215 protein-coding genes, 1 pseudogene and 3 riboswitches are annotated in these 227,465 nt (G+C 64.8%); of the genes and pseudogenes, 76 read left to right on the top strand and 140 right to left on the bottom strand.

Annotation, left to right across the window (positions count from 1 at the left end; translation table 11 throughout):
• Positions 1–91: 91 nt before the first annotated feature.
• Positions 92–475 carry an H-NS histone family protein gene (locus AABA86_RS14725; RefSeq protein ID WP_338307303.1) on the top strand — a complete coding sequence of 128 codons (384 nt, stop codon included), beginning with the start codon at positions 92–94 and terminating at the stop codon, positions 473–475.
• 134 nt (positions 476–609) lie between these two features.
• Here AABA86_RS14725 and AABA86_RS14730 read toward each other — a convergent pair whose 3' ends face one another.
• Together AABA86_RS14730 and AABA86_RS14735 are read right to left on the bottom strand one after the other, a co-directional pair.
• Entirely contained in the window at positions 610–1,686 is a 1,077-nt protein-coding gene (locus AABA86_RS14730; RefSeq protein ID WP_338307304.1) for a nucleotidyltransferase family protein, read from the bottom strand.
• Positions 1,673–2,791: a serine/threonine protein kinase gene (locus AABA86_RS14735; RefSeq protein WP_338307305.1), complete on the bottom strand. Its 1,119-nt coding sequence runs from the start codon at positions 2,789–2,791 to the stop codon at positions 1,673–1,675. Before AABA86_RS14735 ends, AABA86_RS14730 begins: the two co-directional genes overlap by 14 nt.
• A 275-nt stretch (positions 2,792–3,066) precedes the next feature.
• Between AABA86_RS14735 and AABA86_RS14740 the strand changes: the two genes are divergently transcribed.
• From AABA86_RS14740 to AABA86_RS14750, 3 genes are all read left to right on the top strand, one after another.
• Positions 3,067–3,213 (top strand): hypothetical protein, encoded by a 147-nt coding sequence (locus AABA86_RS14740; protein WP_338307306.1) that lies wholly within the window; start codon positions 3,067–3,069, stop codon positions 3,211–3,213.
• 705 nt (positions 3,214–3,918) lie between these two features.
• Entirely contained in the window at positions 3,919–4,134 is a 216-nt protein-coding gene (locus tag AABA86_RS14745; RefSeq protein ID WP_212252421.1) for a hypothetical protein, read from the top strand.
• A gap of 990 nt (positions 4,135–5,124) precedes the next feature.
• On the top strand, positions 5,125–6,285 hold the full coding sequence (locus tag AABA86_RS14750; protein WP_212252423.1) for an iron-containing alcohol dehydrogenase: 1,161 nt from the start codon (positions 5,125–5,127) through the stop codon (positions 6,283–6,285).
• Between the two features lie 85 nt (positions 6,286–6,370).
• Here the strand turns inward: AABA86_RS14750 and AABA86_RS14755 are convergent, their stop codons facing one another.
• From AABA86_RS14755 to AABA86_RS14785, 7 genes are all read right to left on the bottom strand, one after another.
• Entirely contained in the window at positions 6,371–6,982 is a 612-nt protein-coding gene (locus AABA86_RS14755) for a TetR/AcrR family transcriptional regulator (RefSeq protein WP_338307307.1), read from the bottom strand.
• A 119-nt stretch (positions 6,983–7,101) separates the two neighbouring features.
• Positions 7,102–8,106, bottom strand: a complete 1,005-nt coding sequence (locus AABA86_RS14760) for an NAD(P)H-dependent flavin oxidoreductase (protein ID WP_212252426.1) — start codon at positions 8,104–8,106, stop codon at positions 7,102–7,104.
• 22 nt (positions 8,107–8,128) lie between these two features.
• Positions 8,129–9,316: an acetyl-CoA C-acyltransferase gene (locus AABA86_RS14765; RefSeq protein WP_338307308.1), complete on the bottom strand. Its 1,188-nt coding sequence runs from the start codon at positions 9,314–9,316 to the stop codon at positions 8,129–8,131.
• Positions 9,317–9,331: 15 nt separating this feature from the next.
• Positions 9,332–10,462, bottom strand: a complete 1,131-nt coding sequence (locus AABA86_RS14770) for an acyl-CoA dehydrogenase family protein (RefSeq protein ID WP_338307309.1) — start codon at positions 10,460–10,462, stop codon at positions 9,332–9,334.
• A gap of 24 nt (positions 10,463–10,486) precedes the next feature.
• Positions 10,487–11,668: an acyl-CoA dehydrogenase family protein gene (locus AABA86_RS14775; protein WP_338307310.1), complete on the bottom strand. Its 1,182-nt coding sequence runs from the start codon at positions 11,666–11,668 to the stop codon at positions 10,487–10,489.
• A gap of 13 nt (positions 11,669–11,681) precedes the next feature.
• Positions 11,682–12,419: an SDR family oxidoreductase gene (locus tag AABA86_RS14780; protein ID WP_038970433.1), complete on the bottom strand. Its 738-nt coding sequence runs from the start codon at positions 12,417–12,419 to the stop codon at positions 11,682–11,684.
• Between the two features lie 43 nt (positions 12,420–12,462).
• On the bottom strand, positions 12,463–13,092 hold the full coding sequence (locus AABA86_RS14785; RefSeq protein WP_338307311.1) for a 2-hydroxychromene-2-carboxylate isomerase: 630 nt from the start codon (positions 13,090–13,092) through the stop codon (positions 12,463–12,465).
• Between the two features lie 235 nt (positions 13,093–13,327).
• Between AABA86_RS14785 and AABA86_RS14790 the strand changes: the two genes are divergently transcribed.
• The gene (locus AABA86_RS14790; protein ID WP_028143607.1) at positions 13,328–13,840 is read left to right on the top strand and encodes a winged helix-turn-helix transcriptional regulator; all 513 of its coding nucleotides are present in this window, start codon (positions 13,328–13,330) and stop codon (positions 13,838–13,840) included.
• A gap of 96 nt (positions 13,841–13,936) precedes the next feature.
• Here AABA86_RS14790 and AABA86_RS14795 read toward each other — a convergent pair whose 3' ends face one another.
• The 28 genes and pseudogenes from AABA86_RS14795 to AABA86_RS14930 all read right to left on the bottom strand — a co-directional run bounded on the left by AABA86_RS14795 (position 13,937) and on the right by AABA86_RS14930 (position 42,820).
• A complete protein-coding gene (locus AABA86_RS14795) occupies positions 13,937–15,739 on the bottom strand; it encodes an AMP-binding protein (RefSeq protein ID WP_338307312.1) in 1,803 nt (600 codons plus the stop codon).
• Positions 15,740–15,850: 111 nt separating this feature from the next.
• The gene (locus tag AABA86_RS14800) at positions 15,851–17,050 is read right to left on the bottom strand and encodes an ABC transporter substrate-binding protein (RefSeq protein ID WP_338307313.1); all 1,200 of its coding nucleotides are present in this window, start codon (positions 17,048–17,050) and stop codon (positions 15,851–15,853) included.
• Between the two features lie 737 nt (positions 17,051–17,787).
• On the bottom strand, positions 17,788–19,119 hold the full coding sequence (locus tag AABA86_RS14805) for an MFS transporter (RefSeq protein WP_338307314.1): 1,332 nt from the start codon (positions 19,117–19,119) through the stop codon (positions 17,788–17,790).
• A gap of 76 nt (positions 19,120–19,195) precedes the next feature.
• Positions 19,196–20,002, bottom strand: a complete 807-nt coding sequence (locus AABA86_RS14810) for an enoyl-CoA hydratase/isomerase family protein (RefSeq protein WP_338307315.1) — start codon at positions 20,000–20,002, stop codon at positions 19,196–19,198.
• A gap of 29 nt (positions 20,003–20,031) precedes the next feature.
• The gene (locus AABA86_RS14815) at positions 20,032–21,576 is read right to left on the bottom strand and encodes an AMP-binding protein (protein WP_338307316.1); all 1,545 of its coding nucleotides are present in this window, start codon (positions 21,574–21,576) and stop codon (positions 20,032–20,034) included.
• Complete coding sequence (locus tag AABA86_RS14820; RefSeq protein ID WP_338307317.1) at positions 21,569–22,087, bottom strand: (2Fe-2S)-binding protein; 519 nt, start codon at positions 22,085–22,087, stop codon at positions 21,569–21,571. The genes AABA86_RS14815 and AABA86_RS14820 overlap by 8 nt, the downstream gene beginning before the upstream one ends.
• Positions 22,084–22,899, bottom strand: a complete 816-nt coding sequence (locus tag AABA86_RS14825; RefSeq protein WP_338307318.1) for an FAD binding domain-containing protein — start codon at positions 22,897–22,899, stop codon at positions 22,084–22,086. The genes AABA86_RS14820 and AABA86_RS14825 overlap by 4 nt, the downstream gene beginning before the upstream one ends.
• Positions 22,896–25,904: a xanthine dehydrogenase family protein molybdopterin-binding subunit gene (locus tag AABA86_RS14830; RefSeq protein ID WP_338307319.1), complete on the bottom strand. Its 3,009-nt coding sequence runs from the start codon at positions 25,902–25,904 to the stop codon at positions 22,896–22,898. Before AABA86_RS14830 ends, AABA86_RS14825 begins: the two co-directional genes overlap by 4 nt.
• Before the next feature lie 143 nt (positions 25,905–26,047).
• Positions 26,048–26,887 carry a helix-turn-helix transcriptional regulator gene (locus AABA86_RS14835; protein WP_338307320.1) on the bottom strand — a complete coding sequence of 280 codons (840 nt, stop codon included), beginning with the start codon at positions 26,885–26,887 and terminating at the stop codon, positions 26,048–26,050.
• Positions 26,888–27,028: 141 nt separating this feature from the next.
• Positions 27,029–27,220: pseudogene (locus AABA86_RS14840) on the bottom strand (UbiD family decarboxylase); the annotation flags it as partial.
• A gap of 15 nt (positions 27,221–27,235) precedes the next feature.
• On the bottom strand, positions 27,236–28,285 hold the full coding sequence (locus tag AABA86_RS14845) for a LacI family DNA-binding transcriptional regulator (protein WP_338307321.1): 1,050 nt from the start codon (positions 28,283–28,285) through the stop codon (positions 27,236–27,238).
• On the bottom strand, positions 28,282–28,926 hold the full coding sequence (locus tag AABA86_RS14850; protein ID WP_212252458.1) for a ThuA domain-containing protein: 645 nt from the start codon (positions 28,924–28,926) through the stop codon (positions 28,282–28,284). The genes AABA86_RS14845 and AABA86_RS14850 overlap by 4 nt, the downstream gene beginning before the upstream one ends.
• Before the next feature lie 10 nt (positions 28,927–28,936).
• Complete coding sequence (locus AABA86_RS14855; RefSeq protein ID WP_338307322.1) at positions 28,937–30,034, bottom strand: Gfo/Idh/MocA family protein; 1,098 nt, start codon at positions 30,032–30,034, stop codon at positions 28,937–28,939.
• A 22-nt stretch (positions 30,035–30,056) separates the two neighbouring features.
• The gene (locus AABA86_RS14860; RefSeq protein WP_338307323.1) at positions 30,057–30,905 is read right to left on the bottom strand and encodes a carbohydrate ABC transporter permease; all 849 of its coding nucleotides are present in this window, start codon (positions 30,903–30,905) and stop codon (positions 30,057–30,059) included.
• The gene (locus tag AABA86_RS14865; protein WP_338307721.1) at positions 30,898–31,839 is read right to left on the bottom strand and encodes a carbohydrate ABC transporter permease; all 942 of its coding nucleotides are present in this window, start codon (positions 31,837–31,839) and stop codon (positions 30,898–30,900) included. Before AABA86_RS14865 ends, AABA86_RS14860 begins: the two co-directional genes overlap by 8 nt.
• Before the next feature lie 2 nt (positions 31,840–31,841).
• Positions 31,842–33,101: an extracellular solute-binding protein gene (locus AABA86_RS14870; protein WP_338307324.1), complete on the bottom strand. Its 1,260-nt coding sequence runs from the start codon at positions 33,099–33,101 to the stop codon at positions 31,842–31,844.
• A 151-nt stretch (positions 33,102–33,252) separates the two neighbouring features.
• Positions 33,253–34,338 carry a YeeE/YedE family protein gene (locus AABA86_RS14875; RefSeq protein ID WP_338307722.1) on the bottom strand — a complete coding sequence of 362 codons (1,086 nt, stop codon included), beginning with the start codon at positions 34,336–34,338 and terminating at the stop codon, positions 33,253–33,255.
• A 107-nt stretch (positions 34,339–34,445) separates the two neighbouring features.
• Entirely contained in the window at positions 34,446–34,889 is a 444-nt protein-coding gene (locus tag AABA86_RS14880; RefSeq protein WP_338307325.1) for a DsrE family protein, read from the bottom strand.
• 10 nt (positions 34,890–34,899) lie between these two features.
• Positions 34,900–35,805, bottom strand: coding sequence for an alpha/beta hydrolase (locus AABA86_RS14885; protein WP_338307326.1), 906 nt, complete (start codon positions 35,803–35,805; stop codon positions 34,900–34,902).
• A gap of 14 nt (positions 35,806–35,819) precedes the next feature.
• Complete coding sequence (locus AABA86_RS14890; RefSeq protein ID WP_338307723.1) at positions 35,820–36,254, bottom strand: DsrE family protein; 435 nt, start codon at positions 36,252–36,254, stop codon at positions 35,820–35,822.
• A 26-nt stretch (positions 36,255–36,280) separates the two neighbouring features.
• Positions 36,281–36,973: a c-type cytochrome gene (locus AABA86_RS14895; RefSeq protein ID WP_338307327.1), complete on the bottom strand. Its 693-nt coding sequence runs from the start codon at positions 36,971–36,973 to the stop codon at positions 36,281–36,283.
• A complete protein-coding gene (gene soxC, locus AABA86_RS14900) occupies positions 36,957–38,228 on the bottom strand; it encodes a sulfite dehydrogenase (RefSeq protein ID WP_338307328.1) in 1,272 nt (423 codons plus the stop codon). The genes AABA86_RS14895 and soxC overlap by 17 nt, the downstream gene beginning before the upstream one ends.
• A 6-nt stretch (positions 38,229–38,234) precedes the next feature.
• Positions 38,235–39,926, bottom strand: a complete 1,692-nt coding sequence (soxB, locus tag AABA86_RS14905) for a thiosulfohydrolase SoxB (protein ID WP_338307329.1) — start codon at positions 39,924–39,926, stop codon at positions 38,235–38,237.
• A 27-nt stretch (positions 39,927–39,953) separates the two neighbouring features.
• A complete protein-coding gene (soxA, locus tag AABA86_RS14910) occupies positions 39,954–40,775 on the bottom strand; it encodes a sulfur oxidation c-type cytochrome SoxA (protein WP_338307330.1) in 822 nt (273 codons plus the stop codon).
• A gap of 29 nt (positions 40,776–40,804) precedes the next feature.
• Positions 40,805–41,131, bottom strand: coding sequence for a thiosulfate oxidation carrier complex protein SoxZ (gene soxZ / locus AABA86_RS14915; protein WP_212252479.1), 327 nt, complete (start codon positions 41,129–41,131; stop codon positions 40,805–40,807).
• A gap of 18 nt (positions 41,132–41,149) precedes the next feature.
• A complete protein-coding gene (gene soxY / locus AABA86_RS14920; protein ID WP_338307331.1) occupies positions 41,150–41,602 on the bottom strand; it encodes a thiosulfate oxidation carrier protein SoxY in 453 nt (150 codons plus the stop codon).
• Between the two features lie 18 nt (positions 41,603–41,620).
• Positions 41,621–42,076: a sulfur oxidation c-type cytochrome SoxX gene (soxX, locus tag AABA86_RS14925; protein ID WP_212252483.1), complete on the bottom strand. Its 456-nt coding sequence runs from the start codon at positions 42,074–42,076 to the stop codon at positions 41,621–41,623.
• Between the two features lie 129 nt (positions 42,077–42,205).
• On the bottom strand, positions 42,206–42,820 hold the full coding sequence (locus tag AABA86_RS14930; RefSeq protein WP_338307332.1) for a thioredoxin family protein: 615 nt from the start codon (positions 42,818–42,820) through the stop codon (positions 42,206–42,208).
• A 47-nt stretch (positions 42,821–42,867) separates the two neighbouring features.
• On the opposite strand from AABA86_RS14930, the gene AABA86_RS14935 reads away from it, so the two are divergent.
• The gene (locus AABA86_RS14935; protein WP_338307333.1) at positions 42,868–43,572 is read left to right on the top strand and encodes a hypothetical protein; all 705 of its coding nucleotides are present in this window, start codon (positions 42,868–42,870) and stop codon (positions 43,570–43,572) included.
• Positions 43,573–43,574: 2 nt separating this feature from the next.
• Here the strand turns inward: AABA86_RS14935 and AABA86_RS14940 are convergent, their stop codons facing one another.
• Positions 43,575–44,306: a cytochrome c biogenesis CcdA family protein gene (locus tag AABA86_RS14940; protein WP_338307334.1), complete on the bottom strand. Its 732-nt coding sequence runs from the start codon at positions 44,304–44,306 to the stop codon at positions 43,575–43,577.
• 104 nt (positions 44,307–44,410) lie between these two features.
• Here AABA86_RS14940 and AABA86_RS14945 point away from each other — a divergent pair, with 104 nt between their 5' ends.
• The 3 genes from AABA86_RS14945 to AABA86_RS14955 all read left to right on the top strand — a co-directional run bounded on the left by AABA86_RS14945 (position 44,411) and on the right by AABA86_RS14955 (position 46,321).
• Positions 44,411–44,782, top strand: a complete 372-nt coding sequence (locus tag AABA86_RS14945; protein WP_212252490.1) for a thioredoxin — start codon at positions 44,411–44,413, stop codon at positions 44,780–44,782.
• A 37-nt stretch (positions 44,783–44,819) separates the two neighbouring features.
• On the top strand, positions 44,820–45,170 hold the full coding sequence (locus AABA86_RS14950; RefSeq protein ID WP_028137430.1) for an ArsR/SmtB family transcription factor: 351 nt from the start codon (positions 44,820–44,822) through the stop codon (positions 45,168–45,170).
• Positions 45,171–45,241: 71 nt separating this feature from the next.
• Positions 45,242–46,321 carry a YeeE/YedE family protein gene (locus tag AABA86_RS14955; protein ID WP_338307335.1) on the top strand — a complete coding sequence of 360 codons (1,080 nt, stop codon included), beginning with the start codon at positions 45,242–45,244 and terminating at the stop codon, positions 46,319–46,321.
• A 150-nt stretch (positions 46,322–46,471) separates the two neighbouring features.
• Here AABA86_RS14955 and AABA86_RS14960 read toward each other — a convergent pair whose 3' ends face one another.
• The 3 genes from AABA86_RS14960 to AABA86_RS14970 form a co-directional block, all read right to left on the bottom strand.
• A complete protein-coding gene (locus AABA86_RS14960; RefSeq protein ID WP_338307336.1) occupies positions 46,472–47,227 on the bottom strand; it encodes a hypothetical protein in 756 nt (251 codons plus the stop codon).
• Positions 47,228–47,464: 237 nt separating this feature from the next.
• Positions 47,465–48,253, bottom strand: a complete 789-nt coding sequence (locus tag AABA86_RS14965) for a hypothetical protein (RefSeq protein WP_338307337.1) — start codon at positions 48,251–48,253, stop codon at positions 47,465–47,467.
• 103 nt (positions 48,254–48,356) lie between these two features.
• Positions 48,357–48,743, bottom strand: coding sequence for a hypothetical protein (locus tag AABA86_RS14970; protein WP_338307338.1), 387 nt, complete (start codon positions 48,741–48,743; stop codon positions 48,357–48,359).
• A gap of 371 nt (positions 48,744–49,114) precedes the next feature.
• Between AABA86_RS14970 and AABA86_RS14975 the strand changes: the two genes are divergently transcribed.
• The 9 genes from AABA86_RS14975 to AABA86_RS15015 all read left to right on the top strand — a co-directional run bounded on the left by AABA86_RS14975 (position 49,115) and on the right by AABA86_RS15015 (position 57,672).
• Positions 49,115–49,591 carry a pathogenicity island protein gene (locus tag AABA86_RS14975; RefSeq protein WP_338307339.1) on the top strand — a complete coding sequence of 159 codons (477 nt, stop codon included), beginning with the start codon at positions 49,115–49,117 and terminating at the stop codon, positions 49,589–49,591.
• Between the two features lie 5 nt (positions 49,592–49,596).
• On the top strand, positions 49,597–50,208 hold the full coding sequence (locus AABA86_RS14980; RefSeq protein ID WP_338307340.1) for a hypothetical protein: 612 nt from the start codon (positions 49,597–49,599) through the stop codon (positions 50,206–50,208).
• Entirely contained in the window at positions 50,205–51,215 is a 1,011-nt protein-coding gene (locus AABA86_RS14985) for a hypothetical protein (protein WP_338307341.1), read from the top strand. The genes AABA86_RS14980 and AABA86_RS14985 overlap by 4 nt, the downstream gene beginning before the upstream one ends.
• A 306-nt stretch (positions 51,216–51,521) precedes the next feature.
• Positions 51,522–52,751, top strand: coding sequence for a hypothetical protein (locus AABA86_RS14990; protein ID WP_338307342.1), 1,230 nt, complete (start codon positions 51,522–51,524; stop codon positions 52,749–52,751).
• A 70-nt stretch (positions 52,752–52,821) separates the two neighbouring features.
• On the top strand, positions 52,822–54,948 hold the full coding sequence (gene sctV / locus AABA86_RS14995) for a type III secretion system export apparatus subunit SctV (RefSeq protein ID WP_338307343.1): 2,127 nt from the start codon (positions 52,822–52,824) through the stop codon (positions 54,946–54,948).
• A gap of 2 nt (positions 54,949–54,950) precedes the next feature.
• Positions 54,951–56,108, top strand: a complete 1,158-nt coding sequence (locus tag AABA86_RS15000; protein WP_338307344.1) for a MotA/TolQ/ExbB proton channel family protein — start codon at positions 54,951–54,953, stop codon at positions 56,106–56,108.
• Entirely contained in the window at positions 56,105–56,635 is a 531-nt protein-coding gene (locus tag AABA86_RS15005; protein WP_338307345.1) for a hypothetical protein, read from the top strand. The genes AABA86_RS15000 and AABA86_RS15005 overlap by 4 nt, the downstream gene beginning before the upstream one ends.
• Positions 56,632–57,396 (top strand): hypothetical protein, encoded by a 765-nt coding sequence (locus tag AABA86_RS15010; protein WP_338307346.1) that lies wholly within the window; start codon positions 56,632–56,634, stop codon positions 57,394–57,396. The genes AABA86_RS15005 and AABA86_RS15010 overlap by 4 nt, the downstream gene beginning before the upstream one ends.
• Before the next feature lie 18 nt (positions 57,397–57,414).
• The gene (locus tag AABA86_RS15015) at positions 57,415–57,672 is read left to right on the top strand and encodes a hypothetical protein (RefSeq protein WP_338307347.1); all 258 of its coding nucleotides are present in this window, start codon (positions 57,415–57,417) and stop codon (positions 57,670–57,672) included.
• 37 nt (positions 57,673–57,709) lie between these two features.
• Here the strand turns inward: AABA86_RS15015 and AABA86_RS15020 are convergent, their stop codons facing one another.
• From AABA86_RS15020 to AABA86_RS15030, 3 genes are all read right to left on the bottom strand, one after another.
• Positions 57,710–60,043 (bottom strand): hypothetical protein, encoded by a 2,334-nt coding sequence (locus AABA86_RS15020; protein WP_338307348.1) that lies wholly within the window; start codon positions 60,041–60,043, stop codon positions 57,710–57,712.
• A gap of 370 nt (positions 60,044–60,413) precedes the next feature.
• Positions 60,414–60,794 carry a hypothetical protein gene (locus AABA86_RS15025; protein WP_212252520.1) on the bottom strand — a complete coding sequence of 127 codons (381 nt, stop codon included), beginning with the start codon at positions 60,792–60,794 and terminating at the stop codon, positions 60,414–60,416.
• Between the two features lie 6 nt (positions 60,795–60,800).
• Entirely contained in the window at positions 60,801–62,039 is a 1,239-nt protein-coding gene (locus AABA86_RS15030) for a hypothetical protein (RefSeq protein WP_338307349.1), read from the bottom strand.
• Positions 62,040–62,378: 339 nt separating this feature from the next.
• Between AABA86_RS15030 and sctI the strand changes: the two genes are divergently transcribed.
• The 12 genes from sctI to sctU all read left to right on the top strand — a co-directional run bounded on the left by sctI (position 62,379) and on the right by sctU (position 71,855).
• Positions 62,379–62,870, top strand: coding sequence for a type III secretion system inner rod subunit SctI (gene sctI / locus AABA86_RS15035; protein ID WP_212252524.1), 492 nt, complete (start codon positions 62,379–62,381; stop codon positions 62,868–62,870).
• A 50-nt stretch (positions 62,871–62,920) separates the two neighbouring features.
• The gene (sctJ, locus tag AABA86_RS15040) at positions 62,921–63,736 is read left to right on the top strand and encodes a type III secretion system inner membrane ring lipoprotein SctJ (protein WP_338307350.1); all 816 of its coding nucleotides are present in this window, start codon (positions 62,921–62,923) and stop codon (positions 63,734–63,736) included.
• A gap of 110 nt (positions 63,737–63,846) precedes the next feature.
• The gene (locus tag AABA86_RS15045) at positions 63,847–64,545 is read left to right on the top strand and encodes a hypothetical protein (RefSeq protein WP_338307351.1); all 699 of its coding nucleotides are present in this window, start codon (positions 63,847–63,849) and stop codon (positions 64,543–64,545) included.
• Entirely contained in the window at positions 64,524–65,204 is a 681-nt protein-coding gene (gene sctL, locus AABA86_RS15050; protein WP_338307352.1) for a type III secretion system stator protein SctL, read from the top strand. The genes AABA86_RS15045 and sctL overlap by 22 nt, the downstream gene beginning before the upstream one ends.
• Positions 65,201–66,601 (top strand): type III secretion system ATPase SctN, encoded by a 1,401-nt coding sequence (sctN, locus tag AABA86_RS15055; protein WP_338307353.1) that lies wholly within the window; start codon positions 65,201–65,203, stop codon positions 66,599–66,601. The genes sctL and sctN overlap by 4 nt, the downstream gene beginning before the upstream one ends.
• A complete protein-coding gene (gene sctO, locus AABA86_RS15060; RefSeq protein ID WP_338307354.1) occupies positions 66,598–67,074 on the top strand; it encodes a type III secretion system stalk subunit SctO in 477 nt (158 codons plus the stop codon). The genes sctN and sctO overlap by 4 nt, the downstream gene beginning before the upstream one ends.
• Positions 67,071–67,775, top strand: a complete 705-nt coding sequence (locus tag AABA86_RS15065) for a hypothetical protein (protein WP_338307355.1) — start codon at positions 67,071–67,073, stop codon at positions 67,773–67,775. Before sctO ends, AABA86_RS15065 begins: the two co-directional genes overlap by 4 nt.
• A 35-nt stretch (positions 67,776–67,810) precedes the next feature.
• Positions 67,811–68,914: a FliM/FliN family flagellar motor switch protein gene (locus tag AABA86_RS15070; protein WP_338307356.1), complete on the top strand. Its 1,104-nt coding sequence runs from the start codon at positions 67,811–67,813 to the stop codon at positions 68,912–68,914.
• A gap of 20 nt (positions 68,915–68,934) precedes the next feature.
• The gene (gene sctR / locus AABA86_RS15075; RefSeq protein ID WP_212252537.1) at positions 68,935–69,579 is read left to right on the top strand and encodes a type III secretion system export apparatus subunit SctR; all 645 of its coding nucleotides are present in this window, start codon (positions 68,935–68,937) and stop codon (positions 69,577–69,579) included.
• 34 nt (positions 69,580–69,613) lie between these two features.
• Positions 69,614–69,880, top strand: a complete 267-nt coding sequence (gene sctS, locus AABA86_RS15080; RefSeq protein WP_212252539.1) for a type III secretion system export apparatus subunit SctS — start codon at positions 69,614–69,616, stop codon at positions 69,878–69,880.
• An 8-nt stretch (positions 69,881–69,888) separates the two neighbouring features.
• A complete protein-coding gene (gene sctT, locus AABA86_RS15085; protein ID WP_338307357.1) occupies positions 69,889–70,740 on the top strand; it encodes a type III secretion system export apparatus subunit SctT in 852 nt (283 codons plus the stop codon).
• Positions 70,737–71,855: a type III secretion system export apparatus subunit SctU gene (gene sctU, locus AABA86_RS15090; protein ID WP_338307358.1), complete on the top strand. Its 1,119-nt coding sequence runs from the start codon at positions 70,737–70,739 to the stop codon at positions 71,853–71,855. Before sctT ends, sctU begins: the two co-directional genes overlap by 4 nt.
• 77 nt (positions 71,856–71,932) lie before the next feature.
• Here sctU and AABA86_RS15095 read toward each other — a convergent pair whose 3' ends face one another.
• From AABA86_RS15095 to AABA86_RS15110, 4 genes are all read right to left on the bottom strand, one after another.
• A complete protein-coding gene (locus AABA86_RS15095; RefSeq protein WP_338307359.1) occupies positions 71,933–72,979 on the bottom strand; it encodes a hypothetical protein in 1,047 nt (348 codons plus the stop codon).
• Positions 72,980–73,127: 148 nt separating this feature from the next.
• Positions 73,128–73,709, bottom strand: coding sequence for a hypothetical protein (locus tag AABA86_RS15100; RefSeq protein ID WP_338307360.1), 582 nt, complete (start codon positions 73,707–73,709; stop codon positions 73,128–73,130).
• A complete protein-coding gene (locus tag AABA86_RS15105; RefSeq protein WP_338307361.1) occupies positions 73,648–74,133 on the bottom strand; it encodes a hypothetical protein in 486 nt (161 codons plus the stop codon). Before AABA86_RS15105 ends, AABA86_RS15100 begins: the two co-directional genes overlap by 62 nt.
• Before the next feature lie 123 nt (positions 74,134–74,256).
• Positions 74,257–76,284 (bottom strand): hypothetical protein, encoded by a 2,028-nt coding sequence (locus AABA86_RS15110; protein ID WP_338307362.1) that lies wholly within the window; start codon positions 76,282–76,284, stop codon positions 74,257–74,259.
• Positions 76,285–76,689: 405 nt separating this feature from the next.
• Here AABA86_RS15110 and AABA86_RS15115 point away from each other — a divergent pair, with 405 nt between their 5' ends.
• The 4 genes from AABA86_RS15115 to AABA86_RS15130 all read left to right on the top strand — a co-directional run bounded on the left by AABA86_RS15115 (position 76,690) and on the right by AABA86_RS15130 (position 78,591).
• The gene (locus AABA86_RS15115) at positions 76,690–77,496 is read left to right on the top strand and encodes a Crp/Fnr family transcriptional regulator (protein ID WP_338307363.1); all 807 of its coding nucleotides are present in this window, start codon (positions 76,690–76,692) and stop codon (positions 77,494–77,496) included.
• Between the two features lie 31 nt (positions 77,497–77,527).
• The gene (locus AABA86_RS15120; protein WP_212252553.1) at positions 77,528–77,734 is read left to right on the top strand and encodes an EscE/YscE/SsaE family type III secretion system needle protein co-chaperone; all 207 of its coding nucleotides are present in this window, start codon (positions 77,528–77,530) and stop codon (positions 77,732–77,734) included.
• A 72-nt stretch (positions 77,735–77,806) separates the two neighbouring features.
• Entirely contained in the window at positions 77,807–78,145 is a 339-nt protein-coding gene (locus AABA86_RS15125; RefSeq protein WP_212252555.1) for an EscF/YscF/HrpA family type III secretion system needle major subunit, read from the top strand.
• A 107-nt stretch (positions 78,146–78,252) separates the two neighbouring features.
• On the top strand, positions 78,253–78,591 hold the full coding sequence (locus tag AABA86_RS15130) for a hypothetical protein (protein WP_212252557.1): 339 nt from the start codon (positions 78,253–78,255) through the stop codon (positions 78,589–78,591).
• A 32-nt stretch (positions 78,592–78,623) separates the two neighbouring features.
• On the opposite strand, the gene AABA86_RS15135 is transcribed toward AABA86_RS15130, so the two are convergent.
• A complete protein-coding gene (locus AABA86_RS15135; RefSeq protein ID WP_338307364.1) occupies positions 78,624–79,283 on the bottom strand; it encodes a hypothetical protein in 660 nt (219 codons plus the stop codon).
• Between the two features lie 206 nt (positions 79,284–79,489).
• On the opposite strand from AABA86_RS15135, the gene AABA86_RS15140 reads away from it, so the two are divergent.
• The 12 genes from AABA86_RS15140 to AABA86_RS15195 all read left to right on the top strand — a co-directional run bounded on the left by AABA86_RS15140 (position 79,490) and on the right by AABA86_RS15195 (position 90,628).
• On the top strand, positions 79,490–79,870 hold the full coding sequence (locus AABA86_RS15140; protein ID WP_338307365.1) for a hypothetical protein: 381 nt from the start codon (positions 79,490–79,492) through the stop codon (positions 79,868–79,870).
• 16 nt (positions 79,871–79,886) lie between these two features.
• On the top strand, positions 79,887–81,545 hold the full coding sequence (locus tag AABA86_RS15145) for a hypothetical protein (protein ID WP_338307366.1): 1,659 nt from the start codon (positions 79,887–79,889) through the stop codon (positions 81,543–81,545).
• A 78-nt stretch (positions 81,546–81,623) separates the two neighbouring features.
• Positions 81,624–82,004 (top strand): hypothetical protein, encoded by a 381-nt coding sequence (locus tag AABA86_RS15150; protein WP_338307367.1) that lies wholly within the window; start codon positions 81,624–81,626, stop codon positions 82,002–82,004.
• Positions 82,005–82,006: 2 nt separating this feature from the next.
• Positions 82,007–82,465 (top strand): hypothetical protein, encoded by a 459-nt coding sequence (locus AABA86_RS15155; RefSeq protein WP_212252567.1) that lies wholly within the window; start codon positions 82,007–82,009, stop codon positions 82,463–82,465.
• A gap of 411 nt (positions 82,466–82,876) precedes the next feature.
• Positions 82,877–85,144, top strand: a complete 2,268-nt coding sequence (locus AABA86_RS15160; protein ID WP_338307368.1) for a hypothetical protein — start codon at positions 82,877–82,879, stop codon at positions 85,142–85,144.
• A 141-nt stretch (positions 85,145–85,285) separates the two neighbouring features.
• Positions 85,286–85,840, top strand: a complete 555-nt coding sequence (locus AABA86_RS15165; RefSeq protein WP_338307369.1) for a hypothetical protein — start codon at positions 85,286–85,288, stop codon at positions 85,838–85,840.
• A 21-nt stretch (positions 85,841–85,861) separates the two neighbouring features.
• A complete protein-coding gene (locus AABA86_RS15170) occupies positions 85,862–86,509 on the top strand; it encodes a hypothetical protein (RefSeq protein WP_338307370.1) in 648 nt (215 codons plus the stop codon).
• Positions 86,510–86,650: 141 nt separating this feature from the next.
• Complete coding sequence (locus AABA86_RS15175; RefSeq protein ID WP_212252574.1) at positions 86,651–87,232, top strand: hypothetical protein; 582 nt, start codon at positions 86,651–86,653, stop codon at positions 87,230–87,232.
• 32 nt (positions 87,233–87,264) lie between these two features.
• Entirely contained in the window at positions 87,265–88,242 is a 978-nt protein-coding gene (locus AABA86_RS15180) for a hypothetical protein (protein WP_338307371.1), read from the top strand.
• Positions 88,243–88,272: 30 nt separating this feature from the next.
• Positions 88,273–89,070 (top strand): hypothetical protein, encoded by a 798-nt coding sequence (locus tag AABA86_RS15185; RefSeq protein WP_212252578.1) that lies wholly within the window; start codon positions 88,273–88,275, stop codon positions 89,068–89,070.
• A gap of 118 nt (positions 89,071–89,188) precedes the next feature.
• Positions 89,189–89,665, top strand: a complete 477-nt coding sequence (locus AABA86_RS15190) for a type III secretion system chaperone (protein ID WP_212252580.1) — start codon at positions 89,189–89,191, stop codon at positions 89,663–89,665.
• Positions 89,666–89,743: 78 nt separating this feature from the next.
• A complete protein-coding gene (locus tag AABA86_RS15195; RefSeq protein WP_338307372.1) occupies positions 89,744–90,628 on the top strand; it encodes an HD domain-containing protein in 885 nt (294 codons plus the stop codon).
• A gap of 1,134 nt (positions 90,629–91,762) precedes the next feature.
• Here the strand turns inward: AABA86_RS15195 and AABA86_RS15200 are convergent.
• From AABA86_RS15200 to AABA86_RS15250, 11 genes are all read right to left on the bottom strand, one after another.
• Positions 91,763–92,266 (bottom strand): DUF2249 domain-containing protein, encoded by a 504-nt coding sequence (locus AABA86_RS15200; protein ID WP_212248679.1) that lies wholly within the window; start codon positions 92,264–92,266, stop codon positions 91,763–91,765.
• A 30-nt stretch (positions 92,267–92,296) separates the two neighbouring features.
• Positions 92,297–93,127: a CbiX/SirB N-terminal domain-containing protein gene (locus AABA86_RS15205; RefSeq protein ID WP_338307373.1), complete on the bottom strand. Its 831-nt coding sequence runs from the start codon at positions 93,125–93,127 to the stop codon at positions 92,297–92,299.
• A complete protein-coding gene (locus AABA86_RS15210; RefSeq protein ID WP_338307374.1) occupies positions 93,111–94,676 on the bottom strand; it encodes a cytochrome D1 domain-containing protein in 1,566 nt (521 codons plus the stop codon). The genes AABA86_RS15205 and AABA86_RS15210 overlap by 17 nt, the downstream gene beginning before the upstream one ends.
• The gene (nirJ, locus tag AABA86_RS15215) at positions 94,654–95,862 is read right to left on the bottom strand and encodes a heme d1 biosynthesis radical SAM protein NirJ (RefSeq protein ID WP_338307375.1); all 1,209 of its coding nucleotides are present in this window, start codon (positions 95,860–95,862) and stop codon (positions 94,654–94,656) included. Before nirJ ends, AABA86_RS15210 begins: the two co-directional genes overlap by 23 nt.
• Positions 95,863–95,874: 12 nt before the next feature.
• Complete coding sequence (ahbB, locus tag AABA86_RS15220) at positions 95,875–96,351, bottom strand: siroheme decarboxylase subunit beta (protein WP_212248675.1); 477 nt, start codon at positions 96,349–96,351, stop codon at positions 95,875–95,877.
• 2 nt (positions 96,352–96,353) lie between these two features.
• Positions 96,354–96,806, bottom strand: a complete 453-nt coding sequence (locus tag AABA86_RS15225; RefSeq protein ID WP_338307376.1) for an Lrp/AsnC family transcriptional regulator — start codon at positions 96,804–96,806, stop codon at positions 96,354–96,356.
• Positions 96,806–97,789, bottom strand: coding sequence for a siroheme decarboxylase subunit beta (gene ahbB, locus AABA86_RS15230; protein ID WP_338307377.1), 984 nt, complete (start codon positions 97,787–97,789; stop codon positions 96,806–96,808). The genes AABA86_RS15225 and ahbB (AABA86_RS15230) overlap by 1 nt, the downstream gene beginning before the upstream one ends.
• Positions 97,786–98,961 (bottom strand): cytochrome D1 domain-containing protein, encoded by a 1,176-nt coding sequence (locus AABA86_RS15235; protein WP_338307378.1) that lies wholly within the window; start codon positions 98,959–98,961, stop codon positions 97,786–97,788. The genes ahbB (AABA86_RS15230) and AABA86_RS15235 overlap by 4 nt, the downstream gene beginning before the upstream one ends.
• Positions 98,958–99,281 (bottom strand): c-type cytochrome, encoded by a 324-nt coding sequence (locus AABA86_RS15240; RefSeq protein ID WP_246550300.1) that lies wholly within the window; start codon positions 99,279–99,281, stop codon positions 98,958–98,960. The genes AABA86_RS15235 and AABA86_RS15240 overlap by 4 nt, the downstream gene beginning before the upstream one ends.
• The gene (cobA, locus tag AABA86_RS15245; RefSeq protein WP_338307379.1) at positions 99,271–100,050 is read right to left on the bottom strand and encodes a uroporphyrinogen-III C-methyltransferase; all 780 of its coding nucleotides are present in this window, start codon (positions 100,048–100,050) and stop codon (positions 99,271–99,273) included. Before cobA (AABA86_RS15245) ends, AABA86_RS15240 begins: the two co-directional genes overlap by 11 nt.
• 74 nt (positions 100,051–100,124) lie before the next feature.
• Positions 100,125–101,840, bottom strand: a complete 1,716-nt coding sequence (locus tag AABA86_RS15250; RefSeq protein WP_338307380.1) for a nitrite reductase — start codon at positions 101,838–101,840, stop codon at positions 100,125–100,127.
• Between the two features lie 209 nt (positions 101,841–102,049).
• Here AABA86_RS15250 and AABA86_RS15255 point away from each other — a divergent pair, with 209 nt between their 5' ends.
• Both AABA86_RS15255 and AABA86_RS15260 read left to right on the top strand, forming a co-directional pair.
• Positions 102,050–104,128, top strand: coding sequence for a 4Fe-4S binding protein (locus AABA86_RS15255; RefSeq protein WP_338307381.1), 2,079 nt, complete (start codon positions 102,050–102,052; stop codon positions 104,126–104,128).
• Positions 104,129–104,137: 9 nt separating this feature from the next.
• Positions 104,138–105,127, top strand: coding sequence for an FAD:protein FMN transferase (locus AABA86_RS15260; RefSeq protein ID WP_338307382.1), 990 nt, complete (start codon positions 104,138–104,140; stop codon positions 105,125–105,127).
• Between the two features lie 37 nt (positions 105,128–105,164).
• On the opposite strand, the gene AABA86_RS15265 is transcribed toward AABA86_RS15260, so the two are convergent.
• From AABA86_RS15265 to AABA86_RS15440, 36 genes are all read right to left on the bottom strand, one after another.
• On the bottom strand, positions 105,165–105,548 hold the full coding sequence (locus tag AABA86_RS15265) for a c-type cytochrome (RefSeq protein WP_212248666.1): 384 nt from the start codon (positions 105,546–105,548) through the stop codon (positions 105,165–105,167).
• A 93-nt stretch (positions 105,549–105,641) separates the two neighbouring features.
• A complete protein-coding gene (locus AABA86_RS15270) occupies positions 105,642–106,424 on the bottom strand; it encodes a Crp/Fnr family transcriptional regulator (RefSeq protein WP_338307383.1) in 783 nt (260 codons plus the stop codon).
• A 480-nt stretch (positions 106,425–106,904) separates the two neighbouring features.
• Positions 106,905–108,128: a Bcr/CflA family efflux MFS transporter gene (locus tag AABA86_RS15275; protein WP_338307384.1), complete on the bottom strand. Its 1,224-nt coding sequence runs from the start codon at positions 108,126–108,128 to the stop codon at positions 106,905–106,907.
• Positions 108,129–108,302: 174 nt separating this feature from the next.
• Positions 108,303–109,445, bottom strand: a complete 1,143-nt coding sequence (locus tag AABA86_RS15280) for a helix-turn-helix transcriptional regulator (protein WP_338307385.1) — start codon at positions 109,443–109,445, stop codon at positions 108,303–108,305.
• 431 nt (positions 109,446–109,876) lie between these two features.
• Positions 109,877–110,380, bottom strand: coding sequence for a DUF3455 domain-containing protein (locus AABA86_RS15285; RefSeq protein WP_338307386.1), 504 nt, complete (start codon positions 110,378–110,380; stop codon positions 109,877–109,879).
• 352 nt (positions 110,381–110,732) lie between these two features.
• On the bottom strand, positions 110,733–112,097 hold the full coding sequence (locus tag AABA86_RS15290) for a sensor histidine kinase (RefSeq protein ID WP_338307387.1): 1,365 nt from the start codon (positions 112,095–112,097) through the stop codon (positions 110,733–110,735).
• Positions 112,090–113,526 (bottom strand): sigma-54-dependent transcriptional regulator, encoded by a 1,437-nt coding sequence (locus AABA86_RS15295; RefSeq protein WP_212248663.1) that lies wholly within the window; start codon positions 113,524–113,526, stop codon positions 112,090–112,092. The genes AABA86_RS15290 and AABA86_RS15295 overlap by 8 nt, the downstream gene beginning before the upstream one ends.
• Positions 113,523–115,226, bottom strand: a complete 1,704-nt coding sequence (locus AABA86_RS15300) for a hydrogenase maturation protein (protein WP_338307388.1) — start codon at positions 115,224–115,226, stop codon at positions 113,523–113,525. Before AABA86_RS15300 ends, AABA86_RS15295 begins: the two co-directional genes overlap by 4 nt.
• A 6-nt stretch (positions 115,227–115,232) precedes the next feature.
• Positions 115,233–116,273: a hydrogenase expression/formation protein HypE gene (hypE, locus tag AABA86_RS15305; RefSeq protein ID WP_338307389.1), complete on the bottom strand. Its 1,041-nt coding sequence runs from the start codon at positions 116,271–116,273 to the stop codon at positions 115,233–115,235.
• On the bottom strand, positions 116,270–117,412 hold the full coding sequence (gene hypD / locus AABA86_RS15310; RefSeq protein WP_338307390.1) for a hydrogenase formation protein HypD: 1,143 nt from the start codon (positions 117,410–117,412) through the stop codon (positions 116,270–116,272). Before hypD ends, hypE begins: the two co-directional genes overlap by 4 nt.
• On the bottom strand, positions 117,409–117,645 hold the full coding sequence (locus AABA86_RS15315) for a HypC/HybG/HupF family hydrogenase formation chaperone (protein ID WP_338307391.1): 237 nt from the start codon (positions 117,643–117,645) through the stop codon (positions 117,409–117,411). Before AABA86_RS15315 ends, hypD begins: the two co-directional genes overlap by 4 nt.
• Positions 117,645–119,906: a carbamoyltransferase HypF gene (gene hypF / locus AABA86_RS15320; RefSeq protein WP_338307392.1), complete on the bottom strand. Its 2,262-nt coding sequence runs from the start codon at positions 119,904–119,906 to the stop codon at positions 117,645–117,647. Before hypF ends, AABA86_RS15315 begins: the two co-directional genes overlap by 1 nt.
• Positions 119,903–120,808, bottom strand: a complete 906-nt coding sequence (gene hypB / locus AABA86_RS15325) for a hydrogenase nickel incorporation protein HypB (RefSeq protein ID WP_338307393.1) — start codon at positions 120,806–120,808, stop codon at positions 119,903–119,905. Before hypB ends, hypF begins: the two co-directional genes overlap by 4 nt.
• The gene (gene hypA, locus AABA86_RS15330) at positions 120,808–121,149 is read right to left on the bottom strand and encodes a hydrogenase maturation nickel metallochaperone HypA (RefSeq protein WP_338307394.1); all 342 of its coding nucleotides are present in this window, start codon (positions 121,147–121,149) and stop codon (positions 120,808–120,810) included. The genes hypB and hypA overlap by 1 nt, the downstream gene beginning before the upstream one ends.
• Positions 121,142–122,227 (bottom strand): nickel-dependent hydrogenase large subunit, encoded by a 1,086-nt coding sequence (locus tag AABA86_RS15335; protein ID WP_338307395.1) that lies wholly within the window; start codon positions 122,225–122,227, stop codon positions 121,142–121,144. Before AABA86_RS15335 ends, hypA begins: the two co-directional genes overlap by 8 nt.
• Complete coding sequence (gene hybE, locus AABA86_RS15340; protein WP_338307724.1) at positions 122,224–122,730, bottom strand: [NiFe]-hydrogenase assembly chaperone HybE; 507 nt, start codon at positions 122,728–122,730, stop codon at positions 122,224–122,226. Before hybE ends, AABA86_RS15335 begins: the two co-directional genes overlap by 4 nt.
• Positions 122,727–122,936 (bottom strand): rubredoxin, encoded by a 210-nt coding sequence (locus AABA86_RS15345; protein WP_338307396.1) that lies wholly within the window; start codon positions 122,934–122,936, stop codon positions 122,727–122,729. The genes hybE and AABA86_RS15345 overlap by 4 nt, the downstream gene beginning before the upstream one ends.
• On the bottom strand, positions 122,933–123,796 hold the full coding sequence (locus AABA86_RS15350; protein WP_338307397.1) for a hydrogenase expression/formation protein: 864 nt from the start codon (positions 123,794–123,796) through the stop codon (positions 122,933–122,935). The genes AABA86_RS15345 and AABA86_RS15350 overlap by 4 nt, the downstream gene beginning before the upstream one ends.
• Positions 123,793–124,239 (bottom strand): hydrogenase accessory protein, encoded by a 447-nt coding sequence (locus tag AABA86_RS15355; RefSeq protein WP_338307398.1) that lies wholly within the window; start codon positions 124,237–124,239, stop codon positions 123,793–123,795. Before AABA86_RS15355 ends, AABA86_RS15350 begins: the two co-directional genes overlap by 4 nt.
• Before the next feature lie 269 nt (positions 124,240–124,508).
• Positions 124,509–124,805 (bottom strand): HypC/HybG/HupF family hydrogenase formation chaperone, encoded by a 297-nt coding sequence (locus AABA86_RS15360; RefSeq protein ID WP_338307399.1) that lies wholly within the window; start codon positions 124,803–124,805, stop codon positions 124,509–124,511.
• Between the two features lie 26 nt (positions 124,806–124,831).
• Positions 124,832–125,410 (bottom strand): HyaD/HybD family hydrogenase maturation endopeptidase, encoded by a 579-nt coding sequence (locus AABA86_RS15365; RefSeq protein WP_338307400.1) that lies wholly within the window; start codon positions 125,408–125,410, stop codon positions 124,832–124,834.
• 17 nt (positions 125,411–125,427) lie between these two features.
• Entirely contained in the window at positions 125,428–126,171 is a 744-nt protein-coding gene (cybH, locus tag AABA86_RS15370; RefSeq protein ID WP_338307401.1) for a Ni/Fe-hydrogenase, b-type cytochrome subunit, read from the bottom strand.
• Positions 126,172–126,180: 9 nt separating this feature from the next.
• Positions 126,181–127,971 (bottom strand): nickel-dependent hydrogenase large subunit, encoded by a 1,791-nt coding sequence (locus tag AABA86_RS15375; protein ID WP_338307402.1) that lies wholly within the window; start codon positions 127,969–127,971, stop codon positions 126,181–126,183.
• Positions 127,972–128,000: 29 nt separating this feature from the next.
• A complete protein-coding gene (locus AABA86_RS15380) occupies positions 128,001–129,092 on the bottom strand; it encodes a hydrogenase small subunit (RefSeq protein WP_212248650.1) in 1,092 nt (363 codons plus the stop codon).
• Between the two features lie 197 nt (positions 129,093–129,289).
• A complete protein-coding gene (locus tag AABA86_RS15385) occupies positions 129,290–130,729 on the bottom strand; it encodes a nickel-dependent hydrogenase large subunit (protein ID WP_338307403.1) in 1,440 nt (479 codons plus the stop codon).
• Entirely contained in the window at positions 130,726–131,742 is a 1,017-nt protein-coding gene (locus tag AABA86_RS15390; protein ID WP_338307404.1) for a HupU protein, read from the bottom strand. Before AABA86_RS15390 ends, AABA86_RS15385 begins: the two co-directional genes overlap by 4 nt.
• Positions 131,743–131,809: 67 nt before the next feature.
• Positions 131,810–133,126: a DUF3422 domain-containing protein gene (locus tag AABA86_RS15395; protein WP_338307405.1), complete on the bottom strand. Its 1,317-nt coding sequence runs from the start codon at positions 133,124–133,126 to the stop codon at positions 131,810–131,812.
• Between the two features lie 138 nt (positions 133,127–133,264).
• Complete coding sequence (locus tag AABA86_RS15400) at positions 133,265–135,577, bottom strand: TonB-dependent receptor (RefSeq protein ID WP_338307406.1); 2,313 nt, start codon at positions 135,575–135,577, stop codon at positions 133,265–133,267.
• Positions 135,558–136,637, bottom strand: coding sequence for a HoxN/HupN/NixA family nickel/cobalt transporter (locus AABA86_RS15405; RefSeq protein WP_338307407.1), 1,080 nt, complete (start codon positions 136,635–136,637; stop codon positions 135,558–135,560). Before AABA86_RS15405 ends, AABA86_RS15400 begins: the two co-directional genes overlap by 20 nt.
• 314 nt (positions 136,638–136,951) lie before the next feature.
• Entirely contained in the window at positions 136,952–139,336 is a 2,385-nt protein-coding gene (locus AABA86_RS15410; protein WP_338307408.1) for a TonB-dependent receptor, read from the bottom strand.
• A gap of 323 nt (positions 139,337–139,659) precedes the next feature.
• Entirely contained in the window at positions 139,660–140,067 is a 408-nt protein-coding gene (locus AABA86_RS15415) for a hypothetical protein (protein ID WP_338307409.1), read from the bottom strand.
• Between the two features lie 46 nt (positions 140,068–140,113).
• On the bottom strand, positions 140,114–141,025 hold the full coding sequence (locus AABA86_RS15420; protein WP_338307410.1) for a DUF2950 domain-containing protein: 912 nt from the start codon (positions 141,023–141,025) through the stop codon (positions 140,114–140,116).
• Positions 141,022–142,698, bottom strand: coding sequence for a DUF3300 domain-containing protein (locus AABA86_RS15425; protein WP_338307411.1), 1,677 nt, complete (start codon positions 142,696–142,698; stop codon positions 141,022–141,024). Before AABA86_RS15425 ends, AABA86_RS15420 begins: the two co-directional genes overlap by 4 nt.
• A 191-nt stretch (positions 142,699–142,889) precedes the next feature.
• Positions 142,890–144,782 carry a sensor histidine kinase gene (locus AABA86_RS15430; protein ID WP_338307412.1) on the bottom strand — a complete coding sequence of 631 codons (1,893 nt, stop codon included), beginning with the start codon at positions 144,780–144,782 and terminating at the stop codon, positions 142,890–142,892.
• 91 nt (positions 144,783–144,873) lie between these two features.
• Positions 144,874–146,106 (bottom strand): HlyD family secretion protein, encoded by a 1,233-nt coding sequence (locus AABA86_RS15435; RefSeq protein WP_338307413.1) that lies wholly within the window; start codon positions 146,104–146,106, stop codon positions 144,874–144,876.
• On the bottom strand, positions 146,099–146,512 hold the full coding sequence (locus AABA86_RS15440; protein WP_212248690.1) for a hypothetical protein: 414 nt from the start codon (positions 146,510–146,512) through the stop codon (positions 146,099–146,101). The genes AABA86_RS15435 and AABA86_RS15440 overlap by 8 nt, the downstream gene beginning before the upstream one ends.
• 166 nt (positions 146,513–146,678) lie before the next feature.
• On the opposite strand from AABA86_RS15440, the gene AABA86_RS15445 reads away from it, so the two are divergent.
• Together AABA86_RS15445 and ppk2 are read left to right on the top strand one after the other, a co-directional pair.
• Positions 146,679–147,131: a hypothetical protein gene (locus tag AABA86_RS15445; RefSeq protein WP_212248636.1), complete on the top strand. Its 453-nt coding sequence runs from the start codon at positions 146,679–146,681 to the stop codon at positions 147,129–147,131.
• 40 nt (positions 147,132–147,171) lie between these two features.
• Positions 147,172–147,972: a polyphosphate kinase 2 gene (gene ppk2 / locus AABA86_RS15450; protein WP_338307414.1), complete on the top strand. Its 801-nt coding sequence runs from the start codon at positions 147,172–147,174 to the stop codon at positions 147,970–147,972.
• 43 nt (positions 147,973–148,015) lie between these two features.
• Here ppk2 and AABA86_RS15455 read toward each other — a convergent pair whose 3' ends face one another.
• The 5 genes from AABA86_RS15455 to AABA86_RS15475 all read right to left on the bottom strand — a co-directional run bounded on the left by AABA86_RS15455 (position 148,016) and on the right by AABA86_RS15475 (position 155,501).
• Entirely contained in the window at positions 148,016–148,450 is a 435-nt protein-coding gene (locus AABA86_RS15455; RefSeq protein WP_028142531.1) for a hypothetical protein, read from the bottom strand.
• Between the two features lie 20 nt (positions 148,451–148,470).
• Positions 148,471–150,171 (bottom strand): aspartate:alanine exchanger family transporter, encoded by a 1,701-nt coding sequence (locus AABA86_RS15460; RefSeq protein ID WP_338307415.1) that lies wholly within the window; start codon positions 150,169–150,171, stop codon positions 148,471–148,473.
• 12 nt (positions 150,172–150,183) lie between these two features.
• The gene (locus AABA86_RS15465) at positions 150,184–152,937 is read right to left on the bottom strand and encodes a decarboxylase (protein ID WP_338307416.1); all 2,754 of its coding nucleotides are present in this window, start codon (positions 152,935–152,937) and stop codon (positions 150,184–150,186) included.
• A 183-nt stretch (positions 152,938–153,120) separates the two neighbouring features.
• Complete coding sequence (locus AABA86_RS15470; RefSeq protein ID WP_338307417.1) at positions 153,121–154,824, bottom strand: SulP family inorganic anion transporter; 1,704 nt, start codon at positions 154,822–154,824, stop codon at positions 153,121–153,123.
• Positions 154,821–155,501, bottom strand: coding sequence for a YoaK family protein (locus tag AABA86_RS15475; protein ID WP_212248689.1), 681 nt, complete (start codon positions 155,499–155,501; stop codon positions 154,821–154,823). The genes AABA86_RS15470 and AABA86_RS15475 overlap by 4 nt, the downstream gene beginning before the upstream one ends.
• 135 nt (positions 155,502–155,636) lie before the next feature.
• Between AABA86_RS15475 and AABA86_RS15480 the strand changes: the two genes are divergently transcribed.
• Genes AABA86_RS15480 through AABA86_RS15490 form a run of 3 tightly spaced genes read left to right on the top strand, consistent with a single transcriptional unit; the run spans position 155,637 to position 158,834 of the window.
• Positions 155,637–157,325, top strand: a complete 1,689-nt coding sequence (locus AABA86_RS15480; protein ID WP_338307418.1) for an aspartate:alanine exchanger family transporter — start codon at positions 155,637–155,639, stop codon at positions 157,323–157,325.
• A 12-nt stretch (positions 157,326–157,337) separates the two neighbouring features.
• The gene (locus AABA86_RS15485) at positions 157,338–158,225 is read left to right on the top strand and encodes an alpha/beta hydrolase family protein (protein WP_338307419.1); all 888 of its coding nucleotides are present in this window, start codon (positions 157,338–157,340) and stop codon (positions 158,223–158,225) included.
• A 24-nt stretch (positions 158,226–158,249) separates the two neighbouring features.
• Entirely contained in the window at positions 158,250–158,834 is a 585-nt protein-coding gene (locus tag AABA86_RS15490; protein ID WP_338307420.1) for an invasion associated locus B family protein, read from the top strand.
• Positions 158,835–158,849: 15 nt separating this feature from the next.
• On the opposite strand, the gene AABA86_RS15495 is transcribed toward AABA86_RS15490, so the two are convergent.
• Entirely contained in the window at positions 158,850–159,218 is a 369-nt protein-coding gene (locus AABA86_RS15495) for a response regulator transcription factor (RefSeq protein WP_338307421.1), read from the bottom strand.
• Positions 159,219–159,413: 195 nt separating this feature from the next.
• Positions 159,414–160,037 (bottom strand): response regulator transcription factor, encoded by a 624-nt coding sequence (locus AABA86_RS15500; RefSeq protein ID WP_338307422.1) that lies wholly within the window; start codon positions 160,035–160,037, stop codon positions 159,414–159,416.
• Between the two features lie 308 nt (positions 160,038–160,345).
• Between AABA86_RS15500 and AABA86_RS15505 the strand changes: the two genes are divergently transcribed.
• Positions 160,346–161,029 (top strand): helix-turn-helix domain-containing protein, encoded by a 684-nt coding sequence (locus AABA86_RS15505; protein WP_338307423.1) that lies wholly within the window; start codon positions 160,346–160,348, stop codon positions 161,027–161,029.
• A 58-nt stretch (positions 161,030–161,087) separates the two neighbouring features.
• On the opposite strand, the gene AABA86_RS15510 is transcribed toward AABA86_RS15505, so the two are convergent.
• Together AABA86_RS15510 and AABA86_RS15515 are read right to left on the bottom strand one after the other, a co-directional pair.
• Positions 161,088–161,543: a potassium channel family protein gene (locus AABA86_RS15510; RefSeq protein ID WP_212248625.1), complete on the bottom strand. Its 456-nt coding sequence runs from the start codon at positions 161,541–161,543 to the stop codon at positions 161,088–161,090.
• A 328-nt stretch (positions 161,544–161,871) separates the two neighbouring features.
• Positions 161,872–162,867, bottom strand: coding sequence for a Bug family tripartite tricarboxylate transporter substrate binding protein (locus AABA86_RS15515; RefSeq protein ID WP_338307725.1), 996 nt, complete (start codon positions 162,865–162,867; stop codon positions 161,872–161,874).
• 353 nt (positions 162,868–163,220) lie between these two features.
• On the opposite strand from AABA86_RS15515, the gene AABA86_RS15520 reads away from it, so the two are divergent.
• Complete coding sequence (locus AABA86_RS15520) at positions 163,221–164,357, top strand: GNAT family N-acetyltransferase (protein WP_338307424.1); 1,137 nt, start codon at positions 163,221–163,223, stop codon at positions 164,355–164,357.
• Between the two features lie 26 nt (positions 164,358–164,383).
• On the opposite strand, the gene AABA86_RS15525 is transcribed toward AABA86_RS15520, so the two are convergent.
• Complete coding sequence (locus AABA86_RS15525; RefSeq protein WP_338307425.1) at positions 164,384–165,607, bottom strand: FAD-dependent oxidoreductase; 1,224 nt, start codon at positions 165,605–165,607, stop codon at positions 164,384–164,386.
• A gap of 467 nt (positions 165,608–166,074) precedes the next feature.
• On the opposite strand from AABA86_RS15525, the gene AABA86_RS15530 reads away from it, so the two are divergent.
• The 3 genes from AABA86_RS15530 (at position 166,075) to AABA86_RS15540 (ending at position 170,399) form a co-directional block, all read left to right on the top strand.
• Positions 166,075–167,421 (top strand): lipopolysaccharide biosynthesis protein, encoded by a 1,347-nt coding sequence (locus AABA86_RS15530; protein WP_212248623.1) that lies wholly within the window; start codon positions 166,075–166,077, stop codon positions 167,419–167,421.
• A gap of 238 nt (positions 167,422–167,659) precedes the next feature.
• Positions 167,660–168,835, top strand: a complete 1,176-nt coding sequence (locus AABA86_RS15535) for a glycosyltransferase family 4 protein (RefSeq protein ID WP_338307426.1) — start codon at positions 167,660–167,662, stop codon at positions 168,833–168,835.
• Between the two features lie 28 nt (positions 168,836–168,863).
• Positions 168,864–170,399 (top strand): glucosamine inositolphosphorylceramide transferase family protein, encoded by a 1,536-nt coding sequence (locus AABA86_RS15540; protein ID WP_338307427.1) that lies wholly within the window; start codon positions 168,864–168,866, stop codon positions 170,397–170,399.
• Here AABA86_RS15540 and mdlC read toward each other — a convergent pair.
• The 10 genes from mdlC to AABA86_RS15590 all read right to left on the bottom strand — a co-directional run bounded on the left by mdlC (position 170,396) and on the right by AABA86_RS15590 (position 183,409).
• The gene (gene mdlC / locus AABA86_RS15545) at positions 170,396–172,003 is read right to left on the bottom strand and encodes a benzoylformate decarboxylase (RefSeq protein ID WP_338307428.1); all 1,608 of its coding nucleotides are present in this window, start codon (positions 172,001–172,003) and stop codon (positions 170,396–170,398) included. The genes AABA86_RS15540 and mdlC overlap by 4 nt on opposite strands.
• 36 nt (positions 172,004–172,039) lie before the next feature.
• Positions 172,040–173,488 carry an aldehyde dehydrogenase gene (locus AABA86_RS15550; RefSeq protein WP_338307429.1) on the bottom strand — a complete coding sequence of 483 codons (1,449 nt, stop codon included), beginning with the start codon at positions 173,486–173,488 and terminating at the stop codon, positions 172,040–172,042.
• 28 nt (positions 173,489–173,516) lie between these two features.
• On the bottom strand, positions 173,517–174,839 hold the full coding sequence (locus AABA86_RS15555; protein ID WP_212248618.1) for an MFS transporter: 1,323 nt from the start codon (positions 174,837–174,839) through the stop codon (positions 173,517–173,519).
• A gap of 75 nt (positions 174,840–174,914) precedes the next feature.
• Positions 174,915–176,624: an FAD-dependent oxidoreductase gene (locus tag AABA86_RS15560; RefSeq protein ID WP_338307430.1), complete on the bottom strand. Its 1,710-nt coding sequence runs from the start codon at positions 176,622–176,624 to the stop codon at positions 174,915–174,917.
• A 46-nt stretch (positions 176,625–176,670) separates the two neighbouring features.
• Positions 176,671–177,138, bottom strand: coding sequence for a MarR family winged helix-turn-helix transcriptional regulator (locus tag AABA86_RS15565; RefSeq protein ID WP_370126384.1), 468 nt, complete (start codon positions 177,136–177,138; stop codon positions 176,671–176,673).
• A 187-nt stretch (positions 177,139–177,325) separates the two neighbouring features.
• Positions 177,326–178,273 (bottom strand): ABC transporter substrate-binding protein, encoded by a 948-nt coding sequence (locus AABA86_RS15570; RefSeq protein ID WP_212248616.1) that lies wholly within the window; start codon positions 178,271–178,273, stop codon positions 177,326–177,328.
• 67 nt (positions 178,274–178,340) lie between these two features.
• Positions 178,341–179,381: an ABC transporter permease subunit gene (locus AABA86_RS15575; RefSeq protein WP_212248615.1), complete on the bottom strand. Its 1,041-nt coding sequence runs from the start codon at positions 179,379–179,381 to the stop codon at positions 178,341–178,343.
• On the bottom strand, positions 179,374–180,897 hold the full coding sequence (locus AABA86_RS15580) for a sugar ABC transporter ATP-binding protein (RefSeq protein ID WP_338307431.1): 1,524 nt from the start codon (positions 180,895–180,897) through the stop codon (positions 179,374–179,376). The genes AABA86_RS15575 and AABA86_RS15580 overlap by 8 nt, the downstream gene beginning before the upstream one ends.
• Positions 180,898–181,027: 130 nt before the next feature.
• On the bottom strand, positions 181,028–182,473 hold the full coding sequence (gene xylB / locus AABA86_RS15585; RefSeq protein ID WP_338307432.1) for a xylulokinase: 1,446 nt from the start codon (positions 182,471–182,473) through the stop codon (positions 181,028–181,030).
• A 12-nt stretch (positions 182,474–182,485) separates the two neighbouring features.
• Complete coding sequence (locus AABA86_RS15590; RefSeq protein WP_212248612.1) at positions 182,486–183,409, bottom strand: LysR family transcriptional regulator; 924 nt, start codon at positions 183,407–183,409, stop codon at positions 182,486–182,488.
• A 107-nt stretch (positions 183,410–183,516) separates the two neighbouring features.
• Here AABA86_RS15590 and AABA86_RS15595 point away from each other — a divergent pair, with 107 nt between their 5' ends.
• From AABA86_RS15595 to AABA86_RS15645, 11 genes are all read left to right on the top strand, one after another.
• Positions 183,517–183,840, top strand: a complete 324-nt coding sequence (locus AABA86_RS15595) for a Dabb family protein (protein ID WP_212248611.1) — start codon at positions 183,517–183,519, stop codon at positions 183,838–183,840.
• Positions 183,837–184,916, top strand: coding sequence for a maleylacetate reductase (locus AABA86_RS15600; protein ID WP_338307433.1), 1,080 nt, complete (start codon positions 183,837–183,839; stop codon positions 184,914–184,916). The genes AABA86_RS15595 and AABA86_RS15600 overlap by 4 nt, the downstream gene beginning before the upstream one ends.
• A gap of 4 nt (positions 184,917–184,920) precedes the next feature.
• The gene (locus AABA86_RS15605; protein WP_338307434.1) at positions 184,921–186,288 is read left to right on the top strand and encodes an amidohydrolase family protein; all 1,368 of its coding nucleotides are present in this window, start codon (positions 184,921–184,923) and stop codon (positions 186,286–186,288) included.
• 21 nt (positions 186,289–186,309) lie between these two features.
• The gene (locus tag AABA86_RS15610; RefSeq protein ID WP_338307435.1) at positions 186,310–187,212 is read left to right on the top strand and encodes an NAD(P)-dependent oxidoreductase; all 903 of its coding nucleotides are present in this window, start codon (positions 186,310–186,312) and stop codon (positions 187,210–187,212) included.
• A gap of 16 nt (positions 187,213–187,228) precedes the next feature.
• Positions 187,229–188,113 (top strand): intradiol ring-cleavage dioxygenase, encoded by an 885-nt coding sequence (locus AABA86_RS15615; protein ID WP_338307436.1) that lies wholly within the window; start codon positions 187,229–187,231, stop codon positions 188,111–188,113.
• A 60-nt stretch (positions 188,114–188,173) separates the two neighbouring features.
• Positions 188,174–189,568, top strand: coding sequence for an FAD-linked oxidase C-terminal domain-containing protein (locus AABA86_RS15620; protein WP_338307437.1), 1,395 nt, complete (start codon positions 188,174–188,176; stop codon positions 189,566–189,568).
• Positions 189,565–191,088, top strand: a complete 1,524-nt coding sequence (locus AABA86_RS15625) for a sugar ABC transporter ATP-binding protein (protein ID WP_338307438.1) — start codon at positions 189,565–189,567, stop codon at positions 191,086–191,088. Before AABA86_RS15620 ends, AABA86_RS15625 begins: the two co-directional genes overlap by 4 nt.
• Positions 191,081–192,031 carry an ABC transporter permease gene (locus AABA86_RS15630; RefSeq protein WP_338307439.1) on the top strand — a complete coding sequence of 317 codons (951 nt, stop codon included), beginning with the start codon at positions 191,081–191,083 and terminating at the stop codon, positions 192,029–192,031. The genes AABA86_RS15625 and AABA86_RS15630 overlap by 8 nt, the downstream gene beginning before the upstream one ends.
• Complete coding sequence (locus AABA86_RS15635) at positions 192,028–193,005, top strand: ABC transporter permease (protein WP_212248603.1); 978 nt, start codon at positions 192,028–192,030, stop codon at positions 193,003–193,005. Before AABA86_RS15630 ends, AABA86_RS15635 begins: the two co-directional genes overlap by 4 nt.
• A gap of 44 nt (positions 193,006–193,049) precedes the next feature.
• The gene (locus AABA86_RS15640) at positions 193,050–194,024 is read left to right on the top strand and encodes a sugar ABC transporter substrate-binding protein (RefSeq protein ID WP_338307440.1); all 975 of its coding nucleotides are present in this window, start codon (positions 193,050–193,052) and stop codon (positions 194,022–194,024) included.
• A 76-nt stretch (positions 194,025–194,100) separates the two neighbouring features.
• Positions 194,101–194,388: a YciI family protein gene (locus AABA86_RS15645; RefSeq protein WP_338307441.1), complete on the top strand. Its 288-nt coding sequence runs from the start codon at positions 194,101–194,103 to the stop codon at positions 194,386–194,388.
• A gap of 90 nt (positions 194,389–194,478) precedes the next feature.
• Here AABA86_RS15645 and AABA86_RS15650 read toward each other — a convergent pair whose 3' ends face one another.
• From AABA86_RS15650 to AABA86_RS15680, 7 genes are all read right to left on the bottom strand, one after another.
• Positions 194,479–195,474 carry an ABC transporter ATP-binding protein gene (locus tag AABA86_RS15650; protein WP_338307442.1) on the bottom strand — a complete coding sequence of 332 codons (996 nt, stop codon included), beginning with the start codon at positions 195,472–195,474 and terminating at the stop codon, positions 194,479–194,481.
• Positions 195,471–196,460 carry an ABC transporter ATP-binding protein gene (locus AABA86_RS15655; protein WP_338307443.1) on the bottom strand — a complete coding sequence of 330 codons (990 nt, stop codon included), beginning with the start codon at positions 196,458–196,460 and terminating at the stop codon, positions 195,471–195,473. Before AABA86_RS15655 ends, AABA86_RS15650 begins: the two co-directional genes overlap by 4 nt.
• 20 nt (positions 196,461–196,480) lie before the next feature.
• Positions 196,481–197,404, bottom strand: coding sequence for an ABC transporter permease (locus AABA86_RS15660; RefSeq protein ID WP_212248598.1), 924 nt, complete (start codon positions 197,402–197,404; stop codon positions 196,481–196,483).
• Positions 197,401–198,342 (bottom strand): ABC transporter permease, encoded by a 942-nt coding sequence (locus AABA86_RS15665; protein ID WP_338307444.1) that lies wholly within the window; start codon positions 198,340–198,342, stop codon positions 197,401–197,403. The genes AABA86_RS15660 and AABA86_RS15665 overlap by 4 nt, the downstream gene beginning before the upstream one ends.
• Before the next feature lie 17 nt (positions 198,343–198,359).
• Positions 198,360–199,961, bottom strand: a complete 1,602-nt coding sequence (locus AABA86_RS15670) for an ABC transporter substrate-binding protein (RefSeq protein WP_212248596.1) — start codon at positions 199,959–199,961, stop codon at positions 198,360–198,362.
• A 360-nt stretch (positions 199,962–200,321) separates the two neighbouring features.
• Positions 200,322–201,749, bottom strand: a complete 1,428-nt coding sequence (locus AABA86_RS15675; protein WP_338307445.1) for a PepSY domain-containing protein — start codon at positions 201,747–201,749, stop codon at positions 200,322–200,324.
• A 12-nt stretch (positions 201,750–201,761) separates the two neighbouring features.
• Positions 201,762–204,128 carry a TonB-dependent receptor gene (locus tag AABA86_RS15680; protein ID WP_338307446.1) on the bottom strand — a complete coding sequence of 789 codons (2,367 nt, stop codon included), beginning with the start codon at positions 204,126–204,128 and terminating at the stop codon, positions 201,762–201,764.
• Positions 204,129–204,245: 117 nt separating this feature from the next.
• Positions 204,246–204,448, bottom strand: a riboswitch (cobalamin riboswitch).
• A 72-nt stretch (positions 204,449–204,520) separates the two neighbouring features.
• Here AABA86_RS15680 and AABA86_RS15685 point away from each other — a divergent pair.
• The gene (locus tag AABA86_RS15685; protein WP_212248593.1) at positions 204,521–205,093 is read left to right on the top strand and encodes a histidine phosphatase family protein; all 573 of its coding nucleotides are present in this window, start codon (positions 204,521–204,523) and stop codon (positions 205,091–205,093) included.
• Here the strand turns inward: AABA86_RS15685 and cobT are convergent.
• The 8 genes from cobT to cbiE form a co-directional block, all read right to left on the bottom strand.
• The gene (gene cobT / locus AABA86_RS15690; RefSeq protein WP_338307447.1) at positions 205,086–206,138 is read right to left on the bottom strand and encodes a nicotinate-nucleotide--dimethylbenzimidazole phosphoribosyltransferase; all 1,053 of its coding nucleotides are present in this window, start codon (positions 206,136–206,138) and stop codon (positions 205,086–205,088) included. The two genes, AABA86_RS15685 and cobT, sit on opposite strands and share 8 nt — an antisense overlap.
• A 10-nt stretch (positions 206,139–206,148) precedes the next feature.
• Positions 206,149–206,898, bottom strand: coding sequence for a precorrin-6A synthase (deacetylating) (gene cobF, locus AABA86_RS15695; protein ID WP_212248591.1), 750 nt, complete (start codon positions 206,896–206,898; stop codon positions 206,149–206,151).
• A 46-nt stretch (positions 206,899–206,944) separates the two neighbouring features.
• Positions 206,945–207,622 carry an energy-coupling factor ABC transporter permease gene (locus AABA86_RS15700; protein ID WP_212248590.1) on the bottom strand — a complete coding sequence of 226 codons (678 nt, stop codon included), beginning with the start codon at positions 207,620–207,622 and terminating at the stop codon, positions 206,945–206,947.
• A 37-nt stretch (positions 207,623–207,659) separates the two neighbouring features.
• A riboswitch (cobalamin riboswitch) is annotated at positions 207,660–207,878 on the bottom strand.
• 45 nt (positions 207,879–207,923) lie between these two features.
• Positions 207,924–208,655, bottom strand: coding sequence for a uroporphyrinogen-III C-methyltransferase (cobA, locus tag AABA86_RS15705; RefSeq protein ID WP_338307448.1), 732 nt, complete (start codon positions 208,653–208,655; stop codon positions 207,924–207,926).
• Positions 208,652–209,962, bottom strand: a complete 1,311-nt coding sequence (locus AABA86_RS15710; RefSeq protein WP_338307449.1) for a cobyrinate a,c-diamide synthase — start codon at positions 209,960–209,962, stop codon at positions 208,652–208,654. Before AABA86_RS15710 ends, cobA (AABA86_RS15705) begins: the two co-directional genes overlap by 4 nt.
• The gene (gene cobM / locus AABA86_RS15715; RefSeq protein ID WP_338307450.1) at positions 209,962–210,744 is read right to left on the bottom strand and encodes a precorrin-4 C(11)-methyltransferase; all 783 of its coding nucleotides are present in this window, start codon (positions 210,742–210,744) and stop codon (positions 209,962–209,964) included. The genes AABA86_RS15710 and cobM overlap by 1 nt, the downstream gene beginning before the upstream one ends.
• Positions 210,741–211,109 (bottom strand): cobalamin biosynthesis protein, encoded by a 369-nt coding sequence (locus AABA86_RS15720; RefSeq protein WP_338307451.1) that lies wholly within the window; start codon positions 211,107–211,109, stop codon positions 210,741–210,743. Before AABA86_RS15720 ends, cobM begins: the two co-directional genes overlap by 4 nt.
• The gene (cbiE, locus tag AABA86_RS15725) at positions 211,106–212,287 is read right to left on the bottom strand and encodes a precorrin-6y C5,15-methyltransferase (decarboxylating) subunit CbiE (RefSeq protein WP_338307726.1); all 1,182 of its coding nucleotides are present in this window, start codon (positions 212,285–212,287) and stop codon (positions 211,106–211,108) included. Before cbiE ends, AABA86_RS15720 begins: the two co-directional genes overlap by 4 nt.
• A gap of 10 nt (positions 212,288–212,297) precedes the next feature.
• On the opposite strand from cbiE, the gene AABA86_RS15730 reads away from it, so the two are divergent.
• Positions 212,298–213,044 (top strand): cobalt-precorrin-6A reductase, encoded by a 747-nt coding sequence (locus tag AABA86_RS15730; RefSeq protein WP_338307452.1) that lies wholly within the window; start codon positions 212,298–212,300, stop codon positions 213,042–213,044.
• Here AABA86_RS15730 and cobJ read toward each other — a convergent pair.
• Genes cobJ through AABA86_RS15765 form a run of 7 tightly spaced genes read right to left on the bottom strand, consistent with a single transcriptional unit; the run spans position 213,020 to position 220,927 of the window.
• On the bottom strand, positions 213,020–213,754 hold the full coding sequence (cobJ, locus tag AABA86_RS15735; protein WP_338307453.1) for a precorrin-3B C(17)-methyltransferase: 735 nt from the start codon (positions 213,752–213,754) through the stop codon (positions 213,020–213,022). The genes AABA86_RS15730 and cobJ overlap by 25 nt on opposite strands.
• The gene (locus AABA86_RS15740; protein WP_338307454.1) at positions 213,751–214,482 is read right to left on the bottom strand and encodes a precorrin-2 C(20)-methyltransferase; all 732 of its coding nucleotides are present in this window, start codon (positions 214,480–214,482) and stop codon (positions 213,751–213,753) included. Before AABA86_RS15740 ends, cobJ begins: the two co-directional genes overlap by 4 nt.
• A gap of 2 nt (positions 214,483–214,484) precedes the next feature.
• Entirely contained in the window at positions 214,485–215,114 is a 630-nt protein-coding gene (locus AABA86_RS15745; RefSeq protein WP_338307455.1) for a precorrin-8X methylmutase, read from the bottom strand.
• Positions 215,114–216,277, bottom strand: a complete 1,164-nt coding sequence (gene cobG / locus AABA86_RS15750; protein ID WP_338307456.1) for a precorrin-3B synthase — start codon at positions 216,275–216,277, stop codon at positions 215,114–215,116. Before cobG ends, AABA86_RS15745 begins: the two co-directional genes overlap by 1 nt.
• Entirely contained in the window at positions 216,274–219,522 is a 3,249-nt protein-coding gene (gene cobN / locus AABA86_RS15755) for a cobaltochelatase subunit CobN (RefSeq protein WP_338307457.1), read from the bottom strand. The genes cobG and cobN overlap by 4 nt, the downstream gene beginning before the upstream one ends.
• Positions 219,522–220,556: a cobalamin biosynthesis protein CobW gene (gene cobW, locus AABA86_RS15760; protein ID WP_338307458.1), complete on the bottom strand. Its 1,035-nt coding sequence runs from the start codon at positions 220,554–220,556 to the stop codon at positions 219,522–219,524. Before cobW ends, cobN begins: the two co-directional genes overlap by 1 nt.
• On the bottom strand, positions 220,553–220,927 hold the full coding sequence (locus tag AABA86_RS15765; protein WP_018315957.1) for a DUF1636 family protein: 375 nt from the start codon (positions 220,925–220,927) through the stop codon (positions 220,553–220,555). The genes cobW and AABA86_RS15765 overlap by 4 nt, the downstream gene beginning before the upstream one ends.
• A 94-nt stretch (positions 220,928–221,021) precedes the next feature.
• Positions 221,022–221,241, bottom strand: a riboswitch (cobalamin riboswitch).
• Positions 221,242–221,281: 40 nt separating this feature from the next.
• Here AABA86_RS15765 and cobO point away from each other — a divergent pair.
• Positions 221,282–221,917 carry a cob(I)yrinic acid a,c-diamide adenosyltransferase gene (cobO, locus tag AABA86_RS15770; protein ID WP_028142439.1) on the top strand — a complete coding sequence of 212 codons (636 nt, stop codon included), beginning with the start codon at positions 221,282–221,284 and terminating at the stop codon, positions 221,915–221,917.
• Between the two features lie 5 nt (positions 221,918–221,922).
• Complete coding sequence (locus tag AABA86_RS15775) at positions 221,923–223,371, top strand: cobyric acid synthase (RefSeq protein ID WP_338307459.1); 1,449 nt, start codon at positions 221,923–221,925, stop codon at positions 223,369–223,371.
• Here AABA86_RS15775 and cobD read toward each other — a convergent pair.
• On the bottom strand, positions 223,360–224,325 hold the full coding sequence (cobD, locus tag AABA86_RS15780) for a threonine-phosphate decarboxylase CobD (protein WP_338307460.1): 966 nt from the start codon (positions 224,323–224,325) through the stop codon (positions 223,360–223,362). The genes AABA86_RS15775 and cobD overlap by 12 nt on opposite strands.
• A gap of 11 nt (positions 224,326–224,336) precedes the next feature.
• Positions 224,337–225,278, bottom strand: a complete 942-nt coding sequence (gene cbiB / locus AABA86_RS15785) for an adenosylcobinamide-phosphate synthase CbiB (protein WP_338307461.1) — start codon at positions 225,276–225,278, stop codon at positions 224,337–224,339.
• Positions 225,279–225,399: 121 nt separating this feature from the next.
• On the opposite strand from cbiB, the gene cobU reads away from it, so the two are divergent.
• The 3 genes from cobU to bluB are packed head-to-tail and all read left to right on the top strand — an operon-like array spanning position 225,400 to position 227,319.
• Positions 225,400–225,903: a bifunctional adenosylcobinamide kinase/adenosylcobinamide-phosphate guanylyltransferase gene (cobU, locus tag AABA86_RS15790; RefSeq protein WP_338307462.1), complete on the top strand. Its 504-nt coding sequence runs from the start codon at positions 225,400–225,402 to the stop codon at positions 225,901–225,903.
• A complete protein-coding gene (gene cobS / locus AABA86_RS15795) occupies positions 225,900–226,682 on the top strand; it encodes an adenosylcobinamide-GDP ribazoletransferase (RefSeq protein ID WP_338307463.1) in 783 nt (260 codons plus the stop codon). The genes cobU and cobS overlap by 4 nt, the downstream gene beginning before the upstream one ends.
• A gap of 4 nt (positions 226,683–226,686) precedes the next feature.
• Positions 226,687–227,319, top strand: a complete 633-nt coding sequence (gene bluB, locus AABA86_RS15800; RefSeq protein WP_338307464.1) for a 5,6-dimethylbenzimidazole synthase — start codon at positions 226,687–226,689, stop codon at positions 227,317–227,319.
• Positions 227,320–227,465 lie beyond the last annotated feature (146 nt).

The raw sequence follows: 227,465 nt of genomic DNA on the forward strand, positions 1-227,465 counted from the left end.
GGATCTATCCGGTATTCGGCGCTCGAAAACGATATTCGGCGCGGAGATGACAAGGTAGTCGGGGCGTGGGTCGAACGGTGACGAGAATGCTATGCGCAGGCAAGATCTCGAAGCCATGGATTTTGAAGAACTATGGCTCCTCCACGAGGAGTTGACAAAGATTCTTGCTGAAAAGATCACGGCCGAAAAGCGGGAGTTGGAGAAGCGCCTGGCGCAACTCAATCAACCGGAACAAGTCGGCGGGCCCGAGAGCGGGGCGGCAGAGATGGGTCTAAACCAGCCTCCCCGCCGCAAATACCCGAAGGTCGTACCGAAGTACTTCAACCCCCTCAAACCGACAGAGACTTGGTCTGGGCGTGGCAAACAGCCGCGCTGGCTGGTCGCCGCGCTACAATCAGGACACACATTGGAGGAGTTCAGGATTCACGAGAACGGTGGAGCCTCCAACCAGAATGCGGGTGGTCAGGAGCATTGATAGCCCTGCCACCGCCAATCCCCCCATGCACGAAATCGTCAGATCCACGAATCCGGAAGCTGGCACTCGTTCGGAACGCGGCTAACTGAAAGCGTCCGCCTCGGGTCTGCCGTCCTAACGAAGCAGCTTGTGGTTTAGGCCTTCCCTGCGCGCACCGCGACGGTCGCCTTCAACAGAAATTGCAGGGTTCCCATCCTCGGCAAGGACCACGCTCCACGCCGGCGCGCGGCGGGTTGGATGGTGTCATGTGCCACCTTCCGGTAGTTTCCGAGATCCAGCATCATCATTGCGAGGAAGGGCACACGTGTGGCCGGAAATCGTGCCTGCATCAACTGTCGCATGAACTGCAGACGGGGAATCAGCCGAGAGCGCAACTCCTGCGGAATCTCGACGCCAAGCAACTCTGCAAGAGCGAACAGCTGGGTTTCAACCGCGTTCTTCATCAATGCGCCCGAGACAAGAGAGGTAAGCTCCTTCCAATCGAGGCCCTCGGCAGAATTGCTTATATCGCGCAATTCAACCAGGTGCCGCAGGTCGAGGTCGCCCAACCAATATCCGTAGTCCTGAAATTGATCATGGATGATCAACATGAGCGCCCGGTAGGTAGGCGTGGGGATATACACGCGTCCGCGCCCCAGCGGCGCGGGGATGCAATGGTTCAGCGGGTGCCCGAGGCTCTGGTAGAGGTACGCAGGACCTGGAGCTGCCCGCTGTAGGTCGATGGTCCCGACATCCTGCGAGCGATTCAGCTCGACATGCCATCTCTGGCTTTCGGGAGGGGTCTCATAGTCAATAGCGTAACCAATTCCGCATAGAGCGGAGACTGCCATTCTGGCTTCGTCCGGCATAACCATAATATCCAGGTCAGACATTAGCCGAACGCCTCGTCGCTCCTCGGGCGCGGTCGCCAGTGTCGATGCCCCCTTGAGCATGATCGGCGTAATTCCCAGGCCGTTCATCGCAACGACGGCTTCTTCGAGTTGAGCGACGAGCCGATTGTTGCGCAGCACGTTTCGGCGGTGGATCTGGCGAATATATCCGCAGACGTCCTCCGACAGGATCGGTGCAAATTTATCGACAAAATCAATGAGCGCCGGCGTCGTCAGAGTCTGATTTGCGAGCCCGATGACCGACGTCCACTCGACATCGCCAGGTGGCATGCCTCGCAGGCAGTTGCAGAGGCTCGTCAGCGCCGCGCTATGCCTTGCCATTGCATAGATCCATGAGCACGCGCCGAGCCTCCACGGCCTCGCAGTAGGTGAGTTGAAGCGATCGCGCGCCCGCGACGATCCGCTTCAAAGCGAAAAAGCCGGCCTGCGTAAGTCTTCCGTCGGCCGCAAATGCGTTGTCGATGAGCCGCTTCATCGAATCCAGTTGATCTATCGCGGCTAGTTCGGCCGGACCGCTCGCGACACGGTTCAAGAAGATGATCCAGCTTGCGGAAAAGCATTGGTGGTGCGCATCCGCAATGGGTACGTACCGCACCAGAACGCCGTCGGAGCGGCAATGCGTCGCGTCGTGCCGGCCGCCATATAGTCGCGAGAGCAAGTCCCACGATCCCTCCTTGAGGGTGAGAGCAAACGGGATGCCGCAGATCGCTCCGTCAGCTCCAACCAGCGCAACGTCATCGCCGGCGTACCGAAGTCCGGCGTCCACCAGCTGCAGTGTGAGGGTAGACTTTCCAGCTCCCGGCTGGCCGCACAACAGCAGGCCCATACCGTCCTTCACAAGAGAAGCGGCATGAAGGGAGAAGGTCCAGCGATTGCTTCGAATAAGCCGCTCGGTGATGTGAGCTTTGATCGTGGGGGCCAGTGCTTCGACTTGACATCTGGAGATGCTGGAATCATCTCCGCGCAGGAGCACTTGCTCGTCCAGCATCATTGCCTCGATCGTAACGTCGTCCTCGCCGCCAGCGCTCTGGTCCGAAACACAAAACAGCGAACACAGCCGCCTCAAGAGGTCCCGATTTGCAGCCCGAACCCCTATTCGGTGCCGGCCTAGTACCGCTGAGAAGGCAAAATCGGTCGGCATTCGCCAGTCGACCTCGAGCAACGCTCGATCGATCCAGACATCCACAACCTGTCGTGTGAACTGGCGCGCCGTCTGCTCGTCAATGCCCAGCGTTCCAAGCCCCTTACAGGTGTCTTCCAGAGAGGTGCCTTGCGCCAGCTTGCACCAGATGAATGCCCCTACCCGGTCCAGTTCAAAGATCTTCTGCCCCGCTCCGCTGAAGAGCATTGATCGACCGTCCAGCAGCGCGAACACTGCATCCGAAGCCGGTCTCAACACCATCTCTGCCGACGATCTTTCCAGCACGGCTCCAACCAATGTGAAGAAATCCGCCTCCGCCTGTACCGGCGAAGCGACGACAGCGCCTGAGATGCTAGCGTCGCGGCCCTCGGCAGCCCACGAAGTTCAATCCGAACCGTCCGCGGCGCGACAATTCTCGTCTGCCGGGCATAAGTGACCCAGTCGGTCTCGTTTCGAAACGACAATCCGGTCCGTCATGCCACAGCTGGCCGCCCCTACCCCCTCCCTCCGGAGAAATGTTCAACACCTCCTCTCAAAGATAGCGCGCCCGCGCTCGACCGATGCGCATCCAGAAGGTACCGGTAGGCTTCGCGATCGGCACTGCGTTCTCGCAGAATGCGTTCCTTCTCGCCAATGCCTATCAATTCCGCGCGCATCTGGGCCAACTGCGGCGCATCGTGGTCGAAATCGTACTCGCTAAGATTTAAATCCCACATTGTCTCCTCCAGCCGAACGAAACCTGGACGAGCTTAGCTTACGTGATCGGCAGCAATTAACAACGATATTTACACCATTGCCATATAATCAAAATTAATTTCAGATTTGAACCGAGCACAACCCATCCGTTACCAAAGTCAAATCGCGGCGCGAACCGAACCGATGGCAGGTGGTAAGCGATGGCCTGAGCGTGAATGGCCTGACCTTTCGATGACGGCATCCCGCCGCGACAACCAGCAAAATAAGTCGGTCGAGAGTCGCAAACCGGACCGACAACGCGAATTTAATTGCGCATTAAATCAAAAAAGATAATATTAACGAATTGCGTGAGGGGGAGTGAGACCTGTGATCCGGTTGGCTGATCTGTCCGTCAAGAGGAAGATATTGGCTTCGTTGCGCGCGGAATATTCGGCACGAAGCCGCAGGGATTTGGACATCATAATTGTGAGAGGCCTCCCAGAAGCCTTCGGTTGAGGTCGAAGCCCCATTTCATGGGCCTGCCGGCCAAAGCCGGCGGTATCCCGAGAATTCACCAAGCAGGAATCCGGTCGGTTGGAGAAGCGTCGTCACGAGCAAGCTGCCCTTTGCTCGAACAACGACCCCAGGTGCGATGCCCCCCCAAGTAACCCGCACCGACGAGAGCGCACTCCAGCCGACCGGCCCCTTTTTCAGCAATATGTTTCTGGGAGGCTCACATGGGTATGATCATGGTCGAGTGTCCGCAAACGGGTCGCGCGATTCCCACCGGCATCAAGTCCGATCGCGAGACTTTTCTGCGGAGCATCGTGTTCTTCGGCAATACTCGTTGCCCAATCTGTGAGGCCAATCACAATTGGTTCGCCCGCGAGGCCTGGGTTGAAGAGTCAATCGCCCGGACGGTGGATATCCTTCGGGCGGCTCCTTCGCGCTGATGCAGATATCAAGGCCGCTTCAAAGAGCGCGTCCAAATTCCCTCGTCCGGTGCAAGCATTTTTGCTGCAACGCATCAGAGCGAGAGTGCTCGAAAATATTTCTGCGTATCGTCGTAAAGCGAACGGACGGCTCCGGGATCCATTTCTTAGAAATCACTGGCAAGTCGTAACAAATTCGATCTTCGGGTCACGGATTCGGCAAGGCCTGTTTGGGGTGTTGTAGTGAGTAGTGGGGTTTGCAGTCTGGCTGTTCTGCATCATACAGCGATCGAGCTCGTTAGCCTGCTCGCTCAATTGAAGCATCTCCGGGAGCGAGTGCGAAGGGCGGAAGCACGGCGCTCGGGAGAAAGACGGCCATCGGCGTCGCGTGCGGGAAGGCTCCGAGCAACGAGATATCGCACGCGAAGGATTCCCAAGTCAGTGCATTTCTGATCACCATGCTGGCTGAATTAGAGACCGGTATGGATGCGCAAGGCCTATTCTCCGCAAGCGTGCCGCGTCATGTCTAGCCCGCTTTCGACAGGCGCCGGCCCCCTCGCCTTCGATGGATTTTCTTTTGATCTCCCGGTGCACATTCATGCACACGCCACATTCCAACGAATTGAAAAGCTCAAACTCTCGCTCCAGTCCATCATGGGGGCTACGGAAAAGAGGTAGGTAGCCTTGCGATTCCAATGATTTAACTTACGCCCTCAATGGAAAGAAGCACCGGACGTGTGCACTCCAAACTAGCCGAAATTTTATACCCGCTTTGACCTTTCGGTGCACACGAGAGCCGGAGTGCGTGCACACGCGTGGCGGCCTTCACTCACTCGACATCGAGAATTGCGTACGCGAAGTCGGCAAGCCCCTGGGCCGTGCTTCGCCTGGAACGTTGGCGAAGGCTATAGAACCCTGAGGTCGTGCGATATTTCTGAACTGATATTGCATGATAATCATAATATAAAAGACTATATCGGCTTCGACCGCAGTTCCAATGGGAGGATAAAAATGCGCAGGACTGGTGCACACAATTTTCCGGCAATTGATCGCGTGATCTATGGCAAACCGGCGGCTGAGGCCATCAACGAAGAAGCGGAACGATTGAATGCAAAGCGCGTCTTCCTTATCGTCAGCCGCACCTTGAACACCAAGACCGACGAGATTGAGAGAATCCGGCATGCGCTCAGCGACAAACATGCCGCGACCTTCGACGGAATTGCACAGCACACGACGCGCAAGCAGGCCGCTGAAGTTGCCCTTCATGCCAAGGACGCACGCACAGATCTCGTCGTGGCCGTCGGCGGCGGTTCTGCCGTTGACCTCGCCAAGATCGTCATCATGGCGATGGAGCACGATATCCGCGATGAAGCGGGCTTCGATCCGTTTCCCATGGGCCCGGGCGTGAGCCATTCCCCGTTCCGCGCGCCTGCAGTCCGACAAATCGCCGTGCCGTCAACGCTGAATGGCGGCGAATACAATGCCGCAGCGCTTGTCACCGACGAACGCAACAGGCTGAAGCAGATATTCTTTCACCCCCACATGATGCCGGTGGCGATCGTCCTCGACCCGGCGCTCACGCTTCATACGCCTTCGAGCCTCTGGATGGGATCGGGCACACGCTCCATGGATCACGGCATCGAAGCATTGTGCTCGCCAGCTGGCACCCCCCTTGCCGACGAAGTGGTTCTGGCAGGTATCCGTACGCTGCGCGAGGGAATGCTCCGGACCCTGCAACAACCCGACGATTTCGAAGCGCGCCGCTTGTCTCAATACGGCTCATGGCTTGCCTCCTTTGGGCTGCAGGCACGCGTCCCGATGGGCGCAAGTCACGGCATCGGCCACGTGCTTGGCGGGACTTTTGGCGTTCCTCATTATTATTGCACGCCCGTCATCATGCCGAGCGTTCTACGCTACAACAAGCCGTTCACCGATGACGCACAGAAGCGTTTGGCGGCGGCATTGGGTGCTCCCGGTGGGGACGCGGCAGACGCCTTTGCGGGGTTCGTCAGGCAACTTGGACTACCGGGCCGCCTCGCTGAGGTCGGCATCAGCGAAGACAAGTTCGGCAAGATCAGCGAAATCGCGATCAACCATCGCTTCGTCAAGGCCAATCCGCGCCCCTTCAACGACCAAGCCGAAATCGTCGACCTGCTGCGAATGGCGGCGTAGCTGCCAAGGCAGCGGCCGATGGTAGAGGCACAGTCTCCGCCATCGGCCCGCTCCGCCCAGAAGCCAACGTCGGTTAAGCCGCGCCTCAACCGTCGGCCGAATGCATTCTCTCGCAGTCGCTCGCGACGGGATTGCCCAATGCCTGCCGTCCAGCCTCCAGCAGGAAGTCAGACAGACGCTTGTCGTCGACCGCACGCGCCAACACGATCGACCCGACCATGGTCGCGATTGCGCCGGCGGCCGTCTGTCTCGCATCCGATGATGGCCTCGCCGCGGTCAGCCGCGCGATGATATCGATCATCTTGCCGAGCCCTCGTTCGAGGGTGCGCCGCGCCTCCGGACCCGACCGCCCGATATCCGCGGCCAAAGCGGGCAGCGCGCAACCGCGTCCCGGATCGTCACGGTGGCGGTCACTCAGGTAAGACTCGACAAGTGCGTCGAATCCCTTCGCGGCGGGCAGCCCCTGCGTGAGACTGAGCCAATGCACGATGGTTCGATCCATGGCCAGGGCGAGCCCTTCGACGACCAACGCGTCGCGCGATCTGAAGTAGGCGTAGAAGCTGCCATGCGTCAGATTCGCGAGCTTCATCAGGTCGGCCACACTCAGGCCATCGGCACCGGCCTGGCGCAGACCGCGGGAAGCGCTTTCGACGATGCGCCTGCGGGTATGCTGCCCATGGTCCTTCGGGTAACGCATCGCCTGCTCCGGCTTGGCACAAGATATTAGCTGATGACAATCCCATCATGACCGGAGCTTCTCAGCCCGCGCAGAGACGACGGGATGTCGTCTGCAGTGCGGATCGTCAAGCCGCGGCTTCACGCGACCTTGAGATTGGCCCCGCTATCGGCGTCAAGGAATCCCGTCAGCCTGTCCCTGATCAATCGCTCGGCGTCCGCCATGATGCGGTCGATCAACTCCTTCACGGTCGGAATATCGTGAATGAGTCCGACGACCATGCCGCAGCTCCAGGCGCCCGCGTCCATGTCGCCGTCGATCATCACCTTGGGATAGACGCCCGCCACCTGATCATGGATGTCGTCGATTTTGAGGCTTTTGCCCTTCTCGCGCTCGATCTCGAGCAGATGCTCGACGCCCTTGTTGTTCAGGACCCGCTCGGTATTGCGGAGCGCGCGCATAACGAGCCTGGTGTCGAGCTCGGACGCCGCGACCAGCGCCTTCTTGACGTTCTCGTGCACCGGCGCCTCCTTGGTGGCAATAAAGCGCGTCCCCATGTTCATTCCCGCGGCTCCCATCGCCAGCGCCGCAACCAGGCTGCGTGCGTCGGCCATGCCGCCGGAGGCCACGAACGGGATCTTCAACTCTTCGGCCGCACGCGGCAGCAGGATCATGTTCGGCATGTCATCCTCGCCCGGATGACCGCCGCACTCGAAGCCGTCGACGCTTACGGCATCGCAGCCGATCTGTTCGGCCTTCAGCGAATGCCGGACCGAGGTACACTTGTGGATCACCTTGATCCCGCCCGCCTTCAGGGCCGGCATGTATTGTTCAGGGCTACGTCCGGCCGTCTCGACGATCCTGACGCCGCCCTCCCTGATGGCGGCGATGTACTCCGGATAAGGCGGCGCGCTGAAGGTCGGCAGGAACGTCAGGTTCACGCCGAACGGCTTATCGGTCATGTCCCGGCACCGCGCGATCTCTTTGGCAAGCAGTTCCGGCGTCCGCTGGGTGAGGCCTGTGATCAAGCCGAGCCCGCCGGCGTTGGATACTGCGGCTGCCATTTCGGCGAAGCCGACATAGTGCATTCCGCCCTGGATGATCGGATGCTCGATACCGAACAGTTCAGTGATCGCTGTCTTCACGAATGATCTCCGCGCGTTTCCATCAGTGGATGATTTCAAACAAGCCCGCGGCGCCCATGCCACCACCGATGCACATGGTCACCACGCCGTATTTCGCCTTGCGCCGCCGCCCCTCGATCAGGAGGTGGCCGGTGAGCCGCGAGCCGGTCATGCCATAGGGGTGGCCGATCGCGATCGAGCCGCCATTGACGTTGAGCTTGTCCGGATCGATGCCGAGTTTGTCGCGGCAATAGATCACCTGCACCGCGTAGGCCTCGTTGAGCTCCCAGAGATCGATGTCGTCGATCTTCAAACCATGGCGCTTGAGCAGGCGCGGGATCGCGGCGACCGGGCCGACGCCCATCTCGTCCGGCTCGACGCCGGCGGCGACGAATCCGCGGAAGATACCTAGCGGCTTCAGCCCCTTGACGGCTGCAAACTTGCCGCTCGTGATCACGCAGGCCGAAGCACCGTCCGAGAGCTGGCTGGCATTGCCCGCGCTGATGGTCTTGCCCTCGAACACCGGCTTGATCTTGGCGAGGCCCTCGGCCGTGGTTTCCGGACGCGGGCCCTCGTCTTTCGTGAGCGTCACCTGTTCGTAGGTGACCTCCTTGGTGTCCTTGTTGACGAGCGCCATGCTGGTCGTGAACGGCACGATTTCATCGCTGAAGCGGCCGGCCTGCAGAGCGGCGCCGACGCGGCGCTGGCATTCGAGGCTGTATTCGTCCTGCTTGTCGCGGCCGATCTTGTACCGCTCGGCGACGACCTCCGCCGTATCGAGCATCGACATGTACATTTCGGGCTTCATCGCCATCAGCTCGTCGTCGACGGCGTGAAACTTGTTCATGTGCTCGTTCTGCACGAGGCTGATCGACTCGATGCCGCCGCCGATCGCGACTTCGACCCCATCCAGCATCACCGACCGCGCGGCAACGGCGATGGCCTGCAGGCCGGACGCGCATTGCCGGTCGATCGTGGTGCCGGCCACCGTCACGGGCAGGCCAGCGCGGATCGCGCCCTTGCGCGCAACGTTCATCACCATGGTGCCCTGCTGCATCGCGCAGCCCATCACCACGTCTTCCACCTCGCCCGGCGCGATGCCGGCGCGCTTCACCGCCTCGGCCATCACGTGCCCGGCCATGGTCGGGCCATCCGTATTGTTGAGCGCGCCACGATAGGCCTTGCCGACGGCCGTGCGTGCGGTGGAAACGATCACTGCTTCGGTGGTCATGCTGGCCTCTTCTCTTTACGCGGCCGCATCCAGCTGCGCGTAGCGCAGCACGTGGAATGCGGGATCGCCGAACTGGATGTTGATGGAGGAGATTCGCTTGAAATAGTGTCCGACGTTCAGCTCGTCGGTCATTCCCATGCCGCCGTGAAGCTGCACCGCCTGGTCGGCCACGAACTTGCCGGCATAGCCGATCTTCGACTTGGCCCCGGAGGCGAGCCGCGACAGGCCGGAATCACCGGTGCTGAGGCTGAGACTGAGATGCTGCATCAGGGAGAGCGCCTCCTGATGAGCGATGAACATGTCGACCATCCGATGCTGCAACACCTGGAAGGAGCCGATGGTGGTGCCGAACTGCTTGCGGGTCTTCGAATAGTCCAGCGTGGCGGCATTCAGCTCGCCGATCGCGCCGACGACCTCGGCGCAGAGTGCGCCGATCGCACGGTCACGGCAGGTTTCCAGCGCGGCAACGCCCTCGCCTTCCGCTCCCAGCAATTGCCCGCGGACTTCGCGCAAGCTGATCTCGGCGGCGCGGCGTCCGTCGATCGTCTTGAAGCCTTGGAGATCGACGCCGGCGGCATGGCGGTCGACTACGAACAGGCTGACGCCGTCCCGGTTGCGATTGTCGCCGGCGGTCCGCGCCGAGACGATCAAATGATCCGCCCACGGCGCCGCCATCACCATGGTCTTCTCGCCGCTCAGAACGTAGTCGCCCCCCTCGCGCCGCGCTTTGGTCGCGACGTTGGCGAAATCGAACCGGGAGGCTCTCTCGGTCCAGGCCAGCGCCCAGATCTTGGAGCCGTCGATGATGCCTGGGACGAATCCCTGCTTCTGCTCGGACGTACCAAGCTGCTCGATCAGGCCGCCGGCAAGCACCACCGTTTCGACGAAAGGTTCGACGACGAGGTGACGGCCGAACTCCTGCATGACGATCATGGTCGACAACGAACCGCCGCCGAGGCCGCCGGCGTCCTCGGAGAACGGCGCCGCGAGCAGGCCGAGCTCGGCGAAGGTGTGCCACCGTTTCCGGCTGAAGCCCTCCTCGCTCGCCACGATCTTGCGCCGCGCCTCGAAATCGTACTGGTCGCGCAGAAGGCGCTGAACGCTGGATCGCAGCAACTCCTGCTCTTCCGTGAACTGAATATCCATCCGATCCTCCCGATCCGCCGTGGATTAGAGCCCGAGCACGGCTTTGGCGATGATGTTTCGCTGGATCTCGTTGGATCCGCCGTAGATGCTGAGCTTGCGCGCGTTCAGATATTTCTCGGACGCGGTGTGGCAGTAGTCCGGGCCCGGCATGAAGTGGTTCGCGCTGACCGGATGTTCCCGGATCGCAAGACCATAATTGCCGATCGCGCGGTGCGTGAGCTCGGTGATGTCCCGGAAGATCTCGGTGCCGCGGATCTTGAACAGCGACGCCGCCGGACCGGGATCGATGCCACGCGCCATCTGGCCGACGACGCGCAGTTCGGTCGCTTCCAGCGCCAGCACGTCGAGCTCGACGCGGGCGATGTCGCGCAGAAATTCCAGATGCGCCGGATCGTCGGCCGGTATCTCGGCCCTCACGATCTGCTTGAGCTTCCGGAGATAGCGGGTGGACCGGCCGATCCCCGCCATGCTGGTGCGCTCGTTGCCGAGCAGGAATTTGGCGTACGTCCAGCCCTTGTTCTCCTCGCCGACCAGGTTCTCGACGGGCACGCGGACGTCCTCCAGAAAGACGTCGTTGACCTCGTGACTGCCGTCGATCGTGATGATCGGCCGAACGGTGACGCCGGGCGACTTCATGTTGATCAGCAGGAAGGAGATTCCCGATTGCGGCTTTGCATTCGGATCGGTTCGCACCAGGCAGAAGATCCAGTCGGCGTGCTGGGCCAGCGTGGTCCAGGTCTTGTGCCCGTTGACGACGTAATGGTCGCCCTCGCGCACCGCCTTGGTTCTAACCGTAGCAAGGTCAGAGCCGGAGCCCGGCTCGGAATAGCCCTGGCACCACCAATCCTCGCCGGACAGAATTCGCGGCAGAAACTTCCTCTTCTGCGCCTCGTTGCCGAACGTGTAGATCACCGGCCCGACCATGGTCACGCTGAAGGCAAGCGGCGGCAGCGTTCCCGCCCGGGAGGTTTCCTGCTCAAAGATGAACCGCTGTGTGACCGTCCAGCCCGGCCCGCCATACTCCTTGGGCCACAGCGGCGCGATCCAGCCCTTCTTGTGGAGGATCCGGTGCCAGAGCAGTGATTGCTCCTTGGTCAGGTCGGTCTCCGGATTGGGAACGCGCATCTCCGCCGGATAATTGTCCGCGATGAAGGCGCGCACTTCATCGCGGAAAGCCGCGTCATCAGCAGACAGCGCAAGCTCCATCGGAACGGCCTCCTTACCACTTCTCGCCGAAGGGACGGATTTCCAGCTCGAATGTCCACGCGCTCTTCGGCTGCTGATAAAGCTGCCAATAGGACGCAGCGACGGACGACGGCGGCATCAAGAGATCGGGATCGTCGAGCGCATTCGGACCGAGTGCCTCGAGCCGGCGCTGCCGCACCCATTCCGTATCGACGCCGGAATCGATGATGAGATGCGCGACGTGAATGTTCTTGGGGCCGAGCTCGCGCGCCATCGCCTGGGCCACCGCCCGCAGGCCGAACTTCGCGCTGGCAAAGGCGGCATAACCGCTGCCGCCGCGGAGCGACGCTGTCGCGCCGGTGAAGAAGATCTTGCCGCCGCCGCGAGGCAGCATCAGCCGCGCGGCCTCGCGGCCGGCGAGAAAGCCGGAATAGCAGGCCATCTCCCAGACCTTGCGGAAGACCCGCTCGGTCGTATCGAGGATCGGAAAGTTGACGTTGGCGCCGATGTTGAAGATGCAGACCTCGAGCGGCGCATGCTTGTCGGCATCGGCAAGGAAGGAGATGACCTCCTCCTCCTTGCGGGCATCCAGCGAGCATGCATGGATTTCGCCTCCGGCGGCCTCGATCTCCTTGACGAGCGGCTCGAGCTTGGCCCCGTTCCGGCGCCCGGCGAACACCGTGAAGCCCTCCGAGGCGAACTTCTTGGCGATCTCGCCGCCGATATAGTCGCCGGCACCGATCACTGCGACGGTTGCATTTCTCTTTTGCATGGATCGTCTCCCGGTTGGATTGAACTTCGTTAGCTCGGCGGCTCTATGCCGTCCTTGCGACTGGCCTCGTTTGCTCGAGGATGGACTCCTCGACGTCACGAAGCTGATCCTTGCCGAAGAACATCTCCTTGCCGACGAAGAAGGTTGGCGACCCGAACGCGCCCCGGCTGACGGCATCGTTGGTCAGATCAATCAACCTCTTCTTGACGTCGTCCTGCTGGGCGCGAGCGATCAATCTGTCGATATCGAGCCCCGAAGCCATGAACGCGTTCCGGAAGATTTCGACGTCGTCCATCTGCTTCGGCTCCTCCCACATATGGTGATAGGCCGCACGAAAATAGGACTCGAACACGCCCTCGAACTGGGCTGCCACGGCGCCCCGCATCAGCATCAGCGTGTTGACGGGAAAGAAGGGATTCTGGCGGAATTTCGTGACGTTGTGGCGGCGGATAAACCGCTGGGTCTCGAGCGCCTGATATTCCGGCTTGTTCTTGATCCCACGAAGCGAGTCGAACGGCGACATGTTGCCCGTCGCCTTGTAGATGCCGCCAAGCAAGACCGGAACATAATCGAATTTCGCACCGGTGCGCTGCTCGATGCCCGGAATCGCCACCTCGGCCAGATAAGCGTTCGGGCTGCCGAAATCGAATTGGAATTCAATCTTCAAGGTCATCTCGGCTCCTCCCGCGGAACATGTGCCTGCACTGGCGATCCGGTCGCCGGCCTGACTTTTCTCAAACATACAGTTCTAAAATAGAACTGTCAAACGCTCCCGCAATCTGCTGATTTCGTCTAGTCTGGAAGGGTATTGTTTGGAGTTTAGTACCTATCTAGAATGGCAAATCCGCGCCGGCCTCTGCAACGATTCGAGACGAGGTCCGTGCCGCGGCGGCGACTGGAGTGTGTGGATGAAGTGGAAGGAACTCGAGGAAGAGCCGTGCTCGATGGCCCGAACTATCGGCGTGATCGGCGATCGCTGGACTCTTCTGATCCTGCGCGAGTGTTTTCTGCGCACGCGCCGCTTCGAGGGATTTCAGTCGGCACTTGGAATCACGCGGCATTTGCTTGCCGAACGTCTGAAGAAGTTGGTTCGGCAGGGCATCCTGCGCCGCATTCCCTACCAGGAATCCCCCAAGCGGCACGAATATATCCTGACCCAGAAGGGGCTCGATCTGTATCCGATCATGATGGCAATCGTGCATTGGGGCGATATTCACATGGTCGACGAGCGCGGCCGCCCCTTGCTGCACCAGCATCGCAAGTGCGGAAAAGATTTCGATCCGGTCATGGTGTGCTCCGAATGCGGCGAGCCGCTGTCGGCCAAGGAGGTTCATACTCATCCCGGGCCGGGTGCTCGCAGCGCGCCGGCGGCGGCGGCGCCGACGACCTCGAAAACAAAGGCACGCTCGCGGGCCGCCTGAGGCTCGCGCATCCAAGGCCTCCCGCGGCTGGAGGTGCCGCCAGATGCGATCTGGCGGCCAGGAAGTGAGGAACGACCGCACGGGACAGGCTCGCTCTCAGACCCGGATCACATCGGCGCCAGCTTCGTGGGTGTAGAGACGCTCAACCTGTTCGGATCGAACTTTCAGCACCGCGCGTTGGTTGACATAGGCCTTGTCGGTGATCTCTCCTGCCGCCATTGATGGCGGATCTCTCAGCAGGACGAAGGAGCAGATCCGTTCGCTGCTTCCGACGGTCTCATTGTAGTCTCGAAAGCGATCCAGCAGGAACCCGACCACGGCGGGATCCGCGGTCAAATCCGCACCCGGAGTTTTCGAGATCCGTGCGGCCTCCGTGGGGTTCAACCAGCAGAGCAGCGCGCACGCCTCACGATTTTCGCCCGCGACCACGATGTCGAGCAAGACACCGCGCGTTGCGGCCAGGATTGCCGCGCGCATATTGCCGATCGAGACCCAGGTCCCATTCGCAAGCTTGAAATTCTCGGAAATTCGTCCGGTAAAGCGCAGCCCGAGCTCAGGCTTCTGCGGATCCAGAAACGAGACAGTATCCCCGATGCGATAGAAGCCTTCCTCGTCGAAGGCCATTTCCGTCAAATCCGGCCGCCCGAGATAACCCGGCGTGACGTTGGGTCCCTTGACCCTGACCTCGTAAGTATCCGAGACCGGAATGAGCTTGAGCCGCAGTCCCGGCGCGGGAAGACCGATCTCGCCGGGTCGATCTGTCGCCCAATGGGTCGTACTGATGGTCGGGGCGGTTTCGGTCGTACCGTAACCCGACATGACCGGAATTCGCCGGCCGGTCACCGAGAGTGTCAAGCGATAGAGCTTCTCCAGCGTGTCCTTTGAAATTGCAGCGCCGGCATAACTCATTCGGTCCATCCGCTTGAAGACACTGGCGCCGAGATCGAGATCCTTCTCGACCGCGTCACACAGCAGGTTATAGCCGGCAGGCACGTTGAACATGGCGGTCGGCGACACTTCCTTGAGATTGGCGACAGTCTTATGAAAGAGCTGCGGCAGCGGACGGCCGTCGTCGATATAGAGCGTCCCGCCGTTCTTGAGGATGCCGTGAAGAATGACGTTGCTGCCCATCGTGTGGTGCCAAGGTAGCCACTCCACCTGGACTGGCGCAGCCGGAGGAGACACGAGCAGGCTCCCCATTTGCAGGGAGCTTGCCATCATGCGGTGGGTGTTGAGCACGCCCTTGGGAAAGCCGGTGGAACCCGACGTGAAGAGGATCTTGGCGACAGCGTCGCACGAGACCGCACGAGATGCCCCGGCAAATCCCTCGCACGCGGTTCTGGCTGTCAGGGTGCGGAAGGGCACCGTGTCCGGCGCGCCATCGACGCTGATCCAGGTCGCGGGCGCCAATTCCGGAATGGTGCGGCCTGCGGAAAACTCGCGTCCGCTTTGGACGAACACGAAGCTCGGGCGCAGCACTTCGGCGATGTCCTTGAGACGAGCAAGTCCACCGGGCATCAGTGTGTAGTTTGGCGATATCGACGCCAGGATGACGCCGATTGACATCGCCGCAAACGAAACCACCGCGTTCTCGATCGAGTTTCCGGAGAGGATGGCGAGCTTGTCCGCTGGCTTTGCACCCAGATCAAGCAAGCTCTGGCCCACCGCCTGGACCTGAGACCATGCCTCGCTGTAGGTGATCTCGTCCCACCCGCCTTTCGCGTTGCGCTGCGCGAGGAATATCCGGTCCGGGGCGGCGCTTGCCCAGTTCGGCAAGAAGTCCGTGATACGCCAATCACATGGCTTCCACTCCAGGGGTGAGCTCAATATCAGCGCGCCATCTGGTCGGCGCTCCATTGAAACCTCGCGCGGCGCAAACGTCAGTGCCTTCGTCGACATAATTGATCTCCTGAAGTACCGGAATGGCGATCGCACCAGTTGCGCTCGTGTCGCGCAGGACGCGGGCGCCGGCACGTCATCAATGCCGCTCGCCTCTCGCCTGTTACGTGCTCATTCGGACCTGGCGTCCAGCACTTCTCCGAAGGCTTCCCAAGTCGATCCGGTCCAGCGCTGCAGGCGCATCTGCGTCCAGATCATGTTCTCGGTTTCGCTGGTGTTGATCTTGATGCCCGGCAGTGCGGTCGGGACGACGAAGTCCCGGAGGTTCTTGGCCTGCGCCAGGATGTTCTTGCGGGACAGGTCATCGCCGCATTGTTTCAAGATCTGTTCCAGCAGGATGCCCTGCTGATAACCGGTGAGATAGCTGCCGTTGGTGATATCGACGCCGGGCAGATATTTGTCGATAAACGCCCGATAGGCCTGCATGCCGGGATCATCTTTCCACTTCGGATCCACGACATCCTTGTTGATGGTGCCGACGATCACTCCAGTCGACTTGTCGAGGCCGGCCGGCGTGAGCGTGCCTCCAACCGAACCGGACGGAAAGTTGATGATGACGGTCGCCTTCCAGCCAATCAAAGAGGCCTGCCGGATCGCCTGCGCAGCGAATTTCGGCGTGCCCGCGATCATCAGGGCATCCGCACCGGAGCTCTTCAGGTTGGTGATCTGCGAATCGACGGTCGGTTCAGTGACCTCATAGGACGCGGTGACGACCCTGCGATCGTAGTCCTTGCCGAGAAACGCCTTGAAGGCGTTGACGTAGTCTTTTCCGAGGTCGTCATTCTGGTAGAGGATCGCATATTTGGCGTTCGGCAGAGCCTTCGTGAGGTATTTTGCGTAGATCTTTCCCTCGGTATCGTAGCTGACGAGACCTGTCGTGATCAGCGGGTAACTGGCGACGTCGGTGAACTTGGACGATCCGCTGACGATCGCGATGCTGGGCACCCCTTTTGACTTCAAGTATTTTGACGTTGCCGAAATGGCGGGAGTGCCGAGCTGGCCGAACATGAATGCAACTTCATCGCTCTCAACGAGCTTGCGAACCTGCTCCACCGCCTTGGGCGGGCTATAGGCATCGTCATAGGCGACGTAATTGATCTTGCGCCCGCTGATGCCGCCGCGATCATTCAGGGACTGAATGTAGGCGATCAGCCCCTTGCCCACGAGACCGATCGATGAAGCCGGTCCGCTGAACGGAAACACCCCGCCAATCTTGATTTCCGTCGCCGTAACCCCCGGCTCGTCGGCCGCGAATGCCGGGCTGCCCAACAGCACGAGCAGAACGGCAAGACTCTTCCATTTCCGCAACATCGGCATCCTCCCTGATGCGCACTCTTCCGGTGCGCGCTTCAATGTTATGTGTTCCTAACGGCTCGCCAGGCGTCATGCCGCGCGAAATTGAGCGCGCCGCCAAGCCTCGATGGCAAAGCGCGTCAACCGTTTCGGCTCTTGGATCGGCCGTCTCACGACTTGAAACCTACAGTTCTTTTTTAGAACTAGTCAAGCGCTTACATGCGCCTCCCCTGACAGCGGGAGGAAGCGCTTGCGACTTTGTGAGGAGTTGTACGTTTAGCCTGGCATCATCCTCGTTAGAGGATTGGTCCTGATGCCCAGCCGCGGTAGCCGCTTCTGTCAGCCGGGATATCGCGCCATAACATCCAGTCAGTTCATTCTATTATTGAACTTCAGAAGTGATCGGAGGTGAGCTCTCAAATGGCGGCGCTGCAACGCGCACGGCCAGCAGGCCGGCGATCAGCTTTAGACTAGCGCGGGACAGGGAATACGAGATCGAGACCTTTAAGAAAGTGCTCGACGTCAATCTCACGGGCATGTTCCAGACGTGCATGGCGTTCCGCTCGCAGCGAGCGTGGGATGGCGAGTCTCTTGCGGGGTATCGGCCAGCACGGATGCGGCCTCGTCCGCTTCGCGACAAGAGCTGTCGATCCCGCGTCTCCCGACCGAATCCGAAGCGCCTCACTGGCAACAGATGCCCGCTCTCACACCTTTGCAGGCTGGCGCGGCCGCAGGTGCAGCCGCGCCGATTTCGCTCAGCGGAAATTGCCCTTGGTCTCGGGGATCACGACCGCGCCGATCAAATAGATCACGAACACGCCGACCGCGAAGCAGGCCAGCGACATCGGAATCTGCGCGGCGCTGCCGCTCACCAGCGAGACGAAGGTCGGCATCATTCCGCCCAGCGCAAAGCCGATGTTCCAGGACAGGCCGGTGCCGCTGGCGCGGAGCGCCGTGGGGAAACGCTCGTTCAGGAAGATCAGCACCGGCGCGTAGCCGGCATTGCCGATGAAGGCGATGGCAAGCGCATAGAGCGTGATTTGCGTGGTGTCCCTGGTCGTGGCGAGGTTCAGATAGCACAGCGGCAACAGCACCGCCGCCAGGACCCCGATCAGCAGGAACGTCTTTTTGCGGCCGATGAGATCGCTCAGCGCGCCGACCATCACCGCGGCGAAGAATGCCGAGACACTCGCGCCCATCAGGATCAGCGAGGAGGTCTGGTTCGGAACCGCGTTGATGACTTTCAGGAAGCTCGGCAGGTACCCCGAGGTCAGATAATAGCCGGCGCCGCCGCCGAAGGTAATGAGCAGGTTGATCAGCAGGACGCCGCGATACTCACGCGACAGCACATCCTTGACCGGCGCCTTCGAGACCTTTGCCTGCTTATTGCCCTGCTGGCGCTTGAGCTCCTTGAAGTACGGGGACTCTTCGAGGTTCCGGAAGATGAACCAGCCGAGCAGAGAGCTCAGCAGCCCCGAGAAGAACATGAAGCGCCAGCCCCAGACGGCAAAGGCATCTCCGGGAAACACCGAGGACGTGATCAGGAAGATGAAGGACGCCAGAAGCGCGCCAATGCCGGCGCCCCCGCCGCCGACCAGGCCCGACATCGCGCCGCGCCAATGCGGCGGCACCGATTCCGTGCCGATCGTGTGGGTCGAGGCCACGACACCACCGACGAACACGCCCTGCACCAGCCGCAGGATCAGGAACAGGATGGGCGCGATCACGCCGACCTGCGCGATGGTAGGCAGCAGGCCGAACGCGGCCGTGCTGATGCCGACGCCGATGATGGCGATCAGCATGGCCTGCTTGCGGCCGTGCACGTCGGCGTAGTGCCCGAAGATCGCCGAACCGAGTGGCCGCATCAGCAGCGTAACGGCGAACGAACCGTAGACCGCGGCGAGCGACAGCGCCGCATTGCTCGACGGAAAGAACAGCGCACCGACCACCGGCGCCACATAGAGCAGAATGAACAAATCGAACAGGTCGAGTGCCCATCCGAGCACCGACGCGATGATCGCGTTGACCATCTGCTTGTTATCCGCCGATGCCTGTGCGCCGGCGACCGGCATATCCATCTCAGCCATTTTGTTTTACCTCCCCCGTTTGAATAGGGCCGCGGTCCGCGCCATTGCGAACCGCGGCAGTTCGTTGCGTCCCGTATCAGCGGCCGACGAATTTCGGCGGCCGCTTGGCGTTGAACGCCTCGACGCCTTCCCTAAAATCTTCCGACTGGCGCAGACGGCTGTAGCAATGGCCTTCGAGCTCGATGGCGATGGCGAGTGTCGAATCCTCGGTATCGTTGAGGAGCTTCTTGGCGGTGCGCTGCGCCAGTGGCGAGAAGCTGCGGAGCTCGTCGACGAGCTTGTCGGTTGCCTTCTCCAGTTCGGAATCGGGCACGCATTCGGTGGCGATGCCCCACTCCAGCGCCTGCTTCGCCGAGATGCGCTTAGAGCGCATCACGATGTCCTTGGTGCGGGTGATGCCGACCATCTTCTGCAGCCGCGCCGACCCGCCGGAGCCCGGGATCTGGCCGAGCTTCTGCTCGGGCAGCGCGTACTGCGTGGTCTCCGAGGCGATACGGAAGTCGCAGGCCAGCGACAGCTCGAAGCCGACGCCGAAGCAATAGCCGCGATTGGCGACGATGACAGGCTTGGCGCAACGCGCCGGCGCGGCGATGTTCCAGGCGAGCTTGGAGACGTGCTCGGGGCTCGCTTCCATGAAGCCCCCGATATTGCCGCCGCTCGAAAAATGTTCGCCCTCTCCGCGCAGCACGATGATGCGCACGCGCGGATCCTCGTCCAGAGTCTCGAAGGTCAGCCGAAGCTGGTCGCGCTGCGGCATCGCCACGACGTTGTAGGGCGGACGTCCCAGGATGATGTCCGCGCGCTCATGCGCCTCGTCGATCTCGACCTTGAACCCATCGAGCTTGGCAAGCCGGGGATCGGCAAAAGTATAGGGTGACGGCATTTTCGCTTCCTTCTGTTGATGCGTGACGATCAAGCGGCGTCCGATGGCGGACGGCGCTCGGTCTCGTATTCTCCGGCGACGAGCAGGCGCCGCAGCAGCTTGCCGACCGGCGATTTGGGAATCGCGTCGACGAAGACATAGCGGCGCGGCCGCTTGAAGTTGGCGAGGCCCGAGGTGCGGCAGAACTGCTCCAGCTCGATCTCGGAGACGTTGCGATTGCGCTTGACGAAGGCGGCGACGACTTTGCCCCACTTCTCGTCTGCGACACCGACCACGGCGACCTCGTCGACCCCAGGGTGCAGCGACAGGCAACTCTCGATCTCGACAGGAGAGACGTTCTCGCCGCCGGTGATGATCATGTCGTCGACCCGGCCCGTGACGTACAGGTCGCCGTCCGGATCGACGAAGCCGGTGTCACCGGTGAAGTACCAGCCGTCGCGCAGCGACTTGGCGTCGGCCTCGGGGCGGCGCCAGTAGCCCTCAAAGGCCTCGTCGCCCGCGAGCGTGGCGATGATCTCACCCTCCTCACCCACCGCGGCAAGCTCCGCGACCGAACGCGCGCCGATGCGCACGACCTTGACGTGCTGGTTCAACCCGGCCTTGCCCGCCGAGCCGGGCTTGGCGGCAGCGTCCTGGTCGATCGTGAAGGTGTAGATTTCGGAACTGCCGTAGTGATTGACGAACAGTTCGGGCCTGAAGGCCTCGTTCAGCTTCTTCAGGAGGCCATCCGTCATCGAGGCGCCGGCGAAGCCGAGCTTGCGCACGCTGGAAACGTCGGTCCGGGCAAAGGCCTCGTGATGGACGAGATCGTGATAGAGCGTCGGCACCAGATAGAGATTGGTGATCCCTTCCCGCTCAATCAGCTCCAGCGCCTGACGGCTGTCATAGCGCGGAAGGCAGATGAAGCTGCCGCCGATCAGCGACATCGCCAGCAGCGAGCGGACGCCCATGGTGTGGTAGAGCGGCATCACGCCCAGCGTCCGCTCGCCGCGGCCGTAGAGATTTTGTGCGACATGGGCGATCGCCGCGGCACGCTCGGCGCGATGCCGCCGCGGCACCCCCTTTGGCCGCGAGGTTGTGCCCGAGGTGTAGAGCATGATCGACCAGGCTTCAGAGCCGACGCACGGCTCGGCGTCGGGCGCGCTGCCCCTGACCAGATCGGCAAAGCCGGTCGCCTCGCCTGTGCCCGGATCGACCGACACGCGTAGCAGCCGGCCGGCGAGCGATGAACCCTGCACCGCCTCGGCGGAAATATCCTGGTAGACGACCGCGCAGGCCTCGGCGTTCTCGATGCAGTAGTCCAGCTCGTCGGCCTTGGCGCGCCAGTTGATCGGGGTGATCACGAGTCCTGCGAACTGGCAGGCCCAATGTAGTGTCGCGGCCTCCCAGCGGTTTTGCAGCAGCGTGACGACGTGGTCGCCGGGCTTGAGGCCCAGGCGGCCGAAGGATGCGACCAAAGCAGAGATCTTGTCGTACCATTGCCGGTAGGTCAGGCGGAGATCGCCGTCGACCAGCGCGATGGCGCGCGGATCGCGCGCGGCGCTGGCCACGAAGCTGCTGGCGAGATCAAGCATCTGACGTCTCATTTTTCGATGAAGCGAGTTGGACGGCGGCTTCGAGGGCCGCCTGGATGATCGGCGTGTAGCCGGTGCAGCGGCACAGATGCCCGCTCAGCAGATCGCGAAGCTCCGCCTCGGTCGGCGTCGGATTCCTGGCGAGATAATGATCGAGCGACATCAGGATGCCGGCGGTGCAGAAGCCGCATTGGAGCGCGTGGTGACGGCGGAAGGCCTGCTGCAGCACGCCGAGGCGATCGGCCGCGGGTGCAAGCCCTTCAACGGTCTTGATCTCGCAGCCGTCGACCTGCGCCGCCAAGGTGAGGCAGGAACGGGTCAGCATGCCGTCGACGACGACGGTACAGGCGCCGCAGACGCCGTGCTCGCAGCCGACATGGGTACCTGTGGCGCCCAATTGATGGCGCAGGAAGTCGGAGAGCAGCGTCCGAGGCTCGGCTTCCCCCTCAACGGGCTCGCCATTCAGCGAGAAGCGGATCGGATGGCGGGCGCCGGATTTGAGACGGGTCATCGCAGAACCTCGCCGATCAGATCGCGGCCGATCATGCGCACGAGGTCGCGGCGGTAGCGCGCGGTGGCGTGGACGTCGTCGCGGGCGCCGAGCTCGTAGGCAAAGGTGTTGAGGGCATCGTCGAGCGCACTGCCCTCGAGCCGAGGCCAGTCCCGCGCGGTCGGGACGTCCGCGACGCCGCCGACTGCGAGGCGGACGCCGGATGGCGTCTTCATCGCGGCGCAGGCCACGATGGCGAAATCGCCGTGCCGGCGCGCGACCTCGCGGAACGCGAAGCGCGATCCCCTGGCGACCGGCAGCGAAATGCCTTCGATCAGCTCGTCGTCCGCACGTGCGGTCAGCATCATCCCGGCGAAGAAATCTTTGGCCGCGACGCGGCGACGGCGTTTGGCGTTGCGTAAGAGCACCTCGCCGCCGAGCGCGACCAGCGCGAGCGGCATCTCGGCGCTGGGATCGGCATGCGCGAGCGAGCCGCAGATGGTACCGCGGCTGCGGGTCTGCACGTGACCGACGCAGGGAAGCGCCAGCGCCACCAGCGGCAATGTCTCGGGCAGATCCGGCCAGGCCAGCAGATCGGCCTGACGCACGCCGGCGCCGACGACGACGGCATCGGCCTTCCGCTCGATCCGGCGGAGTTCCTGGATGCGCATGATGTCGATCAGAAGCTTCGGCTTGGCGAGGCGCATATTGAGCATCGCCATCAGCGACTGTCCGCCGGCGAGCACACGGGCGTCGCCGCCTTGCTGCGCGAGCCCATCGAGGACATCACCGACAGTTTCGGCGCGGAGATAGTCGAATACGGGCGGCTTCATCGGCGCCCCCCGAACCGGCCGGCGACCTTCGCCAGCAGGGCGAACAGCGAGAAGCCGCCCGAGGTGACGCCACCGCCGGCCCTGCGGGTGAGCGCTGCGAAGAACTGGCCGATGATCACCCGCGTCGCGCCGTCGAGCAGACGGCCGCCGATGCTCGCGATCTTGCCGCCGATCGCGGCGTCATAGCTGTAGGTCAGCTTCGTCCCGCCGCTGCCGTCGGGCGCGAGCGTGATGCGCCCCTCCGCGCTGCCGAAGCCGAGCGCGCCGGTGGCGCCGCCGCGCAGGGTCACCGCGCGCGGCGGATCGAGATCGAACAGCTCCACGTCGGCGCGATAGCGCCCGGTGACGGGGCCAATGCCGAGCGTGACGTCGGCGCGGAAATGCGTGTCGGTGATCTTGTCGACGCGCCGGCAGCCGGGAATGACCGATTGGAGCGTGGCGGGATCGAGCAGCATGGCCCAGACCTGCTCGGGCGTCCCCTTCACCGAGGCCTGTCCTTCGCCGCGAAGCCGCCGATCTGCTTCGCGCGCAGGCGCCGCGGCCACGCCCCCCGCGGGAGGCGGCGGTTCGGCGCCGCGCACCAGCTCGGCAAGCCGCGCGGGCACCAGAGGCAGCGTGATGTCGGCAACGCCGAGCGCATCCGCAACCGCATTGGCGAGGCAGACCGGCGTCGACATGCAATTGCCCTCGCCGACGCCCTTTGCTCCGAGTGGAGTAAATGGCGACGGCGTCTCCATGTGGAAGATCTCGGGATCGGGCACCTCGGTGGCGGTCGGCAGCAGATAGTCCGCGAGCGTTCCCGTCAGGAAACTGCCGTCCTCGGCATAGGCATATTCCTCGTAGAGCGCGGCACCGAGCGCCTGGGCGAAGCCGCCACGGATCTGGCCATTGACCATGCCGGGATGCAGGATGGTGCCGCAATCGTGCATGGTGACGTAGCGGTCGATCCGCGTCTGCAGGGTAATGCGGTCGATCTCGACGCCGCAGAAGTCGAAGATGAAGCCATGGCACAGCGAGGAGTTGATGCGGTCGTCCTCGCCGGGCGGCGTCAGCTCCGGCGGCGTCCAGAACACGGTCTCACGGATGGTCTGGCCGGCATCGTCAGGCAGCGAGCCAGGCGACCAATGGCTGAGCGCGGCGACACGCGAAAACGCAATCCGGTTCTCCGGATTGTGCCTGGAGGCAACGAAACCCTTTGCAAACACGATGTCCGCGGCTTCGACGTTCAACTGGCTGGCGGCGATGCGGGCAAGACGGCTGGCAACGCGCTCGGCTGCGAGCTTAGCCGTGCCGGCCACCGCGGCGGCGAAGCGGCTGGCGTAATTTCCCGACGCGATCGACCAGGCGTCCTTGGCGGTATCGATCTCGGTGTTGACGCGGATGTCCTTCGGCTCCAGACCGAAGACGTCGGCGACCACCTGCGACAGCACGGTGCGATGGCCCTGCCCCTGCGGCACTGAAGCGACATGAACGGTGACGCTGCCGACTGGATCGAGGCCGACGGTCGCTGTCGCCTGCGCGCCGTTCTTCGGCCCGGCCTTGCGGCGCTCGGCCGCGGTCAGCACCGTTGTGATGTAACCCATATTGGAGACGCTGGGCTCGACCACCGCCGTGAAGCCGATGCCGTAAAGACGCCCCTCCGCCCGCGCCGCGTCGCGCCGCGCCTTCAGTTCCGCCAGCCTGCCCTGCTCGACCGCGCGCGCGATCGCATCCTGATAGTTGCCGGAATCGAGCAATGCGCCCGTCGCTGTACGATAGGGAAAAGCACCCGCCTCGATCAGATTGCGCTTGATGACATCGAGCGGATCGAGACCGAGCCCGATCGCGATCCGCTGCACCAGGCGTTCCAGCGCGAAATAGACCTGCGGCCCGCCGAAGCCGCGGTTGAGGCCGGTCGGTGTCTTGTTGGTGACGACGACGCGGTTGCGGATCCTGACGTGGCTGATGTCGTAGGCCCCCGTCATGTTGCCGTGCATGCGGTAGAGCGTGGCGGGCTCGGGCGCGCGCAGATGCGCACCGCAATCCTCGACCTGGTCCCAGTCGAGCGCGAGAATCTTGCCGTCGGCCGCAACCGCCGCGGCCAACGTCGTCGCGCGGTTGGTCGCCGACACCGACGCGATGAGATGCTCGAGCCGGTCCTCGATCCACTTCACCGGCCGCCCCGTGACGCGCGCCGCAGCCGCGATCAGAACGATGTACGGAAACACACCCTGCTTGACACCAAAGCTGCCGCCGGAATCCGGCGGCGTGCGCAGCCGCAGCCGATTGCCCGGCACCTTCAGTGCACGCGCAATCACGGTGTGGATGCTGAAGGGCCCCTGAAAATTCGCGAGAACCTCAAAGGCGTCCTCGCCGGCATCATGCGAGGCAACGACACCATAAGTCTCGATCGGTGTGCAGGAGTTGCGGGGATAGCGGATGTCGATGGAGAAGCGATGCGGCGCATCCGCAAACGCCTTTTCAGGATCGCCGTAGCGAAACGCGCGGTCGCTGGCGAGATTGCCGGGAAAGCCGTCGTGCAGGACCGGCGCACCCAGTGCCATCGCTCCGAACGGATCGACTGTAGCCGCTCGAGGGCGATACTCGACATTGATGAGTTCGGCCGCATCTTCGGCGCGGGCACGATCAGTCGCCACGATCACGGCGACCGGTTCGCCGACATAGCGCACACGCTCGACTGCGATCGGCCAGCACTCGACCGGCGCCTTCACGCCGACGACGAGACTAGTGGTGACCGCCTTGATCTGCTCGCCGGTCAGGACCGCGGCAACGCCCGGCAGCCGCCTGGCCGCTTCGGCGTCGATCGAAACAATATCGGCGTGGGCGTGCGGCGAGCGCAGGATCGTCGCATGCAGCGTGCCGGGCTGGACGCCGAGGTCGTCGATGAAACGGCCGCGGCCGCTGAGCAGCGCGGCATCCTCGACGCGCTCGATTGAACGCCCGACCCACGGCTTGTCGCCACTCTGTTCGACCGAATTTGCGGACTTGACCGCAGCCTGCACCATGTCCCGGCATACCTCCCGACGCGCTCTTTGACGCGACGGCGACGTTTGTCAGGACAGGAGGTGCGAGGGCCATACCGCCCGCTCTCACGACTTACCAAATCGTCTCATTCGAGAGCGTGCGGCGCAATATCAGCCCGCAAAAATCAGCCCGCGAGACGCGAAACGTTGCGAAACTCGCGCGGGCTGACGCCGGCATGATCGCGGAAGAAACGCGTGAAATGTGCCGGCTCCGGAAAACCAAAGCGCTCGCTGAGCTCGCCGAGCGCTGTGTCCTCGCGCATCACCGCGTCGAGCGCGCGCTCCATGCGGACGACGTTGAGGTAGAGCTTCGGCGAAACGCCGAGCGAGGTCTCGAACAGGCGGAAGAACTGCGCGCGCGACAGGCCCGCGCCCTTCACGAACTGGTCGACGTTGGCATAGGAATCGTTCACGCGCATCGCGTCCATCGCGCGGCGGATCCGCCAGTCGCAGCTCACCGCGCCCATGCCGCGGATCGAGGTCGGAAAGCTGCGCCAGGGCGTGAAACGCTCGATCACCGCGATCATGAGGTCAGAAAGGGTCTGCTCGTGGTTTCGCACCGCGTCGGGATTCGCCATCATTTCGGCCGCAAGATGCAGCGTGAGCTGGCGAATGCGCGGCGAGACTTCGCCCGAGGGCCGCTCGAAAAAGCCCGGCGCGCCGCTCGCGGCCCATCCGCGCCGGAACTCCTTCAGCCACTCCGGCTCGATATAGAGCGCCATGATGAGCGTGCGCGGACGATTGACGTCATGCACATAGGCATGCGGCTTCCAGCCGTCGACGAGAACGGCGGCCGTGTCCGTGAGCGGCGTGACCTGGTCGCCGACCAGGAACTGGGTGTCGGAGCCCTCGACCTTGAGCAGGACGTGGCAATGATGATGGGCGTGGCGGACCAGCGAACGATCCATGTCGAGCAGAGCGACCCTGCCGAAAGCGCCATGAGCGATGCGCAGGGCCGTCGACATCAGTTTCTTCCTCCCGGCGTTGCGCCGCAAAATGGTTGCCTTGTTGGTGGGGCACTATAAGCAGGCCCAGCTACATATTCCAACGGCGCAAACGGCCGCAAGCCGCTTCCAGGCGGTAACCCGCTCACATCCGCGCCTCCGCAAGAAGCGCGCGACCGCAGCGCCCGGATCGGCCTGCAAGGCTGTCGTCAGATCGACCCCCTCCTCGCCCTTGACGCGGATGCGCATGAAGGCGAGCTCGGGCGCGCTGACCGGAGCCGTTGCATCCAGACCCATCTTGGCGCTGATGCCGTCATCCGTGGTCGGATCGAGTTTCGAGCCGAGCGCGCTGGCAGTACCGCGCTCGAGCTACGGCAGATTGTCCCGCAGAAAAATGTCGATGCGGATGCGCTCCTGGTCGGGGCTGATTGGCTCGCCCGAGCAATGCGCGAGCAGAATGCGTGCCGCGGAGCGCGCCTCGTGCCCGGGGTCCTGATTGATCACGGCATCGAGGGTGCCGCGGACCAGGAAACGCCGTGTGTGTTGGGTCAGCTCATGGGTAATCCAGACCACTTCGCGAGCCCGGCCCGAGGCCTCGAGCGCATCGGCGATGCCGCGGTTTCCGGCGCCGCAGCAGTATATGCCGCGAAGATCGGCATGGCGCGCGAGCAGCGCTGCCGTGAGCTCCCGCGTGCGATCGCTGTCGTCGCGGCCCTCGATGACCGGTAGCTGGGGCAGGTTCGGATACTCGCTGGACAGGATCTGGTGGAAACCGAACTGCCGTTCGGTGTGGTCACGTAGCGACAGCGATCCCGCGATCACCGCGACCGTCCCCTCGCGCCCGGCGAGGAAGCGCCCCATCAGCGTTGCGGCGGTGCGGCCTGCGGCCGGATTGTCGATTCCGACGTAGTGCAGCCGGCGCGAGCTTGGCGCGTCCGACACGAGGGTCACCACGGCGACCCCGCGTGCGACGAGCTCGTCGATCGCGGCCCGAACCCTGGGATGATCGAGTGCGATGACGGCGACGCCCTGGTAGGCCGGCGACAGGGTTTCCAGGGCGCCTGCGAGCACATCCGGATCGAACACGTCGACATGGAGAATATCGATAAAGCCGCGCTGGCCGGCGAGCCAGTCCGCGGTGCGCTGGACCTGCTCGCTCAGGTTGGTCATGAAGCTGTTGCTGCCGGTCGGCAGCACGAAGGCGAAGCGGAACGTTTGCCCGCGGGCCAGTCGCGCGGCCGCGACGTCGGCGCGATAGCCGAGTTTTGCCACTGCGGCCTCGACGCGCGCGACGGTCTTGGCACGCACGCCCTCGCGTCGGTTGACGACGCGATCGACGGTCGCAAGCGAAACGCCGGCCGCACGCGCGACATCCTCGAGCGTGGCGCGAATCGCCGGTTGCGTCGCTCCACCTGTCATTCGCGCGCAGCCCACAGCATGCCGCGGGTCATCAGCGTCCGGATCTCCGGCACGTCGAGCTCGTAGGCACGGTGGCCGAGCGAGGAATAGAACACCCTGCCCGCGCCGTAGCGCTTCTTCCAGACCACGGGCATCACCACACCCTCGATCCACGGCGCGTGCTCGCCAGTGAAGGTCGTCGTCGCCAGCACCTCGTTGGCGGGGTCGACATGCATGTAATACTGCTCGGAACGATGTTCGAAACTGTTCAGGCCCTTCATGATGGGGTCATCCGACTTCGTCAAGTCGACCTTGTAGTCGATGATGTTGCCGGGATGGGCGACCCACTGCCCGCCACACATGAACTGGTAGTCGACGGAATCGCGGAACGCGTCGCACATGCCGCCATGATGACCGGCGAGCCCGACGCCGCTCCGCACTGCGGCGCAGAGATTGAGCGCTTCCGCCTTCTCGATCTTCGACATCGTGTAGATCGGGATGATCAGCGACATGTCGTGGATCGCGGGATCGGCGAATGCCGCCGTCGTCGTCTCGATCCGCACCTCGAAGCCTTCGGCCCTCAGCCAGCCGCGAATCATCGAGGCGCAGAGATCAGGATCGTGTCCCGGCCAGCCGCCCCATACAATCATTGCCTTGCGCATGGTCATTCCCTCAGTCGATCTGTCCCGTTTCACGTCCCGCCGGCAGCATCGCCGGCCGCTCGACGCTGCTTTCGATCTTGACGCGGCGTCCTTCGTCGGCGGAGGTCTGGAACGCCTCCATCACCTCCAGCACGTGGAACGCAAGCGCGCCGCTGGCGCGGTGCGGACGGTTGTTCAGGATCGCGGATGCCATGTCTGCGACCCCGATGGAGCGGAACTCGCCCTCGACATGGCCGTGCGTCAACGGCATCGCTTCCCATTCGCCGCCGGTCCGGGCGAGTTGCACCTCGCCGCCGAAGCGGTTCGGGTCCGGCACCTGCATGCTGCCCTTGTCGCCATAGATCTCGATCGGCGCGTGCCGGTGCTTCGGTACATCGAAGCTCATCGCGATCGAGACGACCGCTCCGCTCTCGAATTCAAGCGTGCCCGCGACATGGGTCGAAACCTCGACCGGGATCAGCGTGCCGTTCATCGGCTGGCTGGTGACCATGCGCTCGGATCGCGGCCGCGCGGACGAGCCCATCACGCTCGCGACCGGGCCGAGCAATTGCACGAGATCGGTGATGTAGTACGGCCCCATGTCGAGCATCGGCCCGCCGCCGCGCAAGTAATAGAAGCCCGGCGCCGGGTGCCAGCGCTCATGGCCCGGGCAGCCGAAGAAGGCACTGCCCGCCACCGGCGTGCCGATCGCACCGTCGTCGATCAGCTTGCGGGCGGTCTGGTGCCCGCCGCCGAGGAACGTGTCAGGCGCGCAGCCGACCCGCAGGTTCTTCTGTGCAGCGAGATCGATCACCTTGCGGGCTTCCGCGACGTCGATACCGAGCGGCTTCTCGGAATGGACATGCTTGCCGGCGTTCAACACCGCGAGACTGACGTCGGTGTGGGCCAGCGGCACCGTGAGATTGATGACGATCTCGACGTCATCGCGCTTGAGCAATTGATCGACCCGCATCGCCGGCAGCCCGAAAGCGGCCCCCTGTCGCTCCGCGACTTCACTGCGCATATCGGCGAGCGCCCTGACCTCCATGACCGGGAAGCGTTGCGCCGCCTTGAGGTAAGCGGTGCTGATGACACCGCAGCCGATGATTCCAATTCCGACTTTTCTCATTGTGATCTCCGTAAGGGTCCGTTCATCCCTTGACCGCACCTGCAGTGAGGCCGGCAACGATATGCTTCTGCGCCAGAAGAAAGAGAATGATCGTCGGCAGGATGGTCAACGTGATGAAGGCCAGGATCAGGTGCCATTCGGATGAATACTCGCCCTGATAGACCATGATACCGAGCGGCCAGGGATAGAGCGCATCCGTGTTGAGCATCACCAGCGGCAGCAGATAGGCGTTCCAGCTGTTGACGAAGGTGATGGTCCCGACGGTCGCCAGAATCGGCCGCGACAGCGGCAACGTCATATAACGGAAGAACTTGATATAGCTGCAGCCGTCGACCAGCGCTGCCTCGAGCAGTTCGTAGGGGATGTCCTTGAAGAAGCGCCGTAGCAGCAGCACGCTCATCGCGAGGCTGAAGGCCACCTGCGGCAGCGCAACGCCGAAATAGGTATCGAGCAGCCCGAGATCGCGCACCTTGATGAACAGCGGAAGCACCGCGGTCGCCGCCGGAAACAGCAGGCCGAGCGTGAGATAGCTCAGCAGCATCGAGCTGCCGTAGAACCTGACGTGGGCAAAGGTGAACGCCGCCATCGAGGCCGTGATCAGGGTCAACACCACCGCGAGCGTCGATATGATCAGCGAGTTGCGCAGGAGCTGCCAGTAGCGCGCGGAGAGCAGGATGTCGGCATAATTCTGCCACTCCCAGTGATGCGGCAAACCGAACGGGTTGACGCGCAATTCGCCGAGCGATTTGAAGCCGCCGAGCAGCGTCGCGAGCAGCGGCACCAGCACGAAGATGGCGACGATGGCGAGGAACACTGCCTTGAACAGCACGGCGGGATCGACCGGCGTGCGGGAGATCTTCGCACTACTCATCGCGCATGAACCAACGCTTGTAGGTAAAGGCAAATGTCACGCAGATCGCGAACAGGATGACGCCGATGGCGCTGCCATAGCCGACCCGCATGCGAGAGATGCCGTTGTTGTAGAGAAAGCTCACCATGGTGTTCGAGGAGTCCGCAGGTCCCCCGCGTGTCAGCGGCATGACGAGGTCGAACAGCTGCAGCGAGCCGACAATGGCGAAAAACACCGAGAGGCGAATCGTCGGATAGAGCAAGGGAATGACGACATGGCGCAGGGCTTGCAACCGTGTCGCCCCGTCGATGCGTGCCGCCTCGATCAGGCTCTTGTCGAGGCTCTGGAGCGCTGCGATGAACAGCATCATGTGGAAGCCAAAGTACTTCCACACGATCACGATCAGCACGGCCAGCATCGAGGTGTCGGTTGAAGCCAGAAGATGCGGCGGCTCGGCGCCGAAGCTGCGCCAGATCGAGGCGACGAGGCCGTAGTCGCCGTCATAGACGAAGCTGAAGATCAGCCCGGTCGCGATCTCGGCCAGGATATAGGGCATGAAGAACAGCATGCGCAGCGCCACCGACCCGCGAAAGCGTTCGGCGAGCATCAAGGCCAGCGTCAGCGCGAGCGGCAGCTGGACCGCGAGCGAGACCGCAATAATCAGCCCATTGTTGCGCAGCGCGAGCCAGAAGGCGCGCGTCTCCAGCACGAAGCGGTAATTGTCGAAGCCGATCCAGTTGGTCGGCCTGCCGAACCCGTTCCAATTGAAGGTCGAGTACCAGGCGGCCTCGCCGATCGGCAGCACCACAAACAGCGTGAACAATAGCAGCGCCGGCGGCAGGAACAGGATCAGGACCGTGAAGCGGCCGTCCCAAGCCGGGCCGCGGACCGCGAGCGAAGCGAACGGGGTCTCCGCAACGCCAAGCGCGGGCGAGTTCGCGATACGCCGCGCCACCGTCAGTTGCCCTGCTTCCACGCCGCCTCGATCGCCTTCGCCGCATCCTGCGGGCTCATGCTGCCACCGGCGATCTCCGCCGTGACGTCGTTGACGACCCGGCCGACCGACGGACCAAGGCTCTGATCATAAAAGTTCTGATGGTAGTTCGACTTCGCCAGATTGGCCGCGATCAACTTCATGAAGGAATTGTTGAGGCCGGCGTCCGCGCCTTGCACCACCGGGATGATGAAGTTACCCGCCGCAAGCCGCGTCTGCACGTCCTTGGAGACGAAGTACTTCAGGAAATCGACCGCCTCTCTCGGCGAGCCTTTGGTGACCAGCCAGCCGGTGATGCCGCCGAGCGTGTCGGTGGGCGCGCCCTTGCCGCCGGCCACCACCGGGAAGTCGAACCAGCAGATCTTGTCTTCGCTCAATCCGACCTTGTCGGCGGCGAGAGCGCGCTGCAAATGATAGACCGTGCTGATCGCGAGCGTCATCGCCGCCTTGCCGTCGCCGAAATAGCCGACGGCCTGCGGATTCTTGAAGCCGAGGAAGCCGTTCTGGAACGGCTGGAGATCGACGAGTTGCTTGAACAGCTCGCCGGATTTCTGGAACGTCTCGCCTGCGAAGCCGCCATTCTCGCCGCGCAATGCAGCGTCGAATGCCGGCTTGCCGCCGATACGCACCGCAAGATGGGTCCAGTAGAAGTGCAATGGCCATTTGTCGGCGCCGCCGACCACAATCGGGGTCACGCCGGCGGCCTTCAACGTCTTCACGGCTGCAATCAGATCGTCCCAGCTCTTGATCCCTGCAGGATCGACCTTCGCCTTGGCCATCAGCTCCTTGTTGCAGAGGAAGCCGACCTGCGACAGCGCGGTCGGCAGACCATAAACGCGGCCGTTAGCGGTGAACGCGGCGAGCGCGGCCGGGGTGAGACTGTCGCTGTAACCCTTCACCTGTTCGGTGATGTCGTCGAGAACACCCGCCTCGATCTGGGTCTTCAGGACGCCGCCGGCCCAACTGTAGATGATGTTCGGCCGGTCCTTGGATTGCAGGATGGTCGGCAGCTTGGCCTTGTAGGCTTCGTTCTCGAGGAACTGCATCTCGACCTTGACGCCGGGATGAGAGGTCTCATAGGCGCGCGCGACCTCTTCCCAGATTTTCACCTGGGCCGGATTTGCCTCGATGTGCAGCCATTTTACGATCGTATCGGCTGCGGCGGCGTCGGCCAAAAGCAGGCATGCGGCAGCGGCGAGTCCCAGCTTCCTGAGCAGTCTCATCACATCTCCTCCCGACCGATCTTGTTCTTTGCCGCGATCCTGCTCCCGATTTTTGAGGTACGCAACTAAAATTCTGATCTACGCACCTCAGCCAGACGAGGTGGAGGCCTGCGGCGCGCAGTCGCGAATGTGTTCTGATGCTGAGTTGATTTCAGCCGCTCGCTGCCGGCAAGCTCGTCGTCTGCTGCGGCATGCCGGCGCGGTCGACAAGCAGATCCGTGAGCCCCGCCCCAAACCACATGCCACCGAGCACGAGCCAGGCGGTGAGTGCGAAGACCGAGGCACCGGTCACGCCGGCGCCAACCGCACAGCCGCCGGCAAGCATCGCACCGAACCCCATCAGCACCGCGCCGAGCAGATAGCGCCGCATGCCGAGCCCGTCGGAGAATCCCTCGAGCCTCAGTTCGTGCGCACGCGCCGCGGCCAGAAACGAGCCGAGAAACACGCCGGGGACAATGCCGAGGTCGAAGCCGAGCCGGAGCTGCGCGCTGTTGAGCACCAGCATCAGCAACTCGGCCGACGGTCCGCTGAAGGTGAGGCTCTTCAGCGTCACCGGCGCGAAGGAAGCCTGCGACAGCTGGTAGGTGAAGAGCCAGCCGGCGACGACGGCCGCCCCCGTTGCAAGCGCAGCGAGGATCAGCCGGCGCGGCAGCCGGCTGCGAAAGGCGAAGGACAGCCCCGCAATCAGCCACACGCTTCCGAAGGCGAGCTTCTCGGGCGTGCCGGCGCCGAACATCGCCATGATGTCGCGCGACGGGCCGCCATCGACCAGCCACAGATTGGTCACCCATTCGCGCGCGGGCGACAGCAGGCCGCGATAGGAGGCCTGCGCGGTCACCGCGAACACCAGCCCCGACAGCAGGGCCCGGAGATTGCCGTTGGCCGAGAGCACCAACAGCCGGCTGGCGCAGCCCCGCGCCAAAATCATCCCGCAACCGAACATCACGCCGCCGAGGAGAGCGCCGGAGATGCTGCCCTGCTGCGCGAGCTGGCGCGCCTCGGATATTTCGAGCCAGCCGAGCGCGACCAGGCCTTGCGTACCCACCAGCGCCGCGGCAAAGGTCAGCAGCCAGACGGCAAGGCGCGGCCCGCCCTCGCCGCGGGAGAATTCGACTGCCGCGGCACGCAGGCAGAAGCGGCTGCGCTGCGCGAAGAACCCGAACAAACCTCCGACCAGGAGGCCGCCGAGCCATGACAGCCGGTCTTCACCCAAGAGATCGATGATCGACGTCAGCACGTCCGCCTCGGCTGTTCCTGCGCGCATGCGATTCTAGCGATCTCCTCGCCACGTCCCATGAGCCAGATCAAAGCTCGGCGCCTGCTACATGCCGGAACACAGCGGCCTCAGGGGCGCAAATAGGCATATCCCTGCTGTTGCAGCTCGGCGAGCCGCACCACGCCGCCCTTCTCGGCCACCACGAAGCCGGGCGTGAGATCGTCCAGCTTGACGCCCTGCGCCTTCATCGTGTTGGCGCAGGCGTCGAAGCCGACGCCGGCATCGACGAGCTTCGTCATCATCGCAATTGTGTGGTCCTGGGCCGCGAGCGCGTGGAAGGCGCGCAGCGCCGGCCCATGCACGACCAGCCTGATGTCGGCCTTGCCCGGTCCGCCGACGCCGTCGACATGGTTCTGCAGATTACCCAGAACGAAGACGACGCGGTCGGCATCGGCGAGATGATAGACGACGCGCTGCCGCGCAGGCGTTTCGGTCGCCGCGGACGCCTCGCGCACCGCGAACGCACCAAATAGTCCGGCAAGGCTCGCGCGAAGCATGGATCGACGCTGCATGGTCCCCCTCCTATCGTGTCTGCTTGATGAACTCGGCGATGCGGTCGGCGACGTCTTCCGCGAACAGGTCGCGGAAGAAATGATCGGCATCCTCGATCCTGTCGAGCTGGACCCTGCCCCCGCTCGAACCGGCAAGCGAAGCGAAGGCGGCTGCCACGTCGGGCACAACGGTATCCTTGGTCGCGGAGAGCACCAGCACCGGCAGCTTCAGGCGCGCCACGAGCGCGGCCGTGTCCTGGCCGGCATCGCGACCATAGAATGACGCAAAGGCTCGCGCGGTGACAACGGCATTGGGACAATAGATGAAGCCCGGGACGTCCATCCACTCCCCGCCCCGGCCCGCCACAACCGCTTTCGTCGCCAACTCCAGAACCGGCTCGAGCGGCTTGCCATAGGTCTTGGCGTAGGAGGCGCGCAGATCGGCCTCGGCTTTTGCGGTCACCGGCGCCAGCAGCACCCCACCCGCCACCGCAGGAGTCTCGCTTGCTGCGAGATAGCGCGCGACCTGGTTGCCGCCGCGCGAATGGCCGAACGCGACGACGAGCCGAGACGTGCCCCTCGCCCGCGCGACCCAGGCGCCGATCTCGGCAACCGCATCCTCGACGACATAGTCATGCCGCACGGCGCAGTCATACATGCCCTTGCGGCGATCGAGCCCGAGCGACAGCGTATGGGCCAGCGAAGCGATGCCGCGCTGCTCCAGCGCCTTGGCAACGCCCTGAATGACCTCCATATCCTTGTGCGCGAGCGTCCCGTGGGTCATCACCACGAGCGGCGTGTCCGGTGTCATCGCCGCGGGTGTGCGCAGCGTCGCAAGCGTGGTGCGGCCGTGGACCGACAGCTCGAGTTCCTGCTCGGCGGCACTCGCAGGCGCCGCAAGCCACACCAAGACAGCCAATCCCATCAACCATCGCATCGGCGGCTCTCTCCCTAGGGCCGGACAATCGTCCAGTTCTTCTCCGCCAATTCCATCAGCGCGGCAACCCCGACCTGCGTGACGCTGACGCCCTCGATCAGCGGCGGCCGCTTATCCTCCTTCGCCGCCAGCGTCTCCAGCGTGTTGCCGCAGGCGATGAAGCTCACATTCGGCATCGATTTCAGGAAGTTCGCCAGGCGCTCCTTCACCGGCGAGCGGTCCGCAAGCAGCATATCAAGGCCGCCGCTGAAGGCGATGACGGCGATTTCGACGTCCTCGCCCTGCCCGGAATAATACCGCGAGACGTTGGCGGCGACATCGAGGACGGCGCGCATCTTGACCGGGTCGTCGTCGCTGATCTGCAGCGCGAGCCTGTGCGGCTCCGCCGCCCGGGTCACGGCCGGATGGATCGCGACGAGCAGGCCGGCCGCGAGAGCCGCGCGCAGCAGCGTGCGGCGGCTCGCCCGGCCACCTCTCACTCCACACCCCTCGACTTCTTCTCCTTGCCGTCCTCAGGCGTGACGTCGATGGCGGCAGCGCGCCCGGTGATCTTCACCGGGGCGATGCAATCCTTCATGCAGGGGTCCTTCTGCCAGAACAACTTCTCGCTGGCGGCGCGGTCGTCCATCACAAAGCCCTGCTCGTTCGGCATCTTGATCGCGGCAAGGGTCTTCTTGTTCAGCTCGAAGTTCTGATCGGTGACGACGTCGTTCAGATAGAGGACGTAGGCGACCAGCGCATAATACTCATCGACGGACAACGACCCCGTATTGCCATAAGGCATGGCATGACGGACGTAGTCGAACACGGTCGACGCGTAGGGCCAGTACGAGCCCACCGTCTTGACCGGATTGTCTGATGTCAGCGAGCCCTTGCCCCCGGCCAGCACCGGCCAGCGGCCGTTGCCCTCGCCGAACTCGCCATGGCAGGTCGCGCAATTGTCCATGAACAGCTTTTCGCCCTGCATGGCCGTGCCCTTGCCCTCCGGCAGGCCCTGGCCGTCGGGGCGCACATCGATATCCCAGCCGCGGATCTCGTCCACAGTTGGCGCGCGGCCGATGTGATAGCGGGGGCCGCCCTTGGCATCCGCCTTCTGCTGCGCAAGCGCCGGTGCGCCCAGTGCGCTGGCGAGCAGCGCGGCTGCAATGAACTTAAGCGACTTCGACATTCTCGACCTCACCATTGGCCTGCACATGCCAGGTCTGGATGCCATTGTTGTGATAGATGGAGTTGACGCCGCGGATCTTGCGCAGCTCGGCCTTGCTCGGCTGCAAATAGCCGGTTTCGTCCTGCACCCGCGATTGCAGCAGCAGCGGCTCGCCGTTCCAGTCGAACTCGTAGTAGAAGCGCGTCAGCGCCTTGTCGAGAACAGGCCCGTCGAGCCGTGCCGGCCACCAATTGCGGCCGCCGTCGAGCGATACGTCGACGCGCTTGACCTTGCCGTTGCCGCTCCAGGCGAGCCCCGAGACGATGGTAAAGCCCTTGCCGTGCCTGATCGGCGCCTGCGGGCTCGGACTCGTGATCACAGACTTGGCATCCATCGACCAGGTGAAGCGGCGCGCCTTGCCGTTCGGCATGAGGTCCGTGTATTTCGACGTCTCCTCGCGGGTGTGCCAGGGCTGATCGCCGACCTTGATGCGGCGCAGCCATTTGACCCAGAGATTACCCTGCCAGCCCGGCACCACGAGCCGCATCGGATAGCCCTGCTCGGGATAGAGCGCCTCGCCGTTCATCTTGTAGGCGATGATGCAATCGTCGAGCGCCTTCTCGATCGGCAGGCTGCGATCCATCGCGGCCGCATCGGCGCCTTCGACCAGCAGCCACTTGCCGTTGGTCTTGACGCCGGCCTCTTCGAGCAGCGTGCGCAGCGAGACGCCGGTATATTGCACGCAATGGATCATGCCGTGGGTGAACTGGCAGCCATTGAGCTGGGCACCGCGCCATTCCATGCCCGAATTCGCAGCGCACTCCATGAAGTGGATGCGATTGACGCGCGGATAGCGCTTCAGCTCCTCCAGCGTGAGAATGAGCGGACGCTCGACCAGCCCGTGGATCATCAGGCGGTGGTCGGCCGGATCGACCTCGGCGATGCCGCCGTGATGCCGCTCGAAGCAGAGGCCATTCGGGGTGATGATGCCTTCGAGCTCGTGCAGCGGCGTGAAGCTCACCGAGGATTCGCGCGAGGCGGTCAGCCACTCGACGTCGCGTCGGACAACATCCTTCTCGAACTTCGACGGCTTGCCATAGGGGCGGACGGCGACGCCCTCGCCGAGCGACTTGGTCCATTCAGGGACATTGGGCGGCTGGTTGGCGGGATTTCCGGCGCCGGCCGCGGCGGGCTTGGCGAGCATCGACGCCGCAACGCCAGCGCCAGCGGCCAGGAAACTGCGTCGGGATTGCCGGGGACTGTCCATCTTCGACATCGCTTCTTACGCTCCGGTCACTTTGACAGCTCTGTTAGGTTCGAGACGAACCGTCTTTTGTCGGGTCAGGTAATTGGCCACAACATCCCAGATCGGCGGCCCTTCGGTGCCTTCGTTGACGCTGGCCCAGCCCGCGACTTGGTATTCCCGGGCGGGATCGATCGGCGTGCCGGTCTTGGCCATTTGCATGTCCGAGATGCGCTGCCCTTGCGGCTTGGCGACGTCGATCGCGTAGGACAATCCGCCGATCCGCACCATGTCGCCGCCCTGCTGGTAGTAGGGATCGACATTGAAGAGATTGTCGGCGACGTCCTCGATGATCTCCTTCAGCCGCGCGCCGGTCATGCCCATGCGGTAGACCGCGGGATAAGTGATCGCGGTTGCGTTGGTGACGTCCTCGAAGATGATGTCCTGCCCCGGCAGCACGCTGGTGCCCCAACGGAAGCCGGGCGACAGCGCGATCTCGGCATCGCGCTCCTGCAGCAACGCCTGGCAGATCAGATCGTCGAACGTGCCGTTGAAATTGCCGCGCCGGTAGAGCAGCGAGTCGGTCCTGCCGAGCACTTTTGCCAGATCGGTCGCGAACGGCTTGCGGACCTCGGCGATCTTCGCCGCCATCTCGGCGTCCGCCGTGATCACATCCGAAAACAGCGGAATGAGCTTGTACCTGTAAGCCTTGACCTCGCCGTCGCGGACATCGAGATCGAGCCGCGACACGAACTTGCCGGACGAGCCCGATGCGATCAGCAGCGTCTTGCCGACCTTCACCGCCTCAGGCAGCGCGTCGTGGGTATGTCCGGTCAGGATGACGTCGATGCCCTTGACGCGGCTCGCAAGCTTGCGATCGACGTCGAAGCCGTTGTGGGAGAGCAGCACGACGAGCTGCGCGCCGCCCTTGCGCGCCTTGTCGACCTGCGCCTGGACGTCCTCCTCGCGCACGCCGAACGACCAGTTTGGAATCATCCAGCGCGGATTGGCAACCGGCGTATAGGGGAAGGCCTGGCCGAGCACCGCGATCTTGACCCCGCCGCGCTCGATCATGGTCGAAGCCTCGAACGCCGCCTCGTTCCACTCGGTGTCGCGGATGTTGAGACCGAGGAACGGGAAGCCGAGGCCTTCGATGGCCTGCTTGACCCGATCGGCGCCGTAGGTGAACTCCCAATGCCCGGTCATTGCGTCGGGCTTGAGCAGCGCCATGCAGTCGATCATGTCCTGACCGCGCGTCTTCAACGATGACCACGAGCCCTGCCAGGTGTCCCCGCCGTCGAGCAGCGCGACCTTGTCGCCGCGCTCGGCGCGGATCGCCTTGATCACGGTCGCGGCGCGATCCAGGCCGCCGATCCGGCCGTAGCTCTTCGCAAGGGCCTCGAAATCCTCCGACGTCAGAGCGTAGGCCGCTGACGAGCCGGGCGCGATGCCGAAACGGGAAAGAAACTCCCTGCCGGTGACGTGCGGCGGCAGGCCTTTGGCCTCGCCGACGCCGAGATTGGTCGAGGGCTCACGGAAATACAGCGGCATCAGCTGGCCGTGAATATCGGTGACATGCACCAGCGTGACGTTGCCGAGCGGCTCGAACGCCAGCAATTCTTTCTGGGTCAGGCGCTGCTGGGCAACCGCCCGGGTCAGGCCAGTGCCGACGCTGGCCGAGAGCGCCGCCGTGGCCGCGGCGACCTGAATGAACTCGCGGCGAGAGATCATGCGCAATACTCCTGCAAGCTCATCGTTTCAGTTGCGCACCGACGGCGTCTCGACCGGCAAGCCGATGCCGCGCCAGGCGACATAGAGCTCGAGCGCGAGGAACTCGTCCGAGAGCGGCTTGAACGGCTCGGCGCGCACGTCGAACATGCAGCCTTCGAACCGCTCGTGCAGCGGCACCAAGCGCTGGTCGCGCAGCCGGTAGGTCGGAAAGCCGTTGGTCTGGCCCTGGCTCAGGAAATCGGCGCGCATGAACTTGCCGTTGTTGCGCTCGTGGCAGGATTCGCAGGCGAGATCGAGCTGGCCATAGCGCGTATAATAGATCTGCTTGCCGCGCTCGAACCAGGGCGACATCGGCCCGTCGGTCTTCACCGAGACCTTCATGCCGTGCGACTGGTAGCGCACGAAGGTGGTCATGTCGGTCAGCTCCTGGGATTTGAATTTCCAGGGCTCGGCCTTCATGTGCTCGCTGCGGCAGATGTTGATGCGCTGCTCGAGATTGACCGGCTTCTTCAGCTTGTCGTCCCATTTCGGCATGGCGGCACCGACGCCTTTCATGCTGGTCTCGGCCTCGCCATGGCAGCTCATGCAGGACTTGCCCTCGCCGCCCTCGGCCTTTTTCCAGACGTCCGCGGCGCGCTCCACGGCGAGGAAGCCCGGATTTTCCAGATCGTCGTCCTGCAACGCGCGGGTCTCCTTGCTGCGAAATTCGTAGCCGGAGATGATGGTCTTGAAGACGTGGCCGGGCGGCGCCGCGATGCCCTTGCGCTCGGCGTCCTCTGCGACCGCGAGCGTCGCAACCGACGCGGCGGCCGCCACCAGAGCGGCCAACCCAACATTTCGTCGCGCCATTGCGTGCCTCCCTCAATGCGCGATGCGCATCATGCCTTGAGCGCAATCTTCTCTTCGGCCGTGATCACCGTGCCGTCGTCGTCCGTCCAGGCGAACTTGAACGTTCCGGCCTCGTCGACCCTGGCGTCGAACTGGACGTAGGGATTGGCCGAGATCGCCGGCTCGAGCGCGCAGGAGAACACCGGCTTGCCGTTGAACTCGCAGGCGAACTTGTTGATGATCTTGCGCGGAATGGTCTTGCCCTGCGCGTCCTTGCGCTGGCCCGATTCCATGACATGCGAGACCAGGGTCTTGATCTGGATCACCTCGCCCTTGGCGGCTTCCTTGGGAAGCTTGATGCGCGGTTTGTCTGCCATCTGTTTTCTCCTGAGCCCTTAGCCGCCGCAGCCGCCGATGGTGACCTTGACGGTCTTCTGCTCCATGAACAGCGAACCGTCACTCATCTTCGCGACCGCAACCACGTTCTGCGTGGTCGCGAGCCGAATCCGGATCGAGGCTTCCGCCTTGCCCGACAGAGGCGTGAACGACAGCGTCGCCACACCCGCATTGGGATTGCCGTCGGCGATGATCAAAACGTCCTTCACATAGGTGTCCGCGGTCATCGGGCTCTCGATATTCACCGACAGCGGCACGGTGTTGCCGTTCTCCGCGATCTCCGGCAAGTCGAGCGCGATCTTGCCTTTGGCAGGCTGCTTGCCGCCGGTGAACTTCTCGATCCACTTCGCCGCATCGCCCGTCACTTCGGCATCCGCCGCCATGGGCATCAGCGTCAGCATGACGAAGCCGCCCCCGAGCGCAAATGCCTGCCGTCGATTAATGGCTTTCATTCCTGATCCTCCTCGCCGTCAGTTCAGCGTCTTGAGAAAAGCGATGACGTCCTCGACCTGCGCGGCCGTCAGAATGGACTTGCCGACAAATTCCGGTCGCACCCGGCTCAGGCCCTCGTTCCTGAAGAACGCCGGCATGACCGTATTGGTGAAGATGCGCTTGGGGTCGGCGATGATGAGGCGCAATTGCGCCTCGCTGTAACGGCCGGCGACGCCATCCAGGGATGGACCGAACTCGCCGTGGAATTCCTCGGACTTCAGGCTGGTGACCTGATGGCAGGCCAGGCAGTTGCCGAGTGTGCGCGCCAGAAACACCTTCTTGCCGCCGGCGGCATCGCCGGGTGCGCCGGTCAGGGATTTCGGCAAGGAATCGTTGACGATGTCGAGCCTGATCGGCTCTTTGGTCGGCTCCTGGGCGACAGCGCCGCCAGCCGACAGACAAAGTGCAAACGCAGCCGCAAGCGAGCGCCGCATGTTCCCTACCCTTATCGCGGGGTGACGCCCGCTTCTGATCACGACGGACTCACGATCCATCAAATTCAGTTATTATGATATGTTCATGTGATCGGCGGCGTCAAGCGAAATTCGCCGGACGCGTTCCCGTCAGCCGTTCGCGGCCAGGAAATCCCGGAACGAGCCGCGCTCATAGGCGCGCTCCCGCACGAAGCGAAACATCGTCAGGAAGTGCGGCGGCTTGAGATAACCGGGTGCTCGCGCCACTTCGCGCGCCATCGCGTCCTTCGCTTCGAGACCATCGGGGGACAGCGGAAAAAACTGAAAGGTCGGCGTGAACCTGATGCCGTACTTCCGGGCGAGGTCCTTCTCCGACAATTCTTCGCGGTCGAAGTCGATCACCTTGCGCGAGCCGATCAGATTAAGCTGCAACACCTCGAAATTGTCGCGGATGTAGCTCGCGATGCCCGCATCGGCGAAGTTCACCAGGTGCGTCTCGCGGCAATAGGGGCAGCCGCGCAGCTCCCACATGATGGCGAGGCGCTTGCCGCCGGCGGCTGCGCTCTCCAGGTCCTCGCGCAGATCGAGGAAGCTCTGCAGAAACCAGGGCTCGTGATAGAGCCCGTCTTCTCCGACGGCGGGCTCGGCCGCCGCGCCGCGGCCGATCAAAGCCGCGCCTGCTGCGAATGCCAGGAGGCCGCGTCGCGTCGGCGTGCGAAGCGAGGTCGGGATTTTGTGCGTCGGAAGATCTTGCGCGTTGCTCATTTTCATTATGATATTCGAATACACGAATGTGACAAGGAGATCCGATCTTGCGCTGCACCATCGTGCTGCTGGCGTGGCTGGCTTCGACCGCGCTCGCGCTCGGCGCGGAAGCCGATAGACTTGCGGATGTCGTCTCGGCGATGGCGCCGATCATGGCCAATCTGCGCACCGCTGCGAGCTATGCGCGCACCGGAAACATCGCGCTGGCGCAGATCGAGACCGACGAAGCGGTCGCCGGGTGGAAGCGGCTCGCTCCCCTGCCCGCTGACGGACCGTCCGAGTTGTCGAGATTTCTCGACCGAGGTCGCGAACGGCTGACGACGGCGGCGGCTGCACTGGACGGCGGAGACAGTGTCGCCGCCGGCCGCGAGCTGCTTGCGCTTCGGCAGGCTTTTCACGCGCTCAGGCGTCGCGCAGGCCTCTACGATCTCGGCGATTGCATCTTCGAGATCGCGCCCGCCATGGAAGCATTGCGTGTCGCCGCCATCAGGTACGGCGAACAGCCGGCGCCGGCGAACGCCGAGGAGACCGTCGCCGCCGCAGGCGCGTTCCGCGATCGGCTCGCACGCTGTAACGAATGGGCAAATAGCGAGATCGCGGCCCAAGGTGAGTTCCGCCGCCTGATCGATGGCGCACTCGCCAGCAGCGGCGAGATCGCGCATGCCGCGATGGCGGGCGACGGCCCCCTCGTGCATCGTTACCTCATCGAGCTGCAGTCCTTTGCCCAGTTGCTCGACTTCCGTTACGGCTAGCCTCAGCCGATGCTGGTCAGTCCAGGAAAGTGCTCGAGCAGCCACTCCGAGACCGCGGGCATCAATCCAGTCAGGAACATCAGGCCGGTCGCGACCAGGAAGACGCCCATCGTCTTCTCGATCAGGCCGAGATGCCGGCGCACGCGGCCAAGCGCGGCAATGAAGCGGCCGGTGAAGGCCGCCGCGATCAGGAAGGGAATGCCGGTCCCGACCGAATAGGCGAGCAGCAGCAGCGCGCCCCGCCCGGTCGTGTCCTCCGATCCCGCCATCAGCAGCACGGCGGCGAGGATCGGGCCCGCACAGGGCGTCCAGCCGAACGCAAATGCCAGTCCCATGACGAAGGCCCCCGCCACGCCGGCCGGGCGGTTGTCGACCTGCACGGTCGCGCTGCGATAGAGCAGCGGAATCTTGAGCAGCCCCAGAAAATGCAGGCCCATGACGATGATCAGCCCGCCGGCGATGATGCCCAGAGTCGAAAGGTGCGCGGAGACGAAGCGTCCCGCGATCGAGGCGGTCGAGCCGAGCGCGACGAAGACCAGCGAAAAGCCCGCCACGAAGGAGAGCGCGGAGAGCAGGATGCGCGGCCGCAGATCCGGCCTGTCGCCGGAGAGATCCGTGACCGAGACGCCGGCCATGTAGCACAGGAACGGCGGCACCAGGGGCAGGATGCAGGGCGACAGGAACGACAACAGGCCCGCGACAAAGGCCGCGCCAAGCGTGATGTCCAAGGTCATTTCCGCCCCATCCCTAGCACATATACGAATTTAATGATATAAAGCGCCGAGAACGTTTGGAAAGCAAGTCCGCCAGGCAAGTCCGAAAAGGCCGGTTACGCCGCATGAACAGAATCATCGTTTTGCTCGCCCTCGCGGTCGGGCTCGCGCTGCCCGCCACCGCATCGCGCGCTGCCGAGCTCATCATGTTCGAGCGCGCCGGCTGCGCCTGGTGCGCGCGCTTCAACGCCGAGATCGGCCCGATCTACGGCAAGACCGGGGAAAGCCGGGCCGCCCCGCTGCGCCGGGTCGACCTGAGCGGCCCCCTTCCCGCCGATCTCGCCGGAATCGATCCGGGTCCCTTCACGCCGACCTTCGTCGTGGTACAAGAGGGCCGTGAGATCGGGCGCATTCGCGGCTATCCGGGGGATGCCTTCTTCTTTGGCCTCTTGAACCGAATCCTGTCAAACACGGGATCGGAGCCCGAGAAGTCGTGACCGTTCTTGCGGAGTTTGCTGAGAGGAACTTGACGCGATGCCGTTGCCAAAGCTGAAGGAGATCGAGGGCTCCGCCGAACTCGAACAGATGATCGAGAAGGCGCGCGAGGCCAGCGACATGCTCAAGGCGCTGTCCCACGAGTCCCGATTGCTGCTGCTCTGCATCCTCGCCGAGGGCGAGAAATCCGTGACGGAGCTCGAACAGTTCCTGGGCGAGCGACAATCGACCGTCTCCCAGCAGCTCGCGCGGCTACGACTCGATCGGCTGGTGACGACCCGCCGCGACGGCAAGACCATCTACTACAGTCTCGCCAGCGAAGACGTCCGCAAGATTCTCACCGCCGTTTACGACGTGTTCTGCGAGCCGGTGCGCCGGCGCCGCCGGTAGTTCTCCGCGCTGGCTTTTCGCGCCCCACCGGCGCAGACTACCCGCAAGGCAGCGAAGAAGAAGCGGGAGGAATGCTGAGCCCTTCGACCATAGCGTTTGCATGCGGGCTTGCCGCCGGTGCCGTGCTCGGCATTGCCGGCCGCGCGGGTCGTTTCTGCACGCTGGCGATGCTCGAGGACGCATTCTTCGGATCGGATTATCGGCGGCTGAAATCCTTCGCGCTGGCCGCGGCGGTCGCCCTGCTCGCGACCCAGGCCCTCGCCGCGTTCGGCATCGTCGACCTGTCGCGGTCGATCTACCTCACGGCATCGATCGGGCTTGGCGGTGCGATTATCGGCGGGCTGATGTTCGGCGTCGGCATGGCCCTGGTCGGCACCTGCGGCTTCGGCACGCTGGTGCGCATCGGCGGCGGCGATCTGCGCGCCATCGTGGTCTTTCTCGTGCTCGGCCTGTCGGCGCTCGCGACCATGCGCGGCATCACCGGCATGCTGCGCCTGAAGCTGATCGAGCCGTTGTCGTTGCGGCTACCCGAGGGAAGCACCCAGACTTTGACGTCGCTGCTCGGCGCAGGCAACGCGATGCACGCGATCCTCGTCGTGGCCATTTCCGCCGCGCTCGCCTTCTGGGCCCTTGCGGACGGCAGGCTGATGCGGTCGCCGCGGCTGTTGGCGTCCGGTCTTGCCGTCGGCGCCGCGATCGCGTTCGGCTGGTTTGCGACCGGATGGCTTGCCGACGACGAGTTCGATCCCGCGCGGGTCTCCTCGCTCACCTTCGTGGCGCCGCTCGGTGACGCCATTCTCTACATCGCCACCTTCTCCGGCGCGCGGCTCAATTTCGGCATCGGCTCCGTCGCCGGCGTCGTCGTGGGCTCGTTTGCCGCCGCGATGCTCGCGCGCGGCTTCCGCTGGGAGGCGTGCGACGACGCGCGCGAGTTGAAGCGTCACATGATCGGCGCGCTGCTGATGGGCATCGGCGGCATCATGTCGTTGGGCTGCACCATCGGTCAGGGCCTGAGCGCGTTTTCGACGCTCGCGGTTTCGGCGCCCGTCACGATGGTGGCCATCGCCTGCGGCGCGCGCCTCGGGCTCGAGTTCACGATGACCGGCGAGTGGCTGCCGGCGGTGCGCAGACTGTTCGGGGTTTCGACCTGACGAATTCGCCTTCAACGCTTGCTTGACGGGATCGGAACGAGGCCATGCGCTGACGCTGTGAATTGGCTAGGGCTCAGCATGTTGAGCCCTAGCCGAACCGCCCCGCACAGTCGGCGCCGCGGCCGAAATAGCCCGTCATCGCATCCCAGGTCAGTTCGAAGTTGCCTCGACGACCTCATTGACCCGTTTCGAGGCTTCACTGAACCCGTCCTGACACGCCGCCAGATCCTGCCTCACTTCGCCTGCATATGGACGGAGCTGCGAGTCGAGCTTGGCGACCTCCAGCGCATGCTTCCACAGGTCCTTGTTCTGCTCGGCACGCAAATTGAAATCGTTCTTCGCCGCCAGCAACGCTCGGTCAGCCTTGCCCAGATCCGCCTCGGTGACCTCCCGGTCCAGGAGACCTGCCTGACTGTTGGCGAAGTCCTCTTTCACGCTCTCGTTCTTCTTGTTTGCGGCTCCGAATTTCCGTTCGACCGCCTGCATCGGTTGGGCCTGTTGTTTGGCCGATCGAGCTAGCCGCGCCTGCGGATCTTTCGCCTGTTCGAGCAGATATTTGGCGTAGTCGACATGAACCGTCTGGTCGGCAGGGTCGCCTATGGCTTCGCCGACTTTCTTTGCAAGCAACTGCGTCTCGTAGTTCGCCTTGGCGACCGCGACGGCGTGTTGCTGGTATTGAGAATTGATCTCCCAATCCCTGCCAGGGGCACGATCGTAGGACACGAAATTCTCTACGGCGATGGCTGCCGCCTGCTCGCTTCCCTTTGCTACCGCACCAAATCCGTCCGCCAGGACGCCAGACGATACCGGAGCTTTCCTCGCTTCCGGCTTGGCGTCCTTGCTCTGGTCCTGCGCCGACACGATCTGGCTGTTCAGCTTGTCGGCGATATCCGAGACGATTCCCATTTTGATCCTTCACTGTTTGACGCGCATCGCAGGCCCGCGATTGCCGGGAGTTACCCCGGCGCCGCGATCTCGGCGCCGCACGTCTCGTTCCGGCAAATGCCGGGTGGCGATTGGGCTAACACGCTGGCCTTCGTCCGCCTGTGCCCGAGATGACTGTTATCGCTGCATTTCGATGCGCCGCCCGCTGCGAGCACCACTTGAAAACGCCAGTTGACGAAGCGAAGTCGTTCTTCGCCATCAAGGCTCGGTAGCTCCACCGGCGGCAGCGGCGGCAGCGGCCGCCTTCTGCCGGGCAAGATAATGTGTCGCGTATCGAACGACGTCGTTTGCGTCTTCGACCGCTTTCCGGCGGATGCGGTCGGTTGCTGCATTCGTGTTCGGCGTTTTCGGATCGTGGTCCGACTTCAGCCAGTCGATATGGTCTTGCTCGGCTCTCGCGGCCGCCTTGATCGCCGCCGTCAGCCGCAAACCCGCATCCGCCGCGATACCCGCCGGTGTCAGCTTGTTGGCGAGCTCTTCTGCGCGCGCGACGCGATGGTTCGCATTCGTCCGCTGCGCATCAGTAGCGCCGGGATCCGCGTAAAGTCGCTGATATTCCTCCTTTGCAAGCGTGACTTGATCGCTTGCCAACTCCAGCGCCTTTGCCTTGAGCTCAGCGTCCTTTGCCAACGCCTGCTTCTTCTTTTCCGCCTCGAACGGCGCGAACGGATCGCTCTTGCCCTGCTTTGCCACGTTGTGCTTGTCGATCTCGGCGAATTCCTTGGCGAGACCATAGTGATGATCGAGAAACAAAGTGATCGCCTCCTCGACCTTGGAGGCTCCTGCCGGTGTCGAGACGGGCTGCGGCTTCACCGCTGGTGGAGGCGATTGCACGCCAGAGATGCCTGCGCTCTTTTTGGCGGGTGTGGTTTCGGCTTGCGCGGTCCGCTGCGCGGACGGCTGATGGACCGTGCGCGTCATTGCCGGATCTATCGTCGAGCCACTCATCATATTCTCCATGACAGCACTTGAGGTACCCGCCCCCATCGAGCGGCGCGCGCATCATGCATACCGCTCTCGGCCTCCGCGTCATGCGAACGCAGTACGTGCAGGGGACGCCGAAGAATACGGGTTCAACCAGACCGCTCGTTCATCTGAGCGTCGGCTCGTTCGCACCCTCCAGCTCGCCGAGCAACTCACGCGCCAGCGCAGTGTCCGGCCGGTCGCCGGCGGTCTGCATGACCTCGAGCAGAATCTCGCGCGCCGCGGAGCGATCGCCACTGCGATAGAGGGCCATGGCCAGGAAGGCCTGCTGCGTATCGGTCGGCGGCAGCGACCGCATTGTTTTGACTGCACCGGCGTAATTGCCTGCGGCCATGTCGACCAGGGCTGCGCCGATAAAGCCGGCCTCCTGCGCCGGTCGCGCCGCCTGGACGCCGGCGAAGATCGCTGCAGCCTTGGCACCCTGTCCGCGCGACAGCGCCATGAAGCCCAACTCGGCGAGTGTCCGTACGTCGTCGGCTGTGAGCTCGATCATGCGGTCCCATCCAGAAGCGGTTGCTCTTCGGTGCATCAACCGCCGTGGATATAGCGCACCGATCTTCGCGATGCCAACTCCCGCCGCGCGGGGCCAATTGCATTGCCCTTGTCACATGCGGCACACGGCGCTCACTTCTTTCATGGTCTATCGGACCGTCACCTTCGTTTGCGTATCTGAGGAATGACAGGGAGAGTTCGTTTACAGCACAGGCTTTGTCGTCATTGACCAAACCGCCGGCGCCGCGCCTCCGACGATCGGGGGATTATTGCCCCATTGCGCCCCGCTATAACCGGAGCCGCCCTGCGGCACCCACGCCTTGAAACAACCCGAGCGTCTAGATGTCCGTTGCGATTCCACGAAGGCCTCTCATGCACGACACGGGCGAACGCGCCGCCGAGCTCGGCGAAGCGGAGCGTCTCATCGCCCAGGGGGCCGTTCGCAAGGCGCTTGGACTGGAGCCGGTCGATCTTCGCCTCGGCCTCGACGTCGCGCGCAATCAGCTTCAGAAGGGCGCGCCGATAGAGGCCTTCCGCACCTATGCCGCCCTCGTCGTGTGCGATCCCAGCGATCCCGAACTTCAGGCTGGACTTGCCAATTGCGCCCTGCTGCTCGGCGAAAACAGCCTCGCTCTGCACGCGGCATCGGCGATCGTCGCGCTCGCGCCGTCGGATCCCCGCGGCTACTTCTTTTCCGGACGCGCCTGCCTCGCCATGGGCCAGCTCGCCGAAGCGATGGAGGATCTGACCGAGTCGATGCGGCTGGCAAGAGCGCCGCGAGGCGACGCCCCTGCCATTCTCGAAGAAGCCAGGAAGCTGCTGGATCGGATTGCCGTGCTGAAGAAATGACTGTCATGTCGGCCGATCCTGCAGTCCATCGAGACGCTCTGGAACCGGCCGGTGCTGATGCCGATCCCGGCGCGACGGAATTCCTGCTGCTGGAGGAGCTCTTCGTCGCGGCCGCGACCGCAAAGGGCTTGCCGGGCCGCAAGATCATCGCGCGACTGAAAGATGGAGTCCTGCTCGGTCAGGCGCTCGGACTCAAGCGCGAGCCCGTCGAATTTTTGTACGCCCGGGCCCATCGCTGGGGGACGATCGGCGAGCACGCGAGGGCCGAGCGGCTGTTCCGGGCACTCTGCATCATCGAAGCAGGCTGCGCAGATCACTGGGTCGGTCTCGGCATCTGCCTGAGGGCGCGTTCGCTCTGGCCGGAGGCGATGGCCGCCTTCGAGCATGCGACGGCGTTGCGGCCACACTGGGACATCCCGCACTTGCACCTGCTTGAACTCAGCGCCCGCCGTCGCGACTGGACCAGGGCGGCGGCTGAGCTTGCCGCCTTCGAACAGAAGACGACAACACAGACACCGCTTGCCCTGACTGCGGAGGCCGACCGTTACCGCGCCGCAATCGAGCTGCACCTGTCCGAACAGCCGGGCGCGCACATCGCGGGAGAACCCAGTCCGTGACACCGATCGAAGGTCTCCTTCACACGCTCAACGATCTGATGCGCACCAGCATGGCGGTGGAAATTGCCAAGGCGCTCGCGCCTGGCTCCGATGATGGGACATCGAGCGAGATGCCCGCGGCGAACAGCTACGCCGCCAGCGCAAACTCCCCGCAGGCCACCGCGCCCGGCTTTGCCGGCCTGCGGTCTCCCGCAGCATTTTCCGACCGGCTCGAGGCCGAGATCGTCCGCGCGCTGTTGATGAGCCTCACTGGAGCCGGCAACCCGGGTGCATCCGAGGCGCCCTCAGTTGCGCTATCGGCCGCAATCCGGCAGGCCCTGGCCGCGCTGCCCGAGAGCGCCGCGGAGCAGCAGGGTTTTGCCAAGGAAGATGCCGCTCAGTTGCTCGCCACGCCGTCATCGGCCCCTCGCCTCGCGATGCCCCTGCATCAGCAGGTCGTCGCGAGCGGCTCGCGGACCGACCTGTGGGAAGGCGCGACGTCCGGATCGAACGCGCAGCCGCAACGCGGCGAAGGGATCGATGCCGGGACGCAACCTCCAGCCTCCCTCACGACCGCAGACTCCGCCGCTTCGCCCGATCAGCAACCGCGTGCTGCGGACAAGGCGCACGGTCCCGGGAACCTGATTGCGGCCAACTCGCCCATGAGCGAGATGCGGGGCATCATCGCTTCGTTCGCATTGAACGCCGCGATGATTCCGGGATGGCCTTACCAGACGCAGTTCGTGGCCGGCTCGCCGGGGATCAGCGAGGAAGAGCTTCTCGCCTATCTTGCCAATGTGGGCGCACAAGGCGAACTCGTCGAGAAGCTGCGGAAGTCGCGGCCGCCCGCCGGCAAGCGACTGCTCATCTGCCTGGCGGCCATGCTGACCGCGATCGAGACGGTCGTTGACGCGATCGCCAGTGAGCTCGCCCTGCTTTCCGGGGACGAAACGGCCCTCGCGCAAGATCGGGCGGCCGCGAACGCTCACGGGCGGACCGGTGCTCGGCATCGGCTCTACATCGAGTGATCTTCTGCACAACGGTCGCCGCGCGGCCTGATTAGGCTCGCGCCGTCCATCAAGCGAAGGAAGAATGCAATGTCCTCCGTCTCAGGCGTCTCGCCCTATGCCTCCTCCCTCTGGCTCGAATTGCCGGACGTGCGAGCCGACGCCCCGCGACCGGACGGAACATCGGGAGCCTTTGCCACCGGCCTGCCGCCCATCGGACCTTCGAGCGACGACGCCAGCCTGCAGCTCGTGCTCTCGATCCTGCGGAGCGACGGCGACAAGGCCGCGGCGAACCGGATTCGCGCCCTCCTGACGGGCTTTGCCGGCGTGATTGGCGCGATCGGCGCCAATGCCATTCAGCGACAACGACTGCTCGATCAGAATGCCGCCAATGCGGCTGAGATCGCCGGCCTGCAGCAGCAGAAGAGCAGCGCCACGTCCGATCTCGCCGCCGCCCAGGACAAGCTGCAGCACGACCAGCAACTCGACCCTCCCGATCCCGATCTGGTCAAGGCCGACCTGGATGCGATCGCGGCCATCCAGGCCTCGATCGCCGCGCTGACGCAGGCGATCGGAACTCTCCAGACCCAATCGGACGCAAACGCCGCGAGGATCGCCAGCCTGCAATCGGGCTTCCTCGCCGGTTTTGCGTCGATCGCAGCCGCAATCAGCCGCAACCTCGCCAGCGAGCAGCGCGCCGTTGGCGCGGACAACGACAGCTCGATCAGCCTGATCGAGAGCATCTATGCCGACGTGCAGCAATTCCTGAACGAAGCTCAAGCGATCAAGAAGCAACAGCTGCTGCAGGACCGGACCGCCGATGAGAAGGAGATCACGACACAGCAGGCCGCTGTCGCGTCGCGGCAGAACGCCGACACGGCGGCAACGCTGAGAAGTGCAATCGCTGACGACAATCAGGCCGAGGACCGGGAAACGACGACTCGAGACGCAAAGGAAGACACCGTCGCGCAAGCCGGCCGGCAATCGCAGGAGACGGCCCGCCCCGATCCAGCACTTGCGAGCGAGCTGCCCCCGCGACTTGCATCGTCCAATGATCCGTCTGCACTGTCCAACGACACCCGACGGACTGAGGCGGCGGCGATCATCGCTGCGCTGGCCAGGCTCCCCTCGACGGACGACATCGCAGATGTGCGCGAGGACGATCCGGTGCGGGCCGACGGCCGCCTTGGCCGCGGGATCGCGCCTGCTCCTGACGGATCGCGGAACTCCCCTTCCCCGATCGACGTGCGCGACGGCGACTCTTCCAACGCCGCCCACGACGCGGCAGCGGTCTTGCAGCACGGGCTTGCCGCGAACGCCAATGCCGCTGCGTCCACCGACAGGACCGCGGACGCGCGCGAGATCGCGGACCGATCTCAGCGCCGCGATGCGTTCGATCAAAACGCGATCAATCAGCTGGTCGACCGCGCCGACCGGCTTGTGGCGACGCTGAACCACCTCCTCAATCCGCCAACGGCCCCAACCGACCCTTCGGGACACGGGCTCACGCCCGCGAACCTGCAGGACGGCTCGGGCCGGTTGCGGATTCCAATCTAGCTCCGTCCGCGCGAGCCGAGACGCGGGGACTACAGCCGCGACCGCCGCAAGACGATAAGAGGAATTGAGAATGCTGACGGGCTTCCTGCGAACGATCTCCAAGCGAAACGACCTGATGCTGGCCTTCATGCTGGTCTGCATCGTCTTCATGATGATCCTGCCACTGCCGACGCAGGTGATCGACCTTCTGATCGGCATCAACCTGACGCTCGCGGCCATCCTGCTGATGGCGTCGGTCTATCTTCAGAACGTGGTCGAGCTGTCCTCCTTTCCCTCGATCCTGCTGCTCACCACGCTGTTTCGACTTGCCCTCGCGATCTCCACGACCCGCCTCATCCTGATCCAGGCCGACGCCGGCCACATCGTCGAAACCTTCGGCCAGTTCGTGGTCGCCGGCAATCTCGTCGTCGGGCTCGTGGTGTTCCTGATCCTGACCATCGTCAATTTCATGGTCATCACCAAGGGATCCGAACGCGTCGCGGAGGTGTCCGCGCGGTTCTCGCTGGATTCGATGCCCGGCAAGCAGATGTCGATCGATTCCGACATGCGCGGCGGCCAGATCGAGCTCAGCGAGGCGAAGCGCCGCCGCAACAAGCTCGAGAAGGAAAGCCAACTCTATGGCGCCATGGACGGCGCCATGAAATTCGTCAAGGGCGATGCCATCGCGGGCCTCATCATCATCGCCATCAACCTCATCGGCGGCATCGCCATCGGGACCTTGCAGCACGGCATGACGGCCGCCGAGGCGCTGGAGCGCTATTCGCTGCTCACCATCGGCGACGGCCTGGTCTCGCAGATTCCCGCGCTGTTCATCTCGATCACCGCCGGCTTCATCGTCACCCGCGTCTCCTCCGAGGAGAACAAGGACCTCGGCACCGACATCGCCTCCCAGCTCATGAACGAGCCGAAGGCCTTGATGATCACGGCCGGGATCCTCGGCATTTTCGCCATCGTTCCCGGTTTCCCTCCGATCGTCTTCATCGCTTTGTCGATGGCATGCGCCGCCGCCGGCATTCTGACCGCCCGCGCCCGCAAGCGCAATCTGTCCGACCAGCGCACGCAAGAGATGCCCGCGCTCGCCGCCGCGCTGTCCGGAGGCGACGTGCCCTCCTTCCCGAAGGAAGATGCCGAGGACAACGAGCCGATCGAGAACGTCAAGTTCACCCTCGTCGTTCCCCTGATCGTCGACCTCTCCTCCGCAGTCCGCAATACGATCCGCCCGAACAAGCTCGACCGCGAGGTGGCGCGCGTGCGCCGGGCGCTCTATTTCGATCTCGGTGTTCCGTTCCCGGGCGTTCACCTTCGCCTGAACGACAATCTTCGCGAGGGCCAATACCGCATCCTGGTGAACGAGATTCCGGTGGCCGCGGGAATGCTCCAGCCGAACTGGTTCATCGTTCGCGAGACCGAGGACAACCTCAACATGTTCGAGATCCCGTTCGAACGCGGCGAGGACTTTCTGCCGAACACGCCGAGCTATTGGGTTCAGATGAAGCATCTGCCGCTGGTCGAGCGCGCCGGCATGCAGATCATGACGCCCTCCAGCATGCTGACCTATCACCTCGCTCACGTGCTGAAGAGCCACGCGTCGGAATTCATCGGCATTCAGGAGACCATGTACCTGATGAACCAGATGGAGGACAATTTCGCGGAGCTCGTGCGCGAGGCCACGCGCGTGCTGCCGGTCATTACCATCACCGACGTCCTGCAGCGGCTGGTCATGGAGCAGATCTCGATCCGCGACATGCGAACCATCCTCGAAGGGCTGGTCGAATGGGGGCAGCGGGAAAAGGATCCCATCATCCTCGTCGAGCACATGCGCGGCGCGATGTCCCGCTATATCACCCACAAATTCTCGGGCGGCCAGAACATCATCCCCGCCTATCTGCTGTCCAAGGAGATCGAGGACGCGGTGCGCGGCGCCGTCCGGCAGACCAGCGGCGCCTCCTACCTTGCGCTCGCTCCCGACATCCATCGCCAGCTCATCGCCTCGATGAAGAACGTGATCCGCAGCTCCGGCCAGCATAGCCTGTCGCCCGTGCTGCTGGCGCCGATGGACATAAGGCGTTTCATGCGCAAGGTGATCGAGCGCGACTTCCCCGACCTCGCCGTGCTGTCCTATCAGGAACTCGAGCCGAGCTCGAACGTGCAGCCGCTCGAGAGAATCAAGCTCGTCAACCAGCTCTCCGCCGCGTGACCTTGACCGCCTTCGCAGAACGCCCAGAGCTGCCCGGCCAGATCGAGTCCCGGCTTCGCGTCGAATATTGGCGGGTGCGCATCTACAGTGTCGGATTCATCGTTTCCTACCTGCTCTATCTCGGCTCGGGAGGCCTCGAACACTGGCCCGCCGTCGCCGCTGCCGTGCTCCTCATGACGTCGTTCGGCGCATGGAAGATCCACCACCGATGGCTGCGAGGTGGCATCATCGCTGGAACGATTCACGCGCTGCTGTTTCCGTTGATCGTGCAGGCCCTGTCGGCCGGCGAGCCGATCGTCGCCCTCGTCGCCCGCCTTCCCGTCTGGCCCCAGCTTCTCGTCACGCTCATCGCAAGCCGTGCATTGACGAGCGAAAATCATCTTGCCTTCGCCCGCTTCTGGCTAAGGCCGCTCGACCGGACCGGGCCGGTCGAGATGCAGTCGACCGCGGCGCCGGTCGCCCTCGCCTGCTTCCTTATTCTGCTGCTCTACCTGGTGATCCCTCACGTCATGGCACCCGGCCTCGGACCGGTGCAATCCGCCGTCGTGTCGGCCGTGCTCGGACGGACCGTCGTGCATAGCGCCATCATCTTCCTGTTCTTCGTCGTGATAGCCTCGATCTTCGAAGCCGCGCATTTGCATGTTGCGGACAGCCGGGTCATCGCCGGTTTCAGCCGCATGATCGAAACCGAGCGCGACAAGGGTCGTCACCCCGATCTTTCCGCCATCCTGACACGGCAGCTCGCACCAGCCGCCCACACCCGTGCGGTCCGGCTGCTGAACGCCGCGATTGACGGCGCAGGACCGGAGGTAGCCGCTCCGTCGCGCCTGGCGGCCCTGTCGTTCGACCGCTTCCAGTCGGCGTCACGCCAGTTCGTCCGGTCGCTGTTGCCGCTGCTGCCGTTGCTCGGTTTCCTCGGCACGGTGATCGGCCTGGCAAGCGCAATATCGGACCTTCCGCACGACCTGAACGCGTCGTCGGGGCACAACATCGACATTTCCGCAAGCCTCGCCGGGCTCGCCGTCAAGTTCGAGACCACGTTGCTCGGATTGATTGCGAGCATCGTCTGCTCGCTCGCCCTTGGTCTGCTCGAGAAGCGGGAAACCGAGCTGGCCGCCATGTGCATGCTGATCGTGGACAACGCGCGGGAAGCCCGATGATCAACCCGCCCAACGGCTTCGAGGCCGTCATGCCCGATCGCGACGAGTTCGATCCCGTGCTGGCGAGCGATCCGCTGGCAGATCTCCTGCTCAGCGTCGCGGCGGTCATCGTGCTGGCGGTCCTTGCCGTCCTGCCCAGCCTGCCACAACGAAATGCATCGACGGCAGGCGCCATCGGAGCGCTTCCGGCTGACGTCGACTTTCAGCTGGAGGGGCGCCGCGTCACGCCTTGGCTGGCAACCAGAGCCGGACTTGCGATCGACGGCTCCCCGGCCAATCTGATTCCGCTGGACCGGATGTTCCTCGACCAGAGCCTGACCGCGGCATTGCAGGGGGTGCAGCGCGCCAACGCGCGGCTGGTACTGTTTATAGCGCCGGACGGCAACGAAGCCGCATTTCAGTTCGAGGTGATCGCGAGCCGGCATGGCATTCGGCGAATGCGCCAGGTGCGGCTGGAGGCCGGTTGCGAACGCGCCATCGTGGCCCACTGCATGCGGCAGCCTCCCCGTTCGGAACAAATCCGATGAGATCTCCGCCGGTCGGCATATCCGCCCTGACCGACATCGCCGCGAACCTGTTCGCGTTGATGCTGCTCGTTCTCATCCTGCTGCTCGGCGTCCGGTCCGGATCACCCACCTCAGCCACGAGCACGCCTTCTCCGGTCGACGTGGAAAATGACCTCGTCAGTGTCGTCCACACCCCGCTCGGCAGCGAGGATCTCTTCGACCTTCTGTTCGAGCGCCGCCAGGAGTCGGACTCGATCCGCATCGACCTGCTCAACCAGGGGATCGTCGTGACATCGCATGGCCAGACCGAACGCCTCGGCCTCGCCGACCATTTGGCGCAGCACCTCGCACGTCTGGTCGCCTCCCGCAATGTCCCGATCGGACTCTACGTGTTCAGCCCGCGCTTCTACCGCGACGTGCTTTCAGCCCTGGAGGCATCGGGCGCGACGTGGCGCGAAATGTCGGTGCCACAGGCGTTCAGGAGCAGTCTGGCTGCGAGCGACCAGGGCTGGTCCGACGATTTCATGGGGTTGATCTCGACACCTTCAGATCGCGTGCAGTTCCGTCGTGGGCTTGCCCGCCTGCTCCAGTCGGGCAGCGGCGAGGCATCCGCACGAACATTCCCGGCCTCAGGCGGCCAACCACAGCCAAGCAGCGCCGGCGAACGGATCGCGCGCTGGTCGCGGGCGGCCCTCAACGCGACCGTTGTCCTGGGTGGGCTGCTCTTCATCATATGGGTCGAATTCCGCCGACGCCGGTCATTGTCGGCCGATACGGCGTAGCGAGAAACGGAGAGAGCCATGTCCTTCGACAGCGATCCGATCCAACGCACCGCCCCGCCACTGCCGCGCTTTCAGACCGAGGCGGGCGGCCGGGATCCGCTGCCGCTCGGCTCGCCGCTGGAAGCGAAGAAGCAAATCGACGCCGCGCACAAATTCGAGAGCTATCTCGAAGGTCACGCGAGGCGAACTTCTGAAATCCGGGCCGAGGACCGTGCGCTGCTGTTCAGCACCCTTGCGCATCTGCGCGAGGAGAGCGTCTATTCGTTCCAATTCTGAAAGGTAGCGGCCGCCGGTCGTCCGGCACCCGCGAAGATCACTCACGGATACGCATCGCTCCACGCAGCTGGCGCGTGATGTTCTCGATCTGGTTCGACGCCCTGATCACCCGCGGCGTGATCAGGACGATCAGCTCGCGCCGATTCGTATCGTCACCGACCTGCTTGAACAGTTCGCCCAGCACCGGAATGCTGCGAACCACGGGAACCCCCGTCTCGGTTCGACTGACGCCTTCTTGCATCAAGCCACCGAGCATGACCGTCGCACCCGATTGCACCATGATGTCGGATTTCACCTGGCGGGTCGCGATCGTCGGGGTCAATCCGCTGGTCGTGGCATTCGGTACGGCATCGCTGACCTGCTGGTCGATCGTCAATAGCGCCGAATTGTCGGCGCGAATCTTCGGCGTGACCTCGAGAACGATACCTGTGTCCTTGACCGTGATCTGCTGCGTCACGGTAGTGCCGGTGTTGAGCTGCGCAGTCGCCGTCGACGTCGAGAACGGAATCTGATCGCCGATGACGAGCCGCGCGGTCTTGCCGTCGACCACGGTCAGATATGGCGTGGAGATCACCTTCACATTGGTGACGTTCTGAAGGGCCCGCAACACCACCTCGGCCGTCGCCCCCTGAACCCCGAACGTGGCGTGCACGTAACCACCGCCGAGATTCGCAGTGGCCGCGCCGTTCGGCGATGAGCTGACCGTCACACCATGCGAGGAGAGAAACGCCTCGACGCCGCGGGACAGCTTGTCGGTCAATTTCACCTCAGCCACCGTCGCCTCGATCACCACCTGCGCCTGCGGCACGTCGAGCACCTTCAACCGGTCTCTGATCAGCTTGAAGAGCGAATAGGACGAGTAGACCATCACCGTGTTGTTGCGCGTGTCGGCGACGAACTTCACCGGCGGAGCGCCCGCCACCGCGACGGCCACCGGCGTCGGGCCAGCAAGGCTTGAGGCAATGGCGGCAGCGGTGTTGCCATTGCCGGATGGTGGCGCACCGCCTGCCGGCGGCGATGCGCCGCCGCCCAGCGCAAAACCGGGGCTGCTGAAGCCGCCCTCTTCAGGCGCGACGCCGCGAGGCACCTGGATCGGAGGCACCGGGGCCGCCGACGGAGCAGAAGCCGCGGCCTGGCCGGGCTGCGCGCTCGCGGCCACGGGCGCCGCCGCAGGCGCGGCCGCGGCCGCCGAGACGCTGCCGCTTGCGGCGTAGATCGCCGTCAGTTGCGGCACGATCTCGTCGGCGCCGAGATGGATCAACGGAATGATACGCAGCGATATGTCGCCGCCGGTGTCGCGATCGAGGCGCCGGATCAGCTCCTTCAAACCCTGCAGCGCACGGCGATCCTTGGTGCCGATCAACAGCGCCTGCTGGTTATCGAGCGGAACGATGGTCGCGGCCTGCGCCTGCGAGCGGTAGAATTCCCCGAGCTGCTGAGCGATCTTCTCCGGCGAACTCTGGCTCAAGGGAACGATCGCGACGCGGTCATCGCCGAGGCTGCTGTCCGAGATACTCACGAGCTCCGCGATCTTGTCGAGCTCGGTCGCCGGCGCCTTCACAACGATCGAGCTGCCGCCGCTTGCGGCAACCATCGTGATCTCCTCGGGCACCAACTGCCGCACGAAGGCGATCACCTCATTGGCGGTGCCCTTGCGCAGCCGCAGCACGCGGGTCACCTGGTCGGTGGTCCGCCCGGGCGCTACCGTCTGTTGCAGTCCCGCCATCACCTCGGAAGTGGCGATCTGATACACACCGTTCATGTAGCGCATCTCAAGGCCATTGCGGCCGAGCACGTCGCGTACGACCTGCAACACCTGATTCTTCGATATCGGCTGCTCGGTGCGGAACGTGACCGACCCGCTCATATCGTCCGGCGCAACGTAGTTGACGCCGAGCGCACCGCCGAGCATCTGCTTCAGGAAGAAGTCGAGCGACGTCTTCTCGAACTTGACCGTGACCTTCTCGTCCGGATCGAACTTGTTGCCTCCGGCCGATCGAATCTCCGCAACGTCCTTGCTGGTCGCCTCTTCGTCAGCGGGAACCTCGACCTTCAGCGAGCCGGACCAGGCCGAAATCGGCGAGCGCGCTGCCGGGGGTTGATTGACCCTGCTCGGGTCGACGTTGGCGCCACGGCGCACCTCAGGCCCCGTCCAAAGCCGGGAACTGTCATCACCGCGATAGACTGTCTCCCGCGTCGTCTCGGCAGACAGCACACCGCCGTTGCAGCCCCTGAATTCGAGCTGATCGGGCGGAAGGTTGGCCCGGTCCGCGCAGCTATCGGCGTTCAGGAATGCGCAGCCGGACATCAGAAGTGCAGCCGCGATCAGCGCCGCGACTGTCGCAACGGCAGGGCGCCCTGCACGTGTCATCAGAGGGCGGCCCTTCTTTCGTGCGGCAGCGGGACGCACGAGAGCATCACGCGATCCTTCCGGCCGCGAACAAGTCCGGCTTGGCGCATGTGGCTCCTGCCGATAGCGACGGCTCGGCGAACCGGTGACAGCCTCGAATAACTCTCGCCAGAAACATACTTCAAGCTCAAATCTCCAGGTCCCGCGGCCCAATATCGCCGCCGGCGCAAACACGACGGGCGCCCCCCCGACCTACTCCTTGCCAGAGCAATGAAATCCGGGCGTCCTACGTTCGAACGATGCGACGCGTTTTCTCCACCACTCCGCCAACGGTCAGCGAGAGCTGTTGCAGGAAAGCCAACATCGCGCGCCATTGCGTCCACTTGCACGATCAGGAAATCGAACGATGCAGCTCGTCGAGCCGCGACAGCGCCTCGTCGAGCGATTGCAGATCGAATCGCGGCTCATCCATGTCGATCGCGAGCGCGAGTGCGCCATCGACCGCCAATCCGGCGTGCACCATGGCTCCGCTGAAGGGATCGTAGCCGGCAACGACAAGCAGATCCTTCAGCACGGACGAACCCGTTCGACGCGGCAGACGCGACAGGCAGACGATGATCCGCAAGCCGTCTTCCGCCGCCAAGATCGACAAAGTTCCGCGCTCGGCGAATTCGAATCCGTAGCTGAAGTCTGGAGCCGGGCGGGCGACAATTCCGGCGTTCCCGGCAAAGGTCTCGATGACCCGCCGCGCCATCACGGAAAGCTGCGCCATCTCACCCTATGCGGCCGACGCGCCGCTGGTCTCTTCATAGAAGCGTTCCTCTTCATCGGTGAGTCGTTGGCACAACGCGCCGAGTGCCAGATGCTGCAGCATGCGCTCCTTGGCGTTGGACCAGATCCCGTCGGGCAGTCTGCTGTGCAGGTCCAAGAGACCGTTGGCAAACACCACCTGGCTCGCGAGCGCCGCATTGGCAACCGGACCAAGCAGAGCGCGAGAATCGGAGGGGCCGACCACGGGCTTCGCACAGAACAACAGCAGCAACGACGTCAGCTTGATCGGCTCGGGCCGCAATTCGAAGCGCGGCAGATGCGGCTCCGTCAGACGCAACAATTCGCGCGTGTCTTCATACGCGCTCCTCAGCTGCCAGAGCTTCTTCAATTCGGCGGTCAACGAGCGCAGAAAAGCGCGATCGCTCTGCCGTGTCACGCCCGCCAGATCGCTGCCGATCTCGGCGAGCAGCGCCGGCAGGCTGCTCTCCAGCCCGATCTCGACGAGTTCCTCGAACAGCTCGCCGAGATTCCTCCTCTCGCGAAGCCTCTTGCGGTAGCGCCTGCGCACCGCGGCGGGGCTCGTTTCGAGCGATTCCGCAGCAAGCAGGGCCTCCTGTGCCGCTATCACTTGCGCCAACGTGGCCTGTGGCACGATTCCGTCCAGTCTGGCCGACAGCAGGCTCAACATGTTGAGGAAGGCAGGATTCGCGCCCCTGGACTCGAAATAGCCGCGCGCCAACGCCACGGCCGTGGCCTTGTCTGTGACGCTGCCGAACTTGCCGAGCGCCTGCGCGAGCTTGTTCTCCAGATCGTCCTCGTCCCCGGTCTGGCCTTCGCCGTCACCGCCACCACGGCTGCCGTCGCGGTCCCCGATGGTGCGAACGCGCTCGCTGTCGGCTTGCCCCGCCTCCTGCTCGGCAAGTGCATCACCACCTTCAAGCGGCTCGCTTTCCTCGACTGGGTCTTCGTGCGCGGTATGGCCGCCGGCCAGGTCCGCAAGGCCATCGAGGAATTCGAACATGCGCGGCAGCGCCGTCTTGTCGATCTCGGGCAATTCGGCGAGCGTCTCATAGAGAGACGCCGTCGTCACCGCCGGCTCCTGCTGGATACGGCGCGCCAGGTCCTGGACGTTGGTTCGGACCGTCGTCACCATGCCGGCACCTTGGGCCGCGGCCTTGGTGATCACCGCGTTCTCGAGCGTCGGCCGCACGGCCTCGCTGCGATAGCTGCCCTGCCGCTCGGCCATCAGTCCGGTTCCGACTGGCGAGCTGGCGTTCTCGGTGGCGATCGACTGCCGAACCGTCTCGACCGATACTGCCACCACGCTCTCCCTCGGCAAACCGTTTTCCTTCCGACGATATCAAGCCGATCGCGCATGGCGTGTGCCGTAGATTACAGGCTCTGTGTCCGCCAAGTGGAACTATCGTGACGCACCTCGTCATCGCGAAAACCTGATCGACGTTTCCACCAGGCGTCATTCGATCGAGGGATGTTGGGCATGAGGTTTGGTGATAGATCCGCTTGCAGCAGGGGCATTCATTTGGATCGCCCATACTTTTGATTTTTTGTTTCGGGAGAATGGCCGGTGGCAACCATAGGCTTGACGGATTTTTCGCAACAGGCGGGCACCCCAAAGGTTGGACGGCTTGAGCCGAGCGAAGCGGCGGGCCAGCGCTTCTCCGCCGCAATGGAAAGAACCGCGACGAACCGATCCGCTGCCTCACCGCCCCCCGAGGCCGCAACCTCGACACGTCCCCCTGAAACGACGGTCGCTGCGAACAGCGGAACCGCCGCCGACGCGCAGGATCGCGCGCGCCGCGCGCTGGACCTCAATCCGCCGAAAGCGGCGGCGACGCCCCACGGCGACACGATCCTGCACGGGCTGCAGAATCTGCGTGGCGTGTTCGACAAGCAGGAGGCACGCATCAACAATCTCGCTTCGGCGCGCGCGGCCGACACCAACACGTTGCTGTCCATGCAGATGGAGGTCGCAAAGTTCTCCGTGCTCGTCGACGTCACCTCGAAGCTGACCGGAAAGTCGACACAGGCGCTCGAGTCCCTGCTCAAGGGCCAGTGACCTCCGACGACAGTCGCTTCCAGGACTCAACAGCAAGCGGAGCTGCCCGCATGGGCCTGCGTATCAGGGCTTTGATCGTTCTCGCTACGCTCGTGCTTGCGGGATGCCAGCAGGAGGTCTACTCCAATCTGTCCGAGGCCGATGCCAACCAGATGCTCGCCGTCCTCACGGCCAACGGCATCGCGGTGGACAAGGCCTCCAAGGGAGCCAAGGACGGCTTCGCCATCTCGGTCGACCAGCGCGACATGTTGCGCGCCATCGCGCTGCTCAAGGATGCCGGTTATCCCAAGAGCACCTATGTGTCGCTCGCGAAGGCGTTCGAAAAGACCGGCATCATGTCGACGCCGTTCGAGGAGCGGGTCCGCTACATCAATGCGCTCGGCGCCGAAGTGTCGCAGACCTTGAGCCAGATCGACGGTGTGGTCTCGGCGCGGGTTCATATCGTGCTTCCGGATTCCCCGACCCTCGGCCAGCCGGTCAAGCCGTCTTCCGCGGCGGTCTTCATCAAGCACCAGCCCGGCGTCGATCTCGACTTCTTCCAGCCCCAGATCCGCCGCTTGGTTTCGAGTGCGGTGGAGGGGCTGGATTACTCGGCCGTGACCGTCGTGCTGATGGACGCTACACCAACCAAGCTGAGCACCGCGCCAACGACCGACCGGCCCAGGACCATCGAGGTGCTTCCCGGCCTGAGCCTCGTCGAAGGCAGCCAGGCCCGCTTCTGGCAGATTGCCTCGGGAACCGGTGCGCTGCTCGTCGTCCTGCTCGCCCATAGCTTGATCTCGCTGCTGTCGTGGTGGCGCAGCCGCCGGCAGGAACGAGGCGGCCGATCGCCCGCAACGGCCATGGCCATGGTGGAGCCGTCGTGACAGCGGCCTTGGCAGCGGACTTGGCAACGCGAGCCGAGGAGCTCCCCGACCCGGCGCGGCCTCCGCTCACCGACATCCCCCCGACGTCGGATCCGCGCGCGGACAGCAGAATGCTGGAATTGGCCGTGCGTCTGGCATCGCTGCTACGACGTCCGATCGACTACATCGACCCGCACCAACGCACGCTGACTCCTCTTGATCCCGGGGTGATCGGCGCCATGGCCGATCATCCGGCGTTTCGCGCGCCGATCAACCGCGCCATCGCCGGCCAGATCGGTTTCGACGCTGTCCCGATCGACGATGCTATGCTCGGCCGCTTGCTCCGCGCTCCATCCTCCCGCCTTGCGGTCGTCATCCTGACGGCGCCGATGGACGAGGTCGCGCACGTGGCTCGGCTGGTCGCAGCCGCCATCCTGTCGCGGCGGATCCGCGGCACGGTCATGAAAGCCGATCGCGAGCGGATCCGCGATGCACTCGGCGACGGCGTCTTCGAATTCGCGATCCAGGAAGTCCCGGTGCTCTATCCGGCTTTATGCGAGCTCGACCTGACCTCGCGCAACGAGTTGCGACAGCCGACCGGCGAGCATGGTACCGTCGGGCAGATCGAACAGCTCGGGATGGCCGCGCTCGGCGGGTTTCTCGACAGCACCGAGCCATCGCTCGCCGGCCCGTTTACGCTCCGCCTGCCGCCGGCAACCAACTATGCCGGGCGCACCAGCGCCGTTGGACGTTTCGAGACAATCCATTGTGATCAGATCGTGAAGATCGTGCGCCGGAGACAGCAGTCGTGGTCGGCTATTATCGATTGAAGGAATTCGACTACGCGCTCGCGGCCGGCGCCCATATCCTGCCGCGTTCGGAATTCGCAGCCATCGAGCAGGCCAATCGGCTGATCGCGGATGCGGAAGCCGCGGCAGCGGAACTGCGTTATCGCGCAGAACTGTCGTATCAGAGCGAAACACGCCGCGGCTACGAGGACGGTCTCGTCGAGGCGCGAATTCGGTCGGTCGGCCAGCTCATAGAGGAGAGCCGTACGCTCGACGTGGGACTGGTCGCGATCGAGCGCGATCTGTCCCGCCTGGTCGTCGAGTGCGTCCGCAAGCTCGTCGACGGGTTCGACGATTTCGCACGGGCCGAGGCGCTGGTGAAGGCTGCGCTGCGGCAGATGCGCCGCGAGAAAAGCGCCGAGCTTCGGGTCTCGCCGCATCTCCATGCGCATTTTCGCGAACGTATCGCGGCCATTCTGCACGAATTCCCGGAAGTCCAGCTCGTCGACCTCGTCGAGGACCCGACGCTGCAGGGATCGCGCATCATCCTCGAAACCGGTGTCGGACGCGTCGACGGCAACATTGCGGAACGGTTCGCCGAGCTCGAAGCGGTCATCCGCAGCGCGCACGCGAAGGCGGCCGCCGACGTGCTCGACGCTCTCAGCAACCACAGCGACGCTTCGAACGAGATCCGGCCATGAACAAATATGCAGGCTCGACCGATACCGCCGCCTTCGACGTCGCCTCGATCCGCGCTGCGCGATCGGCGCGGATAGGCTCCAGGCTGGCCGGCTTCGTCACCGATCTGCAATCGCGGATTGTCAGCTTCGAGCCGTTTCATCTCACCGGCCGCGTGCGCAAAGTCGTCGGCACCATCATCCACGCCGCGGTTCCGGACGTTCAAATCGGAGAGATCGTCGAGCTCTACACGCGATCGACCGGCAGCAGCCTGCTCGCCGAATGCGTCGGCTTCCTGCAGGAGGAAGCGCTGTTGTCGCCCATCGGCGAGACCCATGGCGTTTCGCCGCGGACCGAGGTGCGTCGCACCGGCCGCGTGCAGTCGGTCGCCGTCGGCCCGGGACTCAAGGGCCGGGTGCTGGACGGGCTCGGCAACTTCATCGACGGCCGAGCCGAGCGTTTCGAGCCCGAGGCCTGGTATCCCGTCCACAAGGGCTCGCCGGACCCGATGAAGCGGCGGGTGATCGACCGGCCGCTAACCACCGGCCTGCGCGCCATCGATTCCCTGCTGACGCTCGGCGAGGGCCAGCGGATGGGCATCTTCGCAGCAGCCGGTGGCGGCAAATCCACCCTGCTCTCCATGATGGTCAAGGGCGCCCATGTCGACGTCACGGTGCTGGCGCTGATCGGCGAGCGCGGACGCGAGGTTCGCGAATTCATCGAGCATGACCTCGGTCCCGACGGCATGGCCAAGGCGGTGCTCGTGGTCGCAACCTCCGACAAGAGCCCGATGGAGCGCGCCAAGGCCGCCTATGTCGCCACCGCGATCGCCGAATATTTCCGCGATCAGGGCCAGCGCGTGCTGTTCCTGATGGACTCCGTAACCCGCTTCGCGCGCGCCCAGCGCGAGATTGGCCTCGCCGCCGGTGAGCCGCCGACCCGGCGCGGCTTTCCGCCTTCGGTGTTCGCCACACTGCCGAAGCTGATGGAGCGCGTCGGCATGAACGACACCGGCTCGATCACCGCGCTCTACACCGTCCTGGTCGAGGGCGATGACATGAACGAACCCGTCGCCGACGAGACCCGGTCGATCCTCGACGGCCATATCATCCTGTCGCGAAAGCTGGCGGCGGCAAGCCACTATCCGGCGATCGATATCCTCAACTCCAAGAGCCGCGTAATGGATGCCATCGTCCCGAAGCGGCAGACGGTCATGGCGCGGAAGGTGAATGCCTGGCTCGCCGCCTATGCGGACATCGAGCTCTTGGTGAAGGTCGGCGAATACAAGAAGGGCTCGGACCCGCAGTCGGACCTCGCGATCGACAAGCACGAGCCGATCAACCAGTACCTGCAGCAGGCGACCGACGAATTCGACGACATGGAGACGACCCTCGCCAAGCTCACGGAGCTCACGTCGTGATCGAGCAGCTGAAATTGCTGCTGCGGCTCAAGGAGCTGAAGCAAGACCGTGCATTGCGCGCCGTGAACACCAAGCGCATCGAGGCGTCCGCCGCGCTCACCGAGCTCGGCCGCGCGCAAAGCCATGTCAGCGACAGCGAGAGGACGTTACCGGAGCGCGAAGATGCCATTTACGAACCCATCATCGGGCGCGTCATCGGCCATGACGAGATCGAAGAGACCAAGGGTCGGCTATGGCAGCTGGAGAACCAGCACGCCAAGCTGGTGGATGCCTCCGAGCGCGCCGTGCACGTCCACGCCCGCCTCGAGCGGCAACTCAAGGACGCCGTTGCCGCACACCGCCAGTCGATGAAGGAGCGCGACAAATACTCGATGCTCACCGACACCGTCCGCGACCAGGCCCGCAGCGAGGCGACGTACCGGGACGAGATCGAGATCGAAGACATGTTCAGCTCGAGACGCAGGAGGCCATGATGATCAATATCGGCAGATCCGGCAACGGCGCGTTGCCCGGGAACGGCCTCCTGACGCCGAACGAAGTCAGCGTCGACGCCCGCACCGGTCCTCAGGCCGACCTGACGGACGGTGGATCCCTTGATTTCGACGAAGACCCCTCGGGCTCATACGCAATGACGGATCGCGAGGCCGGCTTTCTCCGCAGCTTTCGCGCTGCCGTCCGCGAAGCGAAGCGCGATTCAGAGGGCCAGAACGGCCAGGAGCAGCAGACGCCGGAGCCGCGCGTGGTGGCCGTCGCCGAGCAGCCGCGCTGGACCGGATTGCCGACACCGGCCGACGCAGTCCCCGCCCTCGCCGCCGCCGCATCGTCGACCGAGGCAATCGTGAACGCCGTGACGGAAGCGATCGACCGCTCGATTCGTGCCGAGATGGCGCCCCGGGATGGCGTTCCGCTGAAACTGGCTCTGGCTTTTCCGCAGGAAGGCCTCGGTCTGACGGGCCTGTACATCACGCTCACGCCAACCACTCTGGACGTCACCTTCGAACGCGTCGGCCCGGAGCTCTCGGAAGCGCTGATCCGTGCCGCCGAAGCTCTCGCGGCACGGCTGTTGACGCGCCAGTCCAAGAAGATCGTCCGTATTCTCGATATCGAAAAGCGTCCTGAGACGGCAGATCGGCAGCCCGAGGCTCCGCCGCCGCCGCCCAGCCTGTTTCTCTGATGGCCCCCCATCGCAATGATCGCCGCCTTGCGCCCATGACCATCGTTCACTGGCAGCCGCCTGCGCTTTCGAGCGCCTTCAAGGACCACGAGCTGTGGAACGCGATCCTGTCGCATCGCGACCTGCCGCTGTCGCAGGGCGCCTCCGCCGCAGCGTTTCGATTTTCGGCGATCGATCCGCCCGATCCGGTAACGCCGGCACTGCTGCTGCAGCCGGACGGCGGCCCGCTCTTCGCGGCCATCATCGATTCCTTCCCATTCACGGCGCTGTTCGGCGCCGACCTCGAGATGCGTGACGTTCACGACCTGCCGCCTGCGCTGCGCAGCTGCATCGAGGAAGGCGTGGTCGGAACCATCTGGGATGCGATTCCCGAAAACCACATGGGCCGGCCGAAGATCGTCGCGCGCGGCGCATTGGAGGACGTATCCCGGCGGATCGGCGAAAGCCTGCAATGGTTGTCGGTCAGCATCGATCGCATCGCAGACGAGCCCGTCAGGCTGTCGATCGGCGCGGCGATGTCCTCGTTCACCTCCGTGGTCGCGGCGGGAGCGTTTGCGCCTGCGGCAGTCAACAGGGGATTGACGGAAAGCCTGGCGACCGAAGCCTGCCACACCCTCGGAAGCCTGCGGCTATCGTACCGCGATCTCGCGGCACTCCGGCCGGGAGACGTGGTTGCGCTTCCGCAATTGCCGCCGAACCTCATCGTGCTGCGGGCGCAAGGCCGCGCGCATGCCTTCCGCCTTACCGGCGAAACCTGGGTTTGCCTCGGCCACGAAGTCACCGAGCGCTACCGACGATCCCTGCTCGAGAGGGTGAACAGCATGTCTGAAGACCACAATCCCCTGCCCCGGATCGGCGATGATCCGCAACCGGATGTCGCCACGACCGAGACGCCCGTTGCGGCGATGGCCGAACTCGGCGTCATCGTCGATTTCGACATCGGCCGCATGAGCATCCCGCTCGCCCAGGTGCAGGCGTGGCAACCCGGCGCCGTCGTCTCGCTCGATCGTCCCGCGCTCGATAACAGCATCGAGGTCGCGATCCGCGCGAACGGCCAGCTGATCGGCATCGGCGATCTGATTCGCATCGACGAGCGCATCGGCGTGCGCATCACCCGCGTCATGTCGTCTTCGACCTAAAGCACCGGCGGCACGCGACCATGACCGATCCCTTCAATCTCATCCTGATCCTCGGGGTCGCCGCGCTCCTGCCGTTCATCGCCGTCGTGACCACGAGCTTCATCAAGCTTTCGGTGGTGCTGTCTCTGGTCCGCAACGCGCTCGGCGTCCAGCAGGTGCCGCCGAACATCGCGCTCAACGCGCTCGCGATGATCCTCTCGGCCTACATCATGGCGCCTGTCGTCATGGAGACGTACGACCTCGTCAGCGCGGCAAAGCCGAACTACGGAACCGCCGACGGCCTGAAGACCGCCTTCGAGACCGGCCGCGGCCCGCTGGAGCGCTTCCTGGGCAAGCACGCTTCTGGGCGCGAGAAAGCCTTCTTCCTGGAATCGGCGCGGGAGCTCTGGCCCAAGAACCTCTCCGACGGATTGACGGCGGACAACATCGTGATCGTCTTGCCGGCCTTCACCGTCAGCCAGCTCCGCGAAGCCTTCGAGGTCGGATTCCTGCTCTACCTTCCCTTCCTCGCCATCGATCTGATCGTCACCAACATCCTGCTGGCGCTCGGCATGATGATGGTCAGCCCGCTGACGATTTCACTGCCGTTCAAGCTGTTCCTGTTCATTACGGTGGATGGATGGTCTCGCCTGATCCTTGGATTGGTGAAGACCTACTCCCACTGACCGCTCTGTTCGGCCGCTCCCAGGAAAGATCGCCATGTCCCCCAATGAAGCCGTGCACCAACTGAACGAGGCGATGATGCTGGTAATGGTTCTGTCGTTGCCGCCGATCCTCGTCGCTTCCGTGGTCGGCATCCTCGTCGGTCTGCTGCAGGCGCTGACCCAGGTGCAGGAACAGACCATCTCGTTCGCCGTCAAGCTGATCGCGGTCGCCGTCACCATTGCCGCCATGGCCGGCTTCCTGGGCAGCGAGATCTTCACCTACACCATGAACCTCTTCAACAACTTCCCGGCGATGACCTGAGGCTCCCGATGCAGGCCGTGGTCGAGGTTCTTCGGGTTTACACCGACTATTTCCTGGCGCTGCTGCTGTCCCTGCCACGGCTCTACGCTTTTCTCAGCGCCTCGCAGCTATTGAACTCGGCCGCCGTTCCCATGATGCCCCGGACCGCGACGATCCTGTCCCTGGCCCTGATCGCGGTTCCCATCAATCTCGACTATGCCATGAGCTTCGACCGCTCCGCCGCTGCGCTCGCGCTCTATTTCGCCAAGGAATATGCGGTCGGCTTCCTGGCCGGCTACGTCGTCGGATGGATGTTCTGGGCCATACAGGCTGCCGGCGGGCTGATCGACAGCCAGCGCGGCGCGGCCGTGGCGTCCGCGATCGACCCGCTGCAAGGGGAAGAAACCTCACTGCTTGGGACTCTCCTGTCCCAGGCCTTTCTGACCTACGTGCTGTCCACCGGCGGATTCCTGCTGGTGCTGGGTGTCGTCTACAAATCCTACGCGATATGGCCGGCGACCAGGGCTGTTCCGATCGCATCGGATCTGTTTCCCGGAATGATGCTCGGCCTGGTCGACATCGCCATGCGAATGGCCTTCGTGACCGCCGCGCCCGTGCTCGCCGTGATGTTTCTCGCCGAATTCGCCCTCGCGATCGTCAGCCGCTTTTCGCCCCAGGTGCAAGTCTTCGTGCTGGCGATGCCGATCAAGAGCGTGCTCGCGATTCTGGTGCTCGTCTTCTACGCGCCAATCCTGATGCCGTTCGTCGAGCGCCAGTTCGCCTCCTTCGACCGCAACGTGGGGCAGATGTACGAGCTGCTGAAGCTCGGCGACCGGATCGGCCGGCCCGCCACCGAGCCCGCGCCGGGAGGTCGCAAATGAGCCAGTCGACGGGTGAAAAGACCGAGCCGCCTTCCCCGAAGAAAATTCGCGACGCGCGCGCCAAGGGCCAGGTGGCCAAGAGCCAGGAGGTCGTGACCACCGCCTCGCTCGCCGCCGTGTTCGCCACGATCTGGTTCAACTGGCCGAACATGATGGCACGCCTGGTCGGGCTGCTCGACCAGATTGCGTACCTGCAATCCGGCAGCTTCAGCGACACCGCGGCAGCGGCGATCGCGATCACATCGCACGAGACGGTGGCGATCCTGCTCCCGATCCTCGGCGCCGCACTCATTGCCGGCATCTTCGCCAACTATTTGCAGATCGGCTCGATCTTCGCACTCGAAAGCCTGATGCCGAAGCTGGAGAAGGTCAGTCCGGCTTCGGGCCTGAAGCGCATCTTCTCCATGAAGCAACTGGTCGAGGTGCTGAAGTCGCTGGTGAAGATCAGCTGCCTCTCCACCCTGCTCTACCTCGTCATCAAGAGCGCGATCGGCCCCTACATCGTCTCGCTGTCGTGCGGGTTGACCTGCCAGACCTCGATCACGATCGCGATGCTGCGCGATCTGCTGCTGTATTCCGCCCTGGCGTTCGTCGTCGTGGCCGGTTTCGACTTCATGTACCAGAAATACAGCTACACCAAGGGCCTCATGATGTCGAAGGAGGAGCGCAAGCGCGAATACAAGGAGAGCGAGGGCGACCCTCACATCAAGGGCCACCGCCGCAGATTGGCGCAGGAGCTGGTGATGGGCGACGCCGGCCAGAAGGCCCGCCGCGCCACCGCCGTCGTCGTCAATCCCACCCACGTGGCGATCGCGCTGCACTACGACGGCGACAAGCTGAAGCTGCCGGTCGTGACGGCAAAAGGGCTCGGCAGCCAGGCTCACGTCATCCGCACCGAGGCCGAGTCTGCGGGCGTGCCGATCTTCCGCAACGTCACGCTGGCGCGCACGCTGTACGCCAGGACCGACCTCGAGGATATCGTGCCCGACGAGCTGTTCGATGCCGTCGCCGAGGTGCTGGTCTGGGTCCAGGCCAACCGGCACCTGCTCTACAAGGGCCCGCTCGCGCGCGGCGTCATCGACATGGACGCCGGCGATCACCGCCCCAAGCCGTAGCCGATCGGCGCAATTCGGGGGTGCCGTACTTGTCCCCGCGACAACTGGCGATCACGGCCCTCGTGGAGCACAGAGCATCACTTCGAACCGCTCTCCAGCCTTTCGCCAAGTCTCTTGAAGGGAGCCTGAAGACTGGGGTCCAACGTGACCGCATATTTGATGCAGCCAACGCGAACTGCCCTCGCAAGCTCCGCGCGATGCGGTCCGTGATTTTGATCGATCGCGGTTGCAACTCGTCTGAGGACGAACAGAGCTTCGTCGGGCTTACCCAAGTGCGCGATCATCCCGGGAACGCGATCCAGGTGATTTTGCAGTTGGTTCATCGCCGACTGCATCGTGCGCGGCGTTCCCTCGCGCACGATGAATTTGAGCACCGACGCTCGCTGGACGGCGCCGAGCTTCTCGCTGGTCAGGTTCGCGATCTCGTCTTTCAGCTGCGCCTCCTGACCCGCATATGGCGCGAGATCCGAAACGGCTCTTCCGATGATCGCCTGGTCGCTCCTCGGGTCGGCAAGCAGCCGATTGAGCGTTATGGTCAGCGCTTCTGCATAAACCTTTCTCTCGGTCCCGTCGGGCATGGTGCCGATCACCTGCGCGAGCGGCAAAGCCGCAGCTTTGGCCTGCGAGATATCGAGCGCTTCGATCGCTTCGAGCAGTGGACCGGTTTTGCCGCGTTGATCGATACTCAACATCTCCCTAGCGATGATCTGCCGGGTTGCAACCTTGTCGGCTTCGGTATCGCGATGAGCGGCGAAGTAAAGCAGGCTGGTGAGCTTCGCCGCGCGGTCCTTCGCATCGGCAGGGCTCTTGAACGCGTGATCGAAGTCCTCGAGCGCCTTCAGGAGCGTGGATGGCCGCTTCGTGGCCGGCGCTCCTGCTCCGCTCGCGAGGCCGTCTGGGCTGACGAAAGCCGAGGCGGGCACGAGCGGCCCCTTCGGATGAGCGGCAGGCGAGCCGATCGCGCCAACATGCAGGTCCGCAACGATGGTCGCAGGCGTCGCGGGCTGGTGCGCCGAAATGCCCGACGAGATGCGGCCTTGCGGCCCGGCCGGCGCTGCATGATCCGGGACGCTCTGTATCGAATTGCCAGCATCGGCATGCGGAGGTTGGGTTGTTTCGATCATCGGATCTGCTCCAGTCCCGTCACTTGTTTCCATCAAACGCATGGCCGCTAGGGGCGGCATGCAGGCAAGTTCATCATCCTAGTGGCGTTGCCGCCGAGCGATGTGCCGGACGTCACGCCAACTCGCCAGCCGATGCGCAGGCCTCGCCTCAAATGTCGTTCAGGTCTCCACGCCTGGTAGGCGCGAGAGACGGCTGTTGCGGCGGCGACTGGACCGACAGGCGCAGCCTGACGTCGATGACGCTCGTCCTGTCGTCGAATGCCTTGATTTGTCCCGGCGCCAAATGCTGCGTGCCGGTGGCATCGACGTCGAGAAACGGCCTGTCGCGACTTGTGCCGCCACCGAGAACCACGAACGTCCCTTCGTCCCCGGGCGCGCGGACCGGTTGCTCGCCCTTCTTCAGGACGCGGATCTCGATGCCTTGCTCGTGAGCGGCCCGCAGGAATCGAACTTCGGATTTCAGCCTGGCCGCCAGGTCGGGCACGTTCTTGTGATCGCTCGCGACCTTCTTCAGCAACATATTCAAGTCCTGTTCGCTGGGACCGCCCTCCCGTGCCACGATCCGGCTCAATAGCGGTTGGTCCGAAGACAGAGCATCGGTCCACAGCACCTTCACGTCTGCTTTCGCCAGGACAGGTATCAGCTTCATCGTCATGCCGCGGAACATGTCATCGACATGCTGATAGTCCAGCCGCCGGTCCGCAAGTCTGTCGGCAATGGATCCCGCCATAGCCCACGATCTGCTCACGGACGAACTCGGACGCGTCGTGCGCGTCGATCACACCGGTTTTTCCCAGAAGCGGCAACTCCTCCGTGGTCACGTGACCAGCCCGCTGATCCGCGTGAGGCACGCGCGCCGTCCAGGCAGCGGGAATCTCCGCCGCGCCCGCCGGGGGATCATGCAGCACGCCCGGCGCGTCGCCTTCGCCGAGACGCCAGGCCGGAATGGTCGACCCCGGATGAACCGGCGCGCCATCCTGCACAGGCGCCGCGTAGGCTCCGTGCTGGCCGAGAAGGACGCTCTGCGTCACCTCCTGGTTCAGGTTTCCAGGCGCGACGCTCTCTTTGCGAACCGTGTCATCCACGCGGCCACTCTCCGCCGACGATTGGGCAACGGACGCCAGGGGCTGGCCTGCGCTTGCTGACACGGTCATGAGACGCTCTCCAGATATCCGCGGCGTCCATGCTGGCGCCGCGATCGAGGTCGCCGCAGCGGCACCTCCGGTCAGATCTGGCTAACGCATCGTGGCGCCGGGTGGAGTGCGGTAGATGACAGCCTATTTCTGGTTCAGCCAGTTCAACTGCTGGGCATAGATGACGGTCGCGTAGCCACCCTTCTGCTGGATCACGGAGCCGAGCTCGCCCACGAGCGCGAGACGGCTGGCGCCGTCGGGCGCTCCGCCCTCGCGCATCCGCTCACCGCTGCGGGTCTGCACGTAACGGCCTCCAACCACGCTCGCGCCGGAAACGTCCAGCGCATAGGGCCGATAATCCCGCAGCAGAAACCGAATGAAGTCCGGATTGCGCGGCGCTTCGTTCAAATAGAGCGAGATCACCGCAGTGTCGCCCGGAATGCGCGCAAGGCATTCGGTCGCCAGCCTCGGGTCAAGTGCAGCCTCCAGGATGAACGCCTGGTCCTCCTGCGCAAACTCCGTCAGCGAGTAGGAGTTCGAGATGCTGAGCAGATCGAGCCAGAAGATGGCGGTCGGCAGGTTCTCGGTCGTGAGCCGCGAGCCGACGCGGCAGGCGTTGGCGATCCCCTGAAGATTGGCCGTCACGAGCAACGGCATGTATCTCTCCACGGCCTTGTCGCGGTCGGTCTGCTCGTCGCCGTTGCCCCGCCGTGCGATTGCCAGCCGCTGCTGCAGCAGGAACTCGAAGTCCTTCGCCAGCGCATCGTCGCCGCCTTTTCGCCAGCCCGCCAGCAACTCGTTGGCACGCTCGGCGAGCCGCAATGGATCGGCGCTGACGCGGGGAGCCATGAGGCCGCCCGCCGCCGCTTTCACCGATCCCGTCGGCTTGGTATCCGTCGCCGCCAGCTGCGGCGAGGAGCCGGCGAACAAGTCGTCGATCCGGTATTGCCCTTGCAGCAGCTTGTCGCGGTCGAGCGCGCGGTCACCGCTCGCCTGCGCGCCGAGCGTGACCGGCAGCGTCGCCGCTCCCACCAAGGTTCCGTCCGGCTTCTGCAGCTGGACGAACGACCGCAGCGGAATCTCCTTGCTCAACCGGCGCGAATAGGACGTCAGAAACCCGACCCAGGAATCGATCTTCTCGATCGGGAGAATGCCGCTCGCCTCGATCAGTTCGCCATCGAGCCGCAGCAGCACGAACTGCTCGATCTGCGCCGTGCGCGCGATCTTCTGAACTTCATCGAGCAGCGTCCGGCCGGTCCGGATCCTGGATTCGACGGCGCTCAAGCCCGCGATCGACGCCCTCAACTTCTCCACGAACTGCCGCGCGGCCTCCTCGTTGAGGACCACGCCGTCCAGCGCGAGTTCGCCGTTTGGGGAAAGCGTGTAGCTAACCTGCATCTTTTCGGACTTGATCAGCCCCTCGATCTCGCTCCTCAGCGCCTCCAGCACGCCAAGGCGGAAATAGACCTGCGCGCCGGTCTTCTCGACCGCGGCCACCAGAGCGCGGCGTTCGAAGCCGTCCTTGACGAAGCCGGTCGCGAACACGGTGCCATCGACCTCTCGTTTCAACGCGACCGGCTTGCCGAAAGGGAACTGATCCAGCGCTGCACGCGCCACCCGCTCGGTGTCACCTTGCTCGACCCTGGGCACCGGGTGCTCCCTGCCGCCGACGGCGAAATAGCTGACGCCGACCCCGATGATTCCGAGCAGCGCCGCAATCGGCATCGCCAATCGTGCGGTTCGGCCGTTCAGCTTCAATGCGGATGGCAGTGCCATCGCGAACGCCGACAGTCCCCTCTTCCGGACCTCGCTCTTCGGTTCGTTCTGCTCAATCAGGGTGGTCCAGTTGGCATTTGGCGGCGCCAGAACGAGGCGCATCATGCCGACGGTGATGATGTCCAGCGGCTCGACGTCGTGCCACTCCGAGCCCGCGGCGATATCGGTTGTTCCGCCGACCGTCACGCCGCCCGAGCCGCCCGCAATCTCGATCTTGCCCGGCGTGATGCGCAGCCTCGCCTGCCCGCCCTGCAGGCTGACGTCGATCAATTGAATGTCATCGTCGTTTCCGGAACCTATCGAATATTCCCCGGGAACGAGTGAAACCTCGGCGCCGACCTGGACCCCGTTGAGGATCTTCAGGATGACACGGTCGAACAATTTCGATTCATCCATCGCCAGCAATCCGATCCGTCTGTAAGCCGCTACGATTCCGGATCGTCCGTTTTGCTCCACGGCGATCCCGCCACATCCTCCGATCGAAGGATTGATCGGCGCGCGTTTGCCGATATTTCTCTTAGTATGAAACGCGCTCCCTGTTTGCTTGGACAATTGCGACCGCCACTTCGACAGGAGCGCACTCACCATCAACTTCGTGAGGCCGGCCTCTGCTGCAAGCCGAATTTGACCGTCGATCGCGTCGATACGTGATGCTGTTCACTAACGACAGATCACCTCCGTGCGACGCTTCGACGGATCCCATGATTGCGATGCTGCCGGACACCGGATCTGTCAGCATCAGAACGATTTCGGATATTCATCGTGCGGGAAACTGGCGTGTCCTTACATGATCGAGCCGTCTTGAACTCGGAATCGACGAGCGCGCATCATCGCGCCGTTTCGACTTTCGAGACAGATGTCGCCGCCGCGGTCACGCGCACCACCGGCGTGACCGGCGCCGTGGGGTTTCGTGCGCTCAAGTCCTCCTCCGACTTCGCACCCGTCGGCAACGACGCCTGGGATGCGCTGATCTCGGCGTCGACGCGCCGGCTCTACGGCAACAACGAGGTCATCTATCTTCAGGAAGAGCCGGCGCAGCACCTCTATTTCGTGATATCGGGACACGTTCGCCTCTCATACGTGCTCGATGACGGCTCCGCGATCCTTTACGCGATCCTGCCGGTCGGCGCGAGTTTCGGCGAGCTGGGCGTGTTCGACGGCGGCGTGCATTGCGACATGGCGACCGGAATCGGGGCGACCATCGTAGGCAGCCTCTCCACCGTGAAATTCAACGAGCTTTGCAGACGCTTTCCTCCGCTCCAGGATTGCATCGCGCATCTGATCGCGCGTCGTTATCGGTCCTACGTCGATCTCACCCGGCTCATGAGCTTGAAGACGCTGCACGGGCGCGTTGCCCAGGCGCTGCTCAGGCTGGCCGATGGCCTCGGCTCCAAGGAGGATCACGACGGCCACGCGGTGCCGCGCATCGGACCGATGGTCACCCAGGCCGACATCGGCCTGATGGCGCGAGGTGCACGCGGGAGCGTCAACCGGACCTTGAAGGCGTGGGAACGCGCGGGATGGGTCGTCTCGAAGGATCGCGCGATTTTGATCGTCGATCGCAGGGCGCTGGAGACCGTCGCCATGGAGCAGGACTGTGATGGCTGACATCGGACCAAACGGGATCTCCGGCCTCGCAATGACCGAGCTCGAAGAGCGGCTGTATGGTAGCGACCGCATCGCCGTCATCGATGCGACGCTCGCGCGGCTCGACCAAATCGCCGCCCGGATCGCGGCATTTCAACGTTCAGGCCCTTCTCCCGTCGATTACGCGCGCGCCACGACAATCGGCAACGCCGTTGCCGCAGCGCGCGACGTCGTCACGGGAGCTCACCCCGCTCGATGAGCCTCGCTCGCGAGCAATGCTGCAGGCAACCTCGCCGGGAGCACCCCGGCGAGCAACACAGGAGAACTGACTATGGCCGGCTCAACCAACGCGGGATCATCGGACTTTGCGCCGACGCTCGACACAGGCTCGGATCACAACTCGACCATCACCCAGGGCGGCTTCAAGTACAGCTATCTCAACCGGGATGGCTTCGATCTGGTCTGGAACCAACAGCATCTGCAGACCCAGATGAGCAAGATCGAAGACGACATCCGCAACATCCAGCAGAACGCCAACCTGTCCGACACCGAGAAGGCGTTCTCGATGCAGATGGCCATGAACACGTGGTCGACCATCGCGAACCTGCGCACCAACACGCTCAAGGCGGTCTCCGACGTGCTGCGGAGCTGCGCCCGCAACATCGAGTAATCGGCGGGATCGCCGATCCGGGCGTTCAAGCGGGTGTATTCGTGGCTGGCCCGAATGCACTCGCGACGCCGATTGCGGATCGCCGCCCTCCGCGACAAGGATCGATCATGTCCTCGCAACGCCTCTTCGCATTGGCCATTCTCGTCGCTGGATCTGTCCTCGCGGCGGCGCCGGCCAATGCGCAGCTCGTGCTCATCTGTTACACGCTGCACAACGATCTCGCGAATTTCGACCGCCGTGCGCATCAGGTTGCGCATTTCTACGTAGGCGGCCCGCGCTCCCATCTCGGCGGCGCCGACGCCGTTCGCCTGCGGATCATCGACCAGATGCGCCAGCTCGGATGCCCGTTGCCGCTGGAGCCGGTGACCTATCGGGATTTCCGCGTCCGTCCGCCGGTTCCGCTCATTCCGACGCAACCTCGTCCGGCACCGTTGATCGTGAAGTAGACCGTTGAATTTTGGGGCTGGCGCCACCGGTCTCAGGCGAAGTGCAAAATCAGGAGCACACGCTGGGCGGCACGCAGCATCTCGGCAAAGTCCGGGCGGCCGCGTGCGATCCGGGCGCCGACCGCCAGCAGCGACTGCGCGGCCTTGCGGTTGCCTCGCTCCAGCTCGCAAAAGCCCGCGATGCAATAGGCGCGCGGATGCTTGTGCGGCAGTTTCAAGCATTCATTGGCCAGCAGCAGCGCTTCGTCGAACTGGCCGAGGCGAGCGGCACACAGCGCCAGCGCCGAAAGCGTCTCCGCCTGTTCGACCTGAAGATGAAGAAGCGTCGCGAGCAGCACCGCGGCACAGCCGATCTTGTCGGCGGCAAAGGCTTCGGCCGCGCAATCGTGCAGCAGCAACGACGGCTCGCGGCATCCGATGTCTGCCTGACGCGCGACGATCGTCTCGTGCAAGGCCGCGATGGCGTCATCGCTCCAATCACCCCGGATCAGGGCCAGCACCGCCGAGGCGACCGGATCGCCGCTCCACCGACGTGCCTCAAACGCACCTCGCGCCCCGCGCAGGACGATATCCGGCCGTGTCGGGTCGATCGCTCCGGCGGTCGCGGGCGCTGCGAAGCCCGCGCCGGCTGCGCGCGGCGCGAGAAGATCCAGCACGATCTCGATATCCCGGTTTTCCAACGACAGCTCCACGATCCTTCGGCGGGCGCCTGAATCGCGTACAGACAAGCCATCATCATTCAACCCGGGTTGTCATCTATATGACACGCCGGCGCAGAGCGGCATGTTACCCGCTCATTCCGGGCTGACGACGTTGATCGTCATCCTTCAATGCGGCCTCGTGCGATGGGGACGCAGGCACTGCCGGCGGCGGTGCGCGCAAATCGACGGATGTCATTTTGGATACCGAAGGGTTCGTCAGTGGCCAACCGCCCTCCCGCGAGACGCGTGAATGGGAGCGCGTGCTCGGTGAGCTGCGCGCGCAGCTCGAGCGCATCTGCGCCGCGCCACTGATCGCATCCGACGGCGAGGCCAGGCGGATCATCATGGCGATGCCCCATTGCGGCGACATGACCGAGGTCGACGCGCTGATGGACCAGCTTCTGATCCGGGTCGGCGAATTGCTGTCGACGGCGACCGGCGACCCATCACAACTCACCCGCCTCGTCCACAAGGCGCGCGAGCACGGCCGCGCGGCCCTGCGCAGGAATAGTCGGCCGCACGGCCTAGGCGAGCAAGACCACGCGGGCTTCACCCCGCGCGCCCGCATCCATCTTTGATTCCGAGGGACATGGCATGAGCGATTTCTGGAGCGGCGCGTTCGGCAATTCGCCGGTCATCCAACCAACCCGCGGCGACCAGCTGCCGCCGCCGCAGAACACGCCCTATGACAATCTGCCGGGCGGCGCCGCCGGGCTCGATCCCTCGATCAACAATGCCGGCGCCCAGGCCGTGTTTCCGGTTCTCAGCGCCGATCCGAATTCGCCGGACAGCCTGATCGCAAAGGCCGGCAAGCCAGCCCATTTCGACGATCCGCCCTCCGCGCTCACTGCCAATATCTTCGCGAGCTGGCATAGCGCGTATCAGGCGGAGTACATCAACCTCCACAAGGGCGAGGCCTCCTCCGGCATCCTGACCATCGGATCCGGGAACGATGCGATCCACGTCATGCTCTCGGGCGACCAGACCAAGGTCTACATCCTGGAATCCCTGCAGAAGGCGGATTTCGCTACCATGGCAATTTCCGACCAGACGCTCATCTCGTCGGTCGCGAACGATGATCTGGCCAAGACCGGGGCCGCAGCCAAGACGCTGGCGCGGCTCGGGATGACCGAGGATGTTGGTCAGGCAACCGATGCAATCAACAAGTTGCTCGACGCGATCGACAAGGACGCGTCCGTGTCCAACGAAGACAAGCAGGTGTTCAAGGACGAGATCACTAACGTCCAGAAGCGCATTGACGCTACCAAGGTCTATTCCCTCACCGACATCAATAGCGCAATCAGCGCCATCAATGACCGCTTCCATCGCGTCGCCGTGTTCGCGAAGGCCAAGGCTGCCGGCCCGCTCCTACCCGATCCCAACGATCCCAATCAGTTCAGGAACGTCACCGGGCTCAATCTCGATGCAGACAACAACAACGTCGATATCCAGAACGGCCTCACGGCCTTCATGAACGCCGAAAAGCAGATCCTGGCGGCCGACAATGCGGCCATGCAGATCGCCAATACCGGCACGCTGGTCGGGCTCACGAAACATCTGGACGCGCCGAACCTGCTGGCGGCGTTCCAGCTCAGCGCCAACCTCAAGGACCAGGCCATCAACGCCGGCGACACCGAGGAAATCAACCAGATCAACCAGCTCCTGAAGACCTACAACGTGATCCAGGAGCTCATCAACCAGACCATCGCGACCTTCGACGCATCGAAGAACGACGAGAAGCGCGGACTGCTCGGCTACGACGAACACGGCGACGTCGGCAACAATTCGGGCACAGCGCCCGGTACGAAAGATCCCCATGATCCCAGAAAGACCCTCGACACGCAGACAGCGATCGACACGCTGCAGCATCCGGTCGTGGTCGACCCCAAAGAGGATAACAAGTTTACTCCGCCGGCCCTGAGCGACGCGCAGATCAAAGCCATCAGCATGTTCGAAAAGGACCTCAACGGCATCGCCAGCCCGATCGAGGATCTGCTCGGCGTCAAGCGGCCCACCGGCTTCGATTTCTACGACAATGAGGGCAAGACGCTGAACTATTTCCAGAAGTCGACCTGGGACCAATGGTCGGCGACGCTGAGCAACACGGTGCAGCAGATCAGCCAGGAGAACCAGCTCAAGTTCAACGACATCAACACGCTGGAGAAAGAGCGCACCACGCATTTCCAGTCGGCCACCAACGCCCTGTCGAAGGCGGGCGATATTCTGGCGAGCATCGGCAGGAACATCAGTTAGCGCATCGCGGAGGAGCGCCGGGCGCGAGAGCTCCCGTCGGCGCCCCCTCCTTCATGTTGCAGCCAGGCGGAGCCAACCATGCGGATCAGGAGCCTCGAAGTCGGCCTGGAGACCATCTCCCGCTACCAGGTGGCAGACGACGTCCACCTGCCCAAGGAGAAGGGGCTGCGGCCGGTCTTTCTGCCGGTCAGCCAGCCGCTCGACGACGTCTTGAAGCGACCATCGCTCGACGAGCGCCTGCCGGCTCTGCTCCAGCCGAGATTCCTCGATCCCGACCTGCTCGAACCCGCGACGCTGGTCGATATCCGCCTCCAGGCGCAGGAATTGATCGCGGCTAGCGCGAAGCGGGAGACCGGCTCTCGCAAAGAGCTGCTCGAGCGGGCGGCCACTTGCCTCGAGGACGAGAACAGCCTCGACGAAGAGGTGCGCCGTGCCCTCGCCGCACTGTTGCGCGGATAGCCATGAGCCCGACGAACCTTCCAAGCGTCAAGGACACTTCGCGCACGACGCGGGCGACCACCGTCCAGCCGCCGCGCGCCGCAGGGCCGCTGTCGGTCAAGCAACGCGACTTCCTGCTCCTGAACATCTACGTCCTGGCGCAGAACGGCTTCACCGAACGCGCCTCCACCCTCGCGCAGGCGCTGCACGTGCTGGGCGACAATTCCGCCGAGGTCACGCTGGCACGTGCCGTGCTTGGCTTCTTCGCGCAGGAGTGGGGCGCAGCGCTCGCCTGTCTCGACGAGCTCGACCGCATCGATCCGATCGAACGCTTCGGCGCCTATACGATGACCGATGCGCAGCGGCTGCGCCGCTATCTCAAGGCGCGGTGCTTCTACCAGCTCAACGACCTGCCCCGCGCGCGCGACGTTGTGGAAAGCTATCTGCGCCATGGCAGCGAAACGGCCGACCAGGCGGGATAGCGGACGAGCCTGCTGCGCCAACGTGTCATCCCTGAGACAGCAGCCTGCGACGCCTCGTGCAACAAGATGTCCGGGCGAGATTTGTCGTCTGCGGCAACACCGCTCGGAATGGGAAATCGACGTCACCCTCGGGAAGGCGCAAGTGCGCGCCTATCCCTCTCTCTCCTGCAAGTCTTCGTACAGCACCCGCGACATGCACGCGGTACCCTAACGCGAAAAAGGCAAAATCGGATGTCCCCACGCACCGAAGCGGCTCCCCGGCCAGCCCTTCCCCCGACAATCCCTGCCAGCGACGACCGGCCCGAAGCCAATGCTCAACAATCCCGTCCTTCTGCGGGGCTTCTCGGGTCGTCGCAGGCACCTGCGGCACCCCTGACCCTACTCCCGACGGCGCAAACGACGGCGGCCTCGGTGGTCAGCCCGCAATCCCTTCAGACCGCGTCGGACATCGTTGCGACCGCGCTCAACGACGCGCACGGAGACGCCCTCAAGACCCTGCAGCGTCTGAGCGTCAGCTATCGGCAACAGCCTGACGACGTGCGCAAACTCATCTTGCAAGATACCATGACGTCCTACCTCGTCAACGAAGCGACCAAGCGGATCAACGCACCGCTCGCTGACGAATCCCTCATTCCGCTCCAGCGGAGAGATCGGGCCATCCATAATCTCGCGCAGGCCGCAGGCACCGTCGATCGCGAGCTCGCTGCATTGCTCGCAGAATGTGCGGCGTTCGACTATCATCCGCTTTCCAGCGCCCCCGCGGCTTCTCAGATGCCTGCCATATGGGGAGGCGAGAGTGTTGCCGATGTCGTTGCGCTCTGCGATCAGATCTCCGGCACGGACAGAGGCGACCGCGTGGTTGCCGACTTCGCGTCCCTCACCGCATGGGATGCGGCGCCAGTGCTCAGCGCCATGCAGGGCGGAGGCGGCCTGGCCTACGCGATCGCCTACGCGCGTCATGCCCGGGCGCAAGGCGGTAGCGCATCCGAGGTGTTTCAGACTCTCGCTGCCAGGACACCCGGATCGCAGGCCGACATCCAGCACAAGACGAAGGCCGACATCGAGGCGCTCGCCAAGCATGACGGCGAACTGGCGTGGCTGTCGAGCACGCTGAGCCCGGCTCTCTCCCCGGAGCGATCACGCGCGGCGATGGACACCTATTTCGCGCATATGGGCCCGGAATGGCGAGCGGAACACGACCGCTTGAATCAGGCGATCGTCGACGACGGCAGCAGACTGGTCCGGCACATGATCGCACTGGGGAAGCTGACCGGCAAGCTGGACGCTGGTCCCGAACTGCTGGGCCAGTGGACGGCCATCGCGAACGATAAGGCAGCGCGCCTGGCGATCGAGACGGCGATTCAGGCTGACCCAAATCTGCAGAGAGACGAAGCGCTGAACGACATCGTCGCCATGCTCTCGTCTCTCAAGACCCCCGACGGCTCCGCCTTCTCTCTGGCAACCCAGGGCAAGCTCGCCTTTCTCGGCTTGCGGCTCACCAACGTAGCCGCGACGTCATTCGTGCGCCGGCTGGTGTCCAGCAAGCTCGCTGGCCTCGACGTGGCCGACCCGAAGCGGATCGAAAAGGCGATTGAGGCGATCAAGGGGCTGGCGGACACCCGCCTTGCGAGACTGCTGGGAATTTCGAAGCCGGAGCTCGACAAGGCGATCGCCGCTGTGGCGAAGGTTTCGCAAGTGGCGAGCGATGATGCGGCGGCGCTTGTCGGCTTCGAGGCGGAGCTGAAAGCGGCCGGGCGCACCGCCGGCGCGTTCGCGCGGGAGACCCCGGCCGGCCAGTTGATGCGCGGCCTTGCCGTCGCGGTAGTCGGCCTCAATCTCGGCCTCAGCATACGCGCATTCGCCGCGAACCCCGACCTGCCTGGCGCGCTCAAGGTCGGGACGCTGGGTGCCCTCGGGACGCAAAGGCTCAGCGAATTTCTGGTCAGTATCGGTACGGCCGATGCCACCAAGGGATTCGGACGGCTGGCCGGCGCGAAGGTGGGCAACGTTGCCGCTGGCGAAGTCCTGATTGCTGCCTACGCGGTGCTCGAAGCCGTGAACAGCGTGCGCTCGGGTTTTGGACTCGGCGTCCCCCAGGACACTGCGGCGGCGCTGGCTTCGGCCGGCTCGGCCGTCGGATTCGGCCTCGCGGTGGCACCCGCGTTCGGTGCTGGATCCTGGGCCGGACCGGCCGGGATCGCCATCGCGGCCGTATCGGTGGTCGGCAAGGCGATTTACGACGGAAGCAAGGACGCCCATCGCTACGAGGAGTCCACGCGGATCATGCTGCGCGCGGCAGGCTTCGGCCCGCTGGCTTCGAGCGAATTGAGCAAACGCAGCGGCTATCTCACGGCGCTTCCCGGTGGCTCTCAAATCACGTTCCTGGCGCAATATGCGGCGTACAAGCGAATGACGCCCGACCAGCTTCTCGCCTGGATCAACGGCCTCAGCGACTCGCAGCTCCGGGGGCTTTCCGGACTGTTGCTGTCCGAGCTGAAGCAGGGTGAGGACGGCAGCGACAAGTCCACCGAGATCAGGCCGCAATGGAGCGGTGCAGCTCTCGCGCACGGCGTGAGTCACGGACCGGATCACGAACACATTTTCGGGGCCTTCGACCTCGGGCTCGATCGCGAGCGAATTCACCACCCGCCGGCCAGGGAGCTTCATCCCTTTCGCTAGCCGCGATCGCCGGCCGCGGGGACGAAAGGTCCGGCCTCTGTCATCCCGGGCACAACGCCAACGATGCAACCGTGTCAGCAATGCGCGGAGGCACTCGCGCCAGGCGAAGCCAACCGACGCAACGGGATGGGAGAACACAGAATGAGCGGTGAAGTCAGCAGCCCTGCATCCCAACAACCAGTGCACCTGCCATCCCCCATCGAGGTGGCGGAAGCGCCTGCGGCCGGCAAGCCGGTCTCCGGCGGGATCGCCACGCAGAAGACAGCGCCTCCGCCCCCCGCGCCGGAGCCACGCGCCGAGCTGGAGATAACGGCGGAGCACAGCGCCAGAGCTGCCAGCGATGCGGTCGCGCGCTACAGCCAGGACAAGAGAGAATGGGAGACGATCGAGCATTCGAACCTGCGGCCGGCGGCGAAGCAGGAGAAACTGGATCGCCTCAGGCCCAATCTCGAGCATCATTGGACCGAGGCGCACAGGCTCACCCGATCGAATTTGGAGCTGCAGGATCTGGTCCTTCGACGGACCTGGGACACGTGGCAGAAGGCGAAGGGGGAGCTGGAACAGGCGAAAAAGGGAAATGATCAAGGGGCGATCACCGAGGCAGCACACAAAGCGGCGAATGCCTACGCGACCTATACAGACGCCCGACTGCGTCAGGACGAGGCGTTCAAGCTGAGAAACGACAAATATTGGTAGCGTCCGCGCGGAGCCGAACTGATGAGCGACGGAGTGGATCGTCCACAGAATCAGCCGGTGCATGTACGGGCACAGATCCAGGTTGCGGAAGCACCCGCGCCGGGCAAGCCGATCTCCGGCGGGATCGCCGCGCAAACGTCGCCGCCTCCCCCTGCCGCGCCGGAGCCCTTCAACATCAATCGCGAGATCGTCGAAGCCCTCAACAGGTCCACGACAGAGGCGCTCACCCTCTACGAGACCGACATCGGGACGAAGCGGGCGATCGAGCAATCGAACCTGACGCCCGACGCAAAGCTGCAGAAGCTGGCCCAGCTCCGACCCACGCTCGAACGTCACGCCACCACAGCGCGGAATCTCGCCGACGCCAATGTCGAATGGCAGCAACGATTCCTGCGGCAGGCACGGGACGCGAGGCGCGAGGCCGATGAGGCCGGCAACCGCGCTGTACAGAAGCTCGCGCTCGCCAGGCACACCGTCCCCATGGGAACGACTGAAGCGGATGCGTATTTCCGCTCCGTCTACGCGGAACTGGACAGGACGGGGATGCGAAGACAGCTGACCCAGGGCGCCTATCAAGAGGCGCAACGCCATGCCGACGAGGCTCAGACACTCCAGTTGAGAGTCTATCACCTCCTGGGCGTCAAACCGCCGCCGCTTCCTCACGATTAGACGAGACTTGCTTCGGTGCGCTGCGTCCAGCTCGTCCGAAATGCGCACGCTGCAAAACACAATGGCCCTGTAACCCCTGCGACACGGCCGCTGCCGACCCGGCGCTATCATGCCGACACTGGGTTCGAGGACCTCACCGCGATGTCGATACTCGATGGACTGCCGAAGAGCGAAGCCGAATGGCGCCGCATGATCGACATCGCCACCCCGACCGCGCAGCGGCTGATCGACAGCCTCGAGCTGTCGCCGAAGGCGCAGAGCATCATCAAGCTGATGTCGGAAGGCATGGCGCTGGCCGACATCTGCGGCCTGACCAGCGAGGAGCGCGACGCCATGTTCATCCGCGGCTGCTGGATGATCCAGGCCGGCGACATCAGGAAGGGACGCGACTGGATGATGGTGCTGCACCAGCTCGAGCCGCTCGATGCCCGCGTGATCTACGCGATCGCCCTCACCTATCAGGGCGAGGGCAACATCGCGCTCGCCGCCAAGCTCTATGTGCATTTCATCGCCCTCGATGCCGCCAATCCGGAAGGACATCTGCGGCTCGGCGAATGTCTGCTGTCGGCACGCGAATATGACGGCGCCATTGCGCATTTCGCGGTGGCCGAACGGCTGAGCCGCAGCACCAGTGCCGCCGCGGCGGCGTACGCCGTGCGGATGCATGCCCACGCCATCGAGCGGCGCTCCGCACATCGGCACGCCCTCAAGGCCGCGAGATAGCGATCAGCCATCACCAGCAAGAGCAGCTCACCATGGATGCCGTAACCAAACCAGTTTCGCCGATCTCGACCGGACAGGTCGCGCCGCAGATCGTCCCGGTCGATCCGAAAGTCGGCGCCGGGGTGGCCGGTGCGGCCGCGATCGGCAGCGGCAACCTGCCGCCGCCCAGCGGCGTTGCCGACGACCTCGGCGCAGCCTTTGCCAGTCTCGCCGGCTTCATGCCGAACCACGAGAGCCCGGAGCTGACCTGTGCGGTCGCGGCCGCCAAGATCGCGGATATCCTGGGCAAGGCCAACCGCGACGAGATCAAGGTCGACGACCAGCGCCGCCAGGAGGTGGTTGCGCGGCGACTGGAGGCCGCGCAAAAGGCGATCGACGAGCTCGCCAAGCAGTCGGACAGCTCGTGGCTGGATGTCGTCAAGACGGTGTGCGAAGTGATCGTTTCCGTCGTCAGCATCATTGCGGGGGTGGTCGCGAGTGCGAGTGGCGTCGGTGGCCCGCTCGGCGCCTTGCTGATCGCTGCGGGCGTCTGTGGTCTCATATCGGCCACCGACAGCACGCTGAACATGACCACCGGGCACGGACTGGCCGGCAACCTCTATCTCGCGTTCCGTCCCGGCGACAAGGATGGCGCCAACGACGCCGACACGATATTTGGCATCGCGCTCGCCGCGGCGCAGATTGCACTCGGCGTGGCGACCATCTTCTGCGGTAACCCGTCCGAGCTTCAAGCTGGCATCCTCCGGCTGTCCGCCCAGCTGACGGCATCGGCGGCCGAGGCGACGGCCGCCTATATCGATTACCAGAACGCCGGCCACCAGGCGGCAAGCAAGCGGGCACATGCCGATCAGCAGATTGCCCAGGCCACCCTCGAGCAGATCGACGAATACGTGCAGCAGGCCATCAAGCGCCTGACGACGACGAGCGAGAGCTGGGGCCGCGTCCTCGTGGAGACCGCCGACACCCTGCGCAACAAGGCAAACGCAACCTCGCGCGTCCGCTTCGCCTGACGATCCATTCACGCAAGGAGACACCACACCATGATCGAGAGCATTCGAAATTCCGGCGCCCAGCTCGACCAGCCGCTGCAGGACAGCACCCAGCCCGTCGCGAAGGGCGGCAAGGCCACCGCGTCGGGAATCTCCAGCTTGCAAAGCACCGTTCCGCCTTCCACAGCCTCCGCTCCCCGAAACGTCGCGTCGACATTCGCGCCGACCTCGGCGGTCCCGGCAGCCGAGTATGACGGCGCAGTCGACGCCGCCGCGAGCCGCTTCTCCGCCGCAGCGAGTGCGCTGAATCCGGCGGTCGTCCCGGACCGCGACGCCGGATTGGCGCTGTCGCCGCTGGATGCCGCACGCGCGCTGTTCAAGGCCGTCCTGCAATCGAACGATCACCAGCAGGACGACGCTCTCCAGAAGCGCAAGGAGGCCATGGAGGCTGCGCGCTCGCAGCAGCTGGCCCAAGCCGCGACCAACAAGACGGCGGCCAAAGAGATCGAGAGCAATTCGACGTGGCAACTTGCGACGTCGCTAGTTGGCAGCGCCACCACCATGGTAAGCGCCTATTGGAGCTCGGAAAGCGGCCAACGAGCATTTGGCAAAGGCCTATCGGACGCACTTGCAGCCGGTTCAGCCAAAATTGGATCCGAAACCCAGGCCAATGCCAAGTATCGCGAAGCGGAAGGCCAAATCGCCGCGGCCGACGCCGAGCTGGCCAACACCCACAAGGCCGACGCCAACGATCTGACCGAACGGCTGCGCCAGCAGTTCCAGCAGCTGTTCCAGGCCATGTCGGAGATGCGGGCCGAGAAGGCCAACCAGCTTCGCGCGCTGGTTTGATCCGGCGGCACCGGACCGGCATGACGCCTACAGGCAAGATGGCGACATCCTTCATGACTGCACCACCGTACCGTACCGCCACGCGGCGGCTGCGGAACGGCCATCGAGACGGCCCGCGATGAACGACGAATTCCGTCGCCTGATCGAGACGCTCTGGCATTCGCTCGGCCTGTCGCCGCCCCGTTTGCGATCCGGCGACGAGGCCTCGCTCAGCGTCGACGGCATCTCCATTACGCTGGCACTGAGCCATGACGAACGCCACGTCGTGATCTCGGGTCCCGTCGGCGCGCTCTCCGACGATCCACTCGCGATGGACGAGGAGATCGCCCGCCTGCTCAAATCCAACCTGCGATTTTTGCCCTACCGGCGCGCGTGTTGTCGCATCGACAACCGATCCTCGCCGCCGGCCGTCAGGATCGAGGCAATTGCGCCTTGCCTGCCGGACGCGATGACCCGTCTGGTCGAGACCATCGGCGACGTCGCGCATATGGCGGTGGACTATGCCGCAGAGCTCGGCCATCCCAAGGCGCCGCGTTTGGCGGCCCCAGCGCCGAGCCAGGGCCATGACGAGACTATCCTGATCTTCCGGCCTTGACGCGTAGCGGCGGGAAGGCTGCCGGCGTTTGCCGGAAACGAACGAATTGCCGAACGAATCATTGCGCGGAGAAGGCATATGAGGACCATCACGGCCGATGCGGCCAGCAGCCTCGGAAAGTTCCTCGCCCGGGACTTTCGCTCGATCTTCGGGCCGGCCGGCAGCGCGCTGGCGGATCAGCTCGGCTCGCTCGCACGCATGACGATCGAATGCATCGCCCGAAGCGATGCGCTCTATCACAATTACGAGCACACCTGGCTGGTGACGATGGTCGGACGCGACATCCTGCATGGCCTGATGATGTCGCGGCGGATCGAACCTTCCGACTATATGCATTTGATCCTGGCGTGTCTGTTCCACGACATCGGCTATGTCCGTGGGATCCTCAGCGGCGATACGGTCGAGGAGTTCGTCGCGCATGAGGATGGCCGCAGGATCAAGCTTGCGCGCGGGGCCTCCGACGCCGCGCTGATGGCCTGTCACGTCAACCGCTCCAAGATGTTCGTCCGCGAACGACTGGCCGACACTCCCGAGATCGATGCCAACCGCATCACCGAAGCGATCGAATTCACCCGGTTTCCGCCTTCCCCGGCCGAGAGGTGCGGCACCTCCGATTTCGTGCCGCGGCTCGTCCAGGCGGCAGACTTCATCGGCCAGCTCGGCGATCCCATGTATCCGCGCAAGGTGAATGCGCTGTTCTACGAATTCGAGGAGAATGGTCGCAACCGGCAACTTGGCTATTCGTCTCCGGCCGATCTCGTCGACAAATATCCGGAGTTCTTCTGGAACACGGTCTCGATGCACATCGGCGACGGCATGAAATATTTGAACCTGACCGTCTCGGGCCGGCAGTGGATCGCCAATCTGCACCATCATGTGCTGTGCGCAGAGAATGCACTGCGCATGATGGGCCCGCAGCTCGGACAGAGGCAAGCCGTACGGCATGGGGCGCCGACGCTTTAGCGCAAGCGGCCGGGGCAAGCATCGTTGCACTCTCTCTCGTGTCCCGGACAAGCTGCAACGCGTGAGCGTTGCGGCGCAGAGAGGCGGCACGGCACGATGCGGATGGATGGGCCCCGGCTCTGCAGCGCACCGTCGAAGTGACGCTGCGCTGCGTCCGGGGCACGAGGGCGGTGAGTGGCGCGCGCTCTCCAACGTCATTACAATGCGCCAGTGCGCATCCCAGCGGCAGTGCCGTAGGGTGGGCAAAGGCGCATAACGCCGTGCCCACGATCTCTGTCCATAAGCAACAAGGCGTGGGCACGCTTCCGCTTTGCCCACCCTACGAGATCGAGTTTGTGGCACGCAGCTCAGCTCGCAGACATGCCTTCGCGTCCTCGCGGCGGATTTCGCCCGAGCTTTGCTTGATCTCGCTACCCTCCAATCCAAGAGGGCGCAGGGAAGGCCGGGTGCCAGCTCGCACCCGCGGTCCGCTGCGCGAAAAGCGCACGCAGGAAGAACCGCACAGCAGCATACAGGTGGTGCCGATCACTCGGCCTTCCCTGCGCAGTGGCTGGACGGCTTATGCCGTGATCTCCCGGGAGCCGACCATTCCTTCTGGCCTCCCTCGCCCCGCGAATTGGATGATGCAGTCTGCCCGGTTGGGCTCGCTCGCACCTTCGCAAGACTTGACCGTAGCAACGACGGCCAGGACCACACGGTTTTGCCGTACGCACGGCCCGCCATTTCGCCGCAGTTTTTCCGGGCCCCGTCGACGAAGCCGGAAACTTACAGACGAGACGAAGCCTAGCAGCGCCGCTCGTCGCACGAAGCCTCGGGCTCACAGGGACTACCCGCCCTGCCCGCGCCTCTCGTGCCGACGCTGCCGCGTCCACCGCAAGCCCGGCTCGCGATGCGTGACGACACATGATCGCCCCTCTTGGTGAGCCGGGATGGACGACACATACGCCGAAACCGAATTTCGGTAAAGTGGAATATTTTTGGCGGGACGGGTTGACAGCGGGCGACACAGGCGCGGTGCCGTAGCCCGGATGGAGCGGAGCGCAATCCGGGACAGTGCAAGATGCCGGGCGAGCGGCCCCGGATTACGCTCCCGCTCCATCCGGGCTACGGGAGCGCTAGGACCCGAAATCCCGCTCACGACGGTGCCCGCACCGTCAGCTCGTAGGTCACACCGTCAGGCAGAAAGCCGCCGAGCCAGTTGTAGCCCCGCTTCTCCAGCTGCGGAAAGAGGAACACGGGCTCGCGGCTGAGGAACGCGGTCAGCGTTTCTCCGGGACCCAGCGTCTCGGCCGCGGCGAGGATCCTCGTCATCGGCTCCGGCGGATCGAGCTCCCTGGTGTCGAGCCGTAGCTTCGACTCCGGCCATTTGGCGCTGGCCTGCGCTTTCGGCACGAGAGCTTCGGCAGGCGCCCCGGTCGGGGTGAACAGCACCTGCCACTCGCCGCCGCCGAGCTCCGTCGCGGAATGGGCAAAGCCCTTGCCGGCCATCACATCGAACAAGGGCACGGGCTTGAACGGCGCGTACAGCCGGATGCCCTGTCCCGGTTCTAGACTCTCCACTGCGGCCATGATGGCCGAGAAGGGCTCACCACCCGCGCGCAGGATCGGACGGACATCGACATCAAGGTACTCGGTCATCTCTTTCCCCTCCCCTTCAACGCCGCGCCATCAATCAACTGAAACGGCCCAGCCTCCCGGCGCCGCCGCAAGCGTCGACTGGTTCGGTGGCCCGGCCACCTGCACCGCTCCCGAGTCTTGCAGGACAGCGACCACCGCCCGTGCCACGAGATCCTCGATGCCGGGCCCGCTGCCCATGATGCCCGCGAACACGATGTCGCGGCGACCAAGCCGTGCAACCAGCTTCGGCGCATCCTTTGCACCGTGCAGGCCTTCGCCGGAGAACAGGCCCAGGACAATCGCGGGCCCACGAATGGATGCCGCAGCCTCTTCGAGCGAGGGCTGCTCCTCCAGGAAAGCCACCACGATCTTCCGGCAGGCCGCGCGTGTCTCGATCTCGCGCGCCACCTGCTCGGTTGCCTGGCGCGAGGCCGGATTGCGCTTCGAGCCGTGCGCGAGAAGGACGAATGTGCAGTCCTCCGGCGCGAAGCCGTGGTCGCGCGCGCAGCGCACGGCCTGGTCACACAACAGATCGGGCAGGCCCGGATCGAGCCCGAGCGGCGGCAGCACGTCGATGCTGCGGCCATCGCCCCTGGCTTCGTCGAGAAGCTGAACCAGACGATCCCTCGTGAAATAGCCGCTGGAGGCAAACAGCGGATAGACCAGAATTCGGCTGGCGGTCAGCGTCTCCAGGGCTTCCTTGATGCCGGGCGTGCCCGAGATGAAGCCGATGGCGACCTCGGCCACCAGACTGCGAGAAGCCAGTGCGCGTGCAAGCTGGAACGCTCTCGTGTTGCCGGCATCCGGCCGCCGCTCGCCATGGGCCGCCAACAGCAATGCGATCGACGGGGCCGAGCCCGGCTTCTCAATGACTGGTGCCATCGGAAAAGGTGATCTTGTTCCAGACGTTGTATTTGCCCGAAGGGCGCGACATCGGAATACGCTTCACTTCGGCAAAGGTTGCCGCATCATAGACCACCAGCGCGCCCTGGTCTTCCCAGATCGACACCAGGGCGTAGCGGCCGTATCTGTCGAACTCGACATGCGCGGCGGTCTTGCCCGGTTCCGGGGTAATGCTGCGGACCACTTCCAGCGTGCGCTTGTCGATGATCGAAAGCGTGTCCTTGCCGCTGCCCATCATGCTGTCGGTCCAGGCATAGGGCGTGTTCTCATGACTGCGCATGAAGAATCCGGGTCCGGGCGTCTCGATCACCTTGATCTGCGACCAGTCCTGCATATCCAGCACGCTGATCTTGCCCGCCTTCAGAAGCGGCGTCGCCATCACCAGCCGGCCGTTCCACGTCCAGGAGATGCCGGAGCCCAAATGGGGCAGCCCGGGCAGATCGAGCTGCTTGATATCGCGCCCGACCGTCAAATTGACCACGATCGCCCTGCCCTCGCGCGCCGAGCCGATCAGGTTGCGATAGGGCGGATCGAAAAAGAAGTCGTCGAGCGGCTCCGGCGTCTCGATCCGGCGCAGCGCGAACAGGCCCTGCGAGGATGGCAGCGCCTCGATCATGCCCTTCTCGTGGCTGTGCACGAAGCCGGCATAGACTGGCCCTGCGTTCGGATCGGTCGCGATCTCCCAGATCTCCGGAACGTCCTTCAGTGCCGCGATGAAGCTGTTCCGAGTTGGGGCCTGGTACACCGCGGAGACCCGCGAGGACGTGCCCAGGCGGTCCTTCACGTCGAAAATCTTCTCGACCGACAGGTCGTCCGCCGAGAGCATCACCAGCGTGCGCGGCAGATAATTGGCCACCGCGATATGCTTGCCGTCCCGCGAGATCGCAATGTTGCGCGAATTGATCCCGGCACGCACCTCCGTCAGCATGGTCAGCGTCCAGAGATCGTATTTGCTGACCCAGCCGTCGCGCGACATGAAGAACACGTAGCGGCCGTCGGGTGTGAATTTCGGGCCGCCATGCAGCGCGAAACGAGTCTGGAAGCGCGCCAGCGGCTCGATGCGATCGCCGTCCAGGATCGTCGCATGGTGGTCGCCGGCCTCGACCACGACGAACAGGTTCATCGGGTCGGCGGGAAAGCGCGGACGCTCCAGGTCCGGTGCCGTGGCATGCACGACGCGGCTGGCGTCGATCTCGGCCGCGCCCCAGGCAGGCACCGAAGGCAGCGGCGAGGACACATAGGCCGCTAGCGCGGCGATCTCGTCCTTGGCGAGCTTATTGGAAAAGCCCGGCATCTGGGTGGCGGCGCGTCCGTCGGCGATCACCGCGGCTGCCCGCGCGCCCATCATGCGGCCGAGATTTTCCGGCAGCAGCGCCGGCCCGAGCCGGCCGAGCCGGTCCGCGCCGTGGCATTCGGCGCAATTGTCCGCGAACAGCTTCGCCGCATCCGGCTCGGCACGCGCCGTGCCTGCGAGCGCGAGCAGCGCCAGAGCGACGAGAATGCGATCAAATGGAGAGCGGCGCTTCATGACGTGTTCCGCGATAGATGCTGGTCTTGACCCGATCGCTCGGTGCCGCAAGGCCGATCTCGGCATCGCTGAGATAGCAGCCGGGATCCTCCGCCCAGGGATCGCCGGTGATCCGCTGCGCGCGCACGCGGGTGTTGCCGTTGCAGATGTCGAAATGGGCGCAGGCGCCGCACCGCCCGGAGACGTGGCGCGGCTTCTGCTTCAGGCCCGCCATGATCGGATCCGAGGTATCAGGCCAGATCTCTGAGAACGGACGTGTCTTCACGTTGCCGAGCGTGTGGTGCCACCACATCGTATCCGGGTGCACGTTGCCGAGATTGTCGATGTTGGCAACGTTGACGCCGGAGGAATTGCCGCCCCAGCGCACCAGCTTGGCCCGCAGGCTTGCGGCGAGATCGGGGACGGTTCGCTCGGCCCAATGCAGCAGATAGACCGCGTCGGCGTCGTTGTTGCCGGTCACGATCTCCATCTCACTGCCCGACTGCGCCCAGCGCCAGGCCCGCGCGATCACCATGTCCATGCGATCGCGCGTGGTCTGCCACATGGCGTCGTCGCCGCGGTTCTTATTGCCGCGGCCGGCATAGACGAGGTGCGAGAGGTAGAACTTTGGAAAGTTCTCCTGCTCGACCAGATCGAGCAGGCGCGGCAGCTCCGCCGCGTTGTCCTCGGTCATGGTGAAGCGCACGCCGACCTTGATGCCGCGGTCGCGCAGCAGCCGCAGGCCGTTCAGCGCTTCCTCATAGGCGCCCTGCTTGCGGCGGAAACGATCATGGGTCTCGCCGATGCCGTCGAGCGAGATGCCGACATAGTCATAGCCGATCTCGCGGATGCGGTCGGCCATCGCGCCGTCGACCAGGGTGCCGTTGGACGACAGCCCGACATAGAACCGCATCGCCTTGGCGCGCGCCGAGATCTCGAAGATGTCGCGCCGCATCAGCGGCTCGCCGCCCGACAGGATCAGCACCGGCACGCGAAACGCCTTGAGGTCGTCCATCACGCCGAACACTTGCGCGGTGGAGAGCTCGCCGGGAAAGTCGACGTCGCCGGAGATCGAATAGCAGTGCTTGCAGGTGAGGTTGCAGCGGCGGATCAGGTTCCAGATCACCACCGGTCCCGGCGGCTGCCGAACTGGCCCGGTCGGGGCCGGCTCGTTCAGCTCGCGTAAGTATTGGCTCAGGCGAAACATGACCGGCTCCCGTCAGGCGGCAATGCGAAGGCCGGTCTTCTTCAAGATCCGGGTCGAGAACAGAACCTCATGGGCCCGCGCGGCCGGACCGACCAGCACGGCAATCTCGGCAACCTTCGCCCTCACCTCGTCGCGCGTCCGGCCATGGACCATGGCAAAGAGATTGTAGGGCCAGAGCGGCAGATGACGCGGCCGCTCATAGCAATGCGTGACGAAATCGAGCGCGCCGACCCTGGCGCCGATATCGGCAACGGCCTCGTCCGCGATGTCCCACACCGACATGCCGTTGGCGGTGTAGCCGAGCGCGTAGTGATTGGGGATCGCGCCGATGCGGCGGATCGCGCCATCACCGAGCAAATGCGTGAGGCGATCGACCACCTCGGTCTCGGCGAGGCCGAGCTTGTCGGCCAGCGCGCGATAGGGCTCGGCGACGAGGGGAAGCCCTGCTTGCGTAGCGGCGATCAGCTTGCGATCGATGGCATCGAGCATGTCTAGACCTCCACGCGGAAACCGACGAAGAACTCGCGCGTCTTTGGCATCGCGCGCACGCGAAGGCCCGTCTCACGCTCGATCTCCGCAATCACCTGGCCGATGCGATCGGGAGCATCGGTCGATACGACGAACCACATGTTCAGCGCGTGATCGCGCTCGTAATTATGCGCGATCTCGGGATGTGCGTTGACGAGCTCGGCGACCTCGTCGAACCGCTCGGGCGGGACGGCGATGGCGGCGAGGCAGACGGCGCCGCCGAGCGCTTCCGCGTTCCAGAGCGGGCCGAACCGGCTGAGCTGCCCGCCCGTGAGCAGATTGCCGATCTCCTCGATCATTTCGCCCTCGCTCAGGCCCAGCTGCGCGCCGGCGTCGCGGAAAGGCCGGGGCGTCAGGGGAAAGCCGCCTTGCAGGCCGTTGATGATCGCCTTTTCGGTCGGGTCCAGCGAGCGCATCAATTGGTCTCCTTACGCCTCGAGAACACCGCGCCGCGCTGCTTGAAGCAGCGTTTCGAGAACAGCACGTCCTGCTGCATCAGGCCGGTTTCGGCGAGCAGGTTCAGCTCGTCGATCGCGGCATAGGCCTCCTCGCGCGATCGCGCGTGCACCATGCAGAACAGATTGTACGGCCAGACCGGCGGCCGGGGCGGACGCTGGTAGCACAGCGTCACGCTGGGATGGCGGGCGAAGATCGCGGCGACATCGCCGATCACCTGGTCCGGGATGTTCCAGACCGCCATCGCGTTCGACCGGAAACCGAGCTTGTCGTGGCGCACGACGCAGCCGAACCGCGTCACCACGCCGGCAGCGACCAGATGCTCCAGCCGCGCGATCACTTCATCCTGGCCGAGTGCGAGCTGATCGGCGACCGCGAGGTAGGGATGCTCGACCAGCGGCAGCCCGTTCTCGATCGCCGCGAGGATGCGCTGGTCGCGCGGATCGGGACGATAATCCCCGGTGGCCGGAACCATACGCTTCTGCGCGCGCGGCTCGCGCAGCGAAAAGCCAAGGCCGAGATGATAGGCCTGCACCATCGGCAGGTCGACGACGGGCAGCCCCGTCTGTGCCTCGATCCTGCCGATGGTGTCGGTGATCGCGTCGGCATCTGTGCCGGCGATCACGAACCACAGGTTCAGATCATGCTCGCGCTCGTAATTATGCGTGACCAGCGGCTCGCGGCTGACGATCTCAGCGACCCGGTCGAGCCGATCGGGCGGGACCTGCATCGCGGCCAGCGTGCTCGCGCCCACCGTGTTGGGGCGGACCACGGCACCGACTCGCGAGATCAGGTCGTGCTCCCGCATGCGGCGGAAGACGCCGATCGCCGCCTGCTCGTCCAGCGCGGCGGAGCGGCCGACGATCTCGAACGGCTTCTCCACCAGCGGAAAATCGTGCTGCCAGCGGTCGATCAGAGCGAGCTCGACGGAGCTAGGGGTCATTGTCCGATCCTCGTCGCGCGTGCAGTGAAGAAGATTCCGGACGGCTTTTGCGCCGGGATCTCCGCCTTCTTGGTAAAAGTGGCGGCGTCATAAACGTCGATGCGATCGGCATCGCGCACCGAGACCCAGACCTCGTTGCCGCGCGGGGTGAACTCCATGTGGAGCACCGCGGGCCCGGGCATCAGGCGATGGATCACCTTCAGCGTTTCGGTGTCGACGATCTCGACCGTGTCGTTGAACGGGTGCGCGAAATTCACCCAGACATGGCGCCCGTCGGGCCGCGCCACGGCGAAGACCGGCTGGCCGTGCGTGGCGGTGCGCCCGACCTCGGCAAAACTGCGAAGATCGACCGCGATCAATTCGTGATGGCCGACAGCGGGAAGCAGCAGCTTGTCGCCCGTCGCGCCCCACCCTTCCAGATGCGGCATCTTGTAGACCGGCAGCGCCTCCTGGCCGCGGCCATAGCCGCTGAGGATGCGCTCGGCCTTCAGCGGCTCGCGCCAGGTATCGACATGGACGACGCCGTCCTCGCCGAACAGACCCGCAAGATAATGGCGGCCGTCGGGCGTCACGTTGCCGTCATAGGGCAGCTTGCCGACATCGGTCAGCCGGGTGATGGCGGGGGTCTCGACATGGGTGAGATCGGCGATCCAGATCTCGCCGGCATCGTAGAGCGCCCAGGCAAAACGCCGTCCGGGCAGATCGACCAGCCCGACCGTTTTCGAGGGCCTGCCGTTCGCACCGATCGCCGGGATGTTGGCGACGGGGTCGAGCGTTCTTGCGTCGAAGATCTTCACCCCGCCCGGCTCGTAGTTCGACACCGCGATCAGCGCGCCATCGTCGGAGATGGCGCCGCCGATCGAATTACCGGCCTGCACGATGCGCTTGGCGATCGTGCTCGTGAGCATATCGACCTTGGTGAGGCCGCCGTCGCGCCCGAACACGTAGACATAGCGCTGGTCCGGCGAGAACACGGCGGAGGCGTGCGAGAGATCGCCGAGCCCCTCGACCCGGCCGATCGATTTGCGTTCGGTGGTGTCGACGATCAGCACCGATCCCGTCGCGCGCTCCACCACGAGGCCGAGGTTGCCGGTGCCGCGCAGCGTGTCGGCACGCGCGAGAACCGGCATCAGCAGCAACAGGGCCAGACACCATCGCGCCACGACTCTCATGGAAGATCTCCCTGCTGCAGACGCTCCACGATCCAGCGCACGTCGGCTTCGCTCAGCAGCGGGCGCCAGGGCGGCATCGGCGTGCCCGGCACGCCGTCCAGCACGATGCTGACGAGCTGCTCGCGGCTCCAGGCGCTCAAATGGTCCGGCGTCAGCGGCTTGCCGAGCCCGCCTTTCAGCGTTAGCCCGTGGCAGGAGCCGCAGTCCTGCCGCACCAGATTGGCAAGCCTCGCAGTATTCGTTGCGGCATTGGCATTCGCTTCGCCCGCGGCGGCCGGCCCGATCGCAACGGCCGCTGCCAGGGCGATGCTAGGCCACAACTGAAATTGCCTCGCAATGTGCCGCATCGCTCCGCGCGCTCCGTTCCATCGCGATCGCCGCGACCTTTCCGATGATGAAAAGGACGGGACCGCTGAAGGAGGCGTCTTTCAGAGCGACCGGAAGCGCCTCCAGAGGCGCACATATTCGGCTCTCCTGCGCCGTCGTACCTTGACACACAGCAAAGACCGGCGTGGTTCCCGACAACCCCTGCGCGATCAGATTGCGGACGATCTCGGCGATATTGGCAAGGCCCATATAGACCACGAGCGTGGTGTCGGGATCGGCGAGGCTCTTCCAGTCGAGGTCGAGCGGCTCGTCGGCCTTGCGATGGCCCGCCACGTAGCGCACGCCGGAGGCGATTCCGCGATGCGTCAATGGCATCCGCGCGGCGGCGGCGCAGCCCTGTGCCGCGGTAATGCCCGGCACCACCTCGTAGGGAATGCCGGCCAGCTCGAGCTCGGCCGCCTCCTCCGAGCCGCGCCCGAAAATGAAGGGGTCGCCGCCCTTGAGCCTTACGACCGTGCGGCCGGCGCGCGCCAGCCGGACCAGCATCTGGTTGATCTCCTCCTGCGGCACCGGGTGATGGGCCGCCTGCTTGCCGACATTGATCTGCAGCACCCCGTCCGCAATGGTCGCCAGGATGCTTGGCGGCACCAGGCGGTCGTAGACGACGACATCGGCCTCACCGATGGCGCGGACCGCCTTCAGCGTGAGCAGCTCGGGATCGCCGGGACCGGCGCCGACGAGGTAGACCTTTCCAACAGCCATGATGCGCTCCGCCGAAACTACCGCGAAAAGGCTGGCTGGTGCGGCGATCGCTCGCCGCACCAACCCCGGATTTGTCAGTAGACGTCGTTACGCGTGTTGAAGACGTTGAACTTGCCGGTCGGGGTGACCAGTCGCCGGTCACGAATGACCGTCTTCAAGGTCAAGGTCTTGTCGTCGACGACCACGATCGCCGAGTCCTGCGCCTTGTTGTTCCAGACCGAGAACCAGATCTCGGTGCCGTCCTTGTTGTACTCGCCCTGCACCACGCGGCGGGCGCCTTCCGAGATGCCGGACCACTGACCGATCGGCAGCACCTTGTAGGTCGGCTTCTCCTTGGCGAGGTCCTTGATCTTGAACACCGCGATCGACGACGAGATCTCGGCATCCGTGTTCAAGGGCGTGTCGACGTAGAGGTTCTCCGACTTCGGATGCGTCTTGATGAAGAGCGATCCGCCGCCCTGACCGTCCACCGTCTGCACCACCTTCCAGGCGAACTGCTTGTGCTTCTCGGGGTCGGTGCCGATGAAGGAGATCTGCTCGCTGCCGAGATGGCTCGTCGCCCACACCGGCCCGTACTTCGGATGCTCGAGGTTGGCACCGCGTCCGGGATGCGGGGTCTGGCCGCCGGTTTCGACGACGCCGACCAGCTTGTCTTCCTTGGTGTCGACGATCGCGACCTTGTGGCGAGCGTTCGCGGCGACCAGGAAGTAGCGGCCGGTCTTGTCGAAGCCGCCGTCATGCAGGAAGCGCTCGGCCTCGATCGACGTCACCTTCAGGTTCTTGAGATCCTGATAGTTGACGAGCAGGACCTGGCCGGTCTCCTTGACGTTGACGACGAACTCCGGCTTGAAGTGCGAGGCCACGATGGAGGCAACGCGCGGCTCGGGGTGATACTCCTGCGTGTCTTCGGTCATGCCGCGGGTCGAGACCACCTTGAACGGCTCGAGCGTCGCGCCGTCCATCAGCACGTATTGCGGCGGCCAGTAGGCTCCGGCGATCGCATACTTATCCTCATAGCCCTTGAACTTCGAGGTCTCGACCGAGCGCGCCTCGGTGCCGATCTTCAGCTCGGCGACCGTCTGCGGCGGATCCATCCAGAGATCGATCAGGTTGAGCTTCGAGTCGCGTCCGATGATGTAGAGGTAGCGTCCCGATGCCGACATGCGCGAGATGTGCACGGCATAGCCGGACTTCAGGATGTGCTCGATCTTCTTGGTGGTGCCGTCGATCAGCGCGACCTCGCCGGCATCGCGCAGCGTCACCGAGAACAGATTGTCGATGTCGAGCTTGTTCATCTTCTTGGTCGGCCGCTGCGCGACCGGAACCAGGACCTTCCAGCTGTCCTTGATCTCCTTCATGCCGAACTCCGGCGGCTGCGCCGGCGTGTTCAGGAGGTAGCGGGCCATCAGGTCGATGTCGGCGGCCTCGAGTTGGCCCGAGGTGCCCCAGTTCGGCATGCCGCCGGGCGAACCATAGGTGATGAAGTCACGCAGATAGTCGAAGCCGAGCTTCTTGGTGAGATCGGGCGTCAGCGGCTTGCCGGTCGCGCCCTTGCGCAGCACGCCATGGCATCCGGCGCAACGTTCGAAATAGATCTGGTTGGCCTTGTCGAACTCGGCCTTCGTCAGGTTGGGATCGCCCGGCTTGGTGCCGGGCTGCTCGGTCGCGCCCTTGCCGAGAACGTCCAGGCTCGGCTGGTATTGGCCGCCCGGCGTCGTCTTGTGCTGCTCGACATCGGCAGGCTTCGGCGTCGGAGCCTGCTGCGCGTAGCCGGCGCTTGTCGCACTCAAAAGGATTAGGCTCGCAGCGGCAACGCCGCCAGCCAGCCTTGGAAACAGGCTTGGAAACAGAGAAGCTCGGCCTCGCATTACATTCCTCCAGCGTGAGAATCCGATGGGAGGTTTATGCAGGCAATCCGACGATTTCTCCTTGACCGCGGTTAATCGCAACATTGATCCATCTCAATGCGCCCGCCTCGCAACGCTGCCTGATCCGTCGGATGCGATCGCCTGGAATCATCTCCGCCGCTGCACGGCACGCCCTGTCCGCACTGGCGGCGCTGTCCTTGATGTTTTGCAGCGCAAACGCAGCCGACCTCAGCGTCGCCGCCAAGTTCTTCTCCGAGCCCGTCGTGATCGACCGTACTGATGGCAAGCCTCCGGCAGCGGTGGTGCGGGCTGCCGATGGACGCGTGCTCGGCTACGCCTTTTCGAGCCTCGATGTCTCCGGTTCCGTCGGCTATGCGGGCCGGCCGCTCGACATCGTCGCGGCGGTGACGGCTGATGGCATCGTCGCCGGCGCCGAGATCGTCGCGCATGAAGAGCCGATCCTCGTGATCGGAATCCCCCGCGATGCGCTCGCCGCCTATGTCGCCAATTTCCGCGGCTTCGACGTGCGCGGCAGCGCCACGCTCAAATCCGCCGGTGAGCCCGCGCGTGGACCGCACGCCGTCGCCGGCGCGACCATCACGAGTACCGTGATCCGCGACGCAATCGTGCGCTCGGCACGCGCCGTGCTGCGCAGCCGGACCAATGTGCCCGAGCGGGCCGTGCGGCTCGACCGCGAGACCCTGCGCCGGTCGTCCTGGTCCTCGCTGCTCGCCGAGGGCGCGGTGCAGAGGCGGCTGGTGAGCCGCGGCGAAGCGGCAAAGCTGCTCGGGACCCGGGACAGCGAACCCGACAAGGCCTTCATCGACCTCTGGATGGCGCTCGCCACGCCGCCGCCGATCGGCGAAAGCCTGCTCGGCCAACGCATTTACGAAAGTGAAACGGCAAAGATCGGCCCCGACGACGATCTGCTTCTGATCGGCGCATCCGGACTCTATTCGTTCAAGGGCACGGAATGGCGCCAGTCCGGGACCTTCACCCGGATCGAGATCGTCCAGGGCTCGCGAACCCTGCGTCTCAAGCCCGCCGACCATACGGCGGTCGAAACGCTGCACGCCGCCGGCGCGCCGGAGTTGCGCGAGATCGCCGTGTTCCGCATTCCGCGGGCGAGCGGTTTCGATTCGACCAAGCCGTTCCGGCTCGACGTCGATCTCGCCGCCGGCGCCGCTGCGAGCGGCCCCGCCGTGATCTCGCTCGACTATCGCATTCCCGAGCGCTACCTGATCGCCGCGCCGGCCGAGCCGCCCGCGGCATCGACCACGGCCGCGCCCGCTCCGGTGCAGACGGTGTGGCAGGAGATCTGGTGGGCGCGGCGCTATGAGATCGGCGTGCTCGGCGCCATGCTGACGGTGCTGGCCGCCATCCTGATCTTCCAGGACACCGTGACGGCCCACGGCGTCTTCTACTATCGGCTCCGCACCGGCTATCTGCTCCTGACGCTGGTGTTCCTCGGCTTCATCGCCAACGCGCAGCTTTCGGTGGTCAACGTCCTCACCTTCATCCACGCCCTGCTCTCCGGCTTCCGCTGGGAGCTTTTCCTGCTCGATCCCCTGGTGTTCCTGCTCTGGAGCTTCGTCGCCTTCAGCATGCTGTTCTGGGGCCGCGGCGTGTTCTGCGGCTGGCTCTGCCCGTTCGGCACCTTGCAGGAGCTCACCAATCAGCTCGCGCGCCGGCTCGGCATCAAGCAGATCGAGGTTCCGTTCGGGCTGCACGAGCGCCTGTGGATGATCAAATACGTCCTCTTCGTCGCCATCCTCGCGATCTCGCTGCGCTCGATCCTGACGGCCTTCCAGCTCGCGGAGGTCGAGCCGTTCAAGACGGCGATCACCATGAAATTCCTGCGGGAATGGCCGTTCGGCGTCTACGCCGGATTGCTGCTGCTCGCCGGCCTGTTCGTCGAACGCTTCTACTGCCGCTACCTCTGCCCGCTCGGCGCGGCGCTCGCGATCCCGGCCCGGATGCGGATGTTCGAATGGCTCAAGCGCTACCGGGAATGCGGCGCGGAATGTCACGTCTGCGCCCGGCGCTGCACGGTGCAGGCGATCCATCCGCTCGGCCAGATCAACCCCAACGAATGCATCTATTGCCTGAAGTGCCAGGCCAATTATTTCGACCAGGACGTCTGCCTGCACCTGAAGAAGCGCGCACAGCGGCGCCAGCCGTTGCCGCAAGCCCCTTCCCAGCCGTCGTGAGGAGACACGATGCTCCCTGATCATCCGACACGACGCCGCGCCATCACGATCCTCGCGTCGGCCGCTGCGGTCGCCATCGCGGGTCCCGCCCGTCCAGCCAGGGCCGATTTCGAATGGCGCGGCACGGCGATGGGTGCGGACGCGCGGATCCTGTTCAGCGACATCGAGCCGGGCAGCGCAAGAGGGATTGCCGCGTTGGTCGAGGCGGAGATCGATCGCCTGGAAAACGCGTTGAGCCTGTTTCAATCCGGATCGGAGCTGCGCCGGCTCAATCGCGACGGCGCCCTCGTCGAGCCGGGCGGCGATCTCAGGCGCGCCGTGGCGCTGGCGCTAGAGATCGCAGACCTCACGAACGGCCTGTTCGACCCGACCGTGCAGGCGCTGTGGGAAGCCCATGTCGATTGGTTCGCGGACAAAGGCCGCACCGGCCTGCCGCCGGAAGCCGTCATTGCCGAAGCAAGGCGGGCCGTGGACTGGCGGAGCGTCCGGATCGGACCGAACTCAATTCATCTGGGCGACAACCAACGCCTGACGCTCAATGGTCTCGGCCAAGGTTACGTCACCGACCGCGTGGCGGAGATGCTGGCGGCGAAGGGGTTCACGAACATCCTGGTCGACCTCGGTGAGCAGCGGGCGGCTGGCACGCGCCGCGACGGATCGCCATGGCTGATCGCGCGCAGCGGCGCCGATCCGCTACGGTTGGCGAACGGAGCGCTCGCCACGTCCGAGGGCTCGGGCTGCGTGCTCGGTGCCGACGGCGCGGCGCACCATTTGTTCGATCCACGCAGCGGCCGGAGCGCGGCGCATTGGCGCACCATCACCGTGCACCATCGCTCGGCGGCCGTGGCCGACGCGCTGTCGACGGCGCTCTCCATCGCCTCTGCGAACGAGATCCAGGAGTTGCTGCCACGGTTGAGCGGCACCGCGATATGGGCAACCGATCTGGCCGGACGCCGCTCATACCGGTCGGCCGACCCGCGCGACGGCATCGTCGGCTGAGCGACGATGCGCGCCGGGCAGACGGCCGGTTCGACCTCTACTTGGTCTTGCCGTCGCCGTCGTATTGCTTGAGATAGGCCCAGAGATTCTTGGCCTCGGCCTCGTTCTTGATGCCGGCGAATGCCATCTTGGTGTTGGGCACCTTGGCCTTGGGATCCTTGATATAGTCGAGGAAACTCGCCTCATCCCAGGTGATGCCGGAATTCTTGTTCGCGTCCGAATAATTGTAGCCGGCAACCGATCCCGATTTGCGGCCGTCGAGACCATTGAGCACCGGGCCGACCTTGTTCTTCGCGGTCGCGCCGACGTCGTGACAGCTGGCGCACTTCTTGAAGGCGGTGGCGCCCGCCGTCACGTCCTGCGCGTAACCGGCACTGCTCGAAGCCGCAGCGACAGCGATTGCGATCAAAACACGCCTCATTTCGTCGTCTCCTGTTTGAGTGGAATTGGTCCGGCTACGCCTCGGATGCGCCAGCGCGGATTTGAAGAATGACGGCAGACCGGCGCATGAGGTTCACGCCGGCACAGATTTCGCCTCGGGCCGGATCGCGCGTGGAGCGGGCGGCTCGGAGCACATCATTCTGGGCTTCACGGGGCAGCGCGCGCTGATCCGGTCGCAGGCCACGAGCTTGCAGAGCTGCGCCATGTCGCGCACCACCACGTTCGAGGCGCGCACATCGACGCCCACCGCACGCAGCTTGGCGAACACTCGGGAAAGCGACTCTGGCTTCAGGCCGAGCCTGCCGGCGATCAGCGATTTGTCGTATGGCAGCGTGATCGTGCATGGCCCCTTGGTGCGGGGGGCTAGCGAAGCGAGAAACTCGGCCACGCGCTGCGTAGCGCTCTGCGCCATCAATTGCTCGATCTGCTGGACCATTCGATGCAGATGTTGCGACGTCGAGGCGATCATCGCGATTGCGACGTCGGGCATCTGGCGAATGCAAGCGATGACGTGGTCGGCCGGAATGACCATCACCCGGGCCGAAGTTACCGCGCTCGCGGTAGCGGGATAGCGGTCGGACGTGAACGTAACCGCCTCGGCCAAGCTCTCGCCCCTGGTGAGCACGTTGAGCACGGCCTCGTCGCCAGCAGGCGTGACCCGGTACAGCTTGATCCAGCCGTCCATGACAACGAAGAATGCCTGGGCCGGCTCGCCCTGACGAAACAGCGTATGACCCGGACGGAGATTGAGAATGCTGGCTGGCCCCAGCAAGACGGCAAGCGCTTGCGGCTCGAGCCCACTGAAGACCGGTATCTCCGCGGCGATCTCAAGATCAACCGGAGTGGGCGCCATCATCGTCTCATCCCTGATGTTTGATCCTGTTGCGTGACTATTGATCATCCATCGCGACATATTTTGAGCTGGATCAATTCCAACGAGGGGCCGTCTCGCCGGCGCTCGATCAAGAGATACGAACCAGCGCGACGGAACACCCGACGCTCAACAATCGAACTATTTCCATCCATGGCTCTTTGTGGAAGCGCAAACTTCGGCGCTTTCGGTACAAATTGACGGCTGCGGTCACCCGTCGAAACGACATTCACGTGCGCAGGCGAGACAGGCTCACGGCGCGAACTGGCCGGGCTCACAGTCCAATCCTGGCGTGCTGCCGATGGCCGAATCTCTCACGGCGCAATTCGTCGTGACAATCGGCCCCTTCGATGCAGGGAGCATGGAGGTGGCCTGCAAGCCAGGGGCACAACTGGCCGCAGACGCAGCGTCAGGATCTTGCGATCTCCTGCGCAAAGGCAACTACGTCCAACATCCGACGCATGATCACGCGCCGCGACGCCCCCGAGCGACATGCAACACCAGTGCGACCAGAGACGTCGCCGCGAGAACGATCGTAAGTCCCCGGACCGGATCGCTGGAGAGGATCGCCGCGAGCGCGGCACCACAGGCTGCGCCCGCCATTTGCGAGCAGCCGAACAGCGCGGCCGCCTGGCCAGCCTTGTCGCCGAACGGCGCCAGCGCCGTCGCGCTCGAAAGCGGGCTCGCAATCCCGGCCCCGAACAGGAACACCGCAACGATCATGAGAAATGAACCCAGCGCGATCCCTTCGACCAGCATCATGCCAAGCAGCGCGGCGGCTCCAGCGGCGGCCAGCGCAAGACCGGCCGACGTCGCACCCTGGCGGCCAAATCGCGCCGACAGCCTTGGTGCCAGCAAGCCGGCGCCGAACACGATGAAGACGACGCCCGCAAACAACCAGCCGAGAGCGATCGGCGACAGGCCGAATCCCTCGAGAAGCACGCGTGGCGCGCTCGACAAGACCGCGTACAGGCCGGCCATGAGAAGGCCGGCGGTCCTCGCGGGCGCGCTGAAGCGCGCGTCCTGGACCAGGCCAAGATAGCCACGGATAATCTCGAGCGGATGGCGCGGAGCGCTGACCGTTTCCAGCGTCTCGCCAACGAATGCCGCATACACCGCCCCTGCGCCGACGGCGACGGCCGCGACAAACACAAACTCGAAGCGCCAGCCGAGAACAAGGTCGATCGCGCCGCCGAGGAGCGGCGAAAAGCCAGGTGCCGCCGCGGTGGCGATCGTAATCGATGCCATCACCCTGGTCAGTGCCTCGCCGTCGAACAAGTCCCGGGCGATGGCACGCGATAGAACTGCAACGGCGCAGGCCCCGGCCGCCTGAACCGATCGGCCCACCAGCAGGGTCAGGAACTCTCCCGCGAAGGCGCACCCCGCGGTCCCGAGCACGAAGACGCAGATTCCGACGACGATCGGGACCTTCCGCCCGAACCTGTCCGACAGCGGACCGACGATGAGCTGCCCTGCGGCAAAGACCACCAGAAATACGGTTATGCTCGATGTCACGGCCGCGCTGGACACGCCAAGATCGGCCGCCATTGCCGGCAATGAGGGAAGAAAGATGTTGGTGGACAGGACTCCCATCGCCGCAAATGCGCAGATCACGCCTCTACCAGCGATCCCGTTGCGTTGCTCGGGCTTGCCGGCAGCAGCCTTGCCCACGACGAGATCGCTGCTCATTGCTGGTGCTTCCGCGGGTTGATGACAATGCGGATTGTCAAATGCCGATCGGCCGCGCCACCAACCGATCGCCAGCAACCCTAAGCAGGCGGGCGAGATCTGTCGTCCTGGGAATGGAGGAGAAACCGGGCGTCCGGATCCGGCGCTTGCCCGGTTCGGGCGCTCCGCCTGCGCTCAATCCGCCAGCGGCGTCGCATATCCCGCGACCAGCTTGATCAGATCGGCCTGGCGCACCGCACCTGTCTTCTCGAACAGATGGCTGACATGGGTCCTGATCGTCGTGTCGGCAACACCGAATGCATCGGCGATCTCGGGAATGTTTCCGACCTCGACGATCGCGAGCAATACGCGAAGCTCGGTCGGCGTCAGCTTGAATGCGTCGCCAATGGCCTGAGATGCCGACGGCACGACGAGCGTTGCCTTGCGAACGAACAACGCAGCAGCGGCGGTATTGACGACGCCGGCGCGGCGGCGCGCACCTGAGCTCAGGGGTAGCGCATGGCCGACATAGCGTTCACCGTCGTTTCCGGCCAGCGGCACGGCAATCCCCCTGGTGCCGAGCGCGGCGTCCCCCTGCCCGGCGCTCGCAAAGACCTCCCGCAAGGCTCTGTCGACCCGCGCATCGCGCGCGACCAAGCGGCCACCGACGGAGCTCAGGATATCGCATGCAGCGAGAATGGCGTTGCCGGCGGCATTTGCGTGAATGAGACGTCCGTTCACGTCGACGAGATACATGCCCGCACTGAGCCCGTCGAGCGTATCGACGAACGTGGCGACTTCCGCCGCCTTGAACTCGAACATCTTGCCGATCAATACGGCACGCCGGATATGCGGAGCGATCAACCTCATTTTGCGGCGCGCTTGATCGTCGAAGACGCCGTTCGTCTGGTGGCGAAAAACGCCGAATATCGCGGCGCTGATGGTCGTCCTGTCGACGACCACGCTCAGGAAATCGATCAGGCCTTGAGGCTTGGCCCACTGACGATAGAACTCGGTCCGGGTCAGTTGCTTCAGCGGTATCAGATCTGCGGTCGCGATCGGCTCTTCGATGTCTCCCTGAAAGTGTGCCGCAGCCGCCGGATAGATCTCTCCAAACAGCGCGACCGGCAGCGGCCTCTGAAATCCATGACCATGAGAGATGGATGCATGCTGGACGCCGACGTCCTTGCAGAAAAGTCCTCCACCGGTGCCACCGACAAATTGGGTGGCTTTCGCGATGGCCTCATTCCAGCGCGGGGGATCCACGGCGGCATCATAGACGACGCCGATCAGATCGCTCAGCTCTCGCTGAACACCGAAATTGTCCGGCGCGGACAATGTCGGAACCGATTGCAGATTTGGCCTATAATTCATTGGCAGCCCGAATCTGGAAACGAAGACGACAGCTGCATGCTCCGCAGCACTCCGACATTATCATCATCCGCTCCCCTCCGGGCATATCGCGTGTTCACACACTCGTTGAGAAGGGAACTTCAGCCATCCTCCGTTCGGAGGATGCGGCTGTTCGGCAGGTCGTCGGTGCCGCGGCAATTTCCGTTACAAGGCGGTCGGTTACCCGCTCCCGGCATGACCAGTATCTTCGTCATGGCAAGTTCCAGATGGCGCGACGGCCCCGGTCGGAGTGGGACGATGGAGCTCCCATGCCGCCAACGCGTCGACCTTCGCAATTACCACCGCTGGAATGAGGCCGCCTCCGTCAAACCTAGGAGACGACGGCCCGCAGCTATTCCATTCCCGTGCCGTCGGGTTCAGTTCCCCTCGCGCACGAAGACGTAGGTGGCGACGTATGGGGCAACGAGAGAGGTGCCCGTCGCCTCGCAGGAGCCTTGCACCGCACCGCCATGGGTCTCGATCCGCTGCACGGTCGTCACCTTCGAGAACAGGCCCTCGCCGCGCGTGCTGACGACGCTGAGCTTGAGCCAGGCAATGTCGTTCGGCGTCGCGCCGGGCGCGCTCGCGACGACCTTGCCGGTGATCGCGCTGCCGTCGACATTCTCCCAGATCGGACCGGCGTAGTGGCGACCGACAGTCTTGCCCTCGGAAATCAACGTCGCGATCGGCTCCCGGAATGTCCAGATCAACTTGCCGTCACTGCCGGCCTTGCAATCGTAGGTCTGCGCTCCCTCGGCCAGCAAGCTCGCAACCACCGTCCCGTTGGCGACGATCTCCTTTGGCATCACGGACTTCGTCGCGCCCGTGCCGAACGTGACGACCGTAAGGATCAGCGACAATATCTGGACGACGCTCTGCATGCCTGACTCCTGTCTTCATCGACTAAAAATCTTCCCGGCCTGGTCGCGGCGTGCCGCAGACCACCGCGCGCGGCGCATTGCGCGCCGCCGTTGAGCCCAGCGCGGCGTTTCCATCTCCGAATTCAGCCGATCGTTCAGGTAGCAGTCGCGCGTGACATTCGCCTCCTGCAAATCGAGGAGGCAACCGTGCGACCATTTTTCATCTTGGCCGACGACGCTGACGATGAGGCAGCGGGATCAGTGGCAGCCGCCTAAAGCGCGATGCGATCAGGATGAATCGTCATCGCGCTTCAGGTTGTTGTTTGCGCATGATCCTTTCGGAAGACCGCTACGCTCGTTTCCGGATCATGCTTTAGGCCGACGGCAACGCGAACGAAAATGTCGCGCCGCCTTCCGGCCCATATCCCGCGAGCAGCTCGCCGCCGTGCTCGCGCACGATGCCGTAGCTGATCCAGAGGCCAAGGCCCGTCCCCTCGCCGACCCGCTTGGTCGTGAAGAACGGCTCGAAGATGTGGCTGATGTGATCCTTGTCGATTCCCGGGCCGTTGTCCGAGATCCGGAACAGGATCTCGTGACCCTTGCGCACCGCCGAGACGACAAGCCGCGGCGATTCCGTGCCGCGCATCGCATCGATCGCATTCTCGACGAGATTGACGATCACCTGGTGCAACTGCCCCTCATTGCCGGAGATCCAGAGCTCCGGCTCGACCTCCATTTGCAAGTCGATGCGCACCTGCTTGGTGCGCACGGCCCACAGCACCGCAGTGTTGATGAGCCGCTCGATGTTGACGCGTTCGACCTCGCCGAGCTTGCTGAAGGACAACCGGCGCAAATTCTTCACGATCTCGCTGATGCGGACCGCGCCCTCCAGGGTGCCTTCGATCAGCGGACCGAAATCCTCCAGGATCTCGTCGATGCGAAGGCTGCGCCGCTCGGCCGTGAGGTCACTGTCCTTCTCGCCGTGGACAGCATCGAGATAGGCGACGATCGCGGTCCGATAGCGCATCAGGGTGTGGACGTTACCATAGACGAAGCTGATGGGGTTGTTCAGCTCGTGCGCGACACCGGCAACGAGACGGCCGAGGCTTGCCATCTTCTCCTGCTCGACCAGTTGCCGCTGGGCGCGCTGCAGCTCGTGATGCGCCTTGTGCAGCTCCTCATAGGCGCGGCGCAGCTCTCCGATCGGACGTCCCGTCAGCACCACGCCGATGAAGCGGCCGCGATGATCGTGGCGGGGCGATCCGTTGATGGCGAACAGATCGGAGCTGCCGCCTTCGCGCGAAAACCGCAGCTCGCCGTCGACGACATCGGAGGCGCCGCGCGGCTTCAGCAGCGGCACCAGCTTGGCCCTGTCCTGGGCAGCGATGACATCGGCGATATCCTTGCCGACGATATCCGCGACGCTGCAGCCCAGCATGTGCTGGAACGCGGAATTGACCTGCTGCACCAGCCCTTTCGCATCGCAGACGATGAGGATGTCGGAGACGGATTCGATGACGTTGGTGACGAAGGCCTGCGCCTCCTCCAGCTCCGCATTCTTGTGCTCGAGGTCGACCTCATAGCGCAGGAGGTCGGAATAGACCTCGTCCATCTTGCGGATGACTTCGATCCAGGCGCCCTCGCGCTCCTGGTCGAGCTCCATCGCGCCGCGATTGCTGATCAGCTTGAGCAGCGTTTCGGTCTCGCTGGTTTCAGGAGGGTGCGTCACCTCAGGCATTCTTCCTCAAATCATACCTGGACAACTTGTTCCTGAGACCGACGCGCGACAGACCAAGCTCGCTCGCGACCCGGCTGATATTGCCTTCGTACCGCTCCAGATAGCTGATGATAAGCGCCTTCTCCAGGTCTTCCACCTTGTCCTTGAGGGTGGCCGAGCCGTTCAGCTGGCCGGGGACCGCGGTCGCCGGCGGCTTGCCGTTGCCCTTGCCCAGCAGCGGCGGGGCCTGCAACTCATCCGCGTCCGCCAGCACCGCCATGCGCTGGATCTCGTTCTGCAGCTCGCGGACATTGCCGGGCCAATGGTACTTGACGAAGGCCTCGAGCGCGGAAGGGGCAAAGCGCAGGCCCGACCGGTTGAAGGAGACCTTCACCGACGACAGCACCCCTTCGGCGATCAACGAGACGTCCATCGGGCGCTCGCGCAAGGCCGGCATGTGGACGGGAAACGCCGCCAGGCGATAATAGAGATCGCGCCGGAAGCGGCCCGCCTCGACCTCGGCCTCAAGATCCCGGTTGGTCGCGGCCACGACGCGGACATCGACCTTGCGCACCCGCTGGGCGCCGAGCGGCCGGATCTCGCTCTCCTGCAGAACGCGCAGCAGCTTGACCTGGAATGCCGGCGAGGTCTCGCCGATCTCGTCGAGGAAGATGGTGCCGCCGTCGGCGACCTCGAACAGGCCGATCCTGTCCTGATAGGCGCCGGTGAAGGCGCCCTTCTTGCAGCCGAACAGCTCGCTTTCGAGCAGCTCGTCCGGCAAGGCGCCGCAGTTCTCGACGACGAAGGCCTTGTTGGCGCGCGCCGAGCCGTAGTGAATGGCGCGTGCGAGCAGCTCCTTGCCGGTCCCGGACTCGCCCGTGATCAGCACGGAGATGTCGTAGTCCGCGGCGCGTCTGCCGAGCTCGATCACCTTGTGCATCGGACTTTCCGGCGAATGCACGATGCGGTCGAAATCATAGAGCTGCTTGGCAACCCCGCGCTTGACCGAGACGACCTTCTTGATGTGCCCCGGCGTCGCCTTGACGTCGACGCCGGCCGTCTCCGTCTCCTTCTGCAGGCGATAGAGTTGCACCGCCTCCTTGACGATGTCGACCAGCCGGTCCGGCTGCCAGGGCTTTGTGATGTATTGATAGATGCCGGCCTCGTTGAGGCCTGCGATGATATCCTCGGAATCGGAATAGCCCGAGATGATCATCCGCACCGGATCGGGCCACAGCTCCCGCACGCGCTTCAGGAAGCTCACGCCGGATTCATGCGGCATACGCTGGTCGCAGAGGATGGCGTGGACGATCTCGCCCTCCAGCAGCTTTTCCGCATCGGCCGCATTGCCGGCGCAGAGCACCTCGAAATCCTCCCTGAGAACGCGCCGCAGCGCCTCCTGCGAACGAACTTCGTCATCGACGACGAGAATGGTTCCCAGAACGCTCATGAGGGCACAACCATGGGTCTCTGCCGCTCGGCCGTCCGCCGCAACCGATGATTGGCGATGGTCAGCGGCGTGCGCGACTTCGGCACCTTGTGGATGAAATTGTAGCGGGCGACGTGGTAGCTCGGATCGAAGCCGTAGAAATTGAGCCTCATCCGCCGCAGCTCCTCGTCGCGATAGGCTTGCAGGGACTTCTCCGCCTCGTCCGCCGCGCGGCGCCTTCTCTTGTCAGCGAGCCGCGCTGCCAAGCCTTGATCCGAACCCATGGCGGCAGCGAGTTTCACGAGATTTTCGCGCGCAAGCTCGTTCCTTGCGAGGACACGATCAACGATCCCGAGGCGCTTGGCCTCCGCGACGCCCATCGGCAACCGGCACTGCGTGATCCGGGTCGCGTTGTCGGCGCCCGCGCGGCGCGGCAACAGATAGGTCCAGTATTCGGAGCCGAACAGATTGCCCATGTCCTTGTAGTGTGGATTGAGCACGACCTGATCGCCGGCCCAGACCTCGTCGGCGGCCAGGCTCAGGAACACGCCCCCTGCTCCCGCATTGCCGCGGATGACCGATACCACCAGCCGGTCCGTCGTCTCGATGATGGCGCGCGCAAGATCGTCGATGGCGTTGATGTTGCGCCAGGATTCATCGGCGGCGCTGTCGGCGCCCTCGATCTCGGCCAGATGAATGCCGTTCGACCAGTAGTCGAAACCGCCGGTCAGAAGCAGCACTTTTGTCGGGCGCGTCAGCGCGGCCCGGTAGGCATCCAGCAGCGCTTCGCAGTCGCCGGTCGTCATGGCGCCGTTGTAGAAAGAGAACCGCAACTCGCCGACCTCGCCATGCTCGCGATATTGCAGCGGAGCATAGCCGCAATCCGGCCGCAGCGGCAGGCTGGCTGCTTGCTCGGCGAAGATCTTTGCCGCAGATCGCTTCAGGCTCTTCGGTGCAAGCTGCCGCACATGGCCGATCCAGACTGCACCGTCGACCGTTGCACGCGCCAACGCACCGTCGCATTGCGCCACGATCGTGCCGGGAACGCCGGAGATATCGCGCGCTTCATGGACGTCGAACAGCCGCACGTCCTGGAAGAACAGGCTGTCGAGGAGGCCCGGCATGCCGTCGGCGCTGTTGATCTTGCGCAGCACGGTCTCGGTCGTGTCGTGCTGCCAGTCGATGGCCCGGTCCGACTGGCGGCAGGGCCCGCGCACGCGAATGCGCGCGTCGCCCTCGCGCATCGGCTGCGGCGTCGGCCGTCCCGCTTCGATCGCCGCGATCGCTTCCAGCACCGCTTCGACCGCGCATGAGGTGACCTCGTTGCGGTAGATGCTGGACTTTGCCGCGCGCCGCATCGGGAACGTGCGGGAAGCCCAGACCGGACCGGCGTCGAACTCGCCATCCGCCTGCAGCACGGTGACGCCCCACTCGGCCGCGCCTTCGAGAATGGCCCAGTCGAGCGCCGCCGGGCCGCGGTCGCCGGGCGGGCCGGGATGCACGACCAGGCAGCGCACGCTGCGCCAGACATCTTCGGGGATCGCGCGTTTGAGGAACGGCGCGATCACGAGGTCCGGCCGGTACAGCGCCACGCTTTCGCGCGTGACGTCGGGGTGGATATCGAGCTCGACCGAGACCTCATGGCCGCGCTCGCGCAGCTCGACATGCAGACGCTGCGTCAGGCTGTTGAAGGAATGCGAAAGCAGCAGGATGCGCATCATGATCGCTCAACAGATCCGCGGCAATTGCTCGCCCGACAGCCAATCGACGATCCGGCCGCCGCCAAACCTCGTCGCCATCTGCACGAAATGATGGTCGTCGGCGACGGCTTCGCCGATGTCGGCGGCATCGCGACCGAGCGGATGTTGCCGCATCGCGGCGAGCACGGCGCCGGCAATCTCGGGCGCGACGATCGCGACCAGCTTGCCCTCATTGGCGACATGGAGCGGATCGAGCCCGAGCAGTTCGCAAGCGGCCGCCACGCCCGGCTTGACCGGGATCGCCTCCTCCTGGAGGTGAAAACCGAGGCCGGATTGCTGCGCGATCTCGTTCAGCGTCGCGGCGAGCCCACCGCGGGTGGGATCGCGCATCAGGCGGATTCCGGCGCCGCCGGCTTCGACCATCTTCGCGACGAGACCGTTCAGTGCCGCCGAATCCGACACGATCTCGGTTTCGAAGGCGAGGTTTTGCCGCTTCGACATGATCGCCACGCCGTGATCGCCGAGGGTGCCCGAGATCAGGACGCGATCGCTGACGCGCGCGTTCTCGGCCGACAGATCGAGCCCGTCGGGGACGACCCCGACGGCCGAGGTCGAGATGAACAGGCCGTCCGCCTTGCCGCGCTCGACCACCTTGGTATCGCCGGTGATGATGTGGACACCGGCGTCGCGCGCCGCCTCCCCCATCGATTCCGCAATCGCCTTGAGGTCGGCGAAGCGAAATCCCTCCTCGATGATGAAGCTCGCCGACAGATAAAGCGGCTTGGCACCGGCCATGGCGATGTCGTTGACCGTGCCGTGGACCGCGAGCGAGCCGATATTCCCGCCTGGAAAGAACAGCGGCGAGACAACATAGCCGTCGGTCGTCATCACCATGCGCCCGGCGCCGACGTCGAAGGCCGACTGGTCGTTGCCGCGCGCCAGCCATTCATTGCCGAAGGCCTCGTGGAACAGGCCGGAAATCAACTGCGCCATGGCGCGGCCGCCCGAGCCGTGGGACAGGTCGACGCAGCCGTTCCTGATATCGAGCTTGCGCTGATAGGCCTTCATGACGCCCGCCTCTGCTGATGGTCGCGGAAGCGGCCGTAGGTCCAATGCGCGGCGCAGGCGCCTTCCGAGGAGACCATGCAGGATCCCATCGGCGTCTCGGGCGTGCAGACCGTGCCGAACAGCTTGCAGTCGACCGGCTTCTTCACGCCGCGCAGGATGGCGCCGCATTCGCACGCCGGATTGTCCTCGACGCGAAGCTCGTTCATGCCGAAGCGGATTTCGGCGTCGTATTTCGCGTAAGTGCGCTTCAGCTTCAGCCCGCTATAGGGCACCTGCCCGAGCCCGCGCCATTCGAACTGGTCGCGCAGCTCGAAGATGTCGGAGACCTCCTCCTTGGCGCGCAGATTGCCGTCGCGCGTGACCGCGCGGCTATACTGGTTCTCGACCTCGTGCCTGTTCTCGTTGACCTGGCGCACCAGCATCAAAATCGCCTGCATCATGTCGAGCGGCTCGAAGCCCGAGATCACCACCGGCTTGCCGAATTCTTCCGCGAAAAACTCGTAAGGCGCGGTGCCGATGATGGTCGAGACATGCGCCGGCCCGACGAAGCCGTCGATCTCGACGCGGCCGATGCTGCGGATATCAGGGCTCTCCAGGATGTTCTGCATGGCCGGCGGGGTCAGCACGTGATTGCAGAACACGCTGAAGTTCGAAAGCTGCTTCTTCTCGGCCAGCCGGATCATCACCGCGGTCGGCGGCGTCGTGGTCTCGAAGCCGATGGCGAAGAACACGATCTCGCGCTCTGGATTTTCCTCAGCAATCCTGATCGCATCGATCGTGGAATAGACCATGCGGACATCGGCGCCCCGCGCCTTCGCCTTCAGAAGCGAGGCGCCCTGCGAGCCGGGAACGCGCATCAGGTCGCCATAGACGCACAGGATGACCTCGCTGCGCTCCGCAAGCCGGATCGCCATGTCGATGCGCCCGGCCGGCAGCACGCAGACCGGACAACCCGGGCCATGGATCATCCGCACGTTCTTCGGCAGCATGTCCTCCAGACCGTAGCGCGAGATCGCATGCGTATGACCGCCGCAGAACTCCATGAACCGATACGGCCGTTCCGGATGGGTCTCCGCCCGAATCGTCTTCGCGAGCCCCAATGCGATCTCCTTGTCGCGAAACTCGTCGGCGTATTTCATGGCGCCACTCCCTGTCCCTCGGCGCTCAGCTCGCGCAACAATTCGAGCGTGCGCCGCGCTTCCTCCGGATCGATCTTGGTCAGGGCATAGCCGACATGGATGATCACGTAGTCGCCCACCGCGAGATTCTCGATCAGGGCGACCGAGATCTCCTTGCTGACGCCGTCGATCGAGACGATGGCCATCTCGTCGGGCAGGAGCTTTGTGACCTCTGCCGGTATCGCGAGACACATCAGGCGGTTCCTTCCAGATCTTGCTGTTCGAGGAGTGTTAGCGCGGCAATCCAGGCCTGGCCCAGGCTGAGGCCGCCGTCATTGGGCGGCATCTGACGTGGCAGCAGCGGCGAGAGGCCGGCCGCGATGCAGCCGCGCTCGATCTCGTCCGACAGGATCGCGTTGAGGAAGCAGCCGCCGCTCAGGGCGACTGTCACGATGCCGGTCGTGCGCGCCGCCCGGCCGATCCAATCGATGCAGGCAGCGGCAAGCGTGCCGTGGAACAGCTCGGCGCCCTCGACCGGATCGATGGTCCCGGTTGCCAGGTGCTCGAACAGCGGAGCCAGGGACAGCGCGCCGCTCTCGATGATCCAGCCGTCTTGCGCGATGCGCGGCGTGCGCACCAGCGCTTCCAGCTTCATCGCGGCTTCGCCTTCGTAGCTCTGCACCGGGCAGAGGCCAAGGAGTCCCGCCGCCGCATCGAACAGCCGGCCGGCGCTGGTCGTCGTCGGCACGCCCGGCTGATCGAGCATGGCGCAGAGGCGCAAGGCCTGCGGCTGTGCATTGAACCGCGTCGCGATTATGTCGCCTCGCCCGAGGCCATGCAGCACGCTGGCGCCCATCCGCCACGGTTCGCGCGCGGCGCGGTCGCCGCCCGGCATCTTCATCGGCGCGAGGTATCCGAGCCGCCGGAAGTGGGCGCCGTCGCAGGCGAGGAGCTCGCCGCCCCAATTGCCGCCGTCGTTGCCGTGGCCGAAACCGTCGAGAACCAGGGCCAGCGCCGGTCCTGCGATGCCATGTTCCGCCATCACGGAGGCCGCATGGGCATGATGGTGCTGGACCGCGACCAGCCGCTTCCCGCTGGCCTCGGCGAAGCGGGTCGAGGCCATGTTGGGATGCAAATCATGGGCGACAACGACCGGCTCGACGTCCAGCGTCGACAGCAAATGATCCACCGTCTCCTCGAAGAAGCGGACGCCTTCCGCGGTGTCGAGGTCGCCGATGTGCTGGGAGACGAACGCCTCGTTGCCGCGCGTGACCGTCACGGTCGATTTGAGTGCTCCTCCGACTGCCAGGATCGGTGGCACCGACCGCGCCAGGCGAACCGGCTCGGGCACGTAGCCGCGGGCGCGGCGGATGAATTGTACCCGGCCCTCAACGACTGCCGCGACGGAATCGTCGGCACGGGTGACGATGTCGCGGTCGTGGGTGACGACGAGATCGGCAATGCCGGCAAGGCGTCGTTCGGCGTCGCGATTGTCGATCAGGAGCGGCTCGCCGCCGGGATTGGCGCTGGTGGCGACGATCGCCCAGCTTTCCCCGGCGCACGCGTGCGCCGACTTCAGCGCATCGAAGATCAGGTGATGGAGCGGCGCGACCGGCAGCATGACGCCGAGACGCGACAACTCCGGTGCGATCGCCGGCGCGAGCCGATGGCGCGATCTCATCAGCACGATCGGCCGCGGCGAGCTCTCCAGCAACGCAAGCTCGGCACTTTCGGCCTCAGCGATATCAGCGACCGCGTCCACCGACCCGACCATGACGGCAAAGGGCTTCTGGTCGCGCTGCTTGCGCTGCCGCAGCCGCCGCACGACGCCATCGTCGCGGGCATCGCAGAGCAGCTGATAGCCGCCGAGCCCCTTGATCGCGACAATCTTGCCCCCGGCAATGGCGGCGGCAATGTCCGCGATCTCGTGGCTGAGCCTTGGACCGCAATCCGGGCAGGCAATCGCCTCGGCATGGAAACGGCGGTTGTTGGGATCGGCATAATCGTCCGCGCAGGCCCTGCACATCGCAAAGCCCTTCATCGCCGTGGCCGCACGGTCATAGGGCAGCCGCTCGGCAATGGTGTAGCGTGGGCCGCAATGGGTGCAGTTGACGAACGGATAGCGATAGAAGCGGCTGCTCGGATCGAACAGCTCGCGCAGGCATTCCTGGCAGGTCGCAGCGTCGGCGCCGATGCGGGTCGATACCCTGCCCTGCTCGCTGGCGCGGATACAGAATTCCCCGCTCGCCACCGCCCCGACCGGATGCACCGAGATTTCGTCGATGCGGGCAAGCGGCGGCTTCTCCAGCGGCAGTGCCGTGATGAAGTCCGCGGCACGCTCGCCCTCGACCTCGATGATGACGCCGTGAGGATCGTTGGCGACGAAACCGCCGAGACGATAGCGTGTGGCGAGGCCGTAGACATAGGGACGAAATCCGACGCCCTGCACCGCGCCGCGCACGTGCAGGCGCAGTCTGGTCCTGTTGGCAGCGCTCGTCCCGCCGTTCATCGTCATCCCTGCGTCGCCATCTCGGCCCGCTTCACCTTCGCCCAGCGCCTGCGAATCCAGGCATAGAAGGCCGAGAACCCCTCGCCCGTGCGTGCCGACACCGTCATCACCTCGATGTCAGGGTTGACCCGCCGGGCATATTCGACGGTCCTGGCAAGGTCGAAATCAAGCACCGGCGCGAGGTCGATCTTGTTGATCAGCATCAAGGAGGCCGCTGCGAACATATCAGGATATTTCAGCGGCTTGTCCTCGCCCTCGGTGGTCGAGAACACCACGATCTTGCAGGCTTCGCCGAGATCGAAGGCCGCAGGGCAAACGAGGTTGCCGACATTCTCGATGAAGAGGATGCCGCCGTTCAGCCAGGGCAGCCGGTCATAGGCCTGGCCGACCATGGCGGCATCGAGATGACAGCCTTTTCCGGTGTTGACCTGGACCGCCGCGACGCCGGTGGCGCGGATGCGTTCGGCATCGTTGGATGTCTGCTGGTCGCCCTCGATCACGCCGATCGGAAAGCTGTCCTTCAATTCCGAGACCGCGCGAACCAGCAGCGAGGTCTTTCCGGCACCCGGGCTCGACACCAGGTTGAAGGCAAGCACCTCGTCGGCCTGGAAGCGCGCACGATTGTCGGCCGCAAGCCTGTCGTTCTTGCCGAGAATGTCGCGCTCGACCTGGATGATGCGCTCGCTGCTCATGCCGGCGATCTCCTGACCAGCCGGATTGGCGCCGCAATCGAGCACGCCAGGCTCAGCAGGGCCGTGGTCATGGTGGTGATCGTGAACATGGCCATGCCCATGCCCATGACCGTGATGATGATGGTGTCCGCCGTGATCATGATCGTGGTCATGATGATGATCATGCGCGTGTTCGAGGGACGCCTTGCCGTCGCTGCAGCCGCAAACCGTACACATCAGTCGACCTCCAGTTCCCTTACGCGCATCTCTTCGCCGCCCGTCACCTGCAATTGATAGCCACCACAACAGGGGCACGCCTCGTAGCGCTGCTTGATCTCGACGCTCTCTGAGCACGCCATGCACCAGGCGGTTCCCGGTGTCTCGACGATCTCGAGCCTTGCGCCTTTTGCGATGGTCCGTGCTGCGACGGCCTCGAAGCAGAATTTCATCGCCTCCGGCGCGACATGGCTGAGCGCACCGATTTCGAGGCAGACGACGTTCACCTTGGCGAAGGAACGCTTGCGCGCTTCCTCCTCGACGATGCCGATGATGCCTTCGCAGAGCGCCATCTCATGCATGGCCCACCTCGCGGAAATTGAGGTTGAAACCGACGCAAGGGTCGAACGCGCCGACCAGCGTGCGAACCGCGTCCTGGCCGCGCCGTCCGGCAGCCAGCATCGCGCCCTTGAGGCTCCGCACCAGCGGACCGCGGGCGTGGAAATTCCACTCGGTCGGCGCCAGGAATTCGAAATTGACGATGCGGCTTTCCTCGTCGAGCACGACGGCGTGGTAGAGCCGGCCCCGCGCACATTCGACCGCCGCCGCCGCCCTGCCCGCGCCGAGCCGATAGCTCGCGACGACGCCATCGTCGAGATTCTCATCGCCCTGGTCGAGCCAGACGCAAAGCCGCGCCACTTCGGCGATGCGCGCCTCGAGGCGCGCGGCCGCCCCTGCCCCCGGCAAGGCGGATTCGCACCGTGCCCGCGCCCAGACGCCGGTTTCCGGAATCTTGCCGCAGAGCTCCGGCGCGTCGGAATAGGCTGGCCCGCCCGCGAGCAGGCGCGTGACGATGTCGAGATCATCAGCTGCCGTCAGGAATGATTGCTCGACCGACGGCGGCGACAAGCCCTCATCCTCGCAGCGTTCGACATAGACGGCGAGCACGCTGCCCGGCACGAGAGCCTGGCCTTGGCCGGCAATCCCGAGCGCTGCGAGCGCGGCCTTGATCTGTGCCACGGCCTCGCACCGCAAGGCCTCCGACGCGCCTTCGCTGGCACCACAGAGGACGGTGGTTGCCTGCATCATGGCGCGCACGGACGCAGCGCTCGCGCCGTCGAGCGCGAGCCGTCCGACGAACAGGCTGCGCAGCAATTCGGTCAGCCGCTCGGCAACGACCGCCGTGACGCGATTGCGCGCCATGGCCGGCGCCGCCTGCAGCCCCTGCGCGGCCTCGATCGCCGACAGGAACGCCACCTGGTGTGCCACCGAGCAGAGCGAGAACAGCCGCGGCAGCACCGGAAGCAGGGAGGCAGCCGGCTTTCCCGCGAACAGCCGCGTCAGCGGCGGCCGGCTGCGCGGCTGGATCGCGACGTCGGCGATGGTAGAGCCGGCAAGCCACACCGTGATGTCGATCTCATTGCGGAAGGCCAAGGTCATCCGCGCCGCTCCGTCAAAGTCCCGCGCAGGAAGTTACGCCGATCGATCGGCGTTGTCGCGGGCTCGCGGCGGCGGACCGCCTCCTCGCTGTCGGCCGGCAGCATCAGTTCGGCAAGCGCGGCCTCGGCCGTTGCCAGCGCGGCGGCCATGTCGGCGAATTGGAACATCGGTGAGAACAGTGAGCAGCTTGCGATCCTGCCCATCTGCCCGACCTCGCTGAGGGTGAACTCGATGTCGCCTGCGGGAAAACCGATTCGTATGCTCGTGCCCGACGTCTCCCGTGCCGCGCTTCCCGGCATCACCACGTTCATGAACCATGGTGTGACCATGATGCCGACGATCGTGCCATTGAACCGGCGGAAGCCGACCGCCTCGACGCCGAGCGCATCGTTGTAGATCGGCAGATCACGCATGGCGCGCTCGCCGATCTCCCGATAGGTTCCGGCCAGAAGCTCGCCCCACGCCACGGCGTCCGCATCGGGATCTGGCGTCCTCCCCGTCATGCTTCGATCGCCATGAATTTGGACTTCGGCGCATCGCAGTTCGGGCAGTGCCATTCCTCCGGCAGCGCCGCGAACGGCGTGCCGGGCCTGATCTGCGCCACCTCGTCGCCATCGGCGGGATCGTAGACCGTCCAGCAGATGCCGCATTCCAGCCGCGTGGCCTCGGTGACGTCCTGACGCACGCCAAAATTCTCGAAGGCGCTCATTTGAAATAGGCCTCGATGATTTCCTGCAGCCGCTCGGCGGAATCCTCGAAATCCTCGTCCGCCGCAAGCGCGACGGTCGGCACGCCGCCGACCTCGAGCGTATCGAGGATGATGGTATCCATGGCGTTGAAGAACTGCACCGACCAGACATTGCGGATGCCAGTGGACAGCACCCGGCAGGTGCCATAGCCGCGCGACACCAGCTGGATCGGGCCGTTGCGGATCGTGTCCTGCAGGAAGCTCATGTCGACCGGGCTCATCGGCAGCAGCGTGAAATTGATGATCTGCGAGCGGATACCGGGGCGCCAGGCCAGCGCGCGCTCGCGGATTTCGGCGAGCACCGGCAGCACGTTCATGGCGCCCTCCGGCACTTGCCCGATCTCGAAATCGGCAGACGTCAGGTCGGCGGCCGCGCGCTTGACGATCTCCGGGACGGCGCCGATCTCGATATATTCGGACGCCGCGTCGGTCTCGAGCCGCACGCGCCAGATCCCCGCCAGGACCGATTCCTGGATCTGAGCCAGCGATCCGTCGGGCAACGCGACGACCCCGCCGACCTCGCCCTCGCCGAGCACGTCGGCGATGAGCTTGGTCTCGAGCTCGTTGAGATTGGCGAGCCGGAACAGCTGGCTCGGCGCATCCGCCTTTTGGCCAGCGATAGCCTGCGCGATGTTCGAGAGCAGCGCGACCGCGTTCGGGCAGCTCCTGGCAAGCTCGGCGCTGTCGAGCGTTGCAAGCTTTGCCAGAGCTCCGGCCGCCGTCAGGCTGCCTTTCGACGCATTGAGACTCTCCTCGCCGATCGGAAACACGCTGACCGGTTGCTCGGCGCCTTCGGGCGCATCCCAGAATCCGACCTTCATAGCTCGACACCTTGTGTGCGATGCTGGGGAACGATGGTGACGGCGACCGCGGCAGCTTGCCCGCGCGGACGGTCGATCAGCTTTGTGATGCGGTCGATATAGACCGACCAGTCCTGGATCTTGGCGACCAGACCCAGCGTCTCGCCCTTGGCGACGAGGATCAGGGTCGGTTGCACCCGCACGCCAAAACGCTGGCCGAGTGCACTCTCGTCGCCGCGGGCGATGATCGCGCCGCGCAGCCGGCCATTGAAAGCGGCGATCAACTCCGGCAACACCACGGCGACGTCGATCGCCTCGGGGAAACGGTTGGGATCGCCCGCCGACAGCAGCACCGCGATCGCGCCAGCCTCGTCGGCCGCGCCGAGAAAATGATCGACCGTGGCGGCGTCGACCTCAGGCAGGCCGTACCGCGTCAGATCCTGCTTCCCCACCTGGAATTCCATCAGACCTCCCCTGACAAGCTTATGATTTGCGCGGGATAGGAGTTAGCAAGGCACATGCCAGGATATTCCAGCAATTTTCTCGAGATATGTATTTGATTTACATCATGTATTTTCAGATGTGCGAAGCGGCGCATACATCGATGACAAGATACTTTCCAATTTGAGTGGAAGCTATCTTAGCAGATAGAAAGAAGGCTTCCAGGCAACATGCCGCCCCCGCAAGGCCGATCCGGCGGCGAGCGCGGCGATCACAGCTGCAGGAGGTTTGCTTACTCAGACCGAAGATGTGCGGGCAGCTGCGGCTCGCGATCGATCAGGTCTGCGAAGAAGCGATCGCAATCCTCGCCGTCGAGCGCGGCGCCGAGCCCGTCGATCGCCGCACCAATCAGGCGCGCCTCTTCCTCATCCAGAAGCCGGATCGCGGTATCGATGTAGACGAGGACATGGGCGCCGACCGGCGGATTGGAGAGCAGCAGCATGGAGACGCGGCGCTGCTCCCCGCGAAATTCGCAAAGCGCCGACATTCCGTCGGTCTCGACGATCGTCATCGGCAGGCCGAGGCACATCGCGCTATCTCCAAAAGGCCGGCCGGTCAGGCCGGCCGCATCTCGTAATTGGCGTGGTCGATGTCATTGGCGAGCAACCGCTCGGTGTCCGCCAACGGCACGCTGCGGCGGCTCACCGTGACGCCCCACTCGGCCAATATGCGGCAGGCCAGATCGATCGCGGGTGTGATCTGGTCGCGCACCGGCGACGTCAGCGGCCCGCCCCAATCTTCGAGATCGAGCGGCTGGCAGCCGATCAGCACGAGGTGCTTCGGGCATTTGCCGAGCAGGTCGGCCGCACTGATCACTTCCTGGAAGCCGGTCTGGTGCAGGCTCATCTTCTTGGCGCCGGTGAAACGCGGCACCTCATCGTCGCGCACCAGCTTCAACTGGCCGGGCTCGAGGCCGTAGTCGATGGCGTCGAACACGACCAGGCGGTCGGCCTCTTCCAGATAGTTCACGAGGTAGAGGCCCTGCGTGCCGCCGTCCAGGATGGTGACGTTGTCAGGCACGGCGTAGCGGCGGTGGAACTCCTCCACCGTGCGCACGCCAAAGCCTTCGTCGGCCCACAGGATGTTGCCGATGCCGAGCACCAGGATGCGGTCGTCTTGCGAAGATGTCGGCATCGGTCGCGTTCCAGTCTTCAATCGCGGAATTGCCGCTCGCCCGAGATCATCGAGGAGATGATGCTCTGGCGCGACATGATGTCTTCACGGACCGCGGCGTAGATGTGCACCATCACGAAGGTGACCAGCGCCCACATGCCCAGATGATGCCAGGTGTGAACGTCCTGGCTGTTCGGCCAGATCGCAAACACCCAGCCGAATAGCTTGTGCTGCCAGCTATCGATGCCCTGACCTTCAGAATAGAGCGCGAAGCCGGTAACGATCATGAAGGCCACGAAGACCGTGAAACCCGTGAACATCGCGGTCTGCGCCAGCGGGTTGTGCCCGACATACATCTTCGGCTCGCGTTCCAGGAACGCGTACCAGCGGATCTCGTGCAGCACTTCCTTCCAGAACTGCTTGCGATGAACGGGAATATAGAAGATCTGCCGGGAGTGGTGATTGCCGACGAAGGCCCACAGGATACGCGTGAGGAAGAACACGGCGAGAACCTGTCCCGCAGCGAAATGGGCGAAGCGAATGTAGCCCATCACGAAGTTGTCGGACGCCTCGCCCGCGACCGTCGGCAGCGGCGTTCCGATCAGATAGCCGGTCACCATCAGCACAATGATCGAGAACGCGTTCACCCAGTGGCAGATCCGCACCGGCGCTTCGTAGACATAGACGGTGGGCCGCCCCACCGCACGTTCTCCGGAAGCATCCGCGGCGATCGCCGCGAGGTCGGGCCTCGCGTCGGAGGCGGGAGCAACTGCATCCATCATGGCGCCCTCCTACCTGACCTTGACCTTGGCGAGTTCCTGGCCATCCGGGCTCATGACGTGCGTCGAACAGGCCAGGCACGGATCGAAGGAATGGATCGTGCGCAGAATCTCGAGCGGCTGCTCGGGATTGACCATCGGCGTGTTCATCAGCGACGCCTCGAAGGCGCCGATGTTGCCCTTGGGATCGCGCGGCGAGCCGTTCCAGGTGGTCGGCACCACGCACTGATAATTGTCGATCTTGGTGTCCTTGATCTTGATCCAGTGCGCGAGCGCGCCCCGCGGCGCCTCGGTGAAGCCGACACCCTTGGCCTCCTTGGGCCAGCTCTCCGGCTTCCATTTGTCGACATTCGCGGTCGAAGAGTCGCCGGCCTTGATGTTGGCGACGAGCTTGTCCTGGAAATAGCGCATCTGGCGTCCGGCCCAGACCGACTCCAGCGCGCGTGCCGCGGTGCGGCCGAGCGTCGAGAACAGCGCCGACGTCGGCAGGTTCAGATCCTTCAGGAACTTGTCGACGGGATCCTTGAACTCGGATTTGTTCTGCGCATAGCCGACCACCCAGCGCGCCAGCGGGCCGACCTCCATGGCGTGCCCCTTCCAGCGCGGCGCCTTGATCCACGAATATTTGCCGCCCTCGTCGAGCTGCTCGATCGCGGTCTTGGTGCCCTTCGCATTGGGTCCCAGCACGTAGTTCGGCTCGGTGATGCCGTCCCAGGGATGCAGGCCCTTGGTCTCGTCAGGATATTTGTACCAGGAGTGGACCACGAACTCCTGGATCTCGTCGGGATTGGTGTGATCGACCGGAAACACCTCGGACAGATTGCCGTTGATGATGGCGCCCTGCGGCAGCTTCAGGCTCTTGGCGGAATAGTCGTTGGCATGCTCGGGCACATCGCCATAGGCGAGCACGCTCTGTCCCGACAGACCGCCGCCATAGAGCCAGTCCTTGTAGAACGAGCCGATCGCCGCCACGTCGGGCAGATAGACCATTTCGTTGAACTCGATCAGCCGGTCGATGATCGAGGAGATCAGGTTCAACCGCTCCATGTTGATGGCGCCGACGGCGCCGGTGCCGTCGACATTGATCGGACAGGGCACGCCGCCGACCAGCCAGTTCGGATGCGGATTCTTGCCGCCGAAGATTGTGTGGATCTTGACGATCTCCTTCTGGAAATCGAGCGCCTCCAGATAATGCGCCACCGCCATCAGATTGGCTTCGGGCGGCAGCTTGTAGGCCTTGCTGCCCCAATAGCCGTTCTTGAACGGTCCCAATTGCCCGGATTCGACGAACTTCTTCAGCCGGGTCTGCAGGTCCTTGAAGTAGCCCGGCGACGACAACGGCCAGTTCGAGATCGACTGTGCCAGCGTCGAGGTTGCCCGCGGATCGGCCGAGAGCGCGGAGACCACGTCGACCCAGTCCAGCGCATGAAGGTGATAGAAATGGACGACGTGGTCGTGCACCTGCAAGGCAAGCTGCATCAGATTGCGGATCGAATTGGCGTTCTCCGGAATGGTGATTCCGAGCGCGTTCTCGACCGCGCGCACCGAGGTCAGCGCGTGCGTTCCCGTGCAGACGCCGCAGATCCGCTCGGTGAACGCCCAGGCGTCGCGCGGGTCGCGGTTCTTCAGGATCACCTCGATCCCGCGCCACATCGTGCCGGTTGAGACCGCGTTGCGGATGACGTTGTCGGCGTCGACATTGACCTCGACCCGCATATGACCTTCGATGCGGGTCACGGGATCGACGACGATGCGCTTGCCGGAATTGTCGAGATTGAAGCCGTTGGGAGTCTGGATGCCCATGGTTGCCCTACCCTAGTGTGTCTTTTTGCTCAGCTGTTGTGGTCGACGTCTTCGCGCTTCGTCGCGAGCCGTTTCACCGCCGTCACCGCCGCATGTGCGGCCACCGCGGCACCGACCGCGCCGGCTGCCACCATGCCGACTTGATCCGCGTTCTTCTCGATGCCGAACTGCTTGATGGTGGTGAGACGGTCGTAGAACGAGCCCTTGTCCCAGAAGCCGTCCTCCGAGCAGCCGATGCAGCCATGACCGGACTGGATCGGGAACGAGACGCCGCCGTTCCAGCGCACGGTCGAGCAGGCGTTGTAGGTGGTCGGGCCCTTGCAGCCCATCTTGTAGAGGCAATAGCCCTTGCGCGCGGCCTCGTCGTCCCACTCCTCGACGAACTGGCCGGCGTCGAAATGCGGCCGCCGGTAGCACTTGTCGTGAATGCGCTGCGAGTAGAACATCTTTGGCCGGCCCTGGCGGTCGAGCTCGGGCAATTTGCCGAAGGTGGTGATGAAGGTGACGACGCCGGTCATCACCTCGGCGATCGGGGGGCATCCCGGCACCTTGATGATGGGCTTGTTGGTGATGACCTTGTCGATCGGGGTTGCCTGTGTCGGATTGGGCTTGGCCGCCTGCACACAGCCCCAGGACGCGCAAGCGCCCCAGGCGATGATCGCCATCGCGTCCTCGGCCATCATTTTCAGCTTCTCGACGAACGGCTTGCCGCCGTCGATGCAGAACATGCCGCCCTCGTTCAGCGGCGGATTGCCTTCCACCGCGAGAATGTACTGGCCTTTGTGCTTGGCGCGGGTCTCATCGAGGATGGCCTCCGCCTGATGGCCCGCCGCCGCCATGATGGTGTCGTCATAGTCGAGCGAGATCATCGACAGCACCGCGTCCTTGACCAGCGGGTGCGCGGACCGGATGAAGCTCTCCGAACAGCAGGTGCATTCGAGCCCGTGCATCCAGATGACGGGCACGCGCGGCTTGGTTTCGAGCGCATTGGCGATGCGGCTCGCCGCCAGCGGCCCGAGCCCGAGGCTCGTCGCCGTCAGGCTGCAGAATTTGTGGAAGCTCCGACGCGTGATGCCTTGCCGCCTGATCACGCTGTAAAACGTTTCCGTCGCCGTGCCCATGAATCCTCCCGCGTTCGGCTTTGACTTTTCGATGACGTCAAAGACAGCAAGAAGCAGGCCAACAGCCCAAAGCGATTCAAATGTAGAGAGATTCCAAAACGTTACGAATTTGAATCGCTCTCATGGATCGCGGATGAGGACCCGAAAAGCAGAGGAGCGGAAACAATTCGATTTGCAGTCGGCAAGGAAGTTTCCGGCTAGTGCGCGGTGCACACCATGCAGGGATCGAACGAGCGCACGATGTGCTGGATCGCAACCGCGCGCGCGCCGGCATCGCCGACGTTGGTGCCGACCAGCGCCTGCTCCAGCGGTCCTCCGACGTCGAAGGAATCGCGCGGCGAAAAATTCCACGTCGTCGGTGCGATGATCTGGTAGCGCTCGATCCTGCCGTCCCGTACCGCCATCCAGTGCCCAAGACTGCCGCGCGCGGCCTCGACCAACCCCACATAGCTACCGTCAGGAATGTCGCGCGAATTGTTGCAGAACGGCTCCGACAGGCGAAGCGCGCGCGTCCACTGATCCATGGCGAGCGCGATGCGCGCGGTCTCGATTAGCCGCGCGATCACGCGGTTGCGCACATTGGTCCCGCTGATCGACACCAGATCCGCAATCAGCGCCTGCCCCGCCACGGTCTGGCGCGCGATGGCGCCGACCTCGATCGGCTGACCGGAGAGCCGCGGCGCCTTGCACCAGCTATAGGCGGCCGGCTTGTCGGGATCCGGGATCGTGCTGCTGTGGGCGGGATCCACGGAGGAATCCCGCATCCAGGCGTGCGAGACATCCTCCGTGATTTGCGTCAGTGGCAGCGGCCCGATCGCGGCGCGCGGGCCGAACAGACCGCGCGGAAACAGCTCGCCCTCGATGCCATGATAGGCACCGTAGCTCATCATCAGACCCGTCCCCTTGCCGAGTTCGCTCAGCGCGAGGCTGTCCGCCAGCCGCAGGAAATGGGCAAAGTCACCGCCGCGGCCGTCACGCCAGCGATCGAGCTCGTCCGCGGTGGCGATCGCCAGCACATTCTCCAGCGAATCCGCGAAGACGACACGCTCGAGGAAGCTTCGGAACGCCGTCGTGATCGACAGCAGCCGGACACGCTCGCCGAGATCGATCGCGCGCGTCGTGCCGCCGGGCTGGAACGCGAGGCTGTGCGGCCATTTTCCCGCGATGATGCCCATGGTCTCGAGCAGCCGCGCCCGCGCCGGCAAAGCATCGCGCGCCGCACTGCCGCGGGTCGCGGCAAAGCGCTCGCGCGTCGCCGCGTGCCAGTCATGCGCGGCATAGGCCTCACGGGCAAAATCCGGCATGAAGAAGATGTAGAAATGGGTGAGATGGTCGGCCGCATTCTCCGCGGCATGCGCGATGTTGGTGGCGAGCAGTCCATTGGGCGCAGCCTCGATCGCCATGGCGTCGCGCAGGGCGGCCGCTGCTGCCACCGATTGCGAGACCGAGCAGATGCCGCAGATCCGCGGCGCCAGCGCCAGCGCGTCGAGTGGCGGGCGCCCCTCCAGGATCTGCTCGAAGCCACGATAGAGCGGCGCCGTCACCTCGGCGCGCATGACGCGCCCGCTCTCGACGTCGAGTCGGACTTCGAGATCGCCCTCGACGCGGTTGAACGGGCCGATCGTGATCCGCGTCATGGCTTGGTCTTGGTCGTCGTCCGGCCCGGCGGCACGACGACGTGATCGGCAGTTGCGTTCAGCCGCACGCGCCGGGGCGTTGCGGACTTCGACAAGGCCGCGAGCGCGACGAACCAGGCTTTCGGCATGTCGGTCGGCAAGCCAACCGGAATGCCGGCGAGCTTGGCGGTTTCCAGGAAGTTCTGCGCGCCCTCGAACCCCGGCGACGTGCAAGCGATGCAGGCGTAACCGCCCTTGGTGCAGGAGCCGCCGCCGTTCCAGGAGCGCTGGTTGCAGTCGCCCACCGCCTGCGTCGCCTTGCAGCCGAGATGCTCCATCAGGCAGCCGCGCTCCGACATGGTCTCGGCACTGGCCTTGAACTCGTAGAACTCGTTGCGCGAGCAGCCGTGATGGGCAAGGTGATTGGCGACGAACTTCGGCCGCCCATATCCGTCGAGATCGCTCGCTGCGATATCGTTGCCGGTCAGTGCCAGGATGGTTTCCATCATCCAGCCCGGATGCGGCGCACAGCCGGCGACGTTGATGACGGGAAGACCGAGCCGCGAGCGGAAAGCCGCGCCCAGTGCGCCGCCACTGTCGGTCCCTTCGAACTGCAAGCCCACCGCATCGGTCGGGTTCGATCCGGCGGCCGGCACGCCACCATAGGCCGCGCAACTTCCGACCGCGATCACATAGCCAGCGTGCGGCGCAAGGTCGAGCATCCAGCGATAGACGGAACGGTTGGTGCCCGCGAGCATGTTGAAGCGGCCGGTGTCGTTCGGTCCACGGGCGACGGAACCTTCGAGCAGGAGAAGGTCGAGCCGCACCTTGCCGTCGAGCACGGATTGCAGGATCTCGACCGCCTCCTCGCCGGTCTCCTCGCTGACGGACGGATGCCACAGCAGGTTGACGCCGAACTGCCGTAGCTCGTCGAACCAGCCGGAGGCCCCGCTTTCGAGGATCGACATCGTGCAACCGCCGCAGCTGGCGCCCTGCAGCCAGAGCACGTTTGTCATTCCGTCGGATCGGCTCATCTCATGTCTCCCGGTCGCCCCAGCTTCAACCGCTCATCGACGAAGCGCAAGAGGCTCGTTTGCGCCCTCAGTCGTGAGCGCCCGACCTTTCGTCGTGCTTCAAGTGCCGCCTGCGGATATTGCGGGTGACGATCCAGACCACGGCCACGGCGACCGGCACGAAGATCGCGGTTGCCAGCGAAGGCTCGACATGCAGACCGCCGTCATGGGCGCCCTTGGCGAGGTAGCCGAACAGGCTGACGACGTAGTAGCCAATGGCCGCCACCGACAAGCCTTCGACCGTGCTCTGGAGCCTCAATTGCAACCGGGTGCGCTCATCCATCGAGCGCAGCAGATCGCGATTCTGCTCCTCGAGCTCGACATCGACGCGTGTGCGCAACAGATCGGCCGCGCGCGCGAGCTTGATCGACAGATCGGCCTGCCGGTCCTCCATCGTCGCGCAGGTGCGCATCGCAGGTGCCATGCGGCGAGCGAGGAAGGAGGACCAGGTCGGATAGCCGGCGATCTCGCCGCCCTCGATCACGGCGAGGCGGGCCTGCACGATCTCGTAATAGGCGCGGCTGGCGCCGAAGCGGAACAGGCTGCCGGCCGCTCCCCTTTCCAGCGAAGCCGCCAAGGCCGTCAGCTCCGTCAAGAGATGATTGTTGAGCTTGAGATCCTCGGCGCCCTGCATCTCCTCGAGCACCTCGACGAGCCGCCGGCCGATATGATCGACGGAGGGCGCAAGCTCGAGCGCGGCGGGCAAGCCGAGCAGCGCCAGCGTGCGATAGGTCTCGATTTCAAGGACCCGCTGCACGAGAGCGCCGAGCCGGCCCGGCGAGAGGCCGTCGTTGCAAACGAGGATGCGAACAAAACCCTGATCGTCCGCGCGAAAGTCGGAGGCGACGACGGCAGGTCCGCTGCGGACGGCGGCCACCGCAAGACTGCCTCTTTCGAAAAGCTCCTGGGCGCGCTCCAGCGCCGCCGAGGTCTGCTCGACCTCGAGCTTGACCGCGACCAGCAATTGGCCAGACTGCGACAGCGAGCGGATCAGCGCTGCGGACTGATCGCCGATCTCGCCGAACCGGCGAGCGGGTGTCCCAGAGCTCAGGATCCAGGTGAAGGTGCTGAATTCCGAGTGTTGCTCCCAGCGAAGCTGGGTGGTGTCGATCGTCACCTGGTGATGTTTGGTTCCGGCGTCCGGCGGCGCCTGCCCGTGCGACATACAGAATGCCACGAACTTCTGCCGGTCCGCCGCCGCGACTTCGCCCTGGCTGAGAAAAGCACAGCGGAGCACGGTGACCGGCGCAATCAACCGGGTGAACGGGCGGGCGTGCACCTCGCCCAGCACCGCACCACGCTGCGGATGCAGCTCAAAGCCGGCGAGATCGAGGTCACGGTTCATCTACGTCCCCTGATGTGCTTTCAGGCCGCGATGTACCGCCGGCCTCGCCGTTCACTACCACAAGACACCCACGTTCTAGCAATCCCGGACGATAGAAATCGTCCTCGGCGCGTCGTTCGCGGCACGACCTCAGTGAACTTAGAACGTCCCGGCGATCGTGAGTCGGAACGTCAACGGCTCCACGGGGTGCAGCACGTAGTCCATCACGCCGTTCTGACAGACTGAAGCTGGCGCGGTGCCTGACCTGCAGAGGTTGTAGAGCGTGTCGGTCTTGAGCAGCGAGCCATAGGCATAGCTGATCTGGTTGGCTCTCGTGTTGAGGAGGTTGAGCACGTCGAGCTGAAGCCGCCAACCATTGTCGATGCGATAGCCGAGGCGGCCGTTGAAAATGCTGGTCGCAGAGGAGCGGAACGCGTTGTCCTCCGTCAATGGGCTCGACGCCAGATAGCGCCAGCGCAAAGTCCCGAACCAGCCGGTCTTCTCGCCCAGCGTGACGCCTGCCGATGCCACCATCGCCGGCGCGTTCGGAATGTAGTTGCCGGGGGCGGTGCCGATCTGCGCCTCGGGATAGCCGGAGAGCGAGGCATAGACGTCCGCCTGCTCGCTGTCGTAGCCGCGGAATCGCGCATGGGTCATTGCGAGATCGGCGTCGATGTCGATCCAGGATCTGGGCCGGTAGTGGTTGGTCCATTCAAAGCCGTAGCGGCGGCTGGCGCGGGTGGCCGACGTGTCGCCGGCATCGCCGGAGAACAGGATCTCGGAATCCTGATCCAGGACGAAGAGGCTGAGCGAGGTGTCCAGGCCGGGAACGATCCTGCTGCGCATGCCGACCTCTGCCCCCTTGGTGCGCACCAGGAGCGGCGATGGCGTCAGCCTCGTGGCGGGATCGCTGGGGTCTTCCGTCGTGGTCGCGCCGCGCGCATCGTTGGAGTGCATGCCGTAGCCGGCGCCGAAGAAAAACTCGGTCTGGTTGAACGGACCGAGCACCGTCCTGAATTTCGGGCTGCCGAGCGCGGCGTCCGCGCGGCCGGAATTGTTGGTATTGAACCGCGAGGTGACATCGGCCGCATAATAGTCGCCGCGCCATCCCACCGTCGTCCTGAGCCAATCGGTCCATCGCACCGTGTTTTCGGCATAGACGCCGACGCTGCCCTCGCCGACCTTGTCGCTGCGGATATTGGCAAGGAAGCCGCGCTGGAAGGTATTGGTGAGCGCGAGATCGATCGCATCATAGCGCGATTGCAAACCAAAGGTGGTCTGCATCGGCAGGCCGGCGAACGAGCCGTTCAGCGCGCGCGAAACGTTGGCGCCGGCCATCAGCCGATCGTCGTGCTGGTGAAACTGGTCGCCGAGCACGGGATCGCTGAGGAAGTAGGTGAAGTTGTTGAAGAGGTCGAGCTGACTCTTCACCACATATGCGTTGGCTTTCCACGCGCCGAGATCGTCGGTCTGCGCGATGCGGCCAGAGAGCGCGAAGCGGTTGGTCTTGCCGCCGTCGCTTGGATCTTCAGAGCCGAACCGGTCGAGCAGGCCACCGGTGATCGCGCGCTGCGGGACCTGGTCCGTCGAATTCCATCTGTTGGCGTAAGCCATGCCGGTGATGGACACGCCGTCGGTCGCGGTGCCCTGGCTGTAGCGCACGAGACCGTTGAGCTTCCTCACATTGTCCGGATTGTCCCACGGACCGTTGTAGGTCCCGACCTCGCCGGCCACGAGCAAGGAGCCGTCACCGACCTTCGCGGAGTCCATGCCGAGCAGACGGCGATGGCCGAAGCTGCCAGCGCTCACCTGCGCTAGTCCCCTGGTGCGGTCGATCAGACCGATATGGACGCTTCCGGCCGAGGCGAAATCGCCCTCGTCGGCGAAGTACGGCCCCTTGCGCACATCCACTGCGGCGATGGTTTCCGGGATCAGCCAGTTGAGATCGGCATAGCCCTGGCCGTGCGCGTGGGTGCGCATGTTGACGGGGACGCCGTCGACGGTGATCGCAAGGTCGGTCCCATGGTCGAGATTATAGCCGCGCAGGAAATACTGGTTGGCTTTGCCCTCGCCGGAATGCTGCGTCACGATGAGACCCGGCACGGCTTCGAGCGCCTCGCCCGGCCGCGTGAAAGGGCGTGCATTGATCTCCTCGCCCGAGACGGTGATCTCACTGGCCAGGCTGGGCTGACTCTTCGCACCTGATGCGACTCCGCGCGCATCCGCCCCTTGCGCTGCCGCTGGATACACGAAGATGCGGTGATCCGCCGGGGACGGCTTGCCGGCCCGGCGCAATACGACCGGCTTCTTGCGCGCAGATGTCTCGCCGCCTCCGACCTGGATTGGCGGCAGCTCGCGTGAGGCGATCTCGCTCTGCGCGAAAGCGCAGCCGTCATCCGCAAGCAGCACCAGGGCGCAGAGTGCCGTCAGCGCGCCGCTGCCACGACTGGGCTCACGCCGCTTCGGTCGCATCGGCGCATGCCAGAGCTTTCGTCGCTGCTCGATGCCGGCCGTTCGCAAAGATGCGGCGATAGAGCACGACCGAGACCAGCCAGGCGACCGCGAACAGCGCGATAACGGCGAAGCCGACATTGGCGAGCGACTCGTTGAGGCCGTCGACCAGCGTCCACACTCCTCCGGACAGGTCGAGCCGGTCGGCGATCAGCCCGAGCGCCTCGATACCGCCGATGAACAGCGCGACCGCCACGGAAGCGCCGGTGATCGTGAGGTTGTACCAGAGCTTTCGCAAGGGATCGACGAAGGCCCATCGATAGGCACTCACCATCAGCGCGGAATCGGCGGTGTCGACCAGCGCCATGCCGGACGCGAACAGTGCAGGGAAAACCAGCACGTCGGCAACGGACGCGCCGCTCGCGGCTTCGGTTGCGGAGATGCTGAGCAGGCCGATCTCGGTCGCCGTGTCGAAGCCGAGCCCGAACAGGAAGCCGAGCGGATACATGTGCCAGGGTTTCGTAACCAGGCGGAACAGCGGTCCGAGCAGTCGCGCGAGGAAGCCGCGATTGGCGAGCAGCCTCTCGAGGCCCTCGGCGTCGTGAACACCCTGCTCCCGCGCCGCGCGAAACGTCCGCCACAGGCCGGCGAAGATGACGAGATTGATGGCCGCGATCACGAGCAGGAACAGCGCCGACACCGACGTGCCGATGAGGCCGCCGATCTCCTTGAGCAGGCTGTCGCCGCCGAGGCTCACCACGCCGAGCGCAAGCAATATGGTCGCGACCACGACGACGGTGGAATGGCCGAGCGCAAAATAGAGCCCGACGCTGCGCGGCGCGCCGCCCGCCTGCATCAGCTTGCGCACGACGTTGTCGATGGCGGCGATGTGGTCGGCGTCGACGGCGTGGCGCAGGCCGAACACCCAGGCCAGCAGCGCCGTCGCCAGCACCGTCGGCCGGTCGCCGAACAGCGCGAAGGCCCAGGCCCATGCGGCGATGTTGGCGGCGATCAGCCCCCCGAACAGCACCACCGTTCCGGACTCGACCGCCCGCAAAGTCAGCCTCACCGCCTGCTCCATCTACTCGATCCCGCAGTATGACGTTTATCAAGAACCCTCATACTGGCAAAAGCAAGAGCCGCGCCACTTTCGGCCTGGCAGCCGAAAGGCACGCAGAACGGAATTTACCTCATTGATTTAATGAAGGAATTTTTACGCGCACCATCACCGGGCCGGAGCGAGCTGCGGCGCCGCTGTTGGCAAGCAACTATCCACTTTGACGACCAGGTTGACCGGTCTGCACACGAGGGTCACGCGCATGCTGCCGCCGGCTCGTCAACGACCCCGCCTGCGCAAGCGCTCGGAAGCGTTTGCCCCAGGTGCAAGAGCGTCGACTACATGTCCACGGTCATCGACAGGAGATATGTGCGTGGTGCTCCCAGGAAGAACGTTCCGAACGAAGCCACGCTGGACCAGTAACTCTCACCGGTCACATTCTGGATGTTTGCGCGGAAAACCGTCTTCTTGCCGTTAATCGCCGTGGTGTAGCGGGCGCCGAGATCGAGCCGCGTCCAATCCGGGATCGGCTGCTTGTTCGCGGAGTCGACGAACTGCCTGCCCGTGTAGATCACGGCTCCGTTCAAAGTAAGGTCCCTCATCCACGGGAGGTCCCACTCCATGCCAATATTGGCCTGTATGTTCGGAACGCCGATCGGGGTGTTGCCGACATTGGCCGCGACGGCGGTCTTCGTCAGGGTGCCGTCCAGCAGCGAGATGCCTCCGAGGACACGAACATCCGGCAGGAGTTCGCCGTAGACGTTGAACTCGAGCCCGCGGACTCGCTGTTCGGCGGTCGCCGCGAAGCGCCCGGCGGACGACTCGCCGCTCGCCTTCGATATCTCGAACGCGCTGAAGGTGGTTGCGATCCGGCCGAGCTCCACCTTGATGCCGGCCTCGTACTGCTTGGCGACGTAAGGCTGTAGCACCTCACCGAAATTGGATGCACCCTGCGGCGCGATGTCGCCCCGCGCGAGACCTTCGACATAGTTCGCGTACAGGGAGACGTTGTCCTGGGGACGGACGACGAGGCCGACCACCGGGGTGACTGCGCTCCTGTCATAGGACGACGTCGGCGTTCCGACATTGGAGAGATAATTGTTCGCCTCGATACCTTGGCGCCGGACACCCAAGGTCAGCAGGATACGCTCGTCGAGCACGGACAAGGTGTCGGCAATCGAAAGCCCCGTAAGCTCGCTGTCCGAGAGCCGAGGGCGGTCGCTGATCTCGTTCGCAAACTGGGTTGGCGCGACGGTCGGACTGTAGATGTTCGAGGTGACCAGACTGCCATTGGTCAGCCGCCGGTGCAGCGCGTCGTGATAGACCGAGGCCTGGAAGGCGACGGCATGGTGGACGAAGCCGGTATCGAAGCGGGCGCGGACACCGCCATCATATGTAGTTCGATCGATGCTGAGGCCGAAGTACTGGGGCGTTGAGGTCGTATTGCCGCTCGTGTTGACGATGGTCGGAAGACCGAAGAACCGCTCGACGTTGGTCCTGGAGCCACCGACATCCGCGAACAGCGTGACCTGATCGCTGACATCGTATTCGGTCCGCAGCAAGGCCGATTGGTCCGCGATACGCGACCATTCCCAGGGCTGTGTCACGTTCAGCCGGCCGTCCGGCGCCTTCGGCACTTGCAGGCCGGGGGCCATCAGAAAGGGACGTGAGGGAGCGTCGAACCGATCGGTTTGGGCGATGAGATAGAGCCAAGACCTGAACCGTTCGCCTTGATAGTCGAGCGCCAGCGATCCGACACCTGTCGTTTCGGACTGGCGGTCGATGGGCATATTGCCGTCGCGGAGACTCCCGCTGGCGCGTACGCCCCATTGCTTGCCATCGCCGTAGCGCCTCGCAACATCCCAGTGACCGCCGAAACGTGCGGTCGAGCCGTAGCTCGCGGTCAAGCGGGTCAGATCCTCTTCCGCGCGCTTGGGCACAACATTGATGACACCGCCGACGCCGCCATTGGGCGCCATGCCCGAGAGCGCGGCCGAGGGACCCTTGAGCACTTCGATGCGCTCGACGTAGTCCGTGAAGATCCGATATGTCGGCGCGATTCCGTAAAGGCCCTCGAAGGCGAATTCACCGTTATTGCCTTCGTTGATCGGGAAGCCGCGTATGTTGAAGGAATCGACGATACCGCCCGTCGGGTGAGAGCTTCGCACGGATGGGTCGAGGATCAAGGCATCCGCACCCGTTGCCGCCTGCTGATCCCGGACGAACTTGTCGGTGTAGCTCGTTGCGCTGAACGGTGACTTCATGGTGCTGGTATTGCCGAGCAGCCCGAGCCGCGCGCCCTGAGCGACCTGGCCACCGGCAAATGGCGGGGCGACAGCCGGTTGCGATTGCACCGCGAGCGCTGGAGCTTGCGGTGCGCGTCGCGCGGTCGATCGGACGCGAGCATCATTTCGCCTGGTTGGCGCACGACGGGCCGACTGTTTCGCCGGCGCTTCGACGGTCACCGGTGGAAGAGAGTTTCCGCCTTGCGATGTCTGGGATCGTGCAGGCAGTTCGAACCACGTGAGCAACGCCACTCCACCCAGCAGCGCCGCCGCAAACCGCGCCACCGTCCCAACCCCACCCGCACGCCGCATTCCCAGCAAGTCCTTATCAATAGCGCGCAGCCCGCCGCGAAGCGGCTCCGCGTTTGGCCAGCAACGACCATGGACCGAAGAGCAGCTCGTCGTATCCGAGGTCGGCCGGCATGCATGGCCCGTCAATCAGTTGCTCTGCAGACGCGCACGCGCGTTCACTGCCTTCATCTTGGCAGCAACATTCGAATGCCAGCGATCTGCATCGCCTCTTTAAAAAGATGCCATCGTGACGGCAACGCAAATGCGTACGCCGCGGCTTAGAATGCCTCGATCATCGCCAACTGGGAGGAGAATGTCTGGAACGATTCAAATACGCTTGGATGATTCCAAATCGGTGCGGTCAAAATGTCGCGGGAAGATTCGCCGGGAGTGCGCTCGTCGGGAACGCGTCGGCGTCATCATTTCGTTGCTGTGGCCTTTATTGCGACGACATCTGTCGCTGACGTGCTCTATCTCAGCGCGATCATGATCTGGCTGATGTTGGCCGCAAGCTCCAGACCCGCTTTCGGCCCCTGCATCACGATCGTCACCCCCTTCTCGTTGCGCAGGTGGACGCCGCTGATGCCTCCAACCAAAGCGAAGCCACCGCCGACGGAGCTGTAGGTGCCGGCAAAGTCGCCGACCTCCCGGATACCCGAGGCCCAGCCGTCGAGCCGGCCGATCGCCGCACCGGCGGTGATGCCGAAGCTCATCCCCGTGATCTTGAAGGGATACTTATTGCCCCGATAGGTCAGCACGCCGCTTCCAACGCCCCCGCCGACAAGGAGACCCGCCTTGACGATCTTGGCGCGCACGTGACCGGCGGCTTGCGCGAAGGACGGCGTAGCCGGCACTGCGAAGCTCAGCGCTAGCACCATTATCGCAATCAGGCGACATACGCGCAGCCGCGATGCCATGATCCATTCAAGGCATTGCGGCATCGACTTTCTTCCAAGTCTGGTCGGGATCGAACAATGTCGTGCGCGGCGCGATGAAATCGGTTCTCGCCCCCAGATCCTTCTCGTAAACGGTGCCGGCATGGTTCACCACGAAGGTCATCACACCGGAATTGCCATACTCGGCAGGCCAGGCGATCAGCGCGAAGCCGCCAATCATCTTGCCCTTGACGACATAGTTGAGCGCGCCGCCGGGCGCGTCGGAACCCTGCCCCTTCAGGATGCGGAAGTAATAGCCGTGATACGGCGCAAGCCTTTCGCCCGGTTTGTAGCCCTCGGCTGAGGCCTCGGCGACCAAGGGACCGAGCGGACTCGGGTCGCTGTCGTCGCGCCAGAACAGACCGTCCTTCTTGCCTGACGTCGAGAGGAAGCGCTGTGCGTAGATGCCGGCGCCTTCGCCGCGATCCTTGTCGGCATATTCGTTCTGCGCGTCGACATAGGCGAGCGCGGTCTGGATCGCATCGAGCTCGTTACGGCCGATGCGGCGGCGCAGCACTTCGATCCGCCCCTCGTCGGTGTCGAACTCCCAGCCTGCCTTGGTGTTGACGAGGGGAATCGGGAACGGGAAATCGTCAGGCCCGAGCACCAGCGTCGCCTTCTTGTTGCCCTCCGCCTTGACCGCGTGCTTGGCGTCGTACATCGAGACGAAGCGGGCGCGGATATCGGCGTCGGCGACTTCGTCGCCCGACGAGACGATGTCATCACCCGCCCTTCCGAGCACCTTCAGAACTTCACGAGGACCGCTCTTGGCCGCCGCTGCGAGTGCCGAGGCGGCGTCCTCCGGCGTCGGATAGGACTGCTGGGCTCGGGCCGTGGTGACGAGAGCCAGCGCCACCATGCCCGGCAGAGCGGCGCGACGAAGCAACTTCGAGCCGGTCATGGCAAGTCCTCCGCAGGGATCTTTGCGCCATTGGCGAGCCAGTCACTGTAGGATCGGAATCTCAACCCGAGCTTGTCGTAGGAGACCCGCAGATAGCCGTCGCTGCCGCGCGTGACAGCATCGGGCGCCACCCGTTCGACCTCCTGCGCCATCACGCCGACATAGCTCTTGTCGCTTCCGATATAGCTGAAGCGGTAGTAGCCGAGACCGCTTGCGAGATAGCCGAGCAGGACGACATCGTGCTTCAGTGCGATGTCGGAACGCCGGCCACCGCCGCCACCTCCGCGGCCGCCACCTCCAAAGCCACCTCCGCCTCCGCGCATCGCCATTCCGCCACCTCCGCCGCGGCCAGCCATGCTTGGTCCACCACCACCACCGCGCGGCATGCTCGCCATGCTGGATCGTCCGCGCGCGGATGCTGCGGCTGCCGACCGGCCGGAGGAGACGTTCATCGCGCCGCCGCGATTGGCCGCACCGCCGCTGGGGCGGTTGGCGGCCTTTGCACGATCGCCGCCGCCCTTGGCACGGTCGCCTCCGCCCTTGGCGCGATCCCCGGCACCAGCACGATCACCACCGCCGGGCCGATCGCCGCGATTGCCGGCACGGTCACCGGCACGATCGCCGGCTCGATCACCTGCTCGATCTCCTGCACGATCGCCCGCGCTATCGCCTGTACGGTCTCCTGCACGATCGCCTGTACGGTCTCCTGCGCCCTGATTGGGACGCAGCACCTGGTTGCCGTCACGACCTCGGAAATCCATCCGGTCCGACACCCCCGCCTTCAGGTTGTTGTTGCCGAAGCGCTGCTGAACATTGCTGTTGTTGTAGCGCACACCCTGGCGATGCGCCGGATTGTGCTGCCAGCCGTTACCGATGTTGGTGGTGCGATGATTGACGTAGACGTTGCGGTTGCCCCAATTGCAGCCGCCGCCCCAATAATTGCCCCAGCGCCCGATCGCCCAGGCAGTGCCGAAGGCGATGCCGGCCGCGACCACGCCGGCACCGACATAGGACGGGTAGCCCCAGTAATACGGCGGGTACTCTGCATAGGGCCAGCTGCCATAGACCGTCGCCGGATCGTAATATGGCACGTACATCGCCGCGGGGTCGGCCTGCTGGATCACGACGACCTGCTTGCCTTCCTGCGACTGGACACTGACCTTCTGCTGCTTGGTCGTGACCAGCTTCTTGTTGTCATAGGCCCTGTTGCGCAAGCGCTGGATCGCATCCATCACATCGGGCTGCTGGGCGAGAAAGGCATCACCCAGCTTCTTGGTCCATTCCAGCTGGTCGCTCATCATGGTCAACACATCGGCGGTGCTGGCCAGCGCCTTGACGCTGTCATCCCAAGCCTGCTTCTCGACCTCCGTCTTCAGCGCATCGCCCTTCAGGGTCTTGCGCTCCTTCAGCCAGCGGTCGGCCTGCACCACCTCCAACGGATAGGTCGAGGCGGCGAGCACATTGGCAAGGAGTTCGTCCGGATAGAGCGCGATCGGCGCCACCAAGGCCTCAAGCTGCTCCGGCTTCAGAAGCTCGGCCGTCAGCGCAGGCGGAGCAGCCGGCTGCGCTTGCGGAGACGGGGCCACGGGCGTCGTGTTGGTTTGCGCCGTTGCGGCGAACGATGTCGCCATGACGAGCGCAAGCGCCATCAGGGTCTTGCCGCAGCGAAACATTGCATCCTCCCTTACACTTCCAGTGTGGGACGATCGGGCCGGGACGCAGCCGTTTGTTGATCGAGATCAACGAAACCAGGCCTTCGTGGCTGCTGCAGCGCGAGAGCATACTGTCATTCGATCAACTCGGCATCCATCAGGAGCCGGCCCGGTATCCTCAATCCAGGGCATTGGCGGTCCTGCATCGTCTGTCAGCGGACGACCGGGAGACGGATCGTGAAGAGCGCGCCGCCCGCAGGCTGCGTCGCCGCGCCGATCGTGCCGTGATGGGCCTCGACGATGGTTTTGGCGATCGCGAGCCCCATGCCCATGCCCTGCGGCTTGGTCGTGAAGAACGGATCGAACACGTTCGCGAGGTCGGAGGCGGCAATCCCGGGACCAGTATCGGAGACCCGGATCTCCGCTTCGTTGCCGACGCGCTGGGTCGAGACGCTGACCTGGCGTTTTCCGGGATCTGCCTCGAAGATCGCATCCATCCCGTTGATGATCAGGTTGAGAACGACTTGCTGAAGCTGGATCGGATCGCCTCTGACATGCAGGTCGGCCAGGGCAGGCGTGTAGATCAATGTAATCCGGCGCCCATCGGCGACGGCCCGCGCAAGGCCGATCGCTTCGCGGACCATATCATTGAGCTCGATGTCCCTGACCTCGAACGGTGTCTTTTTCAAAATGCTGCGCAGCCTGCGGATGACTTCGCTCGCCCGCTGATCATCACGCCTGATGTCGGCGAGGATCTGCCGGATCTCGTCGATGTCGGGCGAAGCGGCCTTGAGCATGAGCTCCGCGGTCTCGGCGTTGGTCAGGATGGAGCCGAGCGGCTGGTTCAATTCATGAGCAATAGACGTGGTCAATTCGCCCACGGCCGAATAGCGGTTGGCGTGAGCGAGCTCGGCCAGACGCTGGCGGGACTCGACTTCGGCGATCTGGCGCCGGCGGCGCTCGTGCAGCATCCCGCTGATCAGGCCGGACTGCACCAGAATCACGGACGCGATCAGTAGCATCTGCCAACGATAGCGCTCCCAGATGCTCTGCTCGCGAAACACGATTTCGCTGCCGGGAGGCAAACGACTCTCGCTGATGCCCCAACGCTGCAACTGGCGCCAATCATATCTCGGCGCGGCGAAGCCGATCGGCTCGTAGCTGATGCTCGCTGGTCTCGCGCCGCCGAGAATGCTAATCGCCGCACTGACGGTCCTGGAACTCGTTTCCTCGATCATGTGCATCGGTCCGCCGACGGTACCGTCACCGAAAAACGGCTCCTGGTAGGAGAAGATCGGAGCGTTCGCGGCTGCGTACAGGCTGCGCAAGGCGATGTCGCTCTCGTGGACGACCCCAGCCGCATCGACCGACATCAGCCCCCAGAACAGCGCGGTGTGCGGCGGCAGATTTGAAGCGCGCTTCAGGATTTCCTCGAATGACAAGTCCGAGCACCAGACCAGCTCGACCTGCTCGCCCAAGGGTTTCAGTTCCCGTTTCACCTCCTCGACCCAGAACCTCTCGAGCGGCGAGGCACCGATCACGACCACAATCGACTTTGTGTCAGGCAAGATCTGCAGGACGTTGCGGAACGCGGCCATGAAATCGTTGCGGATCGCCACGACGACGTCGTTGTCGCCGAGATCGGCGCGATTGATCAGCCGATGCTCGACCGCGGAGAAAATCAATGGCACATCAGGGAACAATCTTCCGCGGTATCTCTGCGCAAACCGGGCCGCAGGCGCGCCGATGCTCAATACGATGTCGGGCATCGCTCCCTGGTACAGCGATTGCAGGTATTCGACGAAAGGCGCCTCGGGACCGGGATTGTTGAAGCGCGCGGTGAGCAGCGCGTGCTCCTGGATATCGAGTGGCCAGGGCGATTGCCGCTCGAGCTTGGCCTTGATGTCGCGCGCATACTCGCTCCACGGCCGAAAATCACGGCCGAAAGAATGCAATACCAGGACGCGCTTCAGTTCGCCCCGAAGACTCCGTTCGACTGCACCAACTCGCCCGGCTGACAGGCACACGGCGACCAGCAGCGCGAGACAGAACAGCGCCGCCGCAGCCCCAGACCTGACCTTGGAGATGGACGTGCGCCCGCTCATGCTCCATCCTTGAAGCTTCCAGCAACTGCTGTCCCGGCAATTCTAGCTGGAATTGCACCGCTGCGACAGGCCCGGGGGGCGCCGTCACAGCTCAATGCCCGCTCAGCACCAGGGTCTGGATCGGCAACAGCAGAGCCTGGATGCGGAGCAGCAGCGCGTGCACCAGACCGACGCCGTCGACGACATGCAGTGCGATCTTCCTGCTGGTCGAAGTCCCCTTGGCCGAGATCTCCTCGTGGTTGCTGGTGTAGGCATTGACGATGCAGCTACTGCCCGGTGTCACGCCATCGAGGCCACCTTTGTAAAGCGGCTCCAGAAACACCAGGATAGTGCCGGGGCGGACGGCGTTCTGCGGATCGACCAATTGCTCTCCGGATCGGAATTGTCCGGCCGCGATGTAGTCCTGTACTGTCGTGATCACCATGGGGATGATCACCCATGGCCTGGAGATGCAGGTCGCTTCCGCCACCATGCCCTCCTTCATCACCTGTGCCTCGATCTGACCGAACCCGGCCTGGAGCACCTTGCGGCCGGCCCCCTCCGGAATGAGAACGCCGGCGGGCCGCATGAGTTGATTGACGACGTCGCCGGGACGGATCAGGAATTGCTCGACGCGCCCATCGACGCCGGCGCGAACAAAGGTCTTGTCGACATCCACCTGGGCCTGGTCGAGCGCGGCCTCCGCGCTGGCCTTCTGCGCCGGCAGCAGGATGGAGATCTGCATCGATACGGATTGCTTCGCGGCGGTCGCGGCATCGATCCCGGACTGACGTTGATCGACCAAGACCTGGAGCTTGTCGATATCACGCTGCGGAACGATGCCGGGATTGCGCCGCTGCAGCTCGGTCTTGACCTCGAGCTCGTCCTTGGCCTGCTGATAATTCGCCCTTGCTTCCCCGATCTGCGCCTCGGCCTTGACCACGTCGGCCTGCGCCGTCTGCATGGCGGCGTCGACCTCCGCGACCTTCCGCCTGGCGGTTTCGAGTGCGGCCTGCTGCTTCGAGGCGTCGAGCGTGAACAGCACGTCCCCCTTCTTCACCGGCGCGCTGAAGCCGACCTTGACCTCGGCAACGCGGCCCGAGCCTTCCGGCAGGATCGGCACGGTGCGAAAATAGAGCGTCGCCGATGACGTCGCCGGATGGAAGTAGAAGATCATGGTGATCAGCGACACCGTCAGCATCAGGCAGCCGGTGATGCCCCAGCGCAGCTCGTACCAGATCGAGAAGAAGGTGATCTCCTTGCCGAAACGCTTGCCCTGAGCGTAGCGGCGATAGAGATAGTCCGGCAGGATCGTCAGCAGCGAGCAGAACATCAGCTCAAACATGGCTGTGCTCCTTTACGGGTTCCGGCTTGTCCGTCGCAGGTGTCGCGGCCTCCAGCCGGATTTCCTCGCTATCGACGGCGGGAGTTGCCTCCGCAATCTTCTCGACGGACCCGGCAATGCTCCGCAGCGGCGTGCCGAAGTCGGGAAGGTCGATCATCGCGAGCAGCAAGCCTGCAATCCAGAAGATGTGCATGTGCGTGAACAGCGAAATCAGGCCGAGCACGGCGACGAATTCAAATTGCAACTTTTGCGATTTGTGCGCCATCCGCTCGGGCAGGCTGTGGAGTTTCCAATAGAGCGTGCCGACCCAGAGCACGATGCCGATCAGGAACAGCCCCATCACCACCATCAGCGTATCGGTCCCGCTCCCGGGGGCCAGATAGAACGGCAGATGATGCGGAGCCATCGGATGAAGCTGGTCGCTCAAGCGTCTCTCCCGTTAAGCGCAAGTTCGCTTGCGTCACTGTGTTCAGGCAGCTTCGCGGATTGCTTGACTTGAATCAAGGGAATGTACTCGGCCGGATCTAGCGTTTCCTGGATGCTGATTGGATAACCATCAGGAGCCGCCTGCCATGTCCGGCCTCGACGATCTCATCCCCAACGCCGCTCAGATTCGCAAGGAAGCCGCTCTCAAGGAGGCCGAGAAGGCCGAGGAGTATGTCCGCCTCGCCGCCGCCGCCGACGCCGAGAAGCGCGCGCTGATCGAGCGGCTCAGCAAACCTTCCGGCAAGAGCGAAGAGGAGAAGATCAAACTCGCCTCGACCATCATCCAGCGTGCGGTGCGAAACGGCCTGACGGAGGTGCTGGTCTATCGCTTCCCCAACTCGCTCTGCACCGACAAGGGGCGCGCCATCAACCAGATGGAAAAGGGCTGGGAAACCACGCTGACCGGCATCCCCAAGGAGATCTTCCAGCTCTGGACCGATTATCTGAAACCGCGCGGCTATCGCATCGCCTACCAGATCATCGATTTCCCCGGCGGTGTGCCGGGCGATATCGGCGTGACCATCTCCTGGGACGATTAGTTCTGGGGCGATCGACAAGCTCAGCAGCGAGAGGACCGGCATGGCCAAGGATGTGCCCGCGGAGCGAATGAAGCGGAAGGATTATGAGAAGGAGCTGGAGAAGCTCCAGGTCGAGCTCTGTCACCTCCAGGACTACGTGCGGGAGAACAAGCTCCGGGTCATCGTGCTGTTCGAAGGCCGGGATGCAGCCGGCAAGGGCGGCACGATCAAGGCGATTACCGAGAAGGTCAGCCCGCGCGTATTTCGTGTGGTCGCCCTGCCCGCGCCGTCAGATCGCGAGAAGACGCAAATGTTCTTCCAGCGCTACATGGAGAAGTTTCCGGCCGGCGGCGAGATCGTGATCTTCGACCGGAGCTGGTACAACCGCGCGGGTGTCGAATATGTCATGGGCTTCTGCACTCCCGCCGATCACGAGCGCTTCCTCTCGCTGTGTCCGCAGATGGAGAAATACGTCATCGACGGCGGCATCATCCTGATCAAGATCTGGCTCGAGGTCGGGATGGACGAGCAGGAGCGCCGCTTCAATGCCCGCATTGACGATCCCGTCCGGCAATGGAAGCTCAGTCCGATGGATCTGGAATCCTATCGGCGGTGGTACGACTATTCGCGGGCGCGCGACCTGATGCTGAAGAAGACGAGCACGAAGGACGCACCCTGGTATATCATCCGCTCCGACGACAAGCGGAAGGCGCGGCTGAACTGCATCGCTCACCTTCTGGGCGGCATCCCCTACAAGCGCATCAAGAAGGACAAGATCAAGCTGCCGAAGCGTTCCGACAAGGGACGCTACAATGACCAGACTAGCCTGAAAGGGATGAATTTCGTCGCCGAGCGGTATTGAGACGCGAACGGGCTGCGCTGCCGCAGCCCGTCGCCTCGTTGGATCACTTGAGGCGGATCGTGACGCCGCCGACCGCCGCCGATACTTCCGCGCCGACCCTCGGACCGCTGAGCTGAAGGATCACGCCGTTGGCGTTCTGCAGCTGAACGGCACCGGCGCCCGCGGCCACGGCTCCACCTGCTCCACCCACGGCGTAAGAGCCTTCGATCGATGCAGGCCCCTTCAGATTGAGCGCCCGGCCGACGAACTTCGTAGTCGAGGCCCCGACCGTGAGGCCGACGCTCATGCCGGAGACGGTGAAGGGATATTTCTTGCCCCTGAGGAGCAGAACGCCCTCGCCGCCACCGACACCGACGATGAAGCCGCCCTTGGTGAAGACGACGGCGACCTCGCCCGTCTCGGCACGCGACGGCGTGCTGAGACCGGTCAGGGCCGCAATCGAGGCAACCAGGGCGACGCCAACGGCAAGTGTCTTCATGACTCTCTTCCCCCTTTTGATCATTGCGCAAGGATCATTGCGAAGTAGCCGAACACGGTGAGCAAGATGCCCGAGACGGCATAGCCGACCGGGAATCCGATCCAGGGCACGGAACTCTGGATCTCGACCGCGGCCTCGCGGCACGGGCCGGAGTGCGACCGCGCGCCGGCAACGCCGCCCATTAGCACGGCCGGGTTGATCTTGAAGACGTGGAAGCCGATCGCCCAGACGATGAACGGCGGGATCGTGCAGGCAACGAAGCCGACGAGGAATATCTTCAAGGCGACCGTACCCGTGAGCTGCGACAGCAGTCCCGCGCCTGCGTTGACGCCGACGATGGCGACGAAGACCACGAGGCCGAGATCCTCCAGCACGTTGCGCGCCGCGTTCGGCGTGTTGCCGAAGAAGCGCAGGCGCGACACGACCGACGACACGATCACACCCGACAGCAACAGACCGCCTGCGTTGCCGAGGCCGATCTTGGCACCGAACGCCGGGAATTCGATCTTGCCGATCAGGAAGCCGATGATCATCCCGACCGCCAACGTCAGCAGATCGGTCGAGGTGTTGGACCGGGCGATCCGGCCCCACATCTCGCCGAGCTCGTTGACCGCGGACTTCAGGCCGACCACCGAGACGATGTCCATCCGCTCCAGCTTGGTCTTGAGACCCGCCGGAATCTGCACGCCACCGCGTTCGACCTTGGTGACCTGCAGCTGGCCGGCGATCGCGGTGTCGCGGAAGGACTCGAAGGTACGTCCCACCATCTCCTTTTTGGTGATGAGGATGTCCGCCTGGTCCATGGGAATGCCGAGCGTCTTGGCATCCGGGACCTCCGGACCGATCAGACCCATCTTCTCGGTGAGGTGCTCGGTCGAGCCGCCGAGGGCGACGATGTCGCCCTTCTGCAGCACGAGGTCGGCATCCGCGCCTTGCGGCTCGCCGTTCCGCCCGACATTGACGATCCGGTATTCCGGATTCATCGCGCGGAACTTTGCGATGCTCGTGCCGACCGTCGCCGGGTTCTCCAGCCGGTAGGCCCGCAGGCCGAACTGACGATAGCCGGTCAGGCCGCCGCCTTCGAGATCCTTGACGCCGAATTCCCGCTCGTACTGCTTCGCGGCGGCCTTGGCGTCGACGCCCCACCAGCGCGGCAGATATTTGCAGATCAGGATGATGCCGACGGTGCCCCAGATGTAGGTGATACCGTAGGACAGCGCGATCATGCCCGAGGCATCCTCAGGCTTCATTCCCTCGGGCAGCCTGACGACGCCTGAGGTGACGGCCTGCTCGGCCGAACCGATCGCCGCCGACATGGTCTGCGATCCCGCCAACATCCCGCCGGCTGCGCCTGGCGGAAGCGAGAACAGTTTTGCGCCGATCACCACCAGCGAGAGCCCGATCACGCTCGAGACCACGGCCAAGATGCAGAATTTCAGACCATCACCCTTCAGGCTGTTGATGAACGAGGGCCCGACGCGCAACCCGACGCCGTACATGAAGAGATAGTAGAACAGGCTCTTGGCGAAATTGTTCAGCTCGAGCTTCACGCCGTAGGTCGACGACCACACCGACAAACCGGCGCCGACCACGATGGCGCCGGCCACCATGCCGAGGCCATACCCCTTGATGCTGGCCCGGCCGATATAGACGGCAAGACCGACGACGAAGAACAGCAGCAGATACGGATTCTGCTGCAGGAAGGTGAAAAAGCCCTGCATGTTCAGTCCCCTCTAAGATGCCGCTTTCAACTTCGGCGTCGCGGCGGGCCTGGGCCTGCCGATCTTCGCCAAGGCTTCGGAGCGCACGAGCTTCAGCCCTTCCTTGGCGTCGTAGCCATGGATCTCCTTCACATCGAGCTTGCGCATGAAGTCGATGGTCTCCTGCGTGATGACCTGGCCCGGCACCATGATCGGAAAGCCCGGCGGATACGGGATCACGAAATTGGCGGAGACGAGCTCGGGGCCCGCCTTCAGGCGTCGGTCGATCTCGGGATCGTTGAGACGGATGTGTTCGCAACCTGCGACGTCGTAGGCTGCATAGAAGCCGCTGCGAATGTCGCCTTCATTGGTCTTGCTGCCGGCATCGCCGCGGAAGCTCGGGTGGAAATGCGAGAAGTTGGGCAGATCAGGCACGTCGGTCATCAGGCTCTTGACCCGGGCCTCGAAGGTCTTCCTCGCATTGGCGCCGCCCTGCGCCAGCCCGCGATCGACCTCGCCCGCGATCTCGGCGAGGACGCGGATGAGATGCGCGACGTCGCTGCGGGTGTTGTTGATGTTGGACTGGACCAGGACCGAGTTGCGAGAGGTCTTGTTGACCTGGATGTTGTACTCATTGGCGAGGATACCCTTGAACTGAGTGCCGTCAAAGCCAGCCGTGCCGCACACCAGCGTCATGCGGGTCGGGTCGAGGCAGAACTCGTCCTCGTCCAGGCTCTTGAGCGTGCTTGCCCAGTTCACGCCGGTCGCGAGATAATCGGTGAAGCCGCTCTGGCGATACTGCGCCGGCACCATCACGTCGGCGCCGAGGATGCGGAAATATCGTGAGATAAGCGGATTGTTGTTGACCGCGTTGCGGATGGCGAACGCAATCTCCATGGCATTGGCGACGAGGCCATACCCCTCCAGCTCCATCTGCCGCCGCGATATATCGAGGCTGGCGATGAGTTGCTGGTTCGGGCTGGTGGAAGCGTGGGTGAACACGGCCTCCTTGAACTGCTGTTCGACCGTGTGGAATTCGACGTCCTTGACCGAGAGCATGGAGCCCTGCCGGATCGCCGACATCGACTTGTGGGTCGAATTGGTCTGGTAGACGCGCAGGCGGATCTGCCTGGGATCGGGAATGAGCCGGGTCTTGAGCAGCATCTCGTCCGACGGGTTCTTGCCGAGCTCGGCCTGCTGCTTCTCATAGGTCACGACCGACTTCGGGTCGTGCATCCACGCCTCGATCTCGTTTGCCGCCCCCATCGCGGTGCGCCGGCGCAGGAACGGCGAGAAGCGCGCGAAGCCGAACCAGGCCTCGTCCCAGAGGAAGATCAGGTCCGGCTTGATAGCGAGACATTCCTCCATCACCCGGCGGGTGTTGTAGATGTGGCCGTCGAAGGTGCAGTTGGTGAGGTCGATCATCTTGACGCGGTCGAGCCGGCCGTCGGCCCTGGCGCCGAGCAGCGCCTGCTTGATCGTCTTCAGCGGCACCGCGCCGTACATCGAGTATGCCGTCATCGGGAAGGCTTCGACATAAAGCGGCTGCGCACCGGCCAGAACCATCCCATAGTGGTGCGACTTGTGGCAGTTGCGATCGACGATCGCGATGTCGCCTGGCGCAAGCAGCGCCTGCACCGCCATCTTGTTGGATGTCGAGGTGCCGTTGGTGACGAAGAAGACGCGGTCAGCGCCGAGCGCCCTCGCCGCTTTCTCCTGCGCCTTCTTGATGTTGCCGGTCGGCTCCAGCATGCTGTCGAGGCCGCCGGTGGTGGCGCTGCTCTCGGCCAGGAACAGGTTCGGCCCGTAGAATTCGCCCATGTCGCGGATCCAGTCGGACTTGAAGATCGACTTGCCGCGGGCGATCGGCAACGCATGGAACGTGCCGATCGGACGCTGCGCATATTTCTTCAGATTGTCGAAGAACGGGGTGTCGTAGCGATCCTGAATGCCTTCGAGGATGGACAGATGCAGCTCGAGCAGCTCCTCGACGGAGTAGAAGATGCGGCGAACGACGTTGGCTTCAGGGTTTCCAGCCAACTCCTCGACGTCGCGGTTCGAGATCATGTAGAGATCGAGCTCGGGACGGACGCGCTTGATGATCTGGGCAAGCCGGAGCGCAGAGGCGTCGGACTCGTCGTTGAGGCCCGCCGAAGCCGTGATCGAGCGCAGCACCGGTGCATTGTGGCGCGAGCGCAGCCCGAAGCCTTCGTTGATGATAACGGCCGCAATATTGGGATTGAGCATCGTCGCGCAGAATGCGTCTTCCAGGCTGCCGACGATGACGGGCTCATAGATGAAGCCATCCACGGGGCGCCGCAACTTGCGCCATTCGGCGGCGAGCGCCGGCCAGTTTCCTTGCGACACACCGGTGACGATCAATGTTTCGAAATAGGGCCGGCGCGCCGTGTGCGCACCGAACGTCGGCGGCACCAACTCGGGCGCATCGCCGTTGCCGTCGTCCTTTGCATTCCAGTCGCCAGCGTGTTGGCGGAAGGATCGCGTCGCGAGGGCCTGGGTAATCCGCGTCGCAAGGGCCAGCGACGCTGCCCCATCGCCTGCGGAGGCCGCTTCCCGCAGAGCCGCCATCAGGTGCAGGCCGGGATAGCCGTAAAACTCCTCCGTCACCGCAAGATCGGCCAGTGCTGCATCGTAGACCGCGCGATTGCCGACGCGAGCCCACACCTTCGCGGCCTCCACGAGGTCGCGCCAGTCATCCGCCCGCGCGCCGGGACCGGAAAAGAACTGATCGATGCGCTTCTGCGCCGGCTTGATGTCCCTGGACATGTGTTTCTCCCGATCCTCGGCGGTGCCTTGATGGTCACTCGATGGTCATTTGATGCCAGTTGGGGCGAAGATGAGCGTGATCGTGAGTTCGGCGCCGGTGACTCCATTGATCCAAGTCAACGGTCGGACGCATTCTGGCGAGACCGTCGGCCGCAGCGGTCATTTGCATTGCAACACGCCCGCTCAGGCCGTCCGCTGCGCCGTCACGGCCTGCTCGTCGCCGAGAACGCTGTCGAGCGATCGCAGCCACTGGCCGCTATCCGTCCTCTCCGCCAGCCCTTCCGCGCGCAAGAGGTCGCGGAGCTGCGCATGCGCCCCGACGATGGAGAATATGACCTTTCGCGCGGCGAGCTCGTCGTAGAGGTCGTGCAGCATGCCCGCGCCGGCGAGGTCGATATAGGGCGAGGCCGAGAGATCGCAGACCACCAGCCGGATCTCGGGCGAGCGCCGAAGCGCGATCAGGACGGTCTCCAGGATCGTCTCGGCGTTGATATAGAGCAGCGAGGCTTCGGGCCGGAACGCGATGGCGCCGATCAGCGGCTCGACGTCCGCGTGCCTTGAACTGTCCGAATAGCGGCCGCTGCCGGGCAAGCGGCCGAGGAACGCGACGTTTGGCCGCGAGGCCCGGGCCAGCAGCAAAAGGATCGACGCGATCGACGCCAGCAGCACGCCCTGGAGAATTCCGAGCAACAGCACGGAGACCAGCGCAATCCCCGCTGCATAGAAATCGATCCGGCTGACCCGCCACATCCGCATGAGCGCACGGACATCGACGAGCTTGTAGACGGCGGCAAAGACGATGGCCGCGAGCACCGCCTTGGGCAGATTGGTGAGCAGCCCCGTGAAGAACAGAAGGCACAGCCCGAGCGTCACGGAGCAGATCACCAGAGCCAGGGGCGTCCGCGCGCCAGCACTGTCATTGACCGCCGATTGCGACAGGCCGCCGGCAACCGGGTAACCATGCCCGAGCGCGGCCGCGAGGTTCGCGGCTCCCAGTCCCAGAAACTCCTGCCGGACGTCGAGGGAATAACCGTGCTTGGCGGCGAAACTTCGGGCAGCGGAGACGCCCTCGATATAAGCCAGCAGCATACATCCTGCGGCGAGCGGGAACAGATCGTCGAACTCCAGCAGGCCAAAAGTCGGTATACCCAGCGCCGGCAACCCCTGCGGTATCTTCCCGGTGACGGGCACACCGAGGGCTGGAAGGCCGAGCAGCGTCGCTGTCGCGATCGCCAACGCGACGATTGTGATCCCCACCGGCTTCCCCGGGAATAGCCGCTCGCCAAACAGGAGCAGCAAGAGCGCGACAGCACCGACGGCGAGCACGAGCGGGTCAGTAGCGCCGATCTGCCCGAACAGCTTGATCACCCGGTCGAAGAAATTATGGCCGCCACCGGCGACACCAAGCAGGCTCGGCAACTGGCTCGCGATGATCGTGAGCCCGGCACCGGCCTTGAAGCCGACCAGGATGCTGTCGCTGACGAGGCGGACGAGCACGCTCAGCTTGAACAACCACGCGATGAAGCACAGCACCGCCACTGCAAAGGCCGCAAGGCTTGCGATCTGCGCATAGCGCATCGCATCTCCTCCGGCCAGCGCACCGACAGTGCCTGCAATCATCAGGGAGATTGCCGAGGTCGGTCCGATCGCAAGTTGTCGCGACGCCCCCAACAACGCGTAGCCGAGGCCGCCGAGCATATAGCCGTAAACGCCGATCTGAGGCGGCAGGCCGGCCAGCGCGGCATAGGCGAGCGAAACCGGGATGGCATAAGCAGCCAGCGTGACGCCGGCGACGGCGTCGGAAGAAAGCCACTCTCGCCGGTAGGCGCCAAGCCAGCCGGCCGGCGGGAAGAACCGTATCCATCCAGGTTCGGACGGCGCACTCATTGGACGGCCCTCTGATGCGAGGCTTCGCAGCGCAGCAAGACGGCCAACAGCGCGACCACGGGAATGCCGAGCGCGAGGTCCGGAATAGCCTTGGTGGCGAAGGCGCCCACCGCGGCGCCCAAGCCGAACACGGCACACAAGGCGAAGAAGATGCCCGAGCGGCGCAGCGTGCCGAGCGGCGCGCCTCCTGCGGCGGCCTCGAAGACCGTCTCGATCGCCTGGCGCATGTTGCCCGTGATCATCACCGTGCTGCAAACAACGCCTTCGACCCTGGTGAAGATCGCGGTCTGCATCGCGGCGACGAACGAGATGCCGAGCGTTCCAGCCAGATCCGGCAGCCTGTTGTGCAGGATGCTGATCGCGATCAGCAGCAATATCTCGAGCAGGGTGCTGATTGCGCTGGCCCGCTCGCCCGCTACGCGGCGCAGCCATGCGGCAATCACGATACCGGCCGCAAAGGCGAGAAGCGGCGGCACGAAGTGAAGCGCCTTCGTCCAGTCGCCGGCCGTCGCATAAACCCAGAGGAAGATCAGGTTGGCCGTCTGGGCATTCGCCATCACGCCGTGGATGATCCAGGTATAGGCGTCGATATAGCCGCCCGCGAACGCGAGCAGCAGAACGATCTCCACCGTTTCGTCGCGGCGGATCGCGCCGGCTGCGAGGTCGAGCGCGCTCATGTTGACGATGCCGACTGTCGCGAATTCCGCATCATCCGATAGGCGGTGCCTTGCCGCTCGCAGGGCTTGATCTGGATCAAGCAATGCCCGCGATTTCCCGACTGAGATCACGGCAAAGCGACGGGGGAATGCGACATGGATACCGTCAGGTGGATCATCTCCACCGCTCCCGAAATCTTTCTGCTGCTGGCCGTCGCCATCGGCACGATCCTGGGCCGAGTCCGGATCCGCGGCTTCGCCGTTGGGACCACGGCCTGCATCCTGATCGTCTCCGTGCTGCTCGGACAGCTCGGCAATTTTGCGTTCCCGCCGCTGCTCCGCGTGATCCTGTTCAGTCTGTTCGTGTTCACGATCGGCTATCGGTCCGGGCCCGAGTTCTTCGCCTCCTTGAGCGTCCGCACGCTCGCGCAGGTCGCCATGGCGCTGGTGCTGGGCGGCACGGGCCTCGTCATCGTCCTTTTGTTTGCCCACGGCTTCCGGCTCGATCCCGGCACCGCTTCCGGGATTGCGGCCGGAGCTTTGACGCAATCGTCGGTCATCGGGACCGCCTCAGGCGCGTTGGCCCAGCTCAGCTTGCCCAAGGATGTGCTGAGCCAACAGGAGGCGAACATCGCGGCGGGCTACGCCGTGACCTACGTGCTCGGCTATATCCTGACGCTGCTGTTCGTCCCCTTCGTCGCGCCGAAGTTGATGCGGATCGACCTGAAGGCCGAGGCGAAGAAGCTCGAGGCTGAGCTTGCCGGCGGCGATCCGCCGAAGACCGAAAACCTCTCGTATCGCAGGTTCCAGGCCCGCGCCTATCGCGTGACCGCGGGCGCCGGGCGCACCGTCAAGTCGATCGAGGAGGAAATCGGAAGCCGCACGGTGGTCGAGCGCATCGTCCGCCAAGGCTCGGACATCGAGCCACATTTGGAGACCATGCTCGAGGCCGGCGACGACATCGTCATCGCCGGCCGCACTGCGGTCATCGTCGCCGCCAAGCCGATCATCGGCATCGAGATCGACGCCGACGAAATCTTGAAGGCCGTCCCGGGCAACGTGCTGGAGGTGCTCGTGGACAATCGCCATCTCCATGGCCGCTCGATCCAGGAGATCGCAACGCGCGTCGGCACCGACGCCCGGGGCATTTTTCTACGCGCCCTCACCCGCATGGGCCGCGAGGTTCCCTTGAGCGCGGATACACGGATCTATGTCGGCGACGTCATGACGTTGGTCGGCAGCACGCGCAATATCGAACGTGCGGCAAAGGCCATCGGCCAGATCCTGCGGTCGGGTGATCGCGCCGACATTGCCTTTCTTGCCGCCGGCATCGCTGCCGGCCTGCTCGCCGGGCTCGTCAGCTTCAGGATCGGCGGCGTCGCGCTCACGCTCGGCGGTGGCGGCGGCGCGCTGATCGCGGGCCTCGTCTGCGGCTGGCTGCGGTCACGCAGGCCGACCATGGGCGCATTGCCGCCGGCGGCGCAACAGACCCTGAGCGATCTCGGACTCGGCGGCTTCATCGCGGCGATCGGGCTCGGCAACGGCGCCGCGGCCTGGGCCGCGATCCAGGCGCACGGACTGCTTCTGGTCGGCATGGGTCTTGTCATCACGCTCGTGCCGCTGATCGTCGCGACGCTGTTTGCCTTCCACGTGCTGCGCATGAACCCGGTCGTGACCTGCGGGGCACTGGCCGGCGCAATGACCGTCGATGCCGCGGTGACCGGCGCGTGCGAGGTGGCCGAGAGCCAGACGCCGGTCCTCGGCGTCGCCGTGCCATATGCGGTCGGAAACGTGGTGCTCACGGTCCTCGGGCCGATCATCGTAGCGGCAACCTACGGCGGATGACGGAGACCGGCGATGCGGCGACCGGCCAGATCGTTGCTGGGATGTCTCGCGGCCATATTGTTCGCGTGGGCCGCGTTGGCCGCGGCCGCGCGCGCGGAGGATGACGTCCGCATCCAGGAAGAGATCTGGGCGCTGCCACTGCCGCTTCCGATGTTCGCCTATCTGGTGCGTCCCGTCGGCGACGGCCCCTTCCCGCTCGTGATCATGAATCACGGCGTCTCGCTCAACCCGACCGACCGCAGCTTCTTTCCGCTGGTCGAATTCCGCGACGCCGCTCAATGGTTCGCAAGGCGCGGCTACCTCGTGGTGGCGCCGGTCGGCTCCGGCTATGGCGCAGCCGCCATCGACATTCCCGAGCGCGCGGTCTACGGACCGTTCTTCTCCAAGATCGGCAAGTGCAGCAATCCCAATTTTCACGACGCCGGGCTCGCGGTCGCCAAGGTCGACCTCGATATCATCGACTACCTGGCCGCCGAAAAGCGCATCATCCCGAAGGGCGTGATCGTGATCGGGCAGTCCGCCGGTGGCTGGGCCTCGATCGCCTTGTCGAGCATGAACCCGCCGCAGGTGAAGGCCATCATCACCTTCGCTGCGGGTCGTGGTGGACGCGTCGGCGGCAAGCCGAACAACAACTGCGCCCCCGACAGACTGGTTGAGGCCACCGCGGATTTCGGCCGCACATCGCGTGTGCCGATGCTCTGGATCTACATCGAGAACGACACTTTCTTCGGCCCCGACCTGTCGAAGCGCATGCATACGGCCTTCACCGCCGCCGGCGGCCGGGCCGAGTATCACCTGATGCCGCCGTTCGGCAATGAGGGCCATTTCTTCATCGGCTCGAGGGATGCCATCCCGCTCTGGTCGCCACTGGTAACGACGTTCCTCGACGCGCTGAAATAGATGCCAGATCCGTAGGTGGAAATCATGCCCAACGCCCGTGACGGCCTTGCCAGTCTCTTGCTTATCGCCATTGCCGGCGCCACGGCGGCGCCCGGCCATGCCGCACCGAAGGGCGCCCAGGCCGAGAGGCCGGCCGAAATCGCCACACGTGGTCAGCGTGAAGCAAAGGACATCAGCTACGGCGGTTGGCAGAAGCTCTGCTTCAAGGCCGGCGGCGCGCCCACGCTGTGCCGGACCTCGATCACCGGCCAGTTCGCGACCGGACAGACCGCGGTGCGCGTCGATCTGATCGAACGCGAAGACGCCGCCGCGGCCCGGCTGCAACTGTTCGTGCCTGTCGGCATGTACCTGCAACAGTCACCCAGGTTGAGCGTCGACCAGGGCGCGCCCTTCCGCCTGCCCTACACCTGGTGCCTCACCAATCTGTGCATCGCTGCCGATGTGGCGGCGCCGAAGATCATCAGGGAGATGGAATCCGGCAGGACCCTGACGCTCGAGCTCGTCGATTCGAACCTCCTTGCCATGACGACTTCGATTCCGCTGGCGCAGTTCGCCACCGTACGCAAAGGGGCGCCAGCCAGGACGCTGGAGCAGGATATCGACGAATGACGGGGCGAGTTGATCTCAGGAGATGCCGGCGCGTTCAATGGATCCGATCAGTGACTCCGCCGTGGAGGGCTTGGTCAGATAGGCGAGGCAGCCGGACCCAAGCGCCGCAGCGCGGTTCGCCGGGCTGTCGTTGCCGGTGATGTAGATCACCGGCGCGGTGACGCCCTGCTCGGTCAAGCTTCGCCGCACGTCGATGCCGGATTTTCCACCAAGACCGATGTCGAGGACGATGCAGATCGCGGTGTGGAATTTGTCGTGTTCGAGCAACGCCCCCGCGGACTCGAACAGCGTGGCGTCGAAACCGTGCCCGCGCAGCAACCTGGTCAGGCTGGTCCGCATGGACGCATCGTCATCGACGACAAAAACGGACCGGCATAGCGGCAAGGCGATCTGCCTTTCGGGAGGTGAACGAGCTGCGAGCGCTGTGACGGCGGCGGAATACTACATGGGCTTGCTCTGCGTTGCCGACCCGGCGCCTGTGCATCATTGCGCACGGCTCGCGGAGCACTGTCAACACGCCTTGATACTGTCCTTTGGGGCAGTCACACCGTGGGAACCGGGCTTGCGATGACAAAGCAGCTAATGTTCGTTCGTACCGAGCATTCCAAGCCGCTCCGCGATCGAAACGAGTTCCGCAAGCGAATGAACCTGCATCTTCTCCATCACCTGATGGCGGTGGGCTTTCACGGTGCGCTCGGTCGTCCCGAGTTCATGCGCAATCTGCTTGTTGATCCGGCCGCGCACGACGAGATTGAACACCTGACGCTCGCGTTGCGTCAGCGTGGCCAGATGAGTCCGAAACGTCTCCAGCTTGCTGCGCTGAACGCGGGCCGTCCTCTGACCCGCCAGAGCGCGCTCAATCGCATCGATCAAGTGCTCGGAGGATATCGGCTTGGTCAGGAAGTCTTCGGCTCCCGCCTTGATCGCCCGCACGGTGGTCGGCGTGTCTGCATGCCCCGTCAGGAAGATGATCGGCAGCGCCGAGCCGGACGCGATCAATCGAGCCTGCAAATCGGGGCCACTCAATCCCGGTATTCGCACGTCGAGCAGAATGCACGCTGCCTGTTCGTGATCCAGCGCGGCCTCCAACAACTGCAGTGCCGACGCATAGGTCGCGACCTCATAGCCCGCGAGCTTCAGACGCCGTGTGATCGCGGTCCGAAAGGATTCGTCGTCATCAACCACGTGAACGAGACCCGGCACCTTCAACCTCTCGGCCAGTTCCAGCGAGCACCATTGACGTCCTCTCGCTCGACAAAGTCGTCTTCAACAGCTTCAGAACCGAAATATCTGCTCCAATGAACCAAATCCTCGCAGCGACAGCGCTTTCTCATTCCGCGCACCAAGCGCCAGAGCTGTCCCTTGGTACAATGAACCTAGGGACAATGGATTGAAATACCGCCTTGGTCGTAAATCAGCTTCGGCGGGAGCGGGACAGCGCGGCGCATTCCGAGCAGCGAAAATACTTCGCCGAACGGACCAAATTCGGCGATGAGCTGAGGACTTGGCCCATGTTTGTTCGCATCACAACCGATTCCGCACTGCGTCCCAATTCCCTCCGTGACCTCGGCATGACCAGCGATTCAAATGCGATCGTCACTTTAAGCGAATTTTCGTACAGAAAAGGGACCGAGATTTACGGCGAGAAGGAGCCCGCCGAATATGTCTATCAGGTCAAGGCTGGTGCGGTGCGAAGCTACAAGCTGTTGTCGGATGGTCGCCGGCAGATCGGCGCATTCCATCTCATCGGCGACATCTTCGGGCTCGAGAACGGCGGGGAGCATCGATTCACGACGGAAGCGGTCGTCGACACCACGGTTCGCCTGATCAAGCGACAAAGCCTTGAAACGGTGGCCGAGAGCGATGCGATGGTGGCCAAAAACCTGCTCAGCATGACCGCGAACAATCTCCAGCACGCGGAAGACCACATGCTATTGCTCGGCCGCAAGACCTCACTGGAGCGGGTCGCGGCGTTCCTGCTCGAAATGGACAAGCGGCTAACGGCGGCGGGCGTCATCGCGCTCCCGATGTCGCGACGCGATATTGCCGACTATCTCGGCCTGACGCTGGAGACCGTGTCGCGCGCTCTGTCGCGCCTGCACGAGCTCGCCATCCTCGGCTTCATCGGCAACACCCAACGACAGATCGTCTTGCTCGATCGGAACCGGCTCGCCAGCCTCGATCTGCACCCTTGAACTGGCGAGACGTCGGTCGCGCTTGACGGACGATCCGGAGCGCCGCTCGCCGCGACATTCATGGCTGGCGTGAAACTGGGCCAGGCGCTTCAGTCAGCCCAAGATGCTCGAGCGTCTTGCGCAACACCTCGAAAAGAATGGCGGCGGACCAGCCGAACAGCAGCACGCCGTTCATGGCCGTGAACGGGCCGATCAGCCGCCATTCGCGTACCGGCGTGATGTCGCCGTAACCGAGCGTGGTATAGTTGACGAAAGCAAAGTAGAGCAGGTCACTGCCCGCAGCAGCAGCCTGGACGATGCCGTAGGCCGCGGCCCACATCAGGACTTCCAGCATATGCGCGACCTTCAGCACCACGGCGGTTGCGATCATGACGCCCATCAGGTGCAATTTCGGTCGCTCGGAGTGACGCAAACCCGCGCTGCGCGCGATCCCGACGGCGACGACCGTCACGAGCGCATGAAGCCCGATATTGATCACGCTGACCAGCGTGCCGGCGAGGAACTGTAGCATCATGGTAACCCACCCGCCCTCAATTCACCCCAGGACGTCTTACGTCCCCGCCAAACGATGCCAAACGTCCGCCCGTCGACGTGCCGCCGCGGGTTCCCCTCGCCTGCCACGGCGAAGGCCCGGAAATTGACGTTGGCGAGCATGCCACACTCGCGCCAATCGGCCATGGCAGCGGTTGACTTAAGTCAATGCTGCTCCTACGGCCGGGAGATCGCCAGTGCCGATCCGGCCGGCGAGAGTTGCGACAGGACGGACGCGTTGCTTAAATCGGCGGAAATTCCCGGAGGCCGAGCGCTACGACCCTTTGGCTGCGAGGCGCCCTGGCCTGATCTCAGTCGCGCTTGAGCCCGATCGACTTGACGATGGGAGCAAGGCGGGCCAGTTCGTCCTCGACCAGGCGCTGAAACTTGTCGGGGCCTGAATCGACGTCCGGCTCCAGACCTTGCGAGCGATAGTTTTCCTGCAACCATGGATCGGCCATCGCCGTACGGGTCGCAGCAGCGATCCGCTCCACGATCACATCCGGGGTTGCTCGTGGGGCGAACAAGCCGAACCAGCCGGCATATCTGAGGCCCGGCATGCCGGATTCGATCACCGTCGGAATGTCTGGCGCGCCGCTCAGCCGCCGATCGCTCGTCACGGCGATCAGCCGCAGCTTGCCCGCATGGTGCAATTGCAGGATCTGGCTCGAGACCACGGCAATGACCGACGAGATCTGGCCACTGACGAGGTCGTTGGTGGCGGGACCCATGCCTCGATAAGGAACGTGGACAAGGTCCGCTGCAACACCGGATTGCTGCCTGAACATCTCTCCGATGAGATGATTGCCGGTGCCGACCCCCGGAGTGCCATAGGACAGCCTGCCCGGATTGGCCTTCGCAAAAGCTGCCAGCTCTCGTAGGTCCTTCACAGGCAAGGAAGGATGAACCGCGAATGCCAGCGTGCTGGTGATCAGGCGATAGACGGCGCGGAAATCGCGAACCGTGTCGTAGGCAGGCTGCGCAGAGGACAACGGAATCATCACCTGGGTGCTGCCATTGCCGAGCAGAAGCGAATAGCCGTCGGGTGCGCTCTGCGCCACCGCGGCGGAGCCGATCGCACCGCCCGCGCCGCCGATATTCTCGACATAGATCGGCCCCAGCAGCGAGGTGATCCTCTCGGCCCAGGGACGGCCGATCTGATCACCGGCGGCACCAGCCGTATAGGGAATGACCAGCCTGATGGGGCGGGAGGGATAGTCGTCAGCGGCCGCACAGCCGGGCCATGCGGCCAGCGCCATGATACGCGTCGCCGTATCGAGCAGTTCTCGGCGTGAAAGGAGGGACATCTTCTGCGTATTCAGGACCGTCCCAGTCATCTTACACGAATGAAGGGTCTTGGAAATGCGCCCAGGCAGATCGCTGCCTGCACTGTTCGGGCGATGGGTGGCGCGCGGGCTGCGGCGCAATCCTTGCAGCCGAGGTCGATGATCCGCCGCAGGCAGCAGCTCGCCAGCACGGGTCGATCTCCAGGCTCCAGGTCCAAGCGGCTCCGGGATTAAGAATTTGGTAACGATACGAACGTGGTTGAGCGCGTTAATGCAAATCGCACACCGCCGGTGTCTAGCCCGTAACGACCCTGCTATAAAGCGGAGCCACGGCTCGATCGACTTCGCGACTTATCCGGTTTCCTTGATTGCGCATGAACAAGCTTAGCAACACGTTCGACATCGTCATCGAGCAGGCGTTCGACTTTCTGTCTCCGGAATATGCCGAGCTGTTTGATCGCTCGGCTGCCACGGCGTTCCAGCATCCGATCTGGCTGCACAGCCTCTACACCAGGCTCGCTTCGGATGCGGGTGCAACACCTCTGGTCGTCGTGGTCCGCCACCGCGCAACAGGCGCCCTTGCGATGGTGCTGCCCTTGCTTCGGATCCGGCGCGGTCCGATCCGAACCGTCGAGTTCGCCGACCTCCGCGTCTCCGACTATCTGGCGCCGGTTTGCAGCCCGAAAGTGTTCTCGCAACTGCTCGATGACGCGGACGCTTGCGCGGAGATTCGGCGCCTCGTTCGCCCTTTCGATCTGCTCCGGATCACCAAGCTGCCCGACGGGCGGCTTCCGATCGAGAACCTGCTGGCCGCATCGCGCCGCGTATCGATGGACACCAACGCCTACGCGACGGTGCTCGTCGCGCCGTTCGAGCAATGGCGGACCGGTGCGATCGATCGCTCCTATCAGAAGGAGCTCGCAAAGAAATATCGCCAACTCCAGAAGAAGGGCGCGCTGAGCTTCTCATGCTGCAACGACAGCGCCTCCGTGCTCGAGGCGCTGGACGTGATGAGGAAGTTTCGCGGTCCGCGCTTTCAGGCGCAAGGCGACGGAGATCTGCTCCAGCGTCCCGAATATTTCGGCTTCTATTCCGACGTGGCCCTACGTGGTCTCGGCAGCTTTGTGCGCCTCTATGCCATGAAGATGGACGGCGAGGTGATCGCCGCCGTGCTCGGCCTCTGCCATCAGGGCAGCTTCCTCATCATCATGAGCGCCTTCGACATTGCCGGATACAAGAGCCAGTCGCTCGGCGCGCTGATGTTCGAGCAGGTGGCGCGCGATTGTATCGAACGCGGAGACCAGATGCTCGATTTCACCATTGGTGACGAGCCATACAAGAAATTGTTCGGCGGGCAGCCCTCGCCGATGTGGGCGGTCACGAAAGCCGGCAGCACCGCAGGCGCCATCGCCCTGTTCGCGCTGAAGCAGGCGCCGTGGCTGAAGCTTGCCGCCAAGCGGCTGTCGGATTTGCGCCTCCTGCCCGCCCGCACGCCAACGCCCACGCGTTGAAAGACGACAGGCGAAGGCCGCGGAACTCAGGCGCGCAACGCCCCGCGAACACGCCCGAGCCAGCCGGGATGCATCTGATCAACGCGGTGGGCCAGGCTGCGCCGCAGGAAGTGCAACCGGCGCCGAACATCCCAGCCGATATCATTGCGGGACGTCAGGGCCTGGCGGAAGCGCGCCATCTTCAGAGACTGCTGATCCGCCGCGATCTTGTCGCTATCGGAATAGAACTGCGCAATCTTCTCCTGGTCCATGCCGGCGGTCGTGAGCCAGCGCGGCGCATATTCGGTGCAAAGACGATCGACGTCGACCAGCAGGCGGGCGACGCCGGTGCCGGCGGCGGGACAATTGGTCTGGAAGGCATCGCCAATGAGCACGACGCCGGGCTGGAGATGTCCCTCGACGACGGTCAGGTCCATCACCCAGTTCTGGACCCGGTCGGTGACGCGGAAATCGCCGAGATAGGGCCGCAATCCCGGCAGTAGACGCAGAACGGTCGCTTCCGGTTCACGACGCAGCTCGCGCATGATCGGATCGGTCGGGTCGCGGAACATGAAGAGATTGGCCCGCATGCCGGCGCGTACCGGAAACAGGCTGAGATAGTCGATGCCGTCCGCCGTGCGCTCGCCATAGCAGGTCAGCGCCTCGAAATCGAACGGGCTACCGTCTCGGCGGGCGATCGTGAAGCCGAACGAAACCGAATGGCGCTCGGCCAGCACGCGCCGCATGATGCCGAGTCTGTAGCCGAGAGCTCCCGCCATGCCCGTGGCCAGAACGACGAGGCGCGCAGTCACGCACCGTCCGGAGGCCAGCTCGATATGCTGGACGTCGTCGCTGCAACTGATCGCGGTGACCTCGTCGACGATCAGATCGGATGGATCGGGTATCCGGCTGCGTGCCATGGCGACGAGATCGGCATAGGGAAACCCGTAGGCCCGGCCGACGCTGACATCGACCACCTTGCCTTCCCGGATATTGAGCACCTGGTCATATCGACAAGCGACATTCTCGAGCGCATCGAGGAAGCCCAGCTTGCGGAGCATCGCCAACTGATGGCCGCCGATCTTTTCGACCCGGAACTCGTCCGGATAGACCGCCCGCTTGTCGATCAGGACGATGCGATGCCCTGCCCGCGCCAGCACGGCCGCCGCAAGCGATCCTGCAAGGCCGCCGCCGACGATCGCGATGTCCGCGACAATCGTCGAAGTGCCAGCTGTGTCGATCGGCTCGGTCACAGTTCTATCCGCCGTCATGATCCAGGCTCCCACGGTCAACCAAAGCCGCACGTGCAATTCTCCGGCCTGATGTCGCATCGCAGGACCAAACGCGATCAATTCTCGGTATCGAGGTTAATGAAGCGGGGAGCCGGCCGCCCAGACGAAGGCCGGCACGCCTCTTGCTCGGGATTCTCCGTAAATTCCGGCTTCTGGCCGTTCTGCGGTCGATCCCGGCGAGCCATTTCGCATTCAAGCGGCTGATCTCGCCTTTCTCGGCCGTCGATGCGGCGCTATGCCGTCAGTCGGCCTGAGCTCGGCCCTGGTCTATTTGGGACAACGGGGACGGTGATGTTCCACAGTGAAGCAACCGGCATGACCGAGACATCGACGCCGCAGGCGAGATCCTGGATGCCCCGCATTAACACTCGCGGTTTTTCGGCATGCTAGATTGTCACCGGTATCGGAACATGTCTCTTCAGGAGAGAGCAGCTCCTTAAACTTCCATGATCAAATCCATCCTCCAGCTCATGCGGCGCGACGTCACGCGCGGTGTCGTCGGGACCATCCTGCTGAAGGTTGGTAGCGGCGCACTCGCGTTTGCGTTGTTTTCGCTGGCGGCACGAACGATGTCGCCGGACGGCTTCGGTATCTTTGCGACCTGGCTTTCGGTTGCCCAGATCGCTGCCGTCGTGGGACTGGTGGGCCAGGAATCGCTGCTGGTGCGGTTCCTGAACGAGTACCAGGTCGGCGACAGGCCGGACCTCACCAAAGGTGTCCTCCTCTCGAGCTTCAAGATTACCTCGGTCGCAATGCTGATCGTGATCGCCGGGATCGCCATCGCGGCGGACATGAGAGGCGATGGGTGGCTGCTCATACTTGCGGTATCGGCCTACACGGCCGTGAATGCCGGAGTGATGCTTGGCAGCCAGATCGCACGCTCGCTGGTCAGCATTCTCACAGGCGAAGGAAATCGCGAGTTCTTCTGGCGAGTCATCGTCGTCCTGTTCCTGCTCGCCATGCTGCTCGCTCATCGGCAACTCGATCCCGCCGAGTTGATCGCGGTGATGACCATTGCCATGTCGGTCGGCCTGGTTGCGCAAATCATCTCGATCGCGCGCGTGCTGCCGGATTTGCGCGATACGGCGGCGCGCTCTGAAACGTCCCGCTGGCGCTCGAGCGCTCTTCACTTCTGGCTCGCATCCATCCTCGAAGCCGCAAACCAGTATTTCGACGTCATTCTGGTGTATTGGATGCTGGATCCGGTGACCGCCGGAATCTACTTTGCCGCATCGCGCCTCGCCAACATCTTCGCCATGCTGTCTGCGGCGCTGTACACGTTCGGAGCGCGCCGGCTTCCCTCGCTGTATTTCAGCAAGAACCACCAGGAGTTCGAGCGAACCTTGCAGCTGATGGCGGAGGTGACCGCGCTATGCGTGGTCGCCGGGCTCGCCACGATCTGGATCGGCGGCCCCTATCTCCTCAATTTGTTCGGACCTCATTTCACCGCACAGCACTCGGTCTTGACCGTGCTCGCCATCGGGACGGCCATCCAGGCCGCGGGCGGCCCGTCTGCTGCAATCCTGCAGCTGACCGGCCATGAACGAATCTATGTTCCCGTCGTTGCCGCCAATGTCGCGCTGCGGCTCGTGGGATTTCTCATCCTCATTCCCTGGCTCGGCGTGCTTGGCGCGGCGATTTCGGCCACCGTGTCGCTGGCGCTTGCGACCATTGCCCTGAACGTCCTCTGCCGCCGGCGAACAGGGGTGGATCCTTCGATCCTCGTGCTGTTGCGCTTCTCCGCCTTGAAACGCGGCAATTATGCAGTGCGCGGCGCCGACACCAGCGACTAAGCGTCAATCACGCCCTCCCCCGGCGGTCTGCGATCACGCGCTCGCGGCGCGCAAGATCGATTGGTTAACGCGCTCGCTGCGCAGCATCCGGAAACCGGTGAAATGGCTGCGCGAACAATGTCGGCGGCCAGGCCTGGCATTAACTCCGTTTGTTGCTAGTCGGTGTCCACGCGATGCCCGCATGATAGGTACGGAGTTAAGAAGGTGAAGATTTGGTTTCTTTAGCGGGTCGGGATCCGTGCTCCACTATAAGCCGAACAGGGAATTGGGCGAGACGGCTGCGACGGCACTCGCGCGGCCGAACGGCAGCGGACGAAAGCTGCACGTGCTTCTCGCGCAAACCCAGGCCGAGAACGCCGGTGCGCAGGAGATCTCCAGGCTGCTTGGCGCCGGGCTGACCGCGCGCGGCTACCGCGTCACCAATCTGTTCTTCTTCCGCAAATCGGATTCCTTCGACGAGCCGCCCGATACGCTCTACTGCGCGCCCAGCCGGCCGGGCAATCCGGTGGCGCTGCTGCGGATGCTGTGGACACTCGGCCGTCATATCAGCACCATCAAGCCGGACGCCGTCCTGACCTTCCAGCATTTCGGCAACGTCATCGGCGGCGGCGTGACGCGCCTCGTCAGCCGCGCACCCGTCATCGCAAATCAGGTTTCATCCGCGCTGGCGATGAGCTGGCCGGTCCGCACGGCTGACATCTTCATGGGTAGCCTTGGCTTCTTCGACCGGATCACGCTCAATTCGCAGGACATGCAGCGCGAGTATTCGCGCTACCCCGCGGCCTACCGGTCGCGCATGGTGCATGTCCCGCACGGCTTCGACGACAAGGCCCTCACCCTGTCGAAGGAGGCCGCGCGACAGAAGTTCAACCTGCCGCCGGATCGCATACTACTCGGCTGCGCAGCGAGGCTGCATCCGCACAAGCGTCTCGACCTGGCGATACGTCTGTTACCGGATCAACCGTCCTGGCACCTTGCGCTTGCCGGCCAGGGAGCCGACGAGGCCCGGCTGAAGCTGCTGGCGAGTGAATTGAAGGTGTCGGACAGGCTGCATTTGCTCGGGGAAATCCAGCCCAGCCGGATGGCGGAGTTTCTCGCCTGCCTGGACGTGTTCGTATTCCCGACACAGGCCGAGACCTTCGGTCTGGCCGCGGTCGAGGCTGCGAACGCCGGTGTTCCCTCCGTCGTCACCGATCTTCCCGTCCTGCGCGAAGTGTTGTCCTACGAAGGAAGACCGACTGCACTCTTCGTCGACGCTTCCGATCACGCGAAGCTCTCCGCGGCCGTCTCCAGGCTGCTGACGGACCAACATCTAAGCGACGAACTGCGACAAAACGCCAAAGGCTTGCGGTTGCGCTATTCGGTAGATGCCATGGTGGAGGAATACGTTCGAATTCTCGGCCAGGTCATCTGACCGGACGATTGGAATAGATGGGCTCGACATGATCATCGAGTTTCGCTGTGAACGTGAATACGCGCGGCGGTGGATGGGCCGCGAGACGCTGTTGATCGACGGCCGGGATGTTCCGGTTCAAATCGCGTGGACGGCGACGGCCGAGCCGCGGCCCGCAGGTCTCGACGCCCTGTTCGAGCTCGAACGCATGGTGCTGCACAAGGGCAAACACAGCGGCGTCCACAGGCTGAACGTCATACCGGAACCGACGCGGGCTCGCACCGAGACAGCCGACGTGATCGTCGACTTCACCGGCGGCGCGCGCGATCCGAACGGCTCCGCCCGGCTGTATCTCCGTCCGCTGTTCAATGGCGTTGCAGGCGAGAACGCCGCGCTCGCCGCCATTCTGGCTGGCGACCTGCCGGTGATCGACATCGTCAACGAGGTCGACGGTTCGGTCCTCGATCGCGGCCATCCATCCGGAGAAATTGCCGCCGGCCTGAGCGGCGCACTCGAAACCGTCATGGCGCGAACCCTGACCATGGTGGCGGCGATCCTATCGGGACGACCGCGGCTTGTGCCGCAACTGGCGCGTCCGACAGCGGATGGCCCGCGTCGTGGCCCCGTTGGCTATGTCGCGCGCGGCCTTGCCGTGTCGATCGCCAAGGAGATCTATCGCCTGTGCTGCTATGCCCCTCACTGGCATGTCGGGTGGCGCTTCAATGACGGCGCGGGCGTCTGGCAGACCGGAGATCTATCAGGTCCAAGCTGGAACGTTCTGGCAGATCCTGGAAACCACTTCTACGCCGATCCCTTTCCCATGACCTGGCAGGGACGAACATTCGTCTTCTTCGAAGACCTCGATCACCGCGTTGGAAAAGGCATCATATCGGCGATCGAATTCAACGACACGGGCCCGGTAGGACAGGTCGTGCCCGTGCTGGAAGAGCCCTGGCACCTCTCCTACCCGTTCCTGATCGAAGACGGCGGCGCGTTGTGGATGATCCCGGAGAGCTCGCTCAACGGGGACGTCGCCCTCTACAAATGCGTTCGGTTCCCGGACAAATGGGAGCGGCATGCGACGCTCCTCTCAGGCCTTGAACTCGCCGACGTGACGATCACGCGGTACAACGGCCTGAACTATCTGTTCGGCGCCTGGCGCGACGGAACCGGCGGCTATTCGGATTCGCTGGCGATCTATTACGCCGAGCACCTCCTGGGCCCCTGGTTGCCCCATGCCAGCAATCCGGTCCTGATCGACCGCGCGAGCACGCGGCCGGCGGGGAATTTCGTCACGATCAATGACAAATTGTGGCGACCGGTTCAGAACTGCACCGACGGATACGGCGCTGCGCTCGCGCTGGCGGAAGTGATCGAACTGTCGCCGACCGCCTTCAAGCAGATCGTGCGCCATTCTCTGAAGCCCGGACCGACATGGCCCGGCAGGAAGCTCCACACCCTGAACCGCTGCGGCCGGCTCGAGGTGATCGACGGATCGCGTGTCCAACCCAAGACCCGCGCCTTCGCGGGCAGATTTCCATCGGCGGCCTTATCGGCGCGAACCAGCCCTCATACCGCCTGCTAACGCGGATGGCTGAACAAATCCGTCGTGGCGTCATCGACTGCGATCTCGACCAACGCGGGACCACGTGAAGTCAACGCTTCGCTCAAGATGCGGTCGACATCGCCGGCATCTGTGATGCGCTGCCCCACGCAGCCCATCCCCTTGGCAAGCGCAACGAAATCGAGCCCGGGCAGATCGATTCCAGGCGGGCGATGCGCCTGCATCAGCTGGCTGAAGGCACGCATCGCGCCATAGCCCGAATTGTTCATGATCACGAAGGTGATCGGCAAGCCGCGCTGCGCTGCGGTCCAGATCGCCTGAACGCAATACATCGCCGAGCCATCGCCGATCAGGGCGACGATGCGGCGGCCGGGCCGCGCCAGCGCCACGCCGACGGAGGCCGGCAGGCTGTAGCCGAGCCCACCGCTGGCCATCGTGTAGAAACTGTCGGCGCCCGGCCGCGGCATGAATTGTTGAATGGCGGGACGATGCGACGGCGCCTCCTCGACCACGATCGCATCGGGCGGCATCAGCGCCGACAACCGGCCCAGCGCATAGGCCGGAGGAATTGGATTTTGCGCGGCAGGCGCGGCAGGAAGCGCCCGCGCGGCCGGCGCCTGACGCTCCGCAGTTTCGGGCAATGCCGCCTGAAGCGCAACGAGCGCCTTCGGGAGCGTGCTGATGATGGTGTCGCCGACGGCCGCGGACGCGGCCTCCGTCGGATCGTCGGTGATCTGCCAGATCGGCGTTCGGTCGTCGAGCAATTCGCATTGTCCCTCGACATGGAAGGTGAACACGGGCGCTCCGATCACGACGATCAGATCGGCCCCGCGCAAGGCACGAGCGAGCCCTCCCGGTGCTGCCGGAAGGAAGCCGGCGAATTGCGGATGCAATTCCGGAAAGCTCGAACGGCTCGACATCGGGCTTGCCCACACCGCCGCCCTCGCCTGTTCGGCGACCGCAACCATCGCCTCGACACAGAAGCTGCGATCGATGTCAGGCCCGACGACGAAGGCAGGCTTCTTGGCTGCGGCGATGGCCACACCGAGCCGAACGATCGCTGCCGGGTCGGGGGCAAATTCCGTCGCGATGTGGCGGATCGGCGGCGCGACGGCGGGCCGTGCCCAATCATCCGATGGCACGGACACGAAGGTCGGGCCGCGCGGATGCTGCATGGCGACGAGGAAGGCCTGCGCAATCGCCGCCGGGACGTCCTCGGGTCGCGCGGGTTCCGCGCTCCACTTCACATAGGGCTTTGGAAACTGCGCGGCATCCTCGGCAAAGAGATAGGGCCGCATCCGCAGCAGGCTGCGCGCCTGCTGCCCCGATGTCACGACCATCGGCGTCTTGTTGCGAAACGCCGTGAAGAGATTGCCGAGCGCGTGACCGAGCCCGGCCGCCGAATGCAGATTGACGAAGGACGGACGCCCCGTCGCCTGCGCATAGCCATCGGCCATGCCGACGACGCAGCCTTCCTGCAAGCCGAGCACGTAATCGATGTCATCGGGCCAGTCGCCGAGAAACGCGAGCTCCGTCGAGCCCGGATTACCGAAGACGCGATCGACGCCGAACGAGCGAAGCACACCGAGGGTCGCCTCCCGAACCGTCAGGACTTTGGAATTCATTTGGAGTTTCCCCTAGGTGCTTCGCTGCTCGAGCCATCAGAACGGATAGTGCTGAGGCTGCGTCTCGATGGTGATCCAGCGCAGATCGGTGAACTCGGCGATCCCGGCCTGGCCGCCGAAACGGCCGTAGCCCGATCCCTTCACGCCGCCGAACGGCATCTGCGCCTCGTCATGCACGGTCGGGCCGTTGACATGGCAGATGCCGCTTTCGATACGCTGTGCCACCGTCAGCGCGCGGGCGACGTCGCGGCCGAACACGGCGGCCGAGAGGCCGTACTCGGTGTCGTTGGCGAGACGCACGGCCTCGTCGACGCCATTCGCGCGGATCACCGAGACGACGGGACCAAAGCTCTCCTCGGTGTAGATGCGCATGCCGGGCACCACACGGTCGAGCACGGTTGCCGGAACGACCGTGCCGGCCCGCTCGCCGCCCGCGAGCTTGACGGCGCCCTTGCCGATGGCGTCATCGATCAGTGCGACGACGTGCTTAGCCGGCGCTTCGTCGATCATCGAGCCGACGACGACCGGGCCGGAGCGCGGGTCACCGGCCGGAAGCGCGCTCGCCTTCTTTGCGAGCTTCTCGACAAAGGACGCGGCCACCGCCTCGTCCACGATCACGCGCTCTGTGGACATGCAGACCTGGCCCTGATTGATGAAGGCGCCAAACGCCACGGCCGCGACGGCGGCATCGAGATCGGCATCGTCGAGCACGACCAGCGGCGCCTTGCCGCCGAGCTCGAGCAGCACCGGCTTGAGGTGGCGTCCCGCGAGTTCGGCGATGACGCGGCCGATGCGGGTCGAGCCGGTGAAGTTGATCCGTCGCACGGCGGGATTGGCGATGAGGCGCTCGACCAAGGCGGGGGCATCCGCCGGCCCATTGGTCACGACGTTCACGACGCCGGGCGGAAAGCCCGCGTCCTTGAACACTTCGCCGACCAGCCGGTGCGTTCCCGGGCAGATCTCGGACGCCTTGAGCACGACCGTGTTGCCGCAGGCAAGCGGCGTCGCCACCGCGCGGACGCCGAGAATGATCGGCGCATTCCACGGCGCGATGCCGAGGCACACGCCGGCCGCCTGGCGGACGGACATCGCGATGCAGCCCGGCTTGTCGGACGGGATCACCTCGCCCGCGATCTGCGTCGTCAGCGATGCCGCCTCGCGCAGCATCCCGGCCGCGAGCTTGACGTTGAAGGCCGACCAGACCTCGGTCGTGCCGATCTCCGCCATCATGATCCTGATGAAGGCGTCACGCTTGGCATCGAGCGCATCGGCCGCCTTCAGCAGCAGGGCGCGCCTTGCGTTCGGGCCGAGCGACGACCATGCGGGCAGCGCGGCGGAGGCCGCCGCCACCGCAGCATCGGCATCGGACACGGTCGCTGCGGCCGCGCGGCTTGCGACCTCCTGCGACAGCGGATTGCGGCGCTCGAACACCTTGCCGGTCGAAGCGGCCTGATCCTGTCCATTGATGAGAAGACTGACGTCCATGAGAACCTCCCTGATATTGTAGCCGAGCTCAGCCGAGCAGGCGCGATTTGCTGGTTTCGTGCGCGAAGCCGAGCGCGATCACCGCCGCGAGCGCGAGCGCGACGTAGTATCCGGTGATCGCGTAGGTGGAGCCCGTCTGCGCGAACAGGCTGGTAGCGACGAGCGGCGCGATGCCGCCGCCGAGTACCGTGCCCAGTTGCTTTCCGATCGACACGCCGGTGAAGCGGATGCGGGTCGGAAACAGTTCCGGGAAATAGCTGCCTTCGGTGCCGAACATCAGCGGATGGATGATGCCAGCGGCGAGCATCACCGCGCCCGTTATCAGCAGCGTGTCCCGGCTTGCGATCACGCCGTAGAATGCGAACATCGAGATGGCCGCAAGCACGACGCCCGCCAGGAACAGGCGCTTGCGACCGATCCGGTCGGACCAGGCGCCAATCAGCGGCATGGCCACGAGCCCGACGAGATTGGCGAACAACACGGCCTGCGTGATCACGTCCTTCTGGACGCCGAGCTGACGTGTCGCGAAGGAGATGGTGAAGATGGCGGTCAGATAGAAATAGGACGTCTGCGCCATCTCGGCGAAGAACACGATGAGGATCGGCCGCCAGTGCCCCCTGATCGCCTCGACAGCCGGCACCGTCTCGGACTCCTCCGCCTTGCGGAAGGTCGCGCTCTCCTCGATGCGCAGCCGCATGTAGACGCCGAGCGCGACCAGCACCGCGCTGATCAGGAACGGAACGCGCCAGCCCCACGACAGCAGATCCGCTTCCGGCAGCCGCGAGATCGCGAGCGCCGCAAACGAGGCGAGCACGACCCCGACGGGACCCGCGGCCTGGATCACCGCCGCCGAGAAGCCGCGCCGGTGGCCGGGCGCCGTCTCGATCGCCATGAGGATCGCCGCGGTGGATTCGCCACCGAGCGCAAAGCCCTGAAGGAAGCGCAGCACCACGAGCGCGACGGTCGCGGCCAGGCCTGCGCTGGCGTAGGTCGGCAACAGCCCGATCGACATGGTCGCAAGGCCCATCATCAGCAGCGTGCACAGAAGAACGGATTTGCGGCCGAGGCGGTCGCCGAAATGACCGAACACCAGCCCGCCGAGCGGACGCGCCAGAAATCCGACGGCGAAGGTCGCGAACACCGCGATGGTCGCCGTGAGCTGGTCGAACTTTGGAAAGAACAGCTGGTCGAACACCAGTGGCGCGATCAGGCCGTAGATGAAGAAATCGTACCATTCGATCGCAGTGCCGATGGTGCCGGCGATCAGGATGCGACGTCGGCTGCTTGCGGTCTGCTCGGCGCCGACGGCGGCGGCAGCATGATCGTCGTAGTCCTCAAATGCTCTTGCCATGTTGTCCTCCTCCGGTGTCATTGTCGTCTTGTTGTTATTGGCGTACGGCCGCAGATCGAATGCGGCGAGAACTGATCAGCTTGCCAGCCGCGCACTGTCGCTTGCGCTGCGTCCGAGCGCGCGGGCAAGGACGCGCCCGATCGCTCCAGCCTGCGACGCGCCGCCGCGCCAGGCCACGATCTGGTCGGGACGGATCAAGGCGAGGTCGGTCCCATAGATTTCGCGCAAGGATGCCGGCAGCGTGACCAGCTTCAAATCGACCCCGAGCGCGCGGACGGCGTCGGTGACCGCGGCGGGCGCCGACGCGACCTCACCGAACTGGAGCAACGTCCATTCGAAGCCGAACAGGTCGTACAAGGACACCCCGTCGTCCAGCCACGCATGCGGTGCGCGGCCACCGGGGCAGGCGCTGGGAACGTAGACGTTTGCGGCATCGGGCGGTGGTTCGGTGCCATCGGAGACGATGATCGGCGAGCCGTCGTACCGTCCGCCGAAGGTGACACCGGGGATGTTGAATTCGGCACGGGCGTGCTGCTCGAGATAAATGCCCGCCGTCCGCCGCGCCTCGCTGCCCTCGTCGGTGGCGTCCTCGATGTCAGGCGCCGGCGCGAACAGACCAAGGGAGTCGGCAAAGCGCCGCGCATAGTCGGTGTTGCGCAGCGCCACCGGACGCCGCTCGAGCTCGTAGCTGTCGAGCAGCGTCGCCGGGCTCAGACCCTTGACGACGCTTGCGAGCTTCCAGCCGAGATTGACCGCATCCTCGATCGCGGTGTTGTAGCCGAGCCCGCCGGTCGGCGTGAACAGATGCGCGGCGTCGCCGCCGAGGAACACCCTGCCCCGTTGCATGCCGTCCGCCACCAGCGCGTGACCGGCGGTCCAGGTCAGGAAGGACAGCACCTCGCAATCGATCGGCGCGCCGCAGGCGCGCTGAAACGCGGCCTTGGCCTCGTTGATCGTGATCGCACTTTCGTCCTCGCCCGGCCGAAGCTGCGTGTGAAACGCGAATTCGTCACGCCCGTTCACCGAGGCCATGAAGGCGCGGCGATCCCCGTTGAAGCAATTGTACATCCACGCCTTGGCGTGCGGGATGCTCGCGTAGAACTCCGGCGAGCGGAGATAGACCGCCAGCATGCGGCCGCCCATGAAGTCACGCTGCGTTCCGGTCTCGCCGCCATAGACAATGCCGAGCGACTGGCGGACTTGCGAGCGCGGCCCGTCCGCTCCGACCAGGAAGTCGGCCCGGACCTGAAAACGGTTGCCGTCCTCAAGACATTCGATCTCGCCGACGATGCCGTCATCGCTTTCGACGTAGCCGATCAGCCGGTGGCCATAGTTCAGCTTGATGCCGGCAAGCCGTTCGGCATGGCGGCGCAGCACCGCCTCGACATATTTCTGCGAGACCCGGTGCGGCAGCTCCGCCGCGCTCCAGGAGCCCGACATGCCCTTGATCAGCTCGCCCGCGCGTGACGATGACGGCAGGGCAAACCGCGCCAGCTCGTAGCCGGCATAGCGGGTGAAGTACGCAACGTCGGTCGGGTAGTCCGCAGGCAGACCTTCGCGCCTGATCTCGTCGGCAAAACCAAGCCGCCGATAGTGCTCCATCGAGCGCGCCTGCGTCGCATTGGCTTGCGGGTTGAACGCGGTCCCCGGCTTCTCGTCGACCAGGATCGCGGACACACCGCGCCGGCCGAGCTCGTTGGCCAGCATCAGCCCGCAGGGCCCCCCGCCCACGATGAGCACCGCGGCCGTCAGACGTGTTTCCAAGACGCTTCTCCCTACCAGCATTATCTTGCATGGTAAGGAAGCCTGACGATATCGTCAAGTCGCCTGACTAATCGACATCCTCGAGCGTGTCGAACCTCTCGCCATAGACCGCCAGTCCCTTCAGGATCGCGTCCATCGTGGCCTTGCCGAGCTCGGCGCGCATCTCCTGCTCGGCGATGTCCACGGCATCGCGGAACGCATCCAGCCATTTGCGCCCGGCGGGCGTGAACATGACGATGCGCGCGCGCCGGTCGGTCGGGTCGGCGATGCGATTGACGAGGCCGAGCTCGGCGCATTGATCGACCAGCTCGCCCATCGCCTGCTTGCTCATGGAGGCGCGGCGGGCAAGCTCGGTGAGCCTCGTCCCCTCGACGTCGAGATTGCGGGTGAGGCTGACATGCGCGATGCGCGTCTCGTCGTGCCCCTTCTCGCTCATCAATTCGAGCACGCGGCCTTCGAAGCGCCGCACGGCGTTGTTGAGCAGGCGACCGATATTGGCATGCCGCCACGCGGTGCCGGATGTGGCGCCGGATATCCTGGATTTCACGAGATCTGCTTCCGATTCGACTGATCGAGATTGCGCGAGGCTAACACAAGAGGCAGCCCGCGCGCTCATACGGCAGATCAGCACGTGCATTGGCGGCTATCGCACCACGGGCGGCGTGGTTTCAAAACGCCGCCCCCCGCCCCCGTTTCAAGCGCTGCCGGTAAGGGACGGCATCTTACTGGGAGCGATCCGAGGTCCAGCCCTTGTACTCGGCGACGTTGTCCCTGGTCACGAGCTTGGACGGCAGCAGCTCGACGGTCGAGGCCGGCTTCTGGCCATTGAGAATGCCGACACCGACCTGCACGGCCCGCCGGGCCATGAAGAACGGGTCCTGCGAAGCCGAGGCGTGGATCTGCGGCGACTGCGGATCTTTCAGCGCGGCTTCGATATCGGGCGCGCCGTCGACCGCGGTGATGACGATGCCGCTGCGGTTCTGCTGGCGCGCCGCAAGGTCGGTGCCGATCGCCTGCGGATCGTTGATGGCGAAGATGGCGTCGATCTTGGGGAAGCGCGTCAGATAACCCTGCGCGACGGTGAGGCCACCTTCGCGCGAGCCTTTGCCGTCCTGGTCGTTGGACAACACCTTGATGCCGGCGTTCTTCGAGAAAACGTTCTTGCAACCGACGACGCGGTCGATCACGGCGGAGACCTGCGGCCCGTTCTCGATGATGACGTCGCCCTTGCCGCCCAATTTGTCGACGATGTACTGGCAGGAGATCTCGCCGGCCTGCACGTTGTTGGTGGTCACGGTGGCATCGGCGCCTTCGGCCGCGGTGTCGACCGCGACGACGACGATGCCCGCGGCCTGCGCCTTCTTGATCGCCGGCCCGATCGCCTTGGGATCGCCGGGGTTGAGCAGGATCAGGTCGACGCCGGCGGCAATGAAATTGTCGATCTGGGTGACCTGCTTGCCGAGGTCGTATTCGAAGCCGACTGCCGTGATCTTCACATTGGGATTGGTCTTCTTCGCCTCGAACTCGGCGCCCTTCGACAGCGCGACGAAGAACGGATTGCCCATCGATCCCAGCGAGACGCCGATCGACTTGAGCTCCTTGGCGAAGGATGGCGCGGCGCTGAGGGCAAGCGCCGTCGCGGCGCCGGCGAGCATGATCGTCTTCAACATGGACTTCCTCCCTAGTCTGTCTTCGTCCCCGGCGCGGCAGACCAGTTGCCGCAACGGAACCTCGCATTCACGTTCTGGCCGAACCTTGCAGCCGGTAGCGATCGAGCGCCACGGCGCCGATGATGACCAGGCCCTTGATGACATATTGCCAGATGTCGGAAACGCCGACGAGGATCAGGCCGTTCGACAGCACGGCGATGATCAGCGCACCGACCAGCGTGCCCCAGATCGAGCCGATGCCGCCGACGAAGGAGGTGCCGCCCAGGATCACGGCGGTGATCGCGTCGAGCTCGTAGGACTGCCCGAGCTGCAGGCCGTTGGCCGCATAGAGCCGCGCCGCCTGCATGGCGCCGCCGAGCCCGGCGAAAAGCCCGGAGACGCCGTAGACGAAGATCAGCACGCCCCAGACCTTGATGCCGGCAAGCCGCGCCGCGCTTTCATTGCCGCCCACCGCGTAGATGTGCACGCCGAGCACGGTCCGGCGCAGCACCAGCCACGAAATGAAGATGACAAAGAGGGCGATCACCGAGAGCCATGGGATCGACGCAACGCCAGGGATGAGGGTCAGTGAGCCGTTGCCGATGAAGGCATAGGGAATGGACGGATTGAACACGGTGGTGTCGGCGCCGAGCAATCGCGCCAGGCCCCGTACCGCGGTGAGCGAGCCGAGCGTGACGATGAAGGGCGGCAGGCGGAGCAGCGCGATCAGCGCGCCGTTGACGATACCGAAGCCGAGGCCCGTGAGCAGCGCGGCCGGCAGCCACAGCATTCCGAGCTCCGGCAGCTTGGAAAGCGTCAGCCCGGCCATGGCGGAGGCCGCCAGGATCGAGCCGACCGAAAGGTCGATGCCGCCGGTGAGGATGACGAAGGTCATGCCCGCGGCGAGCACGGTGTTCACCGCTGCCTGCTGCAGCACGATGCCGAGATTTTGTCCGGTGAAGAAGCGTCCCTCGGACAGCATGTGGAAGCCGATGCAGAGAATGAGCAGCACCGGCAGCATGCCGAGAGCGCTGATCAGCACCCTCACCCGCTGGCGCTTTGACTCTGCGGCGGCACCGTTGGTCGTCGCCGGTGCGGGCTTGGCCTGCGAGGCACCATTGTCAGGCATCGAGATGCTCCATCCCCGTGGCAAGCGCCATGATGTCTTCCTGGTTCAACGGCGCCGTCTCGGTTCGCCGGACCTCGCCTGCGACCAGTCCCGACCGCATCACGACGACGCGGTCACAGATTCCGATGATCTCGGGCAGGTCGGACGAGATGACGAGGATCGCGGTGCCGGCTTTGGCAAGATTGTCGATGATCGAATAGATCTCGGATTTGGCGCCGACGTCGACGCCGCGCGTCGGCTCGTCGAGGATCAGCACCTTAGGCGCAATGGCAAGAAGCCGCGACAACAGCAGCTTCTGCTGATTGCCGCCGGACAGGCCGCCGGCGGGAACGCCGACATTGGCGGCGCGGATGCTGAGCCCTGCGAAGGCCCGATCGGCGCGCTCGCGCGCCTTATCGCGATCCAGGAACCAGCCGAGCTTCGCATCGCGGCTGAGGACCGCGAGGTTGATGTTGTCCAGACATGACATGTCGAGAAACAGGCCGAGCGCCTTGCGGTCCTCGGTCAGATAGGCGATGCCGGCCTCGAGCGCCTCACCCGGCGTGCGGATCTCGACCGGCCGTCCCTCCAGTTCGAGACGTCCGGACGTCTTGTGCGCCGCGCCGATGATGAGATGCGCAAGCTCGGTACGACCGGCGCCGATCAGGCCGGCGAGACCAACCACCTCACCCGCGTGCACGGTCAGCGAGCAGCCCTTGACGCGCAGGCCATCGGCCATGTCGATCGCGGCGAGCACGGGATGGCCGCGTCCCGCCTCGGGATCATGGTCCTTCTTGTAGAACGATGAGACGTCGCGCCCGACCATCAGCCGCACGATGGTGTCCGCACGGATTTCGGGCTTGTCGAGCGAGCCGACCAGCCGGCCGTCGCGCAGCACGGTGACGCGGTCGCCGAGCGCGTAGACCTCGTCCATGCGATGCGAGATGTAGATGATGGCGAGGCCCTCGGCGCGAAGCTGGCGGATCAGCGCGAACAGCCGTGCGCTCTCGCCGGCCGACAGCGCCGTGGTCGGCTCGTCCATGATCAGGATCTTCGATCTCGCGTGTAGCGCACGCGCGATCTCGACCAGTTGCCGCTGCCCCATGGACAGATGCGCCACCAGCGTCGACGGCAGGAAGTCCGCACCGAGCCGCTTCAGGATGGGACCGACGCCCTCGCGCATGGCGCCGCGCGCCAATAAACCTGTCCGAGACATCTCCCGTCCCAGATAGATGTTCTCGGCAACACTGAGATTGGGGGCGAGCGACAGCTCCTGATAGATGATGGAGATGCCTGCCGCGCGGCCGCCGAGCGGACCTTCGATCCGTACCGGCTGTCCTTCGATGCGGATCTCGCCGCCGGGATCAGGCCGATAGGCGCCCGACAGGATCTTCATCAGCGTCGACTTGCCGGCGCCGTTCTCACCCATCAAGGCATGGATTTCGCCAGCATAGACGGTGAGATCGACGGCACGCAGCGCCTTGATGCCGAAGAAGGATTTTGAGACCCCGCGCATCTCGAGGATCGGATCGTTCATCGTGCCTCCCGGCGCACAATGCGTTTCCCACCCGCGTCTCAATCATTCTGTCAGCGCGGCTTGCGCATTAAACAAAAGGCCGCGGCACAGGGCAATACCGAACAGGCGGGAACGCAGCATCGCGGCGGCGCTAGTGGCGCGGACGATACAGTTCGCGCCAGGCGGGAAGCCGCTCGGCATAAGCATCAGTCAGCCCGGTGTCAGGTTCGAACGTCTCGATGCGCTGCGGCCGGGTGCACACGGTGGCGATCGCCTCACCGGTGACAGCAAGTCGCCCCAATCTCGCCGCACCGAACGCGGCACCGGTCTCACCTCCGGCGAAACGATGGATCCGAACATTCAGCACGCTCGCCAGCACCGAGAGCCAGAAGCCGGACCGTGAACCACCACCAATGGCATCGGCTTCCGTAATCACAATGCCAGCATCGGCGAGCGCGTCGCGGCAATCGGCCAGTGCAAAGGCAACGCCCTCGAGCACCGACTGCACGATCGCCGCGCGGTCGGTGCCATGGCTTAGACCATCGAGCATGCCGCGCACGGCGGGATCGTCGTGCGGCGTCCGCTCGCCGGCGAGATAAGGCAGGAAGCTCACGGGCGATGGTGCCTGCGGGCGCGATCCAAGTGGTGCCAGCAACTCGGCCTCGCTGACGCCGAACAGGCGCGCGGCCCAGGCGAGGCAGGAGGCAGCCGACAGGATCGCGCCGGCCTGAATCCACATGCCGGGAATGGCGTGACAGAACGTATGCACCGCGCGGTCCGGGTTCGCAGCGATTGTGCTGGTCGGTGCCAGCAGGGCACCCGAGGTTCCCAAAGATACGAACGCGGTTCCCGGCTGGATCGCACCGATGCCGACGGCGCCCGCCGGATTGTCGCCAGCGCCACCCGCGATCACCGGCTGCCTCACCATGCCCCAGCGCCGCGCGAGTTCGCTGCGCAATGTTGTTGCTGGCGCGCATCCCTCGACCAGGCGCGGCGTGTGATCGCGCGACAGGCCGGTCGCGGCCAAGGCCTCGTCCGACCAGTCCCGGCGTGCGACGTCGAGCCATAGGGATCCCGATGCATCCGAGGCGTCCTCGATGGCTTCGCCTGATAACACCAGGCGCAGATAGGCCTTCGGCAGCAGAACGAGTCTCGTCGCTGCAAAGATCTCAGGTTCGTGCGTCGCAACCCAGAGCAGTTTCGGCGCGGTGAATCCAGCCATCGCCTTGTTGCCCGTCACCGCACGCAAGGCCGGCCAGCGGTGCTCCAGAATGCGACACTCGGCGGCGGCGCGTCCGTCGTTCCAGAGGATGCAGGGCCGCAGCGGCCTCAAGCTCGCATCGAGCAGCGTGGCGCCATGCATCTGACCGGACAGCCCAATGCCCTTGACCGCCGCCAGCTCTTTTCCATGCGACGTCTTCAGGGCATCGAGCGTGGCGAAGGTCGCCTCGATCCATTGCGCGGGGTCCTGCTCGGAATAACCCGATTGCGGCGAGGTGATCGTCAGCGGCCGGCTTTCGCTTGCAATCACGCACTGGGCAGCGTCGACGAGAACGGTCTTGACTGCGGAGGTGCCGAGATCGATGCCGAGATACATGACTGCTTCCGCTCACTTCGCCGCGTCGATCCAGATCCCCGGCTCGGAATGCTCGCGGATGTGGCTGACCAGGAAGTCGGAAAACACCCTGATCTTGGCGGGCAGCCGGACGCGGTTTTGATAGGCGATGTTCATGGTGAGCAGCGGAAGCTGCCAATCCCTCAGGACGGGCACCAGCCGGCCGGCCGCGATGTCGCTCTGCACGATGTAAAGCGGCTGGATCAGGATGCCGAGCCCCGCGCGTGCCGCACCGCAGATGATCTGGCCATCATTGCTGTCGAGCGTCGGCGCGATCCGCACCGTCTGCGTCGTGCTGCCCTGGCTGAGTCGCAGCGAATAGGGATCGTTGGCGAGATTGTAGATCAGCATGTTGTGGCGGGCGAGATCGGCAGGGTGCTCCGGCCGCCCATGCTTCTCCAGATATGACGGCGCCGCCGCGAGCACGCGGTGCATCTGACCGATGCGGCGGACGATGATGTTGGAATCCGGCTCGTGCTCGCGCGTGCGGATCGCCACGTCGATGCCGGCCTCGATGAAGTCCAGGTAGCGGTTTGCGCTGATGATCTGCACGCTGAGATCAGGATAAAGCGCGCGGAAGGCGGGCAACATCGGCGCGAGATAGATCATCGCAAAGGACAGCGAGCTCGTCACGCGCAGCATACCCTTCGGCGACAGCGCGCGGTCGGAGACGGCATCCTCGGCTTCGGCGAGCTCGTTCAACAATGTGCTGCAGCGCTGCAGGAGTTCCTGCCCTGCCTCCGTCAGCCACTGCCGACGCGTGTTGCGTTCGATCAGCCGGACTGCAAGCCGCTCCTCCAGCGCGCTGAGGTGGCGGCTGGCGGCCGCGTTCGACATCCGCAGGATTTCGGCGGCCTTGGACAGGCTGCCGAGCTCAGCGGTTTTGGCGAAGACTTCGAGTTGAAGCAGCCGGTCCATTTTTGCGAAAATAGGAAAAGAGACTTACAAATTTTGGCCTTTATTTCCGTTTTCTGCAAGTCAAAATAGCCTCAACAGAGCATAATCGCAGGCGAGGAAATCAGGAAATGTCGGGCCCGATCAGGCACATCGTGATGTGGCGGCTGCGCGGGGAGACCCCCGAGGAGCGCTCCGCCGCGCGGGTCAAGGTCAAGACCCTGTTCGAGGGCCTCAAGGGCCGGATCGACGGCCTCACCCATATCGAGGTCGGCGTGGACGTCAGCGCGGTCGACTACGCCTGCGACGTGGTGCTGTTCTCCGAATTCACAGACCAGGCCGCGCTCAGCGCCTATGCCAACCATCCGGAACATTTGCGCGTGCGTGAGGCCCTTGGCGACTTGCGGATCGGGCGGTTCCAGGTCGATTATCCCATCAAAGAGACCGGCGCATGATCGGTTCATTCACCTTTGAAAACCTGCCCTGCCGCGTCGTGTTCGGCAGCGGCACGTTGGCCAGCGCCAAGGCCGAGGTCGAGCGGCTCGGCGGCACGCGCGCGCTGGTGCTGACGACGCCGCAGCAGGAGGCGCAAGGCAAGAGCCTGGGCGCAGCGCTCGGCGCGCTCTATGCCGGCATCTTTCCCGGCGCCACCATGCATACGCCGGTCGATGTCACCGAGCGTGCGCTCGCGGCCATGAAGGCGTGCGAAGCTGACTGCGTCGTCTCGCTCGGCGGCGGCTCGACCACCGGCCTCGGCAAGGCGCTCGCCTTGCGCACCGGCGTCAACCAGCTCTGCATTCCCACCACCTATGCCGGCTCGGAGATGACGCCGATCGTCGGCCAGACTGAGAACGGCCTGAAGACCACGGTGCGCGATGCGGCAATACTGCCCGAGACTGTGATCTACGATGTCGACCTCACCCTGACGCTGCCGGCGAGCCTGGCTGCGACATCGGGCATCAACGCGATCGCCCATGCGGTGGAGGCGCTCTATGCGCGCGACACCAATCCTGTGACATCGCTGATGGCGGAAGAAGGCATCCGCGCGCTGGCACGCGCGCTGCCCGCGATTGCCGCCAGAAGCGACGACCGCGAGGCCCGCAGCGAAGCGCTCTACGGCGCCTGGCTCTGCGGCGTCTGCCTCGGCACCGTCGGCATGGCGCTGCATCACAAGCTGTGTCACACGCTCGGCGGCACTTTTGATCTGCCGCATGCCGAGACCCACACCATCGTGCTGCCGCATGCGCTGGCCTACAATGCCCCCGCGGTGCCCGATGCGATGGCGCGCATCGCGCGGGCGATCGGCGCGGCCGATGCATCGCAGGGGCTTTATGACCTCGCCAAGCGGTTGGGTGCGAAGATGGCGCTCCGCGATGTCGGCATGCCCGAGAGCGGCATCGACACGGCCGCCGATCTCGCCGTCACCAACGCCTACTGGAATCCGCGGCCGCTCGAGCGCAACGCCATCCGCGACCTGATTGCGCGCGCCTGGGCTGGCGAGCCGCCGGGCGCGTTCAGAGCTACGGCTTAAGGCGATGCGGCGCACGCTGATCAGATCCGCGACCGTCATCAGTATGGATGACACGATCGGCGATCTCGCGACCTGCGACGTGCTGGTCGAGGGCAGCCGGATCGCCGACGTGCGTCCATCGATCGACCTCGGAAGCGGCGAAGCAGAGATCATTGATGGAACGGGACGCATCGTCATCCCCGGCCTGATCAATGCGCATATGCACACCTGGCAGACGGGCTTGCGCGGCTTTGCCGCGAACTGGACGCTGCTGGAGTATTTCCGCCGCATGCATGCCGGGCTCGCCACCGTGTTCCGGCCCGAGGATATCCACATCGCAACCCTCGTCGGCGCGCTGAACCAGATCAATTGCGGCACCACCACACTGGTCGACTGGTGTCACAACAATCCGACGCCTGATCATACCGACGCTGCTGTGCGCGGCCTGATCGAGAGCGGCATCCGCGCCGCCTTCTTTCATGGCTCACCAAAACCGGAGCCGAAGCCGGGCGAGCCGCATTTCTCGGAAGTGCCGCATCCGCGCCGCGAGGTCGAGCGGCTGCTCGCGGGCCTCCTTGCCGACCGCGACGGCCTGGTCACGCTGGGCCTGGCGATCCTTGGTCCGCATTACTCGACGCTCGACGTCGCCATGCACGATTTCCGCCTGGCGCGGGAGCTGAAGCTGATCGCATCGATGCATCAGGGCGGCGGCCCGGCCAAGACGCCCGGTGGCTGGGAGAAGCTGATCGAGGCCGGCCTCGTCGGCGCCGGCATCAACATCGTTCATGGCAACGACCTGCCCGATGATCTGCTCGATCGTCTCGTCGATCTCGGTGTGTCCTTCTCCGTGACGCCCGAGAACGAGATGATCCAGGGCCACGGTTTTCCGATCACCGGGCGGCTGCTCAAGCGTGGTGTTCGGCCTACCATTGGGATCGATCTGGAATCCATGTTGGCCGGCGATCTCTTCTCCGCGGCGCGTGTTGCGCTCTCGATGCAGCGGGCGCTCGACAATGCGGAATCGCGTCAAGTGAACGGCGCCATTCCGGCGACGACCACGATCCCCGTGCGCGAGGCGCTGCGCTGGATCACGACCGAAGGCGCCCGCATGCTCGGCCGGGAGCACCAGATCGGCTCGCTGACGCCGGGCAAGCTCGCCGACCTCGTCATCATCAACGCCTCCGATCTCAATCTTGTCCCGGTGCACGATCCCGTCGCGACCGTGGTGATGCAGACGAGCCTCGCCAACATCGAGGCGGTCATGATCGGCGGCGCCTGGAAGAAGCGGAATGGCCGGTTACTGGTCGAAGGGCTGGACACGAAGAAAGAGCTGCTGGCGCAATCCGGCCGGCGGCTGGTGCAGGACATCGAACGACAGGGACGCGCCGCCTGAGGCGGCCTGCGAACAACAACAATGACAGACACCTCGAAAAACGTCGCTTTCATCGGGATCGGCAAGATGGGCTTGCCGATGTCGGTGCTCGTCGCCAAGGCCGGATACGCCGTCACCGCGTTCGACCAGAGCGTGGCGCGGCTCAATGAGGCACGCGCACAAGCGATTTCGATCGTCGCCTCGCCCGCCGAGGCCGTGAGCGGCAAGGCGGCCATCGTCACGTCCTTGCCAGATGACGCTGCCCTGCGCGGTGCGCTGCTCGGCTCCACTGGCCTCATCGCGGCGATGGCGCCCGGAGCTGTCCTGATCGAGACCAGCACTGTGAGCGTTGAGGCTTCCACAGAAGTCGCAGCTGCCTCCCAGGCGCGGGGTGTTGCGTATCTTCGTTCGCCGGTCTCCGGCAATGCCAGCATCGTCCACACGGGGGCGCTGACCTGCTTCGTCTCGGGACCGAAGGAGGCCTTCGAGAACGCGAAGCCGCTGTTCGCTGCCTTCACCCGCGCCCAGACCTATCTCGGACCTCAAGAGGAAGCGCGCTACGCAAAGCTCGCGGTCAATCTGATGATCGCGGTGTCGGCGGCCATGATGGCGGAGAGCCTGGCGCTGGCGCGCAAGGGCGGCATTGCCTGGCAGGACATCCTGAAGGTGCTCGACGACAGCGCGGTGGCCTCGCCGATGGTGAAGTATAAGACCGCGCCGCTGCGCAACCGCGATTTCGAGTCCACCTTCTCCTGCAAGCAGATGGCCAAGGATCTCGACCTGATACTCGGCGCGGGCCACGCCGTTGGCGTACCGCTTCAGCTCGCCGCGCAAGTGCGCGAGACCTATGGATCTCTGGTCGCGCAAGGCAACGGCGACACCGACTTCATCGCGACCGTCAAGCATCTCGAACGGCTGTCCGGCCTCGGCGAACCCAAACTCTGATCGGCGGAAGGCACATATGCGCAATTTCAACGAGAACACGATCACCGATGCGGTGCTGGAGCGGATCAAGCACGCAAGCGATCCGCGCATCAAGCAAGTCAGCGAAGCGCTGGTCCGCCACCTTCATGCCTTCGTCCGCGAGATCCGGCCGACCCAGAAGGAATGGGAGTTCGGCATCGATTTCCTGACCCGCACCGGGCACATGTGCGACGACAAGCGCCAGGAATTCATCCTGCTGTCGGACACGCTCGGCGCCTCCATGCTGGTCGATGCGATCAACCACCCGGTGCCGGAAGGCGCCACCGAGACCACGGTGCTGGGACCGTTCTTCGTGCAGGCGTCGCCCGAGAAACAGAACGGCGCCGACATCTCCGGTCCGATGGAGGGCGATCCGATGCTGGTCACCGGCTCGGTGTCGACCGTCGACGGAAAACCTCTTGCCGGCGCGGTCGTGGACGTCTGGCATTCCGACGATGATGGTTATTACGACGTGCAGCAGCTCGACAAGATCGGCGACCTTGCGATGCGCGCGCGCTTCCACACCGATCAGAATGGCCGCTTCAATTTCTGGTCGATCAAGCCGGCCGCCTATCCGATCCCGCATGACGGCCCGGTCGGCGACATGCTGGAGGTTCAGGGACGCCATCCCTGGCGCCCGGCGCATGTGCATTTCATGATCTCGGCACCCGGCTTCGAGCAGCTGGTGACCCACGTATTCGTCGCCGGCGACCAGTATCTCGACAGCGACGTGGTGTTCGGCGTCAAGGACAGCCTGATCCGCGAATTTGTGCGCTGCCCGCCCGGCCGTGCGCCGGATGGTCGCATGGTGGACGACGAGTATTTTCATCTCAACTATGATTTCGGCCTGAAGCAGGTTGCGGGCAGCGCGCAGGCCGCCTAAGCCGAACCACAACGCAGCGGACCGGCAAGAGTCCGTCATCGGGGCAGACAGGGAGCAAGGATGGGACCGCGGGCCAGCACGAGCATCTTGGCCGAACGCCTCACGGGCATGATCGGCTCGCGCGCGAGCGTTGCGCGCGGCGTGCTCGATCAGCATGGGCAGAGCGAGTCGCATTATCGCAATTTGCCGCCCGACATCGTCGTCTTCCCGGAGACGACGCGGGAGGTCGCGGAGATCGTCAAGCTGTGCGCGAGCGCAGCCATGCCGATCGTCCCGTTCGGCGCCGGCACCTCGCTCGAAGGCAATGCGGCCTCGGTCGCCGGCGGCGTCTGTTTCGACTTCGCGCGCATGAACAAGGTGCTCACCGTTCACGACAGCGACATGGATGTCGTGGTGCAGCCCGGCATCACCCGCAAGCAGCTCAATGCAGAGCTGCGCAATACCGGCCTGTTCTTCCCGATCGACCCCGGCGCCGACGCCTCGATCGGCGGCATGACATCGACGAGGGCCTCCGGCACCATGGCGGTGCGCTACGGCACCATGAAGGACAACGTCATGGCGCTGGAGGTGGTGCTGGCCGACGGCCGGGTGATCCGAACCGCGAAGCGCGCGCGCAAGTCGGCAGCCGGCTACGACCTGACGCGCATGTTCGTCGGCGCGGAGGGCACGCTCGGAATCATCACCGAGATCACGCTGAAAGTGCATCCCGTGCCGCAGGCGATCTCGGCCGCGGTTTGCAGCTTCGACACCCTGCACGATGCCGTCGACACCGCCATCTCCGTGATCCAGTCCGCGATTCCCGTGGCGCGCATCGAGCTGCTCGACGACGTCATGATGCGTGGCATCAACGCCTATGCTAAGCTCGGCTATTGCGAGGCCCCCACCCTGTTCTTCGAGTTCCACGGCTCAGAGTCCTCCGTCGCTGAGCAGGCCGAAGCCGCGCAGGCCATCGCCGCCGACCATGGCGGTCACGGCTTTGCCTGGGCCAAAGCAGCGGAAGACCGCAGCCGGCTCTGGCACGCCCGTGACAACACGCTCTATGCCGGCCTCGGCCTGCGACCCGGCGCGCGCGCCGTGATCACCGATGTCTGCGTGCCGATCTCGCGGCTGGCGGAATGCCTGACCGCAACGCGGCGTGATGCGGACGAGCATGGCTTTACCGCACCGATCGTCGGCCATGTCGGCGACGGCAACTTTCACATGCTGATCCTGATCGATCCCGCAAAACCCGAGGAGACCGAAGGCGCCAAGGCGTTGCAGGCCCGCATGGTCGCCCGCGCCATTGCGATGGACGGCACCTGCACCGGCGAGCACGGCATCGGGCTCGGCAAGATCGACTATCTCACCGACGAGCTCGGCGAGGCCGTGGATGTGATGCGGTCAATAAAGACCGCGCTCGATCCTGATGGACTGATGAATCCGGGCAAGATCTTTGCGAGCGGAGCCAAGGTATGAGCGACGCGATTCCGATCGAGGTCACCTCACCCACGCCACTGCTGGAGCTGCGCGGCATCAGCAAGGAGTTTCCCGGCGTCAAGGCGCTGGATGACGTGTCCTTTGCCGTTTTCCCCGGCGAAGTCCACATGCTGCTGGGCGAGAACGGCGCCGGCAAGTCGAGCCTGATGAAGGTGCTGTGCGGCGCCTACCGCGCCGATGCCGGCGAGTTCTACCACATGGGCGAGAAGGTCGTGATCGCCTCGACCGCGGATGCGCAGAAGCTCGGCATTGCCGTGATCTTCCAGGAATTCTCGCTGGTCCCCTATCTCGACATTGCCCAGAACATCTTCCTCGGCCGCGAGCCTGGGGGACGCATCCCCGGCACCATCGACCGTCGCAAGATCCTGGCCGATGCGAAGCGCGTGCTCGACACGATCGGCTTCGACATCGATCCCTCCACCACTGTCGACAAGCTCGGCGTCGCACAGCAGCAGATGGTCGAGATCGCCAAGGCGATCAGCCAGAACGCCCGCATCCTCGTCATGGACGAGCCGACCGCGGCGCTGTCCGACCGCGAGACGGAGCTGCTGTTCGCGCTGATCGCGCGGCTGAAGGCCGACGGCGTCTCCATCGTCTATATCTCGCACCGCATGGCCGAGGTGTTCGCACTCGGCGACCGCATCACCGTGCTGCGCGACGGCCGCCGCATCGACGGCGTCAAACCGGCCGACGTCACGCCAGACCAGCTCGTGCGCATGATGGTCGGCCGCAACGTCGACATGACCTATCCGCGCAACTTTGCCGACACGCCCGGCGAGCTGCTGCTCGAGGTCAAGGGCCTGACCGCCTCGACCGGCATCTCCGACATCAACATCGAGGTGCGCCGGGGCGAGATCGTCGGCCTGTGCGGCCTGGTCGGCTCGGGCCGCAGCGAAGTCGCGCGCGCCATCTTTGGCGCCGATCCCGTGACGTCGGGCGAGATCATCTTCGACGGCAAGGCCATCTCCGGCGAGCCGGACCTCGCCGCTCGCCGCGGCATCGCGCTGATCCCGGAGAGCCGCAAGAGCGAGGGTCTCGCGCTGCTGCGCTCGGTGAGCGACAATCTGGTGGTGTCGGCGCTACGAAAGCTGTTCCCGAGCGGGCTGTTCGACCAGCGTGGTGCGCAGCGCACCTCCGATGCCCTGATCCGGCAATTGAGGATCGCCACACCGAGTGCGCGTCAGACCGTCGGCCTGCTCTCGGGCGGCAACCAGCAGAAGGTCGTGATCGGCAAGTGGCTGGCAGCCGGCTCAAAGCTCTTCATCTTCGACGAGCCGACGCGGGGCATCGACATCGGCGCCAAGTCCGAGATCTTTGCGCTGATTGACCGCCTGGTCGCGGAAGGCGCGGCTGCGCTGATGATTTCGTCCGAACAGGTCGAGATCTGCCATGTCTGCGACCGCGCCTATGTGATGCGCGAGGGGCGCATCGCCGGCCATCTGAACCGCAACGAACTGACCGAGGAGAACATCGTGCGACTGGGGATGCATCATGCGTGAAGCCGCGGTCGTCTCTCAACCCAACCCGCTGCAACGCATTCCCGGCGTTGCCATCGTGCTGGTGCTCCTGATCACGCTGTTCAGCGCGATCGCGCCCGGCTTCCTGTCGGTCGCCAACCTCTCCAACGTGCTGGTGCAGTCGACCATCCTGACCATGCTCGCGCTGCCGATGACGCTGATCATCATGACCGAGGGGCTGGACCTGTCGATGGGCGCGGTGCTGACGCTGACCTCGCTCTGCGTCGCGATCGTGTCGCTCGCGACCAAGTCGATGTTGCTGGGTTTAGGCGCCGGCCTGCTGGTCGGCGCGGCATTCGGCGTCGCCAACGGCTGGCTGGTGGCGATCCTGGGCATTCCGCCCTTCGTCGCCACGCTCGGTACGCTCGGCATGGCGCAGGGCCTGTCGCTGATCGTCAGCGACGGCCAGAGCGTGGTCGGCATCCCCCACAGCGTGCGCGACATCTATTCGGCGACGCTGCTGGGCGTGCCCGTGCCGATCGTGATGGCGCTGGTGACCTATGCGGCGTTCCACGGCCTGCTCTATCACACCCGTTTCGGCACCTACATCTTCGCGCTCGGCGGCAACCGAGAGGCGCTGCGCTATGCCGGGCTGTCGCCGAACAAGCTGCTGATCGCGGTCTACGCGATCGGCGGCGCCATGGCCGGCATCGCCGGCCTGTTGATGACCGCGCGGATGAACTCGGGTCATCCGACCGCCGGCCTCGGCCTCGAATTCGATGCCATCGCAGCCGTCGCCGTCGGCGGCACCTCGTTCGAGCGCGGCAATGGCTGGCTGCTCGGCACCCTGCTCGGGGTGCTCTCGGTCGGCGTGCTGCGCAACGGGTTGAACCTGATCTCGCTGCCGTCCTCCGTGCAGGTTGCCAGCGTTGGCGTCCTCGTCATCGTCGCGCTGTTCCTCGATGGTCTCAGGAGCCGGGCATGACCGACATCACCAAAGAGGCGATGATGCCGCCCCGCTCCTTCCTGTCGCAGGATGCGATCCAGGTGTTCTATCGCCTGCTCGCGGCCCTCCTGATCTGCGCGGTGCTCGCCGTGCTCAGCGATTCCTTCCTGAGTCTCGGCAACATCCTCAACGTGCTCCGGCAGGCGAGCCTGACCTTCTTCATCGCTTCCGGCCTGACGCTGGTGGTGCTGACGGCCGGCCTCGATCTCTCCGTCGGCGCCAATGTCGCGCTGTCCGCCTGCATCGCCGGCACCGTGATCCACAAGACCGGCTCGCCGGCGCTCGGCATCCTCACCGGGCTTGCCTGCGGCGGCCTCGTTGGCCTGCTCAACGGCATCATGGTCACCGCGCTGCGCATCCCCTCCTTCATCGCCACCTATGGCATGCTCTGGGTGCTCAACGGGCTCACCTATTGGTACATGGCGGGCGAGACCCTGCACGGCTTCCCGGCAGGCTTCCGCCAGATCGGCAGCGGCTATCTGTTTGGCCTGCCCATCCCCGTCTATCTGCTGCTGGTGTTCCTCGGCATCGGGACGCTGTTCGCGCAGCGCACGATCTGGGGCCAGGAGATCTATGCGATCGGCGCCAACCCGGTTGCGGCGCGGCTATCAGGCATTCCGGTCGCGCGCCGCCTGCTGCTGGTCTACGCGGTGTCAGGCACCATGGCGGGACTTGCCTCGATCATCTTCCTGTCGCGGCTCAATTCGGCCGAGGCCGACATCGGCGAAAGCCTGACGCTGCCCGCGATCGCGGCCGTGCTGATCGGCGGCACCTCGCTGTTCGGCGGCGTCGGCACCGTGTTCGGCACCTTCATCGGCGCGCTGATCCTGACGCTGGTGCTGAACGGCATGAACCTGCTCTCGGTCAGCGCCAACTGGCAGCCGCTCGTCACCGGCATCATCGTCATTCTCGCGGTCTGGCTCGACATGAAGACCCGCCGCCGCGCGCAATAGGTGTTTTTCGATATCCAACAAGCAAAACGAGGGATGGAGGCAATATGAGACAGACACTGAGCTATCTGGCGCTGCCGCTGCTGATGGCGGCCGCGTTCACCACCGAGGCGCGCGCCGACGGCGAGACCATCGCCGTCTTCACCAAGAACCAGACCAACCCGTTCTTTCAGACGGTGCGGGTCGGCGCCGACAACATGGCGAAGACGCTGAACGCCAAGACGCTGCAATACATCCCGACCAAACCGGACTCCATCCCCGAGCAGCTCAGCCAGATCGAGGACGTCGTGGTGAAGAAGCCGAGCGCGATCGTCTTCACGCCGGTCGACTACAAGGCGATGGTGCCTGGTGTCGAGAAGATCAACGAAGCCAAGATCCCGGTCGTCAACATCACCGACCGCTCCGCGGGCGGCAAGTTCCTGTCCTTCGTCGGCGCCGACGATTACAGCCTAGGCCTGGAGACCGCGCGCTTCCTGCTGAAGACGCTGGGCGGCAAGGGCAACATCGTCATCATCGAGGGCGTCAAGGGCTCGCTGACCAATGTCGACCGCGTCCGCGGCTTCAACGACGCGCTCAAGGAGACTCCCGGCGCAAAGCTGCTGGCGTCGCAGCCCGGCAACTATCAACGGCTCCAGGCGCTCCAGGTCATGGAAAATTTGATGCAGTCGAATTCGCAGATCGACGGCGTGCTCGCCGCCAACGATGCCATGGCGGTCGGCGCGATCGAGGCGCTCGACGGCGCCAACCGCAAGGCCCAGGTGATCGGCATCAACGGCACCAAGGAGGCGATCGACGCGATCAAGTCCGGCAAGCTGCTCGCGAGCGGCGACTACAACGGATTCGCGCAAGGCTGCCTCGGCACCATGATCGCGATCCGGTCCCTGCGCAACCAGCCGGTCATCGCCGAGATCGTGCTGAAGCCGACCGTCATCACCAAGGACAATTTTGGGCCGTTCGACGTGCCGCTGGAGCAGCGGACCTGCCCGACCTTCGAAGAGGCCGGCAAGCTCAGCGCGAAGTAGACCAACTCTTCACATCAAGTCCGGACGGCCGTCGCGGCGGCCGTCCCAAGAACCGAGTTAAGAAACGGAGACCATCATGCTGTTCGCCATTCACGCCGTCGACCGCGCCGGCGCGCTGCCGACCCGGCTCGCCAATTACGATGCCCACAAGGCGTTCCTCGGCGACACCTCGCGCTTCGGCGTCAAGATCGTGATGTCGGGGCCGCTCGTCTCCGACGACGGCCAAACGATGATCGGCAGCCTGTTCCTGATCGAGGCGTCCGGCCGTGGCGAAGTCGAAGCGTTCAATCGCGCCGATCCCTTTGCCGCCGCCGGCATCTGGGAAAAGGTCACGATCACGGGCTTCCTGCGCCGGCAGGGCTGAGGCCGGCACCATCAAAAAATGCGAAAACAACCCCATGCACAGTAGAATGGGGTTGTTTTTGCTGACGAATTTCCGACGCGAATCTGCCCTTCAGCTACTCGCCGCCGCCGGCGTCCCGTCTTCGAGATGACAGGCCACCCACTGCTCGGCCCCTGCCGCACGCAGCACCGGCTCTTCGACCCGGCAGCGATCGAACACGAGCGGGCAGCGGGTGTGGAAGCGGCACCCCTTCGGCGGATTGATCGGGCTCGGGACGTCGCCCTTGAGGATGATCGGATTGCGCTGGGCGCCCGGCTCAGGCAGCGGCACCGCGGACAGCAGCGCCCTGGTGTAGGGATGTCTTGGCGCGGCAAATATCTCGCGGCGCGGGGCCACCTCGACGATCTTGCCGAGATACATCACCGCGACGCGGTGGGTCATGTGCTCGACGATCGCGAGGTCGTGGCTGATGAACAGCAGCGCGAGGCCGAACTCGCTCTGGAGATCCTGCAAGAGATTGACGATCTGCGCCTTGACAGAGACGTCGAGCGCCGAGACCGCCTCGTCGCACACGATCAGCTCGGGCTCGGCCGCGAGCGCGCGGGCGATGCCGATGCGCTGGCGCTGGCCGCCGGAGAATTCGTGCGGCCTGCGGTTCAGCGCCTCGCGCGGCAGGCGCACGGTGTCCATCAGGGAGGTGACGCGGACCTCGAGATCTTCGGCGGATTTGGCGAGGCCGAAATTCCGGATCGGCTCGGCCAGGATGTCACGCACGCGCATGCGCGGATTGAGGCTGGAGAACGGATCCTGGAACACCACCTGCACGCGCCGGCGCATCTGGCGCATCGTGCCCGGATGGGCGTCGTCGATACGCTGGCCATCGAGGATGACCTGACCCGATGTGATGTCGAACAGCCGCAAGATGGCGCGGCCGACCGTCGACTTGCCGCAACCGGATTCCCCGACCAGCGACAACGTCTCGCCGCGCGCGATCTCGAACGACACGCCGTCCACCGCATAGACCCATTCGGACTTACGCTGGAAAAGGCCCTTCTTGACCGGAAAGTGCTTCTTGAGGTCGTTGACCTGGAGCAGCGGAGGACTCATGCCGCGACGGCTCCCTTGGCGGAGTAGTGGCAGGCGGCGACGTGACGAGGGCCCTTCTCCTCGAGCCCCGGTGCATATTGACGGCACAGATCGGTCGCAAGCGCACAGCGGCCGGCAAAGACGCAGCCGGTAATCGGCTTTCTGAGATCGGGCACCTGCCCGGGAATTTCGGCAAGCCGTCTCGCCGTGCCCGTGAGCGACGAGCCAAGCCTCGGCACCGCACCTAACAGGCCTTGCGTATAGGGATGACGCGGCGCGCGAAACAGTTCGGCGACCGGCGCTTCCTCGACCTTTCGGCCGGCATACATCACCATGACGCGTTCGGCGATCTCGGCGACGACGCCGAGATCGTGGGTGATCAGGATGATGGCGGCGCCGACACGGCGCTTGAGGTCCAGCATCAGCTTGAGGATCTGCGCCTGGATCGTCACGTCGAGCGCGGTGGTCGGCTCGTCGGCAATGAGAAGCTTGGGATTGCAGGCCAGCGCAATCGCGATCATGACGCGCTGACGCATGCCGCCGGAGAGCTGATGCGGATATTCGCGCACGCGGCGTTTCGGCTCGGGGATGCCGACCAGTGTCAGCATCTCGATCGCGTGCGCCTCGGCCGCCGCCTTGTCGAGGCCCTGGTGGATCATCAGCGTCTCGCGGATCTGCCGGCCGACGGTCAGGACCGGATTGAGGCTGGTCATCGGTTCCTGAAAGATCATCGAGATGTCGTTGCCGCGGATCGCACGCATCTCGCGGTCGGAGAGTTGCAGCAGGTCCCTGCCCGCAAAGCGGATGGCGCCTGCGATCCTGCCCGGCGGCTCCGGGATCAGCCGCATCAGCGACATCGACGTCACCGACTTGCCGCAGCCGGACTCGCCGACAATGGCCAGCGTCTCGCCCTCGTTGACATGGAACGACACCCCGTCCACCGCGCGGTTGATGCCGCTGGGGGTACGAAAGTGGGTCTGCAGGTTCTCGACTTCGAGCAATGCCATCGCGATCAGCCCCGAGACATCTAAAGACGCTTGGCCATGCGCGGATCGAGCGCATCGCGAAGGCCGTCGCCGAGCAGATTCACCGCGAGCACGGTGACCGAGAGGAAGGCCGCCGGAAAGAACACGATGTAGGGCTTGACCTGCCACAGCGCGCGGCCCTCGGCCATGATGTTGCCCCAGGACGGAATGGTGGGCGGCGTTCCCGCGCCGATGAAAGACAGGATCGCCTCCGTGATCATGGCGCTGGCGCAGATATAGGTCGCCTGCACCAGCATCGGCGCCAGCGTATTGGGCAGGATGTGGCGCAGGATGATCATCGGCGTGCGCGTGCCGCAGGCGACCGCGGCATCCACATAGGGCTGCTCGCGCAGCGACAGCACGACGCTGCGCACGAGGCGCGAAACGCGCGGGATCTCGGCAACCGTGATGGCGAGGATGACGTTGCCGACGCTGCCGCGCGTCAGCGCCATCAGCGCGATCGCCAGCAGGATCGGCGGGATCGACATCAAGCCGTCCATGAAGCGCATCAGGATGCCGTCGGCCCAGCGGATGAAGCCGGAGACCATGCCGATGGCAAGGCCGGCCACGGATGCGAAGATCGCGACCGACAGGCCGACCGTGAGCGAGACCCGCGCACCGAACAGCACGCGTGAATAGATGTCGCGGCCGAGCACGTCAGTGCCGAACCAGTAATCCGCCGACGGCGCGCGGGTGCGCTTGGCGGGGGCGAGCGCGGTCGGATCGACCGTTCCGAGATAAGGCGCGAAGACCGCGATAAGCACGAGCGTCAGCAGCAGCGCGCCACCGATCGCGACCGTCGGATGGCCGCGCAAGAACCCGACGAAGCCGCGCCGGATCGTGACCGGCCGCAGGATTTCCGGCAGTTGTGGCGCAAGAACGAGCCCAGCCGGGAGCGCCTGCGGATTGACGGTCGTGTCGGTCAATAGCGGATCCTCGGGTCAACGAGCGTATAAATGACGTCGATCATCAGGTTGACGAGGACGTAGACGAAGCTGAACAGCAGCACGATGCCCTGGATGACGGGATAGTCGCGGCGCAGGATCGCATCGATCGTGAGCCGGCCCAGGCCAGGAATCGCGAACACGCTTTCGGTCACGACCGCGCCGCCGATCAGCAGCGCGATGCCGATCCCGATCACGGTCACGATCGGCACCGCCGCGTTCTTCAGCGCGTGAATGAACAGGATGCCGCCCTGCCCGAGGCCCTTGGCCTTGGCGGTGCGGATATAGTCCTGCTGCAGCACTTCCAGCATGGCGGCGCGGGTGATGCGCGCGACCAGGGCGATATAGACGCAGCCGAGCGCGATCGCGGGCAGGATCAGGTTCTCGAGCCAGGGCCAGAAGCCTTGGGCCAGCGGCGTGTAGCCCTGCACCGGCAGCCATTCCAGCTCGAGCGCGAAGATGTAGGCGAGCATGTAGCCGACCACGAAGACGGGCAGCGAGAAGCCGAACACGGCAAAGCCCATGATGACGCGGTCGATCAGGCTGCCCGCCTTCCAGGCCGCCACCACGCCGAGCGGCACCGCCACCACGATCGTCAGCAGCAGCGTGACGATCATCAGTGACAGCGTCGGTCCGAGGCGCTGTCCGATCATCGCCGAGACCGGCAGGTTGGTGAAGATCGAGGTGCCGAGATCGCCGTGCAGGATGCGCCAGACCCAGCCTCCGAACTGGACCAGGAAGGGACGGTCGAGGCCGAGGCTCTGGCGGATGCGCTCCACATCCTCCGGGCTCGCCTGATCCCCCGCGATCACCACGGCGGGATCACCCGGCGCGATGTAGAGCAGGCTGAACACGAACAGCGCGACGATTGCCATGACCGGCAGGGTCGCGACGATGCGACGGAGGATGTAGGAGAGCATCTGGCCTCAGCGCACGATCATGCGGATTTCGACACACCCCAGAAGAACGGCAGCGGCCCCTTGGTGATACCGGAGACGTTCTTGCGCCAGGCTGTGTAGGTCAGGAAGAAGCCGGTCGGCGCATAGACGACATCCTCGAGCGCGGCCTTGTTGACCCGCCCGATCGCCGCCTTCTCTTCCTCGAGATTCTTGGCGTCGAACCAGGTCGTGATCTCCTTCTCGGTATTCGGGCTATTGGGCCAGCCGAACCAGGCCTTCTCGCCGTTGGCGCGGATGGCGGTGTAGGCGGCGGGCGTGATGCAGTCGGCGCCGGCGTGCCAGCTGTGGAACATATTCCAGCCGCCCTGCCCGGGCGGCGTCTTCTGCGCCCGGCGGGAGCCGACCGTGCCCCAATCGGTGGCGATGAAGTCGACATTCATGCCGAGCCGTTTCAAGAGATCCGCGGTGACGTCGCCTTGCGCCTTCGTGATCGGCTGATCCTGCGCCACCAAACAAGTCACCGGCTGGCCGGAATAGCCGCTTTCGGCCAGCAGCTTCTTGGCCGCGTCGAAATCGCGCTTGCCCTTCAGGATCTCGCCGCCCAACTCGCTGTAGAGCGGCGTATCCGGCGTGAAGAAGCCGGGCAGCGCCTTCCACAATGCGTTGTCGTCGCCGACGATCGCCCGCATATAATCTTCCTGGCTGAGCGCCATCAGCACGGCGCGCCGCGCCCGCACGTCGTTGAAAGGCGCGAACAGATGGTTCATGCGGAACGAGCCGATATTGCCGAGGGGATCGCCGATATCGACGCTGATGTTCTTGTTCTTCTTCAGCACGGGCACGAGATCGGCGATCGGGTTCTCCCACCAGTCGACTTCGCCGTTCTGCAATGCGGCGGCCGCGGTGGCCGGATCCGGCATCACGATCCATTCCACGCGATCGACCAGGATCTGCTTGCCGCCAGCGAGCCAGGAGGCCTTCTCCTGCCGCGGGACGTAATCGGCGAATTTCTCGAACACGGCCTTGGCGCCGGGGACCCATTCGCCCTTGGCGAACTTCATCGGACCTGAGCCGACATACTCGGTGATCTGCTTGAACGGATCGGTCTTGGCGATACGCTCCGGCATGATGAAGGAGCACGGCGCGTTGTTCTTGGCCAGTGCGTAGAGCATTTTCGGGAAGGGCTGCTTCAGGACCCATTTGAAGGTGCGGTCGTCGACGGCGGTCAATTCCTGCTGGATCGCAATGATCATCAGGCCCATCGGATCGCGCGCAGCCCAGCGCGACAGGCTCGCGACGACGTCCTTGGCCAGCACCGGCTCGCCGTCATGGAACTTGAGGCCTGGGCGCAGCTTGAAGGTCCAGGTCTTGCCGTCATCGGTGGTCTCCTCGGACTCGACCATCTGGCGCTGCGGCTGAAGCTGCGCGTCGATGCCGTAAAGCGTGTCCCAGACCAGCGCTGCGGCATTGCGCACCACATATTGCGTGCCCCAGATCGGATCGAAATTGGCAAGATTGGCTTGAGGCACGAAGCGGAGGGTGCGGGCTGATGCGCCTTGCGCGATGGCCGGGGCCGACAGGCCCGTCAATGCCAGACCGCCCGCGCCCGCCAGTCCCTTCAATACGGTCCTGCGATCCATGAAGTCCTCCCAGTAATGCCGTGATGCCGGCCATCGTTGGCCAAGAGCAGGTGAAACCAGAGCTCATTGGCTTGCAAATGGTATGCCACTAAACGCGCCTTCACCAGCGCGATCTCACTGTCATTTTCGTGAGCCAGACCTCGAGGGCCACTGGCAGCGTCGGCCGACGAAACACCTATTGCCCTCGACAATTCCTGATGGCAGCATTTTGCCATGCGTTGATCAGGTTGTCGTGGATGAGAGCGGCAAGATCGGATGAAACGGCGCCAGTTCATGTCGCTCATCGGTGGAGCGGCGTTGTCACCGCTCGCCGGCTTGCGAGCGATTCCGGCCGCGGGTTGACTTGCGCATTCCGGACGGTCAACGCGACAGAAGCAGGCGCCGCCAGCCGATGACGATTCCCGTGACGGAGAACACCAGCCCAAGCCCGCATAGCGCGATGATCAGAACCTCGCGCAGAAGGGGATGCGCGAGCAGGGCCGGAAAATCCAGCGTGTGCAGCGCGCCATACGCCCAGCGATAGGCACGACGCGAAGGATCCAGCCTTTGCAGCACATTGCCATCGGCGCCATCGATATCGAACCAGAGGTCGCCACAATAAGACCGGTAGGCCGGCGCACCCGGGATCGCAGAATGTGCGGGATAGTCATCGTCGTCAGCAAGGACGGACGGCACGCCGCAATCTGCGCCAAGGCGGCTCGTCAAGCCTCCAACCTCGCGCGCGCTCAGAAATCCGCGTTGTCCGGCATCTGACGCATCGTCTGGCCTGACCACCGCCTGCGAGTCCAGCGCGAGCCGGTCGCGACGGTAGAGTCTGCCGGCGAAGGCGAACCATTCGGCCTCCCGGGCCGATGACGGCAGCGACGTCCGGTCGAACGATGATGCTGCCGCCCAGACGGGCACGGCATTCGCCGCGTCGGCTTCGGAGCCCGTCAGCTGTCCGCGCGAAAACAGCCGGCCATGATCCATCGAAAGCCAGCCGCTGAAGATCCAGGTGAGCACGAACACCATCGCCGCAAGGCCGAGGATGTGATGCAGCGCGTGCCACCCGCGATAAGGCGTTGCGAGCCGGCAGCCTTTCATCCTGATCCGCACGATCCCGAGCGCCGCACCGAGCACGGCTGCGATCAGGGCCAGCAACGATAGCGTCCAGACGACGCCATCCCACAGCGCCCAATTGCGTCTCAGGACCGTCGGATAGATCCAATGCAGCACGCTGCCGACGAGATTCCAGCTGCGCTCGCGTCCCGTCGTATCCAGGACGACCTCGCCGGTGCGCGACGACACATAGATTTCCGTCCCGGCAGCATCGCCGAGGGCAACGCGAAACAAGGGCCGGTGGCGATCGAAGCCGTTCGGCACGGTCCACTGATCGTAATCCGCCTTCGCGAGGAACGCTGCGCGCGCGGCATCGAGCCCACGGTGACGCGCATGATCCCGCGCGATGGCAAGCACCACGTCGGGTAAAGTCACCGCTGCGTCGCTCCCGTCGGAGGCGCGCAATGCGCGCAGGCGCGTCGATCCCGCAATGACGTAGGCGAGCCCGTCGTTTCGCCGGATCAGCCGAACGCGCGTCGCATCCGCGATCCCGCTCGCGGCTACGGCATCGGCAACCGCGATCCGCGCCTCCGTCGGGTCCAGCGGCGCAAGGCCGGCAAACCGTTCCGCTTCCGTCAGCGACGGAAACGGAACGAAGTGCATCACGATGCCGGTCGCAAACCACATCGCGAACAGCAGGCAGAACGCGATCCCGAGCCAGCGATGCGCAAGGACGATCGCGCTCATCATCCGTTCAGCACCCTACCATTTGAACGCGGCCGAGAGCTCGTAGGTGCGCGGCGCGCCCAGGAGGATCTGGTCGGGGTAGAACGGATCGCCCCAGATCGCGTAGCGCTTATCAGTGATGTTGCGCACACGGAAGGTCAGGCGAGCCTGGTCAACCGCGTTGAAAACCGCCTTGGGGATATCGACGAAAGCGTAGACGTCGGCGACGGTGTACGCCTTCATCGTCACCACATTGGCATCGGTGTTGTAGCGGTCGCCGACATGGCGGCCGGTGATGCCGAGCTCTACCGGCCAGGGCGTGAAGAACCGGTACGATGCGCCGGCATTGGCGACGATGCGCGGCACGTTCGGCGGCGTGTTGCCGGAGAACGAGCCGCCGACGAAATTGTAGTCGGCATAGCGAGCATCGACGTAGGCGATGTTGCCCCACAGACGCAGCGGATCGATCGGACGGACCGAGGCGGCAAGCTCCACGCCCTTCGACTCCTGTCGCCCGGCGATGTTGAGCGCCATGCCGCCGGCCGCGGCAAAGACGTTCTTGCGCACGATGTCGTAGGCCGAGAACGACCACTCCGCCCTGTTGTCCCAGAACAGGTGCTTGACGCCGGTCTCGTAGGTGCGCGCGGTCGTCAGGTCGAGCGGCTGGGTCGGCCCGAGCAGGAAGATATTGTTGGCAGAGATGTCGGCGCCGGTCGCGTACTGGCTAAAGAAGGTCAGGCCGGGCACGGCCTCCCATGTGTAGCCGATGCGGCCCGTCACCGGCGCCCAGTCTTTCGCGAACGGGAAGCCTGCCTTCTCCAATCCATTCTTGTCCATCGAATTGCGATCGAGGCCGATATGCTCGACGCGCAGGCCACCAATCAGCGAAAAGCTGCGTGTCAGTTTGAGCCGGTCCTCGAATGACAAGGCCTCGTTGTCGATGCGCGCGGTCTGCTGCTGCGTCGTGAGTAAGCCGTAAAAGCCGCGGTTGGGATCGACCAGCGAAACAGAGTCGCCGGGAAAGTTTGCGGCGCCGGGCCTGACGAAATCGAGGTAGCTCGACGACAGTGTCGTGACCAGCCGGTTGTCGAATCCCGCGATGTTCGCATCCCAGATCAGGTCGGTGATGTTGCCGACGAGGCGTTGGCTGTGCGCGACATAGAAGCGCTCACGATCGACCAGGTTCGTCCCGGAATTGAACGCTTCGACTTCGTTATTGAACCAGGTGCGCTCGGCGCCGTAGCCATAGGCCTGGCTCTTCAGGGTCAGGTCAGGCGCAAGCTTCAGCTCGAAGCCACCGCGCAGCCAGACTTCCTGCGCCACGTTGCGGTTGTCGAGCACGTTGTAATTGGTGTTGAAGGTGCGGTCGTCGATGGTGACCGCGCCGAGATTGGTTTTGTTGTAGTTCGAGATGTAGTTGCCGGAGACAATCCCCGACGTCGCATGCGAGCCGCTGAAGGCGACCGGCACCAGCGGCGCACCCCAATAGGCCTTGCCGCGATCCTCGCGGTATTCGATCGCGCCCCAGACCTTGAGGCTGTCGGAGATGCGGTAGTTGAGCTGGCCCGACACGTCGAGCGTTCTGGTGTTGGTGTCGTCCACGAAGCCGTTGAGCGAGGAGCGGCTGATGTCGAAGCGGTAGTCGAGACCTTGGACGTTCGTGCTGCCGCCCGAGCCGTAATGGGCGCGAAACGAGTTCAGGGAGTCGTACGAGAAATCCGCCTCGTTGCGGATCGCTCCGGTGTGCGGCTGCTTGTTGACGAAGTTGATCGCGCCGCCGGCAGCGCCCTCGCCCGAGATCAGCGAGGCCGGGCCCTTCAGGAATTCCACAGCCTCGAGATTGGCCGTGTCCATGATCCGCGAGGTCATGTTCTGCGGGCCGATCTTGATGCCGTTGTAGAGCGTGTTGATCTGGCTGTTGGTGAAGCCGCGCATCGAGAAGCCCGCCGGCTCTCCCGGTGCGTCGCCGGAGGTGACGCCGACCGCACCCTGCGCCGCCTCGGACACGGTGCGATAACCCTGCTCGCGCATGGTCTCGGCGGAGATGATTTCGACGGTTGCAGGCGTCTGGCGCACGGTCAGGCCAAGGCGCGAGGCGCTTTCGGCCACGGCATTGGAGTTGAGCGGCGTCGCCGTTTGCGTCTGCGACGACACGCCCGGCACCGCAGGCCTTGGCGCGGCCGCAGCGGTTGCGGATCTGCGCGATGACGCGCGCCGTGCGCTCTGCCCTTCCCGGCCGGCAGGCTTCGCCTGCTTGCGGGATTGGGCGGGCGACACCTCGATCGGCGGCAGCGGTTCGCGAGATTGCTGCGCCAGCGCGGCCGGCACATCAGCGGCAGCCAGCGTAAGGGCGGCGGAGGCGAGCAGGAAGCCGCGCGGTCGTACGATATAGATGGAAGACACGATTTTCGGACCTCGGTATGACGTCAGTGGCACGTCACAGCGAACGAGGTCTCACCTTCTGGCCCTTCAGCCGTCCGATGAAGCCGAATGTCTGTACTCCCCGACCGACATCTTCGCGTGTGACCACGGCTGACGGCAGGTCTCCTGGCTCGCGGGTCATGACCACTTCGTCGCCTTCCCGGGACCGAGCACCCCAGTGGCTTCTGACGAAGGATTCACCGCTCACAGTTGCGGGGGCAGCCACGGCGTTGGGGACAATGTCCCCGCACCGTATTCCCTTTTCATCCCCTCTCGGGGAAACCGTCGCAAGCATCTAGGATTACCATCACAACAGAGTCAATGTGCCAGTTGCGGCGTTATGGCCACAGCGAGCAACTTCCTTGGAGATGAGCATGGAAGGCGAGACCTTCCTCTGGCTGATAAGGCACGCGCCCGTCGAGGGCGTCAAAGGGACGATCCACGCGTCCGACGCGCCTGCCGATCTCGGCGATCGCGTGCAGCTGGATGCCGTGCGGCAGCGCTTGCCGCGGGAAGCTGCGGGCTACGCAAGCCCGTCGCGACGCACGGTCGAGACGGCGCGAGCCCTGGGGCTCGAACCGGCCCTGGTCAGCGAATTCCGCGAACAGGATTTTGGTGACTGGACCGGCCATCGCCATGACGAACTCGCCGCGAGCCGCGGTGAGGCCTATGCGCAGTTCTGGAGCGATCCGGCCGACGCACGGCCGCCGGGCGGCGAGAGCTTTGCGGATCAGGTCGCGCGTGTCCGGCTGGGACTGTCGCGGATCGCAGCCGGATCGGCCACGCTCGTCGTGCATTCCGGCACCATCCGCGCCGCGCTCTGCATCGCGCTCGATCTCACGCCGCAGGCCGCCTTGCGCTTCGTGATCGATCCGCTGTCGCTGACCCGGATCGATCGCCTTGCGAGCGGCTGGCGCGTCGTCTCCGTCAATCAGCGGATCAGCTAGGACGATCCGGCACATTGGCCTGCGCAAACGTCGCCATGCCGTTGTGGAGGCTGCAGGCGAGGCGCACCAGCGGCAGCGCGATGGCGGCGCCCGATCCCTCGCCGAGCCGGAGATCGAGGCTGATCAACGGCTGCACGTTCAGCGCGCGCAGCACCAGCCGATGGCCCTGCTCCGCCGATTGATGCGACGGCAGCAGGAACGGCTGGCACGACGGGTTGAGCCGCGCCGCCGTGAGCGCTGCCACCGATACGATGAAGCCGTCGATCAAGACGGGGACGCGGCGCTGCGCGGCCGCGATGATCGCACCTGTGATCGCCGCAATCTCGAGGCCGCCGACGGCGCACAGGATTTTTTCGGGCGCTGCGCCCGCAACCCTGTGACGCGTAATCGCAGCATCAATCACCCGCGCCTTGTGCGCGCGGCCGGCCGCATCGACGCCGGTGCCGCTGCCTGCAATCTCTTCGGCACTGATGCCAAGCAGGCTCGCGGCAATCGCCGCTGACGTCGTGGTGTTGCCGATCCCCATCTCGCCGAAGATCAGGAGATCAGGCTGATGGGCCGCCGCACGTACGACGGCGCGCTGGCCGGCCTCGAACGCATACGCCAGCTCGGCGGGTGCGAGAGCGGCTTCGACGCTGAAATCGCGTGTGCCGTGGCGCGGCTTGTCGGTGACGATTCCTGCCATCTCGTCCGGCGCCAGCGTGCCGGCGTCGACCACCTCCAGGCTCGAGCCAAGCTCGCGCGCCAGCACCGAGATCGCGGCACCGCCGGCGGCGAAATTCGCCATCATCGCGATGGTCACGGCTTGCGGATAGGCCGAGACGCCCTGCGCGACGATGCCGTGGTCGCCGGCGAAGATGATGATCGGCACCCGCGCGGCACGCGGCTGTTCAGTCGCCTGCAAGCCCGCAAGCTCGATTGCGAGCTGCTCGAGCCGGCCGAGTGCGCCGGTCGGCTTTGTCAGTTGCGCCTGCCGCGCAATCGCCGCCTCGCGATGGGCTGCGGAGATCTCGGGGCAGCTTCGGGTGACCCATTCGGGGAGCATGGTGCCTCGCTTAACGTGCGCGCTTGAGAATGTAGCTGTCCATGATCCAGCCGTGCCGCTCGCGCGCCTCCTGACGCAACGCCACGATGCGCGGGCCGACCTCGGCGAGCGCGCCGGACATGACGATCTGGTCGGGCATGCCGAGATAGGCGCCCCAATAGATGTGAAGCCCGGCCGGATCGAGCGACTGGAACGCCGTGCCGCCGTCGAGCATCACCACCACGGTATCGACACCCTGCGGCCAGCCGCCTTCGCGCAAGCGCCGCCCCGTCGTGACCAGAAAGGGCTCGCCGATATCGTTGAGCGGCAGCGCATGCGCCGCGCACAGCGCCTGGATCGAGGTGATGCCGGGCACGACCGCGATGTCAGGCAAGGGATTGAGCCGCCGCGCAATGCGCAACGAGGAATCATAGAGCGAGGGATCGCCCCAGATCAGCAGCGCAACCTTGCCCTCACCTTCGAGATGGTTTGCAATCGTCCGAGACCAGGTCGCGGCAACCGCATCGTGCCAATCGTCCACGCCCTTGCGGTAGTCAGCTTCGCCTGCGTCGCGCACGGGAAGGTCGAACTCGGCGATGGCTGTCTTGTTGCTGGTGAGCACATCCGCGCAGATCGTCCGCCTGAGATCGGCGAGATCGGACTTTGCCGTCCCCTTGCGCGGAATCAGGACGAGATCGGCGGCGTTGATCGCCTGAACAGCGGCGCGCGTGAGCTGGTCGGGATCGCCGCAACCGATGCCTATCAGGGAGAGCGTGAGCATCGCGAACGCGACGGGCGGCCCTGCTGGCCGCCCGTTCGCTTGTCTCTCAGGCCGCGTTGTGCAGGCGCGGAGTGACGAGGCCGGGCGCGGTGACGCCGCGCAGCGACTTCGCCAGCGCCAGTACCGCGAGATCGGCCAGAGGCTCGATCACGATGACCAGCGCATAGGACGCCGCGAACGTCGCGATGTTGGCGAGATTGGTCATGGCAAAACCGGAGCCATAGAGCGCCCAGAACGCCACCCAGGCGATCACACCGGCCTGATAGGTCGTCGAAAGCGCCAGCGCCTGGCGATACTTCAAATCGACATAGGCGGTGTTGCGCGAAATGATCCGTGTGGCAATCGCCTGGATCGCGAACAGTGGCACCAGCAGCGTGGTGACGTTCATGCCGTATTGCGGGATGTCAGCGGGCTCGAAGAACACACCCTGGAGCAGCAGGCCGAAGGCGAGGCCGAAGGCCGCAGGCGCCGCGCCGAACAGCAGGAACAGTGTCGAGCCGAGAATGAAGTGCACCTCGGAGACGCCGACCGGGAAGTGCGGCAGGATCTCGAAGAAGGTGAAGACGAGGACTGTGGTGGCGAGCGTCCGCGCCGCGAACGACGTGATGCCCTGCTCACGCACGGTTTCCGCCGCGAGCTTCAGCGCAACGCCGCCTGCGGCGATGCCGGTTGCGTAACTCAACACGAGCTTGGCGCCCGTCACTATACCGGGTTCGATATGCATGGCTCAGTTCCTTCCTGCCGTCACACCCGACGGCCTTGGCCTCAAAACGTGCAGGGCCGGTCTCCTGGCTCGCGGTTCGCTGGGATTTCCGGCCTTCCCGGACCTTGCGGCCCAGTGGCTGATCGGAGTCCCTCACCGCTTACAGTCGCGGGGGCGGCTGGGGTTTTGGGCGCCGCAACTGGGTCCGCCCACCCCCATTCCCGATTATGCTCCGGCGCTTTGCGCCGCGTCGAGCACCATGCCTCTCTTGTGTGCCCCTTTCGCTGAGCCTGCGTCAAGGGGCGAAGGGCGGCCAAGGCCGTCATGACGGATAATCCCCCGCCAGCGCCCCAAACAGGATCACGGCGGCCGTCGAGGCGGCGCCGCCGCGCGCAAGCTGCTCGGCAAGCTCGGCGATGGTGGTCCGGACCAGCCGTTCGTCGGGGCGTCCGAGGGATTCGGCGAACAATGCCGGTGTGGTTGGGGCAAGGCCGTGCGCGATCAATTTTGCAGCAAGCGCCGGAAAGGTGCGCCGGCCCATATAGACCACGGTCGTCGCTTCAGGGTCGGCCAGCGCCGCCCAGTTCAGGTTGGGCGGCAGCTCGCCGGTGACATCGGCGCCGGTGACGAACTGCACCCGGCGCGAAGTATGGCGCCGGGTCAGGGGAATGCCGGCCTGCGCCGCGGCGACGCAGGCTGATGTCACGCCGGGAACGATCTCGTAGCCGATGCCGGCCTCACGCAGCGTCTCCAGCTCTTCCTCGAGCCGGCCGAAAATGCCGGCGTCGCCCGACTTCAAGCGCACCACGCGCGCGCCGGTTACGGCATAGTCGACCAACAAGCGGTTGACGTGGTGCTGCTTGGTCGAGGGACGCCCTGCCCGTTTCCCAACCGCGACGAGATTGGCGCCGGGCCGGGCGAGATCGAGGATCGCGCCGGAGGCAAGATCGTCATAGAGCACGACGTCGGCTTCGCGCAGCCGCGCGGCGCCCTTGAGCGTGAGAAGCTCGGGATCGCCTGGTCCGGCGGAGATGAAGGAGACGAAGCCGCTCACCGGTCCTCCGCGATCAGATGAAAGAAGGTGCCGGTGGCGTGGCCGCGCTGCGAGCCGGTCTCGGCGATGACCGCGCCGGTCGCATCATGCACGACTGCCAGCGGCGTATCAGGCTGGGCAAGAATGGTCGAATAGTGGAACTCATGGCCGCGCAGGCGCGCGCCGGAGCGATGTCCCGGTATCGCCGCGGCGAGTTCGGCCAGACGATAACCGAGATGCATGCGGCGTTTGGCAAAGCTCGTCTCGAGGCCAAGCAGGCCTGTCATCTCGTGGCGGACACCGTCCGCATCGGTCAAAGCGGTTCCCAGCACCATATAGCCTCCGCATTCGCCGTGCACCGGCCGCGTTTCGGCAAAGGCGCGCAGGCCGCCGCGAAAACGCGCATTGGCCGCGATCTTGCCGGCATGGAGCTCGGGGTAGCCGCCGGGGAGCCAGCACACATCGGCACTCGCGTCAGGCGCTTCATCGGCGAGCGGCGAGAACGGCAATATCTCGGCGCCCGCCGCGCGCCAGGCCTCCAGCATATGCGGATAGACGAAGGAGAACGCCGCATCGCGCGCGAGCGCGATGCGCTGCCCCGGCGGCGTCACGTTCAGGCCGTTCGCGGCAGGTTGCGGCGACCAGGACGCAGCCGATCGCAGCACCGCATCGAGATCGACATGCTCGGCGACGAAGCGCGCGGCCTCGTCGATCAGCTTGCCGATCTCAGCCTGCTCTTCGGCCTGCACCAGGCCGAGATGCCGTTTCGGCAGGCTGATCTCGGCATGGCGCGGCATAGCGCCGAACACGGCAATGCCGGAATCGTTGAGCGCACGCCGGACGAGATCTTCGTGGCGCAGGCTGGCGACGCGATTGAGCACGACGCCGGCGAGTCGCACGCCGGGGCGGTAATCGCGAAGCCCCGCGGCGATCGCCGCTGCGGTCTGCGCCTGTCCGGAAGGATCGATCACCAGCACCACCGGCCAGCCCATCATCTCCGCGATATCGGCGGTGGCCCCCACGCCGGAGACCCCGCGCGCAGCAACGCCGTCGAACAGGCCCATCGAGCCCTCGGCGAGCACGATATCGGCATCCGCGCCGCGGCTGACGAGATGCGCGATCGTCCCGCGATCCATCGCCCAGCTATCGACGTTGACGGAGGCGCGTCCCGTGGCGGCGGCGTGGAAGGCGGGATCGATGTAATCGGGACCGCTCTTGAAGCACTGCACGTTCAATCCGCGATTGCGCCAGGCGCGCGCGAGCGCCAGCGTCAGCGTGGTCTTGCCGACGCCGGAAGCCGGCGCGGAGATGACGAGGCCTGCCGCCATCACGAGGCCTCCGGAAAGCGCGGCTCCGCGCCGACAGGCCGATAGCGGCGGTCGTAGTCGGCGGCATAGAGGCGGCTCTCGTCGAAATCCGCCGCGCCAAGCGTTCTGCCGACCAGAATGATCGCGGTGCGCTCCATCTCGGTGCCGACGGCAGCATCGAGCGTAGCAAGCGTCGCGCGGACGATGCGCTGGTCCGGCCAACTCGCGCGCCAGACGATAGCGACGGGACAATCCGCGCCATAATGTGGGGTCAGCTCGGCAACGACCTTGTCGAGCAGATGGATCGACAGATGGATTGCGAGCACCGCGCCGGTCGCGGCGAAGGCAGCGAGCTTTTCGCGCTCGGGCATCGCGCTGGCGCGGCCGGGCGTGCGCGTCAGCACCACCGTCTGCGCGAGGCCCGGCAGCGTCAGCTCGACCTCGAGCGCTGCCGCCGCAGCCGAGAAGGAGGGAACGCCGGGCGTGACCGTGTAGGGAATGTCGAGCGCGCGCAGGCGGCGAAGCTGCTCCCCCATCGCCGACCAGATCGAGAGATCGCCGGAATGCAGGCGGGCGACGTCCTCGCCCGCCGCATGCGCTGCGGCGATCTCGGTGATGATCTCATCGAGCGACAGTGGCGCGGTGTTGACGATGCGCGCACCGGGCGGGCAATGCGCCAGCACGCCCTCGGGGACCAGCGAGCCGGCATAAAGGCAGACCGGAGAGGACGCGATCAGGTCGCGGCCGCGCAAGGTCAGCAAATCAGGCGCGCCCGGCCCTGCCCCGATGAAATGCACCGTCATGCGCCATCTCCTTCCGCGATCGCGGCGGTCGCGGTGCGATCCTGCGAGACTACGCGCGTCGCAATCAATCGCGCGCGAGGCCCGGCAGCCGCGAGGGCAGCAGCTTCGGCGACCGATCCGGTGCCGAACTTCTCCGCCACAAGATTGGACTGGGTCGGCGTCGCGATACCGGCCAGAATGTCGGGCGGAACGGCCTTGATCGGCACACCGCATTCGCGCGCGAGCTGCTTCAGCGGCTCCGCGTCGGCCTTGTCGCTGACCGTCGCCATCGCCGCAAGACCTTCGGGATCACCAGCCGCCAGCAGCGCTTCGCGCAGCGAAGCGAGAGTGACATCTCTCCTGAACCCAAACCCGGCCACCTTCATCGGACGGTACTCCACTGCACCACCGACCGTGCCGCCTCCCAGGAGCGGTAACGGCCGAGCGGGCCGGCATGCGCGATCTCGACCCGCATCAGCTCGCCACCGTGGCGCTGGTGCAGCTCGCCGAGCAGCGCTTCCGTCTCCAGTGTCACGGAATGCGCGACCAGCCGTGTGCCCGGCGAAAGCCGTGACCAGATGGCATCGAACCTTGCGCTATCGAGACCGCCGCCGATGAAGACGGCGTCCGGGGCGTCCAGCGCAGCGAGCACTTCAGGCGCTTTCCCCGTCACAATGGTGATCCGGTGCACGAGCCCGAACGCAGCGGCATTCTTGCGGATATTCGCGATGCGATCCTCTCGGGCTTCGACGGCGGTCGCCGTCCCGCCGCACAGTGCCCACTCGACCGAGATCGCCCCCGAACCGGCGCCGATATCCCACAGCCGTTCACCCGAACGCGGCGCCAGCGCCGAGAGCGCGAGTGCGCGAACCGGTCGCTTGGTGATCTGGCCGTCGTGAATGAACAGATCGTCGGACAAGCCCGAGCTACGGGGAATGCCCTGCGTCCCGATCAGCAACAACGCCACCGCGACAAGATCTTCGGCAATATCCTCAGCAAAGAGATCGACGCGATGCTGGTCGATGTATTCCCGTGGGCCGCCAAGCGCGACGAGAGTCCACAAGAGTGAAGCGCCCCATCCGCGTTCCGTCAGCCATTTCGCGAGTTCGCCGACCGCAGCTGCGTCGCGCACCAGGCAGATGATGCGGGCATCTCTCGCCAAATGCGGCATCAGACGTTCGAACGGCGCTGCATGAAGCCCAATGCACGTCACGGACTCCAGGCGCCAGCCCAGGCGCGACGCAGCGAGGGAGAAAGTCGAGGGTGCCGAATACGCGATCCACTCGTCGCCATAAAGCCTCTCGGCAAGACCTGCGCCGGCGCCGTACCAGAACGGATCCCCGGAGGCGAGCACCGCCGTCGGCCGGCCGCGGCAGCTCAGAACGACATCGGCGTCGAACGGCACCGGCCACGGACGGCCGCGGCTCCCCACGCCGGCAAGCGCGAGGTGCCGTTCGCCACCGAACACGGTTTCGGCCTCGTTGAGCGCCTTTCGGCTTGCCTCCGACAGCCCGGCAAGGCCATCTTCGCCGATACCGATGATGGTCAGCCAGGGATCAGCCAGGGAATCAGCCATGACGCGCGCCCTCATTCTGGGTGGAACGGCCGATGCGAGCATGCTCGCGGCGGCAATCGCGCGCGCGCGCCTCAACGCCGTCTATTCCTATGGCGGTCGCACCCGCGCGCCCGCCGATCAGCCGCTGCCGACCCGCATCGGCGGCTTCGGCGGCGTGAGCGGGCTTGCCGACTACATCCGATGCGAAGGCATTACGCATGTGATCGACGCGACGCATCCTTTCGCCGCAGAGATGAGCCGCAATGCAGTCGAGGCGTGCGCGCAGACTAGCACGCCGCTCATCGCGCTCGAACGCGCGCCTTGGCCGAAGACGCCCGGCGACAATTGGATCGAAATCGCCGATGTCAGCGCTGCAGTCGCAGCGTTGCCCGAGGCGCCCGCAAAAGTGTTCCTCGCCATCGGCCGCCAGCATATCGCCCGATTCGCGACGAAGCCGCAGCATGCCTACACGCTGCGGTTCGTCGATCCGCCGGAAGCGCCCCTGCCCTTCGCCGCCGATGTGATCGTATCGCGCGGGCCGTTCACGCTCGACAGTGAGCTCGATCTGATGCGCACGCGCGGCATCGGCTGGATCGTCGCCCGCAATTCCGGCGGTGACGGCGCCCGCGCGAAGATCGACGCGGCCCGCATGCTCGGCCTTCCCGTGATCATGATCTCGCGACCGGAGCTGCCCGAACGCGGACGGGTCGAAAGCGTCGCCGCGGCGATGCAGTGGCTCGGTCATTCGACCCGCCTCGGCGCATAGACCCAGCGGCCGACCCGGCGCGTCTGCGAATTGCCGACGATCACCAGCGTACGCATATCCGCCATCTCCGGCGTCGCGTCATTCAGCCTCACGGTCACGATCTTCTCGTCAGCAGCGCTGATTGCGCGCGCAAAGATCACGAGGCGCTCGCCACAGCCGGCGTCCTTCAGCACCGCAAGCGCGCGGCCGAATCCTTCCGGCCGGCTTGCGGAGCGCGGATTATACATCGCAATCGAAAAATCGGCTTCCGCGGCCAGCCGCAAGCGCTTCTCGACCACCGTCCACGGCTTGAGATTATCGGAGAGGTTGATCGCGCAGAAATCATGGCCGAGCGGCGCGCCGGCCCGCGCGGCCGCCGCCAGCATCGCGGTGATGCCCGGCAGCACGCGGATCGGAAGCGTTTGGTACTGCGGCGCCTGTTCGAGCGCCTCGAACACCGCGGAAGCCATCGCGAAAACGCCGGGATCGCCCGAGGACACGACGACGACCTGGCCGCCCTCCGCGGCGAGCCGTAAGGCTTCGCTGGCACGCTTCAGTTCTTCGCGGTTGTCCGACGGATGCAGGCTAAGTCCAGCACGCGGCGGCACGCGCGCGACATAGGGCGCGTAGCCAAGAATATCGGTTGCGGCGGCCAGCGCAGCCGTGACCTCGGGTGTCACCAGCGCATCGCTGCCCGGCCCCAGGCCCGCGATGGTCAGCGTGCCCATCATTCGGCGGCGTCCAGGTGCCGGCCCTTGCCGTGGACCAGCACGATCGCGAAATAAGGACAGTCGGCGCCGTCCACCTCGGCGAGCCGCACTACGCGCTCGCCCGCCATGGTACCGCGCTCGACCAGCCAGGCATCGTCGAGCCGGCCGGCGGAGCTGAGCGCGCGGCGCACCTTTGCGAGATTGCGGCCGGTCTTCATGACGACCAGCGCATCGGAATCGCGCATGCGCCGCTCGAGTTCGTCTTCGGGAAGCGTCCCCATCAGCACCGTCGTCACGTCGTCGCCGAGCGCGATCGGCTGGCCGACGCCATTCCAGCAGCCGACCATGCCGGGAATGCCGGCAATCACCTCGATCCCGACACGGCCTTGCAGGCGCGTGTGCAGATGCATGAAGGAGCCGTAGAAATAAGGGTCGCCCTCGCAGAGCACGACGACGTCGACCGCGCGCGAAAGCCGCGCTAGGCGCTCCGCCCATTCGTCGTAGAAGCCCGCCAGCAGCTGCACGTACTCGGCGCTGTCGAAGGCGATCTCGGTGGTGACCGGATATTCCATGGGATATTCGGTGACGTCGGCCGCCAGCATGCCCTCGACGATGCGCCGCGCCTGGCCCGGCCTGCCCTTCTTGCGGAAATAGGCGACGTGCTGCGCGGCGCGCACGGTGCGATCGGCGCGCACGCTCATCAGATCAGGATCGCCGGGGCCGAGACCGCAGCAGATGATGCGTCCCATCGCTATTCGCTCCGGCTCGCCAGCGCATTCACGGCGGCAACCGTGATCGCGGAGCCGCCGAGGCGGCCCTCGACGGTCAGCGCCGGCACTGGCGGATCGTCCATCAGCGCCGCCTTGGACTCGGCTGCACCGACGAAGCCAACCGGGCAGCCGATGATCGCAGCGGGCCGCGGGCAATCGCGGTTCTCGAGCATGTTGAGGAGGTGAAACAGCGCTGTCGGCGCATTGCCGATCGCAACGATGGCGCCTTCGAGATGCGGCCGCCACAGCTCCAGCGCCGCGGCCGAGCGGGTGTTGCGCATGGATTGCGCGAGTGCAGGCACGGTCTCGTCGCCAAGCGTGCAGATGACGGCATTGGCCGCGGGAAGCCTCGCGCGCGTAATGCCCTCCGAGACCATGCGCGCGTCGCACAGGATCGGCGCGCCTCGTTGCAGAGCGGCGCGCGCGGCGATCGCCATGCCCTGAGTGAAGCGGATATGCGCCTCCAGCCCGACCATGCCGGCGGCATGGATCATCCGCACCACGATCTGCTCCTCGTCGGGCGAAAAGCGCGCAAGATCGGCCTCGGCGCGGATGGTCGCAAAGGACTGCCGGTAGATCGCCGCCCCATCGGTTTCGTAAGTGTGCGGCATCAGTTCCCTCCCACAAGGATGGAGGGATCGCTGACGATGTCGGCGCCGTTCAGGTCGCGCAGCACCGGCTCGTCGCGGATCGAGCCGTCACGGACGAGATCGAAGCCGGCGCGGGTCGCCACCAGCGTGACCGCGGCCGTGCCGGAATGGGCACAGCCCTTGCCGCAGCCGGAGACGTGGAGCCGCGCATCGGCGGCGATGCGCGGGGCGAGCGCTGCTGCGAGCGCACGCGTATCAGCATGGGCTTCGCGGCAGCGCGGCGCGCCGCTGCAGGCGATGACGCGCAGCGCGGGATCAAAGGGCTCGGTGATCAGGCCCGGGGCGCTCGGCATCTCGCGCTTGCCCTCGCTCAGCACCATCCGCCAGGGCGTCATGCGCAGCGCATGTCCGCAGCCGGCGAACTGATGCAGCGTCGTGTGGAGCATCTGCCCGAACGCAACGCCGACCATCGCGCCTTGCGGATAGTGCCCGGGCCGCGACGCGGCCATCACGGGCGCAGGCTCGGTCTCGCCGCGCAGCGATTGAGGCAATGCCGCGCCGGACGCGATGTGGGCCGCCATGCGCCCTCGCCCGCCCGTCGCGCCGCCGGAGACCAGGAACCAGCTCGCGAGCGCGAGCGCCGTGCTCACGGCCTCCCCGCGTGCGACGGAGCGGCCAAGCTTTGCGCCATCGGCCCGCACCAGGAGATGGCCTGTGCGATCGCGCTCGATCCGTATGTCGGCGGAATCGCCGGCGAGCACGCGCGACTTTCCGTCATCGATGGCGAAGCCGAATTTCGTTGGAAGCGCGAGCGAATTATCCTCGAGCGCTTCTTCGAGCTCGGCGGCAAGCGATTGTGTCGCGTCGCCAGCGCGCCAGAACGGCGTGACGAGGATGTTGCGACGGGCTTCCGTAGCCGGATCCGGATCGAGCAGCGCCAATCGTGCAAGGCCGTCGATCAACGGCCGATGGCCTTCTTCACTGACGCCCCTGATCTGCAGATTGGCGCGGCTCGTCACGTCGATCAGACCATTGCCGTGTTGCCCGGCGAGTTCGGCAAGTCCGGAGATTTGCGGTGCTTCAAGCCGTCCACCGAACGGACGCACGCGCACCACGAGCCCGTCGCCCGAGAGCATCGGGCGCAGCGCGCCGGGACACCAGCCCTTGACCGTGGCCGCGCTCATGAGGCCTCCCGCAGCGCCGCGGCAATCGAATTGCGGCGCGTTTGCCATAGCGCCGCATCGTGCAGGCGCGCAAAACAGGTTTCCATCGCGGCGAGCGCGGACGGATTTTCACGCGCCATGAAAGCGCGGACGTCGTCATTGCCGAGCGTTGCATCGTAATAGAGATCGAACAGATGCGGCGGCACGGCGCCGGCGAGATGAGCGAAAGCGGCCATGTGCTCCAGCGTCGCCGTGATCTCGGCCGCGCCGCGAAAACCGTGGCGCATCATTCCGGCGATCCACGCCGGATTGGCCGCGCGCGCACGGACGACGCGCGCGATTTCCTCGGTCAGGGTGCGCGCATGCGGCTGCTCGGGACGCGTCGTGTCCAGATGATAGAGCGCCGGCCCTGCCGCGCCGAGATGCGCCGCGGCCGCCGCAACGCCGGCTTCATGCGCGGCATAGTCGGCGGCGAGCAAGAGATCGGTTTCCGGCAAGTCCTGGAGATGGACAAAGGCATCGGCCGAAGCAAGGCGCTCTTCGATGCCGGCGCGATTCGGCTGCATCTCGCCGCCGGCCGAGAACGCCCAGGACGATGCCGCCAGCCAGGCTTCACCGGCGGCATCGCGCGTCTCGGGCGTGAAGGCATCGGGGATCGCGGATAGGCCCACGCCGTATTGTCCGGGACGCGGCGCGAACACGCGGGAGGCGCGGTGGCGGTACGGATTCTCGTCGCCCTCGTCCTCGCGCGCCGCAAGCGCTTCGGAGGCGGCCTCGAACAATTGCGCAAGGCCTGGGAAGACGTCGCGAAACAGGCCCGACACGCGCAGCGTGACGTCGATGCGGGGGCGGCCGAGTTCGGCCGGCGCGATGATGTCGTAACCGGTGACACGGCCGGAGGCGTGATCCCAGCGCGGCGCAAGACCGGCCAGATGCAGCGCCATGGCGAACTCCTCGCCGGCGGTGCGCATCGTCGCCGAGCCCCAGAGATCGACCACGAGGCCTTTCGGCCAGTCACCGTGATCCTGCAAGTGACGACGCAGCAGTTCTTCGGCGAGTTTTATGCCCTGCGCATGTGCCGACGGCGTCGGCACGGCGCGCGGATCGACCGCAAAGAGATTGCGCCCGGTCGGCAGCACGTCCTGACGGCCGCGATAGGGCGAGCCCGACGGTCCCGGCGCAACGCGCTTGCCGGCAAGTGCGGCACGAAGCGCATCCCGCTCAGCCTCGCCGCAGGCGCCGCAGCCGAACACGTGCAGGCCGTCGCCGAACTGGCTTTCCTTGAGGTCGCAGACGAAGCGATCGATCCGCGGAATGGCTTCGGCCGGTGCAGCCGATGCATCGAGACCAAGATCGCCTTCGAGGCCTGCCACGCGCGCCTCGTCGCGGATCGCGGCAATCAGCCGCTGGCGGCGCGCGGGATCGAGACCATCGGCGGTCGAATATTCGTCGAGGAGCTGTTCGAGCCGGCGCAGGCCTTCCGGCACCGCGGATGCGGCGAGCGGCGGCGGCAGATGGCCGATGGTGACGGCGCCAATGCGCCGTTTCGCCTGCGCGGCCTCGCCGGGATCGTTGACGATGAAGGGATAGATGACGGGGAGATTGCCGATCAGGGCTTCCGGCCAGCAGGCTGGGGACAGCGCCACGGATTTGCCGGGCAGCCATTCCAGCGTGCCATGCGCGCCCATGTGCACGACGGCATCGATGCCCTGCTCCCGGAGCCAGAGATAGAACGCGACGTAGCCGTGGCGCGGCGTGCGGGCGAGATCGTGATAATCGGTATCGCGCGTGGTCGCATCGCCGCGTTCCGGCTGAACCGCGATGATCGACTTGCCGCAAGCGACGGCCGCGAATTGAAACGCGCCGTCCTGGCAGCTCGGATCATCCTCCGGCGCGCCCCAGGCTTGCGCGAGATCATCCTGCAAGACTTGCGGCAGGCGCGAAAGCGCCGCGCGGTAATCGGCAACGTCCCAGGTCAGTTGCCGCTTGAGCAGCGTCTCGCCAAGGGTGTGGACCGGCGCAACATCGAAGCCGGCCTCCGCGAGATCCGACACCAGCGCCTCGACCGAGGCCAGCGCATCGAGACCGACCGCATGCGCGATCTGATGCGGACGGCCCGGATAGTTCGAGAGCACGAGCGCCAGCCGCTTCTCGCCGGCCGGCGTCGCCGCCAGTCGCCGCCAGGCCGCGACGCGCGCGGCGACGGCCGTCACGCGCTTCTCGTCGGGCCGGTGCGCCAGATGCGAGAATTGCAGATCGGGATCGCGCAGCCCTGCCGACTTGAAGCTCACGACACCCGCGAACAGGCGGCCATCGACCTCGGGCAGCACCACATGCATCGCAAGGTCGCCGGGCGAGAGGCCGCGCAGCGACTCCGTCCAGTCCTCGTGCCGGGCCGTCGAGAGCGCGACCTGGAACACCGGGCACGATGCGGCGTCGAATGGTGTGGTGCCGTCGTCGCCCATGGCCGAGAACGCCGTCGCGTTGACGATCGCAGCCGCCGGATTTTGCGCGAGATACGCGCGCAACCAATCCGCGACGCCCGCGGCCTTCAGCGAAGTCACGAACACGCCGCAGGCATCAAAGCCGCGCTCGCGCAGCGCTGCGATCAGGGCATCGACCGGGCCCGTGTCCGCGGCGGTGAGATACGAGCGATAGAACGTTACAAGTGCGCGCGGCCTCCCCTCGCCATGCGCCGGCGCAGCAATCACACCACGCGCGGGATCGTAGAACCCCATCTCGGGCACGGTCGTCTCGCCTATAACAGGCCCGGCATAGAGGCCCGAGGCCAAAGCGAGCTGCGCGATCGCAGCCTGCGCCGCCACCGGCCCGCCGGTGTCGCAGAGCACCTTGAGCCGGCGCAGCGTCGAGACCGGCAAGGTCGAGTAAGCATCCAGCCGCGTGTCGTCGCGACCGTCGGCCGGCAGCACGGCCAGCACAATGCCACGGTCCTTCGCGAACTGTTGCAGGGCCGCAAGCCCATACGGCCAGTAGGACTCCCCGCCGATCAGCCGCACCAGAATGCCGCGCGCCTGCGACAGCGTGCGCTCGATATAGGTGTCGACCGAGAGCGGATGACGCAGCTCCGCAAGATTGGCGAGCCGCAGCGTCGGCAGGCTGGCGCGACCGCGCCGCCAGCCGGCCGCGAACGCCGCAAGATCGGAATCCGAATACGAGAGCACCACGAGATCGGCCGGGTCCTGGCCGATATCCCTTGGCGTCGCGGTCTCCTCGAGACCGCGGCTCTCGCGGAAAACGACGTGCATCAGATACCAAGTCCTGACCTGATCGCGGCCTCGTCGATATCGCCGTGCTCGCCGATCACGACGAGCTTTGACTGCCTGAGCCCAGCGCCCCAGGGCTTGTCGAACTGGTGGCGCACGCGCTCGCCGACGGCCTGCAGCAGCAGCCGCATCGGTTTGCCCGCGACCGCGATATAGCCCTTGGCGCGCAGCACATTCTGCTCGCGCGCCAGCTTTTGCACCGATGCGACCAGCGCATCGACGTCGGCGACTTCAGGAAGATCGATCACGACCGAAGCGAAATCGTCGTGCTCGTGATCCTCCTCGCCGTCATGATGCGAGGGACGCGCGGCAAGATCGTTCTCGGCGGCAGCGCCAAGACCGAGGATGACGCGCGCATCGATCGCACCGTCGGTCACGGGGAGCATCGGCACGCGGCGCGGCATCTCGGCAATAATCGCCGCCTTGGCCGCTTCGAGTCCCGCCGCCCCCGCGAGATCGGCCTTGGTCAGCAGCACGATATCGGCGCAGGCGATCTGATCTTCGAACACCTCCGACAACGGCGTCTCGTGATCGAGATTTTCGTCCGCCGCACGCTGCGCTTCCACCGCAGCCGGATCGGGCGCGAAGCGGCCGGCCGCCACAGCCTCGGCATCGGCAAGTGCGATCACACCGTCGACGGTGATGCGCGAGCGGATCTCCGGCCAGTCGAACGCCTTCAGCAGGGGCTTGGGCAGCGCCAGGCCCGAGGTCTCGATCAGGATATGATCGGGCCGCACGGGCCGCGCCAGCAGTTTTTCCATGGTCGGAATGAAATCGTCGGCAACCGTGCAGCAGATGCAGCCATTGGCGAGCTCGACGATGTTCTCTTCCGGGCAATTGGCGTCGGCACAGGATCTCAGGATCTCGCCGTCGACGCCCTCACTGCCGAACTCGTTCACGAGCACCGCGAGCTTCTTGCCGCCGGCATTGCTGAGCAGATGCTGGATCAGCGTCGTCTTGCCGGAGCCGAGAAAACCGGTGACCACCGTCACAGGGACTTTTGCGAGCGGGTTCATTCGGCGGCCTCCGGCACGACGGCAATGGGGGGAATGCGGGCAAGCGATTGCTTGCGGAATATTTCCGGCCGGCTGCGCCAGGGCACGAGACCATCCGGCGCCGCCGCATAGGCCGCCGCGCCCGCGACCACGTCCTGCGCATTCGCATCCGACAGGCGGCCATAGACATACGACCAGCGGCCGGGCGCGCTGAGCGCGACCGAGCAGCCCTGATTGCAGGCCGACAGGCATTCGACGGGAACCACATTGACGCCCTCGGGCACGCCGGCGTCGAGGATCGCCCCATGCAGGCGCTTGCCGGGCGTCGCCTCGCCCTCGCCAGGCGTCTCGCCGGCGCGGCAGGTGATGCAGACGTGAAGTGTGACGGTCATCGCCTCTTCCAGATAACAGCGGGAGGCGATGAGGCACACGGACCATTCTTCAGAAGGCCCGTTTCCCCGTCGCGGAACACCCCGTCCGCCGGTCCAAAACTCGTCCGCGCTGGCAGGTCTCCCGGCTTGCGGAGCAGGGTTATCCCCTTCGATCCCCGCCTTCCCGATTCCCGCGGGAATCAGTGGCTTCGGGCATCTCTCCGGTCACGGTCGCGGGGGCGGCTGCAGTTTGGACCCAAATCTTGCCGATTCGGACCCTATCGCATTCCCTCTTCGCCTGTCATAGGACAGGAACCAACGCCGGGCCACCATTTGCCGGTGGCCGCCACTTGTCAAGCCGAAGGACCGGGACCGATGACGCCTGAACCGGATACGAAAACGGCCGAGGAAACCGACGCCCGCCACGCCACGAAAATGGCGAAGAAGAAGGCCGCCCGCGACAAGATCATGGCGACCAAGAGCGGCGAAAAGGGCCTCATCATCGTCCACACCGGCGCCGGCAAGGGCAAGTCCTCCTCGGCCTTCGGCATGATCGTCCGCTGCGTCGCCCATGGCTTCCCCTGTGCGGTCGTGCAGTTCATCAAGGGCGCCTGGGATACCGGCGAGCGACGCCTGCTCACCGGCCATTTCGGCGACCTCTGCCAGTTCCACGCCATGGGTGAAGGTTTTACCTGGGAGACGCAGGACCGCGCCCGCGACATCGCCGCCGCGCGCGCCGGCTGGGAGAAGGCCAAGGAGCTGATCCTCGATGAGAGCTTGCGCATGGTCGTGCTCGACGAGATCAACATCGCGCTGCGCTACGACTATCTCGACATCGCGGAGGTCGTCGAGTTTCTGACCACCTCGAAGCCGCCGATGACGCATGTCGTCCTCACCGGGCGCAACGCCAAGGACGAGCTGATCGAGATCGCCGATCTCGTCACCGAGATGACGCTGGTGAAACATCCGTTCCGCTCCGGCATCAAGGCGCAGGCCGGCGTCGAGTTCTGAGTTCGATGGCACGCGCGTTGATGATCCAGGGGGCCGGCTCGGACGTGGGCAAGTCGCTCATCGTCGCAGGCCTTGCGCGTGCCTTCACGCGGCGCGGCCTGCGCGTGCTGCCGTTCAAGCCGCAGAACATGTCGAACAACGCAGCCGTCACCGTCGACGGCGGCGAGATCGGCCGTGCCCAGGCGCTGCAGGCGCTCGCCGCCGGTGTCGAACCGCACACCGACATGAACCCCGTGCTGCTGAAGCCCGAGACCGATGTCGGCGCGCAGGTGATCGTCCACGGAAAGCGCATCGCGACTGCGCGCGCGCGTGACTATGCCGCGATGAAGCCCTCGCTGATGGGCGCGGTGCTGGAGAGCTTTGAGCGGCTGAAGGCGCGCGCCGATCTGGTGCTGGTCGAAGGCGCCGGCAGTCCGGCCGAGGTCAATTTGCGCAAATCCGATATCGCCAATATGGGCTTTGCGCGCAGGGCCGACGTGCCGGTCGTGCTGATCGGCGACATCGACCGCGGCGGCGTCATCGCCCAGCTGGTCGGCATCAAGACGGTGATCGACCCCGACGACGCCGCGATGATCCGGGGTTTCGTCATCAACAAGTTCCGCGGCGATCCCACCCTGTTCGATGACGGCTACAGGCTGATCGAGCAAAAGACCGCATGGCGCGGCCTTGGCGTGCTGCCCTGGTTCGCCCGCGCCGGCGAGCTGCCGGCTGAGGACGCGCTGGGCCTGAGCGACGCGCGCAAGCCGGGCCAGTGCAAGATCGCCTGCCTGGCGCTGTCGCGGATCGCCAATTTCGACGATCTCGATCCGCTCAAGCTCGAGGCGGGCGTCGATCTCGTGATGGTGCGCCCCGGCGAAGCCATCCCAGGGGACGCGCGTCTCGTCATCATTCCCGGCTCAAAATCGACCCGCGGCGATCTCGCCTTCCTGCGCGCGCAAGGCTGGGACATCGATCTGCTCGCGCATCACCGCAGGGGTGGCCATGTGCTCGGCCTCTGCGGCGGCTATCAGATGCTCGGCCGCAGCGTCGCCGATCCCGAAGGCATCGAAGGCCCCGCAGGCGACACGGCAGGCCTTGGGCTGCTGGATGTGGAAACGGTGATGAGCCCGCAGAAGACGCTGACGCGAGTTACGGCTGTGCATGCCGCCACGGATCAGCCGATCGAGGCGTACGAAATCCACATCGGCCGGACCGATGGGCCCGATCGTGCACGTCCGTTCGCGACACTGGACGGCGAGCCCGAAGGCGCGATCTCGCGCGATGGCCGCGTGCAGGGCAGCTATCTGCACGGCCTGTTCACGTCGGATGATTTCCGCAAGGCGTATCTGGCCAAGCTCGACATTCCCGCAGGTGAAGAGCCCTATCAAGCCAGGGTCGAGAGTGCGCTCGATGCGCTCGCCGACCACATCGAAGAGCATCTCGACGTGGAAGACCTGCTTGCGCTAGCGCGCTAGAGCTTCCGAGACGCGCGTCCATTCGGCTTCGCTGCCCGGAAGCCCGAGGCGCAGCCATGTCGGCCTCTGCGCGAAGACGCGCGACCAGATCTGGCTTTGTGCCAATCTCTCTTGCGCGGCGAGCGCGTCGGGTGTCTCGTAGAGGCGAAACAGCGGCGTCCCCCCAAGCAGCATCCAGCCTTGCGCTAGCGCTATGGCATCGAGGCGAACACAGTCCCGGGCTAGTCGCGCTGACGTGGCCTCGGCCCAGGCGTCGTCACCCAACGCGCGACAGCCGATCGCGATCGCCGCTCCCGAGACCGGCCATGGACCCGACATCGACGCAAGCTTGCCAATGTCGGCCGCATTGCCGATCGCGAACCCGAGCCGCAGGCCGGCAAGCCCATAAAACTTTCCGAACGAGCGCAGGATCAGCAGTCCCGGCCGATCGGCCTCCGATGCAAGCGACAGTTGCGGAACGGCATCGACAAAGCTCTCGTCGATGACGAGGCGGCCGACGCGCGGCAGCAATGCGAGCAGATCCTTCGGAGCATGATGCTGTCCGCCGGGGTTGTTGGGATTGACGACCACGGCGAGATCCGCGCCTGCCAGCGCGTCGAGCTCGCTGGCCTGCTGGACATCCCAGCCTGCAGCCGACAGAACCCCTGCATACTCATTATAGGTCGGTCCGAGGATGCGGGCGCGGCCGGTTGGTACCAGCTGCGGCAGCAATTGAATGGCAGCCTGCGCGCCGCCCATCGCCACGATCGGTGCGCTGGTGCGATAGGCGTGCTGTGCGGCTTGATGCAGGGCGCTGATGTCGGATTGCGAGGGCAGCGCATTCCAATAGTGCGCATCGATCTTGCCCACGGGATAAGGCAGCCGGTTGATCCCTGTCGACAGATCGATCCAGTCCTCCGCGCGTCCGCCGAAACGCTGCTGTGCCAGATCCAGATTTCCACCGTGCTCGCGCATGTCTCGTTCTTTCACGCGAAGCTGAGGATCGCAAGCAGGCCGGCGAGCAGCAGCATGGCGCGGCGGTAGACCGTCAGTGCCTCGGCGATATCAGCGGCGCGCGGATCGCGCGCGCCTTCGTTGAGCCAGGGCTCGTTGGTCGCGCCGCCGTGATAGATGCGGGGGCCGCTGAGCCGCACCCCAAGCCCGCCCGCCATCGCCGCTTCCGGCCAGCCGGCATTGGGTGAGCGGTGACGGCGTGCATCGCGCGTCATGCACAACAGCGCGTCCGATCTCCGCGGTGCCAGCAGCACGAACAAGAATCCGGTCAGCCGCGCCGGAATGAAGTTGGCGACATCGTCGATGCGTGCAGCCGCCCAGCCGAAGGCTTCATGTCGCTCGCTGCGATGGCCGATCATCGAATCCAGCGTGTTGATCGCCTTGTAGCCGAGGATGCCCGGCAGGCCGAACAGCGCGCCCCAGAATACCGGCGCCACGATGCCATCGGACGCATTCTCGGCGAGGCTCTCGATCGCCGCGCGCGCGATGCCGGCTTCGTCGAGCGCTGCGGGATCGCGGCCAACGATGCGCGAGACCGCCTCGCGCGCGCCGGCGATGTCACCGGCCATCAGAGGATTCGCGACCGCGCCGACGTGATCATATAGCGAGCGCAGCGCGACCAAGGGCCAGGCCAGGATGCCAATCAGCACGACCTGGATCCAGCCCAGGGGCAGCAAGGACTGAAGCGTCCAACCGAACGCGACGGAGAGCGCGATCACGAGAAGCGCGCCAGCAATGCCCGCGCCGCGGCGAACGGCCGGCCGATCGGACGAACGATTCCAGGCGGTGTCGATGGCACCGATCAGCCGGCCCAGCCAGGTCACGGGATGCCCGATCCGCGCGAACAGAGGCGACGGCCAGCCCAGCAGGGCATCCACCGCCATCGCCACCACCATCGCGCCCGCAAAGCCCACATTCGCCTCCTGTCCCGCCCCTGTTGCGCAAAGCGAGGGGCAAGCGCAAGCCCCCGGCGGCCTGATTTCGGCTTTGTCTTTGGCCGCGTTTGGTGATTAGTCAGGCCCACAGGAGACCTTCATGGCCGTCATCTTGATCACGGGCGGAGCGCGATCGGGCAAGAGCAAGCGTGCGGAAATGCGCACGCGCGCCTTCCCCGGGCAGCCCGTCTATGTCGCGACGGCCGAGGCGCTCGACATCGAGATGGAGACGCGGATCGCAAAACATCGCGCTCGCCGCGGAACCGCCTGGATGGAGCGCGAGGTGCCGCTCGATCTTGTGCCCACACTGGTCGCGACCGATGGCGGCGGCGCAAGGCTGGTGGATTGCCTGACGCTGTGGCTCTCCAACCTGATGCATGCACAGCGTGATTGGGAGCGCGAGGTGAGCGAGCTCGCCGGCACCCTGCCCCGCCTCAAAAGCCCCGTCGTCCTCGTCACCAACGAAGTCGGTCTCGGCATCGTGCCCGACAACGCGCTGGCGCGCAGCTTTCGCGACGCCGCCGGGATCATGAACCAGATCATCGCGGCCGCTGCCGACGAGGTCGAGTTCGTCGTCGCCGGCCTTCCAATGAAATTGAAATGATGCCGCGCGCCGAGCTTCTGAAAGACATCGTCGCCGATCTCAGGATGGCGGTATCGTTCGTGACGATCCTCCCGGTGGCCTCGTCGAAGCCCGCGGCTGACGGCGCCGTCGCGCGCGCGACCTGGGCGCTTCCCGTCGCGGGACTGCTGGTCGGCCTTGCCGGCGCCTTCGTCTACAAGGTCGCGATCCGCTTCGGACTGACGCCGAACATTGCTGCCTTGCTTGCACTCGCGATTACTGCCCTCATCACCGGCGCGCTGCACGAAGACGGTCTCGCCGATACCGCCGATGGGCTCGGCGGCGGCCGTACGCGCGAGCGCAAGCTCGAGATCATGCGCGACAGCCGGATCGGGACCTATGGCGTCTGCGCGTTGATCCTGTCGTTTGGCCTGCGCTGGAGCGCACTCGCGGCGATCGCCGATCCCTTGCTGGTGGCATTTGCGCTTTGCGCCGCGCACGCCGCCGCCCGCGCGGGCGTGCCGGCCTTCATGTCACTGGTACCGCCAGCGCGGCCTGACGGGCTGTCGGCAAGCGCGGGATCGCCGCCGGGCCGCAGCGTCGCCATCGCCTTCGCACTTGGAACGCTCGCGCTCGCTCTCGCGTTGGGGCCGGGCAAGGCGCTGGTCGGTCTGATCGTGCTGTCGCTCGCCGGCCTGTTGCTGGCGCGGCTTGCCGTGCGCCAGATCGGCGGGCAGACCGGCGACATCCTCGGTGCCTTCGAGCAGATCGGCGAGATCCTCGTTCTGCTGGTGGCCGCATCCTTCCGGATGGGAGGCTGACCTCATGGTCGAGTTCGACGACACTTTCCGTCAGCACTTGCGCGAGCTGTTCGTGTGGCGCCGCGACGTCCGCCGCTTTCGAGCCGACCCGCTGCCCGCCGGCGCCATCGATCGCCTGATCGAGACCGCCTGCCTGTCGCCCTCGGTCGGCCTCAGCCAACCCTGGCGCTTCGTCACCGTCGATGATGCTGCACGACGTCGCGCCATCATCGATGATTTCACGGCGTGCAACGCCGACGCACTGAATTGCTATTCCGGTGAACGTGCGGCCCGCTACGCCACGCTGAAACTGTCGGGCCTCGAACAGGCCCCCGGCCACCTTGCCGTCTTCGCCGACAAGGCCAGCGACATCGGCCACGGCCTTGGCCGCGCGACCATGCCGGAGACGACCGAGTATTCCGTGGTCGCCGCCATCACCGCGATGTGGCTCGCCGCACGCGCCGAAAGCATCGGCATCGGCTGGGTCTCGATCCTCAATCCGGATCGTATCCACGCCGTTCTGGCCGTGCCTGATACCTGGAAGTTCATCGCCTATCTCTGCATCGGCTATCCGGAAGTCGAATGCGACCAGCCCGAGCTGGAGCAGGCAAAATGGGAGCGCCGGCGCGGCGCGGACGAATTTACGTTGCGGCGTTAGCGAATCGCGCCCCAAGCTCGCCAATCAGATACCAGCAATCGATCCATCCTTCGTCATTGCGAGCGCAGCGAAGCAATCCAGAATCCTTCCGCAGAAAGAGTCTGGATCGCTTCGTCGCAAGGGCTCCTCGCAATGACGGCGGAGAG

Source organism: Bradyrhizobium sp. TM233 (genome assembly GCF_036247965.1).
Classification (GTDB): Bacteria; Pseudomonadota; Alphaproteobacteria; order Rhizobiales; family Xanthobacteraceae; genus Bradyrhizobium; species Bradyrhizobium ottawaense.

Coding starts and splice junctions, on each gene's coding strand:
- AABA86_RS14930 (WP_338307332.1), bottom strand. CDS start 42,820: ATGAGCAACGCGCAAGATCTTCCGACGCACAAAATCCCGACCTCGCTT.
- AABA86_RS15435 (WP_338307413.1), bottom strand. CDS start 146,106: ATGTTTGAGCTGATGTTCTGCTCGCTGCTGACGATCCTGCCGGACTAT.
- AABA86_RS15440 (WP_212248690.1), bottom strand. CDS start 146,512: ATGGCTCCGCATCATCTGCCGTTCTATCTGGCCCCCGGGAGCGGGACC.
- AABA86_RS15655 (WP_338307443.1), bottom strand. CDS start 196,460: ATGGCATTGCTCGAAGTCGAGAACCTGCAGACCCACTTTCGTACCCCC.
- AABA86_RS15385 (WP_338307403.1), bottom strand. CDS start 130,729: ATGACGCGGATCACGATCGGCCCGTTCAACCGCGTCGAGGGCGATCTC.
- AABA86_RS15270 (WP_338307383.1), bottom strand. CDS start 106,424: ATGATGGCGCCCACTCCGGTTGATCTTGAGATCGCCGCGGAGATACCG.
- AABA86_RS15530 (WP_212248623.1), top strand. CDS start 166,075: ATGATCAAATCCATCCTCCAGCTCATGCGGCGCGACGTCACGCGCGGT.
- AABA86_RS15110 (WP_338307362.1), bottom strand. CDS start 76,284: ATGGATGAATCGAAATTGTTCGACCGTGTCATCCTGAAGATCCTCAAC.
- AABA86_RS15405 (WP_338307407.1), bottom strand. CDS start 136,637: ATGGAGCAGGCGGTGAGGCTGACTTTGCGGGCGGTCGAGTCCGGAACG.
- sctT (WP_338307357.1), top strand. CDS start 69,889: ATGCAGGCCGTGGTCGAGGTTCTTCGGGTTTACACCGACTATTTCCTG.
- AABA86_RS14815 (WP_338307316.1), bottom strand. CDS start 21,576: ATGCTTGATCTCGCCAGCAGCTTCGTGGCCAGCGCCGCGCGCGATCCG.
- AABA86_RS14960 (WP_338307336.1), bottom strand. CDS start 47,227: ATGGGAATCGTCTCGGATATCGCCGACAAGCTGAACAGCCAGATCGTG.
- AABA86_RS14755 (WP_338307307.1), bottom strand. CDS start 6,982: ATGCGTTACCCGAAGGACCATGGGCAGCATACCCGCAGGCGCATCGTC.
- AABA86_RS15740 (WP_338307454.1), bottom strand. CDS start 214,482: ATGGGACGCATCATCTGCTGCGGTCTCGGCCCCGGCGATCCTGATCTG.
- cobT (WP_338307447.1), bottom strand. CDS start 206,138: ATGCTCCCCGAATGGGTCACCCGAAGCTGCCCCGAGATCTCCGCAGCC.
- AABA86_RS15515 (WP_338307725.1), bottom strand. CDS start 162,867: ATGTCCCTCCTTTCACGCCGAGAACTGCTCGATACGGCGACGCGTATC.
- cobA (WP_338307379.1), bottom strand. CDS start 100,050: ATGGCTGTTGGAAAGGTCTACCTCGTCGGCGCCGGTCCCGGCGATCCC.
- AABA86_RS15345 (WP_338307396.1), bottom strand. CDS start 122,936: ATGAGCGCCTTCGAGAATTTTGGCGTGCGTCAGGACGTCACCGAGGCC.
- cybH (WP_338307401.1), bottom strand. CDS start 126,171: ATGATGGATGCAGTTGCTCCCGCCTCCGACGCGAGGCCCGACCTCGCG.
- AABA86_RS15360 (WP_338307399.1), bottom strand. CDS start 124,805: ATGTGCCTCGGCCTGCCGATGACGATCGTCGAGACCGACGGAATGTCG.
- AABA86_RS15175 (WP_212252574.1), top strand. CDS start 86,651: ATGTCGATACTCGATGGACTGCCGAAGAGCGAAGCCGAATGGCGCCGC.
- AABA86_RS15700 (WP_212248590.1), bottom strand. CDS start 207,622: ATGCATATCGAACCCGGTATAGTGACGGGCGCCAAGCTCGTGTTGAGT.
- AABA86_RS15590 (WP_212248612.1), bottom strand. CDS start 183,409: ATGGACCGGCTGCTTCAACTCGAAGTCTTCGCCAAAACCGCTGAGCTC.
- AABA86_RS15745 (WP_338307455.1), bottom strand. CDS start 215,114: ATGCCGCACACTTACGAAACCGATGGGGCGGCGATCTACCGGCAGTCC.
- soxB (WP_338307329.1), bottom strand. CDS start 39,926: ATGATCTCTCGCCGCGAGTTCATTCAGGTCGCCGCGGCCACGGCGGCG.
- soxA (WP_338307330.1), bottom strand. CDS start 40,775: ATGGCGCGACGAAATGTTGGGTTGGCCGCTCTGGTGGCGGCCGCCGCG.
- AABA86_RS15635 (WP_212248603.1), top strand. CDS start 192,028: ATGACCGACATCACCAAAGAGGCGATGATGCCGCCCCGCTCCTTCCTG.
- AABA86_RS14980 (WP_338307340.1), top strand. CDS start 49,597: ATGTCGGCCGATCCTGCAGTCCATCGAGACGCTCTGGAACCGGCCGGT.
- AABA86_RS14895 (WP_338307327.1), bottom strand. CDS start 36,973: ATGTCGAAGTCGCTTAAGTTCATTGCAGCCGCGCTGCTCGCCAGCGCA.
- AABA86_RS15645 (WP_338307441.1), top strand. CDS start 194,101: ATGCTGTTCGCCATTCACGCCGTCGACCGCGCCGGCGCGCTGCCGACC.
- cobD (WP_338307460.1), bottom strand. CDS start 224,325: ATGCGCGAGCACGGTGGAAATCTGGATCTGGCACAGCAGCGTTTCGGC.
- AABA86_RS14870 (WP_338307324.1), bottom strand. CDS start 33,101: ATGAGACTGCTCAGGAAGCTGGGACTCGCCGCTGCCGCATGCCTGCTT.
- sctU (WP_338307358.1), top strand. CDS start 70,737: ATGAGCCAGTCGACGGGTGAAAAGACCGAGCCGCCTTCCCCGAAGAAA.
- AABA86_RS15550 (WP_338307429.1), bottom strand. CDS start 173,488: ATGGACGTCAGTCTTCTCATCAATGGACAGGATCAGGCCGCTTCGACC.
- AABA86_RS15290 (WP_338307387.1), bottom strand. CDS start 112,097: ATGCCTGAGGTGACGCACCCTCCTGAAACCAGCGAGACCGAAACGCTG.
- AABA86_RS14855 (WP_338307322.1), bottom strand. CDS start 30,034: ATGAGAAAAGTCGGAATTGGAATCATCGGCTGCGGTGTCATCAGCACC.
- AABA86_RS14845 (WP_338307321.1), bottom strand. CDS start 28,285: ATGACAGGTGGAGCGACGCAACCGGCGATTCGCGCCACGCTCGAGGAT.
- AABA86_RS15100 (WP_338307360.1), bottom strand. CDS start 73,709: ATGGCGGGATCCATTGCCGACAGACTTGCGGACCGGCGGCTGGACTAT.
- AABA86_RS15670 (WP_212248596.1), bottom strand. CDS start 199,961: ATGGATCGCAGGACCGTATTGAAGGGACTGGCGGGCGCGGGCGGTCTG.
- soxY (WP_338307331.1), bottom strand. CDS start 41,602: ATGAAAGCCATTAATCGACGGCAGGCATTTGCGCTCGGGGGCGGCTTC.
- AABA86_RS15020 (WP_338307348.1), bottom strand. CDS start 60,043: ATGACACGTGCAGGGCGCCCTGCCGTTGCGACAGTCGCGGCGCTGATC.
- AABA86_RS14860 (WP_338307323.1), bottom strand. CDS start 30,905: ATGAGTAGTGCGAAGATCTCCCGCACGCCGGTCGATCCCGCCGTGCTG.
- AABA86_RS15145 (WP_338307366.1), top strand. CDS start 79,887: ATGAGCGATTTCTGGAGCGGCGCGTTCGGCAATTCGCCGGTCATCCAA.
- cobO (WP_028142439.1), top strand. CDS start 221,282: ATGACGCCTGAACCGGATACGAAAACGGCCGAGGAAACCGACGCCCGC.
- AABA86_RS14970 (WP_338307338.1), bottom strand. CDS start 48,743: ATGATCGAGCTCACAGCCGACGACGTACGGACACTCGCCGAGTTGGGC.
- AABA86_RS15555 (WP_212248618.1), bottom strand. CDS start 174,839: ATGGCAAGAGCATTTGAGGACTACGACGATCATGCTGCCGCCGCCGTC.
- bluB (WP_338307464.1), top strand. CDS start 226,687: ATGGTCGAGTTCGACGACACTTTCCGTCAGCACTTGCGCGAGCTGTTC.
- AABA86_RS15465 (WP_338307416.1), bottom strand. CDS start 152,937: ATGTCCAGGGACATCAAGCCGGCGCAGAAGCGCATCGATCAGTTCTTT.
- AABA86_RS14805 (WP_338307314.1), bottom strand. CDS start 19,119: ATGGCTGAGATGGATATGCCGGTCGCCGGCGCACAGGCATCGGCGGAT.
- AABA86_RS15105 (WP_338307361.1), bottom strand. CDS start 74,133: ATGACCGTGTCAGCAAGCGCAGGCCAGCCCCTGGCGTCCGTTGCCCAA.
- AABA86_RS15070 (WP_338307356.1), top strand. CDS start 67,811: ATGACCATCGTTCACTGGCAGCCGCCTGCGCTTTCGAGCGCCTTCAAG.
- AABA86_RS15485 (WP_338307419.1), top strand. CDS start 157,338: ATGCGGCGACCGGCCAGATCGTTGCTGGGATGTCTCGCGGCCATATTG.
- AABA86_RS15630 (WP_338307439.1), top strand. CDS start 191,081: ATGCGTGAAGCCGCGGTCGTCTCTCAACCCAACCCGCTGCAACGCATT.
- AABA86_RS14950 (WP_028137430.1), top strand. CDS start 44,820: ATGCCGTTGCCAAAGCTGAAGGAGATCGAGGGCTCCGCCGAACTCGAA.
- sctR (WP_212252537.1), top strand. CDS start 68,935: ATGACCGATCCCTTCAATCTCATCCTGATCCTCGGGGTCGCCGCGCTC.
- AABA86_RS15570 (WP_212248616.1), bottom strand. CDS start 178,273: ATGTTGAAGACGATCATGCTCGCCGGCGCCGCGACGGCGCTTGCCCTC.
- AABA86_RS15130 (WP_212252557.1), top strand. CDS start 78,253: ATGTCCTCGCAACGCCTCTTCGCATTGGCCATTCTCGTCGCTGGATCT.
- AABA86_RS15505 (WP_338307423.1), top strand. CDS start 160,346: ATGTTTGTTCGCATCACAACCGATTCCGCACTGCGTCCCAATTCCCTC.
- AABA86_RS15650 (WP_338307442.1), bottom strand. CDS start 195,474: ATGAGTCCTCCGCTGCTCCAGGTCAACGACCTCAAGAAGCACTTTCCG.
- AABA86_RS15540 (WP_338307427.1), top strand. CDS start 168,864: ATGATCATCGAGTTTCGCTGTGAACGTGAATACGCGCGGCGGTGGATG.
- AABA86_RS15350 (WP_338307397.1), bottom strand. CDS start 123,796: ATGAAGGTCGGATTCTGGGATGCGCCCGAAGGCGCCGAGCAACCGGTC.
- AABA86_RS14975 (WP_338307339.1), top strand. CDS start 49,115: ATGCACGACACGGGCGAACGCGCCGCCGAGCTCGGCGAAGCGGAGCGT.
- AABA86_RS14725 (WP_338307303.1), top strand. CDS start 92: ATGCGCAGGCAAGATCTCGAAGCCATGGATTTTGAAGAACTATGGCTC.
- AABA86_RS15610 (WP_338307435.1), top strand. CDS start 186,310: ATGACAGACACCTCGAAAAACGTCGCTTTCATCGGGATCGGCAAGATG.
- AABA86_RS15620 (WP_338307437.1), top strand. CDS start 188,174: ATGGGACCGCGGGCCAGCACGAGCATCTTGGCCGAACGCCTCACGGGC.
- AABA86_RS15490 (WP_338307420.1), top strand. CDS start 158,250: ATGCCCAACGCCCGTGACGGCCTTGCCAGTCTCTTGCTTATCGCCATT.
- AABA86_RS15420 (WP_338307410.1), bottom strand. CDS start 141,025: ATGACCGGCTCGAAGTTGCTTCGTCGCGCCGCTCTGCCGGGCATGGTG.
- AABA86_RS15275 (WP_338307384.1), bottom strand. CDS start 108,128: ATGAGCAGCGATCTCGTCGTGGGCAAGGCTGCTGCCGGCAAGCCCGAG.
- sctS (WP_212252539.1), top strand. CDS start 69,614: ATGTCCCCCAATGAAGCCGTGCACCAACTGAACGAGGCGATGATGCTG.
- AABA86_RS15065 (WP_338307355.1), top strand. CDS start 67,071: ATGATGATCAATATCGGCAGATCCGGCAACGGCGCGTTGCCCGGGAAC.
- mdlC (WP_338307428.1), bottom strand. CDS start 172,003: ATGAATTCCAAAGTCCTGACGGTTCGGGAGGCGACCCTCGGTGTGCTT.
- soxX (WP_212252483.1), bottom strand. CDS start 42,076: ATGCGGCGCTCGCTTGCGGCTGCGTTTGCACTTTGTCTGTCGGCTGGC.
- soxZ (WP_212252479.1), bottom strand. CDS start 41,131: ATGGCAGACAAACCGCGCATCAAGCTTCCCAAGGAAGCCGCCAAGGGC.
- AABA86_RS14745 (WP_212252421.1), top strand. CDS start 3,919: ATGGGTATGATCATGGTCGAGTGTCCGCAAACGGGTCGCGCGATTCCC.
- AABA86_RS15480 (WP_338307418.1), top strand. CDS start 155,637: ATGGATACCGTCAGGTGGATCATCTCCACCGCTCCCGAAATCTTTCTG.
- AABA86_RS15400 (WP_338307406.1), bottom strand. CDS start 135,577: ATGCGACCGAAGCGGCGTGAGCCCAGTCGTGGCAGCGGCGCGCTGACG.
- AABA86_RS15575 (WP_212248615.1), bottom strand. CDS start 179,381: ATGCCTGACAATGGTGCCTCGCAGGCCAAGCCCGCACCGGCGACGACC.
- AABA86_RS15425 (WP_338307411.1), bottom strand. CDS start 142,698: ATGTTTCGCTGCGGCAAGACCCTGATGGCGCTTGCGCTCGTCATGGCG.
- AABA86_RS15380 (WP_212248650.1), bottom strand. CDS start 129,092: ATGGGCACGGCGACGGAAACGTTTTACAGCGTGATCAGGCGGCAAGGC.
- AABA86_RS14835 (WP_338307320.1), bottom strand. CDS start 26,887: ATGTCGACGGCCCTGCGCATCGCTCATGGCGCTTTCGGCAGGGTCGCT.
- hypE (WP_338307389.1), bottom strand. CDS start 116,273: ATGAAGGCCTATCAGCGCAAGCTCGATATCAGGAACGGCTGCGTCGAC.
- hypD (WP_338307390.1), bottom strand. CDS start 117,412: ATGAAATACGCCGACGAGTTTCGCGACAAGGAGATCGCATTGGGGCTC.
- AABA86_RS15415 (WP_338307409.1), bottom strand. CDS start 140,067: ATGGTGCTAGCGCTGAGCTTCGCAGTGCCGGCTACGCCGTCCTTCGCG.
- AABA86_RS14820 (WP_338307317.1), bottom strand. CDS start 22,087: ATGACCCGTCTCAAATCCGGCGCCCGCCATCCGATCCGCTTCTCGCTG.
- AABA86_RS15045 (WP_338307351.1), top strand. CDS start 63,847: ATGCTGGAATTGGCCGTGCGTCTGGCATCGCTGCTACGACGTCCGATC.
- AABA86_RS15155 (WP_212252567.1), top strand. CDS start 82,007: ATGAGCCCGACGAACCTTCCAAGCGTCAAGGACACTTCGCGCACGACG.
- AABA86_RS15615 (WP_338307436.1), top strand. CDS start 187,229: ATGCGCAATTTCAACGAGAACACGATCACCGATGCGGTGCTGGAGCGG.
- AABA86_RS15625 (WP_338307438.1), top strand. CDS start 189,565: ATGAGCGACGCGATTCCGATCGAGGTCACCTCACCCACGCCACTGCTG.
- AABA86_RS15665 (WP_338307444.1), bottom strand. CDS start 198,342: ATGCTCTCCTACATCCTCCGTCGCATCGTCGCGACCCTGCCGGTCATG.
- AABA86_RS15150 (WP_338307367.1), top strand. CDS start 81,624: ATGCGGATCAGGAGCCTCGAAGTCGGCCTGGAGACCATCTCCCGCTAC.
- cobJ (WP_338307453.1), bottom strand. CDS start 213,754: ATGATGGGCACGCTGACCATCGCGGGCCTGGGGCCGGGCAGCGATGCG.
- AABA86_RS14825 (WP_338307318.1), bottom strand. CDS start 22,899: ATGAAGCCGCCCGTATTCGACTATCTCCGCGCCGAAACTGTCGGTGAT.
- cobF (WP_212248591.1), bottom strand. CDS start 206,898: ATGCTCACGCTCTCCCTGATAGGCATCGGTTGCGGCGATCCCGACCAG.
- AABA86_RS14795 (WP_338307312.1), bottom strand. CDS start 15,739: ATGTCGACGAAGGCACTGACGTTTGCGCCGCGCGAGGTTTCAATGGAG.
- hypA (WP_338307394.1), bottom strand. CDS start 121,149: ATGCATGAGATGGCGCTCTGCGAAGGCATCATCGGCATCGTCGAGGAG.
- AABA86_RS15775 (WP_338307459.1), top strand. CDS start 221,923: ATGGCACGCGCGTTGATGATCCAGGGGGCCGGCTCGGACGTGGGCAAG.
- AABA86_RS14945 (WP_212252490.1), top strand. CDS start 44,411: ATGAACAGAATCATCGTTTTGCTCGCCCTCGCGGTCGGGCTCGCGCTG.
- sctJ (WP_338307350.1), top strand. CDS start 62,921: ATGGGCCTGCGTATCAGGGCTTTGATCGTTCTCGCTACGCTCGTGCTT.
- AABA86_RS15375 (WP_338307402.1), bottom strand. CDS start 127,971: ATGGGCATCCAGACTCCCAACGGCTTCAATCTCGACAATTCCGGCAAG.
- AABA86_RS15720 (WP_338307451.1), bottom strand. CDS start 211,109: ATGAAGGTGGCCGGGTTTGGGTTCAGGAGAGATGTCACTCTCGCTTCG.
- AABA86_RS15730 (WP_338307452.1), top strand. CDS start 212,298: ATGACGCGCGCCCTCATTCTGGGTGGAACGGCCGATGCGAGCATGCTC.
- sctV (WP_338307343.1), top strand. CDS start 52,822: ATGCTGACGGGCTTCCTGCGAACGATCTCCAAGCGAAACGACCTGATG.
- nirJ (WP_338307375.1), bottom strand. CDS start 95,862: ATGTTTCGCCTGAGCCAATACTTACGCGAGCTGAACGAGCCGGCCCCG.
- AABA86_RS15335 (WP_338307395.1), bottom strand. CDS start 122,227: ATGACCTTGGCCTTCCGCAATGAGATCGACATCACGGTGTGGCTTGCC.
- AABA86_RS14800 (WP_338307313.1), bottom strand. CDS start 17,050: ATGTTGCGGAAATGGAAGAGTCTTGCCGTTCTGCTCGTGCTGTTGGGC.
- AABA86_RS14830 (WP_338307319.1), bottom strand. CDS start 25,904: ATGGTGCAGGCTGCGGTCAAGTCCGCAAATTCGGTCGAACAGAGTGGC.
- AABA86_RS14850 (WP_212252458.1), bottom strand. CDS start 28,926: ATGCGCAAGGCAATGATTGTATGGGGCGGCTGGCCGGGACACGATCCT.
- AABA86_RS15260 (WP_338307382.1), top strand. CDS start 104,138: ATGCTCCCTGATCATCCGACACGACGCCGCGCCATCACGATCCTCGCG.
- AABA86_RS15165 (WP_338307369.1), top strand. CDS start 85,286: ATGAGCGGTGAAGTCAGCAGCCCTGCATCCCAACAACCAGTGCACCTG.
- cobG (WP_338307456.1), bottom strand. CDS start 216,277: ATGAGCGCGGCCACGGTCAAGGGCTGGTGTCCCGGCGCGCTGCGCCCG.
- AABA86_RS15300 (WP_338307388.1), bottom strand. CDS start 115,226: ATGATGCGCATCCTGCTGCTTTCGCATTCCTTCAACAGCCTGACGCAG.
- AABA86_RS15430 (WP_338307412.1), bottom strand. CDS start 144,782: ATGAGCGGGCGCACGTCCATCTCCAAGGTCAGGTCTGGGGCTGCGGCG.
- AABA86_RS15285 (WP_338307386.1), bottom strand. CDS start 110,380: ATGCAGAGCGTCGTCCAGATATTGTCGCTGATCCTTACGGTCGTCACG.
- AABA86_RS14775 (WP_338307310.1), bottom strand. CDS start 11,668: ATGGAGCTTGCGCTGTCTGCTGATGACGCGGCTTTCCGCGATGAAGTG.
- AABA86_RS14770 (WP_338307309.1), bottom strand. CDS start 10,462: ATGGATATTCAGTTCACGGAAGAGCAGGAGTTGCTGCGATCCAGCGTT.
- AABA86_RS15365 (WP_338307400.1), bottom strand. CDS start 125,410: ATGCCGACATCTTCGCAAGACGACCGCATCCTGGTGCTCGGCATCGGC.
- AABA86_RS15180 (WP_338307371.1), top strand. CDS start 87,265: ATGGATGCCGTAACCAAACCAGTTTCGCCGATCTCGACCGGACAGGTC.
- AABA86_RS15185 (WP_212252578.1), top strand. CDS start 88,273: ATGATCGAGAGCATTCGAAATTCCGGCGCCCAGCTCGACCAGCCGCTG.
- AABA86_RS15640 (WP_338307440.1), top strand. CDS start 193,050: ATGAGACAGACACTGAGCTATCTGGCGCTGCCGCTGCTGATGGCGGCC.
- cobN (WP_338307457.1), bottom strand. CDS start 219,522: ATGCACGTCGTTTTCCGCGAGAGCCGCGGTCTCGAGGAGACCGCGACG.
- AABA86_RS15225 (WP_338307376.1), bottom strand. CDS start 96,806: ATGCGCTCGCTGGACCCGACCGAAAAGGCGATCATCAACGGCCTGCAA.
- AABA86_RS15605 (WP_338307434.1), top strand. CDS start 184,921: ATGCGGCGCACGCTGATCAGATCCGCGACCGTCATCAGTATGGATGAC.
- AABA86_RS14790 (WP_028143607.1), top strand. CDS start 13,328: ATGAAGTGGAAGGAACTCGAGGAAGAGCCGTGCTCGATGGCCCGAACT.
- AABA86_RS15685 (WP_212248593.1), top strand. CDS start 204,521: ATGGAAGGCGAGACCTTCCTCTGGCTGATAAGGCACGCGCCCGTCGAG.
- AABA86_RS15455 (WP_028142531.1), bottom strand. CDS start 148,450: ATGAAGACACTTGCCGTTGGCGTCGCCCTGGTTGCCTCGATTGCGGCC.
- AABA86_RS15255 (WP_338307381.1), top strand. CDS start 102,050: ATGCGATCGCCTGGAATCATCTCCGCCGCTGCACGGCACGCCCTGTCC.
- AABA86_RS15445 (WP_212248636.1), top strand. CDS start 146,679: ATGTCCGGCCTCGACGATCTCATCCCCAACGCCGCTCAGATTCGCAAG.
- AABA86_RS14785 (WP_338307311.1), bottom strand. CDS start 13,092: ATGACCTTGAAGATTGAATTCCAATTCGATTTCGGCAGCCCGAACGCT.
- AABA86_RS15010 (WP_338307346.1), top strand. CDS start 56,632: ATGAGATCTCCGCCGGTCGGCATATCCGCCCTGACCGACATCGCCGCG.
- AABA86_RS15200 (WP_212248679.1), bottom strand. CDS start 92,266: ATGACCGAGTACCTTGATGTCGATGTCCGTCCGATCCTGCGCGCGGGT.
- cobW (WP_338307458.1), bottom strand. CDS start 220,556: ATGAACCCGCTCGCAAAAGTCCCTGTGACGGTGGTCACCGGTTTTCTC.
- AABA86_RS14765 (WP_338307308.1), bottom strand. CDS start 9,316: ATGACCACCGAAGCAGTGATCGTTTCCACCGCACGCACGGCCGTCGGC.
- AABA86_RS15170 (WP_338307370.1), top strand. CDS start 85,862: ATGAGCGACGGAGTGGATCGTCCACAGAATCAGCCGGTGCATGTACGG.
- AABA86_RS15295 (WP_212248663.1), bottom strand. CDS start 113,526: ATGAGCGTTCTGGGAACCATTCTCGTCGTCGATGACGAAGTTCGTTCG.
- ahbB (WP_338307377.1), bottom strand. CDS start 97,789: ATGACCCCTAGCTCCGTCGAGCTCGCTCTGATCGACCGCTGGCAGCAC.
- AABA86_RS15030 (WP_338307349.1), bottom strand. CDS start 62,039: ATGGCCGAGCGGCAGGGCAGCTATCGCAGCGAGGCCGTGCGGCCGACG.
- AABA86_RS15005 (WP_338307345.1), top strand. CDS start 56,105: ATGATCAACCCGCCCAACGGCTTCGAGGCCGTCATGCCCGATCGCGAC.
- AABA86_RS14810 (WP_338307315.1), bottom strand. CDS start 20,002: ATGCCGTCACCCTATACTTTTGCCGATCCCCGGCTTGCCAAGCTCGAT.
- AABA86_RS14955 (WP_338307335.1), top strand. CDS start 45,242: ATGCTGAGCCCTTCGACCATAGCGTTTGCATGCGGGCTTGCCGCCGGT.
- AABA86_RS15095 (WP_338307359.1), bottom strand. CDS start 72,979: ATGATCGAAACAACCCAACCTCCGCATGCCGATGCTGGCAATTCGATA.
- AABA86_RS14940 (WP_338307334.1), bottom strand. CDS start 44,306: ATGACCTTGGACATCACGCTTGGCGCGGCCTTTGTCGCGGGCCTGTTG.
- AABA86_RS14740 (WP_338307306.1), top strand. CDS start 3,067: ATGCGCATCCAGAAGGTACCGGTAGGCTTCGCGATCGGCACTGCGTTC.
- AABA86_RS14780 (WP_038970433.1), bottom strand. CDS start 12,419: ATGCAAAAGAGAAATGCAACCGTCGCAGTGATCGGTGCCGGCGACTAT.
- AABA86_RS15560 (WP_338307430.1), bottom strand. CDS start 176,624: ATGCTGGTAGGGAGAAGCGTCTTGGAAACACGTCTGACGGCCGCGGTG.
- AABA86_RS15395 (WP_338307405.1), bottom strand. CDS start 133,126: ATGAACCGTGACCTCGATCTCGCCGGCTTTGAGCTGCATCCGCAGCGT.
- hypF (WP_338307392.1), bottom strand. CDS start 119,906: ATGACGATGAACGGCGGGACGAGCGCTGCCAACAGGACCAGACTGCGC.
- AABA86_RS15525 (WP_338307425.1), bottom strand. CDS start 165,607: ATGACGGCGGATAGAACTGTGACCGAGCCGATCGACACAGCTGGCACT.
- cobU (WP_338307462.1), top strand. CDS start 225,400: ATGGCCGTCATCTTGATCACGGGCGGAGCGCGATCGGGCAAGAGCAAG.
- AABA86_RS15120 (WP_212252553.1), top strand. CDS start 77,528: ATGACCGAGCTCGAAGAGCGGCTGTATGGTAGCGACCGCATCGCCGTC.
- AABA86_RS15520 (WP_338307424.1), top strand. CDS start 163,221: ATGAACAAGCTTAGCAACACGTTCGACATCGTCATCGAGCAGGCGTTC.
- AABA86_RS15015 (WP_338307347.1), top strand. CDS start 57,415: ATGTCCTTCGACAGCGATCCGATCCAACGCACCGCCCCGCCACTGCCG.
- AABA86_RS15390 (WP_338307404.1), bottom strand. CDS start 131,742: ATGAGCCGATCCGACGGAATGACAAACGTGCTCTGGCTGCAGGGCGCC.
- AABA86_RS15125 (WP_212252555.1), top strand. CDS start 77,807: ATGGCCGGCTCAACCAACGCGGGATCATCGGACTTTGCGCCGACGCTC.
- AABA86_RS15580 (WP_338307431.1), bottom strand. CDS start 180,897: ATGAACGATCCGATCCTCGAGATGCGCGGGGTCTCAAAATCCTTCTTC.
- hybE (WP_338307724.1), bottom strand. CDS start 122,730: ATGACGGGGAGGACGCCAGATCCCGATGCGGACGCCGTGGCGTGGGGC.
- xylB (WP_338307432.1), bottom strand. CDS start 182,473: ATGTATCTCGGCATCGATCTCGGCACCTCCGCAGTCAAGACCGTTCTC.
- AABA86_RS15510 (WP_212248625.1), bottom strand. CDS start 161,543: ATGATGCTACAGTTCCTCGCCGGCACGCTGGTCAGCGTGATCAATATC.
- AABA86_RS15475 (WP_212248689.1), bottom strand. CDS start 155,501: ATGAGCGCGCTCGACCTCGCAGCCGGCGCGATCCGCCGCGACGAAACG.
- AABA86_RS15460 (WP_338307415.1), bottom strand. CDS start 150,171: ATGCAGGGCTTTTTCACCTTCCTGCAGCAGAATCCGTATCTGCTGCTG.
- AABA86_RS15765 (WP_018315957.1), bottom strand. CDS start 220,927: ATGACCGTCACACTTCACGTCTGCATCACCTGCCGCGCCGGCGAGACG.
- AABA86_RS15355 (WP_338307398.1), bottom strand. CDS start 124,239: ATGGAATTCCAGGTGGGGAAGCAGGATCTGACGCGGTACGGCCTGCCT.
- AABA86_RS14730 (WP_338307304.1), bottom strand. CDS start 1,686: ATGGCAAGGCATAGCGCGGCGCTGACGAGCCTCTGCAACTGCCTGCGA.
- AABA86_RS15235 (WP_338307378.1), bottom strand. CDS start 98,961: ATGAGAGTCGTGGCGCGATGGTGTCTGGCCCTGTTGCTGCTGATGCCG.
- AABA86_RS15710 (WP_338307449.1), bottom strand. CDS start 209,962: ATGGCGGCAGGCCTCGTCATCTCCGCGCCGGCTTCCGGCGTCGGCAAG.
- cobS (WP_338307463.1), top strand. CDS start 225,900: ATGATGCCGCGCGCCGAGCTTCTGAAAGACATCGTCGCCGATCTCAGG.
- AABA86_RS15210 (WP_338307374.1), bottom strand. CDS start 94,676: ATGAAGCGCCGCTCTCCATTTGATCGCATTCTCGTCGCTCTGGCGCTG.
- sctN (WP_338307353.1), top strand. CDS start 65,201: ATGAACAAATATGCAGGCTCGACCGATACCGCCGCCTTCGACGTCGCC.
- AABA86_RS14750 (WP_212252423.1), top strand. CDS start 5,125: ATGCGCAGGACTGGTGCACACAATTTTCCGGCAATTGATCGCGTGATC.
- ppk2 (WP_338307414.1), top strand. CDS start 147,172: ATGGCCAAGGATGTGCCCGCGGAGCGAATGAAGCGGAAGGATTATGAG.
- cobM (WP_338307450.1), bottom strand. CDS start 210,744: ATGACGGTGCATTTCATCGGGGCAGGGCCGGGCGCGCCTGATTTGCTG.
- AABA86_RS15675 (WP_338307445.1), bottom strand. CDS start 201,749: ATGATGAGCGCGATCGTCCTTGCGCATCGCTGGCTCGGGATCGCGTTC.
- AABA86_RS15265 (WP_212248666.1), bottom strand. CDS start 105,548: ATGAGGCGTGTTTTGATCGCAATCGCTGTCGCTGCGGCTTCGAGCAGT.
- AABA86_RS15315 (WP_338307391.1), bottom strand. CDS start 117,645: ATGTGTCTCGCGATACCGGCAGAGGTCACAAAGCTCCTGCCCGACGAG.
- AABA86_RS14880 (WP_338307325.1), bottom strand. CDS start 34,889: ATGCAGCGTCGATCCATGCTTCGCGCGAGCCTTGCCGGACTATTTGGT.
- AABA86_RS15195 (WP_338307372.1), top strand. CDS start 89,744: ATGAGGACCATCACGGCCGATGCGGCCAGCAGCCTCGGAAAGTTCCTC.
- AABA86_RS15205 (WP_338307373.1), bottom strand. CDS start 93,127: ATGGCACCAGTCATTGAGAAGCCGGGCTCGGCCCCGTCGATCGCATTG.
- AABA86_RS14965 (WP_338307337.1), bottom strand. CDS start 48,253: ATGGGGGCGGGTACCTCAAGTGCTGTCATGGAGAATATGATGAGTGGC.
- soxC (WP_338307328.1), bottom strand. CDS start 38,228: ATGTCGAAGATGGACAGTCCCCGGCAATCCCGACGCAGTTTCCTGGCC.
- AABA86_RS15025 (WP_212252520.1), bottom strand. CDS start 60,794: ATGGCGCAGCTTTCCGTGATGGCGCGGCGGGTCATCGAGACCTTTGCC.
- hypB (WP_338307393.1), bottom strand. CDS start 120,808: ATGTGTACGGTTTGCGGCTGCAGCGACGGCAAGGCGTCCCTCGAACAC.
- AABA86_RS14885 (WP_338307326.1), bottom strand. CDS start 35,805: ATGCGATGGTTGATGGGATTGGCTGTCTTGGTGTGGCTTGCGGCGCCT.
- AABA86_RS15470 (WP_338307417.1), bottom strand. CDS start 154,824: ATGAGTGCGCCGTCCGAACCTGGATGGATACGGTTCTTCCCGCCGGCC.
- ahbB (WP_212248675.1), bottom strand. CDS start 96,351: ATGCTCGATGCCATCGATCGCAAGCTGATCGCCGCTACGCAAGCAGGG.
- AABA86_RS15600 (WP_338307433.1), top strand. CDS start 183,837: ATGATCGGTTCATTCACCTTTGAAAACCTGCCCTGCCGCGTCGTGTTC.
- AABA86_RS15595 (WP_212248611.1), top strand. CDS start 183,517: ATGTCGGGCCCGATCAGGCACATCGTGATGTGGCGGCTGCGCGGGGAG.
- AABA86_RS15190 (WP_212252580.1), top strand. CDS start 89,189: ATGAACGACGAATTCCGTCGCCTGATCGAGACGCTCTGGCATTCGCTC.